The following is a 176,279-nucleotide window of genomic DNA, read 5'->3' as shown; positions in this document are numbered from 1 at the left end:
AAAAAAAAAAACCGCCGATAACGGCGGTTTTTTCAATGCAGCCGTTACAACTTAGAGCTGCGGGCCGGCGTTCTTGATGGCATCGCTGACATCGAACTTCTTGAAGTTCTCGATGAACAGTCCGGCCAGACCTTTCGCTGCTTCGTCGTAGGCGTTCTTGTCTTCCCAGGTGTTGCGCGGGTTGAGCAGGTTGGTTTCAACGCCCGGCACCGACTTCGGCACGCTCAGGTTGATGATTGGCAGCAGCTCGGTTTCGGCACCGATCAGCGCGCCGCTCTGGATCGCTGCAATCACGCCACGGGTGGTTGGGATATTGAAACGCTTGCCAACGCCGTAGCCACCGCCGGTCCAGCCGGTGTTGACCAGGTAGACCTTGGAGCCAAAGCCGCGGATGCGCTTGATCAGCAGTTCCGCATATTCACCAGCCGGACGCGGGAAGAATGGCGCGCCGAAGCAGGTGGAGAAAGTCGACTTGATGCCGCCGCCCGAACCCATTTCGGTGGAACCCACCAGCGCGGTGTAGCCGGAGAGGAAGTGGTACGCCGCTTGCTCTTCATTGAGGATCGACACGGGCGGCAGTACGCCGGTGAGGTCGCAGGTCAGGAAGATCACGGCGTTCGGCTCGCCGCCCAGGTTCTTCTCGGAACGCTTCTCGACCAGCTCCAGCGGGTAAGCCGCGCGGCTGTTCTGGGTCAGGCTGTCATCGGCGTAGTTCGGTACGCGGTTTTCGTCGAGGACCACGTTTTCCAGGACAGCGCCGAACTGGATGGCTTTCCAGATCACCGGCTCGTTCTTCTCGGACAGGTCGATGCACTTGGCATAGCAACCGCCTTCAATGTTGAACACCACGCCTACGCCCCAACCGTGCTCGTCGTCACCAATCAGGTAGCGGCTTGGGTCAGCGGACAGGGTGGTCTTGCCGGTGCCGGACAGGCCGAAGAACAGGGTCACGTCGCCTTCTTCGCCGATGTTGGCGGCGCAGTGCATCGGCAGCACGTCAGCGTCCGGCAGCAGGAAGTTCTGCACGCTAAACATGGCTTTCTTCATTTCACCGGCGTAACGCATGCCGGCGATCAGGACTTTCTTGGCGGCGAAGTTGAGGATCACGCAGCCATCGGAATTGGTGCCATCACGCTCCGGTACGCATTCGAAGTTGGCGACGTTGAGCACTTGCCACTCGTCTTTGCCAGCCGGGTTGTACTGCTCCGGATTGATGAACAGGCAACGGCCGAACAGGTTCTGCCAGGCGGTGGCGGTGGTCATCTTGACCGGCAGGTAGTGCGCATCGGCAGAACCTACATGAACGTAGGACACGAAGCTGTCCTGAGCGTCGGAGAATGCCTGCACGCGGTCCCACAGAGCATCGAACTTGTCAGCCGGGAACGGGCGGTTGATTGCGCCCCAGGCGATTTTCGCCTCGGTGCTCGGCTCTTGCACGATGAAGCGGTCAGCCGGAGAACGACCCGTGCGATGGCCTGTGCGTACGACCAGCGAGCCATTGGCGGCCAGCTCGCCTTCACCGCGACGAAGGGCTTCTTCGACCAGTTGGGCAGCGCTGATGTCGGTGTACACGGCGTTGTTGGCTTGCGTCATGTGGGTCCCCGTCGGCCACGTGGCCGAGTCTTCCGAACGTTTTGTAGTAGAAAAGAGAGCACTACTACAGCGAAAAAGTGCGCGGATTATGCCAGAAAAACTAAACTGCGGGTGCAGCCTCTGATCAGTTCTCCACGCCTCGTTTTAGAGCCGCACGCCTAGTGGCGCGTGTCTGACGGCGCATCGATGCTGCCATCAATAAACAATTGCAGTACATCCGCCGCATCGAACAGGTAGCGCTCGTTGCAGAACTGGCAGTCGATTTCCACACTGCCGCCATGCTCCTGCACCAGCGCCTCGGCATCGGCCTGTCCCAGGCTGATCAGGGCACGGCTGGAGCGCTCACGCGAGCAGCTACAGCGGAACTGCAGGACACGCGGATCAAACAGGCGCAGGGCTTCCTGGTGATACAGACGGTGCAGCAGGGTTTCGTTATCCAGACCGAGCAGTTCCTCGGCCTTCAGCGTATCGGCCAGAGCCATGGCATGCTGCCAGCTGGCTTCACGCTCATCGGCCTCCTTCAGGCGGTCGGCCGGTAACTGCTGCAACAGCAGGCCGCGAGCACGCTGACCATCGGCGCTAAGCCAGAAGCGGGTAGGCAACTGCTCGGAGGTGGCGAAGTAATTGGTCAGGCAGTCGGCCAGGGTGTCGCCTTCCAGATCGACGATGCCCTGATAACGCTGCCCGGATTTCGGGTCGACGGTCATGGCCAGCACGCCATCGGGCATCAACTCGCGCAAGCTGGCATCGGCAGCAATCTGCTCGGCGTGGTAGCGGGCGATACCGCGTAACTCGCCTTCGCTGGAGCATTCAACCATCAGCAAGGGCACGGCACCGGAGGAGCGAGCCTGGAGGATCAGCAGGCCCTCGAATTTCAGGGTGCCAATCAGCAAAGCAGCAGCAGCCAGCAGCTCACCCAGCAGTTGGGCGACGGGTTGCGGGTAGGTGTGCTTGGCCAGCACATGGCTGTAGCTGTCGGTCAGACCGACCAGTTCGCCGCGGATATCGCTGTCGTCGAACAAGAAGCGTTGAGAAAAATCAGACATGCCAACTTCACTGAATGTGACTCGGCCGGCGATTTTAGGCGCAAACGCCCAGCCGACCAAGCGCCTCTTATCTATCGGTCCTGCGGGAAGAAGCTATCACGGCCGCAGAAGGCCACCGCTGCTGGCAAGAATGGCCTGATTGTATATACACAGCGTGGAACCTTTACGAGCGCTGAATCACTCCTCATCCACCCAGGGATGGCGCAGGCCGCCGTCCTGCCGCTCGTTGAAGTCGTGAATCTGCCGGCGCTGCTTCTTGCTCGGCCGCCCCTCGGTTTGCATGCCTAATGCGCCTGCCTTACGCTGGGCGGCGGCCTGCTCGCGACGCACGATGCTCTCAGCCGTTTCGGCATACAGAGCCTGCGCTTCTGGCGCGCCCCGGCGCACCACTGAGAGCGCCTGCACCACCACGCTGCGCTCCTCGAAACCGGTGCGGATCACATAGACATCGCCCACCTTCGGCTCCTTGCCTGGCTTGCAGCGCTCACCGCGGTGATGCACCTTGCCGCCTTCGATGGCCGCCTTGGCCAAGGCGCGGGTTTTATAGAAGCGTGCCGCCCACAGCCATTTGTCCAGACGCACCTTGTCGTCTTCATTTTTATCGCTCATCCGATCCTCGCTGATCACGCCGTGAGACGGACATTTTGCCTGATGCAGTTGTCACACGTGCCAACTAGAATGCCCGCAAATAGCTTGGAACTACCTTTTGAAGACCTTTGACCAACTGGGCGTAATTGGCCTGCGCGAATGGATAAACCTGCCGGAGCTGGGCATGGTTGGCCTGCGCGCCAAGATCGACACCGGCGCCAGCACGTCCAGCCTGCACGCCAGTGAGATCCAGCCGTTCGATCGCGATGGCGAACCCTGGGTACGCTTCACGGCGCACCTGGGCACCCTGGTGCAACGCCGCCACCGCTGCGAAGCACAGCTGGTATCGGTAAAGACCATCAAAAGCTCCAACGGCCAGAGCCAGTCGCGCTATGTAATCCGCACTCCCCTGACCCTGGGCGAACGCGAGTGGCCGGTGGAGTTCACCCTGACCTGCCGCAAAACCATGCGCTACCGCGTGTTGCTCGGTTCCAAGGCGCTGATTGCCGGGCAGTTACTGGTCAACCCGGCATTGAGCTACGTACAAAACAAACCCACCCTTGCAGACCCTTCTGGTGCCCAATGAAGATCGCCGTGTTGTCGCGCAACCCGCGCCTGTATTCCACCCGCCGCCTGGTCGAAGCCGGACAGCTACGGGGCCACGAGATGGTGGTGATCGACACCCTGCGCGCCTACATGAACATTGCCAGTCACAAGCCACAAATCCATTACCGGGGTAAACCGCTGGAAGGCTTCGATGCGGTCATTCCACGCATCGGCGCGTCGGTGACGTTCTACGGCTGCGCGGTGCTGCGCCAGTTCGAGATGATGGGTGTTTTTCCACTCAACGAGTCGGTGGCCATCGCCCGTTCACGGGACAAACTGCGTTCGCTACAACTGCTGTCGCGCCGAGGTGTTGGCCTGCCGGTCACCGGTTTTGCCCACTCACCGGATGACATCGCCGACCTGATCCAGATGGTCAACGGCGCACCGCTGGTGATCAAGGTGCTGGAAGGTACCCAAGGCATCGGCGTGGTGCTGTGTGAAACGGCGACGGCGGCCGAGTCGGTCATCGAGGCCTTTATGGGCCTCAAGCAGGACATCATGGTGCAGGAATACATCAAGGAAGCCGGCGGCGCGGATATCCGCTGCTTCGTGGTCGGCGACAAGGTGATTGCGGCGATGAAGCGCCAGGCCAAGCCCGGCGAATTCCGCTCCAACCTGCACCGCGGCGGCAGCGCCAGCCTGATCAAGATCACCCCAGAGGAGCGCATGACGGCCATCCGCGCCGCCAAGGTCATGGGGCTGAGCGTGGCCGGCGTGGATATCCTGCGCTCCAACCACGGCCCGCTGGTGATGGAGGTGAACTCATCGCCGGGCCTGGAAGGCATCGAAACCACCACCGGCAAAGATGTCGCCGGAATGATCATCCAGTACATCGAGAAGAACGGCGGCCCACACCTGACCCGCACCAAGGGCAAGGGGTGAGCCGGATGTAGGCGAACGCCGGCCAAGGATGGCCGGGCCGGTCCTGCAGATCACAGCAGGGATACCGAAACGCATACTCAAGCCTATAGCTGGTGCTGCTCCAGCCAGGCCTGGAAATCCGCCTCTTTCAACGGTTGACTGAAGTGATAGCCCTGCCCCAATGAACAGCCCTGCTGGCGCAGGCAGTCGAGTTGCCACTGGCTTTCGATGCCTTCGGCAACACACTCCAGGCCCAGGTTGCGAGCGATGACGAGGATGGTCTGCACCAGCATCAGACCACTGCCATCTTCACCGTCCATGTCCCAGGTAAAACTGCGGTCGATCTTCAGGCGATCCAGTGGCAGGCGCTTGAGGTACGTCAGTGAGGAGTAGCCCGTACCGAAGTCATCGATGGCGAAACGCACACCGAGCGCCTTGAGTGCCTGCATATTGCTGATGCACTGCTCGACCTCTTCCAGCAGCACGCCTTCGGTAATTTCCAGTTCCAATGCTGTCGCCGGGACCTGATGACGCTGCAGACATTCGCTGACGCGTGTCACGCAACTGCGCTGACGCAATTCTCGCGGGCTGAGGTTGACCGCCAGAACCATGTACGGCCACTGCGGCAACCAGCGCGCCAAAGCGGCACAGGCCTGTTCCAGCACCCAACCGCCCAACTCCTCGATCAGCCCGGTTTCTTCGGCCAATGGGATAAAGTCTGTCGGCATGATCTCCCCACGCTCGGGGTGCACCCAGCGCAGCAGCACCTCGGCGCCCGTCACCCGTTCATTGCTCAGGGCCACCTGAGGTTGAAACGCCAGATGCAACTGGTTGCGCTGCACAGCCTGGCGCAACTCACTCTGCAACTGCAGGCGCTGGTCGATGGCTGCCTGCATTTCTGGCGCGAAGAAATGCAGCGCATTGCGCCCGCTCTGCTTGGCCCGGTACATCGCAGTATCGGCCTGCTTCAGTACATCAGAGGCCAATTGACTGCCAAACGGATGCAACGCAATGCCGATACTGGCACTGATGGACAGCTCATGACCGTCGATCCAGCAGGTGCCGGCTAGGCTTTTCAGCAGCTTCTCGGCGGTAATCGCAGCAGACTCGGCAGCCAGTTGCGCATTGCTGTCGAGCCCCTCCAGCAGGACCACAAATTCGTCTCCCCCCATCCGCGCCAGGGTGTCTTCAGCGCGCAGACCGCTGGCCAGGCGCGCCGTCACTTCGCGCAGCAGGCCATCGCCAACCAGATGACCCAGACTGTCATTGACTGTCTTGAAGTGATCCAGATCGATAAACAACAAGGCGCCCAAGGTGTTTTCACGCAACTCGCGGTCCATCGCATGCTGCAGGCGATCAAGCAGTAAGCGCCGATTCGGCAACCCGGTGAGTTCATCACTAAACGCCAGCCGCTCGATCTCGCGCTGATAACGCTGACGCTCGGAAATATCGGTGAGGCTGCCGCGAATCAGGATCGGCTCACCGGGCATCCGTACCAGGCGAACCTCGCAGGGAATCTGCCGGCCAGCGCTGTCACGGTGTAGCCACTCAAAAACCGGAGCCTCACCGGCCATTACCCGGCGCAGGTAAATTCTGCCCAGCTCACTGGTCAGACGGCCATCGGCCTGTTTGGGTGGGCTCAGATCAAATACGCGCCGGCGGGCGATTTCCTCGCGGCTGTAGCGCAGCAGGCGCAGGGCATTTTCGTTGCACTCGACCAAATTGCCATTGAGATCAAACAACACAATGGCTTCAGGTGCGTGCTCAACCAGGGTGCGATAGCGGGCCTCGGCCTGCAGGCGCTCGCTGATGTCCTCCACCAGCAAGAGAAACATGCGAACCCGCCCGGTGCTGTGGCGAACGGCACGCAGGCTGACGCGGGTATGCACCAGACTGCCGTCAGCACGGCGGAAGCGTTTTTCCAGCTCGAAGCCTTCACGCATACCGATGAGCACCTGATCAAGCAAAGGCTGCTCGATGCGCAGATCCTCTTTTAACGACAGACTCTCCCAAGAGCTGGCCATTAACTGCTCACGGCTACAACCAAGGATGCTGCACAGCTTGTGATTGACCTCTTCCCAGGCAAAGTTAGGGCTGGTCTGGGCCATCCCGATCAATGGTGCTTCAAAAAACAGATGCAGGCGCTCGTCACGCTCGCGCAACTGCTGCTCGGCGTATTTACGCGCGCTGACATCCTGCAGTGCGCCATACACCCGCACCAACTCGCGGCCGTCGCGCTCACTGATACCGCGAATGCGCAGCCAGCGAGTCTTACCTTTGGCGGTCAGCAGGCGCACTTCAATATCGAATTGCTCCAACCCATCAATGAGCTGCTGCAGCACCTGCTCGGCCGTAACGCGGCCGCTGGCATCCAGGTAACTCAAGGCGCTATTGAGGTCGGGCGTGCCGTTCTTCGGATCCAGTTCGTAGATGCGGAAACAGCCCGCGCTCCAATCCATGGTCTGCTGCGGCATGTTCAGCACCCAGCCACCGAGGTTGGCGATATGCTCGGTCTGACTGAACAGATAGCTCTGCCTGAGCAATTCGTCACTCTGCGAACGCACCTGAGTGGCCAACTGTTCGCGGGCACTCACATCACTCTGCAATGCAACAAAATGGCTGATGCCCAGGTCATCCCGCATGGGTGCCAGCGTCAGCTCGTTCCAGAACATCTGCCCGCTCTTGCGGTAGTTACGCAGCACCACATCACAGGGCATGCCATCACGCACGGCCTGCTGCAGACGGCTGAAGGCTTCCTGCTGACGATCGTCACCCAGCAAGAAACTCCAGTTATTGCCCAAGGTCTCGGCACGGTTGTACCCGGTGATCTGTCCAAACGCCGGGTTGCAGTAGATCAGCGGCAGGCCAGGTTGCCGTGCATCGGCAATCACCACCCCCAGCGGACTGGCTTCCAGCGCCAGGTTGGCCAACGCCAGTTGCTGCTGCATCTGCGCGCTGCGCCCCAGCGACAGGCGCAAGTCACTGAGGCTGCGTCCCACCAGTAAGGTGGCCAACATAAACAGCAGCACACTGAAATGCAGTTCCAGACGCTGCGGATTAAACCATGCCTCAGTCTCACCCATGCCGCGCAGCAGCGGCAGAATCAAGACCATCAGCACACTCAATACGGCCCCACAGACACTGCCCGCAAAGCCCCAGACCAACGCCAACCCCAGCATCATCACACCAATCAAGGGCAGATTCAGGGTCAACGGCAGCATCCCCAGCAACCAGGGCATGCTCAGCAGCAACACCAGCAGCAGCGACCAAGGCGGCAACTGCAGCAGCACCTCGGGCACCCGCTTGTAGCCCTTGCGTGAAGTGCCACGCAGCCAGCCATGGCGACGTAACAGAGGCGTCAGATAGACCAGCAGCGGAACAGCCAGGGCAACAGACGTCAGGCTGTCGGCCAACCACAGGGTGATGCTACCGGCCAGCAACTCCGAAAGCGGTAAGTAACCGGTCAGCCAGAGGTTGCCCTGCACGCCAAGCGCCATCGGCACAGCAGGTAGCAACACGCCCAACATCATCAGACGCAGCAGATGGCTGAGGTCGGGCAAGGACGGATCGAATGGACGCAGGCGCAGGAGCCACCAGGCTAATGCAATGCCCAGTGTCTCCGAAATGGCATACAGCGGGGCCCATTGCCAATCCAGCCCCCAGAGCGGTATCGCGAACATGGCGTTCAGGTAAACCGCCAGCAGCACACGCGGCCCCCACCAGAGCACCAGCACCAGTCCTATGGCAAACGGCAGATACCAGAGCGCCGCCCCTTCAGTGAACTGGGTCGCCAGGGAAAGCCAGGTGGCAGTATGGAGCAATGGCAGCGGCAGCAACCATGTCCAGATGGAGAGACGGGGTGGGACGGCAGGCATGCTGACCTCATGTCATGACGCTGACACAGCATAGTTCAGCTCAATGATGACAGTATGCCAGCGCCCCTATGCGGCGTCGCGGGGCAGCAACAGCCCCAAGGGCAGACAAACCCGCGCTTCCAGCCCCCCCCCCGAGCGGTTGCGCAACTCGACACTGCCACCGTGCAGCGCGGCAATGCGCTTGACGATGGCCAGGCCCAAGCCGGCACCCTGCCCGCCCCGGGCGCGATCACCACGGATAAAGGGGTTGAAGATACTGCCCAGCTCGGCCGGATCAATGCCAGTACCGCGGTCCAATACACTCAGCACCACGTAAGGCGCACTGCGATCACCCGACAGAGAGACCGCTACCTCAACGGCATTGCAGCCGTAGCGCAGGGCGTTCTCGATCAGGTTGACCAGCAGCCGCTTGAGTGAAACCCGGCGCAACGGGAAGGCTGGCACCGCCTCCAGGCACAGGCGCACCATTTCCTGCTTCTGGTTGTAGGGCGCCACTACCTCGCGGATCAGTTCCAGCAGATCAAGCTGCTCCAACGGCTCATCACGGCCATCACGGATAAAGGCGAGGAACTGATCGAGAATGGCATCCATGTCCTCGATATCACGCACCATGTCTTCGGTCAGCTCCGAATCGGTGTTGAGGAACTCCATAGACAGGCGCAGACGAGTCAGGGGCGTACGCAGGTCATGCGAAACACCCGCCAACATCAACTCGCGCTCGCGGGCCGCCTGCTCAACATCCTCGGCCATCTGGTTGAACGCACGGTACACCTCGGTCATTTCACTGGGCGTGTCGCTGACCGGCAGCCGCACGCTGCGGCCCTTACCCAGTTGGCGAGCGGCGAACACCAGGCGCTTAAGCGGCGCATTGAGCTGGCGCACGAAGATCCATGCCGCCGCGGTCGACAACAGGCCGATGGCCAGGAACCAGCCCAGGACACTCCAGATCCGCTGACCGCGCAGTGGATGCGGATACAGCGGCACCCGCAACCAATCGTCGCCCAGTGCAGGGGCATGCACCCAGAGCGCCGGCGGGCTCTTGGCACGCACCCGCACTTCGGTGTCGGGGCCCAGTTCAGTCTGCATCTGCCGCGCGAAAATCTCGCTATAGGGCCAATGCTGTTCAGTAGCCGGCACCTGCTCATGCGGAACGCGGGTAAGCCCGGCCGCTTCGGCGATGGTGGTGCGATCTTCCGGGTCCGCCGCCCAATAGGCACGCAGGGTCAGCGCAGCGCCGTGGCTATATTGGCGGTCGACCAGCACGTCCTCGTTCATCATCAGATAAACCAGGGTCAGCGCCTTGGAGAACAGCACCACGATCAGCACCAGCCACAACGTGCGGGCGAAGAAGCTTTGCGGGAACCAGAGAGGGGTTTTCATGGTGACTCGATGCGGTTGTAGGGTGGATCGCGCCTCATCGATCCACCGAGCAGAAACAGAGGAGGATGAATAAAGCGTCATCCATCCTACGGCGGTTACTTGTTGCCATCCGGCACAAACACATAACCCACGCCCCAGACCGTCTGGATATAACGCGGTTTGGACGGATCGGGCTCGATCAAGCGGCGCAGACGGGAAATCTGTACGTCGATGGAGCGCTCCAGCGCATCCCACTCGCGGCCGCGGGCCAGGTTCATCAGCTTGTCGCGGGTCAGCGGCTCGCGGGCGTGTTGCACCAGTGCCTTAAGCACGGCGAACTCGCCGGTGGTGAGCATATGTACCTCGTCACCCTTCTTCAGTTCGCGGGTGGCCAGGGACAGTTCGTACTCGCCGAAACTCACACTTTCGTCTTCGCTACCCGGCGCACCCGGCACGACCGGAGCCTGGCGACGCAGCACGGCCTTGATCCGCGCCAACAGCTCGCGAGGGTTGAACGGCTTGGCCAGGTAATCGTCGGCGCCCAGCTCCAAACCCTGGATACGGCTGGCCTCGTCGCCCTTGGCGGTGAGCATGATGATCGGCACCTGGTTGTTCGCCTCACGCAGACGGCGGCAGGCGGACAGGCCGTCCTCGCCCGGCAGCATCAGGTCGAGCACCACCAGGTTAAACAGCTCGCGGGCCAGCAGACGGTCCATCTGTTCGACGTTTTCTACCGCGCGCACGCGATAACCCTGCTCGTCGAAGAAGCGCTCCAGCAGGCGACGTAAGCGCGCGTCGTCATCGACGATCAGGATTTTCTCGCCTTCAACGGGAAGTGCAGTGCTGCTCATTCAGGGCTCCTTGTCCGGGCATCCGCCGGGCGCGGACGCGCTGGCAGTGTGTAATAGCCGCCATTATGGCTCAGGAGCCGCAGCCAACGTGCAGTCCATTGTTAGCAGATTTTTCCCGGACGGGTTCCCGGCACGCTGCCGGGCAGTGTTTATAATGCGCGGCTTTCGTGTCTGGCCCGTGCTCTGCGTGGCCGGTTTTTCGTTTCAGTGTGGGTAGCTTTTTCTATGCTCAGCATCAACAACCGCATCGCCGAAGAACTGGGCGTACGCCCGCAACAGGTCGCCGCCGCCGTGGCGCTGCTCGACGAAGGCTCTACCGTGCCGTTTATCGCACGCTACCGTAAAGAGGTCACCGGCAGCCTCGACGACACCCAGTTGCGCACCCTGGAAGAACGCCTGCGTTACCTGCGTGAACTCGATGAGCGCCGCGCCAGCATCCTCGCCAGCATCGAAGAGCAGGGTAAGCTGACCTCTGAACTCGCGCGCGAAATCAACCTCGCCGACACCAAGACCCGGCTCGAAGATTTGTATCTGCCGTTCAAACAGAAGCGCCGCACCAAGGGTCAGATTGCCCTGGAGGCCGGCCTCGGCGAGCTGGCCGACGCACTCTTCAATGACCCGACGCTAACACCGGAAAATGAAGCAGAACGCTTTATCGACGCCGAAAAGGGCTTTGCCGACATCAAGGCCGTACTCGAAGGCGCCAAGTACATCCTCATGGAGCGCTTCGCCGAGGACGCCAACTTGCTGGCCAGCCTGCGCAGCTTCCTCAAGGACAACGCCATCCTCAGCGCCCGCGTGGTTGCCGGTAAAGAGACCGAAGGCGCCAAGTTCCGCGACTATTTCGAGCACGACGAGAAGTTCAAGGGTGCACCGTCGCATCGCGCCCTGGCGATTTTCCGGGGCCGTAATGAAGGTGTTTTGAGCGCCAGCCTGAAAGTTGGCGACGAGCTGCCAGGCAGCATGCACCCCTGCGAAAGCATGATTGGCGAGCGCTTCGGCATCAGCGCACGTGGCCGCGCCGCCGACAAATGGCTGAGCGAAGTGGTGCGCTGGACCTGGAAGGTCAAGCTCTACACCCACCTGGAAACTGACCTGTTCGGCGAACTGCGTGAAGGCGCAGAAGACGAAGCCATCAACGTCTTCGCGCGCAACCTGCACGACCTGCTGCTCGCCGCGCCGGCCGGCCCACGTGCCACCCTGGCGCTGGACCCGGGCCTGCGCACCGGCTGCAAAGTGGCCGTGGTCGATGCCACCGGCAAAGTGCTGGAAACCGCCACCGTCTACCCGCATGCGCCGCGCAATGACTGGGACGGCACCCTGGCGATCCTCGCCAAGCTGTGCGCCAAACACGCAGTCGACCTGATCTCTATCGGTAACGGCACCGCCAGCCGCGAGACCGACAAACTGGCCGCAGACCTGATCAAAAAGTTGCCAGGCCTGAATCTGACCAAGGTCATGGTGTCCGAGGCCGGCGCTTCGGTGTATTCGGCCTCCGAATTGGCTGCCAAGGAATTCCCGGACATGGACGTGTCGCTGCGTGGCGCGGTGTCCATCGCCCGTCGCTTGCAGGACCCGCTGGCCGAGCTGGTGAAGATCGACCCGAAATCCATCGGCGTCGGCCAGTACCAGCATGATGTGTCGCAGCTCAAGCTGGCGCGCTCGCTGGATGCGGTGGTCGAGGACTGCGTAAACGCCGTCGGCGTCGATGTGAACACCGCCTCCGCCGCCCTGCTGGCACGCATCTCCGGGCTGAACACCACCCTGGCACAGAATATTGTCGCCTTCCGCGACGCCAACGGCGCGTTCAACAGCCGCGCCGACCTGCTTAAGGTGCCGCGCCTGGGTGACAAGACCTTCGAACAGGCCGCCGGCTTCCTGCGCGTGATGAACGGCAGCAACCCGCTCGACGCCTCCGCCGTGCACCCGGAAACCTACCCACTGGTGCAGCGCATCGCCGCCGACACCGGCCGCGATATCCGCTCGCTGATCGGCGACTCGGCCTTCCTCAAGCGCCTTGATCCCAAGCAGTTCACCGACGATAAATTCGGCCTGGTGACCATCGGCGATATCTTGAGCGAGCTGGAGAAACCCGGCCGCGACCCGCGCCCGGAGTTCAAGACTGCCGAGTTTCAGGAAGGCGTGGAAACCCTCAGCGACCTCAAACTGGGCATGATGCTCGAAGGCGTCGTCACCAACGTGACCAACTTTGGCGCCTTCGTCGACATCGGCGTGCACCAGGACGGTTTGGTGCACATCTCGGCGCTGTCGGAGAAGTTCATCAAGGACCCGCACGAGGCGGTCAAGGCCGGCGACGTGGTCAAGGTCAAGGTCATGGAAGTCGACATCCCACGCAACCGCATCGCTCTGTCGATGCGCATGGGCGATACCCCCGGCGAGAAAATCGAAGGCCCGCGCGGGGGTCAATCCCGAGGTGGCAAACCTGCCGGCAATGCGCCGCGCAGCGAACGCCACTCCAGCCAGGATAAGCCCGCGCCGGCCAGCGGTGGCATGGCGGCGCTGTTTGCCAATGCCAAACAGCTGAAGAAATAAGCCAGCGCCCACGGACATAACCATTATGTCCGTGGGCCATGCGCCCGCCCCTGCCGCGTCGCCCGGATGCAAAAGCACTGCGCCCAGCTATAACCTTCTTCACCCACCTCGGGTTATAAAGCGCTACCGACCGCTGAAAGCGGTTTTCTCGCCCCCTTGTAGAGCAGGCTTGTCGTCCCCATATTGGGGCGACCGATGCGTGAAGGAATGCAATCTTGAGCGACCTGTTACCCCGCCGCCTGGCCCAGCTTGGCGAGCGCGCCAACCTCTCCCTGCTTTCCCAGTGCCTGCACGGTATCGAGCGCGAATGCCTGCGCGTCGACGGCAACGGCCAGTTGGCTCTGACCCCGCACCCGGCAGCCCTCGGCTCGGCGCTGACCCACACGCAGATCACCACGGACTATTCCGAATCGCTGCTGGAATTTATCACCCCGGCCGAGCCTGATCCGCACACGACCCTGGCTGACTTGGAGCAGATCCACCGTTTCGCCTACAGCAAGCTGGACGGCGAATACCTGTGGAGCCCTTCGATGCCCTGCGCCCTGCCGGACGAGGAAACGATCCCCATCGCCCGCTATGGCAGCTCGCATATCGGCGAACTCAAATACGTCTACCGCAAGGGCCTGGCCCTGCGTTACGGCAAGACCATGCAATGCATTGCCGGCATCCACTACAACTTCTCCCTGCCGGAAGGGCTGTGGCAGCTGCAGCAGCAGGCCGAAGGCGACACGCGCAGCGCGCGGGATTACCAGTCGGCACGCTATATCGCGCTGATCCGCAATTTCCGCCGCTACAGCTGGCTGCTGATGTACCTGTTCGGTGCCTCACCGGCGCTGCACAAGGGCTTTATGCGCGGCCGCCCACATCAGTTGCAGGAGCTGGACGCAGAAACCCTCTATCTGCCCTACGCCACCAGCCTGCGCATGAGCGATCTGGGCTATCAGAGCAGCGCCCAGTCCGGCCTGACGCCCTGCTACAACGACCTGGCCAGCTACACCGACAGCCTGCGTCAAGCGGTCGGCACGCCCTACCCGCCCTACGTAGAAATCGGCGCGAAGAAGGGTGGCGAGTGGCTGCAGCTCAATACCAACATCCTGCAGATCGAAAACGAGTACTACTCGAACATCCGCCCGAAACGCGTGACCTACAGCGGCGAGCGGCCGATTCAGGCGCTGATGGCCCGTGGTGTGCAATACGTTGAAGTGCGCTGCCTGGACATCAACCCGTTCCTGCCGCTGGGTATCGATCTGACCGAGTCGCGCTTCCTCGACGCCTTCCTGCTGTTCTGCGCACTGGCTGACAGCCCGCTGCTGCAAAGTGGCGAATGCCATGCCTGCACCGACAATTTCCTCAGCGTGGTCAAGGAAGGCCGCCGCCCAGGCCTGCAGCTGCACCGCAATGGCCAGCCGGTGGCGCTACAGGCCTGGGCCGATGAGTTGCTGGAACAAATCCGTCCGCTGGCCGAGCTGCTCGACCAGAACCAGGGTAGCAATGCCCATAGCCTGGCCTTGCAAGCGCAACAGGCGAAGGTCGCCGACTCCAGTCTGACGCCGTCTGCCCAGGTGCTGGCGCAACTGCAACAAGGCCTGAGCTTTACAGAGTTCGCCCTGCGCCAGAGCAAGCTGCATGCCGCTTACTTCCGCAGTCAACCGTTGAGCACCGAACAGCAAGCGGCCTTCGAGGCCAGCGCCGCGCAGTCGCTGCAGGAGCAAGCCGAGCTGGAAGCACACGAAGAGGGCGACTTCGACAGCTTTGCCGCTGCCTATCAGGCCAGCATCCTGGCGCTAGCTGTTTAACGGCAAAGAATGCCGGCTCGCGCGCAGCCGGCATTTCGCCAACTGCATCACATAAACCACCAGTGGTGGCAAAAGTGGGATCAGCGGCAACACCTCGCCCAGAGCATGCAGCTAGCATCATAGGGGTCAATCTACTGCGAGCTGCCGCTATGGCCTGCGCCGACCTCACCACGGAAGATGCCCAGCACTGGAGCCTGGAAAGCCTCAACAAGGCTTACCAACAGGGCTACATGGCAGGGCTGACCGGACAGACCAACGCCCCGCGCGGGCTAGCCGCCGACGTGCTGATCGCTGCCTGGGAAGCCGGCTGGGACGACGGCCACCAGCAATTCGAACTGCACCACCGTCACAGCGCCTGACTACCTATAGCCCACTACTCCTCGCGCACTGCGTGCCAGCCCCCAGCTGAAACACGCGCTGAGTCAACTCAGCACGCGATTCAACGGCCTGACAGCGGCGGTGTGCGTGGCGGGATCTGGCGTTTTGAGCCGGTGGACTCAAACGCGGCCGCCAAACGCAGCAACGCCGAGTCGTCGTAAGCACGGCCGGCAAAGGTCAACCCGACCGGCATGCCAATATCCGCCATCACGCCCATCGGCACGGTCACGGTGGGCACGCCCAGGTGCCGAATGGCCAGGTTGCCATTGGCCACCCACACCCCGTTGCTCCAGGCGATGTCGGCCGAAGCCGGATTGATATCGGCATCCGCGGGGCCAACGTCAGCCACCGTGGGGAACAGCACGGCGTCGAGGCCGAGGCTGTCCATCCAGTCTTCCAGATCGATCTTGCGCGTGTGCTCCAGGCCACGCAGGCCGTCGGGCAGCGTTTCGATTTCGTCCCAGTTCTTCAGGCCACGTTTGGCCATGTTGACGTATTCATCCATGCCGGCGGCCAGGTCGCCTTCGCGGTTGGGCAAGGTGCCGGGGTCATGGGGGAAAATTTGCGGACCGTCGACATCAGCCAGGCGATTCAACTTGGGGTCGCCGTTGGCCCGCAAAAAGTCATCAAAGGCCCAGCCGCTCAGTTCCCACAACTCGTCATGCAGGAACTCGGGCGTAACGATACCCCGGTTGTACACGGTCGGCGCACCGGGGCGGTCACCTTCACAGTTGGACACCAGTGGGAAATCCACTTCGATCACCTCCGCGCCGGCAGCCTCCAGCGCCTGGCGCGCCTGCTCCCAGAGCACGATGACGGTGGGTCGGGTGTGGATGCGTTGGCCGGTCGGCCCGCCGATGCCAGGGTTCTCACTGGTGCCAGCGGCATCATCCTTGTTGATAAACATGCGCGGCACACCCAAACGCTTGCCGGCCAGCGCGTCAGCCTTGGCGGCGAGTTGGGCGTAGCCGGCCGGACGGACGTCCGAGGCTTTCGGGATCGGCACCCAAGGCTGCAAACGCCAGAGGTCGCCGCGCGTGTCGGCGTCATCGGCGACCACCACCTCCAGCACCTCCAGTAGATCGCTCATGGCGCGCGCATAGGGCACCACAACGTCCATGGTCGGCGTCAGCGGCCAATTACCCCGCACCGAAATCACCCCGCGCGACGGCGTATAGGCACACAAACCGTTATTCGAGGCCGGGCCGCGCCCGCTTGACCAGGTTTCTTCAGCCAGCCCAAACGCGGCAAAGCTGGCGGCGGTGGCCGTACCAGCACCGTTGGATGAGCCAGAGGCAAACGGTGCAGTCAGGTAGGCGGCGTTGTAAGGGCTTTCCGCACGGCCATAGACGCCGCGCTGCATGCCACCGTTGGCCATGGGCGGCATATTGGTCTTGCCCAGGCAAATAGCTCCACCGGCGCGCAGACGCTCCACGGTAAAGGCATCACGGTAGGCGATCAGGTCTTTGAAGGCCGGGCTGCCAGACGCGGCAGTCAGCCCTTTGACCAGGTAACTGTCTTTGGCGGTATACGGAATGCCATCCAGCGGGCCGAGGGTTTCACCCCGGGCGCGACGCGCATCGGAGGCCTGAGCTTCCTTAAGGGCGTCCGGGTTACGCACCACCACGGCATTGAGGCGGGTCGGTGTAGCAGGACCGTCATAAGCATCAATGCGGGCGTAATAGGCCTGCACCAACTCGACCGCCGTTGTGCGACCGGCTGCCAGTGCGGCGCGCAGTTCGGCAATGGAAAGCTCGGTTACTTCGATCATGTTGTCACCACCTGAGGGATGCGGGTTATGCAGTGCGCACACTGCCGTGTGAAGTAAAGGTTGGTTGGCAGCACCCGTCAGCCAGCATGGCGCTGCACACATCCGGCACTCAATCCGTGTTAACGCGAGGTTTACGCAGGGCATGCGAAACCAAACGTCGATGTAAAGAACCCCTGTAACCAGATTTTTATTCGATATTAATCGATAAAAAACGCTCAAATAAAGACTTTTATGCTTTAAAAGCCGATTTTTATCGGCTATAAATAGCCCGCCCACTGCAACGAGCCTGCACCCGCGCTACGCTAACACTGCACTGTTCGCGTCCTATGACTGCCGCACAGCGCCTGTGTAAGGTAGCAGCTCATGCCGGGCATCGACTGCCACCCACCCAGCCGTCTCATTTTTGGTGAACCTATGACAGCCCTGACCACCACCCCACGCGCCGATGGTTTCCGCATGCCCGCCGAGTGGGAACCACACAGCCAAACCTGGATGGTCTGGCCGGAGCGCCCGGACAACTGGCGTTTGGGCGGCAAACCGGCGCAGGCGGCCTTCACGGCCGTGGCCAAGGCCATTGCCGAATTCGAACCCGTGACGGTTGCCGTGTCTGCCGGGCAGTACGAAAACGCCAGCGAGCGTCTGGCCCACCCCCATATCCGCGTGGTGGAGATCACCACCGACGACGCCTGGGTCCGCGACACCGGCCCAACCTTTGTGACCAACAGCGGCGGTGAAGTGCGCGGCGTGGACTGGGCCTTCAATGCCTGGGGCGGCCATAACGGCGGGTTGTACGCCAGCTGGATGCGTGACGATCAGGTGGCGCGCAAAATCCTGCAGATCGAAGGGTGCGCCCGCTACCGCACCGATGACTTGGTGCTGGAAGGTGGCTCCATCCACGTCGACGGCGAAGGCACCCTGATCACCACCGAAGAATGCCTGCTCAACCCCAACCGCAACCCGCACCTGACGCGCGAGCAGATCGAGCAGTACCTGGCGGATCACCTGGCCATCGACACGGTGATCTGGCTGCCGGACGGCCTGTTCAATGACGAAACCGACGGCCACGTTGACAACTTCTGCTGCTACGTGCGCCCCGGTGAAGTGCTGCTGGCCTGGACCGATGACGCCAATGACCCCAACTACCCGCGCTGCCAGGCCGCCATGCGCGTGCTGGAAAATGCCCGTGACGCCAAAGGTCGTCAATTAATCGTGCACAAAATGCCGATTCCCGGCCCGCTGTATGCGACCGATGAAGAATGCGCAGGGGTGGACCTGGTGGCCGGCACTCAGGAGCGCGATCCGTCGATCCGTCTGGCGGGCTCCTATGTCAACTTCCTGATCGTCAACGGCGGCATCATCGCGCCCAGCTTCGAAGACCCTAAAGATGCCGAAGCCCAGGCCATTTTGGCTCGCCTGTTCCCGGCGCACCGGGTGGTGATGGTGCCCGGGCGGGAAATTCTGCTGGGCGGTGGCAACATCCACTGCATCACCCAACAACAGCCTGCCCCTCAAGGACGCTGAGGGTTAGCGCCCCGACTGCAGAGGGGCGCTACTCGTCCTCTATCACATTGGTGAACTGACCGATCGCATCAACCACCCGCTGCGCTTCATCACGGATTTTCAGGATCATCTCACCGGCCTGATTGACCAGCAGCACGCCCTTCTCCGCATGCTGCTTGCTGCCATCCATGCCACTGACGGCCTGCGTGGCCAGATCATGGTTAAGGCGCACCACGTCGTTGATTTCAACGGTGGCCTGACTGGTGCGCGCCGCCAGGTTGCGCACTTCATCGGCCACCACCGCAAACCCGCGCCCCTGCTCGCCAGCACGGGCCGCTTCGATGGCGGCGTTCAAGGCCAGCAGGTTGGTCTGCTCGGCAATCCCGCGGATCACCTGAACGATGCTGCTGATGCGTTCAGACTGCGCCCCCAGGGCTTCAATGCGCTGCGCCACGTCCACCAGCTCTTCAGCCACCCCCCGGACCACATGCACGGCCTCACGGACCGTCTCGCTACCGGCATCCGCGCTGCTGCCGGTTTGCCGGGCAATGCCATACGCCAGTCGAGCGGCGGCGGACTCCGCTTCACGCTGCTCAACCTGCTCGGTGATGTCAGTGGCAAACTTGACCACACCATACTGCCGTCCATTGGCATCAAACAGCGGGTTATAGGTGGCACGCAGCCAAATTGTTCTCCCACTCTTACCGACCCGCTTGAAGCGCCCTGAAAACACTTCACCGTGCGTCAGTCGCTGCCAGAAATTGCGATAGGCCTCACTGCTCACCTCTTCGTGAGCACAGAACAGCCGGTGATGTTTGCCGCGAATCTCATCGAGCCGATACCCCGTTGTACCGAGGAAGTTCTCGTTGGCCGTTTGCACCTCGCCCGACATGTTGAATTCGATCATCGCCATGGAGCGGTTGATCGCATTCATGTAGCTCTCGTGTTGCAACTCGGCATGCATGCGCGTGGTGATGTCGGTGGCGATTTTGACCACCCGTACGACCTTGCCATCAGCATTGCGCACCGGCATGTAACAGGCCTCCAACCACACCTCGCGCCCTCCTTTGGCCACGCGTTTGTAGCGGTCGCAGAACGTCTCGCCACTGGCTAACCGTCGCCAGAACTGCGCATAAGCCGGGCTTGAGGTTTGCTCATGGCTGCAAAACAGGCGGTGATGCTGACCACGCAGTTCATCGAGGCTGTAACCCATAACCGAGAGAAACGGCTGGCTGGCATCGAGAATTTCACCCTCTGGCGTAAATTCGATCACGGCAAAGGCCTGGCGTATTGCAGCCAGGAGATGCTGATAGGACGCCAACTGCAACTGGGACTGCTGTAACTCCGTGCGAAGCGCTGTACCGAACATAGAGAGAGCCTCAAAGCGCACCCATTGGCGATGGATGATCGGGGATTATGTGTTTGCGTATGACGCATATCGGCTTGCGTCCATTTAGTTTTAGCCCAACTTCGGACGGCCAGCAGAACGCCCGCTGCAACTGCGAGTCATGACGGACATGTGGTGACGGTGATGGTGTGACGCGAGAACGGCAGAAGGAGACGGCGGAGCCAGTAATCGCCGTTTGAACGGCCCGGGGCAGGTCAGCTTGATATGACGCGATGCGTTTAGCCTTTGCTTTTGCAGGTATTGATGCCCAGCAGCAGATACACCGGACGGAAGCGGAACACGCCAGTGGCCAGCGGGACAACGCCAGAGGCCAATTACATGCCTGCGAAGCTCAGACCCAGCAGAATCAGCCCGGCGCAACGCGCAGGTTACCGACATTGGCTTTCATCATGATCACCCGGTCTTCAGCGTTATCCGCGCCGGCGCTCCAGCACAGTAAAAGCGAGCATTCCAGCCAGCATGGCGAAGCTGAATAACAGCACTTGCCAGCGCCCGGTCAACAGCAGCGCCACGGCAGGCCCGGGGCAGATGCCTGCAATTCCCCAACCAATACCGAACAGCAAGCTGCCCCCAACCAAACGGCGATCCGGCTCACGCTTTGTCGGCATTTGCATCGGCGCACCCAGCAAGCTGGTGCGCTGCAGCCGAACCCAGCTGAATGGCAGGAATGCCACACCAATAGCAGCCGCCATCACCAAGGCAAGAGAAGGGTCCCAGGCACCGGCCACATCAAGAAAAGCCAGCACTTTGGCCGGATTCGCCATGCCCGCAGTCAGCAGGCCAATGCCAAAAAGTACGCCCGCGAGAAACGCCACCAGTTTGCGCATATCTAACCCCCCAGCAGATGACGCAGGATAAATACGCTGGCGAATCCCGCCGCCATAAAGGTCAAGGTAGCCACCAGTGAGCGCGGCGAAAGCCGTGAGAGACCGCATACGCCATGTCCACTGGTGCAACCGGCGCCATATCGCGTGCCGACCCCGACCAGCAGGCCGGCAATCGTTAGCGCCAGCCAGCCGCTGTCGACCTGCATTTCAGGCAACCGAGTAGCCACTTGCCAAAGCAGAGTAGCAAGCAGCACACCCAGCAGAAACAGAGCTTTTTCTCCGCGCCCCTCACCACCGTCCAGCAGACTGCCGAGCAGGCCACTTATGCCAGCGATACGCCCATTCATTACGGCAAACAGACTCGCTGCCAACCCGATCAAGGCACCACCGGCGAGAGCGCTCCAAGGCGTGAAGTTGTACCAGTCGATAATCATCATTGGGCACCTGAGCAGAACAGTTGATACAGGGTGCTGATCACCGCCAGCACCGCCGGACTGCTGATACAGTAATAGATTTGCTTGCCGTCCCGGCGGGTTGCTACCAAGCCTTCACGCCGGAGCACCGCCAGTTGCTGTGACAGCGTCGGCTGCTGAATGGCCAGCAACGCCTCCAGATCACTGACATTGCGCTCGCCTTGCGAGAGTTGGCACAGCAACAACAGGCGGTCCGGATTACTCAACGCTTTGAGCAATTGCCCAGCGGCATCGGCATTGGCGCGCAGTTGCTGAATATCCAGGGGGGCGGCATCTGGGGTCATGGCCCACACTCAATTAAGATAAAAACAATCTATTTATTTATAGATTGATTGGCAAGCCGATTGTTGAGGGCGAGTCCGCACCCTTGCGAACAGGCGTCGTCGCTAAAGCGCCCCCGCAGTGGCCGGTGTGCAATGCCTTAAGGCTTTTGCGCGACAGGTTGTATTGAGCGTCACGGCGCTCAACACCGTCCGACGGAGGACAGAGAACATGAATGCACCACCCAGAAAAATGCCGCTCACCTGCACCAGGGGAGCGGCATTGATCACGGCTGTAGGCTATTAGCCTTGCGCCGGCTGAGGTGGATGCAACAACTCAGCCGGTGAACACCCGACTTACATCAGCGGCAAGGTGTAGCTGACGATCAGACGATTTTCGTCGAGGTCGTTGGCGAAGTTCGAGCGCACAGACGCATTACGCCACCGCACACCCAGGTTCTTCAGTGCACCTTCCTGGAAGACGTACATCAGCTCGGTGTTGCGCTCCCACTCCTTGCCTTCGGACACACCACGACCACGGTCGACGTTATCGCCGGTCAGGTAGCGGGTCATAAAGGTCAGGCCCGGAATACCGATGGAGGCAAAGTTAAAGTCATAACGGGCTTGATAGGACTGCTCATCCTTGTTGGCGAAATCGCCAATCTGCACGTAGTTGACCAGGAACGGGTCGGTGCCGTTGATGTAGGCAAAACCGGTATCACCACTCATCTTCTGGTAACCCAAACCAAAGGCGTGGCCGCCCAGGCCGTAAGTGACCATGGCCCCCAGCGCTTTGTTATCGACGTTGCTGCGGTTGCCATCGTCGGTGGAGCGGGCGTAGCGCAGGTCAGTTTTCAGACTTTGCTTGTCGCCCAGCGGCAGCACATGCACGGCGTTAAAGGCATGCTGCTTATACAGCTCGTCAAGGTTCGAATAGTAGTAACCGGCCGTCAGGTCGTTGGTAAGCTTGTAGGTACCGCCGATAAAGTCGAATGCGTCAGTGGTAATACCGCCGGTCGTGGTAATCCCACGACGCCCCCCGCTGGTAATCGAGATGTCTTCGTAATCACTGGAGTTACGGTTATTCACCTCGCGCACGTGCGCCGCTTCCAGCATCAGACCGTCGATTTCCTGGGAAACCAGGTGGCCAGCCTCGAACACCTGCGGCAGCAAGCGACCGTCGCTGGAAGTGATGGCGGCGTTTTTAAACTGCATCTGACCCACACGCAGCGTGCTGTTGGAGATTTTCGCCTTGGCTGCAACGGCCAGGTCGGAGTAATTGTCTTGAGAGCCGCCGGAAGAGCGATCCGGAACCAGCAGACCACTGCCTGCAGTGCCATCACCCGAGTCCAGTTTGAAGCCGAACATGCCTATGGCATCCGCACCAAAGCCTACGGTGCCGTCGGTAAAGCCGGAGTTGGCGCGCAGAATAAAGCCCTGAGCCCACTCTTCCTGCTTGGACTGGCTCTGAGCCGGCACATTGCCGTTGCCCTGGCGGAAATCACGGTTGAAGTAAAAATTGCGCGCTTCAAGGGTGACTTTGCTGTCGCCCAGCAAATCAGCAAACGCCGCTTGGCTCAGGGACAAGCCCAGGGTGCTGGCCGCAACGGCCAGGGCCAGGGAGGTCTTTCTCATTATGTGTTCTCCAGTTATGTGTGGGTTGCACATCGGTGCGCTGAAAACTTCAGATAATGAAGCGGCAGGCGCGCACCGAATTCGGGGCTCATGTCGGGGCGGTGACACGCGGGCACAAACCGGTGCGGGCAATCACCACCGAACACAAGCAGGATCAGGTGAACGCGCGATGGCTCTCAGCGCGTACTGGGGAATGAGGAGTTGTATGTGGGCAGGTGCAGGTCATGGTCTGGGCTCTTCATTCTTATTGGTCGGCGGGATTCCTGGCCGTTATGAGCGAGCCCTATGCAGATACTGCGCCAGCCTGGCCGCAGCCCTTATGATGCGTAGCCTGGCGCGAAAGCAAGGCAAAACCGAGACACCTGTAGAAAGCGGAGCAAGCAGATTCTTGCCGATTAAAACCCAATAGATGGCGAATTACCGCCACATTAACTCAATCAATCACGACCTGATTCTTGCCCTGACGCTTGGCGCGGTACATGGCCGCATCGGCACGCGCATAAAGCGCATCCAGACCAGCATCGTCGGGGCGCAGGCTGGTCAGCCCCTGACTCAGGGTGATGCCAAACGTCGTGTTGTCCTGATTAAAGCTCAACCGCCGCGCATCTCGTTGCAGTCGCTCGGCAATCTGCTCAGCCAGAGCCAGTTCGCACCGGGGAAACAGCGCCGCAAACTCCTCACCACCAATACGACCAAACAAATCCCCCCGCCGCAACACCGTGGTAGTCGTATAAGCCAGACGTTGCAGCACCTGATCCCCCATCTGATGGCCGTAACGGTCATTGATTTGCTTGAAATCGTCCAAATCAAGCAGCAGGAAAACCAGTGGGCTGCCGTACTCACGGGCCTGGGCAAATTCACGCTCAGCACACTCAAAGAAGTGCCGACGGTTCGCACTCTGCGTCAGTACATCGGTGGTGGCCAAACGATGCAGTTCGCCTTCCAGTTGTTTCTTTTCGGTAATGTCTTCGGCAATGCCGACGATGACATGGGGCTGCCCCAAGGGGTTCTCACGGCTGACAAAGCATTTGTCACTGAGCCAGCGGACCTGACCATCCCCGCGTAAGATCCGGTATTCACGTGCTTCTACTGCGCCCCTCTGCAGCACCTGAGCGAAGCTTGTCGAGGCGTACTCCAGATCGTCCGGGTAGATGCTATTGCGCCACTCCTCATAGCCCGCCAGCAGCAACGCGACAGAGCGACCGAATACACGCTCATACGCTGGGCTGACATAAATGACGCGCTGAGCATCCCAGTCAAATGCCCAGAGCACCGCATTGACACTTCCCAGCAGGGTGCTGAATAACTGCTCACGCTCCTGCAGACGCGCCACCTCGCCACGGGTGTGCAACAGCGCCAGGGTCAATTCCTCCAACTCAAACTGCAGTTTGCTGTGTTCATCCATAAATACCGCCACCGCATTGGTCATCGGGCCACGGAATCAGCATACGCCAGAAATCAGCAGGGGATCTGCGGAGCATAGGGTGCCAAGAAAAAGCCCGCCAATAGGCGGGCTCACGTTACGTCACCTCGACTCAGACAGCGGCCGGGCGCAATGAATAGGTCTTCAGTTGCTCAGCGAACTCACGCAGCGACTGAATACCGCTGGCTTCCGCCTCAGTGACCCATTGCTTGATGGCTTCAAGCATCTCGTGGCCATTAGCGCTGGTTTTCACCCAGATCTGCTGCAGGGCAAGGCGCTTTTCGTAAATCACCTTGAGCGCCTGGCTCTGCTCCAGCATGCGCTGGATGCGCGCCTGGTGGCCTTCATCGAGCAGGCTCGGTTCCCGCGAGAGCAGGCGCTTGGCACGATGGAAGTGGTGACGCACCGAGGCATCGGCCTTGGCCAGCTCCTGCTGGACCAGCGGCGCGATCACCAGCTTGCGGTACTGCGCCATGATCTGGAAACGGTTGTTGAGGATGGCCATGGCGGTGTCCATGTCCAGGCTGCGCTTGCCTTCGACCCGGTGAGCGATGGGCGCAACACGCTGCACCTGAGCCAGGCCGAGCAAGCTGAACAGCTTGATCCAGAACCAGCCCATGTCGAATTCCCACTTCTTCACCGACAGCTTGGCCGAATTCGGGTAGGTGTGATGGTTGTTGTGCAGTTCTTCGCCGCCGATCAGGATGCCCCAGGGCAGCAGATTGGTCGCCGCATCGCGGCATTCGAAGTTGCGATAGCCAACAGCATGGCCGAGACCGTTGATCACGCCCGCTGCCCACACCGGAATCCACATCATCTGTACCGCCCAGATGGTGATGCCGGCAGCGCCGAACAGGGCCAGGTCGATGGCCCCCATCAGCGCCACGCCGCCAACCGGGAAGCGCGAGTAGAGGTTGCGCTCGATCCAGTCTTCGGGGCAGTTCTTGCCGTAAATCCGCAGGGTTTCCGGGTTCTGCGCTTCTTCGCGGTACAGCTCCGCCCCCTTGCGCAATACGGTGCTCAGGCCCTTGATTACCGGGCTGTGCGGGTCATCGACGGTTTCGCATTTGGCGTGGTGCTTGCGATGAATCGCGGTCCATTCGCGGGTATTCTGCGCCGTAGTCAGCCACAGCCAGAAGCGGAAGAAGTGTTTCAGCGCCGGATGCAATTCGAGGGCGCGATGCGCTGAGTAGCGATGCAGGTATACCGTGACGCTGACGATGGTCACATGCGTCATCAGCAGGGTGACCGCGATCAGTTGCCAGATCGACAAGTCGAGAAAACCGTTGTACCACATGGATCACGTGCCTCATAAAAAAGGAAAGACATGGCGGTTTTTTAGCGCACATCTGTACACATTATCCCTGACCCGGATCAGAAAACCAGTTGGTCTTTTGCATAAGAATGCCGCCCCCTGACCAACCTCTATACTGCTGCCCCCGACAATGGATTGACCCGTAGCCCATGACTGCATCTTTTAGTGCCTGGCGTTTGACCCTCGCCTACCTCCTGGCGGCCAGCCTCTGGGTATTATTCAGTGACAGCCAGCTGATCGCTCTGGGGTTGTCCCTTGAGCAGCTGGAGCGCGCGCAACTGTTAAAAGGCCTGGCCTTTGTCGGCGTGACCGGCGTTCTGCTGTTTGTCATCCTGCGCACCCATCACCGTCAGCATCAACGCAGTCGCGAAGCCCTGCAGCACAGTGAGAAACGCCTGCAACAGGCATTGGATGCCGCCCAGGACGGCCTGTGGGACTGGGACCTGCAAAGCCATCAACTGTATTTCTCCCCCGGCTACGCAGCGTTGCTCGGCTCGCCCAGCGAGATCGACCAGCCACAATGGCTAGAACACCTGCACCCGCATGATCGCGAGGCCTTCGAGCGCACCTTGCAACAGCGCCTGGAGGCATCCAACCCGGTGCCCTACGAGATCAACTATCGCCTGCGCCAAGCCGATAACAGCTACCGCTGGATTCAGTTCCGCGGCCGCCTGTTGTTCAATCCATCAGGACACGCCGAGCGACTGATCGGCACCGCCTGCGACATCACCCAGCGCCGCCGTGATGAAGACAGCCTGCGCCAGGCGGCTGCCGTGTTTGATGCCACCCAGGAAGGCGTACTGGTCACCGACGCCGAGCAGCGTATCGTTCACTGCAACCCGGCCTTTACCCGTATCACCGGCTATGAACAAGCGGAAATCCTCGGCCAATCACCCAGCCTGCTGAAGTCCGGCCGTCATGACAAAGGCTTCTACGACAACCTGTGGCATACCCTGCAACAACGCGGCTCCTGGAGTGGCGAAGTGTGGAACCGCCGCAAGAACGGCGAAATCTACCCGCAGTGGCAATGCATCCGGGTGATTCATGACGAGCAAGGCGAGATCAGCCACTATGTGGCCGTGTTTTCCGATATCAGCGCCCTCAAGCGCTCGCAGCGTGAGCTGGACTACCTCGCCCACCACGACCCGCTAAGCAACCTGCCCAACCGCCTGCTGTTCACCGAGCGGGTCGAGCACGCACTGGAGCGCGACCGCAGCGACCAGCACACGGGGGCGGTGCTATTGATCGACCTCGACCACTTCAAGCACATCAACGAAAGCCTCGGCCACAACATCGGTGACCTGCTGTTGAAAGCCGTGGGGGAGCGACTCGGCGAGCAACTGGGTAAGCGCATGACCCTGGCCCGCCTCGGGGGTGACGAGTTCGGCCTGCTTTACGAACAATGCCAAAGCGCCGAACAGGCTGCGGTTATGGCGCAGCGCCTGCAAAGCTGCCTGGCCACCGGCTTCGAAGTGGCTGACCACGAACTGTTTGTGACCGCCAGTATTGGCATCTGTCTATACCCGGAAGATGCACAGGATGTCGCCCAGGTGCTACGCAATGCCGACTCGGCGCTGTTCAAGGCGAAAAGTGGCGGCCGCGAGAGCTATGCCTTCTACAGCCAGGAGCTGACGGCCCATGCCCACCAGCGCGTCGAACTGGCCAGCGCCCTGCGCCATGCGCTGGATAGCCAGGAACTGCGGGTCTACTACCAACCACTGCTCTGCCTGCATAGCCAGCAGCTGATCGGCGTCGAAGCTCTGGTGCGCTGGGAACACCCGCAACGCGGTTTGGTCGGGCCTGGCGAGTTCATCCCGATAGCCGAAGAAACCGGCCTGATCAGCGCCATTGATGCCTGGGTTCTGCAACAGAGCTGTCGACAGATGGTCGCCTGGCAGGCAGCGGGCATTAACCTGCAGTTTGTTGCGGTCAACATTTCCAGCCGCCTGTTCAGCCGTGGCGAACTGGACCTGCGGGTTGCTGAAGTATTGAGCGACAGCGGTCTACCCGCCGCCTGCCTGGAGCTTGAAGTGACCGAAAGTGCGGTGATGGATGATCCTGATACCGCCCTCAGGCTACTCGAACGCCTGCGTAACCTGGGCGTGCGTCTGGCTATTGATGACTTTGGGACCGGCTACAGCTCACTCGCCCGCCTCAAGCGCTTGCCCGTACACAAGCTCAAGCTTGACCAGAGTTTTGTCGCCGGCCTGCCTGATGACCAGGACGACATCGCCATTACCCGTGCAGTAATCGCCCTCGGTCACAGCATGGGGCTAAAGATTTTGGCCGAGGGCATTGAACGCGTGGAACAGCTTGAGTTGCTGCGTCAGCTCGGCTGTGACCATGGCCAGGGCTACCATTTCGGTCGGCCGCAGCCGGCCGCTGCACTCACAGAACAGCTGGAAAATGCCCAGCCACCCGTGTATCACGGGAGCAACAGCGTCATTCGTCCCGGGGCCTATTGATGCACACAAAGGTAAAGCCCTCGATGATCCACTGGATCGTCGGTTTCGGCAGTTTCAGCCTGGCGCTGCTGTTCATTGTCTTGGGCACGGCCGCCATCAATGAGCGTGAAGCGCTTTGGCAGATGCAGCTTACCCACCTGCATGAGGCGCAGCGCCTGGCCTTGCGCAGTGCCCAACAGAACATGGAGCACCAGGCGCAACTGCTCGGCGAAACCCTGGTTGCGGATGCCTGGCTGGTTGAACTGGTGCGTGAGGCGGCAACCCTGAATCCACAGGTTGAAGACCAGGCGCGCGCCTTGCAAAACATCCGCGGGCAACTGTTCGCACGCCTGGCGCCACGCTGGCGTAACCTGCAACAGAGCCACCCGTTCAGCCTCACCCTGCACCTGGCCGATAGCACAGTATTGCTGCGCGTACACCAGCCAGAACGCTTTGCCGACCAGCCGCAAGCCCCCCGGCGCATGTTGCTTGACGCCCTGCAGTCGGCCACCCGCAAGAGTGGCTTGGGGGATTCCGAAGAAGGCCTGGTATCACGCGCCATCATCCCGCTGCAGGTCGAGGGCAACCAGGCGCCATTGACCATTGGGGCGCTGGAGATCAGCCTGAATCTGGCGCACAACCTGCAACAGCTGGATCGCGAGCTAGGCGCAGGCATTGCCCTGCGCATGACCCGTGCGGCCTTGAGCGAATACTCCGCTGAACGCCCGGCGGGAGCATCCAGCACGCCTCCGACCTGGTACCTGGAAGGTTTCTCACGCCCCGAAGCGCAGCACTGGCAAAGCCGCAATCTGCTGCCTGAACCGGCCACAGGCGACAGCCTGCGACTGCTGCAAGACCACGGGCAGACATACCTGCTCAATCAACTGCCACTCGACCGCTATCCAGCCGTCGCCCAGCCGGGCGATGCACCGACAGTGGTCGCCCTGACCTGGCGCGACATCAGTGCACTCCATGACCATCACCAACAAGAAAAACGCTGGCTGATGGGCAAGTGGCTACTCGCCTGGCTGGCAGCAGAAGCGTTGCTGTTATTGCTCCTGCAAGCAACCCGCTACAGCAGCCAGATGCTGCTGCGACGCCATCATCAGGAACTGCAGGACAAGCATCAGCAAAGCGAAGCTTCGCGCAAGTTGCTCGGCCTGATCAGCGAGGCACAGGCGGCGTATATCAATGCGCATAACCAGCGCGAAGCCTTCGATGCCTTGCTCAAGCGGATTCTCGACCTCACAGCCAGCCAATTCGGTTTTATCGGCGAAATCCTTGCCGATGCGCAAGGCGCCCCGTTCTTGCGCACCTTTGCCATCAGCAACATCGCCTGGGATGAACACAGCCACGCGGACTACGATATGCGTGCAGCGGCTGGCCTGGAGTTCCATAACCTCGCCAACCTGTTCGGCCAGGTCATCCGCAGTGGCAAGGCGCTGATCAGCAATGATCCGGCCAACCACCCGCATAGCGGCGGCCTGCCGTCCGGCCACCCAGCGCTGCAGGCGTTTGCCGGCCTGCCCATCCATGCCAACGGCGAACTGCTCGGCATGCTCGGCCTGGCCAACCGCGAGGGCGGCTACAGCGCTGACTTTGCCGTACAGCTGCAACCCCTGTTGACCACCCTCGGCCAACTCCTGGAAGCACTGCGCCGTGATCAGCAACGCGAACAGACTCAAGTGCGCATGCAACGCCAACAGGCCGCGCTACATGCACTCAATGAAATCGCCGCCCTGCCCAAACTGAGTACCCACGAGCAACTGCGGCAGGCCCTGCAACTGGGCGCCGCGTTCTATGGCATGCCGATTGGCATCATCAGCCAAGTTGAAGGTGACACCTACCGGGTCATGGTTCAGGTATCCCCCCACACTGGCCTGCAGGACGGCCAGTGTTTCAGCTTGGGCGACACTTACTGCAGCATCGCCCTGCGCAGTACAGACGTACTGGCCATCGCCGCCATGAGTCAGAGCGAACATGCCACGCATCCCTGCTACCCGCTTTTTGCGCTGGAAAGCTATATCGGCACCAGCGTCTGGGTGGCCGGCCAACGCTTTGGCACCCTGTGCTTTGCAGCCAGCAGCGCCCGCAGCAGTTTCGACGATGCTGACGAAGAGTTCATGCGCCTGTTCGCCCGCTGGGTCGGCGCCACCCTGGAGCGTCTGCAACATGAAGAGCAGACCCGCGAAGCTCGGCGCTTTCTCCAGGCCGTACTCGACTCTGCCACCGGTGTAAGCATCATCACCAGCGATCTGGATGGTCTGATTACCCTGTTTAACTCCGGCGCCGAACGCCTGCTGGGCTACCGCAGTGCCGAAGTTATTGGCCAACACAGCCCTGTTTTGTTTCATCGCGAAGACGAAATCCAGGCTCGCGCTCACCAACTCAGCCTGCAGGAAGGCCAGGTCATCCAGGGTTTTGCCGTCCTCACCTGCATCCCGGCCAAAGGCGAGCCGGAAACGCGGCAGTGGACTTACCTGCGCAAGAATGGCGAACCGCGTACCGTCAACCTCACCGTCAGTGCCATGCGCGATGGCCGGGGCCATATCAGCGGCTACCTGGGTATTGCCAGCGACATCAACGAACTGCAGCAGACCGCCCGAGCCCTGCAAAAGAGCGAGAGTCGCTTCCGCGGCTTGGTGGCCAACCTGCCAGGGGCGGTCTATCGCTGCCGCAACGATGCGGACTGGTCGATGAGCTACCTCAGCGAAGAGATCCACAGCCTCAGCGGCTACCCGGCCTATGACTTCATCAACAACCGCATCCGCAGCTTCGCCAGCGTGGTGCACCCCGATGACCTGCCGATCACCTACCGCGCGGTGGCCGCGGTCGAACGTCAGGAATCCTTTGAACTGACCTATCGCCTGCTGCATGCCGATGGCCACAGCGTCTGGGTGCGTGAAAAAGGCCGTGGCGAATATGACAACGACGGCCAGTTGCAGTGGATCTCCGGGTTTATCTGGGACATCAGCGACCGCAAAGCCGTGGAAGACCAATTGCGCCTTAGCCAACAGCGCTTTAGCAGTGCCTTCAGTACCGCGCCGCAGGGCATGGCATTGGTGTCCCTGCAAGGCCAGTGGCTGGAAGTCAACGAAGTGCTCTGCAGCATGCTCGGCTATAGCCGCGAGCAATTGCAGCGAACCAGCTTTCAGCAAATCACCCACCCTGACGACCTGGACGCCGACCTGCAGCATGTCGAAGAACTGCTGGCAGGCGAGGTCAACACCTACCAGATGGAGAAACGCTACCTGGACAGCCAGGGGCGGATCATCTGGGTGCTGCTCAGCGTCTCTCTGGTGCGCGACAGCAACGACCAACCGGTGCACTTTGTGGTGCAAATCCAGGACTTCAACGAACGCATCGCCACAGAAATGGCCATTCGTGAACGTGAGGATTACCTGCGAGCCCTGCTCGACAACGTACTCGATGCGATCATCACCATCGACCAGCAGGGCTATATCGAAACCTTCAACCTCGCTGCCGAACGTATTTTCGGCTATAGCCACCTGGAGGTTTCCGGGCACCGTGCCACCCTGTTGCTGCCCGAGCCGCAACGTTCGATGCGCGCCCGCTACCTCAGTCATTTCCTGAAAACCGGTATCCAGCAGATGCTCGGTAAGGAAATCGAACTGACGGCCCTGCGCAGCAACGGCGAAACCTTCACCATCGAGCTGGCCATCTCACAGATCAGCCACCAGGGCGAACGGCGTTTTATTGCGGTGATCCGTGATATCGAGGAGCGTAAACGCATCGAACGGATGAAAAACGAGTTCGTCTCCACCGTCAGCCATGAACTGCGTACACCATTGACCGCCATCGCCGGCTCCCTCGGTCTGGTCAACGGCGGCGCCCTCGGTGCCGTGCCCGCCGGCATGCAGCAAATGCTGCAAATCGCCCAGGACAACAGCCAACGCCTCAACCTGCTGATCAATGACCTGCTGGACATGGAAAAACTGGTCGCGGGCAAGATGTTCTTCGAACTGCGGCCCGAGCCTCTACAGCCGCTACTGGAACAGGCCATCGAAGAGAATCAGCCGTATGCCGAGCACTTCCGCGTACAACTGAAATTGCAAACCGAAGCCACCCCAGCCGTGGTGCAGGTTGACCGCCTGCGCCTGGCACAAGTGCTGGCCAACCTGCTGTCCAACGCAGCGAAATTCTCTCCTGCCGGGCAGACGGTTGACGTACAAGTGACCCATCAGGGTCAGCAGGTCAGGGTCAGCGTCAGCGACCATGGCCCGGGCGTGCCGGAAAATTTCCAATCGCGGATTTTCAGCAAGTTTTCCCAAGCGGATGCCACCGATACCCGACAGAAAGGCGGCACAGGCCTGGGCCTGGCCATCAGCAAGGAAATCATCGAGCGCATGGACGGCCGCATTGGTTTCGACTCGCCGCCCGGACAGGGCGCGACTTTCTGGTTTGAACTGACTAATCTGGCTGCAGAACCGACACCTGAGTCGCTCTCCAGCGCCGAGAACACCTGATATGCCTGAACTACAGCGCATCCTGCATGTGGAAGACGACCCTTCAATCCAGGCGGTGGCCAAACTGGCGCTGGAGGCCGTTGGCGGCTTCCAAGTGCTCAGCTGTGCCAATGGCCAGGATGCACTGGATCAACTGCAAGACTTTGCCCCGGACTTTATCCTGCTGGATGTGATGATGCCGGACATGGACGGGCCGCAAACCCTGGCACGAATCGCCCAACTCATCGACATCAACCAAGTGCCGGTGGCATTCATGACCGCCAAGGTACAGCCGGCGGAAATAGCCCACTACCGCAGCCTCGGCGCCCGTGATGTGATCATCAAGCCCTTCGACCCGATGCAACTGGCCGCCCAGGTGCGGCAAATCTGGAGCCAGGCTCATGAGTAATGGCCAACCCCCCGCCGATGAACTGCAGCAACGCCTGCAGCAGCTCAGCAATGCCTTCGCCCAGCGCTTGCACGAGGAGCTGCCAGCCCTCGGCCGCAATGCCGAGGGCCTGCTGCACAGCGCCGATCCGCTGGAGCAACAACAGCACCTGCAAACCCTGCGCGATCAGTTGCACAAGCTCGCCGGCGCCGCCGGCACGTTCGGCTTCAGCAGCCTCGGCCAGCGCGCCCGTGAGCTGGAACAGGAAGCCGATCAGTGGCTGGAAACCCTGCAGCAGGAACAACAGAGCCTGCAGGACTTCAGCCGCAGCCTGCAACAGCTGGCCAGCCAGCAGTTCCAGGCCGAACGTCAACAGGAGCAGGCCCCGCAGCCCTTCAAGACGCCACGCGTCAACAGCAGCGCGCGGCGCATCTATATCCTCGAAGATCAGCGTGCGATTGGCGAAAGCATGCGCCTGACACTGAATAACTTTGGTTACCAGGCCGAACACTTCACCCGCATCGCCGAGCTCGACGCGGCCCTGCAAAAGCAGTTGCCGGACGCGCTGATCGTCGACGTCAACCTGCCTGACGAAGCCCTCACCGGCCTGGAGTATGCCGCCAACCTGCAACAGCGCCTGGATGAACCGCTGCCGCTGCTGGTGATTACCACTCAGGACGACTTTGCCACCCACCTACAAGCCGTGCGTGTCGGCGCCCTGGGCTTCTTCACCAAGCCGGTGGACATCCCGCAACTGGAAAACCGTCTGGAACGCTGCTTTGCCCAGCAACAAGGCGCGCCTTACCGGGTTTTGATCATTGACGACGACCGCGAACTGGCCAGCCGCTTCAGCCTGATCCTGCGCGGTGCCAACATGCTGGTGGAAATGCTCCACGAACCGGCAGAGATCTTTTCCCGCATGCGCAGCTTCAACCCCGAAGTGGTGCTGCTCGATGTCAGCATGCCCGGCTGCACCGGCCCGGAGCTGGCGCAGATCATCCGCATGAACGACGACTGGCTGCGTGTACCGATCGTTTACCTCTCGGCCGAAACCGACATCAACCGACAGATGAATGCCCTGATCAAGGCGGGCGATGACTTCGTCACCAAACCGATTTCCGACAACGCCCTGGTGGCGGCCGTGTTTTCCCGCGCCCAGCGCGCGCGCCTGCTGAGCAACGCGCTGTCGCGCGACAGCCTCACCGGCCTGCTCAAACACGCCGATATCAAAGAACAGGCGGCAGTCGAGCTTGAGCGTGCGCAGCGCAGCGGTAAACCGGCCAGCGTAGCCATGCTGGATATCGACTTCTTCAAAAAGGTCAACGACAGCTACGGCCATGCCGCTGGCGACAACGTCATCCGTGCCCTGGCCAACCTGCTGCGCCAGCGCCTGCGGCGCATCGACAGCCTCGGCCGCTACGGCGGTGAAGAATTCCTTGTGGTGCTGCCGGACTGCCCGTCTGACCAGGCGCGGCGCATTCTCGATGAAATCCGCCAGCGCTTTGCCGAACTGCACTTTATCGCCAATGGCCAGCAGTTCTCGGTCACCCTGAGCGCCGGCATTTCCTCCACCGAAGATGCACCAACAGGTGCCGATGATCTGCTGGATAAAGCAGACCGCGCGCTGTACGCGGCCAAGCACAACGGGCGCAATCAGGTGCGCTGAAGCTGGCCATGAACCTAACTATTCGCGCCTGTAATGCCGCGCAGCTGCCGACGGCCCTGCTGCTGGAAGCCGATCCGCATCTACCGTATGTGCAAGCCTACCTGGCGGACGGTCACTGCTACCTCGCCGAGCTTGATGACCTGGTCGTCGGTCTCTATGTGCTACGGGCGCGCGGCCCTGGAATCCTGGAGCTGATGAATATCGCCGTCGTCCCTAACTGCCAGGCCCAGGGCATCGGCACGCAACTGCTGCAGCACGCCCTGCACAGCGCCCGGCAACTGGGCGCAATGCGCCTGGAAGTCGCCACCGGCAGCTTTGGCCACCAACTGACCTTCTACCAGCGCGCCGGGCTTCGGGTGTATGCCGTCGAGCCGGATTACTTTCTTCGCCACTATCCCGAACCGCTATTCGAACAAGGTTTGCAGCATAAAGATCGTCTGCGTTTAGCCATCGATCTCAACTAGGCCAAACGTCTTTGCACTTGGTTTTATGAAATTTATGGCGTAGATTTTCATGAAATTATTTAAATAGAATTTCATGAGGCGCGCCATGTTCAAACAATCCGCCCAGCACATCGGCACCTACTACGCCGGCACCTACCCCGGCGCCATCCCGCTGCGCCCGCGCCTGCAGGAAGCGTTGCAATGCGATGTGCTGATTATCGGCGGTGGTTTCAGCGGGCTGCACAGCGCGCTGCGCCTGGCTTTGGCGGGCAAGAAGGTGGTGCTGCTGGAGGCCAGTCGCCTGGCCTGGGCGGCCTCCGGGCGCAACGGTGGTCAGGCGCTGCCGGGCTGGTCCTGCGATATGCCGCCGTTTGAGAAGGCATTAGGCCTGGAGCGCGCCCGTCGCATGTGGGACAGCATGGTCTGGGCAGCCGAAGAAATGCGCGAGCTGCCCGAGCGGCATCAGTTCGATATTGATTACCGCACCGGCGCCATCTACACCGCCGTGCTGCCGCGTCGCGTGCGCCAACTGCAGGACAGCATCGAAGAAGCCGAACACAAACACGGCTACAACCAGCTCAGTTTTATCCCGAAAAACGAATTGCCGCAGTGGATTGCCAGTCCGCGTTACTTGGCCGCCGTGCACGACAGCGGCGCGGCCCACCTCAACCCGCTGAAACTGGCCCAGGGCCTGGCCGATGCCATCGAGAAAGCGGGCGGCAAGATCTTCGAGCAGAGCAAGGCACTGAGTTATCAAGAAACTGCGGACGGTTATGTAGCGCGCAGCGAACACGGCGAGGTGCGCAGCAATGTGCTGGTACTGGCCTGCAACGCCTACATCGACAAGCTCGATCCACAGCTGTCGAAGCGCCTGCTGCCGGTTGGCTCCTACCAGGTCGCCACCGCGCCGCTGGACCCGGAGCTGGCGCGCTCGCTGTTCCCGCGTGGCACCTGCGCCATCGACAACCAGTTCGTGCCGGACTATTTCCGCGTCACCCCGGACAACCGCCTGCTGTTCGGCGGCGGCTGCACCTACTTGGGCGGCATCCCCAAGGACGTACCAGCGGCCACCCGGCCGTATCTGGAGCGGGTGTTCCCGCAACTGCGCGGCGTGCAGATCGACTACGGCTGGGGCGGGCATATCGACTGCACGATGCACCGCACCCCGGACGTCGGCCGCAGTGGGCAGAAGTACTGGCTGCAGGGCTTCTCCGGCCACGGCATCCTGCCGACCCTGGCCGCCGCCCGTGCGGTCAGCGACGCGATCCTCGGTGACGCCGACCTGCTTGAGCTGTACCAGGGCCTGAGCAACCCGCGCTTCCCCGGCGGTGATCTACTGGCCGCGCCGATCGAAGCCGTGGGCAAGGCCTGGTATCGCCTGCGCGACGTAATTTGAAATCTGTCTTCAAGCTACTGCGCTCGGTGATGCTGTGTTGAAACACGCCTCAGAATGCTCATTTACAACCCGTAAACTCCGCTTCTTCGGCGCGTTTCGCCTTGCCTCACCTTCGCTCGCGACGCTTGAAAACAGATTTATACAAAGGACATGAGTATGGACATGCAGGAAGAAGTCGAAGGTCTGGCGATCCTGATCCGCGACCTGCGCAAGCACAAGAACCTCACCCTCGGTGAACTGGCCGCGCGCATCGACCGTTCGGTGGGCTTTCTCTCCCAGGTTGAGCGCGGCCTGTCGCGCCCGACCGTGGCCGACCTCACCGCGATCAGCGAAAGCCTTGGCGTACCGACCACCTATTTCTACAGCCTGAGCAAGCCGCGCGACGTGCCCTGGGTCACCCGACCGGGCGAGCGCCGCACGCTGTATTACGCCGGCGGCATCACCGACGTGCTGGCCTCGCCCACCATGTCGGGCGGCTTCTCCATGCTCGAAAGCCGTTTGGACCCGGGCGCCACCAGCGGCGACGGGCATTTGAACGACAGCTCCGAACAAGGCGGCTTCGTCCTCGAAGGCGAGCTGACGATCTGGTACGGCGACGCCGCCGAGCCGGTCACCCTCGGCCCGAATGACAGCTTCCAGCTGCCGCCGCATGCGCAGTTTCGCTACGCCAACCTTTCCGATTCCCCCACACGAGTGCTCTGGGTCTTCACCTGACCCACGCAGATAGCCGCCATGACAATAACAACAGCATTCCCCGACCTGCTCAGCGAAGTCCGCGCCTTCCGCAGCGCCCACCCCGAAGTGCGCTATGTCGACCTGATCAGCCTGGACATCCCCGGGCATTTCTACGGCAAGCGCTACCCCATCGACATGCTGGAGAAGGTCGCCGCCGGCAGCCCGCTGAAAATCCCGCAGAACTGCGTGCTGCTGGGTGTGCAGGGCGGCCTGCACCCGATTGGCGATTACTGCTTCAACGACGGCGACCCGGATGCACCGCGCCGGCTGATCCCTGGCACGCTCAAGCCGGTGCGCTGGGAAAGCCAGCCGCTGGGGCAGATGCTGATCAGCTCCGACGGCACGCAAGCACCGATCGAGTTCGAGCCGCGTGAAGTCCTCGCCCGCGTGCTCAAGCGCCTGGAAGCACGGGGTATCCGTCCGGTGGTGGCCTTTGAACTGGAGTTCTACCTGTTTGATCGCATGCTGCAGGACGGCCTGCCGCAGTTCCCACGCGACCCGCTGTGCGGCGATGCCGACGATCAGCCGAACATGCACATCGAACGCCTGTCGCGCTTTAGCGATGTGCTGCACGCCATCGTCGACGCCGCCAATGAACAGGGCATCGACGCCAACGTGATCACTGCCGAGCTTGGCCCTGGCCAGTTCGAGATCAACTTCGGCCATTGCGACGACGGCCTGCGCGCCTCCGACTGGGCCGCCCTGTTCTGCCGCAGCACCCGCGGCGTGGCGCTCAAACATGGCCAGCGCGCCAGCTTTATGAGCAAGCCCTACCTGCACGCGCCGGGCAGCGGCATGCATGTGCATGTCAGCCTGTATGACGCCGCCGGCCACAACCTGCTGGCCGCCGATGAGCAGCGCCCGCTGCGCCACGCCGTGGCCGGCTGCCTGGAACTGCTGCCGCACTGCATGCCGATCTTCGCCGCCAACCACAACGCCTTCCGCCGCTACGGCGCCATGGTCAACGCCGCCAGCCGCGCCAGCTGGGGCTTCGAGGACCGCGATGCGTGCATCCGCATCCCCGAGTCAGACGGTAAGAACCTGCGCATCGAACACCGCCTGGCCGGCGCCGACGCCAACCCCTATCTGGTGCTGGCCGCGATCCTCACCGGCATGGAGTCCGGCCTGGATGCGGGTAAAGAGCCGATTGCGCCGCTTAACGAAAACCGCCAAAGCGGCATCGACTTCCCGCAGGACATGCTCGGCGCAGTCAGCGCCATGCGCGACCACCCGGTGGTCAACCAAGGCCTGGGCGAGGAATTCGTGATGGTTTACTGCGAAAACAAGCGCCAGGACCATCTGGCTTTTATGCAGGAAGTCAGTGCCCGGGAGTACCGCTGGTTTCTCTAACACGTAACGCGCCCGTTGCCTCGGCAGCGGGCGCGCGACTTCAACGCAACAGATACACCGCCAGCCCGGCCAGCGCCGACACCAGCAACACCTCCACCACCCCGCGTTTGAAGTGCAGCAGCGCCAGCGCCGCCGCCACAGCCAATAGCGCCGACGGCCAATCGAAGGCACCGCTAAAACCCTGCGGCCAGAGCACGTGGTAGGCAAAGAACAGCGCCAGATTAAGGATCACCCCCACCACCGCGGCGGTAATCGCGGTCAGCGGGGCGGTGAATTTCAGCTCGCCATGGGTCGACTCCACCAGTGGCCCGCCAGCGAGAATGAACAGAAACGACGGCAGAAAGGTGAACCAGGTGACCAGCGCCGCCGCCAGCGCACCACTGACAAAACCCGACTCGCCACCGAATACCGGCTGCAGATAGGCCCCGACAAACGCCACGAACGCCACCACCATGATCAGCGGCCCCGGCGTGGTTTCCCCCAGGGCCAGGCCGTCGATCATCTGCGTCGGGGTCAGCCAGCCGTAATGGCCGATGGCGCCCTGGTAGACATAGGGCAGCACCGCATAGGCGCCGCCAAAGGTCAGTAGCGCCGCCTTGGTAAAAAACCAGGCCATCTGCGTCAGCGTGCCGTCCCAGCCAAACAACCAGGTCAGCAAGCCCATCGGCAGCAGCCAAAGCAGCGCCCCCACCGCCAGCAACAGCGCCAGGCGTGATGCACGAAAGCGCGTATGCGCCAGCGGCGCGCTGTCATCATCGATCAGCGCCGGGCCATAGTTCGCGTCCTGCGCCGCATGACCGCCCCCCAGGCTGAACTGTTGCGGCAACAGGCGACCACCGAGATAACCGAGTAGCGCTGCACCAATCACGATCAACGGAAACGGCAGATTGAAGGCAAAGATGGCGACAAAAGACGCACCGGCAATGCCCCACAGCCAGTGGTTCTTCAACGCCCGTGAGCCGATGCGCCAGGCCGCCTGCATGACGATGGCGGTCACCGCCGGCTTGATCCCATAGAAAATCCCCGCCACCAGCGGCACATCACCGAAGGCGATATACAGCCAGGACAGGCCGATCAGGATAAACAGCGACGGCAGCACAAACAGCACCCCGGCGATCACCCCGCCCCAGGTGCGGTGCAACAGCCAGCCGATATAGGTGGCCAGCTGCTGCGCCTCTGGCCCCGGCAGCAGCATGCAGTAGTTCAGCGCATGCAGAAAACGCCGCTCGGACAGCCAGCGGCGCCTCTCCACCAACTCCTGATGCATGATCGCGATCTGCCCGGCCGGCCCACCGAAGCTGATCAGGCCAAGCTTGAGCCAGAACCAGAAGGCTTCGCGTAGGCTGACCGCAGCAGGTGCATGGGTTTCAGGCAGATTAGACATGGCAACGCTCGCAGCAACGGGGCTGGCGCACTATAACGTGGTCGCGCGACGTTTTCCGTCAGCCTCGTGCAAGAGCCGCTGTAGATTTCCGTATACTGGGCAGCGCGCCGCCCAGGGTGGCGCCCTCCTTCAACCTGTCCGTGAAGCGCCCCGTGAAAATCCGCCAATCGATAGTAAGCCTGCTGCTGATCTGCAGCTGCCTTGTAGTTGCATCGAACACCCAGGCCGCCCCCGCCAAGCAACAGGACCTCGCCGCCGGCAGCGCCCTGCTGGTCGACCTGCAGACCAATCAGGTGCTCTACGAGCGTAACGCCGACAGCGTGGTGCCAATTGCTTCGGTGACCAAGCTGATGACTGCCATGGTCACCCTCGACGCCAAACTGCCGCTGGATCAGGTGCTGCCGATCATGATTCGCGACACCCAGGAAATGCGCGGCGTGTTCTCCCGCGTACGCGTGGGCAGCGAGCTGAGCCGCCACGATATGCTGTTGCTGGCCCTGATGGCTTCGGAAAACCGCGCGGCATCCAGCCTGGCGCACCACTACCCAGGCGGCCACACGGCCTTTGTCGCGGCAATGAATGCCAAGGCCAGCGCCCTGGGCATGAAGCATTCGCGCTTTGTCGAGCCCACTGGCCTGTCGGAACACAACGTGTCCAGCGCCCGCGACCTGGTGCTGATGCTCAAGGCCGCACGCCAGTACCCGCTGATCAGCCAGTTCAGCACCACCTCGGAAAAAACCCAGGCCTTCCGCAAACCCAACTACACCCTGGGCTTTCGCAACACCAACAACCTGGTGCGCAAGCCGGGCTGGAGCGTGCAGCTGAGCAAAACTGGCTACACCGGTGAAGCCGGCCGCTGTCTGGTGATGAACACCGTGATGAATAACCGCCCGGTGGCCTTCGTGGTGCTGGATGCCTTCGGCAAATACACCCACATGGCCGACGCCAACCGCCTCAAACGCTGGCTGGAAACCGGCAAGGTCACCGCCGTGCCACCCGCCGCCATCAGCTACCGCCAGCAGAAGTTGGCGCAGCGTCAGGCCCAGGCCGCACACTAAGCCCCCCCCAAAAAAACGACAAGGCCCGCAGACATAGCGGGCCTTGTTCCATCAGCGAGTCGCTCAGCCGTTATGCAAGCCGAGCAACGGCTGGCGCATGCCAAACACCAGAAAACGCGCCAGTTCCGGGAGCGGCAAGGCCTTGCTGATCAGGTACCCCTGCACCTGGTCACAACCGTACTGACGCAGCAGCGCCAGTTGTTCGGCATTCTCCACGCCCTCACCCACCACCTGCAGGTTGAGGTTGTGCGCCAGGTTGATCATCGCCCGCACCAATTGCCGGTTCTCCGCACGCTCACACATGCCGCCGACAAAGCTCTTGTCGATCTTCAGCAGGGTGATCGGCAGGTTGTTCAGGTGCACGAAGGAGGAGAAGCCGGTGCCGAAATCGTCCAACGAGAAGCGCACGCCGAGACGCCCCAGGGCCAGCATGGTCTGCTGCACCTGATCGCTGCGGCGCATCACGGCGGTTTCAGTCAGCTCGAACTCCAGCCACTGCGCATCGACGCCGCGCTCTTCAATCAGACGGCTGAGGGTTGGCAGCAGCTGGCTGTCCTGAAACTGGCGAAACGACAGGTTGACCGCCATATGCAGTGCCGGCAAGCCGCGCCCGCGTAGCCACTGCATATCGCGCAGCGCGCGGCTGATCACCCAGTAACCGAGCGGTACGATCAGTCCGCTTTCCTCAGCCAGCGGTACAAATTCATTGGGTGCCAGCAGACCATGCACGCTGTGGCGCCAGCGCACCAGCGCTTCCAGGCCGAGGATGCGTCCGGTTTGTAAACACAGGCGCGGCTGGTAGTGCAGCTCCAGCTCGTCACGGCGCAGGGCGCGACGCAGCTCGCTTTCCAGGTCAGCCTGGTTGCGCGCGCTACGGTTGATCCGCTCGTCATAAACATGAAAAGAGCAGCCCTGCTGGCTCTTAGCCTGCTGCATGGCGATATGCGCGTGCCACATCAGTGGGTCGGCGCTGCTTGTGGCGCGGGAATGGGCCAGGCCGAGGCTGCAACCGATCAGCAGACTTTCGCCGTCAATCCAGTAGGGCTCGCCAAGGGCTTCGGTAATCTGCGCGGCTAAGCGCTCTGCGCGCTGCGGGTCACGTCGGCTGTCGATCAGCAAGGCAAATTCATCGCTGCCCAGGCGCGCCACCTGGTCGCCTGCCTGCAGCTGCGCCTTGATCCGCGACACCACTTGCAGAATCAGACTGTCGCCACCTTGGTAGCCGAGGGCATCGTTGGCGTGGCGGAAGTTGTCCAGATCGAGGTGGCCGAGGGTCAGGCCACGGCCTTCATACTCGGCCAGGCGCGCGGCCAACAGGGTCTGGAATCCTTGCCGATTGGCAATGCCGGTCAGGGCATCCTGATCCGCCAGGCGCTGCAAGGTGTCGTTGAGTTTGCCGTATTCACGGGCATAGCGCAGGCAGCGGCGTAGCACCTCGCTGCTGAGCTGATGACGCACCAGCCAGTCGCAGGTACCCTCGGGCTCGACGTCGGGCTCGGCATCCAACAGCAGGACAATCGGCAGGGAGCAGCGCCCGGATGCGGGCAGATGACGCGGCGTGGTCAGCAGCAAGGCGTTGCTGGGGGAATCAAACAGCGCGCTGGCCGCTTCCCAGGACGGTGCGGTGATCAGGGCATAGCCACTGCCTAGCGTGCTCAGGCGCTCGCGCAGCAACTGCGCCCAGCCCGGCGTTTCCGCCAGCAAAAGCAACCGTAATGGTTCGACGAACGCGGACAAACAACTTCCCCCACTGCACAAATAAAGAGCTTTGAACCCGCTCGGATGCGTCGTAATCGACGTCTAATCACGCACATCCTTGTGTCAGTGGCGCGCCCTGCGGCATGGCAAGGACCCGAAGTGGCACCAGAGTACTGGATTAGGAAAATTAACCAAGCCTGGCTGTTTGCCATTATGTGCAGTGCAACACACTTCCAGATGGTCACAGCAGAAAGCGCCAGGCCTGTTAAAATGCGCGCCCATTTGCCCTGACGATTGACTCCATGTCCCGACTGAACCCTCGGCAACAGGAAGCCGTGAACTATGTCGGCGGCCCACTTTTGGTGCTCGCCGGCGCAGGCTCCGGCAAGACCAGCGTGATCACCCGCAAGATCGCCCACCTGGTGCAAAACTGTGGCATCCAGGCCCGCCATATCGTTGCCATGACCTTTACCAACAAGGCCGCGCGGGAAATGAAAGAGCGTGTCGGCAGTCTGCTCAAAGGCCCCGAAGCCCGCGGCCTGACGGTGTCGACCTTCCACAATCTGGGCATGAACATCATCCGCAAGGAATACGCGCGCCTGGGCTACAAACCGGGGTTCTCGATCTTCGATGATGGCGATATCAAGGCACTGCTGACCGACATCATGCAGAAGGAATATGCCGGTGATGACGGTGCGGACGAGATCAAGAACTACATCGACAGCTGGAAAAATGACCTGATCCTGCCTGAACAGGCACTGGCAGGCGCGCGCAATCCCAAGGAGCAAACCGCCGCCATCGTCTACCTGCACTACCAGCGGACCCTGCGTGCCTACAACGCCGTGGACTTCAACGACCTGATCCTGCTGCCGGTGATGCTGTTTCAGGAGCACGCCGACATCCTGGAAAAATGGCAGAACCGCATCCGTTACCTGCTGGTCGACGAATACCAGGACACCAACGCCAGCCAGTATCTGCTGGTGAAGCTGCTGGTGGGCATGCGCAACCAGTTCACCGTGGTCGGCGACGATGACCAGTCGATCTACGCCTGGCGCGGTGCGCGCCCGGAAAACCTGATGCTGCTGAAAGAGGATTACCCCTCGTTGAAGGTGGTGATGCTGGAGCAGAACTACCGCTCCACCAGCCGCATCCTCAAGTGCGCCAACATCCTCATTGCCAACAACCCGCATGCCTTCGAGAAACAGCTGTGGAGCGAGATGGGCATGGGCGACGAGATCCGCGTGATCCGCTGCCGCAACGAAGACGCCGAGTGTGAACGGGTGGCCCTGGAAATCCTCACCGAACACCTGCGCACCCAGCGCCCTTACAGCGATTACGCCATCCTCTACCGCGGCAACTACCAGGCCAAGCTGATGGAGCTGAAATTGCAGCACCATCAGATTCCCTATCGCCTCTCGGGCGGCACCAGCTTCTTCGCCCGCCAGGAGGTGAAGGACTTGATGAGTTACTTCCGCCTGCTGGTCAACCCGGATGATGACAACGCCTTTCTGCGCGTGATCAACGTACCGCGCCGCGAGATCGGCTCGACCACATTGGAAAAGCTCGGCAACTACGCCACCAGCCGCAAAATCAGCATGTACGCTGCCGCCGGCGAAATCGGCCTGGGCGAACAGCTGGATGCGCGCTACACCGAACGCCTGGCACGCTTTACCACCTGGATGGACCGGGTGCGCCAGGAGTGCGCGCAGAACGACCCGATTGCCGCCATTCGCAGCATGGTGATGGACATCGACTACGAGAACTGGCTGCGCCAGAACGCCTCCAGCGACAAGGTCGCCGAGGCCCGCATGGGCAACGTCTGGTTCCTCGTCGAGGCCCTGAAAAATACCCTGGAACGCGACGAAGACGGCGAGATGACCATCGAGGATGCCATCGGCAAACTGGTGTTGCGTGACATGCTCGAACGTCAGCAGGAAGAGGAAGAAGGCGCGGAAGGCGTACAGATGATGACCCTGCACGCCTCCAAGGGCCTGGAATATCCCTCGGTGTACATCCTCGGTGTGGAGGAGGAAATTCTTCCGCACCGCTCCAGCATCGAGGCCGATACAGTCGAGGAAGAGCGGCGCCTGGCCTACGTCGGCATCACGCGCGCCAAACGCAACCTGACCATGACCTTCGCCGCCAAGCGCAAGCAGTACGGCGAAATCATCGACTGTTCACCGAGCCGTTTCCTCGATGAACTGCCACCCGAAGACCTGGTCTGGGAAGGCCTGGAAGACGCCGCACCCGAGGTCAAGGCCGCCACCGGCAATTCGGCGCTGGCCAATATGCGTGCAATGCTAAAAAAATAACCAGCAGCACAGCCGGGCATAGATAGACGTATTTCGTCACCGCCTGCATCCGCGCTACGCTGCACCATTACATCCCGGCGCAGACCGGGTATCAGAAAGAACGACGAGGGACACCGCGTGGAAGCGCTGAAACAGAAAATTCGCGAGGAAGGCACCGTGCTCTCGGAGCAGGTACTCAAGGTTGATGCCTTTCTCAATCACCAGATCGACCCAGCGCTGATGCAGCTAATCGGCCACGAATTCGCCCAGCGCTTCGCCGGCCAGGGCATCACCAAGATCGTCACCATCGAAGCCTCGGGCATTGCCCCTGCCGTGATGGCCGGACTTGAACTGGGTGTACCGGTGATCTTCGCGCGCAAGTACCAGTCGCTAACACTCAAAGACAACCTGTACATCTCCAAGGTGTTCTCCTTCACCAAGCAGACCGAGAGCACCCTGGCCATCTCGGCCAAACACCTGGGTGCCCATGACCATGTGCTGCTGATCGATGATTTCCTGGCCAATGGCCATGCCGCCCGCGCCCTGATCGACCTGATCGGCCAGGCAGGCGCAAGCATCGCCGGCATCGGCGTCGTCATCGAAAAGTCCTTCCAGCGCGGCCGCGCCGAACTGGATGCACAGGGCTACCGCGTCGAGTCGCTGGCGCGCATCGACTCCCTCAAGGATGGCCAGGTCAGCTTTATCGATTAAGGGCCGCAGCCCACCGGGAATTGCCTTGAGCCGTTTCTAGCGCCCACAAAAAAGCCGCCTGTTCAGGCGGCTTTTTCACAGCAGCGTCAGGCGTGTTACAGGCCGGACATCTTCTGAATTGCAGCACGCAGCTCGTCATCCGAGCAGTCGGCACAGGTGCCTTTCGGCGGCATGGCGTTGATACCGGAAATGGCTTTGGCCAGGATGCCGTCAAGGCCGCCCTGGTGGTCTGCGCGCTCTTTCCATGCAGCCGTGTCGCCAATTTTCGGCGCACCCAGGATACCTGGGGTGTGACAAGCACCGCAGTGCTTGGCAATGATGTCATCGGCAGTACGCGCACCACCGCCCGCACTCACGGCAACAGCACCCACGCCCTTGCATTCTTCACCCATCACACAGACTTGGCCAACCGGCTTCAGTCGCTCGGCAATGGCATCGTCGGTCGTGGCCTGAGCAGTCACTGCCCACAGGGCCAATACGGTAGCCGGTGCTACCAGGATCTTTTTAATCAGGTTCACGGTACACCCTCTTCGTGGCTAGTCACGCTCGCGGCCACGGTTTCGCGAGCGGGCGACAGTATAACGGCAAGCGGTGCAGGCCGAAACAACCCAGATTGTCGCAGGGTTATTTCCAACCGCCAGGAAACGGCCGTGTTTCCCTGAACCGTGGCGGATTCATCAATGCGACTTAGAAGTTGGCCGGTGTGGTGGCGCTAATCAACCGGGCCGGTTGCTCGAACGGATTACGGAAACGATGCGGCTTGCTGCTCTCGAAATAGTAGCTGTCACCTGGCTCGAGGATGAAAACCTCGTCGCCGACGGTCAGCTCCAGCTTGCCCTCGACCAGCATGCCAGCCTCTTCACCTTCATGAGCGTACATTTCGTCGCCGGTGTCGGAACCACTGGGGTAGGTTTCATCAAGGAAGGAAATGGCACGACTGGGATGCGCCTTGCCCACCAGTTTCATGGTGATGGCGCCGCTGCAAATATCGGTAAGTTCGGCAGCACGATAGACCACCTGAGCCTGACTGTCCTGCTCCACATCCAGGGAGAAAAACTCCACCAGAGACATGGGGATACCCGCCAACACCTTTTTCAACGAACTGATCGAAGGGCTTACGCTGTTCTTCTCGATCATCGAAATGGTGCTGTTGGTGACGCCCGCCCGCTTGGCGAGTTCACGCTGGGAAAGGCCTTTGAGTTTGCGAATGGATTGCAGTCGAACACCGACGTCCAATGCTGGAGTCCCCCTTGGGAGTGATACGGAAAAGTCGCCGTATCATGGCATAGCGTTCGGAATTTACAACACTCGCGTTCAAACTCATCTACAGCTCGGCTGTTAGTGCCCGAGGTAGAGCAGCGGCGCCCGCCGCAGGTTGCAGAAAAGCTGATAGGGAATACTGCCCGCCTGGGTGGCCACGTCGCTGGCCAGCACCTGTTTACCCCACAGCTCGACCCGGCTGCCCAGGCCCGCTTGTGGCAGATCAGTCAAATCGACGGTGAGCATGTCCATCGACACGCGACCGATCAAGCGGGTCAGTTGGCCGTCCACCGCCACGGGCGTGCCGGTCGGCGCATGACGTGGGTAGCCATCGGCATAGCCCATGGCGACCACACCGACGCGGGTCGGCCGCTCGCTGACAAAGCGCGCGCCATAGCCCACCGGTTCACCGGCCGGCAGTTCGCGCACGCTGATGATCTTCGACTCCAGAGTCATCACCGGCTGCAACCGCGCGGCCATAGCCTGCGCCTGTTCGAACGGGGTGGCACCGTAGAGCATGATGCCGGGCCGCACCCAGTCACTCGGAACGTTGGGCCAACCGAGCACGGCTGGCGAATTGCGCAGGCTGACCTCAGCGACAATACCCTGGTGCGCCTGCTGGAACACGGCCAACTGCTCATCACTGCGCGAGCAATCCAGCTCGTCAGCGCGGGCGAAATGGCTCATCAACACAATTTTTGCCACCTTGCCGCTGGCCAGCAAACGTTGATAGGCCGCCTGATAATCCTCAGGATTGAGCCCCACGCGATGCATGCCGCTGTCCATCTTCAGCCAGACTGTCAGCGGGCCACGCACAGTGCTGCGCTCAATCGCCTCCAGCTGCCACAGCGAATGCACCACGCACCACAGTTCGTGCTGCTCGATCAGCGGCAATTCGTCGGCCTCGAAAAAGCCCTCCAGCAACAAAATCGGCCCGCGAATACCGGCCTCGCGCAGCTGCAGTGCTTCCTCGATACAGGCTACGGCAAAACCATCGGCCTGCTCCTGCAGCGCCTGCGCACAACGCACCGCGCCATGGCCGTAGGCATCCGCCTTGATCACTGCCAGGGCGCGCGCGCCGCTGACGTCACGGGCCAGTTGGTAGTTGTGACGCAAGGCTTGCAGGTCGATCAGAGCACGGGCAGGACGCATGATGTTCTCGGCTATCAGCAGTTTTCAGGCTATAAAAAAGCCCGGTGTGATGGCCGGGCAAATACGTATCGCAAACGGGACGGGCGGCGTTATAGCGCGGCCACGATCATCATTTCCACCAGCACCTCGGGCTTGTACATCTTTGCCTCTACGCAGGCACGCGCTGGCGCGGCGCCGGGCGCAACCCAGGCATCCCAGACCTGATTGAGACCGGCGTAATCACGGTCCATGTCCTTCAAGTAGATAGTCACAGAGAGGATCTTCGACTTGTCGCTGCCGGCCTCGGCCAGCATGCGGTCGGTGTTGGCCAGGGTTTCACGGGTTTGCTGCACGATGTCGCCGCGGTAGTCGTCCGCCAGCTGGCCGGCCAGGTAGACCGTGCCGTTATGGATGACGATTTCGCTGTAACGACTTTCAGTGTGCAGGCGCTGTACTGACATGCTTGTGACTCTCCTGGGAACGGCTGTAACGGGAAATATCCAGGCCTTCGGCGCTGATCTGCGGGCGCTTTTTCGCCATCAGATCGGCAAGCAGGCGACCGGAGCCGCAGGCCATGGTCCAGCCCAGTGTGCCGTGACCGGTGTTAAGGAACAAATTACGCAAGCCAGTGGCACCGACAATCGGCGTGCCGTCCGGGGTGGCCGGGCGCAGGCCGGTCCAGAATTCGGCCTGGCTCAGGTCGCCGCCCTGCGGGTAGAGATCAGCGGTGATCATTTCCAGGGTCTCGCGACGGCGCGGGTTGAGGCTCAGGTCGAAACCGGCGATCTCGGCCATGCCGCCGACGCGGATGCGGTTGTCGAAACGGGTGATCGCCACCTTGTAGGTTTCATCGAGGATGGTCGAAGTCGGCGCCATCGCCACATTGGTGATTGGCACGGTCAGCGAGTATCCCTTGAGCGGGTACACCGGTGCCTTGATGCCCAGCGGCTTGAGCAGTTGCGGGCTGAAGCTGCCGAGCGCCAGCACATAGCGGTCGGCGGTTTCCAGCTTGCCGTCGATCCACACGCCATTGACCCGGTCGCCCACGGCGTCGATACGCTGAATGTCCTGACCGAAGCGGAATTCCACCCCCAGCGCCTTGGCCATCTCGGCCAATTTGGTGGTGAACAGCTGGCAATCGCCGGTCTGGTCGTTGGGCAGACGCAGCGCGCCGGCCAGTTTGTCGGTGACAGCGGCCAGGGCCGGCTCAACGCGGGCAATGCCAGCGCGGTCGAGCAGTTCATAGGGCACACCGGATTGCTGCAGCACGGCGATGTCTTTCGCCGCGTTATCCAGTTGCGCCTGGGTGCGGAACAGCTGGGTGGTACCCAGGCTGCGGCCTTCATAGGCGATGCCGGTTTCCGCACGCAGCTCGTCGAGGCAGTCGCGGCTGTACTCGGACAAACGCACCATGCGCTCCTTGTTCACCGCGTAACGGCTGGCGGTGCAGTTGCGCAGCATCTGCGCCATCCACAGGTATTGGTCGATATCGGCGGTGGCCTTGATCGCCAGCGGTGCGTGTTTTTGCAGCAGCCACTTGATGGCTTTCAGCGGCACGCCCGGCGCAGCCCACGGCGAGGCGTAGCCAGGGGACACCTGGCCGGCATTGGCGAAGCTGGTTTCCATGGCCGGGGCGCTTTGACGATCGACCACCACAACCTCAAAGCCCTGACGTGCCAGGTAATACGCACTGGCTGTACCAATCACACCGCTACCGAGAACTAAAACCCGCATGCCGCTCTCCTCGCCGCGACAATGCGCGACGGATAATTCCTGAGATCACAATTGAGCGCAGTATAGGAAGAGATCAGCAGTGCTTTTCACTATATAAATAGCTATATTTGGCGACAATTCTGGGCAAAATCGCCTTCTACAGAGGGGTATCCACCGTGCGCACCCAACATCAGAGCCGCCGCGAACTGGACAAGATCGACCGCAATATCCTGCGCATCCTGCAGGAAGACGGGCGCATCAGCTTTACCGAGCTGGGTGAGCGGGTCGGCCTGTCGACCACACCGTGCACCGAACGCGTACGCCGCCTGGAGCGCGAAGGCATCATCATGGGCTACCACGCCCGGCTCAACCCGCAGCAACTCAAGGCCAGCCTGTTGGTGTTTGTCGAGATCAGCCTGGACTACAAGTCCGGCGACACCTTCGAGGAGTTCCGCCGCGCCGTGCTCAAGCTGCCGCACGTGCTCGAATGCCACTTGGTGTCAGGCGACTTCGACTACCTGGTGAAGGCGCGCATCAACGAGATGGCCAGCTACCGCAAGCTGCTCGGCGACATCCTGCTCAAGCTGCCGCACGTGCGTGAGTCGAAGAGCTACATCGTCATGGAAGAAGTGAAAGAAAGCCTGAGCCTGCCGATTGCCGATTAACGGCAAGAAGCTGGGTAGGTTGGCTTGAGGAGCCTGCGACGAAGCCCAACGAGGTATAAACAAGATCGCAGGGCGGAGCGCTGCGCACGCCGCCCTGCTGGGCTTCGCTACGCTCAACCAACGTGGCCCGACCAACGTGGCCCGACCCAACCTACACCAGCACCTGGCGGGTTGTGGCGATCAGCTGATGCACCCGCTGCTCCACCGCCGGGTCGGTCATCTGCTCCGGCCCCTGACCGCGCGGGCACGGCAGGCTGGACGTGGTGCCAAACAGCCGGCAGATCAGTGGGCGCTGGTCATACGCCGTGCACCCATGCGGGCCGAGGTGTACGCAGTTGTACTCGGCCAACGCGGCATCATGTTCGGCATCGCTTTTCACCGGCAGCCGCGCCATTTCCTCGGATGACGCGGTAACCGGGCCGCAGCAATCATGGCAACCCGGCACGCAGGCAAAACTGGGGATCTGCAAACGCAGCTGGTCGATCTTGCGGCTGGTGCAACTCATGGGCGTGATCCTGAAACACAGGCCGGCATAGTAACCGTGCCCAGGGTTGAATCGTGGCAGGAGCAGGGGCTAACCGACGAAAATCCGCTTATTTCGCGATTGCCTCTTGGCGTTTGGCAAATCTCACGCTTATGCTTCGTAAAATTTTCCAAACACAATAATCAGGATTCCACACATGAACGCCCGCGTTCACCAGCCGGTTCATAGCAGCCAGCACGCCCGCTCCTACTACGCCGCCAGCGCCAATCGCCAACTCGACTACCCCGCCCTGGGCGGCGAGTTACGTGCCGACGTGTGCATCGTTGGCGGTGGTTTTTCCGGCCTTAACACGGCCATTGAGCTGGCGCAGAAAGGCCTTTCGGTGGTGCTGCTGGAAGCACACAAAATCGGCTGGGGCGCCAGCGGGCGCAACGGTGGCCAACTGATTCGTGGCGTCGGCCATGGCGTGGAGCAATTTGAATCGGTGATTGGCGCGCAAGGCGTGCGCGAACTGAAACTGATGGGCCTGGAAGCGGTGGAGATCGTCCGCCAGCGTATCGAGCAGTTCAACATCGACTGCGACCTGACCTGGGGCTACTGCGACCTGGCCAACAAACCCAGCCACCTCGACGACTTCGCCGAAGACATGGCCGAACTCAAGCAGTTGGGCTATCGCCATGAAATGCGCCTGCTGCAACCGGAGCAGATGCACGAAGTGGTCGGCTCTAACCGCTACGTCGGCGGCATGATCGACATGGGCTCCGGCCACCTGCACCCGCTCAACCTGGCCCTCGGCGAAGCCGCTGCGGCGCAGAGCCTGGGCGTGCAGCTGTTCGAAAACTCGGCAGTGACACGCCTCGACTACGGCAGCGAGGTCAAGGTGCACACCGCCCAGGGCCTGGTGCGCGCAACGACCCTGGTGCTCGGCTGCAACGCTTACCTGAATGGCCTGAACAGCAACCTGGGCGGCAAGGTGCTGCCCGCCGGCAGCTACGTGATCGCCACCGAACCGCTGTCCGAGGCCGAAGCGCGGGCGATCATTCCACAGAACATGGCACTGTGTGACCAGCGTGTAGCCCTGGATTACTACCGCCTTTCTGCCGACCGGCGCTTGCTGTTTGGCGGTGCCTGCCACTATTCCGGTCGCGATCCTGCAGACATCGCCGGCTATATGCGGCCCAAAATGCTGCAAGTCTTCCCGCACCTGAAAGACGTGAAAATCGACTACCAGTGGGGCGGCATGATCGGCATCGGTGCCAACCGCCTACCGCAAATCGGCCGCCTCAAGGAACAGCCCAACGTGTACTACGCCCAGGCCTACTCGGGTCACGGCGTCAACGCCACGCACTTAGCCGGCAAACTGCTCGGCGAGGCCATCGCCGGCCAGGCCAGCAGCGGCTTCGACCTGTTCGCCAAGGTACCGCACATGACCTTCCCGGGCGGCAAACACCTGCGCTCGCCGCTGCTCGCCCTGGGCATGCTCTGGCACCGGATGAAAGAACTGGTCTGACGCTCTACGCAGCAGGCCACAACGGCCTGCTGCGCATTCCCCTCACAGCTTCCAGAACGGCAGCTGCGCCTCGCGCAGGGCCTGCTCGCGGCTCAGGCCGATATCCTTGAGCTGTTCATCCGACAGCCTCAGTAACGCTCGACGAGTCGTCAGGCGCAACCAGAATGCGCTCCAGCGGCGTACAGCTGGCTTCGCCGCACCCACCTGAGCATACAGATGCCCGCCCGCGGACTCCTGCTGCAGCTCACCTGACTTCATTGTCAGCCTGACATCACTCAACCCGTTCATCGCCTGCTCCTGCCCGTAAGCCTGATGGGAGGTCATGATGAGTGACACGGGAAAAGCATGACAGATTCAAAAATATACTTTTAAATCCATACAGATTTCAGAAACCAGACTCTGAATGGTGGATTTATCGCCTATCTGTACTGGCTTGGCGCGGCACACAGAGAAATTGCGAGGCAACTGTTATGACGCTTTACGTCAACCTGGCCGAGTTGCTCGGCGCCCGTATTGAGCAAGGCCTGTATCGCCCCGGTGATCGCCTGCCCTCCGTGCGCGCCCTCAGCATGGAACATGGTGTGAGCCTGAGCACCGTGCAGCAGGCCTACCGCCACCTGGAGGATCAGGGCCTGGCCACGCCCAAGCCCAAGTCCGGCTACTTTGTGCCCCAGGCGCGCCAGCAGCCGGCGCTGCCGATGGTCAGCCGCGCCGCCCAGCGACCGGTGGATATTTCCCAGTGGGACCAGGTGCTCGAACTGATCAGCCGGCCGCCAGGCGGTGATGTGCTGCAACTGGGGCGTGGCATGCCGGATATCAGCAGCCCGACCCTGAAACCGCTGCTGCGCATCCTGTCACGCATGAGCCGCCGCCAGGAGGTCAAGGAGCTGAGCTATGGCAGCCTGTATGGTGACCCTGGCCTGCGCGCACAACTGTCACGCCTGATGCTCGACTCCGGCTGCCAGATCGCCATTGAAGAGATCGTCACCACCACCGGCTGCCACGAGGCCTTGTCCGTGGCCATTCGCGCGGTGTGCGAGCCGGGCGACATCGTGGCCGTGGACTCACCGAGCTTTCATGGCGTGATGCAGGCACTCAAGGGCTACGGCATGAAGGCCCTGGAACTGCCCACCGACCCGCTTACCGGGATCAGCCTGGAGGCACTGGAGCTCGCGCTGGAGCAATGGCCGATCAAGGCCATCCAGCTCACCCCCAACTGCAACAACCCGCTCGGTTACATCATGCCGGAGGCCAACAAGCGCGCCCTGCTGGCCCTGGCGCAGCGCTATGACGTGGCGATTATCGAGGATGATGTTTACGGCGAGCTGGCCTACAGCTACCCACGCCCACGCAGCATCAAATCATTCGACGAGGACGGTCGCGTGCTGTTCTGCAGTTCGTTTTCCAAAACCCTGGCCCCCGGCCTGCGGGCCGGCTGGATTGCCCCGGGCCGCTACCTGCAACAGGTGCTGCACCTCAAATACATGAGCACCGGCATGGCCGCGCAGCTGCCACAGCTGGCCCTGGCCGAATACATCGCCAGCGGGCATTACGAGCCGCACCTACGCCGGATGCGCAGCCAGTACGCGCGCAACCGCGACTGCATGATCGACTGGGTCAGCCGCTACTTCCCCGCCGGCACGCGGGTCAGCCGGCCCCAGGGCGGCTTTATGTTGTGGCTGGAGCTGCCACAGGGATTTGACAGCCAGCGCCTGAACCGCGCACTGCTCCCACATAAAATCCAGATCGCCCCCGGCAGCATCTTTTCCGCCGCCGGCAAATACCGCAATTGCCTGCGCATCAACTACGCCGGCCAACCCACTCCAGCGCTTGAACAGTCAATTCGCCAGGTGGGCGAATGCGTGGCCGCGCTGCTCGCCGAGCAACAGCTCGTACACAACAGCGCAGAGGTTACGGTCACGCCTTGATGGCCGCCACCTCGCTGAATGCACCCCGCTGAAACGCCAGCCAGACAAACAGCGCCGCGCCCACCGCCATCAACATCGGCAGGGCGTGGCCGCTGACCCACTGACTGGCAGCCCCCGTCGACAACGGCCCGAGCAGACAACCCGCCCCCCAGAGCAGGGCGATATGCGAGTTGGCGCGCACCAGCGCATCGTCACGATAGCGCTGCCCGACCAGAATCAGCGACAGGGTGTAGAGGCCGCCCGCGCTGGCACCAAACAGCACCAGCACGACCCAGATCAGCGGCGTGTGCAGCAATGACGGGATGCTCAGACTCGACAGCAACAGCACCACGCCGCAACAGCGGAACAACGTCTGTCGCGGTACACGATCGGCCAACCAGCCGATCGGCAATTGCAGCGCCGCATCACCGATCACCACCACGCTGACCATGATCAGCGCCATCTGCTGCACAAAACCTTCGCGCACCAGGTACACCGGCAGCAAGGTCAGCACCATGGCCTCAAAGGCAGCAAACAGCACCACCGCCCAGGCAATTGCCGGTGACGTGCGGCAAAACTCGACAATGCCACGCCCCGAAGCGCTGTGCGCATCCACCTTGGGTGCACCGCCACGCCCCAGCAGCAACACGCTGCCTGCGACCAGCAACGCCGCCGACAACCAAAAACCGCGATCGCTGTCGGTGCCCAACACCGTCAACAACAACGGTCCGCTTAACTGGCTGAGCGCAAACCCGGTGCCATACAAGGCCACCAGACGGCCGCGCAGACGGTCCTCAACCAACTGGTTGATCCAGCTTTCGCCGAGCACAAACACCACGGTCAGGGAAATCCCGATCAGTAGACGCAGCAACAACCACAGTGGATAGCTGGGCATAACACTGAGCAGCGCCACCGAGGCGGCGCTGGCCAATAAGCACAGGCGCAAGGTCTGCGGCGTGCCAAACCAGCCGGCCAGATGCCCGGTGATGCGCGCCCCAAGCAACACGCCGATGGCCGGCATGGCCGCCATCACGCCGATGGCAAACGAACCGTAGCCCCAGGACTCAAGGCGAAACGACACCAGCGGCAGCGTCACCCCCAGTGCCAAGCCGACAATCACCACCGCCGCACTGACGGCGAAATAGGTCATCCAGTTCATTCTTCTCACTCAGCAGCCTGACCGGCTCAACGCCCGCCACGCAGATGCAAAACGGCCGGGCTCCATAGGAACCCGGCCGCCAATGGGCTTAGCGCAGCCCTAACCCGCCAATCAAACGCTACTGGACTGGCCCGGAGGTCGACCCGGCGTCTTTAAAGCTTGATCCAGGTCGCCTTGATCTCGGTGTACTTGTCGAAGGCATGCAGCGACTTGTCGCGGCCATTGCCCGACTGCTTGAAGCCACCAAACGGCGCGGTCATGTCGCCACCGTCATACTGGTTGACCCACATGCTGCCAACACGCAGCGCCTTGGCGGCCAGGTGCGCCTTGGACAGGTTGCTGGTCCAGATGGCAGCCGCCAAGCCATAGATGCTGTCGTTGGCAATCGCGATGGCTTCTTCGGTGCTGTCGAACGGAATCACCGTCAGCACCGGGCCGAAGATTTCTTCCTGGGCGATGCGCATGCTGTTGTTCGCGTCATCAAAGATGGTCGGCTCCACATACTGGCCGCCCGTTTCCTCCAAAGCGCGCTTGCCACCGCACAGCAGCTTGGCCTGATCCTTGTGGCCAGCGTCGATGTAGCCGAGCACTGCATTCAGATGGCCCGCATCAACCAGCGCGCCCACCTTGCTGTCCGGATCCAGCGCGTAGCCGGCTTTCCAGCCCTGCATGGCTTCCAGCACCATGGGCATGAAGGTGTCCTTGATCGAACGCTCCACCAGCAAGCGCGAGCCCGCGGTGCACATCTCGCCTTGGTTGAAACAGATCGCCGCGGCAGCGGCCTCGGCGGCGGCTTTGAGGTCCGGCGCATCAGCGAAGACGATATTGGCGCTCTTGCCACCGGCTTCCAGCCAGACGCGCTTCATGTTCGATTCACCGGCGTAGATCATCAGTTGCTTGGCGATCTTGGTCGACCCGGTGAACACCAGGGTGTCGACATCCATATGCAGCGCCAGCGCCTTGCCCACGGTATGGCCATAGCCTGGCAGCACGTTGAGCACACCGGCCGGAATACCGGCATCCAGAGCCAGTTGCGCCATGCGCAGGGCGGTCAACGGGGATTTCTCGGACGGTTTGACGATTACCGAGTTGCCGGTGGCCAGCGCCGGGCCAAGCTTCCAGGCGGTCATGATCATCGGGAAGTTCCACGGCACGATGGCCGCCACCACGCCGACCGGCTCACGGGTCACCAGGCCCAGTTCGTCATGTGGCGTCGCCGCCACTTCGTCATAAATCTTATCGACCGCCTCGCCACTCCAGCGAATTGCCCGCGAAGCACCCGGCACATCGACACCCAGGGCATCGCTGATCGGCTTACCCATGTCGAGGGTTTCCAGCAGGGCCAGCTCTTCGGCGTGCTGATCCATCAGGTCAGCAAAACGGATCATGATGCGCTTGCGCTGCGCCGGGGCCATGCGCGACCAAACGCCAGACTCGAAGGTGGCGCGGGCATCCGCAACCGCCAACTCGGCATCGGCCAGATCACAGCTGGCCACCAAGCCGAGCAGGCGACCATCGACCGGGCTGATGCACTCGAAGGTGGCACCGGAGACAGCGGCACGGTACTCGCCATGGACAAAGGCGCGGCCTTCGATCTTCAGGTCTTTGGCACGCTGCTCCCAGTCGGCACGAGTCAGGCTAGTCATTGCTACATCCTCTATCGCTAGTAAAGCGCCGCAAGTGGCCGCTGCGCTGTCAATTATTCTGCATGGACCTTACGGCCCAATCCTGCCGGCAACACTAAACCAGAGGCCTGCACACTTCCAATATTTTTTACAAAAACTGGCAAACTCGCCTTGTTATGTGTGCTTTATTAAACATAGACTGCCAAAAACATCCACCCTAACCGACAACAAGCCTGGCCAGACAGGCGCACACTCCCAACCGGACCTGCTTATGAACATCGAACAGATCGTCGACTTCGCCACCGCCACCACCCCCCCGGAGCACTATCGCCCAGCGGCGGAAAAAGTCCTCAAGGGTGACCCCGAGCAAAGTGTGCGCAACCACTACGGCAGCCCCTGCGGGCAGTTCAATGCGGGGATATGGGAGGGCGACATCGGCCACTGGACCATCAACTATACCGAACACGAGTACTGCGAAATTCTGCAGGGCGTATCAGTCCTGCGCGACAAAGACGGCAACGCCAAGACCCTGTGCGCCGGCGACCGTTTCGTGATCCCGGCAGGTTTCTCCGGCACCTGGGAAGTGCTGGAGCCGTGCCGCAAGGTCTATGTGATCTTCGAGCAAGCCAGCAACTGATCGCTATTCATGCGTCACCCTTTGCCCGCCTTGCGCGGGCTTTTTATTGCCCGGGACTTCCAGCAACCAGCGGCAAGCCCTATCTGGACTGAATTTCAGGCAAGAAAAAGCCCGCCATAGTGGCGGGCTTTTTCGGCAAGGAGCCAGATCAATTACTTGATCTTGCCTTCCTTGTAGATCACGTGCTTACGCACAACCGGATCGAATTTTTTGATTTCGATTTTGTCCGGAGTGGTGCGCTTGTTTTTGTCGGTAGTGTAGAAGTGACCAGTACCGGCACTCGAGATCAAACGGATCAATTCACGCATGACTTTCTCCTTAAACCTTTTCGCCGCGAGCGCGCAGCTCGGACAGAACCACGTCAATACCACGCTTGTCGATGCAACGCATGCCTTTGGCAGAAACGCGCAGACGCACGAAACGGTTCTCAGACTCGACCCAGAAGCGATGATGCTGCAGGTTCGGCAGGAAACGACGACGGGTTTTGTTGTTTGCGTGGGAAATGTTATTCCCGGTTACCGGACCCTTACCGGTAACTTGACAGACTCTCGACATGCCTCAGCCCTCTAAAACCACATGCCCAACCCGGCATGGGTTGGCCGCTTAAACTCAATGTCATTGGCGCTCAGCGCCGCGTATCTCGAGGGTCTTACCGGCCGTACCTGAAAGCGCAAGAACCGGGCCCCTACAAAAGAGCGCTGCTTTATACCAGAAAGCCCCCAGCGCAACAAGGTTAAACGCACTTTACCCGGCAAAGACCAACTCGCAATTCCAGCACCCAGGCCCAGCCGGCAGCGGCCATAACGCAGATCGACCGCTCGTCGCCAAGACTGATTGCCCTGCCGCCGGATAATGACCTAGGGTATGACCTTCGCCCGCGCGCCTACCTTGTCAGGAGTTTGCCATGCGTCTTGCCACCCTACCGCTGCTGCTCGCCCCGCTACTGGCTCCTATCCTGGCCCAGGCCAACACGCTCAGCGTCTGCACGGAGGCCAGCCCGGATGGTTTCGACGTGGTGCAGTACAATTCGCTGACCACCACCAACGCCTCGGCTGACGTGCTGATGAACCGCCTGGTGGATTTCGATGCCGCCAGCGGCACATTGCAGCCGAGCCTGGCGCAGGCCTGGGAGGTCAGCGCGAATGGCCTGAGCTACAGTTTCACCCTGCGCCCGGACGTACAGTTTCACCACACTGACTATTTCAACCCCAGCCGCCTATTGAATGCCGACGACGTGCTGTTCAGCTTTCAACGCATGCTCGACCCGGCCCATCCGTGGCACAAGGTTGCGCCCAGCGGCTACCCTCATGCGCAGTCGATGCAGCTGCCAAGCCTGATCAAATCCATCGACAAAACTGGCGAACACAGCCTGCGCTTTAACCTTAACCGCCCGGACGCGACCTTCCTGGCCACCCTGAGCATGGGCTTCGCCTCTATTTATTCCGCCGAATACGCCGCGCAACTGCTGGCGGCCGGCACCCCGGAAGCGCTCAACAGCCAGCCGATTGGCAGCGGGCCATTTGTCTTCAAGCGCTTTCAGAAGGATGCCAGCGTACGTTACAGCGCCAACCCGAGTTACTTCGCGGGCAAACCTGCGGTAGACAATCTGGTGTTCGCCATCACCCCCGACGCCAACGTGCGCCTGCAGAAACTTCGCCGCGGCGAATGCCATATCGCCCTGTCACCAAAACCGCAGGATATTCAGGCAATCAGCGGTGATAACAATCTGCAGAGCGCACATACCGCAGCCTTTATGACTGCCTTCGTCGGTATCAACAGTCAGCACCCGCCGCTGGACCAACCCGCCGTGCGCCAGGCAATCAACCTGGCCTTCGACAAAACCAGCTACCTCAAGGCGGTATTCGAGAACAGTGCCGAAGCAGCTAACGGCCCCTACCCGCCCAATACCTGGAGCTACGCCAGCGAGTTACCTGGCTACCCGCATGATCCGCAAAAAGCCCGCGACCTGCTCAAGCAGGCCGGCCTGGCCGATGGCTTCAGCACCACCATCTGGACCCGCCCCACTGGCAGCGTGCTCAACCCCAACCCGAGCCTGGGTGCGCAACTGCTACAAGCTGACCTTGCCAAGGTCGGCATCAAAGCGGAAATTCGCGTCATTGAATGGGGCGAGCTGATTCGCCGCGCCAAGACCGGCGAACATGACCTGCTGTTTATGGGCTGGGCCGGTGACAACGGCGATCCGGACAACTTCCTCACGCCGCAGTTTGCCTGCGCCTCGCTTGAATCCGGGCTGAACTTCGCCCGCTATTGCGACCCACAGCTGGACAAGCTGATCGCTGACGGCAAAATCACCAGCGACCAGACGCAGCGCAGCCAGATTTATAAGGAGGCGCAACGGATCATCCAGCAGCAGGCACTCTGGCTACCACTCGCTCACCCGACGGCTTACGCGCTGACGCGCAAGCAGGTCGAGGGTTATCAGGTCAGCCCATTCGGTCGCCAGTACTTTGCCAAGGTACGCCTGAAGCCCTAGGGGCTGCTGCCGTTCGGCGCGACCGCGAACAAAACGGTAACAGCCCCTAGAGCCAACCGTACTCGGCCATCGACAGTGGCTCACCGTCACCGACGATAAAGTGGTCGAGTACACGCACATCCACCAGCTCCAGCGCCTCTTTCAGGCGACGGGTCAACACCCGGTCCGCCTGACTGGGCTCGGCGACACCGGACGGGTGGTTATGGGTCAGGATCAACGCCGCTGCGTTGTGCGCCAAGGCGCGCTTGACTACCTGCCTGGGGTATACGCTGGCACTGTCGATGGAGCCATGAAATAGCGCTTCAAAGGCCAGCACCCGGTGCTTGGCATCAAGAAACAGACAGCCGAACACCTCATGTGGCTCATGCCGTAGCAGCGCTTTCAGGTAATCACGCACAGCCTGCGGGCTTTCTAACGCGGAATCGCGGCGCAGTTGTTCGGCCAGGTGCCGACGTGCCATCTCCAGCACAGCCTGCAACTGGGCGAATTTGGCGGGTCCCAGGCCTAGCCGCTGACTGAACGAAGACAGGTCGGCCTGTAACAAAGCACGCAGGCTGCCGAAGTCGCCCAGCAGGTGACGCGCCAGATCCACAGCACTCTGCCCGGCCACTCCGGTGCGCAAGAAAATTGCCAACAATTCAGCATCGGTGAGCGCGCCGGCGCCTTGAGCGAGGAGTTTTTCCCGTGGACGCTCGGCTGCCGGCCAATCACGAATACTCATCACACCTCCATGTGTGCTAAAAGGCGCGACAAAGCGCCACGTCAGCGAGCGCAAAGCCAAGCCGGACAAGCACTTGGCAGCGCTACTCGCTTACAACCCTTGTGCTATCGTAGCCCAACTTTTGCGCGGCGACCGGCCTGGGGAGGTGTCGGCGTCGCGGTGTATATCCATCTCTATAAAAGGCAGGCCTATGCAGCGGCTGTATCGGAAACGCATCATTGTTGGCGTGGGCGGCGGTATTGCCGCATATAAGAGTGCAGAGCTGATTCGCCGACTCAAGGACCAGGACGCAGACGTGCGTGTGGTCATGACTAAAGGCGGTCGTGAATTCATCACCCCGCTGACCCTCCAGGCCCTATCCGGGCATCCGGTGCACCTTGATCTGCTCGACCCCGAAGCCGAAGCCGCCATGGGCCATATCGAACTGGCACGCTGGGCCGATCTGGTATTGATCGCCCCCGCCACTGCCGACCTGATGGCGCGCCTGGCCCAGGGCGTCGCTGATGACCTGCTAACCACCCTTGTGCTGGCCACCGACGCCCCTGTAGCCCTGGCCCCCGCCATGAACCAAGCCATGTGGCGCGACCCAGCGACCCAGGCTAACGCCCAACTGCTGACCGCACGCGGCCTACACTTGTTCGGCCCTGCTGCCGGCAGCCAGGCCTGCGGCGATATCGGCCCAGGCCGCATGCTCGAAGCCGAACAGCTGGTGCAATGCGCCGCCGACTGCTTCCAGCACCAGGCGCTGACCGGCAAGCATGTGCTGATCACCGCCGGCCCTACCCAGGAAAACATTGATCCGGTGCGCTACATCACCAACCACAGCTCCGGCAAGATGGGCTTTGCCCTCGCCGAAGCGGCAGCCGAGGCCGGCGCTAAAGTCACCCTGATCAGCGGCCCAGTACACCTGCCCACCCCCGAGCGCGTTACCCGCATCAACGTCACCAGCGCCCGCGACATGCTCGCCGCCTGCGAAGCTGCGATGCCCTGTGATCTGCTGATCGCCGCCGCTGCCGTGGCTGATTACCGCCCAGAAGTGGTCGCCCAGCACAAATTGAAAAAAGACCCCACCAGTGGTGATGGCCTGCTCCTGCAAATGGTGCGCAACCCGGATATTCTCGCCACGTTGGCAGGGCGCAGCGACCGCCCGTTCAGCGTCGGTTTTGCCGCCGAAACCGAGAACCTGCTGGAGTACGCCTCGCGCAAGCTGCGCGACAAAAACCTCGACCTGATCGTCGCCAATGACGTGGCCAACCCCAGCATCGGTTTCAACAGCGAAGAAAACGCCATCACCATCATTGACCGTGAACTCCAGCAGAGCAGCTTCGCCCAGACCAGCAAAAGCAAGATTGCCCGCCAGCTGGTGAGTTTTATCGCCGAACGCATGACCAACTGCTGACGCCCACTTACCGAACAGAGCCTGATATGCACGCCTTACAAGCCAAGATCCTCGACCCGCGCCTGGGCACCGAATTTCCGCTGCCGCACTACGCCACACCGGGCTCCGCCGGCCTCGACCTGCGCGCCATGCTCAAGCAGGAGCTGGTGCTGGAACCTGGACAAACCGTGCTGATCCCCACCGGTCTGTCGATCTACATCGGCGACCCTGGCCTGGCCGCAATGATCCTGCCGCGCTCGGGCCTGGGTCATAAGCACGGTATCGTGCTCGGCAATCTGGTTGGCCTGATTGACTCGGACTACCAGGGCGAATTGATGGTGTCGTGCTGGAACCGTGGCCAGACGCCATTCACCATCGCCATCGGCGAACGTATCGCCCAACTGGTGCTGGTACCGGTGGTGCAGGCGCATTTCGAACTGGTCGAACAATTTGACGAAACCCAACGTGGCGCAGGCGGTTTCGGTCACTCCGGCAGTCACTGATTACCCCCACAGCCTACTGATAATGCAGGGCGCGACCAACGGCCTGTCGATCCAGTCCAGGATGAATTGCGAGGAGACGCTGCATGAAACTCTTCAAGCGCACAGCAAAGGACGCTGATACCGCGATCCCGAGCGCCGAGCTGGCCGCCAGTCCAGCCGAACCCAAAGCGGCCAAATCCAACTTCAGTGCCTTGCTGCCTGGGTTGGCCGCCGCCGCAATCGGTATTGCACTCGGCGGCGCATTGCTCTGGCTTGGCCCGCTCAACAGCGCCAATCAGCAGCAGACGCAACAACTCAGCCAGGCCTGGGGTGGTGGCCAGGCGGCCGTCATGCAGAAAGCCTTGCAACAACTCAATGCTGACACCCAGGCCGCGGCCCGCAACCCGCAACTGTTGCAAGCCCTGCAAAGCCAGGACATCACCCAGGTGCGCGCAGCCGAACGCAACCTCACCTACTGGCACAACGTGGTTGATGCTCATCTCAATGCTCGCGGCCAGGCGGTACAGGACATGGGCCGCAACGCACCGATGAACTTTGCGGCGCTGGATATGCTGCGTCGCGCCGAAAACGGCCAGACGCCCGCGCCGGAAGCCTACAAGGTCGGCCAGCGCTGGCTGGTGTATAGCGCCGCACCGCTGCGCCTGAGTGAAGGCGAGCCGCTGCACGGCACCCTGCTGCTGGCTGTCGACCTTGAGCGCCTGCTTGCCAACCTGCCGGTCATGCCGGCCGAAATCGGCCAGATCCAGCTGATCCAGCAATTCAACAGCACAGCCGCCCAAGTACTGGCCCAGCGCGGCGAAGCGCAAGGCACTGCGCAGTCATTCAGCACTGGCAACCCCAACTGGACAGTCAGCTTCATTCCTGGCCCATCCCTTACCGAATCGGCGCTGTCACCCCTGCTGCTGGTCATCGCCGGTCTGCTGGCACTGGGTGGCGCATTGCTTGGCTTGTACCTGGTACAGAGCACCCTGCAACGCCACCTGCGTGACGATGTATTGCAACTGGGGAAAATGCTCAAGGAACTGGCCGCTGGCAAGACCGTTAAAGCCTTCAGCTTGAACTTACCCACCCTGGACAGCCTGGCGCAGAACCTGGCACGCATGCCACGTCGTGGCCCAGAACAGACCAGCCTTACACCCGCTACCAGCCCGGAGCGTCAAAGTCCGCATCCTGAGCCTGCGCCCATGGTGGATCCGCTGTTTCAGGACACCGACATTCTGGACATTGACATCCTTGACGAAGACCAGGACCTGCTTGGCCTCGATGAGTCCCCACCTGCACCGGTGCAGGTAAAAGCGCCCAAACTGCCGGCTGATATCTTCCGCGCCTACGACATTCGCGGCGTGGTCGGCCGCACTTTGAATGCGGAAACCGCCTACTGGATCGGCCGCGCCATCGGCTCACAAAGCCTGGCTCAAGGTGAGCCGAATATCGCCGTCGGCCGCGACGGTCGCCTGTCCGGCCCGGAACTGACACAACAACTGATCCAGGGCCTGCTTGATTGCGGCTGCCATGTCAGCGATGTCGGCATGGTGCCAACCCCCGTGGTGTATTACGCCGGACATATCCTCAGCGGCAAATCGGCCGTGATGCTCACCGGCAGCCACAACCCGCGCGACTACAACGGCTTCAAGATCGTCATCGCCGGCGACACCCTGGCCAACGAACAGATCCAGGCCCTGAAAGCACGTATCGACAACAACGACCTGGCCAGTGGCGTCGGCACGGTGGAACAAGTCGATGTGCTGGAGCGCTACTTCAAGCAGATCCGTGATGACATCGCCATGGCCAAACCCATGCGCGTAGTCGTCGACTGCGGCAATGGCGTGGCCGGGGTGATCGCCCCAAAACTCATTGAATCGCTGGGCTGCTCGGTGATTCCGCTGTACTGCGAGGTCGATGGAAACTTCCCCAATCACCACCCCGACCCCGGCAAGCCGGAAAACCTCGCAGCGCTGATCGCCAGAGTAAAGGCAGAAAAAGCCGACCTTGGCCTGGCCTTCGATGGCGACGGTGACCGGGTCGGCGTGGTAACCAATACTGGCACCATCATCTATCCGGACCGCCTGCTGATGCTGTTTGCCAAGGACGTGGTATCACGCAACCCTGGCGCCGACATCATCTTCGACGTCAAATGCACACGCCGCCTGACCCCGCTGATCAGTGGCTATGGCGGACGCCCGGTGATGTGGAAAACAGGCCACTCGCTGATCAAGAAAAAAATGAAGGAAACTGGCGCGCTGCTGGCCGGCGAAATGAGCGGGCACATTTTCTTTCAGGAACGCTGGTTCGGCTTTGATGACGGCATCTACGCGGCTGCCCGCCTGCTGGAAATTCTCAGCCAGGATCGTCGTGATGCCGAACACGTGTTCAGCGCCTTCCCCAACGATATCGCCACGCCGGAAATCAACATCCAGGTCACCGAGCAGAGCAAGTTCAGCATTATCGAACGCCTGCAACGCGACGGCGTATGGGGTGACGGCAACATCACCAACCTCGACGGCGTGCGCGTCGACTACCCCAAAGGCTGGGGCCTGGTGCGTGCCTCCAATACCACGCCGGTACTGGTGCTGCGCTTCGAGGCGGAAACCGAAGAAGAACTCGAACGGATCAAGGAAATCTTCCGCGCCCAGCTGTACAGCACGGTGCCCGATCTCGACCTGCCGTTCTGATTGATTGGTACATTTTCTACTGGAGCCCTGCATGACCCTCGAACGTGATGCCGCCACCAACGTCGCCAAGGTACTGTCCGAAGCACTGCCGTATATCCGCCGCTTCGTTGGCAAAACCCTGGTGATCAAATACGGCGGCAACGCCATGGAGAGCGAAGAACTCAAGCAGGGCTTCGCCCGCGACATCGTGCTGATGAAGGCCGTGGGCATCAATCCGGTGGTGGTGCACGGTGGCGGCCCGCAAATCGGTGACCTGCTCAAGCGCCTGAGTATTGAAAGCCACTTTATCGACGGCATGCGCGTCACTGACACCGCCACCATGGATGTGGTGGAAATGGTCCTCGGCGGCCAGGTCAACAAAAGTATTGTCAACCTGATCAACCAGCACGGCGGCAGCGCCATCGGCCTGACCGGCAAAGACGCGGAACTGATCCGCGCGAAGAAGCTCAAGGTCACCCGCCAGACACCGGAAATGACTCAGCCTGAAATCATCGATATCGGCCACGTCGGCGAAGTCACCGGGGTCAATACAGACCTGCTGAACATGCTGGTCAAGGGCGATTTCATCCCGGTGATCGCACCGATTGGCGTCGGCCCGGATGGCGAGTCCTACAACATCAACGCCGACCTGGTGGCCGGCAAAGTCGCCGAAGCATTGAAGGCCGAAAAACTGATGCTGCTGACCAACATCGCCGGCCTGATGGACAAACAGGGCCAGGTCCTCACTGGCCTGACCACCGAGCAAGTCGATGGCCTGATCGCCGACGGCACTATCTACGGCGGCATGCTGCCGAAGATCCGCTGCGCCCTGGAAGCCGTTCAAGGCGGCGTGACCAGCGCGCATATCATCGACGGCCGCGTGCCGAATGCCGTGCTGTTGGAAATCTTCACCGACAGCGGTGTCGGTACGCTGATCTGCAACCGCAAGCGTCACTGACGCCTGGCACCAATCAGACCGCTGATCGTGGCTGATTCGCCCGCCTGATAGCCTGCTGCGCACCTTGCAGCAGGCTCTTGCAGCGCCCAAGCTCAGCGGCTTAGCCCTGCAGCCGAGGTGTTTCACGTGAGCCATCCACCGTCCCGCGACGCCTGCAGTTTCTTTCACCCATTGCGCGTGCGCTGGGCTGAAGTGGACCCGCAAAGCATCGTGTTCAACGGCCATTACCTGACATACGCCGATGTCGCCATTACCGAATACTTTCGCGCGTTGGGTATTCGCTACCCGGACGACCTGAGACACGATGGCGGCGATTTCTTCGCCATCAAGACCGTGCTGGAGTATCTGGCCCCCGCACGCTTTGATGATCAGCTACAGATTGGCATTCGCGTCGCCCGCCTGGGCCGCTCGAGCCTGAGCTTTGTCATGGGCATCTGGCGCGACGAGCAGGCACTGACCGCCGGCGAAGTGATTTACGTGTACGCGGACAGCGCCAACCGCAACAGCCGGCCACTGCCGGACTGGCTAAAGCAGAAGATTCTGGCATTTGAACGCAGCGCACCACAGCAATGATGGCCCGAGGTTAGAGGGGCAACTAACGAGTGCGGCTAAGGAGCTCTTTGAGGCGATCCCGATCGGCATTGAAGCTGTTATCGGCCTCCTTGCGCGCCGCTTCATAACGCACGATTTCGCCCTTTAGACGCTCCTGCTCAGCCTTCTGGTTTTCGATCTGAGCCAAGAGGTTTGCCGGCACATTACGGCCGCCGCGCTCATGATCGGCCGCCTGGCTTTGCAAATTAGCCTGCTGAGTACGCGCCGATTGCAAGTTGCTGCGCGCCACACCAATCAGACCATCCAATTCGGCCAGCTTGCGCTCGCGCGCGCGCTCAACGTCATCCGGGGTACTGTACAAGCGCAGCAACTGCGCATCTGAACTAGCACGGGCCTTGTCGGCAAGAATGCGCTGCATTTCCTCGGCGCTGGGCGCAGGCGGAATCACCTTCACCACCCGCCCCTGATCATTCAGCACTTCATAACCCTTGCTGATGTGCTCCGGCGGCACGCCCTGGCGGCTCAGCACCGTGGTGCCCCTTTCATCGACATAGCGGTACAGCTCAGCCGCACCCGCCACAACCGGCAGCAGTAGGCCTAGCAACAGCGAACAGCGGGTCAGGGCGGGTCTGCGCATCAAGGCAACACCTTATCGACAGGTTAGATTCCGTATTCGGCGCGGTAGGCTTCTACCGCTGGCAGATACTGCTTGAGTTCAGCATCACCTGCCAGATATTCCAACACCTGTTCGAGTGACACAATGCTCACCACGGGCATGCCATAGTCGCGTTCGACCTCCTGGATCGCCGAGAGCTCGCCTTTGCCACGTTCCTGGCGGTTTAGCGCAATTAGCACACCGGCAGCCTGGGCGCCCTGGGCCTGGATGATCTGCATCACTTCACGAATCGCCGTGCCGGCGGTGATCACGTCATCGATAATCAGCACGCGCCCGGCCAGCGGCGCACCCACCAGCGTGCCACCTTCGCCATGATCCTTGGCTTCCTTGCGGTTGAAACACCAAGGCACGTCGCGCTGATGGTGTTCAGCCAGCGCCACCGCAGTGGTCGCGGCCAACGGAATACCCTTGTAGGCAGGGCCAAACAGAACATCGAAGTCGATGCCGCTGTCCATAACGGCTGCCGCGTAAAAACGCCCCAGTTGAGCCAGAGCCAGGCCACTGTCGAACAACCCGGCATTGAAAAAATAAGGGCTGACACGCCCAGACTTCAGGGTGAACTGACCAAAGCGCAGAACCCCGCGCTCAATGGCAAAACGGATGAAATCGCGTTGATACGCTTGCATGAAAGGCCCCGGACAGCACGGTTTTGCTAGGAAATTACTTATTAGACACGAGCTCGGGTATCATACACCCACGTGATTTTGGGGGCCATTTATGCGGATCATCAGTGTGAACGTGAATGGTATTCATGCGGCAGTCGAGCGCGGTTTGCTCAGTTGGCTGCAAGCACAGAATGCCGACGTCATCTGCCTGCAGGACACCCGCGCCTCCGCCTTTGAACTGGACGACCAAGCCCTCCAACTGGATGGCTATTTCCTCTATGCCTGCGATGCAGAAGTGCCCAGCCAAGGTGGCGTGGCGCTGTATTCGCGGTTGCAACCCAAGGCGGTAATCAGCGGTCTGGGCTTTGAAATGGCCGATCGCTATGGGCGCTACCTGCAGGCCGATTTCGACAAAGTAAGTATTGCCACCCTGCTGATGCCTTCTGGGCAGCAGGGTGATGAGAGCTTGAATCAGAAATTCAAGTTTATGGACGACTTCACCCATTATTTGGACAAGCAGCGCCGCAAGCGCCGCGAGTACATCTATTGCGGCTCGTTCTACGTGGCACACCAGAAGCTCGACGTGAAGAACTGGCGCGACTGCCAGCAATCGCCCGGTTTTCTAGCGCCGGAGCGCGCCTGGCTGGACGAAGTGATTGGCACCATGGGCTATGTCGATGCGTTGCGCGAGGTCAGCCGTGAAGGTGACCAGTTCAGCTGGTGGCCAGACAGCGAACAGGCCGAGCTACTCAACTTGGGCTATCGCTTTGATTATCAACTGCTTACGCCGGGCATGCGCCGCAGCATCCGTAGCGCCCGCCTGCCGCGTCAGCCACGCTTCTCGCAGCACGCCCCACTGATCGTCGACTACGACTGGTTACTCAGCGTATGACGCCCCATAAAAAACCGGCTGATAGCCGGTTTTTTATGGGTTGCTCTCGCAGCAGCTACTTCACCAGCCGCCAGGAGAACGGGTAGCGGTAAGCCTGACCTTCATTGGCCTTGATCCCGGCAATGATGGTCAGCACCAACGCCCCCACGCTGACCAACAACAGCAGCGGGAAGCCGATCACCACCACCATCAACAAGAAGCACAGAAGCGCGGCCAGGGCCACGCTGATCTGGAAGTTCAGCGCCTCCTTGCCTTGAGCATCGACGAACGGGTCGAGATCCTTCTTGACCTGCCAGACGATCAACGGCCCCAACAGATTGCCAAAGGGAAACACCAGACCGAGAAAGGCGGCAAAGTGACAGAACATCGCCCACTGACGGGCTTCCGGGCCGGGAGTGGGCTGAGGTGCTAAGGGTTCGTCGCTCATTGTGCGTCTCCGTGCGGTGTGGGCAGAAATACCTGTCTTAATCGACCAGCGCCGCCTGCTGCAGTTCAAACAGCTCAGTCATGCCTTTTTGCGCCAATTCGAGCATCGCATTCAGCTCTGCCGGCTGGAACGGGGCACCTTCGGCCGTGCCCTGCACTTCGATAAAGCCACCGGCGCTAGTCATCACCACGTTGAGGTCGGTTTCGGCAGCGGAATCTTCCAGGTAATCCAGATCCAGTACCGGCTCGCCCTGATACATGCCCACCGACACCGCGGCAATCATCTGCTTAAGCGGGTCGCCGCCTTTAAGGCCGCCACGTTTTTTGATCACTTTCAGCGCATCCACCAACGCAACCATGGCCCCAGTAATGGACGCTGTACGGGTGCCACCGTCAGCCTGGATTACATCGCAGTCAACATAGAGCGTGTTTTCGCCCAGTTTGGACATATCCAACGCTGCACGCAGCGAACGACCGATCAGGCGCTGGATTTCCAGAGTACGGCCGCCCTGCTTGCCACGGCTGGCTTCACGCTGATTACGGTCACCGGTGGCACGCGGCAGCATGCCGTACTCAGCGGTCAACCAACCCTGGCCCTGGCCTTTGAGGAAACGCGGTACGCCAGACTCGACACTGACCGTGCAAATCACTTTGGTATCGCCAAACTCCACCAGCACCGAACCCTCGGCATGCTTGGTGTAGTTGCGGGTGATGCGAATCGAGCGCAACTGATCGGCGGCGCGGCCACTGGGACGTTTCATCTGGGAATTCCTGCTCTGAATAAAAAATCTGCCCGGCATTATAGGGCCGTAAGCCCGCTACGGCATGTCGAATTGGGAGCGACCGACGCACTGCGCTACAATCGAACGCCTTTGCTTTCGACTTTCCGCGAGGTTCGCCCCGATGATCCACAGCATGACTGCCTTCGCCCGCGTCGAGCAGGCAGGTACCCACGGCACCCTGAGCTGGGAGCTGCGCTCGGTCAACCATCGCTATCTGGAACCTCATTTGCGCCTGCCGGAAAGCTTCCGCGACCTCGAAGGCGCGGTGCGCGAAGCCCTGCGCAACGGCCTGTCGCGCGGCAAAGTCGAATGCACCCTGCGTTTGAGCGATGACAGCACCGGCAAAGCCTTGCAGGTCGATCTGGAACGCGCCGCGCAACTGGTCGCCGCCGCCGAAAACGTGGCCGGCTTGATCAAGCAGCCTGCCGCACTCAACCCATTGGAGGTACTCGGCTGGCCTGGCGTACTGGTGGCGGATGCTGCGGACCCGCAAGCACTCAATCAGAATGCTCTGGCGCTGTTCACCGAAGCGCTGAACGAGCTGAAGAAAGGCCGCGAACGCGAAGGTGCAGAACTGGCCAAACTGCTCAATGAGCGCCTGGACAGCATCCTTGAGCAAGTCACCGCCCTGCGCGAACTGGTGCCACAGATGCTTGCCGGACAGCGGCAGAAGATTCTCGATCGTTGCGCCGAAATGCAGGCCGAGTTGGACCCACAGCGCTTGGAGCAAGAGCTGGTTATCCTCGCGCAGAAAAGTGATGTCGCCGAAGAACTGGACCGCCTCAGTACCCACGTCAGCGAAGTGCGCCGCGTCCTGAAGTCCGGCGGCCAGGCCGGCAGACGCCTGGATTTCCTCATGCAGGAACTCAACCGCGAAGCCAATACCCTTGGCTCCAAGGCCTTCGACACCCGCAGCACTCAGGCGGCGGTCAATCTGAAAGTGCTGATCGAGCAGATGCGCGAGCAAGTACAGAACATCGAGTAAGACAGATCGCCCCTGCTACTCTTCGAACAACGCGCTTCAGGATTGATCCATGAGCACAACCACCGGCACCCTGTACATCATTTCCGCCCCATCCGGCGCGGGCAAGACCAGCCTGGTCAAAGCGCTGATCGACAGCGAGGCGCAGATTCGCGTGTCGGTCTCGCATACCACCCGCGCCATGCGCCCGGGCGAAGTAGACGGGGTGAACTACCACTTCGTCAGCCGCGAGCAGTTCCACGCCATGCTCGACAAGACAGAATTCCTTGAACATGCAGAGGTCTTCGGCAACCTCTATGGCACCTCGCAGGACTGGGTCAAACAGACACTGCGCGACGGTTTCGACCTGATTCTGGAGATCGACTGGCAAGGCGCACAGCAGGTACGCCGGCTGATGCCGGAAGCCAAATCCATTTTCATTCTGCCGCCAACCCAGGAAGCGCTGCGCCATCGCTTGACCAATCGCGGCCAGGACAGCGGTGAAATCATCGAGCGCCGCATGCGTGAAGCCGTCAGCGAGATGAGCCATTACGTCGAATATGACTACCTGCTGATCAACGATGACTTCGCCCATGCGCTGAGCGATCTGAAGGCGATTTTCCGCGCCAATCAACTGCTGCAAAGCCCACAACAGCAACGTCACAACGGCTTGCTCAGTGAGCTGTTGGTCTGACGCAGTAAGCACTGAGCAAATCAGTGCTTCCCTAAATGCTGGTGATTTTTTAGACTATCCAGTCCGCCCGCCCATTTGGGTGGCGTTTTTTCGCTCTTAATTTTGTCGCAACGAGGAATACCATGGCCCGCGTTACCGTTGAAGATTGCCTGGACAACGTCGATAACCGCTTTGAGCTGGTCATGCTCGCCACCAAGCGTTCGCGCCAGCTGGCCACCGGCGGCAAAGAGCCGAAAGTGGCGTGGGAAAACGACAAGCCGACCGTAGTCGCACTGCGCGAAATCGCTGCCGGTCTGGTCAACTATGACGTAATCGCCCAAGACGACATCGTCGAAGAAGAACCGCTGTTTGCCGCATTCGAGGAAGAGGCGAACGAGCCTCTGTAAGCCTATGCCGGGTCGACGTCGTCAGGCGCAGGGTCATCTGAATCGGCAAGGGGAACACCCATGCCGAGCATAGACGCCCTCGCCGACAGACTTTCGACCTACCTCGACGGCGATCAGGTCAACCTGGTTCGCCGCGCTTATTTCTACGCCGAACAAGCCCACGACGGCCAACGCCGCCGCAGCGGCGAAGCTTACGTCACCCATCCCCTGGCAGTGGCGAGCATCCTGGCTGACATGCACATGGACCATCAGAGCCTGATGGCCGCGATGCTGCATGACGTGATCGAAGACACCGGTATTGCCAAGGAAGCCCTCGACGCCCAGTTCGGCGAGTCAGTGGCGGAACTGGTCGACGGGGTCAGCAAACTGACCCAGATGAACTTCGAAACCAAGGCCGAAGCGCAGGCCGAGAATTTCCAGAAGATGGCCATGGCCATGGCCCGCGATATCCGGGTGATTCTGGTCAAACTGGCCGACCGCCTGCACAACATGCGTACCCTGGAAGTGCTGTCCGGCGAAAAACGCCGACGCATCGCCAAGGAAACCCTGGAAATCTACGCACCGATCGCCAACCGCCTGGGCATGCACAGCATGCGCATCGAGTTCGAGGATCTGGGCTTCAAGGCCATGCACCCGATGCGCTCCGAGCGCATCCGCACAGCGGTCAAACGTGCGCGGGGCAACCGTAAGGAAATCGTCAACAAGATCGAAGAGTCGATCACCCACTGCCTGGCCCGCGAAGGCATGGAGGGCGAGGTGATGGGCCGCGAGAAGCACCTCTACGGCATCTACCAGAAGATGCGCGGCAAACGCCGGGCGTTCAACGAAATCATGGACGTCTACGCCTTCCGCATCGTCGTCGATAAGGTCGACACCTGTTACCGCGTGCTCGGCGCCGTGCATAACCTGTACAAGCCCCTGCCCGGCCGCTTCAAGGATTACATCGCCATCCCCAAGGCCAACGGCTATCAGTCGCTGCACACCACGCTGTTCGGCATGCACGGCGTACCGATCGAGATTCAGATCCGTACCCGTGAGATGGAAGAGCTGGCCAACAACGGCATTGCCGCACACTGGCTGTACAAATCCAACGAGGAAGATCAGCCCAAGGGCAGCCACGCCCGCGCGCGGCAGTGGGTCAAGGGCGTATTGGAGATGCAGCAACGCGCCGGCAATTCGCTGGAATTTATCGAGAGCGTGAAGATCGACCTGTTCCCCGACGAGGTCTACGTGTTCACGCCCAAAGGCCGCATCATGGAGCTGCCGAAAGGCTCCACGGCGGTCGACTTTGCCTACGCGGTGCACACCGATGTCGGCAACACCTGCATCGCCTGCCGCATCAACCGCCGCCTGGCGCCACTGTCGCAGGCACTGGAAAGCGGCTCGACGGTGGAAATCGTCACCGCCCCCGGCGCACGACCAAACCCGGCCTGGCTGAGCTTCGTGGTCACCGGCAAGGCCCGCACGCATATTCGCCACGCCCTGAAGCTGCAGCGCCGCTCGGAGTCCATCAGCCTGGGAGAACGCCTGCTAAACAAGGTGCTGGCTGGTTTCGACAGCCGCGTCGACAAGCTCTCGCCCGAACGGATCCAGGCGGTACTCGCCGAATACCATCAGGACGTGCTCGAAGACCTGCTCGAAGACATCGGCCTGGGCAACCGCATGGCCTATGTGGTGGCGCGCCGCCTGCTCAGTGACAGCAACGAAGCGTTGCCAAGCAGCGAAGGGCCGCTGGCGATTCGCGGCACCGAAGGCCTGGTGCTGAGCTACGCCAAATGCTGCACGCCGATTCCGGGCGACCCGATTGTCGGCCACTTGTCCGCAGGCAAAGGCATGGTGGTGCACCTGGACAGCTGCAAGAACATCGGCGAGATCCGCCACAACCCGGAAAAATGCATCCAGCTGTCCTGGGCCAAGGACGTTACCGGCGAGTTCAACGTCGAACTGCGCGTCGAGCTTGAGCACCAGCGCGGCCTGATCGCCCTGCTGGCCGGCAGCGTGAATGCCGCTGACGGTAATATCGAGAAGATCAGCATGGACGAGCGTGATGGCCGCATCAGTGTCGTACAGCTGGTGGTCAGCGTGCATGACCGCGTGCACTTGGCACGCGTGATCAAGAAGCTGCGGGCGTTGAGCGGCGTCATTCGCATTACCCGAACGCGCGCCTGATCGAACTGAACAGCACAATCAACAGCCCGCTGTACTTTGACAGTCGCTGTGGCTTTCGCCCAACCTAGATAATCTAACTGACATCGCCACAGCAACGTGTGCGTAGAGTTCTCCCACTACAGCTTTGCAGGAGCTTCCATGAGCAAGAGCGTTATCAGCAGCGACAAGGCCCCAGCCGCTATCGGCACTTACTCCCAGGCAATCAAGGCGGGCAACACTGTGTACATGTCCGGACAGATCCCGCTGGATCCGAAGACCATGGAACTGGTGGAAGGCTTCGAAGCCCAGACCGTGCAAGTGTTCGAGAACCTCAAAGCCGTGGCCGAAGCCGCTGGCGGCTCGTTCAAGGACATCGTCAAACTGAACATCTTCCTCACCGACCTGTCGCACTTCGCCAAGGTCAATGAAGTCATGGGCCGTTACTTCGAGCAGCCCTACCCGGCTCGCGCAGCCATTGGTGTAGCGGCACTGCCCCGTGGCGCGCACGTTGAAATGGACGCTATTCTGGTGCTCGAGTAACACCCCTGGCGGGGCATCTGCCCCGCCTCCCCTACGCTCCGCTCTGCCCTCGCCACACGAAACCCTCCACTCGCACGCTCAAGCCACTCGCGCCCTCGCGCGCGAGGCAGTCTTTAATCAATATTTTATTAACGCGAATTATTTGCAATAATGTTTGCGCTTACTCATGCGCCGCTCTATATCGCAGCGCACCCGCAACCTTTCCTTCTCAGGTCCGGCCAGTATGTTCTTTTCCAGCCCAACCGCTCACACCGCCACGTCTCGCCAGCCGCGCTGGTTGCCGCTGCTCTGCCTGTCACTGCTGACCTTGCTGCCCATCACCAGCTTTGCTGAACAACCGGCTGCCGCCGCACCGAACGGCTCAGCATTGGCGACACCCCAGGCTGCACCAGTAACTGGAGAGACCCCTCAGCTAACAGCTTTGCGGGAAAAAATCGCGGCGTTGGGCGAACAGGCCAGTGCCGAGCAGATCAGCGCTACACAGCAACAATTCATCACGGACAACGGCATTGCCCCCGAGCAGGCTCAGCACCTGCTGACCGCCCTGCAGAACAGCGAGACGCCGCCTGACGCGGCAGCCGATGAGGCCCTGCTGCACGACCTGTCGCCATGGGGCATGTTCCAGAACGCCGATGTCGTAGTGAAAAGTGTGATGATCGGCCTGGTGCTCGCCTCGATCCTGACCTGGACCGTGTGGGTGGCGAAAAGCATTGAGCTGCTCAGCGCCCGCCGTCGTCTGCGTCGTGAGCTGCCCGAACTGAAACGCGCACGCAACCTGCAACAGGCCGCCGACCAGGCACGTGCCCAGCACAGTTTCAGCACCCTGCTGATCGACGATGCCCGCGATGAACTGAACCTGTCCGCCAACAGCAAGCTGAAGGATGGTATCAAGGAACGTGTCAGCTTCCGCCTGGAGCGCCTGGTGGCCGCGTGCGGCAGGGACATGAGCAAAGGCACCGGGGTGCTGGCCACCATTGGTTCCACCGCGCCCTTCGTCGGCCTGTTTGGTACGGTCTGGGGCATCATGAACAGCTTTATCGGCATCGCCAAATCGCAGACCACCAACCTCGCCGTGGTCGCCCCGGGTATCGCCGAAGCCTTGTTGGCCACCGCCCTTGGCCTGGTTGCCGCGATCCCGGCGGTAATCATCTACAACGTCTTTGCTCGCTCGATTGCCAGCTACAAGGCGCAGGTTGCCGACGCTTCGGCCCAGGTACTGCTGTTGGTCAGCCGTGATCTGGACATGCCTACCAGTAACGAGCGCAGTACTGCGCCGCAAATGGTCAGGGCGGTCTGAGACATGGGCCTGCACCTCAACGACAGTGGCGCTGACCTCCAGGAAAACCACGAGATCAACGTCACGCCCTTTATCGACGTAATGCTGGTGTTGCTGATCATCTTCATGGTGGCAGCCCCCCTGGCCACGGTTGACGTAAAAGTCGACCTGCCCGCCTCCAGTGCCAAGCCAACACCACGGCCGGATAAACCGATCTACCTGAGCATCAAGGACGACAGCCGTTTATTTCTCGACAACGATCAGGTCGAACCCGCCCTGCTGGGGGCGGCATTGGACAAGCTAACCCAGGCCGACAAGGAAAAGACCATTTTCGTGCGCGGTGACAAGGGCGTCGACTATGCCGACCTGATGACCGTAATGGACAACCTGCGCGGTGCCGGCTACCTGAAGATCGGTCTGGTTGGCCTGGAGACGGTCGGCACACCATGACCCGCTCTCACCGTAGCCTCTTCTGGATGGCCAGCCTGCTGCTGGTGGTCACCTTGCACGTTGCCCTGTTTATCTGGGCGCTGTACTGGCACCCGCAAGCCATTGCCGTAGAGCCACCGCCAGCGGCGATGCTGGTCGAACTGCAACCACTGGTTGCTGCACCCAAGCCAACGCCACCGGTGATCCAGCAGCCCGAGCCGGAACCCGAGCCACAGCCCAAGCTGATCGAAGCGCCCAAGCCGAAGCTGGCAGTCGCCCAGCCCAAGCCGAAACCCAAACCGCGCCCCCCCCAGCCGAAACCACAGCCCAAGCCAGTGGAAACACCCACACCGGAAACTGCACAGGCCAGCAACGATGCGGCCCCGGCCGCACAGCAACAGGCTGCACCGCGTCAGAGCGCACCCAGTGAGGACCATCAGGCGCGCACCCTCTGGCTGAGCAAGGTACATGCGCACCTGAGCAGCCGCCTGCATTACCCAGATCGCGAGCGGCGGTTCAACCGGATTGGGCATATCCAAGCGGTGACCCTGACGTTCGACGTCAATGGTCGCGGCGATATTCTGCTGGGCAAGATAAAGGCCTCCACCGCGCGCCCATCCTTTGATCGCGATGTGCTGATCCAGCTGCGCAAGGCCAGCCCAGTACCGCGGCCACCGCAGGAGGTGCTGAGCAGTGGCAGCATCAGCCTGGACTTCCCGATCAAATTCGAACTCACCCGTTAAAGCTGGCAGCCCGTGCGACCTGCACGGGCTGCCGCTGTAACGCCAGGCCTAAATAACGCTATTCTGCTGAGCGAATCCACCACCGGGGCGGCTCAACTACCGTCTCTGCTCTGCCCTGAGGACGCCGCCATGCGTTGCCTGTCTACAGCCCTTATTTCCTCCGTCCTACTCAGTGGTTGCGCCAGCCCACCCCAAGATCCCAGTGGCACCTGGATTAACCAGGCTGCTATCGATGACGCCGTGGAGCGGGGCAACCTGCGCGAAGCCCTGCTGGCCTATGGCCCCAATCTGGAGTGGCAGATCGATGGCCAGCGCCGACTGGCCAGTTTCAGCAATGGTTTTGAACGGGGTGAAGGTACCTTCGAACGCGATAAAACAGGCCCGCTGCGCGTGCATTTCTACGGTGATTTTCAAGAATCACTGAGTCTGAGCAATGGCGAACTGATTCAGGCGCAGAGCGATACCTGGCCGGAGCAGCGCTTTGTCCGGGCACCAGCCGTGCCAGGCGCACTCGCCCCGCCGGGGAGCAGCTTCGAGCAGGCGTTGTATGGCGCTTACCTAGGCGGTACCTGGTTGATCAAGGAAGGCTTGGGGGAAGGTGGTCTGGTGTTGTTCCAGGCCGACGGCAGCGTGCAGGGGCTGCCAGGCGCAGAGCGCTATGCCCTGTGTCTGGCAGGTGATTGTGCGGCGATGAGTGGCGAGTTCGACAGCCTCTGGTTGCAGTTGGGCGACCAGGGCCAAAACTGGCTGTTCGAGCGTAAGGACGATGAGCTCCGCGTCTTCGAAGCGCTGAACAGCTCACAGATTGATGAAATGCCGAACTTCTACAAGGGCCAGCAACGCTGGTTGCTGCAACAGCGTTAAGCGCGCTTACGCACCGCTCAAAATTGCCGTGTAACCCTCGCGATAGCTGGGATACTGCGGCTGCCAACCCAGCGCACGGGCGCGGCCATTACTGCAACGTTTGCTTCCGGTGCGGCGCACAGTCGCTTCTGCAGACCAGTGGCTGATGTCCAGTTGTTCGCGCAGCCAGGCCACCACCTCATGCAGCGGCGCCGGCTGATCGTCGACGCCGATATAACAATCATCCAGCGCCACACCACGGACATCGGCTTGCAGCAGATAAGCCAGTAGCCCTGCGGCATCATCGACATGGATACGGTTACCGTACAGCGGCGGCTCGCTGACAACTCGATAGCCCTGGCGCACCTGCTTGAGCAGCCATTCGCGGCCTGGACCGTAGATGCCGGTGAGGCGCACCAGGCTAGCGGGCAACCCACTTCGCAATGCCAGCTGCTCGGCTTCACGCATGATCCGTCCGGAGTAGCTATCGGCTTCTGCGGGAGAGTTTTCATCCACCCATTCACCGAGCTGCTGTCCATACACACCGCTGCTGGAGACAAACAGCAGGCGTTTTGGCCATTGGCCCTGTTGCGCCAGCCAACCCAGCACGCGGCGCAGGCCGTCAACATAGGCCGCACGGTAACCGGCCTCGTCGTGCTCGGTGGCGGCCGCGCAATACACCAGGTAATCCAGCGGTTCGCTCGGCCAGGCAGCCGGGCAGGCATCGGTATGCAGATCACCGGCTACCGGGCGAATACCCTGTGGCAGCAGCGCCACACTGCGGCGCAAGCCATACACCGTCCAGCCTACGGCGCTTAGCTGCTGACCCAAACGGCTGCCGACATCACCACAGCCGGCGATCATCAGTGTCTTACTCATCGCTGCGTATTCCATAGGGTCTGTTGCTCATCAGGGCAACAGTGCCACCAGGCCGGCCTGTTGCACCAGCTCCAACAGCGGCTGTGGGTACACACCGAGGAAGAACGCCAGCAACGCGACGAACAGCAACATTACACCACCCGCCTGCTGTCCCCAATGCAGAGGCGCGTCATGGCGGCGCAGGTTCGGCTCGACCATAAACAGGGTGACCATCACCCGCAGGTAATAGAACACGCCGATGGCGCTGCCGATCACCAGGGCGGCGAGCAGCCACCACTGCTGCGATTGCACGCCAGCAGCGACCACGTAGAACTTGCCGATAAAACCGGCCGTCAGCGGAATACCGGCCAGCGACAGCATCATCACGGTGAGCACGGCAGTCAGGTACGGACGGCGCCAGAACAGCCCACGGTATTCATACAGGGCATCGGCATCACGGCCGCTGTAGGGCGTCGACATCAGGGTAATCACGCCGAACGCACCCAAGCTGGTCAGCACATAGGTGGCCAGGTACACGCCCACCGCCTCCACCGCCAGCCCCTTGCTGGCGATCAGCGCCACCAGCAGGTAACCGAAGTGGGCGATCGAGGAATAACCGAGCAGCCGCTTGAGGTTGTTCTGCAGCAGCGCCAGCAGGTTGCCGAAGATAATCGAGGCGATGGCAATCAAGGTCAGCAGGTCATTCAACCAGCCGCCTGCGGTGGCCGGTGACATCTGATACAAACGCAGCAGCACGGCAAACACCGCAACTTTACTGGCGGTGGCGAGGAAGGCTGCCACCGGCGCCGGAGCGCCTTCATAAACGTCCGGGGTCCACAAGTGGAACGGCACCAGCGACAGTTTGAACGCCAGACCAATCAGCATCATGCCCACGCCCAACTGCGCCAGCATGCTCGGCAGGCCATCGGCGGCCAGCTTGGCGCCGATGCCAGCGAACGTCAGGTTGCCCGACTCGGCATACAGCAGCGCCATGCCGAACAGGAGAAATGCCGAGCCTGCGGCGGACAGCACCATGTACTTGATGCCGGCTTCCAGCGAACGCTTGTTGAAGAAGGCGTAGGCGATCATGCCGTAGGTCGGCACCGACAGCAGCTCCAGGCCGATAAACAGGCCCGCCAAGTGCTGCGCACTGACCAGCACCAAACCACCAGCGGCAGACAGCAGCATCAGCAGGTACAGCTCTTCACGGTTGCCTGGATAGCCCTTGCCGGACTCGCCGCCCAGGTAAGCGTGGATCAGGGTCACACAGGCCAGCGTGGCGGCTAGCACCAGGGCCATGTAGTAGCAGGCGAATTTATCCACCAGCAACAGCGGGGTGACCTCAATCGGCGTCACGTCCAGGGCGGGCAGCAACGACAGCAGGGCCAGGTTGAGACCCAGCACCGAGAGGCCGAAGGTCATGGCGTGATTGCGCTTCCAGGCAATCGCCAGCATCACCAGCACGATGGTGACACTGGTGATCAGCAGCGGCAGCAGCGCAATAAAGTGTTGAGTCGTGAATTCCATACGCTACTTACCGGACCGGAACAGGTTGATTGATTGCACTACCCAGCCACTGCTGCACGCCTTGCATGCTGGCGGCGGAGGTGTCGAGCACCGGCTGCGGATAGACGCCGAGCAGGATCAGCAGCACGGCCAGGCCCAGCACCATGCTCAGCTCGCGCAGCTTCAGACCTGGCAGGGCGCTATCCGCCTTGGCCGGACCGAAGTAGGCGCGGTGAATCATGATCAGCGAGTAGACCGAGCCGAACACCAGGCCAGTTGCGGCAACCACGGTGACCCAAGGCGCACTCTGGAAGCTGCCGATCAGAATCAGGAACTCGCCGACGAAGTTACCGGTACCCGGCAACCCCAAGGCAGCAGCGGCGAAGAACAAGCTGATGGCCGGCAGCCAGGGCATACGCGCCCAGATGCCGCCCATCTCGCGCATGTCGCGGGTGTGCAGGCGCTCATACAGCTGACCGCAGAGGATAAACAGCGCCGCCGCGGACAGCCCGTGCGCCATCATCTGCACCACCGCGCCCTGCAGGGCGATCTCGCTGGCCGAGTAGATGGCGATCAGCACAAAGCCCATGTGCGACACGCTGGAGAAGGCCACCAGACGCTTGATATCGGTCTGTGCGAACGACAGCAAAGCGCCATAGATGATGGCGAACACGCCAAGCCACTGGGCAATCGGCGCGAACTCGGCCGAGGCATTGGGAAACAGCGGCAGGGCGAAGCGCATCAGGCCATAGGCGGCGGTTTTCAGCAGGATACCGGCCAGGTCCACGGAACCAGCGGTTGGTGCCTGGGCGTGGGCGTCCGGCAGCCAGGAGTGGAACGGCACCACCGGGAACTTCACCGCGAAGGCGATGAAGAAGCCGAGCATCAGGATGTACTCGGTGCCGGCGGCCATCTTGGTCTGCAGCAGGTCGGCGTAGTTAAAGGTCAACACGCCGGTCTGGTCGAAATGCACGAACACCAGGCCGAGGATCGCCACCAGCATCACCAGGCCGCTGGCCTGGGTGAAGATGAAGAACTTGGTGGCGGCGTAGATCCGCGTCTTGCCGTCACTGCCGCTATGCCCCCAGAGCGCGATGAGGAAGTACATCGGCACCAGCATCATTTCCCAGAAGAAAAAGAACAGGAACAGGTCGACAGCGAGGAACACGCCGACCACGCCGCCGAGTATCCACATCAGGTTGAGGTGGAAGAAGCCGACGCGGTTCTGGATCTCGTTCCACGAGCAGAGTACGGACAGCACGCCGAGCAGACCGGTGAGGCTGATCATCAGCACCGAAAGACCGTCGAGCGCCAGGTGGATGCTGATGCCAAACCGCTCGATCCACGGCAGCTGGAACTCGACCGCCCACTGCGGCGCAGCACCCGGAGCCGGGGCCAGGCTAAAGTCGCCGGTGGCCCACAGCCAAAGCGCCAGCCCGAACAGCAGGCCCATGGTCAGTAGGGCAATCCAGCGTGGCAGGGTGTTGCCGAAGCGCTCGCACTGCCAGCACAGCAGGCCGCCGATAAAGGGGATCAGGATTAGCCAGGGCAGAATCATCAGGCTGCTTTCCTTAATTCAGAAACAGGAGGACGGCGAGCACCAGAACGGCACCCCCGGCAATCGAAGTGGCATACCAGCGCACCTGACCAGTCTCGCTGCTGGCCAGCAGGGCATTGCCACCCCGCACCAGACGCGGAATCAAGCCAATGCTGCGGTCAATCGGGTCACGCCCGAGCAACCGGCACAGCAACAGGTACGGCTGCACGAACAGCTTGTCGTAGAGCCAGTCGAAGCCCCAGGCGGCGAACCACCAGGCCGACAGAAAGCGCCCCGGTGCACTCTGCGCCACCGCCGTGGCGAAACTGCGCTTGCCGAGGAACAGCAACGCAGCCAGGACGATACCGATGATGGCGATGGCCCCGGAGGCGATTTCCAGGCTGTGCTTGGCTTCACCACCAGCATGGCCAACGCTTTGCGGCAGCACACCGGCCAGCGGCGGGCTGATCAGCGCGCCGATAAAGGTCGACAGTACGATCAGGGTCACCAGTGGCAGCCAGTGAGCCACGCCGTGGCCGGCATGGGCTTCAATCTTCTGCTCGCCATGGAAGGCGATGAAGATCAGGCGGAAGGTGTAGATCGACGTCAGGAAGGCGCCTGCCAGGCCGGCGTACAGCAGCCACTGGTGACCACTGGCAAAGGCTTCCCAGAGGATTTCATCCTTGGAATAGAAACCCGCCGTGATCAGCGGCAACGCCGCCAGAGCAGCGCCGCCGACGATAAAGCTGGCGTAGGCCAACGGCAGTTTCTTCCACAGGCCGCCCATCTTGAAGATGTTCTGCTCATGGTGACAGGCGTTGATCACCGCACCGGAGGCGAGGAACAGCAGGGCCTTGAAGAAGGCGTGGGTCATCAGGTGGAAGATCGCGGCGTCCCAGGCGCCCACACCGAGGGCGAGGAACATGTAGCCGATCTGGCTCATGGTCGAGTAAGCGAGGATGCGCTTGATGTCGGTCTGCACCAGCGCGGCAAAACCGGCGAGCACCAGGGTCACGCCGCCGACAATGCCAACCAACTCAAGGATGTCCGGGGTCAGCAGGAACAGGCCGTGAGTCCGCGCGATCAGGTAAACACCCGCGGTCACCATGGTCGCCGCGTGGATCAACGCGGAAACCGGGGTCGGACCGGCCATCGCATCCGCCAGCCAGGTTTGCAGCGGCAGTTGCGCGGATTTACCCACTGCACCGCCGAGCAGCATCAGCGTGGCGATCCACAGCCAGCTGTCACCTTCCACATACTTCTGCGGCGCCAGTGCCATCAGCTCCTGAATATTCAGGGTGCCCAGATGGAGGAACAAAATGAACAGGCCGATGGCCATGAACACGTCACCGATACGGGTGACGATAAAGGCCTTCAGCGCTGCATTGCCGTTCGGTGTGTGCTTGAAGTAGAAGCCGATCAGCAGGTAGGAGCACAGCCCGACGCCTTCCCAACCGAAATACAGCAGCAACAGGTTATCGCCGAGTACCAGCAGCAGCATGCTGAAGATAAACAGGTTGGTGTAGGCGAAGAAACGCGAATAGCCCTCTTCACCACGCATGTACCAACTGGCAAACAGGTGGATCAAAAAGCCCACGCCTGTAACCACACCCAGCATGGTCACAGACAGGCCATCCAGATAGAGGGTGAAGCTCGGCGCGAAACCGGCCACGCTCATCCACTGCCATAGCACCTGCGTGAACACACCGTTTTCCGGCGGATTGAGGTTGAACTGCACGATCACCCAGGCCGCGCTCAGGGCAGACAGCCCCACCGAGCCCACACCGATCAGTGCAGAGAGGTTTTCGGAGAAACGCCCGCGCGAGAAGGCCAGAAGAAACCAGCCCAGCAGCGGAAATACACAGGTCAGGAATAAAAGGTTCATCCGCGCATCTCGCTGGCAGCGTCGACATCGAGGGTGTTGAAGCGGCGATACAGCTGCAACAGGATCGCCAGACCAATACTGGCTTCGGCGGCCGCCAGGGTGATCACCAGAATAAACATCACCTGGCCGTCAGGCTGAGCCCAACGGCTGCCAGCCACCACAAAAGCCAGAGCAGTGGCATTCATCATCACTTCCAGGCTCATCAGCACAAAGAGGATATTGCGCCGCACCATCAGGCCAACCAGGCCCAGGCTGAACAGCACGCCGGCCAGTGCCAGGCCGTGCTCCAGGGGAATCGCATTCATGCAGTTGGCTCCTTGGCATCGTGACGACCGAGGTGATAGGCCGCAACCAGCGCACCAAGCAGTAGCATGGAGGCCAGCTCCACCACCAGCAGATAAGGCCCGTACAGGGCGATACCAACAGCCTTGGCATCAACGGTCTGCAAGCCCAACGCTGCGCCACTGGGCGACTCGAACAACACATACAGCAGCTGACCCAGTAACAGCGCCGAAAGCAGCGATGGCCCGAACCAGATACCGGGCGTCAGCCACTGGCGCTCCTGCTCGACCGCTGCCGGGCCGAGGTTGAGCATCATCACCACGAAGACGAACAGCACCATGATCGCGCCGGCATAAACGATGATTTCCAGGGCGCCAGCAAACGGCGCGCCCAAGGCGAAAAAGGTCATCGCCACCGCCAATAGCGAAAGGATCAGGTACAGCAAAGCATGCACCGGATTGCTCGCAGTGATGACCCTGAACGTAGACGCCACGGCAACGCCGGCGGCGAGGTAGAACGCGAATTCCATATAGATCCTCTATATCTCCGTAGGAGTCTGTCTAAGCCGTCGTGCGCGCAGCTGAGGCAAGGCGAGAAAAGGCGAGGAAGCGGAGTGTACGTTTGTACATGAGCATTCCGAGTCTGTTTTCAACGCAGCATCAGCGCGCGCAGCAGGCATTAAACGGGCTCCTTAGGGCAGTAAGCCTTTGACGTTGATGGGTTCGGCTTCATTCTGCGCAGCGCCTTTCGGCTTGCCTGCGATGGCCATACCGGCGACGCGGTAGAAGTTATAGTCCGGATTTTTGCCCGGTCCGCTGATCAGCAGGTCTTCCTTCTCGTACACCAGGTCCTGACGTTTGAACTCACCCATCTCGAAATCCGGGGTGAGCTGGATCGCCGTGGTCGGGCAGGCTTCTTCACACAGACCGCAGAAGATGCAGCGTGAGAAGTTGATGCGGAAGAAATCCGGGTACCAGCGGCCATCGGGGGTTTCCGCCTTCTGCAATGAAATGCAACCCACCGGGCAAGCCACCGCACACAGGTTGCAGGCCACGCAGCGCTCTTCGCCGTCGGGGTCGCGGGTCAGAACAATCCGGCCGCGATAGCGCGGCGGCAGGTACACGGCTTCTTCCGGGTACTGCAAGGTGTCACGCTTGCGAAAGCCGTGACTGAAGACCATGGCCAGGCTGCGCAGTTGGGTGCCGGTACCGACCAGCACATCCCATATGTATTTGAACATTCGGTGGTTCTCCTTACTGGGCCGCGGCCAGCACAAATGCGCCGGTCACCAGCAGGTTGATCAAGGTCAGCGGAAGGCAGAACTTCCAGCTGAAAGCCATGACCTGGTCATACCGTGGGCGTGGAATCGAGGCGCGCAACAGGATGAAGATCATGATGAAGAAGCAGGTCTTCAGGGCGAACCAGAAGAACGGAATCTGCGGCAAGAGGCCGAACGGGCCGTGCCAGCCACCGAAGAACAGGGTTACCAGCAGCGCCGATACGGTCACGATGGCCACGTATTCGCCGACGAAGAACATGCCCCACTTCATCCCGGCATATTCGATGTGGTAACCGTCGGCCAGCTCCTGCTCGGCCTCTGGCTGGTCGAACGGGTGACGGTGAGTCACGGCCACGGCAGCGATAAAGAAGGTACAGAAGCCGAGAAATTGCGGAATGATGAACCATAGGTTCTCCGCCTGATAATCGACGATGTCGCGCATGTTGAAGGAGCCGACCTGGGCCACCACACCCATCAGCGCCAGCGCCAGGAACACCTCATAGGACACCGTTTGCGCCGAGGCACGCAGGGCACCGAGCAGGGCGAACTTGTTGTTACTGGCCCAGCCGGCAAACAGCACCGCATACACCGACAAACCCGCCATGGCGAAGAAGAACAGAATGCCAATGTTCAGGTCGGCCACGCCCCAGTTTGGAGTGATCGGGATGATCGCAAAGGCGATCAGCATGGCCGAGAACGCGATCATCGGCGCCAGGATAAAGATGAACTTGTCGGCGAACGGCGGCGTCCAGTCCTCCTTGAAGAACATCTTGATCATGTCGGCGGCGATCTGAAACATGCCGAACGGTCCGACCCGGTTGGGGCCGTAACGGTCTTGCCACCAGCCCAGCAGACGGCGTTCGACAAAGCTCAGCAGCGCGCCGCAGACCACCACCACCAACAAAATCACGATGGCTTTGAGTACGGCGATCAGCACATCCAGCACATCAGGCGTCAGCCAGCTCATTGCGCGGCCTCCTCAATGCGGGTGACCACACTGCCTGCAATCAGCGCCGGCATGCCCTGCAAACCGACGGGCAGGCCGACCACACCGATGGCCAGCTCTTCAGTGATCTGCAGCGGCAGGCGTAGAGTCTGCCCAGCGACGGTCAGGCTCAACAGCGCGCCGTCATTCACACCCAGACGATCTGCTTCGGCCTTGGCCAGCAGTGCATAAGGTGCAGGAATGCGCTCTTGCAGCGGCGCGGCGCCGGCGGAGGTTTCCTCGCTGCCGAACAGGTGGTGCAAGGCCACAGCCTGCAAGGTACCCGGCGCCGGATTGAAGGCCGCTGGCACGCTGAACCAAGGCAACACAGTGCCTTTGGCTTCCAGCAGGCGCACACCGGGGTCACCGGCACGCAGGTGGCCGCCGACTTCGTCCTGGAACTTGTTCCAGGCCTGCGGTGAGTTCCAGCCCGGTGACCAGGCGAAGGGGATCTGCTGACGGTCTTCCTTGCTACCCGAATAACCTTCCATGGAGAAGGCAAAGGCCGAGTCTTGATCCTGCGGCTGACGCGGCTCGTGCACACTGATATTGGCGCGCATGGCGGTACGACCGCTGTAACGGTGAGGTTCGCGAGCCAGCTTAAGGCCCTTGATGCGGAAGGTGGCGTTGGGCGCGGCTTCGCCGATGCGGGCCAGCAGGCTGTTGCTGGCCGCGACGGCTGCGGTCACTGCATCCAGCTGGGTCCAATCCAGCGGCTTGCCTTGCAGGGTGCTGTGCAACGCATGCAGCCAGCGCCAGCCTTCGCGAATCAGGATATTGGCGTCGTAATAGCTCGGCTCGAACACCTGGAAGAACCGCTGAGCACGGCCCTCGAAACTGACCAGGGTGCCATCGCCTTCGGCGAAACTGGCCACCGGCAGCAGCAGGTGGGCTTTTTCGCTGGTGGCAGTGTGCTGATGGTCAGCGACGATAACCAGCTTTGCCGCTGCCAATGCGGCATCAACCTGGGCCGCATCGGCGCGGCGGTACAGGTCGTTTTCCAGCACGATCACGGCATCGGCCTGGCCGGACGTCAGCGCCTGCAGCGCCGCATCGACGGACTCGCCACCCAGCAGGGCCAGGCCCATGCTGTTGGCTTCCGGCACCACCAGGCTGATGGAAGCGTCTTTCTCGCGGTTCTTCAAGGCGCTGGCGATGTTGGCGGCAGCTTCGATCAGGCTCTTCTCGCCCAACGACGCACCGGAAACGATCAAGGGTCGCTTCGCGTCCAGCAACGCATCCGCAATCAGCTGCACCAGTTCGACTGCGTCGCTGTCCAGACCGCTGACCGCCGGTGCGCTGGGGTCGATGGCATGGGCCACAGCAAAACCGATGCGCGCCAGGTCGGCCGGTGCAGCATGCACACAGGCTTCGGCGACATCATCCAGGCGGGTGGCGGTCACGCTGGCGATAAACAGCGGGTTGAGGGCATCCTGCGCGACGTTCTGCACCGCCGCCATGTGCCAGTCCTGAATCTTCGCCGCAGCGGCGATTTCCGTGGCTTTACCCTTAACCGCCTGACGCAGGGCCAGGGCCAGACGTGCAGCAGTCTGGGTCAGGTCTTCACCGAGGATAAACACCGCATCGTGCAGTTCCACGTCCCGCAGGGTCGGCACCGGCAGCGGGCCGTTCTGCAGGATGTCGCGGATCAGGCGGATATTGTCCAGCTCACCCGCGGCGATGCCAGAGTAGTAGTTGGCCTCGCCGACCAGCTCACGCAGGGCAAAGTTGCTTTCCAGGCTGGCGCGCGGCGAGCCGATGCCGATTACGCGTTTACCTTTGAGCAGCTCGGCGGCCTTGTCCAGCGCGGCATCGATGCCGAGCTTTTCGCCACCGCTTTTGTTCAGCAGCAGCGGCTGGCGCGGACGGTCGCTGCGGTTGACGTAGCCGTAACCAAAACGGCCACGGTCACACAAGAAATACTGGTTCACATCGCCGTTGAAGCGGTTTTCGATACGCCGCAGTTCGCCGTAGCGTTCGCCAGGGCTGGTGTTGCAGCCGCTGGCACAGCCGTGACAGATGCTCGGGGCAAACTGCATGTCCCACTTGCGGTTGTAGCGCTCGGAGTGGGTCTTGTCGGTGAATACCCCGGTCGGGCAGACCTCGACCAGGTTGCCGGAGAACTCGCTCTCCAGCACGCCGTCTTCCACGCGGCCGAAGTAGACGTTGTCGTGCGCGCCGTACACGCCAAGGTCCGTGCCTCCGGCGTAATCCTTGTAGTAACGCACGCAGCGGTAGCAGGCGATGCAGCGGTTCATCTCATGAGAGATAAACGGGCCGAGCTGCTGATTCTGGTGGGTGCGCTTGGTGAAGCGATAACGGCGCTGGTTGTGGCCCGTCATCACCGTCATGTCCTGCAGGTGGCAATGGCCACCCTCCTCGCACACCGGGCAGTCGTGCGGGTGGTTGGTCATCAGCCACTCGACGACGCTGGCGCGGAACGCCTTGGATTCTTCATCGTCGATGCTGATCCAAGTGTTGTCAGCGGCCGGCGTCATGCACGACATGACGATGCGCCCGCGCGTATCGTTTTCATCGGTGTACTGCTTGACCGCGCACTGGCGGCAGGCACCGACGCTACCGAGCGCCGGATGCCAGCAGAAGTAAGGGATATCAAGACCGAGGGACAAGCAGGCCTGCAGCAGGTTGTCCGCCCCATCGACTTCGAAATCTTTGCCGTCTACGTGGATAGTGGCCATGGTTCAGGTTTCTTCTTTGCCCACCGAAGCGGGCTTGGCTAATGGAATCACGGTGTGCTGCGGGGCCAGGTGAGTAGCCGCCGCAACGCTAACTTCACGCGGGGACGAATTGCCCCGTCGGTGCCGGAGCCGCCAAACTGGCCACGCCAGCCTCGAACTCCGAACGGAAATACTTGATCGCACTGCCCAGCGGCTCAACGGCGCCCGGTGCATGGGCGCAGAAGGTCTTGCCGGGACCAAGGAAGTTGACCAGCCCCAACAGGGTCTGGATGTCTTCGGCCGTGCCCTGCTTGCGCTCCAGCGCGCGGAGGACCTTCACGCTCCACGGCAGGCCGTCGCGGCACGGGGTGCACCAGCCGCAGGACTCGCGGGCGAAGAACTCTTCCATGTTGCGCAGCAGCGAGACCATGTTGATGCTGTCGTCCACCGCCAGCGCCAGCCCAGTGCCCATGCGGGTGCCGACCTTGCCGATACCGCCGGCATACATCAGCGCATCCAGGTGCTCGGGCAGCAGAAAACCCGTGCCGGCACCGCCAGGTTGCCAGCATTTCAGCTTGTAGCCGTCACGCATGCCGCCGGCGTAATCCTCAAACAGCTCGCGAGCCGGGATGCCAAAGGGCAGCTCCCATAGACCAGGGTTCTTCACCTTGCCAGAGAAACCCATCAGCTTGGTGCCGTGGTCTTCACTGCCTTCACGGGCCAGGCTCTTGTACCAGTCCACGCCATTGCCGACGATGGCCGGTACGTTGCACAAGGTCTCGACGTTGTTGACACAGGTCGGCTTGCCCCATACGCCAACGGCGGCCGGGAACGGTGGCTTGGCGCGCGGGTTGGCACGACGACCTTCGAGGGAGTTGATCAGTGCGGTCTCTTCGCCGCAGATGTAGCGCCCGGCACCGGTGTGCACAAACAGCTCGAAATCGAACCCGCTGCCGAGGATGTTTTTGCCCAGCAGGCCGGCGGCCTTGGCTTCCTCGATGGCACGATTGAGATTAGTTGCCGCATCGACATACTCACCGCGCAGAAAGATGTAGCCACGATAGGCCTTGAGCGCACGGGCGGAAATCAGCATGCCTTCCACCAGCAGGTGCGGCAGCTGCTCCATCAGCATGCGGTCTTTCCAGGTGTTTGGTTCCATCTCGTCCGCGTTGCACAGCAGGTAGCGGATGTTCATGGATTCGTCGGCGGGCATCAGGCCCCACTTCACCCCGGTGGGGAAGCCCGCACCACCACGCCCCTTGAGGCCGGAATCTTTCACCGTCTGCACGATATCGGATTGGGCCATTTCGCTCAGCGCTTTGCGCGCAGCGGCGTAGCCGTTCTTCTGCTGGTACTCCTCAAGCCATACCGGCTGGGCGTCGTCACGTAAACGCCAGGTCAGCGGATGGCTTTCCTCGCTGCGGGCGATCTTGTTGGCCGGGCCGATGGAGGTCAGTGTCTTGATGCTCATACGTAGGCCTCCAGCAGCTTAGTGATGCCATTGGCATCAAGGTTGCCGTAAGTATCATCGTCGATCATCACCGCAGGCGCTTTGTCGCAGTTACCCAGGCAGCACACCGGCAGCAGAGTAAAACGGCCATCGGCGGTGGTCTGCCCCGGCACGATGCCTAGCTGATCCTTGATACCCGCCAGCACGCCTTCATGCCCACCGATATAGCAGGTCATGCTGTCGCACACCCGGATGATGTGGCGGCCTACTGGCTGACGGAAAATCTGACTATAGAAGGTGGCCACGCCTTCGACGTCGCTGGCAGGAATACCCAAGATTTCGCCAATCGCATCGGCAGCACCATCCGGCACCCAACCACGGGCCTTCTGCACGATTTTCAGGGCTTCGATCGACGCCGCGCGCGGGTCTTCGTAGTGGTGCATCTCGTGCTCAATGGCCGAGCGTTCGCTTGCGCTGAGGGTGAAACGATCAGTCTGGATTAGCGTGCTCATCATCAGCGGTCCACGTCAGCCATAACAAAGTCGATACTGCCCAGATACGCAATCAGGTCGGCGACCATGCTGCCGCGAATCACCGAAGGGATCTGCTGCAGGTGAGGGAAGCTCGGCGTGCGAATGCGCGTACGGTAGCTCATGGTGCTGCCGTCGCTGGTCAGGTAGTAACTGTTGATGCCCTTGGTCGCCTCGATCATCTGCAAGCTTTCGTTGGCCGGCATCACCGGGCCCCAGGAAACCTGCAGGAAGTGAGTGATCAGGGTCTCGATGTGCTGCAGCGTGCGCTCTTTCGGCGGTGGCGTAGTCAGCGGATGATCGGCCTTGTACGGACCTTCCGGCATATTGCGCAGGCACTGATCGATGATCTTGATGCTCTGGCGCATCTCTTCCACACGCACCATGCAGCGGTCGTAGGCATCGCCATTGGCGGCCAGCGGCACTTCGAACTCGAAGTGCTCGTAGCCGGAATACGGCCGCGCCTTGCGCAGGTCAAAGTCGCAGCCAGTGGCGCGCAGGCCGGCACCGGTGGTGCCCCACTCCAGCGCTTCCTGGGTGTTGTACTGTGCCACACCGATGGTACGGGCCTTAAGGATGCTGTTCTTCAGCGCGGCTTTCTCGTACTCGTCGAGGCGCTTGGGCAGCCAATCGACGAACTCCTTGACCAATTTATCCCAGCCGCGCGGCAGATCGTGGGCCACGCCGCCAATGCGGTACCAGGCCGGGTGCAGGCGGAATCCGGTGATGGCTTCGATCACCTTGTAGGCGCGCTGGCGGTCAGTAAAGGTGAAGAACACCGGGGTCATCGCACCGACATCCTGGATATAGGTGCCGAGGAACAGCAGGTGGCTGGTGATGCGGAAGAACTCGGCCAGCATGATGCGAATCACGTCGACCCGTTGCGGCACGGTGATGCCCGCGAGTTTTTCCACGGCCAGCACGTACGGCAGGTTGTTCATCACCCCGCCTAGGTAATCGATGCGGTCGGTGTAGGGGATGAAGCTATGCCAGCTCTGACGTTCGGCCATCTTTTCGGCACCGCGGTGGTGGTAGCCGACTTCCGGTACGCAATCGACGATCTCTTCGCCGTCGAGTTGCAGGATGATGCGGAACGCACCGTGCGCCGAGGGGTGGTTAGGCCCGAGATTGAGGAACATGTAGTCCTCATGCTCGCTGCCACGCTTCATGCCCCAGTCTTCCGGCTTGAAGCGCGCCGCTTCTTCTTCATGCTGCTGCTTGGCCAAGGTCAGGCTGAAGGGGTCGAACTCGGTGGCACGCGCCGGATAATCCTTGCGCAGCGGATGGCCTTCCCAGGTCGGCGGCATCATGATCCGCGTCAGATGAGGGTGGCCGCTGAAGTGGATGCCGTAGAGGTCCCAGACTTCACGCTCGTACCAGTTGGCATTGGGCCAGATGCTGGTGACGCTGGGTACATTGAGATCGCCTTCTTTCAGCGCGACCTTGATCATGACATCGCTGTTCCGCTCCAGCGACATCAGGTGATAGAACACGGTGAAATCCGCACTCGGCAAACCACGACGCTGGGTACGCAGGCGCTCGTCGACGCCATGCAGGTCATACAGCATGACGTAGGGGCGCGGCAGGTGACGCAGGAAGCTCAGAACTTCGACCAGCCGCTCGCGGGCTACCCACAGCACCGGCATGCCAGTACGGGTACTCTGTGCGGTAAAGGCGTCAGCGCCAAAACGGGAATTCAGTTCGACGACCACATCGTGGTCGTCAGCCTTGTACGGCGGTATGGACAGAATGCTGTCTGCAGTCATGGTCTCGGTCGCTATCGGTCAACGGCGTCAGTAGGCGGGCTCAATCGAGCCCAGGCTCACACTTCGTCGGGGCTGCGCAGATTGGTCACAGCGATGCGCTGCTCGCGGCGCTGTTCTTTCTGCGAAGGCATATCGGCACGGTAAACACCCTGATCACCGACGACCCAGGACAACGGCCGGCGCTCCTGACCAATGGATTCCTGCAGCAGCATCAAGCCCTGCAGAAAAGCCTCGGGGCGCGGCGGACAACCGGGAATATAGACGTCGACCGGCAGGAACTTATCGACCCCCTGAACCACGGAGTAGATGTCGTACATACCGCCAGAGTTAGCGCAGGAGCCCATCGAGATCACCCACTTGGGCTCCAGCATCTGCTCATACAGGCGCTGGATGACCGGAGCCATCTTGATAAAGCAGGTGCCGGCGATGACCATGAAGTCCGCCTGGCGTGGGGAGGCCCGGATCACTTCCGCACCGAACCGGGCCACGTCATGCGGCGCAGTAAAGGCGGTGGTCATTTCCACATAGCAGCAGCTCAGGCCAAAGTTATAAGGCCACAGGGAGTTCTTGCGCCCCCAGTTCACTGCACCATTGAGTACATCGGCTAGCTTGCCCATGTAGATGTTTTTGTGGACTTGATCATCTAGCAGCGGGTCGGAAACAGTCTCCCGCTCGCCGACCGGATAGCGCTCATTCGGCGCATCCGGATCGATCCGAGTAAGTTTGTAGTGCATCGCCAAAGCCTCATTGTTTTAGCTTCGCCTGCCGCTCGCGACGGCCTTGAGGTGCCCAATCGAGCGCCCCAATCCGCCAAAGGTAGACAAGACCTGCCAACAGAATTGCTATAAAGATTGTAGCTTCGATCAGACCAGCCCAGCCGCTTTCGCGCACTGAAACGGCCCAAGCGAAGAGAAAGAGGGCTTCAACGTCGAAGATCACGAAGAGCATCGCGACCAAATAGAATTTGGCTGACAGGCGCAGACGCGCGCTGCCGACAGGCAACATGCCGGACTCAAAGGGCTCATTCTTGCTACGGCCCCAGGCTTTGCTACCCAGCAGGCTGGACAGGCCGAGCATGAACGCAATAAGGCCGAAGACCCCGAGCATGAAAACAGCAAAAGCCCAGTTATGGGACATGGTCGTAACTACATCAGGCATGCCGGTACTCCCTGTAAAAGGAACGGCTTCTATAATTTTATTGTTGCGAGCTTAGGCCAGTGGCGCTCGCCAAGTATGGACGCAATTCTATTCGTACAGCACGCTAGTAACCAAATATTTTATGTTCACAAAGCGACATCAACGCGTAGCCAATCGTCAAATCGCCTACAGCGCATCATATAGTTGGTTCGATTGAATACAGCCGCTATGCTTGGCTGCATCTCAATGGATAAAGACTATGACCCTCACTGAACTGCGCTACATAGTCACCCTCGCTCAGGAACAGCATTTTGGTCGCGCGGCCGAGCGGTGCCACGTCAGCCAGCCCACGCTGTCCGTAGGCGTCAAAAAACTTGAAGACGAGCTGGGCGTACTGATCTTCGAACGCAGCAAGAGCGCAGTGCGCCTGACGCCGGTTGGTGAAGGTATCGTCACCCAGGCACAGAAGGTGCTCGAGCAAGCCCAAAGCATCCGTGAGCTGGCTCAGGCGGGGAAAAATCAGATGGCGGCCCCGCTGAAGATCGGTGCGATCTACACCGTCGGCCCTTATCTGTTCCCCCACCTGATTCCGCAACTGCACCGCGTCGCACCGCAGATGCCGCTGTATATCGAAGAGAACTTTACACACGTGCTGCGCGACAAACTGCGCAATGGCGAGCTGGACGCAATCATCATCGCCCTGCCGTTCCATGAAGCCGATGTGTTGACCAAACCGCTGTATGACGAGCCATTCTTCGCCTTACTGCCGGCAGGCCATCCCTGGGCCGAGATGGACAGCATTGACCCCAAGCTGCTCAATGACAAGAGCCTGCTGCTGCTAGGCGAAGGGCACTGTTTCCGCGATCAGGTGCTCGAAGCCTGCCCGACCCTGCGCAAGGGCGGCGAAGATAGCGCCAAACATACAACCGTCGAATCCAGCTCGCTGGAGACCATTCGCCACATGGTTGCCTCAGGTCTTGGCGTATCGATCCTGCCGTTCTCCGCAGTCGACAGCCACCACTACGCGCCCGGCGTGATCGAAGTACGCCCACTCAGTCCGCCGGCACCGTTCCGCACCGTGGCGATTGCCTGGCGCGCCAGCTTTCCAAGGCCCAACGCCATTGAGGTGCTGACAGATTCGATCCGCCTGTGCTCGGTGGCACGCCCACAATCCAAGAACAACTAAGGCCAGAGAATGACCGAGTTGGCCGCGGTTCCGGTTACCGCGCTCAAGGGAGTAGGCGCCGCACTGGCCGAAAAACTGGCCAAAGTCGGCCTGGAAACCTTGCAGGATGTGTTGTTTCACCTGCCGCTGCGCTACCAGGATCGCACCCGCATCGTGCCAATTGGCGCGTTGCGCCCCGGTCAGGACGCCGTGGTGGAAGGCATAGTCGCCGGCGCCGATGTGGTCATGGGGCGGCGCCGTAGCCTGCTCGTACGCCTGCAGGACGGCAGTGGTACCCTCTCCTTGCGCTTCTACCATTTCAGCCAGGCGCAAAAAGAAGGTCTCAAGCGCGGCACCCAGGTGCGCTGCTACGGCGAAGTGCGCCCAGGTTCCTCGGGCCTGGAAATCTATCACCCGGAATACCGTGCGCTGTCCGGCAGCGAACCGATTGCCGTAGAACAGACCCTGACGCCGATCTACCCGACCACCGAAGGCCTGACCCAGCAACGCCTGCGTCAGCTCAGCGAACAAGCCCTGGCGCGCCTCGGCCCGCACAGCCTGCCGGATTGGCTGCCGCGCGAGCTGGCTGACGAGCACCAGTTAAGCCCGCTCGACCAAGCGATCCGCTATTTGCATCGACCGCCACCAGATGCTGATCTGGACGAACTCGCCGAAGGCCGCCACTGGGCCCAACATCGCCTGGCCTTCGAGGAGCTGCTGACCCACCAACTGTCTTTGCAGCGCCTGCGTGAAAGCGTGCGGGCGCAACAGGCGCCGGCGCTGCCCCTGGCGCAAAGCCTGCCGCAGCAATACTTGGCCAACCTGGGATTTACCCCCACCGGTGCACAACAGCGCGTCGGTGCGGAAATCGCCTACGACCTCAGCCAGAGCGAGCCAATGCTGCGCCTGGTGCAGGGCGACGTCGGTGCCGGCAAGACCGTAGTCGCCGCCTTTGCTGCACTGCAGGCACTGGAAGCCGGTTATCAGGTGGCGCTGATGGCCCCTACAGAGATTCTCGCCGAGCAGCATTTTCTCAATTTCAGTAAATGGCTCGCACCATTGGGTCTGGATGTCGCCTGGCTGGCCGGCAAGCTCAAGGGCAAGGCCCGCGCCAGCGCACTGGAACAGATCGCCAATGGCGTGCCCATGGTGGTCGGCACCCATGCGCTGTTTCAGGAAGAAGTGCAGTTCCAGAAACTCGCCCTGGTGATCATCGATGAACAGCACCGCTTCGGCGTACAGCAACGCCTGGCACTGCGTCAGAAAGGGGTGGGCGGGCGCATGTGCCCGCATCAGTTGATCATGACCGCCACGCCGATCCCAAGAACCCTGGCCATGAGTGCCTACGCCGACCTCGATACTTCCATCCTCGATGAACTACCGCCCGGACGCACCCCGGTGAACACCCTGGTGATCGCGGACAGCCGCCGCCTTGAAGTCATCGAGCGGGTTCGCCTGGCCTGCAACGAGGGGCGTCAGGCCTACTGGGTGTGCACGCTGATCGAGGAGTCCGAAGAGCTGACCTGCCAGGCAGCCGAAACCACCTTCGAGGATTTATCGGCAGCGCTCGGCGGTCTGAATGTTGGCCTGATTCACGGGCGCATGAAACCCGCGGAAAAAGCCGCCGTCATGGACCACTTCAAACAGGGTCAACTGCAATTACTGGTGGCCACCACGGTGATCGAAGTCGGTGTCGACGTGCCCAATGCCAGCCTGATGATCATCGAAAACCCTGAGCGTTTAGGGCTGGCCCAGTTGCATCAACTGCGTGGCCGGGTAGGCCGTGGCAGCGCCGCCAGCCACTGCCTGCTGCTCTATCACGCGCCATTGTCACAGCTGGGCCGTCAACGCCTGGCGATCATGCGCGAAACCTGCGATGGCTTCGTGATCGCCGAAAAAGACTTGGAGCTGCGCGGACCGGGCGAGATGCTCGGCACTCGCCAAACAGGCCTGTTGCAGTTCAAGGTCGCCGACCTGATGCGTGATGCCGACCTGCTCCCCGCTGTGCGTGATGCAGCCCAGGCATTGCTGGAAAATTGGCCTCTGCACGTCAGCCCGCTGCTTGAGCGCTGGTTGCGCCACGGCCAACAATACGGACAAGTATGACTCCGACCCGCGGGCGTTTCGTCGGCAGATGCGCCTGAAACGGCGCGGACTCGCAGAACAACCGTCGCCGGCAGCGCATTTTTACGAGTCTGCTGTTTATACTTGGGCAAAGCCGCCTCTGCCGGATACCGCCATGACTGAACTTGCCCTTGCTCCCAACACCGCCACGCAACCACCTGCGGTGATTATGCAATTGCTGGAAAAACTGGGTCTGGCCTGCCAAATCCGGTATGAACAACCTGGCCTGCCCAGCGCCCAGCGCTTGCAGGCAGTGCTGCTTGATGACGCTGTTGGCGCGCTGCTGGTGCTCTATCCGCAAAACCAGCTGCTTGATCTCAATCGCCTGACCGAACTGACCGGCCGCCAGCTGACAGCGGTTAAGCCAGAGCGCCTGGAGCGCATGCTGGGTAAGCATGACCTGAAGGTTCTGCCTGGGCTGCCGCCGCTAACCAGCTCGCCCTGTCTGTATGACGAACGCCTGCTGCAGGTGCCGAGTCTGTTTATCGAGTCTGGCCAGCCGGGTGTCTTGCTGGAGCTGACCATCGATGCGTTCAAAAGCTTATTGAGCAAGGCCAGTGCTGCACGCTTTGGTGAACCGCTGAGCAATATCCGCCTGAACCTTGACCGCCCGGATGACGACCGCGCCGAAATCACCCAAGCGGTGCATGCCTTTACCGCCCGGCGCATCCAGCAGCGCCTGGAAGAAACCATCGAAATCCCGCCATTGCCAGAAACAGCACAGAAGATCATCAAGCTGCGGGTTGACCCAGACGCCACGGTAGACGACATCACCGGCGTGGTGGAAACTGACCCGGCACTCGCCGCGCAAGTGGTCAGCTGGGCGGCCTCGCCCTACTACGCCGCCCCCGGCAAGATCCGTTCAGTGGAAGATGCCATTGTTCGGGTACTGGGTTTTGATCTGGTAATCAACCTGGCCCTTGGCCTAGCCTTGGGCAAAACTCTGAGCTTGCCCAAAGACCAGCCGCAACACGCCACGCCTTACTGGCAACAGGCGATCTACAGCGCCGCCGTGATCGAAGGTCTGACCCGTGCTATCCCACGCGCGCAGCGCCCTGAAGCCGGCCTGACCTACCTGGCTGGCCTGCTGCACAACTTCGGCTATCTGGTGCTGGCGCACGTCTTTCCGCCGCATTTCTCGCTGATCTGCCGACACCTGGAGGTCAATCCGCACCTGCCTTCCAGCTATATCGAACAGCATTTGCTCGGCATCAGCCGCGAGCAGATTGGCGCCTGGCTGATGCGTTACTGGGATATGCCGGAAGAACTGGCCAGCGCCCTGCGCTTCCAGCACGACCCGGAATACACCGGTGCGCACGCGGTCTACCCGAACCTGGTGTGCCTGTCGGTCAGCCTGTTACGCAACCGCGGCATTGGTGCCGGACCACAGAGTGACATTCCACAGAGCCTGTTCGACAACCTTGGCATCAGCCGCGAAAAAGCCGAGGAAGCGGTGAGCAAGGTGCTGGCCGCCGAGGTTGCCCTGCGCGAACTGGCCGCGCAATTCCATCCGCCACACTAAAGCTGCTGATAACGATAAGGGGCCTAAAGGCCCCTTATCGTTTCAGTCGAATGATTACTTCTTAAGTTGCGCACGTCGTGCGGCGAACAACTCGGGCAGAATCTGTACGCTGCTGTCGAGCAGTTGAGCAACGGCTGGCTGCTCATACAGCGCGGCATATTCCGCCAGTTTTTCGCTGGGCATCTGCCGGTAGGCATAAAGCATAAAAGACTCGACCGCTTGGGCGCTGGAGGTACGCAACGCATCCTCCTGAGCCTTGGTCTGAGTACCAAGGGCTTGCTCGTCAATGCTTTCACCACGGCCCTGCAAGGCCAGAAACGCCTGAGTCTTGCCGACTTCATAGCGCAACAGGGTGGCCAGGGTGGTGGTGTGTGCGGCGGCATCCAGGCGCCGCACCAGTGCCAGACGCTCCTCACGCGGCGGCCGCGAGCCCAGTTGTTTACGATAGGCTGCCAGATCCTCTGCCCCATTCTCTCCCACAGAGCGCTCGGCAGCGGTAAAGTCTTTTGCCAGTGGACTTTCCAACAGGCTCCTGGCCTGTTCCAGCTGAGCTTGATCGAGCTTGCCAGTCAATTTCTTGGCCAAGTCGAGACACAGAGCATCGGCGGCAAACACCTTGGCCAACTGCGCTTGCTGTTTATCGCTAAGACCACGCTGCAACAGCGGCGCGCTCTGCTCGCACAGCAGACGGATACCGGCCAGCTCGAATAACGGCGCAAAGGCTTCGGCTTTGGGGGGCGCGGCATGGGCAAGGGAGGTAAAAAACAGCAGGGCACTCAGCAGCAAACGCATGGGCAAACTCTCACTAGGGCTATGTCCAGCCTAGCGAATGCAGTGCGCGCAGGCCAGCCCTGGCACGCACTGCTGAGTATCAGGCGGCTTTTTTGCTGGCGTCTTTCTTTTTCGGCATCAGGTATTTGGTCAGGCCCTGGAACCAGATCACCAACGCCGGGTTACCTTGGATCTGGATGTCCTTGTTCTGAATGCCCTGCATAAACGCCAACTGCTTGTTTTTCGCACTCATGGTGGCGAAGCCGTAGGCAGCATCCTTGAAGCCAAGGGCGAAGGCAGGCTCAGTAGCCGGGCCACGCTTGCTGGTGATGCGCTGGTCTTTGACGATGAAATGGCGGGCGACTTTGCCATCCAGGGTATGCAGCTGGAAGGCCATATCGCGGTCGACTAATTGCTGTTGGAACGCCGGGTTTTCGCGACTGGCCTTGGCCATCAGACGGCCCAGCATCCAAAGAAGAAAACGGAATTTCATGCGCGAGGCCTCGCAAAGGGTAGGGAAAAGGCGGCGCATTGTAGCGGTTTGCGACGGGGACTACATCCGGCTGAAAGAAGGGCATGAACATGCTCGCCGGGGTGGTGCAGCCTGGGGCCAAAAGCCCCAGGCCTGAGGACTCAGTTGACCGCGTCTTTCAGGGATTTACCCGGTTTGAAGGCGACGGTGTTGCTGGCCTTGATCTTTACTGGCTCACCGGTTTGCGGGTTTTTACCGGTGCGAGCACCGCGGTGGCGTTGCACGAAAGTACCGAAGCCCACCAGGGTAACGCTGTCCTTGCGGTTCAGGGCGCTGGTGATTTCTTCGAGTACCGCGTTAAGTACACGGTTTGCCTGATCTTTAGTCAGATCCGCCTTATCGGCGATAGCGGCGGCGAGTTCCGGTTTACGCATAAATGCCTCTTTACGGTTTTTTGTTGTTGTGTCCGGGCTGCTCTGCGCGAGCAGATACCAAGGCGCCGCAACAGCTCTAGGCTGCGGCAGACTAAGGGAGAATGGCATGCCGATAGGTCCCGCGCCAGTCTTGTCCGACAGTTAAACCAGGCAAAAATACGGTAAATCCGACAGAACGACCGCCAATCAAGCCAAAAGCACGGGCAACAGCTTATTCAGGGCCAATTTATCCTGCACGGCCGTACCGGTGAGCGCATAACCGAGCAGCGCGCCGCTGCTGTCATGGCACAGCGCCTTGATGTCAGCGCCACTGCCCTCAACGCTCCACTCGCCTTGCAGGCCGCGCGGTGGCGGTGATACCACCAGCGGACAGACCGGGGTTTTTACCGTCACCGGCATCGGCCCGTAGCTGACTGCCGTGGGGGTACCGGCCAGGGTTTGCGCCAGTGCACGGGCGCTGGTCATCAGCGGCATAACGTAGAGCAGGTTGATACCATCGACCTCGGCGCAATCACCCAGGGCGTAGATATTGGCGTGCGAGGTGCGCAGCTGGCGGTCGACCACCACCCCGCGATTGACCGCCAGCCCGGCAGCCGCCGCCAGCTCAATACGCGGACGCAGGCCCACAGCCGAAAGCACCAGATCGCACTCAATCAGCGTGCCGTCGGACAGGTGCGCTTGCAGTGCATCGCCGTTGTGATTAAGGCTGGCCAGCACCGGACCGAGGTGAAAGCGCGCACCCAGCCCTTCCAGACCGCCTTGAACCGCGGCAGCGGCCGCTGGGTGCAGCAGGCCGGGCATCACCTGCTCGCAGGGTGCGACCAGCTCGACCTGATAACCGCCCAGACTCAGGTCATTGGCAAACTCACAACCGATCAGCCCAGCGCCCAGCAGCAGAACGCGTTGCTTGCCTGCAGCGGCACGGCGAAACCGCGCGTAATCCTCCAGATCATTGATCGAGAAGATCGCATTGTCGGCATCACCTTCGACGGGTACGCGAATCACCTCGGCCCCCCAGGCCAGCACCAGATCGCGGTACGGCACAGCCTCTTCACCGATCCACAGCTGCCTGTGGCCGGGATCGATGCCGCTAATGCGGGTATGGGTGCGAATTTCCGCCTTGAGCTGTTCAGCCATGGCACCCGGCTCAGCCATGCTCAGACCATCAGCGTCCTTGTTCTTGGCAAACCCGGTGGACAGCATCGGCTTGGAGTACGAGCGACCGTCGTCAGCGGTAATCAGCAGCAGCGGAGTCTCGCTGTCCAGCTTGCGAAATTCACGGGCCAGGTTGTAGCCGGCCAGGCCGGTGCCGACGATGACGACAGGTGCACTCATGTTGCATTCCTCACACAGGCCGCGCACTGCGGCGGCCACAATAGATTTCAGGGCTGACGCGGCTCAGACGATCTCGATCATCTCGAAATCCAGCTTGCCGACGCCGCAATCGGGGCACAGCCAATCGGCGGGAACATCTTCCCAGGCCGTGCCGGGGGCGATGCCTTCCTCGGGCAGGCCGAGGGCTTCGTCATAGATAAAACCGCACACCACACACTGCCACTTACGCATAACCACCTCGCCGCTTAATTCAGCTTGTTCGGGGTATTCAGTATGGGCTCACTAAACAAAACGGCGACCCGCAGGTCGCCGCTTGCCAAAGCGTGGACTCAACCGATTTCGATCATTTCGAAATCCAGCTTACCCACGCCACAGTCAGGGCACAGCCAGTCTTCCGGAACATCCTGCCACGCCGTACCGGCGGCGATGCCCTCATCAGGCCAGCCCTGGCTTTCGTCGTAAATCAGTCCACAGACTACACATTGCCACTTCTTCATAACTACCTCTGGCGGATCACACGGCTATTGCGCCGGGGAAACTACCGTATATGCGCAGGTGCGCCAAGCCGCCGGGCGATGAATAGCGTGCCCATAGCGCCAACCAAAGTCGGGTTGTGCCCGCCTGCTGCGGATGCGCTGCACCTGCTTGACCCCAGGCGGCATGCTAGACTCGCGCGCCTTAGTTCAAGTGAAACCTGTTCGTGCCCCACGCCGCCCTTGCCCATCCGCCGCGCTGGCTGACTGTCAGCCAACTGCACCCCGCGCCCGCGCTGGCGGTGCGTGATTGGCTGTTCAACGAAGATTCGCTGACACGACGCCTGACGGCTCTTTCAGCCAATGGCTTCAGCGTAACCCCATTGCAGGAAGGCTGGCAGCGCCTGCGCAGCGATGAATGCAACGCGCTGGGCGTGGCCAACGGCAGCCAGGGCTGGGTGCGCGAGGTGTACCTGCGCGGCCACGGCCAGCCGTGGGTATTCGCCCGCAGCGTGGCGGCACGCAGCGCCCTGGAAGGCTCCGGCTTGGCGCTGGACCAACTCGGCAGTCGTTCGCTGGGTGAGTTGCTGTTCAGCGACCGCGCCTTTGATCGCGGTGAATTTCAGGTATGCCGCTACCCGGCGCAGTGGCTGCCAGCGGAAACCTGTAGCGAGCGCCTGTGGGCGCGGCGTTCATGCTTTAGCCGTGGCGCGTTGGGCGTGTTGGTGGCCGAGGTCTTCCTCCCCACGTTCTGGCAGGCCGCCGAGATCGACACGCCGTAGGGTGGATGGGTGAAGCATCATCCACCCTACCGACGTCCCTTCGCTATCCACTGCCGCCTTCCCCCGTATAATCAGTCGCACTTCGCATGGAGACGCGCTCGATGTATACCCGCCTGCTGCATTCACTCAATCGCCTGCATCCACGCGCCTGGGACTTTATCCAGCTAATGCGCCTGGACAAACCCATCGGCATCTACCTGCTGCTGTGGCCGACGTTGTGGGCGCTGTGGGTCGCGGCAGAAGGCGTGCCGAGCGTGAAGAACCTGCTGATCTTCGTGTTCGGGGTAATTCTGATGCGCGCCGCCGGCTGCGTGATCAACGACTACGCCGACCGCAACTTCGACGGCCATGTCAGCCGCACCAAGGCTCGGCCGCTGGCCAGTGGCAGGATCAAGCCGCGTGAGGCGCTGATCCTATTCGCCGCGCTGGTAGCGCTGAGCTTCGTCCTGGTGCTGTTTACCAACGCCACCACCATCTGGCTGTCCTTCGGCGGCCTGGCCCTGGCGGCCTGCTACCCCTTTATGAAACGCTACACTTTCTACCCGCAGGTGGTGTTGGGCGCGGCATTCTCCTGGGGCATGCCGATGGCCTTTACCGCCGAAACCGGCAGCCTTCCGCCGGAAGCCTGGCTGCTGTATATCGCTAACCTGCTGTGGACCGTGGCCTACGACACCTACTACGCCATGGCCGACCGCGAGGACGATATGAAGATTGGGGTGAAGTCAACCGCCATTCTGTTCGGCGATGCCGACCGCCTGATCATCGTCATCCTCCAGGGCCTGGCACTGCTCTGCCTGCTGCTGGCGGCGGCGCGCTTCGAGCTGGGCCTGTACTTCCATCTCGGCCTGCTGGCAGCCGCCGGCTGCTTTGCCTGGGAGTTTCACAAAACCCGAAACCGCAAGCCGATGGCCTGCTTCAACGCCTTTCTACACAACCATTGGGCCGGACTGGCAATCTTTATCGGCCTGGTGCTCGACTATGCCTTGCGCGCGTAGAAAGAAGCGCTGCCGCGCACCTGTCATATCGCTGCAATAATTCCGTTATCTAATGCAGCCCATTACAGCGAGATGACCCGAGGCTTGACCCATGGTTGGCAAGAACATCCTGATCGTCGATGACGAAGCACCGATCCGTGAAATGATCGCCGTGGCCCTGGAAATGGCCGGCTACGAGTGTCTGGAAGCGGAGAATACCCAGCAGGCACATGCCATCATCGTCGACCGAAAACCCGATCTGATCCTGCTCGACTGGATGCTCCCCGGCACCAGCGGCATCGAGCTGGCGCGCCGCCTCAAGCGCGATGAGCTGACCGGCGACATCCCGATCATCATGCTCACCGCCAAGGGCGAAGAGGACAACAAGATCCAGGGCCTGGAAGTCGGCGCCGACGACTACATCACCAAGCCGTTCTCGCCACGCGAACTGGTCGCTCGCCTCAAGGCCGTGCTGCGCCGCGCCGGCCCAACCGACAGTGAAGGCCCAATCGAAGTCGGCGGCCTGCTGCTTGACCCGGTCAGCCACCGCGTCACCATCGACGGCAAACCGGCCGAAATGGGCCCGACCGAATACCGCCTGCTGCAATTCTTCATGACCCACCAGGAGCGTGCCTACACCCGTGGCCAGTTGCTCGACCAGGTCTGGGGCGGCAATGTGTATGTCGAGGAGCGCACCGTCGATGTGCATATCCGTCGCCTGCGTAAAGCCCTCGGCGAGGTTTACGAAAACCTGGTGCAAACCGTGCGTGGCACCGGCTATCGTTTTTCCACCAAGAGCTAATACGGTTAGGATGGCCCGCAGACCCAGCGTGGGTCTGCATAAAGGATTGATTGGCGGATGAGCTCGAATTGAATCAAGACTGGCGCGCCCCCCTGATACGTCGCTTGTTGCTACTGGTCGGTGTCTGCCTGCTGCTCGGGCTGATCACCGGCGAATATGCCTGGACTCTGCTTCTCGGCCTGGCGGGCTATCTCGGCTGGCATCTGCAACAACTGCTGCGCCTGCACAAATGGCTACGCACCCGCCAGGGTGACGAAGCGCCGCCCGATGGCTACGGCCTGTGGGGCGAAGTGTTTGACAACATCTACCACCTGCAGCGTCGCGACCAGAAAGTCCGTGGCCGTCTGCAGGCCGTGATCGACCGCGTGCAGGAGTCCACCGCTGCGCTGAAAGATGCGGTGATCATGCTTGATCGCGACGGCAACCTGGAATGGTGGAACATCGCGGCGGAAAAGCTGCTGGGCCTGAAAACCCCACAGGACAGCGGCCAGCAGATCACCAATCTGGTACGCGATCCGCGCTTTATCGAGTACTTCGAAGGCCACAACTACAACGAGCCACTGGAGCTGCCCTCGCCGGTCAGCGACCGCCTGCGCCTGCAATTCCACATCACCCAGTACGGCAACCGCGAACACCTGATGCTGGTGCGCGACATTACCCGGCTGTTCCAGCTAGAGCAGATGCGCAAAGACTTCGTCGCCAACGTGTCCCACGAACTGCGCACGCCGTTGACGGTGATCAGCGGCTACCTGGAAACCCTGCTGGATAATGTTGAAGACGTAAATCCGCGCTGGCTGCGTGCCCTGCAACAAATGCAGCAGCAAGGCGGGCGCATGCAGAACCTGCTCAACGACCTGCTGTTGCTGGCCAAACTGGAAGCCACCGACTACCCCTCGGACAACCAGCCGGTGGCCGTCGATCTGCTCCTGCTGAGCATCAAGAACGATGCCCAGGCGCTGTCTGGCGAACGGCATCACCGCATCAGCCTGGAAGCGGACCCGCACCTCAAGCTCAAAGGCAGCGAGACGGAGCTGCGCAGCGCCTTCTCCAACCTGGTGTTCAACGCCGTGAAATACACCCCGGATGAAGGCGACATCAAGATTCGCTGGTGGGGCGACGAACAGGGTGCGCACCTCAGCGTGCAAGACAGCGGCCTGGGCATCGAAGCCAAGCACCTGCCGCGCCTGACCGAGCGTTTCTATCGGGTCGACTCCAGCCGCGCCAGCAACACCGGCGGCACCGGACTTGGCCTGGCCATCGTCAAGCATGTGCTGCTGCGCCACCGCGCGCGGCTGGATATCGTCAGCAGTCTGGGTAAAGGCAGCACCTTTACTTGCCACTTCCCCGATCAACAGGTTGTCAGACGCGGCCAGTAGCCGCGTTCTACTTGCAAAGCGGGCTGGCAAGCTCCACCCTTTAGCGGTCATTCACTACCCGAACCCCGTATGGACCCCTCCACGAGTTACGTCGCCAACAGCTATTTTGCCGATTTCGGCCTTGTCCTCTTCGCCCTGTTTCTGGTGCTGCTCAACGGCTTCTTCGTGGCCGCCGAGTTTGCCATCGTCAAACTGCGCGCCACCAAGGTGGATGCCCTGGCCGCCAAGAACGGCTGGCGCGGGCATATCCTGCGCACTGTTCACAACCAACTCGATGCCTACCTGTCAGCCTGTCAGCTGGGTATCACCCTGGCCTCGCTGGGCCTCGGCTGGGTCGGTGAGCCGGCCTTCGCCCACCTGCTGGAACCGCTGCTCGGGGCCATTGGCATCGAATCGCCAAAGCTGGTGCATGGCATCGCCTTCTTCACCGCATTTTTCATCATTTCCTACCTGCACATCGTGATCGGCGAGCTGGCGCCCAAGTCCTGGGCGATCCGCAAACCGGAACTGCTGTCGCTGTGGACGGCCGCGCCGCTGTACCTGTTCTACTGGGCCATGTACCCGGCGATCTTCCTGCTCAACGCCAGTGCCAATGCCATTCTGCGCATCGCCGGTCAGGGCGAGCCGGGGCCGCATCATGAGCACCACTACAGCCGCGACGAACTCAAGCTGATCCTCCACTCCAGCCGCGCCAGCGACCCCAGTGACCAGGACATGCGTGTGCTGGCCTCAGCGGTGGAGCTGGGCGAATTGGAAGTGGTGGACTGGGCCAACTCCCGCGAGGACTTGGTGTCGCTACCGCTGACGGCGGCGCTGGATGAGGTGTTCAGCGTGTTCCGCCGGCACAAGTACAGCCGTTACCCGATCTATGACGACACCAGCGGCGAATACGTTGGCGTCTTGCATATCAAGGACCTGCTGCTGCACCTGTCTCTGCTGGAAATGCTGCCTTCGGCGCTGAAACTCGCCGAGCTGATGCACCCGATCGAACGGGTTGGCCGGCATATGCCGCTGTCCAGCCTGCTGGAACAATTCCGCATCGGCGGTTCGCACTTCGCCCTGGTAGAAGAAGCCGATGGCAAAGTGATCGGCTACCTGACCATGGAAGACGTGCTGGAAGCCCTGGTTGGCGATATTCAGGACGAACACCGCAAGGCCGAACGCGGCATCCTCGCCTATCAGCCAGGCAAACTGCTGGTACGCGGCGACACACCATTGGCCAAGGTCGAACGCCTGCTCGGCGTCGACCTCGATCACGTCGAAGCGGAAACCCTCGCCGGACTGATCTACGACACGCTCAAGCGCATGCCCGAGGAAGAAGAAGTACTGGAAGTCGACGGCCTGCGCATCATCGTGAAGAAGATGAAGGGCCCGAAAATCGTGCTGGCCAAGGTGCTGAAGCTGGATTGATGACCTCGCCTAGACCGCACCCGGTCTAGGTATTACTCGCCGCCCACCGCAAAATTCGGCAGGCTGTTAACCGGCTGAGAAAAATCAAAGGGTATCGACTCCAATGCCAGGCCGACATTGCGTTGCACCACGAAGTGCAGGTGCGGACCCGTGCTATTACCGGTATTGCCGGAGCGCGCCAAAAAGGCGCCGGCGGCGACATGAGTACCTTCACTGACTGCCACCGAGCCTTGCATAAGGTGCAGGTAAACGCCCATGGTGCCGTCGTCATGCAGGATACGCACATAGTTACCAGATGGGTTATTGCCACGGCCGCTCTGCCGGTTCTCAGTTTTCACCACCACACCGCTGCGCGCTGCAACAATCGGCGTACCCTCCGGCATGGCAATGTCCACGGCATAGCGGCCCTTTGGGGTGAAGTGGCTGTATTTGCCGTTAGCCCCCTGGGTCAGCCGAAATGGACCGCCGCGCCACGGCAGCGGATAGTTCTGTTGCGTCGGTAGCAGGCGCGGATCACCCATGGCATAACGCAGTTTGGGGGTATAGCGCATGGGTTTACTGGCATCGCGCGCAGCCAGGGTCGCCAAACGGATATTGCTACGCGGCGGCAGTACCCAATTGATCGGTGTGTCGGGAACGCCGCTGACATTGTCCAGACCTTCCAGGCGCAACTCGACCTGCACCGGAGCGTGCAGGTCATTACGCACCAGAAGGGTCTCTCCTGCCTCGTGCTTCTTGGTCTCCAACTTCACCTGGTGGTCCAGGCGCTCAACCATACGGTCACGAAATACGAACACCTGGGCGCCGGCCGTCGCCTTATCGGTGTAGGTGACCACGCCGTTGGCATCGGTGTACTTGTAAATCGTCAACGCCATTGCCTGGCTGGCAAGAGTCAACACACTGCAGAAAAGTATCAGGCGCCCTAGCATAACGACTCGGATCTTGTGATGGGTCTGTCCGGAGCATTCAGATTAGCAGCCGATCAATGGCCATGCGAACCGGCACACAAGGGTTGTGAGCCATCTCGCAGGCCACTGCAGAATCAGCACTCACGCGCCTGGGCTGAAATGCTTCTGCGCCGTACCACGGGCAATCAGGCGGGAAATGTAATCGAGCTTCTGCGGATCGCGATCAACGAACTTGAACGTCAGCTGGAGCCATTCACTATCAGGCTTTGGCTCGAAAGCAGCAACGGCATGCAGATAGCCGTTGAGACGCGCCGTTTCTGCGGCGTCACCCTGCTCCAGGTCGAGTACGGCACTCTCCAGAACCTGCGGCAGTACATCCGTGCGTTTTACCACCAACAACGCTTCCTTGAGGCTCAGCGCCTTGATGACACACGCCATCGCCCCCCCGCCGGGCAGTCGAAGTTGCCCTTGCCCACGGCCAGTGGGTACTTTGCTGGAGGCCGCCTTGCTTGCCGGTTTGGCCGCAAATGCAGCAGCAGCTTTGACTTCAGGGGCTGCCGGCTTGACTACGTCAGCCTTGCCGCCTGTCAACGCCGACAAAGAGTCATTGGCAAAGCCACCGGTGCTCAGCATCTTTGGCGGCGCGCTGGCCATCAGCGCCTGCAATTTGCCTGCACGACTGAGGGCCTTTTTGACCTTGGTAATCAGCTGCTCGCTGGAAAAGGGCTTGCCGATAAAATCGGAAACGCCGGCCTGAATAGCCTGGACGACGTTTTCCTTGTCGCCGCGGCTGGTGACCATGATGAAGGGGGTAATCTTGTGGGTATCATGCCCACGACACCAGGTAAGCAGCTCAAGGCCAGACATCTCTGGCATTTCCCAATCGCAAAGGATCAGGTCGACAGCCTGCTTGCCCAGCAACTGCTGGGCCTTGCGTCCATTGACCGCTTCTTCGATCTGGATGCCGGGGAAATGATCACGCAAACCTTTTTTCACCAGATCTCGAATAAAGGTTGCGTCATCCACTACCAGCACACTGACTTTGCTCATCGACCACTCCCATTAACGTGGCCTTAAGCATAGTCACGGCTGCTGGGCAAAGGCCAACCGAATTACAACATATGTGTGCAAATACACGCAGGCTGCAGGCGGAGCAGCAGGATTCTCCGCCCGCCGCGGCTCAATTGCCCTTGCCGTTACCCTGCACTTCTTCCTGCATGCGGGTCAGACCAATGTGTTTCACATCGGTGCCGCGCACCAGGTAGATCACCAGCTCGGCGATGTTACGGGCGTGGTCGCCGATGCGCTCCAGCGAACGCAGGGCCCAGATGATATTGAGAACACGCGCGATCGAGCGCGGATCTTCCATCATGTAGGTCACCAGCTCACGCAAGGCAGTCTTGTACTCACGGTCAACAGTCTTGTCATACTGCGCCACCGACAACGCCAGATCAGCATCGAAACGGGCGAACGCGTCCAGCGCCTCCTGCACCATCTTGCGCACCTGATCACCGATGTGGCGCACTTCCACATAGCCACGCGGCGCTTCGCCTTCTTCGCACAACAGGATGGCGCGCTTGGCGATCTTGGTGGCTTCGTCGCCGATTCGCTCGAGATCGATTACCGACTTGGAGATGCTGATGATCAAACGCAGGTCAGACGCGGCGGGCTGACGACGGGCGAGAATGCGTACGCACTCCTCGTCGATATTGCGTTCCATCTGGTTGATCTGGTCATCGATCTCACGCACTTGCTGAGCCAGACCGGAGTCGGCATCGATCAGCGCGGTGACGGCGTCGTTAACCTGCTTCTCGACCAGGCCGCCCATCGCCAGCAGGTGGCTGCGCACCTCCTCCAGCTCGACGTTGAATTGCTGGGAGATATGCTGGGTAAGGTTTTCTTTGTTGATCATATGCAAACCCTTGAATTAACCGGATACGTATCGACAGTAGATGGACTTTGTCAGAGCGTGTCGGGCAAGGAGGCGAAGCGCAGACAGTACGATGTGTACGGCAAGCTTCGCTAACGCCGCCCGGCGCGTTCTGGCGTGACCATCAACCGTAACGGCCGGTGATGTAGTCTTCTGTCTGCTTCTTCTCTGGGTTGGTGAACAGCGTATCGGTATCACCAAACTCGATCAGTTTGCCCATGTACATAAACGCCGTGTAGTCCGAAACCCGCGCCGCCTGCTGCATGTTGTGAGTCACGATGACGATGGTGTATTTGGATTTCAGTTCGTAGATCAGCTCTTCGACTTTCAGCGTGGAAATCGGGTCCAGCGCCGAGCAAGGTTCGTCGAGCAGCAGCACTTCCGGCTGTACAGCCACAGTGCGGGCGATCACCAGACGCTGTTGCTGACCACCGGACAGGCCGAGAGCCGACTCGTGCAGACGGTCTTTGACCTCATCCCACAGCGCCGCGCTTTTCAGTGCCCACTCCACGGCTTCATCGAGCACGCGCTTCTGGTTAATACCCTGGATGCGCAGGCCGTAAACCACGTTCTCGTAAATGCTCTTGGGGAACGGGTTGGGCTTCTGGAACACCATGCCGACGCGACGACGCAGCTCGGCCACGTCTTCGCCCTTGCGGTAGATGTTGTTGCCATCGAGGTTGATCTCGCCTTCGACGCGGCAACCGTCAACCAGATCATTCATCCGGTTGAAGGTGCGCAGCAGGGTCGACTTGCCGCAACCGGACGGGCCGATAAAGGCCGTCACCCGCTGATTGGGGATGGTCATTTTGACATCGAACAATGCCTGTTTTTCGCCGTAGTACAGGTTCAGACCTGGCACGTCGATGGCAACGCGCTCCTTGCTCATGTCCAGACCTTGGCGATCACGGCCCAGGGCCGCCATGTCGATACCGTGTGTATGTGTTTCGTGCTGCATGGGATGCTCCCTACGCTAACAATTCGTCTATGCCGCCCAGCCATGGGCTGGGCGGCGTAAAAATCAGTGATCCAGCGCCTTGTACTTCTCGCGCAGGTGGTTACGCAGGTACACCGCACTCAAGTTGAGCAACGCGATAACCAGCACCAGCAGCAACGCAGTGGCATACACCAGCGGTCGCGCAGCTTCGACGTTGGGGCTCTGGAAGCCGACGTCATAGATATGGAAGCCCAGGTGCATGATCTTCTGATCGAGGTGCAAATACGGGTAGTTGCCATCCACCGGCAGACTCGGGGCCAGCTTGACCACGCCTACCAGCATCAGAGGCGCCACTTCGCCAGCGGCACGCGCCACAGCGAGGATCAGACCGGTCATCATGGCCGGGCTGGCCATTGGCAGCACAACGCGCCAGAGGGTTTCCACCTTGGTTGCACCGAGTGCCAGGGAGCCTTCGCGCACGGCCCGTGGAATGCGCGCCAACCCTTCTTCAGTGGCCACGATCACCACCGGAACCGCAAGAATCGCCAGAGTCAGCGAGGCCCAGAGCAGGCCCGGCGTACCGAAGGTCGGTGCTGGCGCCGCTTCCGGGAAAAACAGGCTGTCGATCGAACCACCCAACACATAGACGAAGAAGCCCAGGCCGAATACGCCGTAGACGATCGCCGGTACACCTGCCAGGTTGTTCACCGCGATGCGGATCACCCGGGTCAGCGGGCCCTGCTTGGCATACTCACGCAGGTAGATGGCCGCCACCACACCAAACGGGGTGACGATCACGGCCATGATCAGGGTCATCATCACGGTGCCGAAGATTGCCGGGAAAATGCCGCCTTCGGTATTGGCCTCACGTGGATCATCACTGACGAATTCCCACAGCTTGGCAAAGTAGAAACTGACCTTGTCGCCCAGACCCATAGCGTTAGGCTGGAAGGCCCGCACCACTTTACCGAGGGTGATGGTAATTTCGCGGCCATCAACACTCTTCAGCGTGACGCTGTCACGGTTGAACGCCTGGTTGAGAGCGATCAGCTCGGTTTCCAACACCTTGTACTCGGCATCCCACTGGGCACGCTCGGCGTCCAGCTCAGCCTGGGCCACGGCATCCAGCTTGCCCTGCAGCTCCAGTTTGCGGGTTTGCAGGCGAATGCGCTCAAGGCCGGCGTTGATTCGACCAATGTCCTTCTTCTCCAGGCTCACCAGCTGCGCGTGCAGCTGTTCAACACGAACCAGGCGCTCCTGCAGGGCAGCCCAGCTGGCATCACCTTCGGCGACCAGTTCGCCGTTTTCCTTGACGTTGACCAGGTAGCCGTAGAAGTTGCCCCATTCACGACGCTCGAAGGCGGTGAGGTTTTCCGGAGTGCGCGGATTGCTCAGCCACTCGCCCACCACCCAGGTGAAGTCCGCGCCATACAGGTCGCGGTTGCCCACTTTGAACAGTTCGCGGGTCATGAACTCACCGCCTTCGCTGTCCACCGGCAGGCCGGAGGCTGCCAGGCGCGCACGCGGTACTTCTTCGACCTGAGTGATCTCGCCGGCCATCACGCGGGATTCCTGACCGGGAATCCGGTAGTCGGCCTCAACGATATCAGCCGGCCAGAAGTGGCCAAGACCACGCACGGCAATCACCATCAGCAGGCCCAGGGTCATGATCACGGAGATCGATACCGCGCCGGCGTTCATCCAGATCCACGGCGTACCGCTCTTGAACCAGGTTTTCAGGTTGTTCTGTTTCACGGACATATACCTTCCCAAGCCTTAGAGCGAGGCGTACTTGACGCGCAGACGCTGGCGCACCAGCTCCGCCAGGGTGTTCATGACAAAGGTGAACGACAGCAGCACCAGTGCCGAGAGGAACAGCACACGGTAATGGGTGCCCCCCACCTCGGACTCGGGCATTTCCACCGCCACGTTAGCGGCCAAGGTGCGCAGGCCCTCAAAGATGTTCATGTCCATGATCGCGGTGTTGCCCGTGGCCATCAGCACGATCATGGTTTCGCCCACGGCACGGCCCATGCCGATCATGATCGCCGAGAAGATGCCCGGGCTGGCAGTGAGGATCACCACACGCGTCAGGGTTTGCCAGGGCGTAGCGCCCAGGGCCAGCGAACCGAACGTCAGGCTCTTCGGCACGCTGAACACGGCGTCTTCGGCAATCGAATAGATGTTCGGGATCACCGCAAAGCCCATGGCCAGGCCCACGACTAGCGCATTGCGCTGATCGAAAGGGATGCCCAGGTCATTGCTCAACCACATGCGCATGTTGCCGTCGAACAGCCAGTTCTCCAGGTGCCCGCTCATGCTCAGCGAGATATAGCCCACCAGCAGGATCACCGGGATCAGCAGGGCCGACTCCCAGCCATCCGGCACGCTCAGGCGAATCGACTCGGGTAGACGGCTCCACAGGTAACCAGCCAGCAGGATGCCGATGGGAGTGAAGATCAGCAGACTGAAGATACCCGGCAGGTGTCCCTCTACATAAGGGGCGAGGAACAGCCCGGCAAAGAAGCCGAGGATCACCGTGGGCAGCGCTTCCATCAGCTCGATCACCGGTTTGACCTTACGGCGCATGGCTGGGGCCATGAAGTAAGCGGTGTAGACGGCTGCCGCAATCGCCAGCGGTGCAGCCAGGAGCATGGCGTAGAAGGCGGCCTTCAACGTACCAAAGGTCAGCGGCGCGAGGCTCAGTTTGGGCTCGGCGTCGGTGTTGGCCGACGTGGACTGCCAGACATAACCCGGGGCGTCGTAGTTCTCGTACCAGACCTTGCCCCACAGCGAGCTCCAGGAAATCTCCGGGTGCGAGTTGTCGACCACGAAGCGCTGCAGCTTGCCATCTGCCTCCACCAACACGCGGTTGGCGCGCGGTGACAGGGCGGCTACGGCCTGCCCTTCAACAACGGGTTCCACCAGCAGGGTGCGGTGTGCAGTGCTGTGGAAGATCCCCAGGTTGCCCTTGGCGTCCATCGCGATAAAGCCCTTGCGGCGCTCTTCCGGGATGATCTGCACAATTGGGCTGCCAGCCATCTTGAAGCTGCGAATCGGCTTGAGTGCGGCCTTTTCGTCAGTATCACGGACCATGAACCACTGCTGAATAACGCCGCTGCTGTCACCGATCATCAGCGAGATACCGCCGAGTAGCGCGGTGGCGTTGGTAACTTCCAGCTTGCCGTCTTCCAGCAGCTTGTAGCGGCCGTTCAGGCTCTTGCCACGCAGATCGAAGACATCCGCCGTGCTGCGACCGTTGATCACATACAGCCACATCTGACGCGGGTCGATGATCAGCGCTTTGATCGGTTCGGCAATCTGCGGGAGGGCAATACGCTCCTCGCTGAGAGTCACTTCGCCGGTCATCACGTTTTCTTCGCGACCCAGGCTCAGCACATGCAGCTCGGTATCGGTGGAGCCCGCGAGCATCAGGGTCTCGCTGTTTAGGCTGATGCCGATATGATCCAGCGAGCGGCCCTGCGGATCGAGGCTGATCGGCGCCTCACCGAAGGGGTATTCGACGCCCGGCTTGATGGTCTTCACATCGTTCGGGTAGGTGATCTTGTAGGTATGCTGGAACACCAGCACCTGACCGTTGGACAGGCCCAGGGCGACGCGGTTGGTGCCTGGCTGGTCCTGGCCCACCGAGACGATCTGGGTGTTGGCCGGAATCGGCAGCTGCTGCGCATTCAACGCCTGCATGCTCTTGGCGTCGAAGAACTGCACCTTGCCGTTTTGATCCAGACGCATGGCAACTTGATTCTGCTCTTCCAGGGTCAGCAGCAGCGGTGCGCCGGCCTCACTCAGCCAGGGCGCACTGACCGCTTTACGGCTTTCCAGGCTGGCGCCCTGGAATATCGGCAGCACCACGTAGGCCAGGTAGAAGAAGATCAGGGTGATCATTCCGAGTACGGCCAGGCCGCCGACGGATACCGCCCAGCGGGCGAAGCGATCTTTCAGCGCACGGATACGCCGTTTGCGCTGCAGAGCCGGAGTGTTGAAGTCCAGCCCAAGGGATTTGGAGGTGGCGGTCATGGTTTCACTAGCCAAGTCATTCATAGGTAAGAGCGTCTCTGCGCAGCCATGAGCGCGCCATAATGAGTTCTGTCGCTATTCGCGCGGCCACTTTAACCACACTGTATGACAGAAAAGTTACAGCGCTTTGACAAAGCAACGCCCACCTGTCGTAACCGAAGGCGGGCATGCGAGTTACTTGGCGTCCGTGCCAGGCAGGTCGGTCTTACAGACCGAGTTCCTGAATGGTTTTATCCACTACTTTCTTCGGCAGCGGGATGTAGCCGTCTTTGACTACGACATCCTGGCCTTGCTTGGACAGCACCAGCTTGATGAACTCGGCATCCAGCGGGCTCAGCGGCTTGTTCGGTGCCTTGTTGACGTAGACGTAGAAGAAGCGCGACAGCGGGAACTTGCCAGCCAGGGCGTTTTCTTCGTTGGCGTCAAAGGCTTCGCCGCCTTTTTTGGACAGTGCTACAGCACGTACGCTGGACGTCTTGTAGCCGATACCGGAGTAGCCGATGGCATTGATGGTGCTGGAGATCGACTGCACCACAGACGCCGAACCTGGCTGCTCGTTGACATTAGGCTTGAAGTCGCCTTTGCACAGAGCGGTTTCCTTGAAGTAACCGTAGGTGCCGGACACGGAGTTACGACCGAACAACTGAATTGGCTTATCCGCCCAATCACCGGTCAGACCAAGATCGCCCCAGGTCTTGATGTTGCTGCCGCCGCACAGGCGAGTTGCAGAGAAAATACCGTCAATCTGCGCCATATCCAGGCTCTTGATCGGGTTGTCCTTGTGCACAAACACCGCCAGGGCGTCGATGGCAACCGGGACAGCAGTCGGCTTGTAACCGTACTTCTCTTCAAATGCCTGGAACTCGGCATCTTTCATCGGGCGGCTCATCGGGCCGAGGTTGGCAGTGCCTTCAGTCAGCGCGGGTGGCGCAGTAGAGGAGCCAGCCGCCTGGATCTGGATGTTGACGTTCGGGTATTCCTTTTTGAACTCTTCAGCCCACAGCGTCATCAGGTTGGCCAGGGAGTCGGAGCCAACGCTGGACAGGTTGCCCGATACGCCGGAAATCTTGCTGTAGCTCGGCAGAGCCGGATCAACGCCAGCAACCGCAGTGGCGGTCGCCACGCCAGCGGCGACAAAAGTCATGGCCGCCATCAAACGCTTAAGTTTCATGCCTTACTCCTGGAAAACTAGTGTTGATAAGAACGGGGCCAAGTATCTGCAGGCCGTAAGAACACTCTATGAATGGAATGTGACAATTAGGTTAAAGCGTGCAAAAAAACTGAAAAGGCCCGCAAGCGGGCCTTTTCATCAGGAATTGTGCTCAGGTAGCGGCCTGATGCGGCGTATCGCGCCGCCACAGCCAGCCACCGATCAGCATAAACACCAGGCACAGGGTCCCGACATAATAAGCGGGACCCAGCGGGCTCCACTTCAACAACAGGCTGACCAAAATCGGGGTCAGGCCGCCGAAGATGGCGTAGGCCAGGTTGTAGGAGAACGACAACCCGGAGAAACGAACTACGGCCGGGAAAGCCGTGACCATTACCAGCGGAATGGCGCCGATCATGCCGACACACAGGCCAGCCAAGGCGTATAACGGCAGCAACAGCTCAGGGTGGCTGCTCAGGCTGCTATAGAAGGTCCAGGAGCTGATCAACAGCAGCAAGCCGCCGACCACGAACACCCTGCCGGCGCCAATCCGGTCCGCCAGCCAGCCGGCCAGCACACACCCCAGGCTCAGGCAGACGATGGCCAGGCTGTTGGCCTGCAGCGCCTCGGCCGGCTTGAAACCGTGCAGGGTCTGCAGCAGGGTCGGAGTCATCAGGATCACGACGACGATGCCGGCCGATAGTACCCAGGTCAGCAACATGCACAGAATCACTGCGGGACGGTGTTCGCGCACCACAGTTTTCAGCGGCAGTTCAGCGGCCAACGTTCGGCGCACCTGCATCTCGGCGAATACCGGAGTTTCCTCCAACCAACGGCGCAGGTAGACCGCGATCAGGCCGAACACGCCGCCAACCAGAAACGGAATGCGCCAGGCGTAGGCCGCCAGCTCCTCAGGGGTAAAAACCCGGTTGATCAGGCTGGCCGTCAGGGAACCGAGCAGGATGCCGACAGTCAGACCCGCAGTCAGGGTGCTGCAGGCAAAACCTATATGCCGTTTCGGCACGTGTTCGGCGACGAACACCCAAGCTCCCGGCACCTCGCCACCAATTGCCGCTCCCTGCAGAACACGCAGAGCCAGGAGCGCCAGCGGGGCCCAGATGCCGATCTGCGCATAGGTCGGCAGCAGGCCCATCAGCAGGGTTGGCACGGCCATAAGGAAGATGCTCAGGGTGAACATGCGCTTGCGCCCGAGCAGGTCGCCAAAGTGGGCCATGATGATCCCGCCCAGCGGCCGCGCCAGGTAGCCGGCAGCGAAAATGCCGAAGGTCTGCAGCTGGCGCAGCCACTCGGGCATTTCCGCAGGAAAGAATAACTTGCCGACTACTGCGGCGAAGAACACAAAGATGATGAAGTCGTAGAATTCCAGCGCCCCGCCCAGGGCGGACAGCGAAAGAGTCTTGTAGTCGCTTCGGGTTAACGCGCGCGCGGCGCTGGAGGGCACGGAAGACATGGTCGGCAGCTTCTTTATAGTCGGCAGGATTTATGGGCGCTGCACCGCAGCCGGGGCACGATAGCAAATTGCGCCGCGACCCGGCAGTTGGACCGTATCGACAAATGCAGAACCCGGCGGTCGTCGTCTAACGCGCCGCCCGATATACTGCCCGTGGCCAGCGCGTGGGCCACGGGGGATTGTGCAAAGGTTTGGCCAGCGGCAAACCCTTTGCAGAACCTCCCACACCACACTAAGCATAAGAAACAGGCATTGGGGCCTCACCACCATGATCGAGTACGAACAGGAAGATCCCATCCCGCAGGGCGATCTAGCCCTGCAACTGACCGCACTGCCGCGTGAAACCAATGGTTTCGGCGATATTTTCGGCGGCTGGTTGGTATCACAGATGGACCTGGCCGGCACGGCCATGGCCAGCAAGGTGGCCGGCGGCCGCGTCGCCACCGTGGCCATCGACCGCATGGCATTTCTGGTGCCAGTGGCTGTGGGCGCACAGCTGTCCTTCTATACCCAGACCGTGGAAGTGGGCCGCAGCTCGATTCAAATGCTGGTGGAAGTGTGGAGCGATGATCCGCTGTCCAGCGAATGGCGCAAGGTGACTGAGGCGGTGTTCGTCTTCGTCGCCATCGACGGCAGCGGCCGCACACGCCCGGTGCCTGCACGCCGCTAAGCGCTGCGACATCATGCCTCAGCACCTTACCTTAATGGCACAAGCGCAGGTGCTTGCCTAGGCTCATGGACTGGCGCAGCATGCGCCGCCTGTTAACATCAGGGCACGATCATGAGTAACTCCAGTAGTAGTACTGGCAATCTGAGCCTGACGGCTGCCGCTCTCGGCGTGGTCTACGGCGATATCGGCACCAGCCCGCTGTACACCCTCAAGGAAGTCTTCGCCGGCCATTACGGCGTCAACGTCGACCCGGATGGGGTCTACGGGATTCTCTCGCTGATCTTCTGGTCGCTGATGTGGGTGGTCACACTCAAGTATGTGCTGGTGATCCTCCGCGCCGACAATGAAGGTGAAGGCGGCGTGATGGCCCTGACCGCCTTGGCGCGGCGTGCCACTCAGGCCTATCCAAGGCTGTCGAAGCTGCTGGTGCTGGCCGGCCTGGCCGGAACTGCGCTGTTCTATGGCGACAGCATGATCACCCCGGCGATCTCGGTGCTCTCCGCGGTGGAAGGCCTGGATGTGGCCCTGCCCGGCGTGGGCCACTGGGTGGTGCCGATCACCGTCATCCTGCTGATCGGCCTGTTCTTGATCCAGAAACACGGCACCGCGCGCATCGGCATCCTGTTCGGGCCGATCATGGGCCTCTGGTTCACCACCCTTGGTGTGCTCGGTGTCTACGGCATCGTCCGCCACCCGGAAGTGCTGCATGCGCTCAATCCCTGGTGGGCCATCAACTTCTTTATCAGCCATCCGGGCATCGGCATCACCATCCTCGCTGCAGTGGTGCTGGCACTGACCGGGGCCGAGGCGCTGTATGCCGACATGGGTCACTTCGGCCGCAAACCGATTGCCCGCGCCTGGTTCAGCCTGGTGCTGCCCGGCCTGGTGCTCAACTATTTCGGCCAGGGTGCCCTGCTGCTGGACAACCCCGAAGCGGCGCGCAACCCCTTCTATCTATTGGCACCCGCTTGGGCGCTGATCCCGATGATCATCCTGGCCACGCTTGCCACCATCATCGCCTCGCAGGCGGTGATCTCCGGCGCGTTCTCGCTGACTCGCCAGGCCATCCAGCTCGGCTTCGTACCGCGCATGCAGATCCAGCACACTTCCAGCAGCGCCGAAGGGCAGATCTACATCGGCGTGGTCAACTGGGCGCTCATGGTCGGGGTAATTCTGCTGGTGATCGGCTTCGAAAGCTCCGGTGCCCTGGCCGCCGCCTATGGTGTGGCCGTGACCGCGACCATGCTGATCGACACCCTGCTGATTGCCGCCGTCGCCCTGCTGCTGTGGAAGAGTCCGCGCTGGTTGGCGATTCCGCTGCTGTTGTGTTTCCTGGTGGTCGACACACTGTTTTTTGCCGCCAACGTGCCGAAGATCCTCCAGGGCGGAGCCTTCCCGGTGATCGCCGGACTGGCGCTGTTTATGCTGATGACCACCTGGAAGCGTGGCCGCGAACTGCTGGTCGATCGCCTCGACGAAACCGCCCTGCCACTGCCCATGTTCGTCTCCAGCATCGCTCTGCAGCCGCCGCACCGGGTGCGTGGCACCGCTATATTCCTCTGTGCGCGGGCCGATGCCGTGCCGCATGCGCTGTTGCATAACCTGCTGCACAATCAGGTGCTGCACCAACAGATCGTCATGCTCACCGTGAGCATCGCCGACAGCCCGCACGTGCCGCCGAATAAGCGCTTCGAGGTCGACAGTTTCGGCGAGGGTTTCTACCGGATGGTCCTGCATTTCGGCTATATGGATGAGCCCAATGTACCAGCGGCGCTGGCGCAGAATCCTTATGACTACCTCGACTTTACCCCCCTGAGTACCACCTACTTCCTCAGTCGCGAGACCATCATCGCCACCAAACGCATCGGCATGATGGCCTGGCGCGAGTCACTGTTCGCCTTCCTCCTGAAGAACGCCAACAGCAACCTGCGCTACTTCCAGCTCCCAACCAACCGGGTGATCGAACTGGGCACCCAGGTCGAGATCTAAGACCACGCCCACCACTCGGTGGGCGTTTTGCTTTCTACGGGCCAGCTAGGCTCCAATGGCCTCTTTCAAACCACCACGAGCCCGACCCATGCGCCGATCCGATGTTGAACGCCTTGAGCTGGATGAACTGACCTGCTGGCGCGTGCGCTATGACACCTATGAACTGCTGATAAGCCAACAGGGCGCACAGATCCTCAGCTACCAGCAGGATGACCAGCCGCCGCTGATCTGGCTCAGCGAACAAGCCGCTTACCGACGCGGCCAAGGCGTGCGCGGCGGCGTGCCGGTGTGTTGGCCCTGGTTTGGCAACCTCCTGCGCAACCCGCAGGCAGTACAGGCCATGCACCTGCAACCTGCCACTGCGCCCGCACACGGTTTGGTGCGCACCCTGAGCTGGGCGCTGGAAGGCATCGACTGCCGCGACAACGGTATCGAACTGACGTTTGCTTACAACACCCGAAGCCAGCCACTGCCCGACTGGCCCCATGCCGCCGAACTGCGCCTGAGCATCCGCCTGGATGAGCGTCTGCATATCCAGCTCAGCAGCCGCAACCTAGGCGACACGCCGCTGGCCATCAGCCAGGCGCTGCACAGCTACTTTGCCATCAGCGATATCCGCAACGTCGCAGTCGAAGGCCTGCACGGCTGCCGCTATATCGAAACCCTGGAAGACTGGCAGCAACGCCAGCAGGAAGGTCTGCTGCAGTTCAGCGGCGAGACCGACCGCATCTACCTGGACACCCCGGCGCAGCTAAGCATCCTCGACCGTGCCTGGCAGCGACGCATCCAGCTGCACAGCAGTGGCTCAAACTCGGCCGTACTGTGGAACCCCTGGATCGACAAGGCGCAGCGCCTCTCGCAATTCGCCACCGACGCCTGGCCCGGCATGCTGTGCATCGAACACGCCAACGTGATGGACGATATCTGCCTGCTTGCCGCAGGTCAGCAGCATCAACTGAGCCTGAGCCTCTGGGCTGAACCTGACGCCACTTGACGGCCCCAGGAAGCGCGCACTCATCGCCGAGCCTGCAGGCGGCTCGGCAATTTACTTGAAGTCACATATATCCGTTAAAAAACGCTATCAATTCACACTTCTCTTAACATTAATCACAACTTCCGCGACAAGCCATCATTCTGCCAGTAAGCAATTACTTACATATATATAGCCATCTACCTACGCAATATCTCCCGTCAATCCTACTGCGGATTTTCGCTCGCACTATTTAGGAACAAGCGTCCCAATAAATAACTCCTAAATATCCATTGCTGTTACGTGAGTCACACTTTGTCAGGTTGTTAGATACCCAACGCAGGGCTAGGATGCCCACCTCACTAGGACGTGCGCAACTTGTTGCACATTTAAGTGCGCAACTTTTTGCGCACTTCAGCCGACAATAGCAGCTTGACCGAAGCTGGGCCGGCTTAATTATGGCTTACACGCAAAACAGTCGAGTCATGGAATGACCTATTCAAATAAACTCACTGCTCATTATTTAGAGCTGGCCAAACTCCCTATACATGAAGGGAACTTTGCCGGTAATGACGTGCGTTATTCCAGCGAATACGAAGTTCTCGAAAACGAGCTGGGCAAAGCCACTGCGCTGCACGAAACAGCGGCGATCGACTGGCAAAAAGTCCGCGAAAACAGCGAGATACTGCTCAGCGCCCACTCCAAGGATTTGCGCGTCGCCGCCTGGCTGACCTGGGGGCTTTACCAGCGCGAATCCTTCCCTGGCCTGCAAGCCGGTTTCAGCCTGCTGCATTACCTGTGCCTCAACCACTGGGTCGAGTTGCACCCACGCAAGGCGCGCACCCGCGCCGCCGCCATCAGCTGGCTGATTCCACGCCTGGAGCAGGCGCTGGCCGAGCACGTGCCGATTGGCGAACAGCTGGCGCTGTTCCGCAGCCTGGCCGAGCAGCTGCGCGCCCTGGAAGCCTGCCTGGCCGAACACCTGGGTGAAGATGCGCCACTGCTGCTGCCGCTGTGCCGGCGCCTGGATGAGCTGGTCAAGCGCGCCAGCCAAGGTCAGCCAGAGCCAGGCTCGGTAGGCGCGGCGATTGCCCAGGTCAAGCAGGCCGCCAGCCAGATGCTCACCCCCGGCGCACCGGTGGAAAGTGAAAAGGAAGCGCACAAAAGCCTGCGCAGCCTGCAAGACCAGGCCCGCCCACTCTGCGCCTATTGGTTGAAACAGAAAGCCAGCGACCTGCGCGCCCTACGCCTGGCCCGCACCCTGCTTTGGCTGCCCATCGACAGCCTGCCTGAGCGCAACGCCGAGCAGATCACCGCACTGCGCGGCCTGCCAGCCGACAAGCTGGCCAACTATCAGGAGCGCTACCAGAACGGCCAATACGCCGATCTGCTGGTCGATCTGGAGGCCAGCATCGCCCGCGCGCCCTTTTGGCTCGACGGCCAGCACCTGGTCTGGCAGTGCCTGCATGAGCTGGACGCCGAGCAGGCGATGCGCGAAGTGGAGATTCAGCTCGCACTGTTCATGCAGCGCATGAGCGGCCTGGAAGAACTGCGCTTCCACGACGGCAGCGCTTTTGCCGATGCGCAGACCCGCGCCTGGCTCAGCTCCCATGTGATGCCACACGTGCAGGCCCCGGTCAGCGACAACACCCCCGTAGCCAGCGAGGGCAACAGCCTCCCGGCTTGGGATATCGCTCTGCAGGAAACCCTGCCCAAGCTGCGCAAGGACGGCCTCAAGTCGGCGGTGCAGCAACTCAAGCTCGGCCTGGCCAAGGCACGCGGCGGCCGCGAACGCTTCTTCTGGCAGCTGACCCTGGCACGCCTGTGCTACAGCGCAAAGAAATACGAACTGGCCAAGACCCAACTTGAATCGCTCGACCAGACGCTACAGGCCACTGGCCTCGGCGACTGGGAACCCGATCTCGCCCTCGACGTACTGCGCATGCTGCACAGCTGTTGTGAGCTGTTGCCGCAGAACCACGCGGTGCGTGAAAGCAAGGAAGAGATCTACCGCAGGTTGTGCCACCTCGACCTCGAGGTGGTGCTGGACTAGGCGTACTCAGGGCAGATGACGCCTCGTCGCCTGCCCTGAGTACGCCCCAAAGGCCCCCGGGCCATCAACGCAAAGGAGAACAACCATGGCCAAAGAAGGCTCGGTCGCCCCCAAGGAACGCATCAACGTCACGTTCAAACCCGCCACCGGCGGTGCTCAGGAAGAGATCGAACTGCCCCTGAAACTGATGGTTCTGGGTGACTTCACCCAGCGCGCCGACGACCGCAAGATCGAAGACCGCAAGCCGATCAGCATCGACAAGAACAGCTTCGACGAAGTGCTGGCCAAGCAGGAACTCAACCTGACCTTCGCCGTCCCAAACCGCCTGCAGGACGAGCCGACCGACGACGAGATGGCCGTGCAGCTGCGCATCAACTCGATGAAGGACTTCAACCCGGCCAATGTCGTCGACCAGGTTCCTGAGCTGAAAAAACTGATGGAACTGCGTGATGCCCTGGTGGCGCTGAAGGGCCCGCTGGGTAACGCCCCGGCCTTCCGCAAAGCCATCGAAAGCGTGCTGGCTGACGACGACTCGCGTGACCGCGTACTCGGCGAACTCGGCCTGGCTGCCCAAGGCAAGCTGGACTCCTGATTCAATTAACAAGGAAGCTAATTCATGAGCACTAGTGCAGCAGTAGAAAGCGGTCGCAGCGCCGCCGACCTCGGCATCCTCGACCGCATCATTGCCGAGACCAAACTGACTCCGGACGATGAAGCCTATGACATCGCCAAGCGGGGCGTGTCGGCCTTTATCGAAGAGTTGCTGAAGCCGCAGAACGAAAATGAGCCGGTGAAAAAGGCCATGGTCGACCGCATGATCGCGGAGATCGACGCCAAGCTCAGCCGGCAGATGGACGAAATCCTCCACAACGCCGAATTCCAGGCGCTGGAATCCTCCTGGCGCGGCCTCAAGCTGCTGGTGGATCGCACCAACTTCCGCGAAAACATCAAGCTGGAGATCATCAACGCCTCCAAGCAGGATCTGCTCGATGACTTCGAAGACAGCCCGGAAATCACCCAGTCCGGCCTGTACAAGCACATCTACACCGCCGAATACGGCCAGTTCGGTGGCCAGCCGGTCGGCGCGCTGATCGCCAACTACTTCTTCGACCCGAGCGCGCCGGACGTCAAAACCCTGCAATACGTTGCCAGCGTCGCCAGCATGTCCCACGCGCCGTTTATCGCCGCTGCCGGCCCGAAATTCTTCGGCCTGGAAAGCTTCACCGGCCTGCCGGACCTGAAGGATCTGAAGGATCACTTCGAAGGCCCGCAGTTCGCCAAATGGCAGAGCTTCCGCGAGCAGGAAGATGCCCGCTACGTCGGCCTGACCGTACCGCGCTTCCTGCTGCGCAACCCGTACGATCCGGAAGACAACCCGGTGAAGACCTTCGTCTACAAAGAGAACGTCGCCAACAGCCACGAGCATTACCTGTGGGGCAACACTGCCTACACCTTTGCTTCCAAGCTGACCGACAGCTTCGCCAAGTTCCGCTGGTGCCCGAACATCATCGGCCCGCAGAGCGGTGGCGCGGTAGAAGACCTGCCGCTGCACCACTTCGAAAGCATGGGCGAGATCGAAACCAAGATCCCGACCGAAGTGCTGGTCTCCGACCGTCGTGAATACGAGCTGGCCGAAGAAGGCTTTATCGCCCTGACCATGCGCAAAGGCAGCGACAACGCCGCATTCTTCTCCGCCAACTCGGCGCAGAAGCCGAAGTTCTTCGGCATCAGCGAAGAAGGCAAGACGGCTGAACTGAACTACAAGCTCGGCACCCAGCTGCCGTACATGTTCATCATCAACCGTCTGGCCCACTACCTGAAAGTGCTGCAGCGCGAGCAGATCGGCGCGTGGAAAGAACGCACCGACCTGGAACTGGAACTCAACAAGTGGATCCGCCAGTTTGTTGCCGACCAGGAAAACCCGAGCTCCGAAGTGCGTAGCCGTCGTCCGCTGCGCGCCGCGCAGGTGATCGTCAGTGATGTTGATGGTGAGCCGGGCTGGTACCGCGTCAGCCTCAACGTGCGCCCGCACTTCAAGTACATGGGTGCCGATTTCACCCTGTCGCTCGTCGGCAAGCTGGACAAGGAATAAGCATCCTTATGGCCGGGTACGGAAGCCTGTTCGAACGCCTCGGCGGTGAAGCCAGCCAGCGCGCTGGCTGGAGCCGCGAAGTCGCCGCTATGGCGTCGGTGGCCACCCACCTGGCAAAAATGCTCAGCACCCGGGCGGGCAGCGTGCAAACGCTGCCCGACTACGGGTTGCCCGATTTGAACGATATGCGCCTGTCACTGCACGACTCGTTGCAGCAGGCGCGTATCGCCATCGAACGCTTTATCGAAGCGTACGAACCGCGTTTAAGCGACGTGCGGGTGATTTCCCTGCCCCGCGACAACAACCCACTGAGCCTGGCCTTTGCCATCGAAGGCCTGTTGGAAGTGGACGGCCTTAAACGCCAAGTCAGTTTCTCCGCGCGCCTGGACGGCAGCGGACAGGTCAAGGTCAATTAAGGAGAGCCCATGTCCGGTAAACCCGCCGCCCGCGTCAGCGACCCCACCGCCTGCCCGATTCCCGGCCATGGCAGCAATCCGATTGTCGCCGGCTCCCCCAACGTGCTGTTCGACAGCCTGCCCGCCGCCCGCATGGGCGACCCCACCGGCTGCGGCAGCACGCTGGCCAGCGCGGTCATTCCTACCGTGCTGATCAACGGCAAACCCGCCACCGTGCTGGGCACCGTGGGCAGCCATGGCAATGTGGCTGTGGCGGGCTCAGGGACGGTGTTGATTGGGGCTAATGGGGGTGGGGCGGCGTTTGTCCCTCCAGCTCCTGTGGATATCAAAGGGGTCTTCGATGAGTTCTTCGTGCTGCTCGACCAAGACTCCGGCGTCCCGCTGAATGGGGTTTCATATGTTCTCCGCAGCGCATCCGGCAAAGAGATCCATGGAGTCACAGGAATGGATGGGAAAACCGACAAGCTCCGCTCTTCGAGTGCAGAAACCATTGAGCTGGTTATCTCCGAACAATCCGAAGTAGTGATTGCCTGACTACGTGGAGATCTGCACATGTCCGATATCGTCCTGAAATCCACGCTTACACCGAGCTCGCAAAACCCACAAGGTACGACCTCGCAAGTTCGCTTGTTCAAGATCACGGATATTCCCGCAGCTATGGACAAAATGGGCTGGCAAGTTTCCGCGCAGCTAATGCGGCATTGGTTCCAAGGAAAGCCCTGGGGCACAGCCAGCGGCGGTATGACGGCAGCAGTAAAGAACCATGACCAAATGCCCCCTCCTCAATATATGGAAGAGACCATAGTCACCTACAAATGGTTGATGACGTTTCCTCGGGTAGTAAGGTCCCGCAACGAACTAAGAACCGCCTGGAACAACCCCCAAGCAACCAAACTCATCCGCAGAAACATTCTCAGGGCGTTCGGTCAGCACTCCGGCGGATGCTTCCCGCTGTCGTTCAATGGCCAAGGCAGTAAAGCCGAGGCTTTCGGTTACGCCAACAGCCGCGCGCTCACTTTCGACACCATTGGTGATGAGCTGAATGACCTGCGCGGCGCACTGGCCAACTTCAATCTACGAGTCGCAGTCGAGGGTACCGTCAACACGTTCCCGGACAAGGTGACCTTCATCGCTGAGCGCATTGGATTCTATGCCGAAGATGCATATGACTTTAACGACGAGGGCCTGCTCAGCCAGCCACTTGGTTATTGGAACTTCGATGGCATCGCAGAGGGCGTGACAGACAGCCTCAGCAACAACGCCAATATCGATTACGAAAAAGCGAAGGCGATTGCCACAGCTCCCTTCACCGGCGAGGACGTTGAGCAGAGTTTCAAGGATTTAGAAAGCAAGCGCTATTTCTTGATCACCAACAGCCACTTCGTGAAGTATCGCTCGACGCAGAAGAAGGGTGGTGACTTCGTCGTTTATTCAAATATCGGCTACGAAACCATCACTCCGGTCGTCTTCGAGTTTAAGAAATGAATATTCGAAAAGTATCTATGGCCCTGCTGCTGCCAATATCACTCTTGCTCCTGCTTTTCGGAACGATTCACATCGCCATCACTCAGGAGGCGCAGTACTCAAAACCCAGCCCTTCGGGAAGATTCATTTTGCAGACCGTGTTGCTGGCACCTTGGCTCGGACCTTGGTGCGATCTTGCCTACATACGCGTCATCGACACCCAGGCACCGGACTCCACCTTCCGTACGCCGCTCTACGACAAGCACTACACGGACATGCGTTCGCACGAAGATGACAGAACCGTAGGCATTATTTGGTTCGACTTCGACAAGCAGCAGAAGACCTTCGAGATTGGCGTGCCGGACTGGCAAGACAGTTGGCTGAACCTGTTCATCAGCAATACCCCTTACCAAGTTGTCGAGAACTGACGCGATGTACTTCTATCAACACATCCGCAGTGCCGAAGAGATTAAACGGCAAAGAATTACTGCCATGGCTTGCCACACTTTGGCATGCCTGCTTTTCCCGCTAGCGACCAGCCTGGGGTTTCAGGTCTACACCACTCTATTTGGCCCTCCACTATCTAGGGGAGTGGCTATAGGTTTGGCGGTGCAACTGATTTTCGCGGCCTTTGTCTTGGCTAATGCCCTGATCGCCCTGATCGCCCTGACAACCAGCATGAAAGTAAAAATTGCCCTTACAAGTGCACTGGTTATCGCGAACCTCACCTATTTGCTACCTCAACATCCGATACGTGCATTGTTCTTCGCCGGTTTGTCAGGCGGGCTGACTTTGGCAGCCATCTATATGACGACACGGCTCGCTCCTGAACGGAAACCATCCGACAGCCAACGAATCAAGGATTGATCGTGTCTTTTAACCACTACTACCAGAGCGAACTCACCGCCCTGCGCCAGCTCGGCAAGCGCTTTGCCGAGCGCAGCCCGGCGTTGGCGCCGTTTTTGGGCCAGGCCGGGCGTGACCCGGATGTCGAGCGCCTGCTGGAAGGTTTTGCCTTTCTGACTGGGCGGCTGCGGCAGAAGCTCGATGACGAGTTGCCGGAACTGACTCACTCGCTGATGCACCTGCTGTGGCCGAACTATATGCGCCCGCTGCCAGCGTTCAGCATGCTGCAGTTCGACCCGCTCAAGCGTCCGGGCGGTGCCTTGCTGGTGCCACGGCATACGCCGGTGGAATCCAAGCCGATCCAGGGCGTGACCTGCCGTTTCCGCACCGCCTTCGCCACCGAGGTGCTGCCACTGGCGCTGAATGGCCTGGATTACTCGGTCAAGGGCGATGGTGCGTTGCTCAGCCTGCGTCTGGCGATGAGTGCCGATGGCCATCTGGGCGATCTCGACCTCAAGCAGTTGCGTCTGCACCTGTCCGGTGAGCGCTATATCAGCCAGTTGCTGTACCTGAGCCTGCTGCGCCACCTCGGCGGTGTGCAGCTGGTATTGCTGAACGCCGCAGGCAAGCCGTTGCAGGGCGCGGATGAGCGCCCATTGCTGCCGCTGCAACTGCCGGCCAACAGTGTGCAGCCGGTGGGTTTTGCCGAAGATCAGGCGCTGATCCCCTACCCGCTGAACACCTTCCGCGGGTACCGCTACCTGCAGGAATACTTCGCCTTCCAGGACAAGTTCCTGTTTGTCGACCTGCTCGGCCTGGATGTGCTCAAGCGCGTGCCCGAAGACGTGCTCAAACAGGCGCGCGGCATCGAGCTGCGTTTCGATATTCACAAGGCCGGTGTGCAACGTATCCGCCCGACCCTGGATAACGTGCGCCTGTACTGTACGCCGGTGGTCAACCTGTTCGCCCATGACGCCATCCCGATTCGCCTCGACGGCAAGCAGGACCAGTACCTGCTGCTGCCCTCGGAGCTCGACTCCGAGCACTGCGGGGTGTTCTCGGTGGATCGCGTCACTGGCTGGAAGCCCGGCGGCAAGGGGTATGAAGAGTACGTGCCGTTCGAGTCCTTTGAGCATGACGCCAGTTTCGACGTGCCGCTGGCGCGCCCGCACTACAGCGTGCGCCAGCAACCTTCGCTGCTCGGCGACGGCCTGGAAACCTACCTGAGCTTCGGCCTGCGCAACCTCGATCAGCACGAAACGCTGTCCATCGAGCTGACCTGCACCAACCAGAACCTGCCGCGCCAGCTGGGCCTCGGTGATATCTGCATGCCCAGTGAGGACACCCCGGAGTTCCTCACCTTCCGCAATATCAGCGCGGTTACGCCGAGCTACGCGCCGCCGCTGCACCGCGATTTTCTGTGGAAGCTGATCAGCAATATGTCGCTGAACTACCTGTCGCTGGCCAACGTCGACGCGCTCAAGGTGATCCTGGAAACCTACGACCTGCCGCGCTACTACGACCAGCACGCGGAGAAGGTCAGCAAGCGCCTGCTCGACGGCCTGAAAAGCATCAGCCACCAGCATGTCGACCGCCTGCACCGTGGCTTGCCGGTGCGTGGTGTACGCACGCAATTGACGATCAACCCCGAGGGTTATGTCGGCGAGGGTGACCTGTTCCTCTTCGCCACCGTACTCAATGAATTTTTCGCCCTGTATGCCAGCTTGAACTCGTACCACGAGCTGCGCGTACAGAGCACACAGGGAGAGGTGTACCAATGGACGCCGCGCATGGGGCTACAGCCCCTGCTATGAGACCCTGCGCAAAGGCATGCGAGCTAGAGCCGGGCAAGGCGCCGTCGGGCGAAGAAGCGCAGTTTACGAGGTGTAAATGAGCATTCTGAGCCCGACTGCAACGCCGCCTGGCCGACGCGCAGCAGACTTTGAGCCGGGTCTCACCCGGCTTAGCCAGGGCATCCGCGAGTACAGCCTGTTTCAGGGTGTGCAGCTGGTGCTGGAACGCTTGCAGGCTGCTCATCCTGAATTGGATGAGGAAGCGCTGTATCAGCGACTGGAACTGCAGGCCAACCCGAGCATGGGGTTCCCCGGTAGCGATATCGATCGCGTGCATTTTTTCGAAGAGCACGGCGAGCTGCGCGCGCGCCTGCGCATCAACCTGGTCAGCCTGTTTGGCGCCGGCTCGCCGCTGCCAGCGTTCTACGGTGAACAGGCGCTGGGCGACAGTGAAGACGGCAACCCAACGCGGGATTTCCTCGACCTGTTCAACAACCGCCTGCAGCGTCTGCTACTGCCCACCTGGCAGAAATACCGCTACCACACACGTTTCCAGAGCGGTGCGATCGACCCGTTCTCCGCCCACCTGTTTGCCCTGATCGGCCTGGGCGGTGAAACCATTCGCAGCGCCTCCGAGTTGAACTGGAAACGCCTGCTGCCCTACCTCGGCCTGCTCAGCCTGCGCGCCCACTCGGCGGCGCTGATCGAGTCGGTGCTGCGCTACTACTTCAAACACGCCGACCTGCATATCGAGCAGTGCCTGGAGCGTCAGGTGGAGATCCTTGGCGAGCAGCGCAACCGCCTCGGTCTGGCCAACAGCCAGTTGGGCGAGAGCCTGGTGCTTGGCGAATTCGTGCGTGATCGCGGCGGCAAATTCCGCATTCACGTGCAGCAGCTGAACTGGGAGCGCTTCCATGAATTTCTGCCCATCGGCAGCGGCTACCAACCGCTCTGCGCGCTGGTGCGCTTCACCCTGCGCGACCCACTGGATTACGACATCCGCCTGGAACTGCGCCAGGACGACATACGCGAATTGCGCCTCGGCGCGGACAACCCCTGCCTGCTGGGCTGGACCACTTGGCTAGGGCGTGACAACGCCGACGGCGTGGTCACCCTCGGCAGCCAAGCTCATTAAGGAAGATGGAAATGATCAACGTCGATTTACAGCAGCTGGTGCAAGCCCTCGACGCGGCCAGCAAGCAGGACCTGGAAACCGCTGCCGAGCGTTGCGTGGTGCGCGGCGGCAGCAAGATTCTGGTGGAAGACCTGTTGCTCGGCCTGCTTGAGCGCCCGGAAGGCTTGCTGCCCCGCGCCCTGCAGGATGCCGACGTAAACGCCGGCGAGCTGGCCCGCGCCCTGCAACCGCGTGGCGAACACAACGAATCGCGCAACCCGGTATTTGCCACCGAACTGGTGCAATGGCTGCAGGACGCCCTATTGGTCGCCAGCCTGGAACTCGGCCAGAGCCAGGTCGATGAAGCCGCACTGATCCTCGCCCTGCTGCGCAATCCGATGCGTTACGCCGGCAGCCACTATCAGCCACTGCTGGCCAAGCTGAATGCCGAGCGCCTACGCGAATTCGCCCTGGCCCAGCAGCCGCAAACCGCTGCAGGTAAACCCGCAGCCGGTGGCGAATCGAATCTCTCGCGCTTCACTCACAACTTCACCCAACAGGCCCGTGACGGCAAGCTCGACCCGGTGCTGTGCCGCGACGGCGCAATCCGCCAGATGATCGACATCCTCGCGCGCCGGCGCAAAAGCAACCCAATCGTGGTCGGCGAAGCCGGTGTCGGCAAGACCGCCATCGTCGAAGGCCTGGCCCTGCGCATCGCCGCCGGTGAAGTGCCGGCCGCGCTCAAGGGGGTCGAACTGCTGTGCCTGGACCTGGGCCTGCTGCAAGCCGGCGCCAGCGTCAAAGGTGAATTCGAGCGCCGTTTGCAGGGCGTGATCGATGAAGTCAAAGCCTCGCCCAAGCCGATCATTTTGTTCATCGACGAAGCCCACACCCTGATCGGTGCGGGTGGCCAAGCCGGCAGTGGCGATGCCGCCAACCTGCTCAAGCCCGCCCTGGCCCGTGGCGAGCTGCGCACCATCGCCGCCACCACCTGGAGCGAATACAAGAAGTACTTCGAGAAGGACCCGGCCCTGGCCCGCCGCTTCCAGCCGGTGCATCTGCATGAGCCGACGGTCGATGAAGCCGTGACCATCCTGCGTGGCCTGGCGCCTGTTTACGAGAAAAGCCACGGCATCTACCTGCGTGACGACGCCGTGGTCGCCGCCGCCGAGCTGTCCGCGCGCTACCTGGCTGGCCGCCAACTGCCGGACAAAGCCGTCGATGTCCTCGACACCGCCTGCGCCCGCGTGCGCATCAGCCTGGCCGCCGCCCCGGAAACGCTGGAGCGCCTGCGTGGCGAGATCGCCGAAGGTGAGCGGCAGAGCGAGGCCATGAGCCGGGATATGGAAGCCGGCCTGCACATCGACAGTGAAAGCCTGGAACAACTCGAAGCACGCCTGAGCCAGGCCCGCGCCGAACTGGAGCAGATCGAAACCCGTTGGGCGGTGCAGCGTGAACTGGCCGAACACCTGCTGGAATTGCGCAAGCAGTGCGCCAGCCTGCGCCAAAACCCTACCGAAGCCGAGAACAGCGACGGCCAGGCCGTGCAGCTGGAGCAACTGGAAGGCGAACTGCGCGCCGTACAAGCCGAGCTGGCCAGCGCTCAGGTGAATGAGCGCCTGGTCAGTTTTGAAGTCTGCCCGCGCCTGGTGGCCGAAGTGATCAGCCACTGGACCGGCGTGCCACTGAGCCAGCTGGCCCGCGAACACAACAGCAAGGTGCTGACCTTCGCCCGCGACCTCGGCCTGCGTGTACGCGGTCAGGCGCAAGCCATCGCCGCGCTGGACCGCTCCATGCGCGCCAGCGCCGCCGGCCTCAATCGTGCCGATGCGCCGGTCGGGGTATTCCTGCTGGTCGGCCCCAGCGGCGTCGGTAAAACCGAAACCGCACTGGCCCTGGCCGATCTGCTGTACGGCGGCGAGCGTTTCCTCACCACCATCAACATGTCCGAGTTCCAGGAGAAGCACACGGTTTCCCGGCTGATCGGCGCACCACCCGGCTACGTCGGTTATGGCGAAGGCGGCATGCTCACCGAAGCCGTGCGGCAGAAGCCTTACTCGGTGGTGCTGCTCGATGAAGTGGAAAAAGCCGATCCGGAGGTGATGAACGTCTTCTATCAGATCTTCGACAAGGGCGTGGCCAACGACGGTGAAGGCCGTGAGATCAACTTCCGCAATACGCTGATTTTGATGACCAGCAACCTGGCCAGCGAGCGTATCGCCAACCTCTGCCAGAACGGCCAACGCCCGACAGCGGATGACCTAGAGCAAGCGATTCGCCCGACCCTGACTCAGCACTTCAAGCCGGCGCTGCTCGGCCGTATGCGCGTGGTGCCGTACTACCCGATCAGTGGCGAGGTGCTCAACGAGCTGGTCGGCCTCAAACTCGCGCGCTTTGGCGAGCGCCTGCAACGCCGTCAGCTGCAGTTCAGCCATTGCCCGGCGCTGCTGGAAAATCTCGCCGAGCGCTGCAGCCACAGCGACAGCGGCGCACGCCTGATCGATCACCTGATCGACCAGCACCTGCAACCGCTGGTGGTCGACCGCCTGCTCGACGCCATGGCCAGCGGTGAAAGCCTGCAACGCGTGCACGCCACCCTGGACGGCGAAGGGACGGTGGTCTGTGAGTTCGCTTAACGTGTCGCTGATGTTCAGCCAGGTGCCGCAGCCGCTGCGTTATGCCGAAGCACTGTTGCAACGCTTCGCCACGCTGGCGCGCGCGGCCAACAGTGACGCCCTGCTCGGCGGTCTGGTGGAAAGCGCCGCGCAGCTGTCCGGCAGCGAATTGAGCCAGCTGTACCTGCTCGACGATACGCACACACGCCTGACCCTGTCCGCCGAATGGCAGGACGGCCTGCTGCAACCGCGCGCGGACGCCAGCCTGTCCAGCGACTACGACGGCGAGCAGCTGCTGCAGTACTGCCTGTGCCAGAACCAGACGCTCAGCCTCAATGAACTGGACCACAACCTGCACCAGACCGGCTTCCTCCCCGAGGCGCAACAGCCCTGGCGCAGCCTGCTGTGCCAGCCGCTGCTGGATGAGCACAAAGGCGTCACCGGCCTGCTGCTGATTGCCAGCCAACGCGCGCGTGAGCTGCAGGGCTTCGCTGACTCGCTCGGTCAGCTGGGCAGTTTTGTGGTCGCCCAACTGCACCTGCTGCAGCGCCTGCGTTCATCGCACAGCGAACAGCCAGTTGCCGTGGTCAGCACGCCCTGCGCCAGCGGCTATGGCCTGATTGGCGACAGCCCGGCAATGCGCAGCGTCTATCAGCTGATCAGCAAGGTGCTGCACAACCCGGTCAGCGTTTTGCTGGCGGGCGAAACCGGCACCGGCAAGGAGCTGGTGGCCCGCGCCATCCACGATTGTGGTTTCCGCCGCAGCAAAGCCTTTGTCGTGCAGAACTGCGCCTCGCTGCCGGAAAACCTGCTGGAAAGCGAACTGTTCGGCTACCGCAAAGGCGCCTTCAGCGGCGCCGACCGCGACCATCAGGGCCTGTTCGATGCGGCCAACGGCGGCACGCTGTTCCTCGATGAAATCGGTGATATGCCGCTGAGCCTGCAAGCCAAGCTGTTGCGCGTATTGCAGGAAGGCGAAGTACGCCCGCTGGGCTCCACTGCCACGCACACCGTCGATGTGCGCATCGTCGCCGCCACCCACCACAACCTGCGCAACCTGGTGGAAGAAGGTCGTTTCCGCGAGGACCTGTTCTATCGCCTGGCGCAGTTCCCCATCGAACTGCCGGCCCTGCGTGAGCGCGATCAGGACATCCTCACCCTGGCGCGCTACTTCGCCGACAAGGCCAGCTCACTGCTGCAGCGCAATCAATGCCGCTGGGCCGACAGCACCCTTGATCACCTGGCCCGCTACCCCTTCCCCGGCAACGTGCGCGAACTCAAAGGTTTGGTCGAGCGTGCCGTACTGCTGTGCGAAGGCGGTGAACTGCTGCCGGAGCATTTCGACCTGCGCCAGACCGGCAGCAACGAGACGCCAGGCATGAACCTGCGTGAGCGCATGGAACGTGTTGAACGCAGCCTGCTGCTCGACTGCCTGCGCAAGAACCGTGGCAACCAGACCAGCGCCGCCTGCGAACTCGGCCTGCCGCGCCGCACCCTGCTGTACCGCATGCAGCGGCTGAATATCAGCCCGGCTGACGTGTAAGGCTTAAGGAGAAGAGCATGTTCAACGCCACCCACTCGCGTGACGTAAACCTCACCCGCACTCGGCGTGCCCACATGCGTTGTGGCCGTGCAGGAGCCTGCGCATGAAACCCACTCCAGCGAATGCAACCGCGCTTGGCGAACACTTCTACCTGTTCCAGAAAGCCCCAGGCCAGCCCAGCAAAAAGCTGATCATCACCAGCCACGGTGCCTATGTGCCTGGTATGCACCTCAACGTGCCGGCCAATACATCGCTGGTGTTCTACGGGCCCGATGGCAAGACCTTGGAAGACCCCGGCTTGGCCAGCGTCATGCGCGGCGAAGTGAAGCCACACGAACAGAAAGGCCCTGGAGAATCCACCCGCAACTACCTCGTCTCCAAATACAGTGATGACCATTACTCGAGCATTGCCTACTCGGTCAAAATTGTCGGCACCGATATCCTCACGGTGCGCAACCGCAAGCATCCGGCCTTATTGCTACAAAACAGCACCATCGCCTTGAGCGATGTCTTCAGTGAGCTGAACAAACACGGCCTGCAGTACGATGAAATTCATTGCGTGTTCTGCCGTAACTTTCTCTTCGCCGTTTCCCCCGAGACTCACGTAGCACCTCGGGTTATCAGCCTGCCGCCCGCCACTGCGCTTACCCCGCTTGCCAGTGCCGGCCTCGGCGCAACGACAACCATCAGTGCACTGAGCAGCCAAGCCACCCGCCGAGCAACGGCGCTGACGCCGCAACGCTTCAACCTGAGCATAGCGGGCCTCAGCCACGACTTGCAGGTGCTCGAATTTACCGGCCGTGAAGCCATCAGCCAGCCGTTCGTATTCGAGCTAGAACTGATCAGCGAGCGCCCCGATCTCGATCTGGAAAGCCTGCTGCACCAGCCCGCATTTCTTGCCTTTACCCCAGATGGTGGGGGAGTGCATGGCCTGGTCTACCGCGTCGCCCAGGGTGATTCCGGCAAGCGCATGACCCGCTACCACATCACCCTGCGCCCGCAGCTGGCTTACCTGGCGCACCGCATCAATCAGCGCATCTTCCAGCACCTGAGCGTGGAAAAGATCATCAGCCAGGTGCTCGAAGAGCACGGCATTCAGCGCAATGCCTACACATTCCAGTTCGGCCCCAGCGTCTACCCCGAACGCGAATACTGCGTGCAGTACGACGAAAGCGACCTGCACTTTATCCAGCGCCTGTGCGAGGAAGAAGGCATTCACTACCACTTCCAGCACATCGAACAAGGTCATGTGCTGGTCTTTGGTGACGACCAGACGGTGTTCCCAAAACTCGCGCCAACGGCCTATCAACAAGACAGCGGCCTGGTGGCCGACGAGCCGGTGGTCAAGCGTTTCGCCTTACGCCTGGAAACCCGCACCAGCCGCGTTACCCGCCGCGACTACAACTTCGAGAAACCCAAGCTGCTGATGGAAGCCGCCTTCAACAGCGAGTTCCAGCCCGACCTCGAGGACTACGACTACCCCGGTCGCTTTGTTGAGCGTGAACGTGGCAAGCACCTGGCCAAACGCAACCTCGAACGCCACCGCAGCGACTATGAGCTGGCCAACGGTGAAAGCGATCAGCCGCTGCTGGTCAGCGGCCACTTTCTCAACCTAAGCGCGCATCCGCGTAAGGACTGGAACCAACTCTGGCTGCTGACGGAAATCCACCACGAAGGCAAACAGCCGCAAGTGCTGGAAGAGTCCATCACCAGCGACACCCACAACAAAGATGGTTTCCAGCAGGGCTACCGCAACCGCTTCAGCGCCACGCCCTGGGATGTGCTGCATCGCCCAGCGCTGAAGCACCCGAAACCCAAGGTGCTCGGCAGCCAGACTGCCGTGGTCACCGGTCCTGCGGGTGAAGAGATCCACTGCGACCCTTACGGCCGCGTCAAAGTGCAATTTCATTGGGACCGCGAAGGCCAAGCGAACGATAAAACCAGCTGCTGGCTGCGCGTGTCCTCCAGCTGGGCCGGCGATGGCTACGGCGCTATCGCCATCCCGCGCATCGGCATGGAAGTGCTGGTGACCTTCCTCGAAGGCGATCCCGACCAGCCGCTGGTCACCGGCTGCCTGTACCACGCCGCCCACGTCGTGCCCTACGCGCTGCCGGCGAACAAGACCCGCAGCCTGTTCAAAACCTTGAGCAGCCCAGGCGGTGGTGGCTACAACGAGCTGCGCATCGAAGACAAGAAAGGCGTCGAACAGATCTACCTGCACGCCCAGCGCGACTGGGACGAAAACATCGAACACGACCAGAAAATCCGCGTCGGCAACGAGCGCCACGACACCGTCGAAGCCAATAGCTACAGCCAGTTTCTCGCCGAAGAACACCGCACCACCCACGCCGACCGCAAGGTGGAAACCCGCAGCAACGACCACCTCACCGTCGGGCAGAAACAGCATGTGAAAGTCGGCGTCGGCCAGTTCGTCGAAGCCGGCAACGAAATCCACTACTACGCCGGCAGCAAAGTAGTGATCGACGCCGGCATGGAACTCACCGCCTCGGGTGGCGGCAGCTTCCTCAAGCTTGATCCGGGCGGCGTCACGCTTAGCGGTGCGACGGTCAAGATCAACTCGGGGGGTGGCCCGGGCAAAGGCTCAGGCATCGCGATTCTGTCGCCCACTATTCCGGGCGCGGCGGATGCGGATAAAGCGGGCAATCTGTTGGAGCGTGCGCACCGCAGCCATCGCGCCCGTTATGTGCTCCTTGATGAAGAAACCGGGGAACCATTGGTTGGCGTTCCATACACCCTCAAACGCGCAGATGGCTCACGCCAAGCTGGGTACTCAGACCACGAAGGCAAAACCTTCCTGACCCACAGTGCAGAGCCCACCGAAGTCGAATTATTAACCCCGCAGCGCCAAGTCGAACAGCAGGAGCCGCTGTTCCTTGCCGGTGAACAAGCCCCCAAAGACATGACCCTGGACTACAAAAACGCCAACGCGGAGGGCGAATGAATGGCTGTTATACAACCGCAGACCCCACAAGGTTGCACCACCACCAGCGTCGAAGGTACAGAAAAAGAGGCCCGGTTGCCCAACCCAACCAACAAGCCCTACCTGGTGGAAAAAGCCAATTACGCGGTGCGCTTTCCGCGCCTGTCCGTCAAGAAGCTGCCCAGTGGAGCCCTAGGAGGCCTGGAGCTTAAGCAGTTGGTGATGAGCGGTCTGATACGCGCGGACGAATATCTTCGTGACTTCCGTTGGGACTACAAAGCTGAGGTTTGCTTCGATATGACCCGCTTGCCTCCTACCCCGTTTCTCAGCACCTCGAATACGCGCAAGGGAGAGACACCCGACCCGGATCGTCGTCATACCCTGATCCCCTTTCCAGCGGGCTTAACCAAAGGCCTGTTGCGCCGGCCGGATGTGATCATTGTCAAAAACCGTGGCCAGCGCTGGCCAGGCCAGGCAGGGCCAGATCATCAGGGCGTAATGCATCCGGACAATCTGGAGCGGGTGGTGGAGGTGAAGTTTCCGGGGGATAAATTATGGCCGGATCAGCGTACGGCCTACCTTCAGATTGCTGGAGGCCAGAGTAGATTTTCTGTATTGGAAATTCATGACTGCCGCGACGATGGTGAGCGCGAGCGTGACCGTCAAACCAACGAAAGTCAGCAGCCAACTGCTAATAGCAACCCGCTGTCCTGGCCAATCATTCCTCCTCTGATCATGCCAGGCCCAGGTGATGATCAAAAACCTCGCCCGGCGCCTGTACCGGTTCCGGTCTATGGCCCGCGACCGATCCCCAAACCAGCCCATATGGAAAGCTGGACGCAGCAAGTACGAGAGGCCGTTGACGGTCTGCTGGAGGATGGTGCCCAGGGTATTCGCCAGCTTTCCACCGAAGTACAGAATCACCTTGAAGAGGCTGCCACCTGGCTCAGTAGCAAAGGCCAATGGGTACGTAGCAAAACTGAACCGGCTTGGGAGTGGATCAGCGAAACCGGTACCCAGGTGCTGCGCTGGACAGACGAACAGCTACGGGCGATTTGGGCCGAGGTGCAACGCTATACCGATTTGACACTGGACATGCTCGGCAAGATCGACTGGATGCAAGTACTGATCAATGTCGGCATTGCCGTTGGCACAGTGGTAGTGGCTTTTGTGATTGCCGGAGCTTTAGTCGCTGCAGGTGTTCCTGCGGCAATCATTTCTGGACTTCTTGTTTTGGTTCGTCTGGCACAACTGTCATGGGCCTGGTTGGCCAGTATTTTGGGGGCAGGCGCAGCTGCCGGCGCCCTGACCGCAGGTTGAGAGATATCGAATGAGTACATTAGATAAATTAAAAGAGCAGGCTCCGAACTTGGAATTTGAACTTCCAGACGGCACATCGGTGGTCAAGCTTGGGTTGATCATAACTCTTTACTTCAAGGCGGGATATACAACTGAAAGCAAGCAAAAGGTGATGGAGTGCTTCGAGCGCTTTTATGAAGATTTTAAATTTCATCTTAAATGGCAAGTCTATAAACGCGACAAAAAACTAACTGATACCAATTTCAAAAAAACAATTGAGCAAATACTCGCAACTGAACCGAACGAGCAATATTACTGGAGCTTGAGCAGTTCCAATGGCGTTAGTGACGCTCCAGCTTATTGCATATCTGCCATGAATTCATTTGAGGTTCATGGCGATAAAATACTTTCATATATAAAGGTAAGCTTTCCTTGGTTCTGTCTTGATAAAGAAGATTTTTTTGATAGGTACCAGCAATGGATAACCTATTTGTGTAGCCAAGTTAACGCGGAGCATGGATATGGTGGTCTTTCTAGCTCCCTACCCAATGATTACGACAGTTATATGCCAACAGAATATCAACTGGCACAGCAGTACTCCGGCCTGATGGTCGACTCCGCACCTTTTGCCGACACGTTAGGGCTTCAGAAACACATAAAAGGTGTTAACTGGTTCACCGTGCTAGGTAATACCTACGTCGAACGCTTGGGTGGCGAAAGTGCCATCTACCATGCATTAAGCGGCCGCGGCGATATCCAGATTCAGCCCTACAACAACGGTCTCATCATTCGTGCCGGGCAGTATCCAGAGCTGGGAGCCTCCGAAGATGGCCTCCCAGTGGCCTACGTTGCAGTCAATAAGGTGGTCAAGCCGGTACGCATTCCAAACCCCGATCAGTTGCACAGCTATTCCCCCTACGGCGACTGCTTCGATCAGGAAAGTACTCTCCGCTGGTATGCCCGCTTCGACCAAGAAAGCGGAAAAGACATGCCATCGAGCATTCTCGCCGGGCAACCCTGCTCGCACGAAGGCTTCTGGTTTACTCCCGCCCAGCCCAACTCTCGTCGTCATTTCCGGCAGGGCGAAATCATGCCTGCCATTGATGACTCCAATTGGGGCGCGACGCTTTGGTATTGGTCCGGCGAAGACCATGCCTGATATCTGCTTACCCACCTTTCGCACTTAAAAGAGAAGAGCAACTGATGCTGAAACGTTATTACCCAACCGCCCTGCTCGCCCTAGCCCTGTGCCTCACCGCCTGCAGCGGCAATTACAAGTTCAACGATGACGAATACCGCCCACTCGGCGAACCGCAAGCAGTGAAACGCGGCAACTGACCGCAAGGAGCTAACAACCATGGAACTGGTCTTCGATGTGGTCAGTGCACAGCAGTTCGTGCCAGGTCTATTGACCACCAAAACCTTCAAGCAGGCTGGCGGCATTATTGGTCGGGCGGAGGAATGCGACTGGGTGATTCCGGATCGCAAACGTGTGCTGTCCAGTCGACATGCCGAGGTGAGCTATCGCAATGGTGCCTTCTACCTGACCGACACCAGCAGCAATGGCATTCAGTTGAAAGACAGCGGTGCCAGCCTGCGCAAGGGCGAGGCCCAGCGCATTGAGCATGGCAGCGTGTATTGCTTTGGCGATTTCGAGCTGCGCGCGCGGCTGATTCAGGACCCGGCCATGTTTGCCGGCGATATCGGCCGTGCCCAGCCGGCCGGCAGCATCATCCCGGACGATGCCTTTCTCGACCTCGACCCGCTGACCGCCATCGACCAGCAGGAGCGCGTGTATGCCGAGGTCGATGACCTGACGGCGATTCTGCGCCCGCATAACGTGCAGGCGCAGCAACGCGACTATGCGCAGATTGATGAAGAAAACCTGCTGGTGCCGGCGTTGGTCATGCCCACGCCTGAACCGCAGCCCAAGCGTGCACCGGAACCGGTGCGTCTGCCGCCGACCTTCTGGGAAAAATTCTCCGAGGCCCTCGGGGTCAAACTCGATGACCTCGATGACGAGGCACGTGAGGCCCTGGCCATCCACAGCGCCAAGTTGCTCAAGCAGAGCATCGGCAGCCTGCAGCAAAGCCTGCGTACCCGCAGCGAGCTGAAGAACGAACTGCGCCTGGCCCTGACCACCGTGCAGAGCGCTGGCAACAACCCGCTCAAGCACACCGCCGACAGCAGTGAAGCGCTGAGCGCCTTGCTGCGTGGCGGCAAGGCCGGACAACTGAGCGCCGAGCAGACCATCAGCCGCAGCTTCCGTGATCTGCAAGCGCACCAGGTGGCGCTACTCGCCGCCAGCCGCGCGGCCGTCAAAGGCATGTTCGAGCAACTGTCGCCGGAACAGCTGAGCCTGCGTTTCGAGCGTGAAGGCCGCAAGCCGCTGATCGCCACCGCTGGCAGCCGCTGGCGCGCCTACCGTCGCTTGCACAGTGCCTGGAAGCAGAACGACGACTGGAGCGACCGCCTGTTCGCCCGCGACTTCGCCCACACCTACGAAGAACAGGTTCGCCTGATCGCCACCCTCAACACCGATGTTCAAGGATGATCTCCATGCACCGTTTCACCTGCCTGGCCCTGTTGGCCGCCCTGCTCAGCCTCACCGGTTGCGCCGCACTCTCGCCCTATTCGGATATGACCAAGCTCGACCTGACCCTCAACGGCAGCGATGAGCTCAACCCGGACCTCAATGGCCGTCCTTCGCCAATCGTCCTGCGTCTGATCGAGCTGAAGCACCCGGTAGCCTTTGAAACGGCCGATTTCTTCTCGCTCTATCAGCGCCCGAAAGAAGCCCTGTCACCGGATATGGTGGTGCTCGAAGAGCTGGAGCTGCGCCCCGGCGAGCAACGCGAAATGAAGCTCTCGGTACAACCGGGCAGCCGCTATGTCGGCGTGCTGGCGGCCTACCGCGACCTGCCGGAAAGCAACTGGCGCGTGGTGATTCCACTGCAGGAAAAGGAACGTAATAGCAGCGTGCTGACCCTCGATGCATTGGGCATCAAGACCCAGGACGACACCCGCAAGGAAGAGGAATAAGCCATGGCCATGCATAAAGTGGTCTGGCAGGAAGGCATGCTGCTGCGCCCGCAGCACTTCCAGCAGAACGACCGTTACTACGACTACCAGCTGAAAACCCGCACGCAGAAGCTCGACAGCTACGCCTGGGGGTTTTTCGAGCTGGAGATCGACCGTCAGTTTCTCAATATGGGCAAACTGGTGGTGAGCAAGGCCAGCGGCATCCTGCCCGATGGCACCCTGTTCGACATCGGTGCCGAGCGCGAGCCGCTGGCTCTCGACGTACCGCCAAACACCGGCAACACCCCGGTGTACCTGGCGCTGCCGCTGGTCACCGGCAACCATATCGAGAGCCGCCGCCCGGAGCAGCAGGACGTGCTCGCGCGTTTTGTTGCCTTTGATGAGGAAGTGACCGACTCCAACGCCGGCGACAGCGCCGCCAGCCAGGTCAGCTGTGGCCGGCCGAACTTCCGCCTGCTGCTCGGCGAGCAACAGAGCGACCAGGCCTACGTCAAACTGCAGCTGTGCGACGTGCTCGACACCACCCCGGACGGGGTGATCAGCATCGACCCGGAATTTATTCCGACCTACGTCAACTTCCAGGCGTCCGGCTACCTGCTCAGCTGCCTCAAGGAAGTGATCAGCATGCTCGCCCACCGGGGCGACATTCTGGCCGAACGCATTCGCGCCACCGGCAAGGTCGGCGGCGCGGAAGTCGGCGACTTTATGATGCTGCAACTGATCAACCGCTTCGAGCCGGTGCTGCGCCATTACCTCGGCATCGAGCAGGTGCATCCGGAGCAGATCTACCGCGAATTGCTCGGCCTGCTCGGCGAGCTGGCGACCTTCTCCAGCGAGATCAAGCGCCCGCGCCTGGACAGCCGCTACCTGCACAGCGACCAGGGCGTGAGCTTCCGCAAACTGATGGATGCGATCCGCCAGGTGCTGTCGATGGTGCTGGAACAGCACGCCATCGAGATGCTCCTGCAGCAACGTCAGTACGGCATTCAGGTATCGCCGCTGCACGATCACAAGCTGCTCGCCACCTCCACCTTCGTCCTCGCCGCCAGCGCCCAGTGCGACTCGGAAGAGCTGCGCCAGCGCCTGCCCGCTCACCTCAAGGTCGGACCGGTGGAGCAGATTCGCCAACTGGTCAACCTGCACCTGCCCGGCATCAAGGTCAAACCCATGCCGGTGGCACCGCGGCAGATCCCCTTCCACTCGGGCAAGACCTATTTCGCCCTAGAACTGGGCTCCGAAGAACTGGCGCAGCTGGAACGCTCAGGCGGCTTCGCTTTCCACGTGTCCGGCGAGTTCTCCGGACTTGAGATGAAATTCTGGGCGATCAGGAACTGATGATGACGACCAAGGAAATGGAATACGGCCAGGACGACAAAACCGTCATCCTCAACCGCAAGGGCGATGCCCCGGCGCACAGCCCGCTGACCGACTTCGCCGCGCCGCCAAAATTCGAGCAACTGGAAGAGCGCATGATCTACGCCGCACGCCTGCGCCCGGCGGAGAGCTTCAATATCAGCCTCAACCCGCTGGTGGCCGCCGCCGCCACCCTGCTCTCGGAAGTGGTGCGCCTCAAGCACAGCTTCGACAGTGAAGACATGCACGCGCTGAACCAGCGTCTGTCCAGCGCCATCAAGCTGTTCGAACACCGCGCCCTGCATGAAGGCGCGGAAAGCAGCCAGGTGATGGCCGCGCGTTACGTGCTGTGCACCGTGGTCGATGAGGCCGTGGTGACCACGCCCTGGGGCAACGAGAGCGAATGGTCGCAGATGAGCCTGCTGTCCTCGTTCCACAACGAGACCTTCGGCGGCGAGAAGTTCTTCCAGCTGCTTGAGCGCCTGTCGCGCAACCCGGTCAAGCACCTGCCGATGCTTGAGCTGATGTACCTGTGCCTGTCGCTCGGTTTCGAAGGCAAGTACCGCGTGCTGCCGCGCGGCATGCTCGAACTGGAAGCGGTGCGTGACAGCCTCTATCGGCAGATCCGCCAGCTACGCGGTGACGTGCCGCGTGAAGTGTCGCCGCACTGGCAGGGCCTGAAAGACACCCGCCGACGGCTGGTACGCATCGTGCCGTGGTGGCTGGTGGCACTGTTCACCGTGGTTTGCCTGGTGGTGATGTACAGCGGTTTTGCCTGGGTCTTGGGTGAACAACGCGAAACGATTCTGCAGCCGTACGCGCAACTTGACCCGTCTTCGGGTGCATTCATGGATGAGACGAAATGAAGCCTTTTTTCGGCAAATTAGCCGCATTTTTCCGCAAGACCTGGGTGTGGAGCCTGTGTCTGGTATTGGTTCTGGCGCTGCTGGTGTGGTTTGTCGGCCCGCTGCTGGCGGTCAACGATTACAAGTTCTGGGAATCGGCCACCAGCCGTCTGCTGAGCATCAGCCTGCTGTTCCTGATCTGGGGCCTGGCCATGGTGTTCGCCAGCTGGAAGGCCACCGCCCGCAAGCAGGCCGAAGAAGATGACGCCGACGCCCAAGAGCGTCTGCGTCGCGAGGGTTTGATCGACGAAGAGCAGAGTGAGCTGCGCAATCGTTTCAAGCTGGCCCTGCACACCCTCAAACGCTCCAGCCTGTACCGCGGCCGCAGCGAAAAATGGCGCAATGAGCTGCCCTGGTACCTGCTGCTCGGCCCACAGAGCAGCGGCAAAACCAGCCTGCTGGATTTTTCCGGCCTGGATTTCCCGCTCAACCGCGCGGACCAGCAACGTCTGACCAAGGACGTTTCCGGCACCCGTTATGCCGACTGGTACTTCGCCGACCACGCCGTGCTGATCGACACAGCCGGGCGCTACCTGACCCAACCCGACCCGGCCATCGACGGCCGCGCCTGGGACACCCTACTGGGCCTGCTGCGCAAACGCCGTGCGCGCCCGCTGAACGGTGTGCTGGTGACCATCCCGGTGGAGCAGCTGCAAGGTGGCAGCGAAATCGAACTGGAAAACCTCGCCCGCCAGACCCGTCAGCGTCTGCAGGATATTCACCAGCGTCTGGGTGCCGATGTGCCGGTGTACCTGGTGCTGAGCAAGGCCGACAAGGTATTGGGCTTCGATGAATTCTTCGACCAGCTGTCGCGCGAAGAAAGCGATCAGGTGCTCGGCGCCAGCTTCCGCAAGGAGCAGAACGCCACTGACGTGCAGGTGATTCGTCAGGAGTTCGAAGAACTGCTGCGCCGCCTCAACAGCCAAGTGATCTTGCGCATGCACCAGGAGCGCGATACCCAGCGGAGGGGCCGTATCCTCGATTTCCCGCACCAGTTGGGCCTGCTCGGTGAGCGCCTGTGCCTGTTCAGCGAGCTGGCCTTCAGCGGCAACCGCTACCAGCGTGCCAGCCAGTTGCGCGGCTTCTACCTGACCAGCGCACCCGAACTGAACGACCAACTCGACCCAAGCACCAGCGGCATCGGCCGCAACCTGGGCCTGGCCAGCAGCGCCCTGCCGACCTTCCGCAGCGGGCGCTCGCGCTTTATCAATCACCTGCTCAGCCGGGTGATCTTCCCCGAAGCCGACCTGGCCGGCCTCGACCAGAAAGAAGTGCGCCGCATCGACTGGGGCCAGCGCGCCATGTACGCCACCGCCCTGGTGGTGCTCGGTGTGTTTGGTGTGGTCTGGGCCGGTAGCTTCTCCGGCAACCATGGCCGCCTGGAGCAACTGCGTGATCTGGCTCAGCAGCTGACCCAGCAACACAACAACCTCGGCGTGCAGGATGACGCCCTGCGCACCCTCAAGGCGCTGGATCACAGCTACGCCGCCACCCAGGTATTCCCGCCGAAGGGTGAGGTGTCCTACCTGCAACGCGGCGGTCTGTATCAGGGCGAAAAAGTCGATCCAACACTGCAGCAGGCCTACCGCGCCGAGCTGGAAAACCTGCTGCTGAGCCGCGTCGGTCGTCAGCTGGAAGCACAAGTCCGCGCCAACCTGGGTGACCGTGAACGCCTGCTCAACAGCCTGCGTGCTTATCTGATGCTCAATCTGGAAGAGCGTCGCGACAAGGCCTTCCTGCAGGAGTGGCTGGCGGCCGACTGGTCGCTGCGTTACGCCGGCAACAGCGCCGGCCAGCGCGGCCTGAATGAGCACTTCGAGCGCCTGCTGTCCGAGTCGTTCGCACCTTATTCGCTAAACCAGCCGCTGGTGGCGCAGGCGCGGCAGATCCTGCGCAGCGAGTCACTGGCCAACGTGGTCTACCGCATGCTCCGCGAAGAAGCACGCAGCCTGCCGGATTACCGCCTGAGCCAGAAGCTCGGCCCACAGGCCGGCCTGTTTGCTGGCAGTGACTATGTGATTCCGGGCTTCTACACCCAGGTTGGCTACCAGAAAACCTTCACCGCCAAGGGCGCTGACCTGGTGCGTGAATTGCTGCGCGACAACTGGGTTCTGGGTGAAGGCGACAACCTGAGCGCGGCCGACCTCAGCCGTCTGCTGGTGGAAATGGAGCAGCTGTACTTCCGCGATTACGCCAACTACTGGGGCGAAGCCATTGCGCAGCTGTCGCTGGACCCGATCGGCAGCGCCGGCCAGGGTGCCTTGCAACTGGCCGGCCTGACCGCCGCCAACTCGCCGCTGCTGCAACTGCTGGTGGAGGTGCGCGACAACACCCGCTTCAAAGGCATGGCCGAAGCCGCCGACGATGCCGGAGCCGCCGCCGAAGCGCTGGAAGGTAGCAAAGGCAAGCTGGGTAAAGTCGCCAAGCTGGCCAGTTCTGCCGCTGAACAAGCGCAAGCGGCGCTGGTGAAAAACCTGCCGGACACCGCGCGTAAAACCCTGGAGCGCCGCTTCGAACCGCTGCACCGCTTGCTGGATGACAACGGCGGTGCCGGCCCGGAACTGGCGATGACCCTGCAAGCGCTGGATGCCTTACAACTGCAACTGGCCAGCCTGGCTCATGCCAGCGCGCCGGAGCAGGCGGCGTTCGAGCTGGCCAAGGCGCGTATGGGCGGTCAGCGTGATGCGATCAACCAGGTGCGCAGCAATGCCGCACGCCTGCCACAACCGGTCGGCAACTGGCTCGGCCTGCTCGCCGAAGACAGCTGGATGCTGGTGCTCAACGACGCCTACCACTACCTCAACCAGCGCTATAAGAGCGAGCTGTACGCCGCGTATGACGGCTCGTTGAAGCAGCGTTATCCGTTCAGCGCACACAGCGAAAGCGACGTGGCGATTGCCGATTTCCGCGAGTTCTTCAAGGCTCAGGGGATTGCCGAGCGCTTCTTCGACAACTACCTCAAGCCGTTCGTCAGCGGCACCGCCGGCCAGTACCAACTGCGCCGCGTGGATGGCCGTGGCCTGCCGTTGTCGCGCGAGTTCCTGCTGCAGATGAGCCACACCCAAACCATCCGTCGCAGCTTCTTCGCCGAGAACCCCAACGAGCCGAAAGTGCTGTTCAAACTCGAACCCTACTCGCTGGATTCCAGCCTGGGCCGCGCCGACTTCCGCTTTGGCAATCAGCAGATGGAATACCGCCACGGGCCAATCGTGCAGACCGCTTTCAGCTGGCCGGCCGAAGCCAATGAAGGGCGTACCAGCCTGGTGGTCGAAGAGCTCGGTGGACGCAAGGTGGGTATCGAGAAGAACACCGGCCCCTGGTCGCTGTTCCGCCTGCTCGACCTGATGAGCGTGGACTACCACAGCGGCCGCGATGTGCTGATGCTCAAGGCCGACCTCGGCGGCCTGCGCGCCAACTACCTGTTGCACAGCCAGCGCGCGCCGAACCCGTTTGACCTAGACCAGTTGCGCAGCTTCAAACTGCCGGCCACGCTCTGATGCAGGAGGTTGCCAACCGCTGGCGCAGCGCGGCGCGTACCGACACCGGCAAGGTGCGGGCGCGCAACGAGGATGCCTTTCTCGCCCTGCCGGAACAGGGCCTGTGGGTGGTGGCCGACGGCATGGGCGGGCACCAAAACGGTGCCCTGGCCAGCCGCCTGATTGTCGAGCAGCTGGCCGAGCCGAGCGCAGGTGATTTGCCACAGCGTCTGGATGAGCTGCGCAAGCGCCTGCACGCGCTCAACCGTCGTCTGGGTCAGGAGCTGACGGTCACCGCCGCCCACCCGGACCCTGTGATCGGCAGCACGGTGGTGGCCCTGCTGATCGAAGGCGACCGTGCCGCCTGCGTGTGGGCCGGCGACAGCCGCTGCTACCTGTGGCGCGGCAGCAGGCTGTATCAGCTCAGCCGCGATCACTCGTTGCTGCAGCAGCTGATCGATGAACAGCAACTGAGCCCCAGCGAAGCCGCGCGACACCCGGCAGCGCACGCCCTGACCCGCGCCATTGGTGCCAGTGACGAGCTGAAGCTGGAGATTCTCGAACTGGATGTGCTGCCTGGCGATGCCTTTCTGCTGTGCAGCGATGGCCTGTACCAAGGCGTATCCGTCGACGACATCGGCGCAGCGCTAAACCTGCCGTCACCGCAGCTGACTCTGAATCGGTTATTCCAACTGGCCCTCGACGGCCCGGCGCGGGACAACCTGAGTGCGGTGGTGATCCGCCGATGAGGACTCACGGATGAGTGAACAGCTGCTCGACGACCTGCCGCTGGCAAGCCCCCCGGCCAGCGACCTGACCTACTTCGCCCTGGCCGCGACGGCCGCCAAACCGGCCACGCAAGCCCCGCGCGAAGTGCTCAGCGAACTGCCGGAAGTACTCGGCGGCCGCTACAAGATCGAGCGCCTGCTCGGGGTCGGCGGCATGGGTGCGGTGTATCGCGCCCGTGATCTGTTGCGCGAACAGTTCGGTGACCCCGAGCCGTACGTGGCGCTGAAAACCCTCAGCGATGACTTCGCCGAATACCCGGACGCCAACGCGCTGCTGTACAGCGAGTTCGCCCTCACCGCGCGACTCAACCACCCGCATGTGGTGCGTCTGTTCGGCTTCGAGGTGGATGTGCACAGCCAGCGCGCCTTCCTCACCCTGGAGCTGCTCAAGGGCCTGACGCTGGATCAACTGCTCAGTGATCGCCCCGAGGGTCTGCCCTGGAGCGAGCTGCAGGAAATCGCCATCGCCCTGCTTGACGCCCTGAGCTATTCGCACAGCCTCGGCGTGCTGCATGGCGACCTGAAGCCCAGCAATGTGATGCTCGCCGAAGACGGCCTGCGCCTGTTCGATTATGGTCTCGGCCAGCCCGTGGAAGGCCTGTTACCCGGCTTGCCGCGCCTGTGCCGCAACCGCTTTACCGCCTGGACGCCGCGCTACGCCGCCCTGGAATTACTCGACGGCGCACCACTGACCGCTGCAGCCGATGTCTATGCCGTGGCGTGCGTACTGTATGAGCTGGCCAGTGGTCGCCACCCGTTCAGCCGGCAAAGCGCCAAACAGGCCAAGGCCATGGAGCTGGATAAACAGCTGCAACGCCCTGAGCAGTTACCGGCGCATTGCTGGCCCGCCCTGCGCACCGCGCTGGCGTTCGATGAAGCGCAGCGCAGCCTCAGTTGCGCGCAGTTGCTTGAGGTGTTTCGCCAGCCCGCACCCAGCGGCTGGCGGCGGTGGCTACAGCGAGGCAACGCGTAGGTTGGCGCTGAGGCACGAAGCCCAACGGCACCTCGCGACATCAATGGATGATCTTTCAACAAGGAAATGACCATGTTCAACCCGGCCAATGAAACCCACTTCAGCCTGAGCATCGAAGGCCTTGAGCACGACCTGCAAGTGCTTGAGTTCAGCGGCCGCGAAGCCATCAGCCAGCCCTACCGTTTCGAGCTGGAACTGATCAGCGAGAACGCCGAGCTGGATCTGCAGAGCCTGCTGCATCAGCGTGCCTTTCTCGCTTTTACTCCAGACGGCTTGGGCATTCACGGCCTGATCTATCAGGTCGCCCAGGCTGAATCCGGCAAACGCCTGACCCGCTACAAACTGAGCATCGTGCCGCAGCTGAGCTACCTGGCCCTGCGCACCAATCAACGGATCTTCCAGCACCTGACGGTGCCGCAGATCGTTGCTCAGGTGCTGCAGGAACACGGCATCGTTGAAGGTGATTACCAGTTCCTGCTCGGCCCAACGGTTTATCCCGCGCGCGACTACTGCGTGCAGTACGACGAGAGCGACCTGCACTTCGTCCAGCGCCTGTGCGAGGAAGAAGGCATTCATTACCACTTCCAGCACAGCGCCAAAGGCCATGCCATTGTCTTCGGCGATGACCAGAGCGCCTTCGGCAAACTCGGCCAGCCCACCGCTTATTTGCAGGACAACGGCATGACCGCCGATGAGCCGGTGATCAAGCGCTTTGCCGTACGCCTGGAAACCCGCACCAGCCGCATCACCCGCCGCGATTACGACTTCGAGCAACCGCGCCTGCTGATGGAAGCCACCTTCAAGGAAGAGCGCGACCCCGAGGCCACGCCGCTGCCGGACCTTGAGGATTACGACTACCCCGGCCGCTTTATCGACCGTGCGCGCGGCAAGCACCTCAGCCAACGCCACCTCGAACGCCACCGCACCGATTACCGCCTGGCCGAAGGCCGGGGCGATCAGCCGAAACTGCTCAGCGGGCACTTTCTGGAACTCTCCGACCACCCGCGCCAAGACTACAACGATCTCTGGCTGCTGCACGAGGTGATCCACCAGGGCAAACAGCCGCAGGTGTTGGAAGAGTCAGTCACCAGCCATACCGCCGCCAGTGATGGTTTCCAGCAGGGCTACCGCAACCACTTCACCGCCACGCCCTGGGATGTGCCCTTCCGCCCGCCATTGGCCCACCCAAAACCCAAAGTCCTGGGCAGCCAAACCGCCGTGGTCACCGGCCCCGCGGGTGAGGAAATCCACTGCGACGAATACGGCCGAATCAAGGTGCAATTTTTCTGGGACCGTGAAGGCCAAGCCGACGACACCACCAGTTGCTGGCTGCGCGTGGCTTCCAGCTGGGCCGGTGATGGCTACGGCGGCATCGCCATCCCACGGATCGGCATGGAAGTGCTGGTGACCTTCCTCGAAGGCGACCCCGACCAGCCGCTGGTTACCGGCTGCCTGTACCACGCCGAACACGTGGTGCCTTACGACCTGCCGGCGAACAAAACCCGCAGCGTGTTCAAAACCCTCAGCACACCGGGCGGTGGCGGCTACAACGAGCTGCGCATCGAAGACAAGAAAGGTGCCGAGCAGATCTACCTGCATGCCCAGCGCGACTGGGACGAAAACATCGAGCACGACCAGAAGATCCGTGTCGGCCATGAACGCCACGACACGGTAGAAGCCAACAGCTACACCGAGCTCAAAGCCGAAGAACACCTGACCGTCAAAGCCGAGCGCAAGGTCGAGGTCAAACCCGACGACCACCTGACCGTCGGGCAAAACCAGCACATCAAACTCGGCACCGCTCAACTGACCAAAGCCGGCCGCGAAATCCACCTCAAAGCCGGGCAGAAGATGGTCATCGAAGCCGGCACCGAGCTGACCCTAAAAGCCGGCGGCAGCTTTATCAAACTCGACCCCAGCGGCATCACCCTCCTCGGTCCAATGGCCAAAGTCAACGCCGGTGGCGCACCGGGTAAGGGCTCGGGGATCAAGATCAAACCACCGGTACTGCCGGGTGCGGCGGATAGCGATAAGGCGGGGAGTTTGTTGGATGAGGCGTTGATGAACTCACTGCAAAAAACTGAAAACCAGCCTCAGGCATTTTTCCTTTTTTCTGAATAATTACTTCATAACTAATTAACCAAAATTTGAACGAGCGAACTTCGATGAAAACAAGTACCAAAATACAAAGCAAAAATAATTTCACAGAGAAAACAACTAAACTAGTTTTTCTAGTAAGTATATTACTGTTCAGCACCGCTTGCAGTAGCAAACCATTAAATGAATTTCAAAGCTTTGAGTACAAGGAAGCCATTCGCGCATTCCAAGAGCAACAGCATGACACACCTGGCGTATGGACTTGCAGCTACACTGAAAACAGCAAAGTCAGACCCAGCACGAATGCTGAATCGTTATTAGTAGAGGTAGATGAAAAATACATATATGTAAAACATAACAATCAAATCACCGAACTATCCCTAACAACTAGGGACAATGAAAAATCGACCTACAAAAACAAACAAGAAGGTCTATCGCTGAAAATAAATATAATTAATAAAAGTAATTACAGCGAATATCAAGAGTCGCATGACCGGACAATAGAAGCAGAACTAGAAGCCTCAGGAAAAATTTATAAACTACAGCTTCTTGGAGAAGCATGCGGAATTTAATAGACATTACAAGATTATAGTTGCGCAACGCGACAAGGAATTAGCATGTACACAATAATAGAGAGCGGAACAAATGGTATTGAACCGGTCAAATCCTATGAAGACCTGGAGAAACACCATCCATCAAAAGCTAGAGAGCCAAAGCGTGAGTATGACGAAACTGATGGGCATCTAGAAGAAATCCGAACAAATGAGCCAGGCGGCCGCAGACTGGTAAAAAAAGATTTCGTTTTACTTGTAAATGGCAGCAACAAGTCTATTGATGTTCCGTGCCCTGTCGCAGGCTTTGTAAAGACTTTTAAGTCTTACGGCACAGTTAAAATATATAGCACCGAAAAATACGATGACCTGCTTGGACAAGTACTTCATTTAGATACCAATTTCAAAGTCAAAGATGGACAATACGTAGAGTACGGGCAGCCCATAGGTATTCAGTACAGGACTGATGGCGAAGGAAAACCAACATACGCAATACATACACACGCCGAACTTGAGCGTACACAGTTCGAAAAATACATAAAAGACATCGTGGACGGCAATATAAAGCCCGGCACATGGCCGTCAAATACCTCATCGACCGATGACAAGAAATATCAATTCCCCATTCGCAAGGTCGACGGCAACCACTACACCCTTGAAGAGCTTTACAAAGAATTAGAGAAGGAAAAATCCGGCCACTACATCCTAGGCAACAACGGTTTCTGGCATGGGGGCATCCACTTCAGCGATGCCAGCGTGCCACACGCCAAGCTCAAACAGGCCGTGCGCTGCATGGCAGATGGCGAAGTGGTCGCTTACCGGCTGAACAAGGATTATCTATCGTCCACATTCATGGGCGAAAAAGGCTGCGACAACCTGCGCTACTCCACGTCCTTCTGTCTGGTTCGCCACACCTATGAATCGCAAAAGCGTCCGGCGGAGAGCAAACCTGTTGCCAAAATCGAGTGGGTAGGTAAGACCGTGCAACTCGCCAGCTCGCGCTATGGACGCGATATCGCAAGCACAGTCCTGGGTAATACGGGTAACTTCGAAGCGCTTATGCCGGCAGGCACAGAGCTGCAGATTCTCAAAATCCATGACACCAAAGATATGCGTTTCGCCTTGGCCACGATCAAGGCTGCATTGCCCGGTAAAGATCGGGCTGGTAATCCGGTAACCCGTGCCGCAACGAGCGAAATCTGGTTCGCGGCATTCGACAAAAAAGATGCGATTCTCAAGGATCGAAACAAGCAAGCCATCTTCAAGGATTTAACGCCTGCGTCCCCAGCTGAAGCGAAGGCAGAAGACAAGAAGCTAGAAACCAACAAACTTGAATTCTTCAGCCTGTATATGCACCTGCTGCCTTTTGAGCATTACCCACTACAGAGTGGTGAGAATCAGCGCCGGTTCAAGGTAAAAGCCAAGGGCCGCAATGTCCGCAAGGAAGCAAACCTGACTGGTACCGTACTAGGGCAGATTGATAGTGGGGCGGAATTCGAGTTGATCTCAGCCACATCCGGGCATCAGATAAAGCCCGGTGATACCGCTACCTATGAACTGGCTCAGATAAAGATTCTCAGCAAGGATGTGAAGAAGGGCGGTGTACAAACAGCCAAAGCAGGTGACGTGGTCTGGATGGCCATCAGCAAGGCGGAACCAGGCAAGACAGACGAGCACTATGCGGAAGAAATCCCACCACAAAAACGCATTCGCCCCACCTACTGGAAAGGCCAGGTCAAAGCTCAACTGAAAAAGCGGGCGCCGGCCTTCAATAAACCGGAAGACCCAATCGAGAAAAAAATCGGCTTACTTGCAGAAAATACCGTATTGGAATACGCCACAAGCACAGTAAAGCGAGTCATTCAGGCAGGCCGCCCGCAGATCATGGCCCCCTGCACCATCGTTAGCGGAGGATTCTGGGACACCCCAATGTGTCCTTCCGGCCCTATTTGGGTAGTCATCGATACTGATGCGGCTGAGCTTAAACCCGATGATCCAAGTGACTTCGACTCCGTCGTCACCTGCGAAATCCCAATCAAAGCAGGCGATCCTATTGGCTACCTAGGCCTCTACGAGACACTCGCCAGTGCCAAAGGCGGGGTGAAAAGCCAACATCAGGTTCACGTAGAGCTGTTCTCTACAGACCCAAATCTGGAAGCATTCCTGAAGAACCCGGCGGGATTGAAGGACGGCAATCAATACTTACGCGTTACCAAGGGCAAGACCATCTACAACAAAGGTGGTACTGCAGAAGCACCGACGTTTACACCCAGCGGACTGGTCATAAACGAGAACTACCTGATTGCTGCGAACCAGGCAAAGTTACTCAAGGCCCCTGACAACAAAGAGTGGTACCTGATCAAAGTCAACAGCGCCACCACCCCGGTGGATGGTTATATCGCCAAGGCTGACGGAGAAATTATCAGCCAGCACGATAGGGAAAAATTGGGTTTCCAGATTATCAAGGAAAGCAACGATAACGCCGACGGCTTTCTCGACCCGAAGGAAATGCCGGATTTCTTTCAGAACCTTTACCTAAAAATTGATCAACTCGGCAACAAGGATGACAAAGTTACTGCTGACGAAATATCCCTTGCCTTGAAAAATCACAAGCTCCGCGACCGTTGGTCGAAACTAATTGGCTACCATCCGACCGAGTGGCAAGCAAAATCATCTGCCCCTAAATGGCAGCGATTAGAAGAGTTACTAGAGGATGTCCCGGAAGTGCTCCGCCATGAAAAGGAACGTATTGATAATCTGGTGTTCTGGGATGAGCTGGCTGGGGCAATGCAAGTTGCGTTACCAAAGCAGGTTCACCATTTTCACCCGCTCGCGTTTATTGACACAGTACAAAATAACGGGAAGAAATCTGGCTGGGCGCATAGCGTATTTGCCGATTTACTCGGCAAGGTTGAATCGAAAAATGATTACTCTGCCTACAACCGAACGTACCCCGCCCCGCTCAAATCATTCTACAAAACCGGCCTGACAACCTTGACCATCGCAGAGGTACAGAAGAAACAGGCTGATCGGGACATGTTTGCCACAGGCCGCTACCAGCTTATTCCCGACACACTTTCCGCAGCGGTTAAACACTTAGGGCTCGATACCTCATTAAAATATGACGAAACAGTGCAGGACAATATTTTCGAAAATTACCTGATCAAAGTTAAGCGCAAGGCTTTCATAAATTACCTAGAGGGGGACGGCAGTGTCGAAGATGCAATTTATGCCTGGGCCATGGAGTTCGCCTCCGCAGGGGTACGCAAGGGCAAGAGCATCAGCCCTGTCAAAAAGCGCGATGAGAACGGAAAGGTAGTTAAAGAAAACGGCAAAGTGGTATGGCTTACACGAACAGCCAGCACTGAAGGGTTGTCATACTATGCAGGTGATGGCCTGAACGTTGCTCATATCACCCCGGATGAAATGGTTAAGGCTTTAGAGGAGTCAAAGAAAAATGGCAAATAATGCGGCCCTCGGATTTATATCGCTGCTCGGCAGCCTATTAATTTCACTCAGCAGTTTCGCGGCCGATCCGCAGTTCGAGGACTATAAGGTCGAGCAGATTTTTCAGGGCGATAATCACAAGCTCGTAATTGAAGACAATAACGACGATAACTGGTCGCTCTACCGCAAACAAGCCATTAAGAAACCGATAAATTTCGCCGGCCATTACATTGTTTTTGCCACTGGCTGCGGAGGCGGTGCCATATGCGGCGAAATACTTGATGCACAGACCGGAAAAATCGCAGCATCTTTCCCTAATGCTTATGAAATTGATAGCGCCGATGGCAGCTATTACGATGCCAGTTTCAGGCTGGATAGCCGCCTTATCGTGATTAGCGGCATAGCCGCTGATCCAGAGCGAGGAATGAATGGTGAGTTTTTAGCTAGCGCTAACAGGACACGTTACTTTGAGCTTAAAAATAATCAGTTACAACTTCTAAAGATCACTGAAGAATAAAATTTCAGTATTTATGGAAAGAACAAATTTATTTATTGCCAAAATAAATTTGTCCCATTTTGCCCTCTGACCGTCCTAGGATTCTGGGGGTGGCAAAAATTGAACGCGAAATCTGGCCCTAGCACGACCAATACCGATCAAATAACCAAGATCGTGAGTCTTCATACTAAAAGCTATGAAAAGCGGAAAGAGAACTTCGAATTCATCTACGGGATACTGAAAAATGCACAATAAATTCAGTCTGCTGCATTTTTCACTCGCATCAACCCTAGTGCTAGCCTGCGTTATTGCGAATGCCGAAACGATACAACCTGAGGGACTGTCCTCACTACAAGAACTGCGCCTTGTAGATAGTAACGACGCACGCTCCCAGCGCCTGCTGATTACAGACCTTGCAGGCACTACGGTTGTTGATTCGGATAAAGCCCTGCCCCGCATCGAAAACTCGTACTCGCCCAATAGTTACGACGGCTACATGGCTGACCTGGCCGCCGAACACCAGGGAAAAGTATCGGTTACCGATCTGCAGGGTGAACGCTACACCCTGGTCTCGCCCTCGACCCAGGCGGGAGACTACCTGGGTCTGATCACCAGAGAAGAGGGGAATGGCGCTTACAATTTCAACCTGAAATTCAAGTACGACAGCGCCGTAAAGTCCTTCGTCCTGACACAAATCCTGCTAAATGAAAACAACACCGAGTGCGAGCAATCACTGCTCAGCACGCACGTAATCGATAAGCAAAATCTTGACTTCACGTCGATAGACGACTTCGACGGTACCCGTGCATTCGGCAATCTGAAGGATCTGCGCTTTGAACATCAAACATCAGGGACCGTGTCAGAAAAATTGATGTCGCAGACCGAGTCCGACAATTTCAACGCTGCGCTGCAAGCGTACAAAGCTGGCGACAGTGAAGAATTGAAGACTCTTGTCAGCTATTTCATTGCAGGTGAGGGCGATGGCACATGCAATCCTGGAAAATACATCGTTGAAAAATATTACTTCCCTAAAAAAGTCAGCTGGTCCAATGACCTTGGCTTCCTGTTCGAGCAGGCGGGGTATCATTTGGAAGCCGCTGAGCTACTGAAACACATCACGCTGAAGCACCCAGACAGAGTGGTCGCCTACTTAAATCTGGGGGATGCTTATTGGGCACTAGGAAAGAAAGAACCCGCTCAAACAGCCTACAACCAGTACCACGAAAAAATGATCGAGGCCGGAAAGAAAACGAGAATTCCGGAGCGCGTCCAATCGAGAAAATGACATGTAGTAATGCCGCTAATCCCGCACAGAGCCTACTCTGCCAATTATCTGTAGGGAAAAATGACTTCAACATTTAGCCGTTCCGATCATCAAGCCTTGATTGCGGGGCATGCTCAAAAGTAAGGGGCCATCTCAGAAAAAATCTCGGCCAAGGAAATCGTCACGCCATGAAGCACATGCTATGCGCCACACTGCTTTCCCTTGCGCTAGTCACCCCCGCACAAGCACAGGCAAAGCCCCTCACATTCGATAGAGGTGGCGGCGCTGAAACCTATCGTGCGGACATGGACACCGGCGAGTTGACGATCAGTCGGGGAACGGAAACCAAGGTATTCGCAGATCTCGTTGGCTACGCCGGCCAGGCGTCCAGAGCCCTGGTCTCGTTCAACGGTGCTCCTGCACTGGTTTATGAAAACGCCGGATCAATTACTTCTTTCGAGGTGTTCTACACCCTCGCGCTAAAAGACAAAGTTCCGGTCATCGATTGTGTGTACGGCAATATCCGCAATGGGCAAAACGGTGTCTCTATCCGCAAGGCTGTGTGCAATCTGGATAAGCCGCTGTCGAGCGAATACCAGGACCTGGTCTTCGCCTACTCGGACAAGTGGATCGAAGCCTCCAATGTGGTGTCCCTGCAATCCGTGATGGCGGAGCCGCCCCAGCCAGCCGATGCGCCCCTTGGCCGCCTCGGCGAGGTCGATGTGGCATTGCGCTACAGCTCGGTCGACGAGCTGATGTCCGCCGCCCCGAAAACCATCGCGACGGTGGGAAAGAAAACCCATGAGGTGAGCAACGGCAATGCGTACTTCGTTTATGAGGCTGATGGCATCACGCCGCTGGCGCTGGATGTGGAGACTGACCCGGCCACACACACGCTCAAACGCCTGACAGCAGCAGAGCTGCTGCGCAGCATCGAAGCCAACTGAGTAGCTCCAAGCTGATTACGCCAACGCGCTGAGCGAAAGGTTAACTAGCGCCCCACCGCCTTCAACGCCTGCGCCAACTCGGTAGCATCAGTAAAACTGCGCTGCCCCTGTAGCTGGCCCTGGCGCAGATCGAGCCAAAGTACGCTGGCATTGTCCGCCGGGTATCGGGGGGCAATGCGGGCGTCGCGGTCTAGGAGGACGCGGTAGTTGTATTCGCGCATTTTGGGGATGGCGAAGAGTTTGCCGATGATGCTCGGCATGCGGCTGATATCGGCGAGAAACACCGTGTGGCGCTGCTCCAGATAGCCGTTGGGCTTGCCCTGCAGGGCGGCGTCAACGAGTTTGGCGGCGTCCATGCTGCGGGCTACCAGCAATACTTGCAGCTGATCGTCCAAGGTGTAGGCCTGGTCATGCTGATCGAGCAGGGTCCAGGGCGCCAAACGCTCACCGGTTTCCAGGGCCATGCTGGTGGCGGAGAACAGGCACAACAGCAGAGCAATAGCGGCTTTCATGGTGGGCACTCCGGCTTTATAGGTCGTCATCGGTCACCACTCTAACCAGATCCGCCTGCATGGCATATGCGGCATCTGCCAATTCATTGTTGACCTGCTCGATCTGCAGCGTGCCGCTGACCCAGAGCGGCGCGTAGATGTCTTCCAGTTCGATGCCTTTGGGGTAGCGCACCAGCACCAGTTGGTTGGGCGGTGGCGGCGGGACGTGGATGCACGCGCCGGGGTAAGGAACCAGGAAGAACAGCGTGCTGTGGCCCTTGCTGTCGGTTTCCAGTGGCACCGGATAGCCGCCCAGGCGCACCGCTTGACCATCGAAGGCGGCGACGGTTTTCGTCGAGTACATCACCGCCGGCAAGTTCTGATCCTGCTGCTTGAGGCCGCCGGGGTTATAGAAGCCGCTGTCCTGCTCAAGGCCTTGGTGGCTGATCTCGGGCATGTCTTCCAGGGCCTGGCGGTCTTCCGGCGGCATCAGCTCCAGCCAATCGGTTTCCGGCAGTTCGGCGCAAGCCAGGGTGCTGAGCAGCAGCAGAGGTAACAACAGATAGCGCATCGGTAGGCTCACAGGGCAGCGAAGTGACAGGGCCTTAGCCCTTTTTAACAGCGCCGTAGATTACCAGCAGCACCACCGCGCCGATTACTGCACCGATAAAACCAGCGGACTCCCCCACCTTGTAGATGCCCAGCGCCTGGCCGCCATAGGTCGCAGCAATCGAGCCGCCGACGCCCAGCAGGATGGTCATGATCCAGCCCATGCTGTCGTTGCCGGGTTTGATAAAGCGCGCGATCAGACCGACGATCAGACCGACAAAGATGATGCCGATAATGCTCATGGTGTGTCACTCCGTGTGTATTGCTGGGGCCAATACTGGCGTTACGCAATCAGACGGATATCTGCCGCCAAGGTTCCCGCTGCGGCCGCCGGTGAAGCGGCCGCAGCGGTTTTTCAGGCCTTGGCGATCAGCGCTTCGACAGCCGCGATCCGCAGATCCAGAGTGGCACGGTCCGCACAGCGCAGGGTGGCGTGGCCGACCTTGCGCCCAGCCTTGAAAGCCTTGCCGTAGTGGTGCAAGCGGCAGTCGTCGATGGCGATAACCTGCTCCACCGGCGGCACCACACCGATAAAGTTGAGCATCGCGCTCTCGCCGACCTTGGCGGTGGAACCCAGTGGCAGGCCGGCAACAGCGCGCAGGTGGTTCTCGAACTGGCTGCACTCGGCACCTTCGATGGTCCAGTGCCCGGAGTTGTGGACGCGCGGGGCGATTTCGTTGGCTTTCAGGCCGCCATCGACTTCGAAGAACTCGAAAGCCAGCACGCCGACATAGTCGAGCTTGGTCAGCACGCGGCTGACGTAATCTTCGGCCAGCACTTGCAGCGGGTGATCGCTGCTGGCGATAGACAACGCCAACACGCCACTGTCATGGCGGTTGTGCACCAGCGGGTAGAAGCGCGTTTCACCATCACGGGCGCGCACCGCCACCAGCGACACTTCGCCAGTGAAGGGCACGAAGCCTTCGAGGATGCACGGTACGCTGCCCAGTTCGGCAAAGGCACCGATCACATCTTCGGGTTTGCGCAGGACCTTCTGGCCCTTGCCGTCGTAGCCCAGGGTGCGGGTCTTCATCACGGCGGGCAGCCCGATACTGGCCACAGCAGCGTCGAGGTCGGCTTGCGACTGGATATCGGCGAAATCCGGGGTCGGAATGCCGAGGTCCTTGAACATGGATTTCTCGAACCAGCGATCACGGGCGATGCGCAGGGCGGAGGCAGACGGGTACACCGGGACGAACTGCGAGAGGAAGGCCACGGTCTCGGCCGGCACGCTTTCAAACTCGAAGGTCACCAGATCGACTTCATCGGCCAGTTGGCGCAGGTGATCCTGATCGCCGTAATCGGCGCGGATATGCTCGCCCAGCGCTTGCGCGCAGGCATCCGGCGCGGGGTCGAGAAAAGCGAAGTTCATCCCCAGCGGCGTACCTGCCAGGGCCAACATGCGGCCCAGTTGGCCGCCACCGATTACGCCGATCTTCATGGGTTAGGCCTCACGCGGGTCCGGATTGTCCAGCACGGTTTCAGTCTGTTCCTGGCGGAACTGCTTGAGCGCAGCATGGAACTGCGGATGCTGGTGACCGAGGATGCTCGCGGCAAGCAACGCGGCGTTGACGGCACCCGCTTTGCCGATGGCCAGGGTGGCAACCGGAATACCGGCCGGCATCTGCACGATCGACAGCAGCGAATCAACGCCCGACAGCACCGCCGATTGCACTGGCACGCCGAGGACCGGCAGGTGGGTCTTGGCCGCACACATGCCTGGCAGATGGGCCGCGCCACCAGCACCGGCGATAATCACCTGAATGCCACGGCCTTCCGCTTCTTCGGCGTACTGGAACAGCAGGTCCGGGGTGCGGTGGGCAGAAACCACCTTCACTTCGTACGCAATGCCCAGCTTGTCCAGCATCTCGGCGGTGTGGCTAAGGGTGGACCAATCGGACTTGGAGCCCATGATCACGCCAACCAGTGCGCTCATCGTCGTGCCTCTTCTTCATCAAGTGCCCGTAGGCGCTGCAGAAACTAACAAGCCACGCTGGAAACCAGGCGTGGCTTGTTAGTGAATGAATTATGGCGGTGCGGACCGCCAAAGGCCGCGCAGTATACCGCAAAGCCCGGCTTGGCGAGCACCCCACCCAACCGTTTGTCGAAGGCCACGGGCAAGACTTTGCCAGACACCCCGCGAACAGACCTGGCGCACATATCGGCGTCAACGGGCGCACTATAATTCTCCGCTCATCACAACCTAGGACACCACCATGACAAGGCTGTCACTGCTACTTGCCGCTTCGCTCTTCGCCCTCAACGCCAGCGCCCTCGAACTGGCCAAATACCCGCAAGTGTTCGATGCCGGCAAAGGCATCAGCGTGACTGTCGCGCCCAGCAGCGACGGCAAGCAGGCGCTGATCCAGGTCAGCGGCATCAACCACCCGCTGGATGAAGTGGTGCTGCTGAGCACAGTCAACGAGCGCGGTAACGATGAGCGCGATTACACCACCACCCTCGACGGCAGCGCCTACAACATGCTGATCAAGCGCCAGGGCTGGGGTGGCGAGCACTACCAGCTGTACCTGCCAAACACCGACGGCTTCGAGCTGGGCTTCAATGAAACCAAAAGCAAAGAGACCAAAGCGGCCAACCTGCTGGCACTCTACGAGCAGCAGAAGAAAACAGGCATTCAGGACAAGCTGAGTCGCTTCGACCGGGAAAAGCGCGTGGCCGACTTCACCCAGCAACTGCAGCAGATCGACCAGGACGCCTCGAAGGCCTGCAACACGCCGCTGAACACCCAGGTTGACTGGAACGCCATCGACGACGACACACTCAAACGCCTGAACGTGCCGAGCTTCTGCGGTGAAGTGGTCAGCCAACTGGCCAACCTGTGCCAGAACGGCGACGAGCAACAGGCTGTCGCCAACGGCCTGAAAACCGTGCAGTGCAGCTTTGCGCAGAAACTCAAGCTGCGCGAAAACGAGGCGACGTTGACCTTCACCACCCATGAAAAAGCACCCAATCAGGGCGACTTTATCAACGCATTCCTGCGTAATCGCTGACGTACACAAACCACCGTGCGCCAGCTCACTGGCCGACCGCGGCATACTTCTTGCCTAATTACTGGCATTCAGAACAGCTGCGGTCCCTCCGATGTTGCATGCCCACCTGACCACCTTGCATGTGGTTTCCCTGATTCTTGAAGTGTTTTCAACACAGCCCGAGCTGACTCAACAGCTGCTCGCCGACAGTGGCATTGCCAGCGCTGACCTGGCCTGCGCCGACACGCGCATTACCCGCACCCAGGAGTTGAAGGTCTGCGCCAATGCATTACAGCTACGCCGTGACCTGGGTCTGGAACTGGGTCGGCGCATGCATGTATCAGCCTATGGCATGGTCGGTTACGCAGCCCTGTCGAGTGCAACCTTTGGTGACGCCTGGCGGCTGCTGCTGCAGTATCCGGCACTGCTTGGTACCTACTTCAAACTGGATTTGCAGATTGAAGGACAGCTGGCCTGGGTCAGTGCCAGCGAATACCAGCACAGCACTGAACTGGAAGTGTTCAACCTGGAAATGTGCCTGGCCTCACTCAAGCTCACCAGTGACGACCTGCTTGGCCAGAACCTGCCACTCAGCGCCGCACAGTTCAGTTTCGCGGAACCGGACTACAGCGCTCGTTACACCCGCAGCTTCGCCTGCCCTCTGCAATTCAATGCACCGCGCAACGCCTTCGCCTTCCCGGCCCGCTGGCTGCAAGAGCCATTACCACTGGCCGATGCAGTGACGCACCGGGAAATGCTGGCGCGCTGCCGCAAACAGAACAGCGAGTTTTACACCCGCCAGGCCTGGCTCGAACGGGTACGCCAACTGCTCGCCAGTCAGCTGCCCACACCACCAGGGCTGGAACAACTGGCGCAACAGATGCACTGCTCACCGCGCACCCTGCGGCGCCATCTGCAGGAACTCGGCACGCACTATCAGGAACTGCTCGACGAACTGCGCTTCGAGCAAGCGAAAACCCTGCTCGGCCAGGAAGACTGGCCAATCTGCCGGATTGCCGAGCACCTGGGCTTCAGTGAAACCGCCAGCTTTCGTCACGCCTTTCAGCGCTGGAGCGGTGTGGCACCGAGCCGTTTCCGCGCGTAGGTTGGGCTGAAGAGCGAAGCGACAACGCCCAACGGGCAATGGCAGTTACCCAGGGTGGATGACGCTTTCTCCATCCACCAAGCCATGACCAACACTGGCGGATAAAAAGAACGCCATCCACCCTGCAGGCTGAACCTGCGTGGCGTGATTACAGGCATTTGTGGGAGGGGCTTCAGCCGCGACAACCCCGATCAAACGGCCCGCCGCTGAAGCGCTGCCCACGAAATGCCAAGGCGGCCACGCAACTTGGCCACTTCGATCCCCTTTTGGCCGTTGTCAGCGTTCACCATCCGGGCTATGCAGGCGAACAATGCAGGCACAACAACAAGCCTGGAGCCGTGTCACATGCTCACCTTTTACAGCGACGACCATCACCTGCACCACGGCAGCTGCGAGCTGATCGACGGCCAGTTGATGCCCTGCTTCGAGAAACCGCAACGCGCCGACCATATCCTGCAACGCGTCCAACAGCGCCAGCTCGGCGACGTGCGTCCGCCGCAGGATTTCGGCCTGGCACCGATTGAGCGCATCCACAGCGCGGCCTACCTGAACTTCTTCAAGGGTGCCTGGGACCGCTGGCAAGCGCAGAACGGCAACGGCGACCTGCTGCCCTTTACCTGGCCGGCACGCACCCTGCGCCAGGTCATCCCGAACGACTTGCATGGCCAACTCGGCTACTACAGCTTCGACGGCGGCGCGCCGATTACCGCTGGCACCTGGCAGGCCGCTTACAGCGCCGCACAGGTGGCGCTAAGCGGCCAGGCCGCCATCGCCGCCGGCGCCCATAGCGCCTTCGCCCTGTGCCGGCCGCCAGGTCACCATGCCGCCGGCGAACTGATGGGGGGCTACTGCTACCTGAACAACGCCGCCATCGCCGCCCAGGCGTTCCTCGACCAGGGCCACAAAAAGGTGGCGATCCTAGATGTCGACTACCACCACGGCAATGGCACCCAAGACATCTTCTACACCCGCAATGACGTGCTGTTCGCCTCAATCCACGGCGACCCGGCCGATGAATTTCCGTTCTTCCTCGGCTATGCCGACGAGCATGGAGAAGGCGCGGGCGAAGGCTGCAACTTCAACTACCCGTTGCCGATGGGCAGCCCGTGGGCCGTGTGGAGCGCCGCGCTGGATGAAGCTTGCCAGCGGATTGCCGAATACGGTGCTGAAGTGATCGTGGTGTCGCTGGGCGTGGACACCTTCAAAGACGACCCGATTTCCCAGTTCAAGCTCGACAGCCCGGATTACCTGGCCATGGGTCAACGCATCGCCGCCCTCGGCAAGCCGACGCTGTTCGTGATGGAAGGCGGCTATGCGGTGGAAGCCATCGGGGTCAACGCCGTCAACGTACTGGAAGGTTTCGAGGGCCGGTAGCGCGTTGGGTGGAACGGGGGGCGCAGCTGACGCTCTTCTCATCCACCGCGAGCGCGTCCCGCCCCACCCGACGATCTAGAGTTTCATAACGTCTAAAAAGGTGAATACGATGACAACAATCAAACACCTACTCGCCGTCGCTGTCTGCGGCGCAACCTTGATCACCAGCGCGGTGCAGGCGCAAACAGCCGAGAAACCGCGCGAACTGCGTGTGTACAACTGGGCTGACTATATGCTCCCGGCGGTGCCCAAAGAGTTTCAGGAAAAAAGCGGCATCAAGCTCACCTGGGACGTCTACGAGAGCAACGAAACACTGGAAGCCAAGCTGCTCAGCGGCAATTCCGGCTACGACTTGGTGGTGCCGTCCAACACGTTCCTCGACACCCAGATCAAGGCCGGTGTGTTCCAGAAGCTGGACAAGAGCAAACTGCCCAACTGGCAGCACCTCGACCCCGGCCTGCTGCAGCTGATGACCGCCAACGACCCCGGCAACCAGTACGCCGTGCCCTACATGTACGGCACCGTGCTGATCGGCTTCAACCCGGACAAGGTCAAAGCCGTGCTCGGCGCTGATGCCCCGGTGGACAGCTGGGACCTGATTTTCAAGGAAGAGAACATCAGCAAGCTCAAGCAGTGTGGCGTGGCCATGCTCGATTCGCCCGGCGATATCCTGCCGATCGCCCTGCACTACCTGGGCCTGGACCCCAACAGCACCAAGCCCGAGGACTACGAGAAAGCCAGCGCGCTGATGCTGAAGATTCGCCCCCACGTCGCCTACTTCCACTCGGCCAAGTACATGACCGATATCGCCAACGGCGACATCTGCGTGGCCATCGGTTACTCGGGCAGCTTCTACCAGTTCGCCAACCGCGCCAAGGAAGCCGGCAACGGCGTAGTGGTTGACTGGCGCCTGCCGAAGGAAGGCGCGCCGCTGTGGTACGACTCCTTCGCCATCCCGAAAAGCGCGCAAAACGTCGCCGAGGCCCATGAGTTCCTCAACAACCTGCTCGACCCCAAGGTGATTGCGCCGGTCAGCGACTTCCTCGGCTACCCCAACCCGAACAAGGACAGCATGCCACTGGTGGGCGCCGAAATCCGCGACAACCCCGGCCTGACCCCGACCGCCGCCGCGCAAAAAACCCTCTACGTGCTGCAACCGCTGCCGCAGAAGACCGAACGCGTACGTACACGGGTGTGGAACACCATCAAGTCGGGGACCTGATCGCCCATCAGCCCCGAAAGCGTTCGGTTTTCCGAATGCCACGCCACTGAATAATCGCCCAGCCGAACAGCTGGGCGTTTTTCATCCGCCAAAATTTATAATTTATTCATATATTTCAATAACTTATCTATTCTTAAAAACCCTCGATGGCCTGGCATGCATCCTGCTCCCTGTACGGGCAGGAATGCGATAGCTCTTCCGCAGCCGCCCATAAGAACAACATCGAGGAACAGATTCATGCGTATTGTCCCCCGCGTACTGAGTGCGGCCATTGCCGCCGCCCTGATCAGCAGCCCGGCCTTCGCCAGCGAACTGACCGGCACCCTGAAAAAGATCAAAGACTCCGGCACCATCACCCTGGGCCACCGCGACGCCTCCATCCCCTTCTCCTACTTCGGCGACAATCCGCAGCAGCCGGTGGGCTATTCCCACGACCTGCAACTGAAAGTGGTTGAAGCGATCAAGCAGGAACTGGGCATGCCGGACCTCAAGGTGCGCTACAACCTGGTCACCTCGCAGACCCGTATCCCGCTGGTGCAGAACGGCACCGTCGACCTGGAGTGCGGCTCCACCACCAACAACATTGAGCGCCAGCGTCAGGTGGACTTCTCCGTTGGCATCTTCGAAGTCGGTACCCGCCTGCTGACCAAGAAAACCTCGGGGGTCAGCGACTTCCCTGATCTCAAGGGCAAGAACGTGGTGACCACCGCCGGCACCACCTCCGAGCGCCTGCTGAAGATCATGAATGCCGAGAAGCAGATGGGCATGAACATCATCTCGGCCAAGGACCATGGCGAGTCCTTCCTGATGCTCGAATCCGGCCGCGCCCTGGCCTTCATGATGGACGACGCCCTGCTCTACGGCGAAATGGCCAAGGCCAAACAACCCGCTGACTGGGTGGTGGTTGGCGAGCCGCAGTCCTTCGAGATTTACGGCTGCATGATGCGCAAAGGTGACGAAGGCTTTAAGCAGGTGGTCGACAAGGCCATCAGCGCCACCTTTGCCTCCGGTGAAGTCAACGCCATCTATGACAAGTGGTTCATGCAACCAATCCCACCGAAGAGCCTCAACCTCAACTTCCCCATGAGCGATGAACTGAAAAAGCTCATTGCCAACCCCACCGACAAGTCTGCCGAGCAGATCTGACGGTACGCCTGCCGCCGCTTCACAAGAGCGGCGGTAGACGGGGAACCCCGGAAGCACCCGTCTTCCACCTTCCATCTGACTGGATCGAGGCACGTTCGCCACCCGCGAACGGGGCAGGCACACACCTGCCCGGCCTCGTCCGACCCACGGCCTATTTCGCGACACCCAAGGGGCAACCCATATGAACTACAACTGGGACTGGGGCATTTTCTTCAAGTCCACCGGCATCGGCAGCGAGATCTACCTGGACTGGTTCATCACCGGCCTGGGCTGGACCATCGCCATCGCCATCGCCGGCTGGATCATCGCCCTGGCGCTGGGCTCGCTGCTCGGCGTGATGCGCACGGTGCCAAACCGCTGGATCGCCGGCATCGCCACCGCCTACGTGGAAATCTTCCGCAATGTACCGCTGCTGGTGCAGCTGTTTCTCTGGTACTTCCTGGTGCCAGACCTGCTGCCCGAGCCGCTGGAAATCTGGTTCAAGCAAGACTTGAACCCCGCCACCTCGGCCTACCTCAGCGTGGTGGTATGCCTCGGCCTGTTCACGGCGGCGCGGGTTTGCGAGCAGGTGCGCACCGGCATCCAGGCGCTGCCCAAGGGCCAGACGGCGGCGGCCTACGCCATGGGTTTTCGCCTGCCACAGATCTACTGCAACGTGCTGCTGCCGCAGGCTTACCGGATCATCATTCCACCGCTCACCAGCGAGTTTCTCAACATCTTCAAGAACTCCTCGGTGGCCTCGCTGATCGGCCTGATGGAGCTGCTGGCGCAGACCAAACAGACCGCCGAGTTCAGCGCCAACCTGTTCGAGGCTTTCACCCTGGCCACGCTGATCTACTTCACCCTGAACATGAGCCTGATGCTGCTGATGCGCCTGATCGAGAAGAAAGTCGCAGTGCCTGGCCTGATCGCCGTGGGAGGTAAGTGATGGATTTCAGTGCAATCGTTCCAGCCCTGCCAGGCCTGTGGGATGGCATGGCCATGACCCTGCAGCTGATGGTCATGGGCGTCATTGGCGGCGTGGTCCTGGGCACCGTGCTGGCGCTCATGCGCCTGTCGCACAACGTGCTGCTGGCGAAGATCGCCGCCGCCTACGTCAACTATTTCCGCTCGATCCCGCTGCTGCTGGTGATCACCTGGTTCTACTTTGCGGTGCCGTTCATCCTGCGCTGGATCACCGGCGAAGACACCCCGGTGGGCGCCTTCACCTCGTGCCTGGTGGCGTTCGTGATGTTCGAAGCGGCGTACTTCTGCGAGATCGTCCGCGCCGGTATTCAGGCCATCCCCCGTGGCCAGATGGGCGCTGCGCAGGCGCTGGGGATGAACTACGGGCAGACCATGCGCCTGATCATCCTGCCACAGGCGTTCCGCAAGATGACCCCGCTGCTGTTGCAGCAGAGCATCATCCTGTTTCAGGACACCTCGCTGGTCTACACCGTGGGCCTGATGGACTTCCTCAACGCCGCCCGCTCGCGTGGCGACATCATCGGCCAGCCCCATGAATTCCTGATCTTCGCCGGCCTGGTGTACTTCCTCATCAGCTTCTCCGCCTCGTTGCTGGTCAAGCATCTGCAAAAAAGGTTAGCCGTATGATTTCCATCAAGAACGTCAACAAGTGGTACGGAAACTTCCAGGTGCTGACCGACTGCACCACCGAAGTGAAGAAAGGTGAAGTGGTGGTGGTATGCGGGCCGTCCGGTTCCGGCAAATCCACCCTGATCAAGTGCGTCAACGCCCTGGAACCGTTCCAGAAGGGCGACATCGTGGTCGATGGCACCTCGATTGCCGACCCGAAGACCAACCTGCCGCAGCTGCGTTCGCGGGTCGGCATGGTGTTCCAGCACTTCGAACTGTTCCCGCACCTGACCATCACCGAGAACCTGACCATCGCGCAGATCAAGGTGCTCGGCCGCAGCAAGGCCGAGGCCACTGAGAAAGGCCTCAAGCTGCTGGAGCGTGTCGGCCTGTCGGCGCATGCGCACAAGCATCCTGGCCAGCTTTCCGGCGGCCAGCAGCAGCGTGTGGCGATTGCCCGTGCACTGGCCATGGACCCGGTGGTGATGCTGTTCGACGAACCGACCTCGGCCCTCGACCCGGAGATGGTCAACGAAGTGCTCGACGTGATGGTTCAGCTGGCCCAGGAAGGCATGACCATGATGTGCGTGACCCACGAGATGGGCTTTGCGCGCAAGGTGGCCGACCGGGTGATCTTCATGGACGCCGGGCAGATCGTCGAAGACTGCGCCAAGGAAGAATTCTTCGGCGACGTCAGCCAGCGCTCCGAGCGCGCCCAGCAGTTCCTGGCGAAGATTCTCCAGCACTAACCCCAAAGGTGGGACCAGGCCGCTGAGCGCTTGTGGGAGGCGCTTCAGCGGCGATTGCCCGGCCCAGGTTGCAACAGCATCGCGGCTACGACTGCATGGATGCAGGAGTTAGAGCGAAGCAGGATGCCAGAGCCGAAAGCCCCTCCCACGGATTAGCCGCACCCACAACTACCCAGCCAGGGAGGACTGTGATGCAATGCTCCACCGCCTCTCCTTGCGCCGTGCCGCCAGCCCTGACCGTGAAACCGCGCCTCGCCCGTCTTCTGCTGCTGATCCTGTTGCTGCTCCTGCTGGTGCTCGGCTGCGGTTATGCCGGCTATCACCTCAGCGAACGCAGCGGCATCCGTGACCTCGCCGAAGGGGGCGAACGCCAGCTGGAACTCAACGCCCGCGCGGTGGAGAGCGAAATCACCAAGTACACCTATTTGCCCAGCCTGCTGGAGCTGGAGTACAGCGTCGGCCGCCTGCTGCAAACGCCCACCACCTACCGCCGGGGCCTGGTCAACGATTACCTCGAAGGCCTCAACCAGCGCAGTGGCAGCCTGGCCATCTACGTGCTGGACCGCAGCGGCCGGGTACTGGCCACCAGCAACTGGCGGACGCCCAGCAGCTACCTGGGGGAGGACCTGTCGTTCCGCGCTTACTTTCAGGACGCCATCGAGGGCAAACCCGGACGCTTCTACGGCATCGGCAGCACCACCGGCGAGCCCGGCTACTACCTGGCTCACGGCCTGAAAAGCGGCGAGCGGATCATCGGCGTGGCCGTGGTCAAAGTGCGCCTGGACAGCCTGGAACAGCGCTGGCAGCGCGCCCGTCTGCAGGCGTATGTCAGCGACGAGAACGGCATCATCATCCTCTCCAGCAACCCCAGCCGCCGCCTCAAGGCCGTGCATCCGCTGGGCCCGAACACCCGCGAGCGCCTGGCGCGCAGCCTGCAGTACCACTGGTGGGCATTGGAAGAACTGCAACCGCTGGCCCGCCGCACCCTCGGCGACGGCCTGGAGCAAGTCAGCTTCGCCGCCGACCAGGACGGCGAGGCGGACGCTGGGCCGATCACCTACCTGGCACAGACTCGCCCGCTGAACGACACCCCCTGGCACCTGACCCTGCTCACGCCGCTGCAGGAGCAACGTCGCGCCGCCCTCAGCCACGCCATGCTGGCGGCCGTGGCCTGCGCCCTGCTGATCTTCCTCGGCCTGGCGCTGAACCAGCGGCGCAAGGTGATCGCCACCCGCCTGGCCGCCCGCGAGGCACTGGAACAGGCCAACAACGAACTGGAACGCAAGATCGCCGAACGCACCGCCGACCTGCAGGCCAGCAACCAGCGCCTGCAGGCCGAAGTGCGCGAACGTCAGCAAGCGGAAACCACCTTGCGCCAAGCGCAGGATGAACTGGTGCAGGCCGGCAAGCTGGCGGTGATCGGGCAAATGTCCACCAGCATCGCCCACGAACTGAATCAGCCGCTGGCGGCGCTGCGCACCCTGTCCGGCAACACCGTGCGCTTCCTGCAACGCGGCGCACTGGATGTGGCCAGCAGCAACCTGCAAACCATCGGCGAGCTGGTCGACCGCATGGGCAAAATCACCGCCAGCCTGCGCGCCTTTGCCCGCCGCAGTGGCGACCAGGGCGAGGCGAGCCTGGAGCAGGCGGTGGACGCCGCCCTGCTGCTGTTGCAGAACCACCCCGGCTATGCCGCCGTGCAGCTGCACCGTGACTATGCCCATGGCCCGGCCGATGTGCGCCTGGCCATCGAGCAGACGCGCCTGGAGCAGATTCTGGTCAACCTGATCACCAACGCCCTCGACGCCATGAGCGAGCAAGCCGAGCGCCAGCTCTGGCTGACCGGCCACGATGACGGCGAACGCTACCGCCTGAGCGTGCGCGACAACGGCCCGGGGATCGCTGCGGATGTACGTGAGCACCTGTTCGAGCCGTTCTTCACCACCAAACCCGGTGAGAAAGGTCTGGGCCTTGGCCTGACACTTTCCGCCAGCCTGGCGGCCGCCGCCGCCGGCAGCCTGACCGTGCAACACCCCGACAGCGGCGGTACAGCCTTCGAGCTGAACCTGGCCAAAGTCAGCGCCCACCAGGAGACCCCACGCCATGACTGAGCCACTGAGCGTTCTGATCGTCGAAGACGATCCCCACGTATTGCTCGGTTGCCAACAGGCACTGACCCTGGAAGACATTCCCAGCGTCGGCGTGGGCAGCGCCGAAGAAGCCCTGCAACACATCAATGCAGACTTTGCCGGCATCGTCATCAGCGATATCCGCCTGCCCGGCATCGACGGTCTGCAACTGCTCAGCCGTCTCAAACAGCGCGACCCCAGCCTGCCGGTGGTGCTGATCACCGGTCACGGCGACATCGACATGGCGGTCAATGCCATGCGTGACGGCGCTTACGACTTTATGGAGAAGCCCTTCTCCCCCGAGCGCCTGGTGGATGTGGTGCGCCGCGCCCTGGAGCAGCGCTGCCTGGCCCGCGAAGTAACGGCCCTGCGCCGCCAGCTGGCCGGCCGCCAGGCCTTGGAACAGCGCCTGATCGGCCGCTCGCCGGCGATGCAGCAACTGCGTGAACTGATCGCCAACGTTGCCGATACCGGGGCCAATGTGCTGATCGAAGGGGAAACCGGCACCGGCAAGGAGCTGGTGGCGCGCTGCCTGCACGACTTCAGCCGACGTCAGGCCAAGCCGTTTGTCGCGCTCAACTGTGGCGGCCTGCCGGAAAACCTGTTTGAGAGCGAAATCTTCGGCCACGAGGCCCACGCCTTTACCGGCGCGGGCAAGCGGCGCATCGGCAAGATCGAGCACGCCAGCGGCGGCACGCTGTTTCTCGACGAAGTCGAGAGCATGCCGCTGAACCTGCAGATCAAACTGCTGCGCGTGTTGCAGGAACACAGCCTGGAGCGCCTCGGCTCGAACCAGAGTGTGGCGGTGGACTGCCGGGTGATCGCCGCCACCAAAGCCGACCTGGAGCAGCAGGGTAAGGCCGGCCAGTTTCGCAGCGACCTCTACTACCGGCTCAATGTGGTGAGCCTGGCGCTGCCGCCACTGCGTGAACGGCGTGAGGATATCGGCCTGTTGTTTGAACACTTTCTGCAACTGGCCGCGCTGCGCTTCGACCGCCCGGCGCCGGTGCTCGACCGCCAGACCCTGACCCGCCTGATGGCCCATGATTGGCCGGGCAATGTGCGTGAACTGCGCAATGTCGCCGAGCGTTTTGCCCTCGGCCTGCCGGTGTTCAAAGGCAGCGAACTGAGCAACGCCAGCAGCCCGAGCTTTGCCGAAGCGGTGGAAGCCTTTGAGCGCAGCCTGCTCAGCGACGCCCTGGGCCGCCACGCCGGTAACCTCAGCCAGGCCGCCCAGGCCTTGGGCATGGCCAAGACCACACTGTTCGATAAGGTGAAAAAGTACGGGCTGTAGCCACAGACCCATCCTACGCCTAAGAACCTGTTTACGCTCTTGCGAGCGAGAGTCCTGCAAGGCGCTACGTTAATAACAGCCTCCGGCGGGTCAAAGCGGCGAATGAAGCGGACTGGGCTCGCACGCGAGTTCACGAGCTGTAAATGAGCATGACTCGTTCTACTCGCGCTGCGGGTCGCGCTAAAGCGCGTTAGCCGCTCCAGTGCCGGCTTCCAGCTTGCGCCACAGCAACCTGACCGCCGCCTTGCGCACCAGGGCGCAGCGGTACAAGCGGATTTCCAGAGGCACCTGCCACTGCTCATCACCGCACACCACCAACTCGCCACGGGCCAACTCGCCGGTCACGCTCAAGCGCGGCACCCAGGCCACACCCATGCCTTGCAGGGCCATGCTTTTTAAGCTGTCGGCCATCGCCGTTTCATACACCGTGGTGGAGCGCAACGCCCGCTGACGCAGCAGCAGGTTGACCGAGCGACCGAGAAACGCCCCGGCGCTGTAGGCCAGCAGCGGCACACTCTGGCCACTGGACAGGTCAAACAGCGGCGCACCGCCTTCGCCCACGGCACACACCGGCAGCATTTCCGTACGCCCCAGGTGCAGCGAGGGGAAGATCTCCGGGTCCATCTGCAGCGCAGCATCCGGGTCGTAGTAGGCGAGGATCAAATCGCACGCCCCTTCACGCAGGGCATGCACCGCCTCGCCCACATTGGTCGCCACCAGCCGCGTGTTCAGCGGCAAGCCTTCACGGCGCAGGCGGGCGATCCATTCCGGGAAGAAGCCCAAGGTCAACGAATGCGCGGCGGCGATCTGCAACACCTCGCCCTGCTGGCCTTCGAGGTTATGCAGGTGACGCACCACTTCGCCGAGTTGCTCAACCATGCTGCGGGCGGTGACCAGAAACAGCTGGCCGGATTCGGTCAGCTCAATCGGTGTGCAGGCGCGGTTAACCAAGGTCAGCCCCAGCGCCGCTTCCAGGCTGCGAATCCGTCGGCTGAACGCGGGCTGGGTGACAAAGCGCTTGTGTGCCGCCTGGGAGAAACTGCGGGTGGCGGCCAGGGTGACAAAGTCATCCAGCCATTTGCTTTCGAGGTTCATCGTCACTCCTGTTTTGTAGGGTGGATGGCGCTGTTTTCATCCACCGCCCGGCACACATTCGACTGTGGTGGATGGGTAAAGCGTCATCCACCCTACTATTGTGGGAGGCGCTTCAGCGGCGACGGTCGCGGCTAAAGCCCCTCCTACAGGTACGGCGTACGCTCTGGTCAAGCGGCGCGTCACACCCACGTTATGCCGATTATGCATGACCTAGCGTTTAACAGCATTGGCCACAACCAAGCTGCAGCCCCTAATCTACGGGCCATCGCGGCATTTGCCGTATTTCCTGAGATGACCTTGATCATGTCCGCTGCTGCATCCACTCGCCTCGAAAAAGACCTGCTCGGCACCCTCGACGTTCCTGCTGACGCCTATTACGGCATCCAGACCCTGCGCGCCGTGCAGAACTTCCGCCTGTCCGGCGTGACGCTGTCGCACTACCCCAAACTGGTGGTTGCCCTGGCCATGGTCAAACAGGCCGCTGCCGACGCC

General features: G+C 60.8%; 154 protein-coding genes and 2 pseudogenes. 89 read left to right on the top strand and 67 right to left on the bottom strand.

Features of this window, described 5'->3' with window-relative positions:
- Nucleotides 1-51 precede the first annotated feature (51 nt).
- From DBR00_RS03955 to DBR00_RS03945, 3 genes are all read right to left on the bottom strand, one after another.
- Nucleotides 52-1,593, bottom strand: a complete 1,542-nt coding sequence (locus DBR00_RS03955; RefSeq protein ID WP_108489620.1) for a phosphoenolpyruvate carboxykinase — start codon at nucleotides 1,591-1,593, stop codon at nucleotides 52-54.
- Nucleotides 1,594-1,751: 158 nt separating this feature from the next.
- Entirely contained in the window at nucleotides 1,752-2,639 is an 888-nt protein-coding gene (gene hslO, locus DBR00_RS03950; RefSeq protein ID WP_108489619.1) for an Hsp33 family molecular chaperone HslO, read from the bottom strand.
- A gap of 177 nt (nucleotides 2,640-2,816) precedes the next feature.
- Nucleotides 2,817-3,248, bottom strand: a complete 432-nt coding sequence (locus DBR00_RS03945; RefSeq protein WP_108489618.1) for an RNA-binding S4 domain-containing protein — start codon at nucleotides 3,246-3,248, stop codon at nucleotides 2,817-2,819.
- A 130-nt stretch (nucleotides 3,249-3,378) separates the two neighbouring features.
- Here DBR00_RS03945 and DBR00_RS03940 point away from each other — a divergent pair, with 130 nt between their 5' ends.
- Both DBR00_RS03940 and rimK read left to right on the top strand, forming a co-directional pair.
- Entirely contained in the window at nucleotides 3,379-3,813 is a 435-nt protein-coding gene (locus DBR00_RS03940; protein ID WP_256582965.1) for an ATP-dependent zinc protease, read from the top strand.
- Nucleotides 3,810-4,715 (top strand): 30S ribosomal protein S6--L-glutamate ligase, encoded by a 906-nt coding sequence (gene rimK / locus DBR00_RS03935; RefSeq protein ID WP_108489616.1) that lies wholly within the window; start codon nucleotides 3,810-3,812, stop codon nucleotides 4,713-4,715. The genes DBR00_RS03940 and rimK overlap by 4 nt, the downstream gene beginning before the upstream one ends.
- A gap of 83 nt (nucleotides 4,716-4,798) precedes the next feature.
- On the opposite strand, the gene DBR00_RS03930 is transcribed toward rimK, so the two are convergent.
- From DBR00_RS03930 to ompR, 3 genes are all read right to left on the bottom strand, one after another.
- Complete coding sequence (locus tag DBR00_RS03930; RefSeq protein ID WP_108489615.1) at nucleotides 4,799-8,569, bottom strand: EAL domain-containing protein; 3,771 nt, start codon at nucleotides 8,567-8,569, stop codon at nucleotides 4,799-4,801.
- A gap of 66 nt (nucleotides 8,570-8,635) precedes the next feature.
- Nucleotides 8,636-9,949 (bottom strand): ATP-binding protein, encoded by a 1,314-nt coding sequence (locus DBR00_RS03925; protein ID WP_108489614.1) that lies wholly within the window; start codon nucleotides 9,947-9,949, stop codon nucleotides 8,636-8,638.
- A gap of 95 nt (nucleotides 9,950-10,044) precedes the next feature.
- Nucleotides 10,045-10,779: a two-component system response regulator OmpR gene (gene ompR, locus DBR00_RS03920; protein WP_108489613.1), complete on the bottom strand. Its 735-nt coding sequence runs from the start codon at nucleotides 10,777-10,779 to the stop codon at nucleotides 10,045-10,047.
- Nucleotides 10,780-11,004: 225 nt separating this feature from the next.
- On the opposite strand from ompR, the gene DBR00_RS03915 reads away from it, so the two are divergent.
- The 3 genes from DBR00_RS03915 to rmf all read left to right on the top strand — a co-directional run bounded on the left by DBR00_RS03915 (nucleotide 11,005) and on the right by rmf (nucleotide 15,487).
- Nucleotides 11,005-13,332 (top strand): Tex family protein, encoded by a 2,328-nt coding sequence (locus tag DBR00_RS03915; protein ID WP_108538017.1) that lies wholly within the window; start codon nucleotides 11,005-11,007, stop codon nucleotides 13,330-13,332.
- 215 nt (nucleotides 13,333-13,547) lie between these two features.
- Nucleotides 13,548-15,128, top strand: coding sequence for a glutamate--cysteine ligase (gene gshA, locus DBR00_RS03910; RefSeq protein ID WP_108486601.1), 1,581 nt, complete (start codon nucleotides 13,548-13,550; stop codon nucleotides 15,126-15,128).
- 149 nt (nucleotides 15,129-15,277) lie between these two features.
- Nucleotides 15,278-15,487: a ribosome modulation factor gene (gene rmf / locus DBR00_RS03905; protein WP_108486602.1), complete on the top strand. Its 210-nt coding sequence runs from the start codon at nucleotides 15,278-15,280 to the stop codon at nucleotides 15,485-15,487.
- An 80-nt stretch (nucleotides 15,488-15,567) separates the two neighbouring features.
- On the opposite strand, the gene DBR00_RS03900 is transcribed toward rmf, so the two are convergent.
- On the bottom strand, nucleotides 15,568-17,277 hold the full coding sequence (locus DBR00_RS03900; protein WP_108486603.1) for an amidase: 1,710 nt from the start codon (nucleotides 17,275-17,277) through the stop codon (nucleotides 15,568-15,570).
- A 414-nt stretch (nucleotides 17,278-17,691) separates the two neighbouring features.
- Between DBR00_RS03900 and aguA the strand changes: the two genes are divergently transcribed.
- A complete protein-coding gene (aguA, locus tag DBR00_RS03895) occupies nucleotides 17,692-18,798 on the top strand; it encodes an agmatine deiminase (RefSeq protein ID WP_108486633.1) in 1,107 nt (368 codons plus the stop codon).
- Nucleotides 18,799-18,826: 28 nt separating this feature from the next.
- Here aguA and DBR00_RS21260 read toward each other — a convergent pair whose 3' ends face one another.
- From DBR00_RS21260 to desA, 8 genes are all read right to left on the bottom strand, one after another.
- The gene (locus DBR00_RS21260; RefSeq protein ID WP_108486604.1) at nucleotides 18,827-20,146 is read right to left on the bottom strand and encodes a PAS domain-containing methyl-accepting chemotaxis protein; all 1,320 of its coding nucleotides are present in this window, start codon (nucleotides 20,144-20,146) and stop codon (nucleotides 18,827-18,829) included.
- Nucleotides 20,147-20,403: 257 nt separating this feature from the next.
- Nucleotides 20,404-20,466, bottom strand: a complete 63-nt coding sequence (locus DBR00_RS21385) for a hypothetical protein (protein WP_371920631.1) — start codon at nucleotides 20,464-20,466, stop codon at nucleotides 20,404-20,406.
- 129 nt (nucleotides 20,467-20,595) lie between these two features.
- The gene (locus DBR00_RS03880) at nucleotides 20,596-21,012 is read right to left on the bottom strand and encodes a DUF6691 family protein (RefSeq protein WP_108486605.1); all 417 of its coding nucleotides are present in this window, start codon (nucleotides 21,010-21,012) and stop codon (nucleotides 20,596-20,598) included.
- 2 nt (nucleotides 21,013-21,014) lie between these two features.
- Nucleotides 21,015-21,446: a YeeE/YedE family protein gene (locus DBR00_RS03875; RefSeq protein WP_108486606.1), complete on the bottom strand. Its 432-nt coding sequence runs from the start codon at nucleotides 21,444-21,446 to the stop codon at nucleotides 21,015-21,017.
- A complete protein-coding gene (locus DBR00_RS03870) occupies nucleotides 21,446-21,769 on the bottom strand; it encodes a helix-turn-helix transcriptional regulator (RefSeq protein ID WP_108486607.1) in 324 nt (107 codons plus the stop codon). Before DBR00_RS03870 ends, DBR00_RS03875 begins: the two co-directional genes overlap by 1 nt.
- Nucleotides 21,770-22,102: 333 nt before the next feature.
- Entirely contained in the window at nucleotides 22,103-23,380 is a 1,278-nt protein-coding gene (locus DBR00_RS03865; protein WP_108486608.1) for an OprD family porin, read from the bottom strand.
- 433 nt (nucleotides 23,381-23,813) lie between these two features.
- A complete protein-coding gene (locus DBR00_RS03860) occupies nucleotides 23,814-24,785 on the bottom strand; it encodes a sensor domain-containing diguanylate cyclase (protein WP_108486634.1) in 972 nt (323 codons plus the stop codon).
- Between the two features lie 130 nt (nucleotides 24,786-24,915).
- The gene (desA, locus tag DBR00_RS03855) at nucleotides 24,916-26,100 is read right to left on the bottom strand and encodes a delta-9 fatty acid desaturase DesA (protein ID WP_108486609.1); all 1,185 of its coding nucleotides are present in this window, start codon (nucleotides 26,098-26,100) and stop codon (nucleotides 24,916-24,918) included.
- A 167-nt stretch (nucleotides 26,101-26,267) separates the two neighbouring features.
- Here desA and dibA point away from each other — a divergent pair, with 167 nt between their 5' ends.
- From dibA to DBR00_RS03815, 8 genes are all read left to right on the top strand, one after another.
- Nucleotides 26,268-28,583 carry a phosphodiesterase DibA gene (gene dibA, locus DBR00_RS03850; RefSeq protein WP_108486610.1) on the top strand — a complete coding sequence of 772 codons (2,316 nt, stop codon included), beginning with the start codon at nucleotides 26,268-26,270 and terminating at the stop codon, nucleotides 28,581-28,583.
- Nucleotides 28,583-33,049, top strand: coding sequence for a PAS domain S-box protein (locus tag DBR00_RS03845; RefSeq protein WP_108486611.1), 4,467 nt, complete (start codon nucleotides 28,583-28,585; stop codon nucleotides 33,047-33,049). The genes dibA and DBR00_RS03845 overlap by 1 nt, the downstream gene beginning before the upstream one ends.
- Before the next feature lies 1 nt (nucleotide 33,050).
- Nucleotides 33,051-33,437, top strand: coding sequence for a response regulator (locus DBR00_RS03840; RefSeq protein ID WP_108486612.1), 387 nt, complete (start codon nucleotides 33,051-33,053; stop codon nucleotides 33,435-33,437).
- Nucleotides 33,430-35,082 (top strand): diguanylate cyclase, encoded by a 1,653-nt coding sequence (locus DBR00_RS03835; protein ID WP_108486613.1) that lies wholly within the window; start codon nucleotides 33,430-33,432, stop codon nucleotides 35,080-35,082. Before DBR00_RS03840 ends, DBR00_RS03835 begins: the two co-directional genes overlap by 8 nt.
- 8 nt (nucleotides 35,083-35,090) lie before the next feature.
- Nucleotides 35,091-35,546, top strand: coding sequence for a GNAT family N-acetyltransferase (locus DBR00_RS03830; protein ID WP_108486614.1), 456 nt, complete (start codon nucleotides 35,091-35,093; stop codon nucleotides 35,544-35,546).
- Between the two features lie 85 nt (nucleotides 35,547-35,631).
- Nucleotides 35,632-36,921: an FAD-binding oxidoreductase gene (locus tag DBR00_RS03825; protein ID WP_108486615.1), complete on the top strand. Its 1,290-nt coding sequence runs from the start codon at nucleotides 35,632-35,634 to the stop codon at nucleotides 36,919-36,921.
- Nucleotides 36,922-37,077: 156 nt separating this feature from the next.
- Nucleotides 37,078-37,635 (top strand): helix-turn-helix domain-containing protein, encoded by a 558-nt coding sequence (locus DBR00_RS03820; RefSeq protein ID WP_108486616.1) that lies wholly within the window; start codon nucleotides 37,078-37,080, stop codon nucleotides 37,633-37,635.
- Nucleotides 37,636-37,659: 24 nt separating this feature from the next.
- Complete coding sequence (locus tag DBR00_RS03815; RefSeq protein WP_218276608.1) at nucleotides 37,660-39,006, top strand: glutamine synthetase family protein; 1,347 nt, start codon at nucleotides 37,660-37,662, stop codon at nucleotides 39,004-39,006.
- 40 nt (nucleotides 39,007-39,046) lie between these two features.
- On the opposite strand, the gene chrA is transcribed toward DBR00_RS03815, so the two are convergent.
- On the bottom strand, nucleotides 39,047-40,390 hold the full coding sequence (gene chrA, locus DBR00_RS03810; protein WP_108486618.1) for a chromate efflux transporter: 1,344 nt from the start codon (nucleotides 40,388-40,390) through the stop codon (nucleotides 39,047-39,049).
- Nucleotides 40,391-40,542: 152 nt separating this feature from the next.
- On the opposite strand from chrA, the gene pbpG reads away from it, so the two are divergent.
- The gene (gene pbpG / locus DBR00_RS03805; RefSeq protein ID WP_108486619.1) at nucleotides 40,543-41,448 is read left to right on the top strand and encodes a D-alanyl-D-alanine endopeptidase; all 906 of its coding nucleotides are present in this window, start codon (nucleotides 40,543-40,545) and stop codon (nucleotides 41,446-41,448) included.
- 63 nt (nucleotides 41,449-41,511) lie between these two features.
- Here the strand turns inward: pbpG and DBR00_RS03800 are convergent, their stop codons facing one another.
- On the bottom strand, nucleotides 41,512-43,185 hold the full coding sequence (locus DBR00_RS03800; RefSeq protein WP_108486620.1) for a bifunctional diguanylate cyclase/phosphodiesterase: 1,674 nt from the start codon (nucleotides 43,183-43,185) through the stop codon (nucleotides 41,512-41,514).
- Nucleotides 43,186-43,448: 263 nt separating this feature from the next.
- Here DBR00_RS03800 and rep point away from each other — a divergent pair, with 263 nt between their 5' ends.
- Nucleotides 43,449-45,458, top strand: coding sequence for a DNA helicase Rep (gene rep / locus DBR00_RS03795; protein ID WP_108486621.1), 2,010 nt, complete (start codon nucleotides 43,449-43,451; stop codon nucleotides 45,456-45,458).
- Between the two features lie 117 nt (nucleotides 45,459-45,575).
- Complete coding sequence (locus tag DBR00_RS03790) at nucleotides 45,576-46,148, top strand: xanthine phosphoribosyltransferase (protein WP_108486622.1); 573 nt, start codon at nucleotides 45,576-45,578, stop codon at nucleotides 46,146-46,148.
- Between the two features lie 95 nt (nucleotides 46,149-46,243).
- Here DBR00_RS03790 and DBR00_RS03785 read toward each other — a convergent pair whose 3' ends face one another.
- The 5 genes from DBR00_RS03785 to dadA form a co-directional block, all read right to left on the bottom strand.
- Nucleotides 46,244-46,666 carry a cytochrome c5 family protein gene (locus DBR00_RS03785; protein ID WP_108486623.1) on the bottom strand — a complete coding sequence of 141 codons (423 nt, stop codon included), beginning with the start codon at nucleotides 46,664-46,666 and terminating at the stop codon, nucleotides 46,244-46,246.
- Nucleotides 46,667-46,835: 169 nt separating this feature from the next.
- On the bottom strand, nucleotides 46,836-47,384 hold the full coding sequence (locus tag DBR00_RS03780) for a cupin domain-containing protein (protein WP_108486624.1): 549 nt from the start codon (nucleotides 47,382-47,384) through the stop codon (nucleotides 46,836-46,838).
- A 102-nt stretch (nucleotides 47,385-47,486) separates the two neighbouring features.
- On the bottom strand, nucleotides 47,487-48,560 hold the full coding sequence (alr, locus tag DBR00_RS03775; protein WP_108486625.1) for an alanine racemase: 1,074 nt from the start codon (nucleotides 48,558-48,560) through the stop codon (nucleotides 47,487-47,489).
- An 89-nt stretch (nucleotides 48,561-48,649) separates the two neighbouring features.
- The gene (locus tag DBR00_RS03770) at nucleotides 48,650-49,000 is read right to left on the bottom strand and encodes a RidA family protein (protein WP_108486626.1); all 351 of its coding nucleotides are present in this window, start codon (nucleotides 48,998-49,000) and stop codon (nucleotides 48,650-48,652) included.
- Nucleotides 48,975-50,273 carry a D-amino acid dehydrogenase gene (dadA, locus tag DBR00_RS03765; protein ID WP_108486627.1) on the bottom strand — a complete coding sequence of 433 codons (1,299 nt, stop codon included), beginning with the start codon at nucleotides 50,271-50,273 and terminating at the stop codon, nucleotides 48,975-48,977. Before dadA ends, DBR00_RS03770 begins: the two co-directional genes overlap by 26 nt.
- A 155-nt stretch (nucleotides 50,274-50,428) precedes the next feature.
- Between dadA and dadR the strand changes: the two genes are divergently transcribed.
- The gene (dadR, locus tag DBR00_RS03760) at nucleotides 50,429-50,917 is read left to right on the top strand and encodes a transcriptional regulator DadR (protein WP_090250512.1); all 489 of its coding nucleotides are present in this window, start codon (nucleotides 50,429-50,431) and stop codon (nucleotides 50,915-50,917) included.
- Between the two features lie 151 nt (nucleotides 50,918-51,068).
- On the opposite strand, the gene DBR00_RS03755 is transcribed toward dadR, so the two are convergent.
- Nucleotides 51,069-51,422 carry a YkgJ family cysteine cluster protein gene (locus DBR00_RS03755; RefSeq protein ID WP_108486628.1) on the bottom strand — a complete coding sequence of 118 codons (354 nt, stop codon included), beginning with the start codon at nucleotides 51,420-51,422 and terminating at the stop codon, nucleotides 51,069-51,071.
- Between the two features lie 175 nt (nucleotides 51,423-51,597).
- On the opposite strand from DBR00_RS03755, the gene DBR00_RS03750 reads away from it, so the two are divergent.
- Nucleotides 51,598-52,911, top strand: a complete 1,314-nt coding sequence (locus tag DBR00_RS03750; RefSeq protein WP_108486629.1) for an FAD-binding oxidoreductase — start codon at nucleotides 51,598-51,600, stop codon at nucleotides 52,909-52,911.
- A gap of 42 nt (nucleotides 52,912-52,953) precedes the next feature.
- Here the strand turns inward: DBR00_RS03750 and DBR00_RS03745 are convergent, their stop codons facing one another.
- On the bottom strand, nucleotides 52,954-53,199 hold the full coding sequence (locus DBR00_RS03745) for a DUF1127 domain-containing protein (protein ID WP_108486630.1): 246 nt from the start codon (nucleotides 53,197-53,199) through the stop codon (nucleotides 52,954-52,956).
- A 182-nt stretch (nucleotides 53,200-53,381) separates the two neighbouring features.
- Here DBR00_RS03745 and DBR00_RS03740 point away from each other — a divergent pair, with 182 nt between their 5' ends.
- Nucleotides 53,382-54,839 carry a PLP-dependent aminotransferase family protein gene (locus DBR00_RS03740; protein ID WP_108486631.1) on the top strand — a complete coding sequence of 486 codons (1,458 nt, stop codon included), beginning with the start codon at nucleotides 53,382-53,384 and terminating at the stop codon, nucleotides 54,837-54,839.
- On the opposite strand, the gene DBR00_RS03735 is transcribed toward DBR00_RS03740, so the two are convergent.
- Nucleotides 54,829-55,977 carry an MFS transporter gene (locus tag DBR00_RS03735; RefSeq protein WP_108486632.1) on the bottom strand — a complete coding sequence of 383 codons (1,149 nt, stop codon included), beginning with the start codon at nucleotides 55,975-55,977 and terminating at the stop codon, nucleotides 54,829-54,831. The genes DBR00_RS03740 and DBR00_RS03735 overlap by 11 nt on opposite strands.
- A gap of 152 nt (nucleotides 55,978-56,129) precedes the next feature.
- Nucleotides 56,130-57,623, bottom strand: a complete 1,494-nt coding sequence (locus DBR00_RS03730; RefSeq protein ID WP_108488525.1) for an aldehyde dehydrogenase — start codon at nucleotides 57,621-57,623, stop codon at nucleotides 56,130-56,132.
- A gap of 250 nt (nucleotides 57,624-57,873) precedes the next feature.
- Here DBR00_RS03730 and DBR00_RS03725 point away from each other — a divergent pair, with 250 nt between their 5' ends.
- On the top strand, nucleotides 57,874-58,239 hold the full coding sequence (locus tag DBR00_RS03725; protein ID WP_108488524.1) for a cupin domain-containing protein: 366 nt from the start codon (nucleotides 57,874-57,876) through the stop codon (nucleotides 58,237-58,239).
- Nucleotides 58,240-58,391: 152 nt separating this feature from the next.
- Here the strand turns inward: DBR00_RS03725 and rpmG are convergent, their stop codons facing one another.
- Entirely contained in the window at nucleotides 58,392-58,547 is a 156-nt protein-coding gene (gene rpmG, locus DBR00_RS03720; RefSeq protein ID WP_007894709.1) for a 50S ribosomal protein L33, read from the bottom strand.
- 10 nt (nucleotides 58,548-58,557) lie between these two features.
- On the bottom strand, nucleotides 58,558-58,794 hold the full coding sequence (gene rpmB, locus DBR00_RS03715; RefSeq protein WP_090240685.1) for a 50S ribosomal protein L28: 237 nt from the start codon (nucleotides 58,792-58,794) through the stop codon (nucleotides 58,558-58,560).
- Nucleotides 58,795-59,143: 349 nt separating this feature from the next.
- Between rpmB and DBR00_RS03710 the strand changes: the two genes are divergently transcribed.
- Nucleotides 59,144-60,733 (top strand): ABC transporter substrate-binding protein, encoded by a 1,590-nt coding sequence (locus tag DBR00_RS03710; protein WP_108488523.1) that lies wholly within the window; start codon nucleotides 59,144-59,146, stop codon nucleotides 60,731-60,733.
- Nucleotides 60,734-60,779: 46 nt separating this feature from the next.
- Here the strand turns inward: DBR00_RS03710 and radC are convergent, their stop codons facing one another.
- Nucleotides 60,780-61,454 (bottom strand): DNA repair protein RadC, encoded by a 675-nt coding sequence (gene radC / locus DBR00_RS03705; protein ID WP_108488522.1) that lies wholly within the window; start codon nucleotides 61,452-61,454, stop codon nucleotides 60,780-60,782.
- A 190-nt stretch (nucleotides 61,455-61,644) separates the two neighbouring features.
- On the opposite strand from radC, the gene coaBC reads away from it, so the two are divergent.
- The 5 genes from coaBC to DBR00_RS03680 all read left to right on the top strand — a co-directional run bounded on the left by coaBC (nucleotide 61,645) and on the right by DBR00_RS03680 (nucleotide 67,517).
- Nucleotides 61,645-62,853 carry a bifunctional phosphopantothenoylcysteine decarboxylase/phosphopantothenate--cysteine ligase CoaBC gene (gene coaBC / locus DBR00_RS03700; protein WP_108488521.1) on the top strand — a complete coding sequence of 403 codons (1,209 nt, stop codon included), beginning with the start codon at nucleotides 61,645-61,647 and terminating at the stop codon, nucleotides 62,851-62,853.
- A 26-nt stretch (nucleotides 62,854-62,879) separates the two neighbouring features.
- Nucleotides 62,880-63,335, top strand: a complete 456-nt coding sequence (gene dut / locus DBR00_RS03695) for a dUTP diphosphatase (protein ID WP_108488520.1) — start codon at nucleotides 62,880-62,882, stop codon at nucleotides 63,333-63,335.
- Nucleotides 63,336-64,618: 1,283 nt separating this feature from the next.
- Complete coding sequence (gene algC, locus DBR00_RS20750) at nucleotides 64,619-66,007, top strand: phosphomannomutase/phosphoglucomutase (RefSeq protein WP_256582963.1); 1,389 nt, start codon at nucleotides 64,619-64,621, stop codon at nucleotides 66,005-66,007.
- A 31-nt stretch (nucleotides 66,008-66,038) separates the two neighbouring features.
- Entirely contained in the window at nucleotides 66,039-66,944 is a 906-nt protein-coding gene (argB, locus tag DBR00_RS03685) for an acetylglutamate kinase (protein WP_108488518.1), read from the top strand.
- Between the two features lie 126 nt (nucleotides 66,945-67,070).
- Entirely contained in the window at nucleotides 67,071-67,517 is a 447-nt protein-coding gene (locus DBR00_RS03680) for a thioesterase family protein (RefSeq protein WP_108488527.1), read from the top strand.
- A gap of 22 nt (nucleotides 67,518-67,539) precedes the next feature.
- On the opposite strand, the gene DBR00_RS03675 is transcribed toward DBR00_RS03680, so the two are convergent.
- On the bottom strand, nucleotides 67,540-68,133 hold the full coding sequence (locus DBR00_RS03675) for a DUF4124 domain-containing protein (RefSeq protein WP_108488517.1): 594 nt from the start codon (nucleotides 68,131-68,133) through the stop codon (nucleotides 67,540-67,542).
- 23 nt (nucleotides 68,134-68,156) lie between these two features.
- On the bottom strand, nucleotides 68,157-68,798 hold the full coding sequence (gene pyrE / locus DBR00_RS03670; RefSeq protein ID WP_108488516.1) for an orotate phosphoribosyltransferase: 642 nt from the start codon (nucleotides 68,796-68,798) through the stop codon (nucleotides 68,157-68,159).
- A 91-nt stretch (nucleotides 68,799-68,889) separates the two neighbouring features.
- On the opposite strand from pyrE, the gene DBR00_RS03665 reads away from it, so the two are divergent.
- A complete protein-coding gene (locus DBR00_RS03665) occupies nucleotides 68,890-69,669 on the top strand; it encodes an exodeoxyribonuclease III (protein WP_108488515.1) in 780 nt (259 codons plus the stop codon).
- Between the two features lie 55 nt (nucleotides 69,670-69,724).
- Here DBR00_RS03665 and DBR00_RS03660 read toward each other — a convergent pair whose 3' ends face one another.
- The gene (locus DBR00_RS03660) at nucleotides 69,725-70,096 is read right to left on the bottom strand and encodes a DUF4870 domain-containing protein (RefSeq protein WP_108488514.1); all 372 of its coding nucleotides are present in this window, start codon (nucleotides 70,094-70,096) and stop codon (nucleotides 69,725-69,727) included.
- A 37-nt stretch (nucleotides 70,097-70,133) separates the two neighbouring features.
- Nucleotides 70,134-70,856: a ribonuclease PH gene (gene rph, locus DBR00_RS03655; protein WP_108488513.1), complete on the bottom strand. Its 723-nt coding sequence runs from the start codon at nucleotides 70,854-70,856 to the stop codon at nucleotides 70,134-70,136.
- A 142-nt stretch (nucleotides 70,857-70,998) separates the two neighbouring features.
- Here rph and DBR00_RS03650 point away from each other — a divergent pair, with 142 nt between their 5' ends.
- From DBR00_RS03650 to DBR00_RS03610, 9 genes are all read left to right on the top strand, one after another.
- Nucleotides 70,999-71,862: a YicC/YloC family endoribonuclease gene (locus tag DBR00_RS03650; protein WP_108488512.1), complete on the top strand. Its 864-nt coding sequence runs from the start codon at nucleotides 70,999-71,001 to the stop codon at nucleotides 71,860-71,862.
- 49 nt (nucleotides 71,863-71,911) lie between these two features.
- Nucleotides 71,912-72,532, top strand: coding sequence for a guanylate kinase (gmk, locus tag DBR00_RS03645; RefSeq protein WP_108488511.1), 621 nt, complete (start codon nucleotides 71,912-71,914; stop codon nucleotides 72,530-72,532).
- 122 nt (nucleotides 72,533-72,654) lie between these two features.
- Entirely contained in the window at nucleotides 72,655-72,918 is a 264-nt protein-coding gene (rpoZ, locus tag DBR00_RS03640; protein ID WP_108488510.1) for a DNA-directed RNA polymerase subunit omega, read from the top strand.
- Between the two features lie 60 nt (nucleotides 72,919-72,978).
- Nucleotides 72,979-75,087, top strand: a complete 2,109-nt coding sequence (gene spoT, locus DBR00_RS03635; RefSeq protein WP_108488509.1) for a bifunctional GTP diphosphokinase/guanosine-3',5'-bis pyrophosphate 3'-pyrophosphohydrolase — start codon at nucleotides 72,979-72,981, stop codon at nucleotides 75,085-75,087.
- 138 nt (nucleotides 75,088-75,225) lie between these two features.
- Complete coding sequence (locus tag DBR00_RS03630; protein WP_108488508.1) at nucleotides 75,226-75,606, top strand: RidA family protein; 381 nt, start codon at nucleotides 75,226-75,228, stop codon at nucleotides 75,604-75,606.
- A 223-nt stretch (nucleotides 75,607-75,829) separates the two neighbouring features.
- A complete protein-coding gene (gene exbB, locus DBR00_RS03625; protein ID WP_108488507.1) occupies nucleotides 75,830-76,903 on the top strand; it encodes a tonB-system energizer ExbB in 1,074 nt (357 codons plus the stop codon).
- Nucleotides 76,904-76,906: 3 nt separating this feature from the next.
- Entirely contained in the window at nucleotides 76,907-77,332 is a 426-nt protein-coding gene (gene exbD, locus DBR00_RS03620) for a TonB system transport protein ExbD (RefSeq protein WP_108488506.1), read from the top strand.
- A complete protein-coding gene (locus tag DBR00_RS21255) occupies nucleotides 77,329-78,054 on the top strand; it encodes an energy transducer TonB (protein ID WP_108488505.1) in 726 nt (241 codons plus the stop codon). The genes exbD and DBR00_RS21255 overlap by 4 nt, the downstream gene beginning before the upstream one ends.
- 129 nt (nucleotides 78,055-78,183) lie before the next feature.
- On the top strand, nucleotides 78,184-78,918 hold the full coding sequence (locus DBR00_RS03610) for a hypothetical protein (protein ID WP_108488504.1): 735 nt from the start codon (nucleotides 78,184-78,186) through the stop codon (nucleotides 78,916-78,918).
- A gap of 6 nt (nucleotides 78,919-78,924) precedes the next feature.
- On the opposite strand, the gene DBR00_RS03605 is transcribed toward DBR00_RS03610, so the two are convergent.
- From DBR00_RS03605 to DBR00_RS03540, 14 genes are all read right to left on the bottom strand, one after another.
- Entirely contained in the window at nucleotides 78,925-79,776 is an 852-nt protein-coding gene (locus tag DBR00_RS03605; RefSeq protein ID WP_108488503.1) for an SDR family oxidoreductase, read from the bottom strand.
- 30 nt (nucleotides 79,777-79,806) lie between these two features.
- Nucleotides 79,807-81,282 (bottom strand): NADH-quinone oxidoreductase subunit NuoN, encoded by a 1,476-nt coding sequence (gene nuoN, locus DBR00_RS03600; protein ID WP_108488502.1) that lies wholly within the window; start codon nucleotides 81,280-81,282, stop codon nucleotides 79,807-79,809.
- A 7-nt stretch (nucleotides 81,283-81,289) separates the two neighbouring features.
- Nucleotides 81,290-82,819 carry an NADH-quinone oxidoreductase subunit M gene (gene nuoM, locus DBR00_RS03595; protein ID WP_108488501.1) on the bottom strand — a complete coding sequence of 510 codons (1,530 nt, stop codon included), beginning with the start codon at nucleotides 82,817-82,819 and terminating at the stop codon, nucleotides 81,290-81,292.
- 13 nt (nucleotides 82,820-82,832) lie between these two features.
- Nucleotides 82,833-84,683: an NADH-quinone oxidoreductase subunit L gene (nuoL, locus tag DBR00_RS03590; protein WP_108488500.1), complete on the bottom strand. Its 1,851-nt coding sequence runs from the start codon at nucleotides 84,681-84,683 to the stop codon at nucleotides 82,833-82,835.
- On the bottom strand, nucleotides 84,680-84,988 hold the full coding sequence (gene nuoK / locus DBR00_RS03585; RefSeq protein WP_108488499.1) for an NADH-quinone oxidoreductase subunit NuoK: 309 nt from the start codon (nucleotides 84,986-84,988) through the stop codon (nucleotides 84,680-84,682). The genes nuoL and nuoK overlap by 4 nt, the downstream gene beginning before the upstream one ends.
- Nucleotides 84,985-85,494, bottom strand: coding sequence for an NADH-quinone oxidoreductase subunit J (gene nuoJ / locus DBR00_RS03580; protein WP_108488498.1), 510 nt, complete (start codon nucleotides 85,492-85,494; stop codon nucleotides 84,985-84,987). The genes nuoK and nuoJ overlap by 4 nt, the downstream gene beginning before the upstream one ends.
- A 162-nt stretch (nucleotides 85,495-85,656) precedes the next feature.
- Nucleotides 85,657-86,205: an NADH-quinone oxidoreductase subunit NuoI gene (gene nuoI / locus DBR00_RS03575; protein WP_090379713.1), complete on the bottom strand. Its 549-nt coding sequence runs from the start codon at nucleotides 86,203-86,205 to the stop codon at nucleotides 85,657-85,659.
- A gap of 13 nt (nucleotides 86,206-86,218) precedes the next feature.
- Nucleotides 86,219-87,211 (bottom strand): NADH-quinone oxidoreductase subunit NuoH, encoded by a 993-nt coding sequence (nuoH, locus tag DBR00_RS03570; RefSeq protein WP_108488497.1) that lies wholly within the window; start codon nucleotides 87,209-87,211, stop codon nucleotides 86,219-86,221.
- Complete coding sequence (gene nuoG, locus DBR00_RS03565) at nucleotides 87,208-89,928, bottom strand: NADH-quinone oxidoreductase subunit NuoG (protein ID WP_108488496.1); 2,721 nt, start codon at nucleotides 89,926-89,928, stop codon at nucleotides 87,208-87,210. Before nuoG ends, nuoH begins: the two co-directional genes overlap by 4 nt.
- Nucleotides 89,929-90,022: 94 nt before the next feature.
- On the bottom strand, nucleotides 90,023-91,378 hold the full coding sequence (nuoF, locus tag DBR00_RS03560) for an NADH-quinone oxidoreductase subunit NuoF (RefSeq protein ID WP_177479897.1): 1,356 nt from the start codon (nucleotides 91,376-91,378) through the stop codon (nucleotides 90,023-90,025).
- Nucleotides 91,375-91,875: an NADH-quinone oxidoreductase subunit NuoE gene (nuoE, locus tag DBR00_RS03555; RefSeq protein ID WP_177479947.1), complete on the bottom strand. Its 501-nt coding sequence runs from the start codon at nucleotides 91,873-91,875 to the stop codon at nucleotides 91,375-91,377. Before nuoE ends, nuoF begins: the two co-directional genes overlap by 4 nt.
- Entirely contained in the window at nucleotides 91,872-93,653 is a 1,782-nt protein-coding gene (nuoC, locus tag DBR00_RS03550) for an NADH-quinone oxidoreductase subunit C/D (RefSeq protein WP_108489145.1), read from the bottom strand. The genes nuoE and nuoC overlap by 4 nt, the downstream gene beginning before the upstream one ends.
- Before the next feature lie 56 nt (nucleotides 93,654-93,709).
- Entirely contained in the window at nucleotides 93,710-94,387 is a 678-nt protein-coding gene (locus DBR00_RS03545; RefSeq protein ID WP_108489146.1) for an NADH-quinone oxidoreductase subunit B family protein, read from the bottom strand.
- Nucleotides 94,388-94,397: 10 nt separating this feature from the next.
- Nucleotides 94,398-94,811 (bottom strand): NADH-quinone oxidoreductase subunit A, encoded by a 414-nt coding sequence (locus DBR00_RS03540; protein WP_108489147.1) that lies wholly within the window; start codon nucleotides 94,809-94,811, stop codon nucleotides 94,398-94,400.
- A gap of 238 nt (nucleotides 94,812-95,049) precedes the next feature.
- Between DBR00_RS03540 and DBR00_RS03535 the strand changes: the two genes are divergently transcribed.
- The 3 genes from DBR00_RS03535 to DBR00_RS03525 all read left to right on the top strand — a co-directional run bounded on the left by DBR00_RS03535 (nucleotide 95,050) and on the right by DBR00_RS03525 (nucleotide 99,601).
- Nucleotides 95,050-95,976: a hydrogen peroxide-inducible genes activator gene (locus tag DBR00_RS03535; RefSeq protein ID WP_108489148.1), complete on the top strand. Its 927-nt coding sequence runs from the start codon at nucleotides 95,050-95,052 to the stop codon at nucleotides 95,974-95,976.
- A 9-nt stretch (nucleotides 95,977-95,985) separates the two neighbouring features.
- Nucleotides 95,986-98,061 (top strand): ATP-dependent DNA helicase RecG, encoded by a 2,076-nt coding sequence (gene recG / locus DBR00_RS03530; RefSeq protein WP_108489149.1) that lies wholly within the window; start codon nucleotides 95,986-95,988, stop codon nucleotides 98,059-98,061.
- A 133-nt stretch (nucleotides 98,062-98,194) separates the two neighbouring features.
- Nucleotides 98,195-99,601, top strand: a complete 1,407-nt coding sequence (locus DBR00_RS03525; RefSeq protein ID WP_108489150.1) for an aminoacyl-tRNA deacylase and HDOD domain-containing protein — start codon at nucleotides 98,195-98,197, stop codon at nucleotides 99,599-99,601.
- A gap of 54 nt (nucleotides 99,602-99,655) precedes the next feature.
- Here DBR00_RS03525 and DBR00_RS03520 read toward each other — a convergent pair whose 3' ends face one another.
- From DBR00_RS03520 to DBR00_RS03495, 6 genes are all read right to left on the bottom strand, one after another.
- Nucleotides 99,656-100,393 carry a hypothetical protein gene (locus DBR00_RS03520; protein WP_108489151.1) on the bottom strand — a complete coding sequence of 246 codons (738 nt, stop codon included), beginning with the start codon at nucleotides 100,391-100,393 and terminating at the stop codon, nucleotides 99,656-99,658.
- A 79-nt stretch (nucleotides 100,394-100,472) separates the two neighbouring features.
- Nucleotides 100,473-100,865, bottom strand: a complete 393-nt coding sequence (locus DBR00_RS03515) for a helicase (RefSeq protein ID WP_108489152.1) — start codon at nucleotides 100,863-100,865, stop codon at nucleotides 100,473-100,475.
- A gap of 140 nt (nucleotides 100,866-101,005) precedes the next feature.
- Nucleotides 101,006-101,278: an HU family DNA-binding protein gene (locus DBR00_RS03510; RefSeq protein WP_108489153.1), complete on the bottom strand. Its 273-nt coding sequence runs from the start codon at nucleotides 101,276-101,278 to the stop codon at nucleotides 101,006-101,008.
- A gap of 186 nt (nucleotides 101,279-101,464) precedes the next feature.
- Complete coding sequence (locus tag DBR00_RS03505; protein ID WP_108489154.1) at nucleotides 101,465-102,613, bottom strand: NAD(P)/FAD-dependent oxidoreductase; 1,149 nt, start codon at nucleotides 102,611-102,613, stop codon at nucleotides 101,465-101,467.
- Nucleotides 102,614-102,676: 63 nt separating this feature from the next.
- Complete coding sequence (locus tag DBR00_RS03500) at nucleotides 102,677-102,844, bottom strand: rubredoxin (RefSeq protein WP_108489155.1); 168 nt, start codon at nucleotides 102,842-102,844, stop codon at nucleotides 102,677-102,679.
- 98 nt (nucleotides 102,845-102,942) lie between these two features.
- Nucleotides 102,943-103,110 carry a rubredoxin gene (locus DBR00_RS03495; protein WP_108489156.1) on the bottom strand — a complete coding sequence of 56 codons (168 nt, stop codon included), beginning with the start codon at nucleotides 103,108-103,110 and terminating at the stop codon, nucleotides 102,943-102,945.
- Nucleotides 103,111-103,313: 203 nt separating this feature from the next.
- Between DBR00_RS03495 and DBR00_RS03490 the strand changes: the two genes are divergently transcribed.
- The 5 genes from DBR00_RS03490 to DBR00_RS03470 all read left to right on the top strand — a co-directional run bounded on the left by DBR00_RS03490 (nucleotide 103,314) and on the right by DBR00_RS03470 (nucleotide 108,430).
- The gene (locus tag DBR00_RS03490; RefSeq protein WP_108489157.1) at nucleotides 103,314-103,868 is read left to right on the top strand and encodes a chorismate lyase; all 555 of its coding nucleotides are present in this window, start codon (nucleotides 103,314-103,316) and stop codon (nucleotides 103,866-103,868) included.
- 101 nt (nucleotides 103,869-103,969) lie between these two features.
- A complete protein-coding gene (gene ubiA, locus DBR00_RS03485; RefSeq protein WP_108489158.1) occupies nucleotides 103,970-104,863 on the top strand; it encodes a 4-hydroxybenzoate octaprenyltransferase in 894 nt (297 codons plus the stop codon).
- Nucleotides 104,864-104,954: 91 nt separating this feature from the next.
- Nucleotides 104,955-105,644 (top strand): phosphate regulon transcriptional regulator PhoB, encoded by a 690-nt coding sequence (phoB, locus tag DBR00_RS03480; protein ID WP_090379663.1) that lies wholly within the window; start codon nucleotides 104,955-104,957, stop codon nucleotides 105,642-105,644.
- 68 nt (nucleotides 105,645-105,712) lie between these two features.
- Nucleotides 105,713-107,020: a phosphate regulon sensor histidine kinase PhoR gene (gene phoR / locus DBR00_RS03475; RefSeq protein WP_108489175.1), complete on the top strand. Its 1,308-nt coding sequence runs from the start codon at nucleotides 105,713-105,715 to the stop codon at nucleotides 107,018-107,020.
- A gap of 69 nt (nucleotides 107,021-107,089) precedes the next feature.
- Nucleotides 107,090-108,430, top strand: a complete 1,341-nt coding sequence (locus DBR00_RS03470; protein ID WP_108489159.1) for a hemolysin family protein — start codon at nucleotides 107,090-107,092, stop codon at nucleotides 108,428-108,430.
- Between the two features lie 32 nt (nucleotides 108,431-108,462).
- On the opposite strand, the gene DBR00_RS03465 is transcribed toward DBR00_RS03470, so the two are convergent.
- From DBR00_RS03465 to DBR00_RS03430, 8 genes are all read right to left on the bottom strand, one after another.
- Nucleotides 108,463-109,359 carry a peptidoglycan DD-metalloendopeptidase family protein gene (locus tag DBR00_RS03465; protein ID WP_108489160.1) on the bottom strand — a complete coding sequence of 299 codons (897 nt, stop codon included), beginning with the start codon at nucleotides 109,357-109,359 and terminating at the stop codon, nucleotides 108,463-108,465.
- A gap of 120 nt (nucleotides 109,360-109,479) precedes the next feature.
- The gene (locus tag DBR00_RS03460; protein WP_108489161.1) at nucleotides 109,480-110,388 is read right to left on the bottom strand and encodes a response regulator; all 909 of its coding nucleotides are present in this window, start codon (nucleotides 110,386-110,388) and stop codon (nucleotides 109,480-109,482) included.
- Nucleotides 110,389-110,518: 130 nt separating this feature from the next.
- A complete protein-coding gene (gene phoU / locus DBR00_RS03455; RefSeq protein WP_108489162.1) occupies nucleotides 110,519-111,250 on the bottom strand; it encodes a phosphate signaling complex protein PhoU in 732 nt (243 codons plus the stop codon).
- Nucleotides 111,251-111,392: 142 nt separating this feature from the next.
- Nucleotides 111,393-112,226: a phosphate ABC transporter ATP-binding protein PstB gene (gene pstB / locus DBR00_RS03450; RefSeq protein WP_108489163.1), complete on the bottom strand. Its 834-nt coding sequence runs from the start codon at nucleotides 112,224-112,226 to the stop codon at nucleotides 111,393-111,395.
- 63 nt (nucleotides 112,227-112,289) lie between these two features.
- The gene (gene pstA, locus DBR00_RS03445; RefSeq protein WP_177479895.1) at nucleotides 112,290-113,966 is read right to left on the bottom strand and encodes a phosphate ABC transporter permease PstA; all 1,677 of its coding nucleotides are present in this window, start codon (nucleotides 113,964-113,966) and stop codon (nucleotides 112,290-112,292) included.
- A 15-nt stretch (nucleotides 113,967-113,981) separates the two neighbouring features.
- Nucleotides 113,982-116,267, bottom strand: coding sequence for an ABC transporter permease subunit (locus DBR00_RS03440; protein ID WP_108489164.1), 2,286 nt, complete (start codon nucleotides 116,265-116,267; stop codon nucleotides 113,982-113,984).
- A 181-nt stretch (nucleotides 116,268-116,448) separates the two neighbouring features.
- Entirely contained in the window at nucleotides 116,449-117,414 is a 966-nt protein-coding gene (locus DBR00_RS03435; RefSeq protein ID WP_108489165.1) for a PstS family phosphate ABC transporter substrate-binding protein, read from the bottom strand.
- 151 nt (nucleotides 117,415-117,565) lie between these two features.
- Nucleotides 117,566-118,864: an MFS transporter gene (locus DBR00_RS03430; protein WP_108489166.1), complete on the bottom strand. Its 1,299-nt coding sequence runs from the start codon at nucleotides 118,862-118,864 to the stop codon at nucleotides 117,566-117,568.
- Nucleotides 118,865-119,132: 268 nt separating this feature from the next.
- Here DBR00_RS03430 and DBR00_RS03425 point away from each other — a divergent pair, with 268 nt between their 5' ends.
- The 33 genes and pseudogenes from DBR00_RS03425 to DBR00_RS03275 all read left to right on the top strand — a co-directional run bounded on the left by DBR00_RS03425 (nucleotide 119,133) and on the right by DBR00_RS03275 (nucleotide 160,008).
- Nucleotides 119,133-119,534: an acyl-CoA thioesterase gene (locus DBR00_RS03425; RefSeq protein ID WP_108489167.1), complete on the top strand. Its 402-nt coding sequence runs from the start codon at nucleotides 119,133-119,135 to the stop codon at nucleotides 119,532-119,534.
- 111 nt (nucleotides 119,535-119,645) lie between these two features.
- Complete coding sequence (locus DBR00_RS03420) at nucleotides 119,646-121,523, top strand: potassium transporter Kup (RefSeq protein ID WP_108489168.1); 1,878 nt, start codon at nucleotides 119,646-119,648, stop codon at nucleotides 121,521-121,523.
- Between the two features lie 88 nt (nucleotides 121,524-121,611).
- Complete coding sequence (locus DBR00_RS03415; protein WP_108489169.1) at nucleotides 121,612-122,517, top strand: D-hexose-6-phosphate mutarotase; 906 nt, start codon at nucleotides 121,612-121,614, stop codon at nucleotides 122,515-122,517.
- 466 nt (nucleotides 122,518-122,983) lie between these two features.
- A complete protein-coding gene (tssA, locus tag DBR00_RS03410) occupies nucleotides 122,984-124,546 on the top strand; it encodes a type VI secretion system protein TssA (protein WP_108489170.1) in 1,563 nt (520 codons plus the stop codon).
- 85 nt (nucleotides 124,547-124,631) lie between these two features.
- Complete coding sequence (gene tssB / locus DBR00_RS03405; protein ID WP_108489171.1) at nucleotides 124,632-125,138, top strand: type VI secretion system contractile sheath small subunit; 507 nt, start codon at nucleotides 124,632-124,634, stop codon at nucleotides 125,136-125,138.
- A 24-nt stretch (nucleotides 125,139-125,162) separates the two neighbouring features.
- Nucleotides 125,163-126,638 (top strand): type VI secretion system contractile sheath large subunit, encoded by a 1,476-nt coding sequence (tssC, locus tag DBR00_RS03400; protein WP_108489172.1) that lies wholly within the window; start codon nucleotides 125,163-125,165, stop codon nucleotides 126,636-126,638.
- 8 nt (nucleotides 126,639-126,646) lie between these two features.
- On the top strand, nucleotides 126,647-127,054 hold the full coding sequence (tssE, locus tag DBR00_RS03395) for a type VI secretion system baseplate subunit TssE (RefSeq protein ID WP_108489173.1): 408 nt from the start codon (nucleotides 126,647-126,649) through the stop codon (nucleotides 127,052-127,054).
- A gap of 9 nt (nucleotides 127,055-127,063) precedes the next feature.
- Nucleotides 127,064-127,588, top strand: a complete 525-nt coding sequence (locus DBR00_RS03390; protein ID WP_108538015.1) for a PAAR domain-containing protein — start codon at nucleotides 127,064-127,066, stop codon at nucleotides 127,586-127,588.
- A gap of 18 nt (nucleotides 127,589-127,606) precedes the next feature.
- Nucleotides 127,607-128,539, top strand: a complete 933-nt coding sequence (locus DBR00_RS03385; protein ID WP_108487135.1) for a DUF6402 family protein — start codon at nucleotides 127,607-127,609, stop codon at nucleotides 128,537-128,539.
- A gap of 17 nt (nucleotides 128,540-128,556) precedes the next feature.
- Complete coding sequence (locus DBR00_RS03380; RefSeq protein WP_108487136.1) at nucleotides 128,557-128,946, top strand: hypothetical protein; 390 nt, start codon at nucleotides 128,557-128,559, stop codon at nucleotides 128,944-128,946.
- 4 nt (nucleotides 128,947-128,950) lie between these two features.
- The gene (locus DBR00_RS03375; RefSeq protein WP_108487137.1) at nucleotides 128,951-129,385 is read left to right on the top strand and encodes a hypothetical protein; all 435 of its coding nucleotides are present in this window, start codon (nucleotides 128,951-128,953) and stop codon (nucleotides 129,383-129,385) included.
- A gap of 2 nt (nucleotides 129,386-129,387) precedes the next feature.
- A complete protein-coding gene (gene tssF, locus DBR00_RS03370) occupies nucleotides 129,388-131,178 on the top strand; it encodes a type VI secretion system baseplate subunit TssF (RefSeq protein WP_108487138.1) in 1,791 nt (596 codons plus the stop codon).
- Nucleotides 131,179-131,254: 76 nt separating this feature from the next.
- Nucleotides 131,255-132,292, top strand: a complete 1,038-nt coding sequence (gene tssG, locus DBR00_RS03365; RefSeq protein WP_108487139.1) for a type VI secretion system baseplate subunit TssG — start codon at nucleotides 131,255-131,257, stop codon at nucleotides 132,290-132,292.
- A 5-nt stretch (nucleotides 132,293-132,297) separates the two neighbouring features.
- Complete coding sequence (tssH, locus tag DBR00_RS03360; RefSeq protein WP_177479893.1) at nucleotides 132,298-134,907, top strand: type VI secretion system ATPase TssH; 2,610 nt, start codon at nucleotides 132,298-132,300, stop codon at nucleotides 134,905-134,907.
- 10 nt (nucleotides 134,908-134,917) lie between these two features.
- Nucleotides 134,918-136,429 (top strand): sigma-54-dependent Fis family transcriptional regulator, encoded by a 1,512-nt coding sequence (locus DBR00_RS03355; protein WP_108487182.1) that lies wholly within the window; start codon nucleotides 134,918-134,920, stop codon nucleotides 136,427-136,429.
- A gap of 103 nt (nucleotides 136,430-136,532) precedes the next feature.
- A pseudogene (locus tag DBR00_RS21380) lies at nucleotides 136,533-136,991 on the top strand (putative adhesin); the annotation flags it as partial.
- A gap of 165 nt (nucleotides 136,992-137,156) precedes the next feature.
- On the top strand, nucleotides 137,157-139,391 hold the full coding sequence (locus DBR00_RS03350) for a type VI secretion system tip protein VgrG (RefSeq protein WP_108487183.1): 2,235 nt from the start codon (nucleotides 137,157-137,159) through the stop codon (nucleotides 139,389-139,391).
- A 105-nt stretch (nucleotides 139,392-139,496) separates the two neighbouring features.
- Nucleotides 139,497-140,690: a VRR-NUC domain-containing protein gene (locus DBR00_RS03345; RefSeq protein WP_256582914.1), complete on the top strand. Its 1,194-nt coding sequence runs from the start codon at nucleotides 139,497-139,499 to the stop codon at nucleotides 140,688-140,690.
- 10 nt (nucleotides 140,691-140,700) lie between these two features.
- Nucleotides 140,701-141,828, top strand: a complete 1,128-nt coding sequence (locus DBR00_RS03340; protein ID WP_108487142.1) for a type VI immunity family protein — start codon at nucleotides 140,701-140,703, stop codon at nucleotides 141,826-141,828.
- Nucleotides 141,829-141,872: 44 nt separating this feature from the next.
- A complete protein-coding gene (locus DBR00_RS03335; RefSeq protein ID WP_108487143.1) occupies nucleotides 141,873-142,007 on the top strand; it encodes a type VI secretion protein in 135 nt (44 codons plus the stop codon).
- Between the two features lie 19 nt (nucleotides 142,008-142,026).
- Nucleotides 142,027-143,223 (top strand): type VI secretion system-associated FHA domain protein TagH, encoded by a 1,197-nt coding sequence (gene tagH, locus DBR00_RS03330; protein WP_108487144.1) that lies wholly within the window; start codon nucleotides 142,027-142,029, stop codon nucleotides 143,221-143,223.
- A 5-nt stretch (nucleotides 143,224-143,228) separates the two neighbouring features.
- Nucleotides 143,229-143,711: a type VI secretion system lipoprotein TssJ gene (gene tssJ / locus DBR00_RS03325; RefSeq protein ID WP_108487145.1), complete on the top strand. Its 483-nt coding sequence runs from the start codon at nucleotides 143,229-143,231 to the stop codon at nucleotides 143,709-143,711.
- Nucleotides 143,712-143,714: 3 nt separating this feature from the next.
- Nucleotides 143,715-145,046 (top strand): type VI secretion system baseplate subunit TssK, encoded by a 1,332-nt coding sequence (gene tssK, locus DBR00_RS03320; protein ID WP_108487146.1) that lies wholly within the window; start codon nucleotides 143,715-143,717, stop codon nucleotides 145,044-145,046.
- A 2-nt stretch (nucleotides 145,047-145,048) separates the two neighbouring features.
- Nucleotides 145,049-145,930, top strand: coding sequence for a type IVB secretion system protein IcmH/DotU (gene icmH, locus DBR00_RS03315; RefSeq protein ID WP_108487147.1), 882 nt, complete (start codon nucleotides 145,049-145,051; stop codon nucleotides 145,928-145,930).
- The gene (gene tssM / locus DBR00_RS03310) at nucleotides 145,927-149,466 is read left to right on the top strand and encodes a type VI secretion system membrane subunit TssM (RefSeq protein WP_108487148.1); all 3,540 of its coding nucleotides are present in this window, start codon (nucleotides 145,927-145,929) and stop codon (nucleotides 149,464-149,466) included. The genes icmH and tssM overlap by 4 nt, the downstream gene beginning before the upstream one ends.
- Entirely contained in the window at nucleotides 149,466-150,194 is a 729-nt protein-coding gene (locus DBR00_RS03305) for a PP2C family serine/threonine-protein phosphatase (RefSeq protein WP_108487149.1), read from the top strand. Before tssM ends, DBR00_RS03305 begins: the two co-directional genes overlap by 1 nt.
- 10 nt (nucleotides 150,195-150,204) lie before the next feature.
- The gene (locus DBR00_RS03300) at nucleotides 150,205-151,206 is read left to right on the top strand and encodes a serine/threonine-protein kinase (RefSeq protein ID WP_177479891.1); all 1,002 of its coding nucleotides are present in this window, start codon (nucleotides 150,205-150,207) and stop codon (nucleotides 151,204-151,206) included.
- 72 nt (nucleotides 151,207-151,278) lie between these two features.
- Nucleotides 151,279-153,327 (top strand): type VI secretion system tip protein TssI/VgrG, encoded by a 2,049-nt coding sequence (gene tssI / locus DBR00_RS03295; RefSeq protein ID WP_108487150.1) that lies wholly within the window; start codon nucleotides 151,279-151,281, stop codon nucleotides 153,325-153,327.
- Nucleotides 153,328-153,371: 44 nt separating this feature from the next.
- Nucleotides 153,372-153,875, top strand: coding sequence for a hypothetical protein (locus DBR00_RS20515; protein ID WP_146180666.1), 504 nt, complete (start codon nucleotides 153,372-153,374; stop codon nucleotides 153,873-153,875).
- Nucleotides 153,876-153,920: 45 nt separating this feature from the next.
- Nucleotides 153,921-157,322, top strand: coding sequence for a hypothetical protein (locus DBR00_RS03290; protein WP_108538014.1), 3,402 nt, complete (start codon nucleotides 153,921-153,923; stop codon nucleotides 157,320-157,322).
- Nucleotides 157,312-157,818 (top strand): hypothetical protein, encoded by a 507-nt coding sequence (locus DBR00_RS03285; protein WP_108487152.1) that lies wholly within the window; start codon nucleotides 157,312-157,314, stop codon nucleotides 157,816-157,818. The genes DBR00_RS03290 and DBR00_RS03285 overlap by 11 nt, the downstream gene beginning before the upstream one ends.
- Nucleotides 157,819-158,041: 223 nt before the next feature.
- Nucleotides 158,042-159,082: a type IV pilus biogenesis/stability protein PilW gene (locus tag DBR00_RS03280; protein WP_108487153.1), complete on the top strand. Its 1,041-nt coding sequence runs from the start codon at nucleotides 158,042-158,044 to the stop codon at nucleotides 159,080-159,082.
- Nucleotides 159,083-159,249: 167 nt separating this feature from the next.
- On the top strand, nucleotides 159,250-160,008 hold the full coding sequence (locus DBR00_RS03275) for a hypothetical protein (RefSeq protein ID WP_108487154.1): 759 nt from the start codon (nucleotides 159,250-159,252) through the stop codon (nucleotides 160,006-160,008).
- Nucleotides 160,009-160,052: 44 nt separating this feature from the next.
- On the opposite strand, the gene DBR00_RS03270 is transcribed toward DBR00_RS03275, so the two are convergent.
- The 5 genes from DBR00_RS03270 to purE form a co-directional block, all read right to left on the bottom strand.
- Nucleotides 160,053-160,520, bottom strand: a complete 468-nt coding sequence (locus DBR00_RS03270) for an FAD/FMN-containing dehydrogenase (RefSeq protein WP_108487155.1) — start codon at nucleotides 160,518-160,520, stop codon at nucleotides 160,053-160,055.
- Nucleotides 160,521-160,536: 16 nt separating this feature from the next.
- Nucleotides 160,537-161,070 carry a DUF3299 domain-containing protein gene (locus tag DBR00_RS03265; protein WP_108487156.1) on the bottom strand — a complete coding sequence of 178 codons (534 nt, stop codon included), beginning with the start codon at nucleotides 161,068-161,070 and terminating at the stop codon, nucleotides 160,537-160,539.
- A gap of 34 nt (nucleotides 161,071-161,104) precedes the next feature.
- Nucleotides 161,105-161,350, bottom strand: a complete 246-nt coding sequence (locus DBR00_RS03260) for a GlsB/YeaQ/YmgE family stress response membrane protein (RefSeq protein ID WP_108487157.1) — start codon at nucleotides 161,348-161,350, stop codon at nucleotides 161,105-161,107.
- 113 nt (nucleotides 161,351-161,463) lie between these two features.
- On the bottom strand, nucleotides 161,464-162,549 hold the full coding sequence (locus DBR00_RS03255; protein WP_108487158.1) for a 5-(carboxyamino)imidazole ribonucleotide synthase: 1,086 nt from the start codon (nucleotides 162,547-162,549) through the stop codon (nucleotides 161,464-161,466).
- Nucleotides 162,550-162,552: 3 nt separating this feature from the next.
- Nucleotides 162,553-163,044, bottom strand: a complete 492-nt coding sequence (gene purE / locus DBR00_RS03250; RefSeq protein ID WP_090377747.1) for a 5-(carboxyamino)imidazole ribonucleotide mutase — start codon at nucleotides 163,042-163,044, stop codon at nucleotides 162,553-162,555.
- Between the two features lie 280 nt (nucleotides 163,045-163,324).
- On the opposite strand from purE, the gene DBR00_RS03245 reads away from it, so the two are divergent.
- The 10 genes from DBR00_RS03245 (at nucleotide 163,325) to DBR00_RS03200 (ending at nucleotide 174,692) form a co-directional block, all read left to right on the top strand.
- On the top strand, nucleotides 163,325-164,119 hold the full coding sequence (locus DBR00_RS03245; protein ID WP_108487159.1) for a hypothetical protein: 795 nt from the start codon (nucleotides 163,325-163,327) through the stop codon (nucleotides 164,117-164,119).
- A gap of 91 nt (nucleotides 164,120-164,210) precedes the next feature.
- Nucleotides 164,211-165,203, top strand: a complete 993-nt coding sequence (locus DBR00_RS03240; RefSeq protein ID WP_108487160.1) for an AraC family transcriptional regulator — start codon at nucleotides 164,211-164,213, stop codon at nucleotides 165,201-165,203.
- A gap of 345 nt (nucleotides 165,204-165,548) precedes the next feature.
- Complete coding sequence (locus tag DBR00_RS03235) at nucleotides 165,549-166,577, top strand: histone deacetylase family protein (RefSeq protein WP_108487161.1); 1,029 nt, start codon at nucleotides 165,549-165,551, stop codon at nucleotides 166,575-166,577.
- Between the two features lie 109 nt (nucleotides 166,578-166,686).
- The gene (locus DBR00_RS03230) at nucleotides 166,687-167,799 is read left to right on the top strand and encodes a polyamine ABC transporter substrate-binding protein (RefSeq protein ID WP_108487162.1); all 1,113 of its coding nucleotides are present in this window, start codon (nucleotides 166,687-166,689) and stop codon (nucleotides 167,797-167,799) included.
- Between the two features lie 237 nt (nucleotides 167,800-168,036).
- The gene (locus DBR00_RS03225) at nucleotides 168,037-168,945 is read left to right on the top strand and encodes a glutamate/aspartate ABC transporter substrate-binding protein (RefSeq protein WP_108487163.1); all 909 of its coding nucleotides are present in this window, start codon (nucleotides 168,037-168,039) and stop codon (nucleotides 168,943-168,945) included.
- A 181-nt stretch (nucleotides 168,946-169,126) separates the two neighbouring features.
- Nucleotides 169,127-169,873 carry an amino acid ABC transporter permease gene (locus DBR00_RS03220; protein WP_108487164.1) on the top strand — a complete coding sequence of 249 codons (747 nt, stop codon included), beginning with the start codon at nucleotides 169,127-169,129 and terminating at the stop codon, nucleotides 169,871-169,873.
- Entirely contained in the window at nucleotides 169,870-170,538 is a 669-nt protein-coding gene (locus DBR00_RS03215; protein WP_177479889.1) for an amino acid ABC transporter permease, read from the top strand. Before DBR00_RS03220 ends, DBR00_RS03215 begins: the two co-directional genes overlap by 4 nt.
- Nucleotides 170,535-171,269 (top strand): amino acid ABC transporter ATP-binding protein, encoded by a 735-nt coding sequence (locus tag DBR00_RS03210; RefSeq protein WP_108487166.1) that lies wholly within the window; start codon nucleotides 170,535-170,537, stop codon nucleotides 171,267-171,269. Before DBR00_RS03215 ends, DBR00_RS03210 begins: the two co-directional genes overlap by 4 nt.
- Before the next feature lie 191 nt (nucleotides 171,270-171,460).
- Entirely contained in the window at nucleotides 171,461-173,380 is a 1,920-nt protein-coding gene (locus DBR00_RS03205) for an ATP-binding protein (RefSeq protein WP_108487167.1), read from the top strand.
- Entirely contained in the window at nucleotides 173,373-174,692 is a 1,320-nt protein-coding gene (locus DBR00_RS03200) for a sigma-54 dependent transcriptional regulator (RefSeq protein ID WP_108487168.1), read from the top strand. The genes DBR00_RS03205 and DBR00_RS03200 overlap by 8 nt, the downstream gene beginning before the upstream one ends.
- A 180-nt stretch (nucleotides 174,693-174,872) precedes the next feature.
- On the opposite strand, the gene DBR00_RS03195 is transcribed toward DBR00_RS03200, so the two are convergent.
- Complete coding sequence (locus DBR00_RS03195; RefSeq protein WP_108487169.1) at nucleotides 174,873-175,787, bottom strand: LysR substrate-binding domain-containing protein; 915 nt, start codon at nucleotides 175,785-175,787, stop codon at nucleotides 174,873-174,875.
- A 303-nt stretch (nucleotides 175,788-176,090) separates the two neighbouring features.
- Here DBR00_RS03195 and DBR00_RS20870 point away from each other — a divergent pair.
- Nucleotides 176,091-176,279: pseudogene (locus DBR00_RS20870) on the top strand (lyase family protein); the annotation flags it as partial.

Source organism: Pseudomonas sp. HMWF032 (genome assembly GCF_003060885.1).
GTDB lineage: Bacteria > Pseudomonadota > Gammaproteobacteria > Pseudomonadales > Pseudomonadaceae > Aquipseudomonas.
This window is presented reverse-complemented; position numbering and strand designations above follow the sequence as displayed.

Bases quoted from the DNA above. Each gene is read 5' to 3' on its own strand.
- DBR00_RS03955 (WP_108489620.1), bottom strand. From the start codon at position 1,593: ATGACGCAAGCCAACAACGCCGTGTACACCGACATCAGCGCTGCCCAA.
- hslO (WP_108489619.1), bottom strand. From the start codon at position 2,639: ATGTCTGATTTTTCTCAACGCTTCTTGTTCGACGACAGCGATATCCGC.
- DBR00_RS03945 (WP_108489618.1), bottom strand. From the start codon at position 3,248: ATGAGCGATAAAAATGAAGACGACAAGGTGCGTCTGGACAAATGGCTG.
- rimK (WP_108489616.1), top strand. From the start codon at position 3,810: ATGAAGATCGCCGTGTTGTCGCGCAACCCGCGCCTGTATTCCACCCGC.
- DBR00_RS03930 (WP_108489615.1), bottom strand. From the start codon at position 8,569: ATGCCTGCCGTCCCACCCCGTCTCTCCATCTGGACATGGTTGCTGCCG.
- DBR00_RS03925 (WP_108489614.1), bottom strand. From the start codon at position 9,949: ATGAAAACCCCTCTCTGGTTCCCGCAAAGCTTCTTCGCCCGCACGTTG.
- ompR (WP_108489613.1), bottom strand. From the start codon at position 10,779: ATGAGCAGCACTGCACTTCCCGTTGAAGGCGAGAAAATCCTGATCGTC.
- DBR00_RS03915 (WP_108538017.1), top strand. From the start codon at position 11,005: ATGCTCAGCATCAACAACCGCATCGCCGAAGAACTGGGCGTACGCCCG.
- rmf (WP_108486602.1), top strand. From the start codon at position 15,278: ATGGCCTGCGCCGACCTCACCACGGAAGATGCCCAGCACTGGAGCCTG.
- DBR00_RS03900 (WP_108486603.1), bottom strand. From the start codon at position 17,277: ATGATCGAAGTAACCGAGCTTTCCATTGCCGAACTGCGCGCCGCACTG.
- aguA (WP_108486633.1), top strand. From the start codon at position 17,692: ATGACAGCCCTGACCACCACCCCACGCGCCGATGGTTTCCGCATGCCC.
- DBR00_RS21260 (WP_108486604.1), bottom strand. From the start codon at position 20,146: ATGTTCGGTACAGCGCTTCGCACGGAGTTACAGCAGTCCCAGTTGCAG.
- DBR00_RS03880 (WP_108486605.1), bottom strand. From the start codon at position 21,012: ATGCGCAAACTGGTGGCGTTTCTCGCGGGCGTACTTTTTGGCATTGGC.
- DBR00_RS03875 (WP_108486606.1), bottom strand. From the start codon at position 21,446: ATGATTATCGACTGGTACAACTTCACGCCTTGGAGCGCTCTCGCCGGT.
- DBR00_RS03870 (WP_108486607.1), bottom strand. From the start codon at position 21,769: ATGACCCCAGATGCCGCCCCCCTGGATATTCAGCAACTGCGCGCCAAT.
- DBR00_RS03865 (WP_108486608.1), bottom strand. From the start codon at position 23,380: ATGAGAAAGACCTCCCTGGCCCTGGCCGTTGCGGCCAGCACCCTGGGC.
- DBR00_RS03860 (WP_108486634.1), bottom strand. From the start codon at position 24,785: ATGGATGAACACAGCAAACTGCAGTTTGAGTTGGAGGAATTGACCCTG.
- desA (WP_108486609.1), bottom strand. From the start codon at position 26,100: ATGTGGTACAACGGTTTTCTCGACTTGTCGATCTGGCAACTGATCGCG.
- dibA (WP_108486610.1), top strand. From the start codon at position 26,268: ATGACTGCATCTTTTAGTGCCTGGCGTTTGACCCTCGCCTACCTCCTG.
- DBR00_RS03845 (WP_108486611.1), top strand. From the start codon at position 28,583: ATGCACACAAAGGTAAAGCCCTCGATGATCCACTGGATCGTCGGTTTC.
- DBR00_RS03840 (WP_108486612.1), top strand. From the start codon at position 33,051: ATGCCTGAACTACAGCGCATCCTGCATGTGGAAGACGACCCTTCAATC.
- DBR00_RS03835 (WP_108486613.1), top strand. From the start codon at position 33,430: ATGAGTAATGGCCAACCCCCCGCCGATGAACTGCAGCAACGCCTGCAG.
- DBR00_RS03830 (WP_108486614.1), top strand. From the start codon at position 35,091: ATGAACCTAACTATTCGCGCCTGTAATGCCGCGCAGCTGCCGACGGCC.
- DBR00_RS03825 (WP_108486615.1), top strand. From the start codon at position 35,632: ATGTTCAAACAATCCGCCCAGCACATCGGCACCTACTACGCCGGCACC.
- DBR00_RS03820 (WP_108486616.1), top strand. From the start codon at position 37,078: ATGGACATGCAGGAAGAAGTCGAAGGTCTGGCGATCCTGATCCGCGAC.
- chrA (WP_108486618.1), bottom strand. From the start codon at position 40,390: ATGTCTAATCTGCCTGAAACCCATGCACCTGCTGCGGTCAGCCTACGC.
- rep (WP_108486621.1), top strand. From the start codon at position 43,449: ATGTCCCGACTGAACCCTCGGCAACAGGAAGCCGTGAACTATGTCGGC.
- alr (WP_108486625.1), bottom strand. From the start codon at position 48,560: ATGCGTCCTGCCCGTGCTCTGATCGACCTGCAAGCCTTGCGTCACAAC.
- DBR00_RS03770 (WP_108486626.1), bottom strand. From the start codon at position 49,000: ATGTCAGTACAGCGCCTGCACACTGAAAGTCGTTACAGCGAAATCGTC.
- dadA (WP_108486627.1), bottom strand. From the start codon at position 50,273: ATGCGGGTTTTAGTTCTCGGTAGCGGTGTGATTGGTACAGCCAGTGCG.
- DBR00_RS03755 (WP_108486628.1), bottom strand. From the start codon at position 51,422: ATGAGTTGCACCAGCCGCAAGATCGACCAGCTGCGTTTGCAGATCCCC.
- DBR00_RS03750 (WP_108486629.1), top strand. From the start codon at position 51,598: ATGAACGCCCGCGTTCACCAGCCGGTTCATAGCAGCCAGCACGCCCGC.
- DBR00_RS03745 (WP_108486630.1), bottom strand. From the start codon at position 53,199: ATGAACGGGTTGAGTGATGTCAGGCTGACAATGAAGTCAGGTGAGCTG.
- DBR00_RS03740 (WP_108486631.1), top strand. From the start codon at position 53,382: ATGACGCTTTACGTCAACCTGGCCGAGTTGCTCGGCGCCCGTATTGAG.
- DBR00_RS03735 (WP_108486632.1), bottom strand. From the start codon at position 55,977: ATGAACTGGATGACCTATTTCGCCGTCAGTGCGGCGGTGGTGATTGTC.
- DBR00_RS03730 (WP_108488525.1), bottom strand. From the start codon at position 57,623: ATGACTAGCCTGACTCGTGCCGACTGGGAGCAGCGTGCCAAAGACCTG.
- DBR00_RS03725 (WP_108488524.1), top strand. From the start codon at position 57,874: ATGAACATCGAACAGATCGTCGACTTCGCCACCGCCACCACCCCCCCG.
- rpmG (WP_007894709.1), bottom strand. From the start codon at position 58,547: ATGCGTGAATTGATCCGTTTGATCTCGAGTGCCGGTACTGGTCACTTC.
- rpmB (WP_090240685.1), bottom strand. From the start codon at position 58,794: ATGTCGAGAGTCTGTCAAGTTACCGGTAAGGGTCCGGTAACCGGGAAT.
- DBR00_RS03710 (WP_108488523.1), top strand. From the start codon at position 59,144: ATGCGTCTTGCCACCCTACCGCTGCTGCTCGCCCCGCTACTGGCTCCT.
- radC (WP_108488522.1), bottom strand. From the start codon at position 61,454: ATGAGTATTCGTGATTGGCCGGCAGCCGAGCGTCCACGGGAAAAACTC.
- coaBC (WP_108488521.1), top strand. From the start codon at position 61,645: ATGCAGCGGCTGTATCGGAAACGCATCATTGTTGGCGTGGGCGGCGGT.
- dut (WP_108488520.1), top strand. From the start codon at position 62,880: ATGCACGCCTTACAAGCCAAGATCCTCGACCCGCGCCTGGGCACCGAA.
- argB (WP_108488518.1), top strand. From the start codon at position 66,039: ATGACCCTCGAACGTGATGCCGCCACCAACGTCGCCAAGGTACTGTCC.
- DBR00_RS03675 (WP_108488517.1), bottom strand. From the start codon at position 68,133: ATGCGCAGACCCGCCCTGACCCGCTGTTCGCTGTTGCTAGGCCTACTG.
- pyrE (WP_108488516.1), bottom strand. From the start codon at position 68,798: ATGCAAGCGTATCAACGCGATTTCATCCGTTTTGCCATTGAGCGCGGG.
- DBR00_RS03665 (WP_108488515.1), top strand. From the start codon at position 68,890: ATGCGGATCATCAGTGTGAACGTGAATGGTATTCATGCGGCAGTCGAG.
- DBR00_RS03660 (WP_108488514.1), bottom strand. From the start codon at position 70,096: ATGAGCGACGAACCCTTAGCACCTCAGCCCACTCCCGGCCCGGAAGCC.
- rph (WP_108488513.1), bottom strand. From the start codon at position 70,856: ATGAAACGTCCCAGTGGCCGCGCCGCCGATCAGTTGCGCTCGATTCGC.
- DBR00_RS03650 (WP_108488512.1), top strand. From the start codon at position 70,999: ATGATCCACAGCATGACTGCCTTCGCCCGCGTCGAGCAGGCAGGTACC.
- gmk (WP_108488511.1), top strand. From the start codon at position 71,912: ATGAGCACAACCACCGGCACCCTGTACATCATTTCCGCCCCATCCGGC.
- rpoZ (WP_108488510.1), top strand. From the start codon at position 72,655: ATGGCCCGCGTTACCGTTGAAGATTGCCTGGACAACGTCGATAACCGC.
- spoT (WP_108488509.1), top strand. From the start codon at position 72,979: ATGCCGAGCATAGACGCCCTCGCCGACAGACTTTCGACCTACCTCGAC.
- DBR00_RS03630 (WP_108488508.1), top strand. From the start codon at position 75,226: ATGAGCAAGAGCGTTATCAGCAGCGACAAGGCCCCAGCCGCTATCGGC.
- exbB (WP_108488507.1), top strand. From the start codon at position 75,830: ATGTTCTTTTCCAGCCCAACCGCTCACACCGCCACGTCTCGCCAGCCG.
- exbD (WP_108488506.1), top strand. From the start codon at position 76,907: ATGGGCCTGCACCTCAACGACAGTGGCGCTGACCTCCAGGAAAACCAC.
- DBR00_RS21255 (WP_108488505.1), top strand. From the start codon at position 77,329: ATGACCCGCTCTCACCGTAGCCTCTTCTGGATGGCCAGCCTGCTGCTG.
- DBR00_RS03610 (WP_108488504.1), top strand. From the start codon at position 78,184: ATGCGTTGCCTGTCTACAGCCCTTATTTCCTCCGTCCTACTCAGTGGT.
- DBR00_RS03605 (WP_108488503.1), bottom strand. From the start codon at position 79,776: ATGAGTAAGACACTGATGATCGCCGGCTGTGGTGATGTCGGCAGCCGT.
- nuoN (WP_108488502.1), bottom strand. From the start codon at position 81,282: ATGGAATTCACGACTCAACACTTTATTGCGCTGCTGCCGCTGCTGATC.
- nuoM (WP_108488501.1), bottom strand. From the start codon at position 82,819: ATGATTCTGCCCTGGCTAATCCTGATCCCCTTTATCGGCGGCCTGCTG.
- nuoL (WP_108488500.1), bottom strand. From the start codon at position 84,683: ATGAACCTTTTATTCCTGACCTGTGTATTTCCGCTGCTGGGCTGGTTT.
- nuoK (WP_108488499.1), bottom strand. From the start codon at position 84,988: ATGAATGCGATTCCCCTGGAGCACGGCCTGGCACTGGCCGGCGTGCTG.
- nuoJ (WP_108488498.1), bottom strand. From the start codon at position 85,494: ATGGAATTCGCGTTCTACCTCGCCGCCGGCGTTGCCGTGGCGTCTACG.
- nuoI (WP_090379713.1), bottom strand. From the start codon at position 86,205: ATGTTCAAATACATATGGGATGTGCTGGTCGGTACCGGCACCCAACTG.
- nuoH (WP_108488497.1), bottom strand. From the start codon at position 87,211: ATGAGCTGGCTGACGCCTGATGTGCTGGATGTGCTGATCGCCGTACTC.
- nuoG (WP_108488496.1), bottom strand. From the start codon at position 89,928: ATGGCCACTATCCACGTAGACGGCAAAGATTTCGAAGTCGATGGGGCG.
- nuoF (WP_177479897.1), bottom strand. From the start codon at position 91,378: ATGAGCATCAAGACACTGACCTCCATCGGCCCGGCCAACAAGATCGCC.
- nuoC (WP_108489145.1), bottom strand. From the start codon at position 93,653: ATGACTGCAGACAGCATTCTGTCCATACCGCCGTACAAGGCTGACGAC.
- DBR00_RS03545 (WP_108489146.1), bottom strand. From the start codon at position 94,387: ATGCACTACAAACTTACTCGGATCGATCCGGATGCGCCGAATGAGCGC.
- DBR00_RS03540 (WP_108489147.1), bottom strand. From the start codon at position 94,811: ATGCCTGATGTAGTTACGACCATGTCCCATAACTGGGCTTTTGCTGTT.
- DBR00_RS03535 (WP_108489148.1), top strand. From the start codon at position 95,050: ATGACCCTCACTGAACTGCGCTACATAGTCACCCTCGCTCAGGAACAG.
- recG (WP_108489149.1), top strand. From the start codon at position 95,986: ATGACCGAGTTGGCCGCGGTTCCGGTTACCGCGCTCAAGGGAGTAGGC.
- DBR00_RS03525 (WP_108489150.1), top strand. From the start codon at position 98,195: ATGACTGAACTTGCCCTTGCTCCCAACACCGCCACGCAACCACCTGCG.
- DBR00_RS03520 (WP_108489151.1), bottom strand. From the start codon at position 100,393: ATGCGTTTGCTGCTGAGTGCCCTGCTGTTTTTTACCTCCCTTGCCCAT.
- DBR00_RS03515 (WP_108489152.1), bottom strand. From the start codon at position 100,865: ATGAAATTCCGTTTTCTTCTTTGGATGCTGGGCCGTCTGATGGCCAAG.
- DBR00_RS03510 (WP_108489153.1), bottom strand. From the start codon at position 101,278: ATGCGTAAACCGGAACTCGCCGCCGCTATCGCCGATAAGGCGGATCTG.
- DBR00_RS03505 (WP_108489154.1), bottom strand. From the start codon at position 102,613: ATGAGTGCACCTGTCGTCATCGTCGGCACCGGCCTGGCCGGCTACAAC.
- DBR00_RS03500 (WP_108489155.1), bottom strand. From the start codon at position 102,844: ATGCGTAAGTGGCAGTGTGTGGTGTGCGGTTTTATCTATGACGAAGCC.
- DBR00_RS03495 (WP_108489156.1), bottom strand. From the start codon at position 103,110: ATGAAGAAGTGGCAATGTGTAGTCTGTGGACTGATTTACGACGAAAGC.
- ubiA (WP_108489158.1), top strand. From the start codon at position 103,970: ATGTATACCCGCCTGCTGCATTCACTCAATCGCCTGCATCCACGCGCC.
- phoB (WP_090379663.1), top strand. From the start codon at position 104,955: ATGGTTGGCAAGAACATCCTGATCGTCGATGACGAAGCACCGATCCGT.
- DBR00_RS03470 (WP_108489159.1), top strand. From the start codon at position 107,090: ATGGACCCCTCCACGAGTTACGTCGCCAACAGCTATTTTGCCGATTTC.
- DBR00_RS03465 (WP_108489160.1), bottom strand. From the start codon at position 109,359: ATGCTAGGGCGCCTGATACTTTTCTGCAGTGTGTTGACTCTTGCCAGC.
- DBR00_RS03460 (WP_108489161.1), bottom strand. From the start codon at position 110,388: ATGAGCAAAGTCAGTGTGCTGGTAGTGGATGACGCAACCTTTATTCGA.
- phoU (WP_108489162.1), bottom strand. From the start codon at position 111,250: ATGATCAACAAAGAAAACCTTACCCAGCATATCTCCCAGCAATTCAAC.
- pstB (WP_108489163.1), bottom strand. From the start codon at position 112,226: ATGCAGCACGAAACACATACACACGGTATCGACATGGCGGCCCTGGGC.
- pstA (WP_177479895.1), bottom strand. From the start codon at position 113,966: ATGTCCGTGAAACAGAACAACCTGAAAACCTGGTTCAAGAGCGGTACG.
- DBR00_RS03440 (WP_108489164.1), bottom strand. From the start codon at position 116,267: ATGAATGACTTGGCTAGTGAAACCATGACCGCCACCTCCAAATCCCTT.
- DBR00_RS03435 (WP_108489165.1), bottom strand. From the start codon at position 117,414: ATGAAACTTAAGCGTTTGATGGCGGCCATGACTTTTGTCGCCGCTGGC.
- DBR00_RS03430 (WP_108489166.1), bottom strand. From the start codon at position 118,864: ATGTCTTCCGTGCCCTCCAGCGCCGCGCGCGCGTTAACCCGAAGCGAC.
- DBR00_RS03425 (WP_108489167.1), top strand. From the start codon at position 119,133: ATGATCGAGTACGAACAGGAAGATCCCATCCCGCAGGGCGATCTAGCC.
- DBR00_RS03420 (WP_108489168.1), top strand. From the start codon at position 119,646: ATGAGTAACTCCAGTAGTAGTACTGGCAATCTGAGCCTGACGGCTGCC.
- DBR00_RS03415 (WP_108489169.1), top strand. From the start codon at position 121,612: ATGCGCCGATCCGATGTTGAACGCCTTGAGCTGGATGAACTGACCTGC.
- tssA (WP_108489170.1), top strand. From the start codon at position 122,984: ATGACCTATTCAAATAAACTCACTGCTCATTATTTAGAGCTGGCCAAA.
- tssB (WP_108489171.1), top strand. From the start codon at position 124,632: ATGGCCAAAGAAGGCTCGGTCGCCCCCAAGGAACGCATCAACGTCACG.
- tssC (WP_108489172.1), top strand. From the start codon at position 125,163: ATGAGCACTAGTGCAGCAGTAGAAAGCGGTCGCAGCGCCGCCGACCTC.
- tssE (WP_108489173.1), top strand. From the start codon at position 126,647: ATGGCCGGGTACGGAAGCCTGTTCGAACGCCTCGGCGGTGAAGCCAGC.
- DBR00_RS03390 (WP_108538015.1), top strand. From the start codon at position 127,064: ATGTCCGGTAAACCCGCCGCCCGCGTCAGCGACCCCACCGCCTGCCCG.
- DBR00_RS03385 (WP_108487135.1), top strand. From the start codon at position 127,607: ATGTCCGATATCGTCCTGAAATCCACGCTTACACCGAGCTCGCAAAAC.
- DBR00_RS03380 (WP_108487136.1), top strand. From the start codon at position 128,557: ATGGCCCTGCTGCTGCCAATATCACTCTTGCTCCTGCTTTTCGGAACG.
- DBR00_RS03375 (WP_108487137.1), top strand. From the start codon at position 128,951: ATGTACTTCTATCAACACATCCGCAGTGCCGAAGAGATTAAACGGCAA.
- tssG (WP_108487139.1), top strand. From the start codon at position 131,255: ATGAGCATTCTGAGCCCGACTGCAACGCCGCCTGGCCGACGCGCAGCA.
- tssH (WP_177479893.1), top strand. From the start codon at position 132,298: ATGGAAATGATCAACGTCGATTTACAGCAGCTGGTGCAAGCCCTCGAC.
- DBR00_RS03355 (WP_108487182.1), top strand. From the start codon at position 134,918: ATGTTCAGCCAGGTGCCGCAGCCGCTGCGTTATGCCGAAGCACTGTTG.
- DBR00_RS03340 (WP_108487142.1), top strand. From the start codon at position 140,701: ATGAGTACATTAGATAAATTAAAAGAGCAGGCTCCGAACTTGGAATTT.
- DBR00_RS03335 (WP_108487143.1), top strand. From the start codon at position 141,873: ATGCTGAAACGTTATTACCCAACCGCCCTGCTCGCCCTAGCCCTGTGC.
- tagH (WP_108487144.1), top strand. From the start codon at position 142,027: ATGGAACTGGTCTTCGATGTGGTCAGTGCACAGCAGTTCGTGCCAGGT.
- tssJ (WP_108487145.1), top strand. From the start codon at position 143,229: ATGCACCGTTTCACCTGCCTGGCCCTGTTGGCCGCCCTGCTCAGCCTC.
- tssK (WP_108487146.1), top strand. From the start codon at position 143,715: ATGGCCATGCATAAAGTGGTCTGGCAGGAAGGCATGCTGCTGCGCCCG.
- icmH (WP_108487147.1), top strand. From the start codon at position 145,049: ATGACGACCAAGGAAATGGAATACGGCCAGGACGACAAAACCGTCATC.
- tssM (WP_108487148.1), top strand. From the start codon at position 145,927: ATGAAGCCTTTTTTCGGCAAATTAGCCGCATTTTTCCGCAAGACCTGG.
- DBR00_RS03305 (WP_108487149.1), top strand. From the start codon at position 149,466: ATGCAGGAGGTTGCCAACCGCTGGCGCAGCGCGGCGCGTACCGACACC.
- DBR00_RS03300 (WP_177479891.1), top strand. From the start codon at position 150,205: ATGAGTGAACAGCTGCTCGACGACCTGCCGCTGGCAAGCCCCCCGGCC.
- tssI (WP_108487150.1), top strand. From the start codon at position 151,279: ATGTTCAACCCGGCCAATGAAACCCACTTCAGCCTGAGCATCGAAGGC.
- DBR00_RS20515 (WP_146180666.1), top strand. From the start codon at position 153,372: ATGAAAACAAGTACCAAAATACAAAGCAAAAATAATTTCACAGAGAAA.
- DBR00_RS03290 (WP_108538014.1), top strand. From the start codon at position 153,921: ATGTACACAATAATAGAGAGCGGAACAAATGGTATTGAACCGGTCAAA.
- DBR00_RS03285 (WP_108487152.1), top strand. From the start codon at position 157,312: ATGGCAAATAATGCGGCCCTCGGATTTATATCGCTGCTCGGCAGCCTA.
- DBR00_RS03280 (WP_108487153.1), top strand. From the start codon at position 158,042: ATGCACAATAAATTCAGTCTGCTGCATTTTTCACTCGCATCAACCCTA.
- DBR00_RS03275 (WP_108487154.1), top strand. From the start codon at position 159,250: ATGAAGCACATGCTATGCGCCACACTGCTTTCCCTTGCGCTAGTCACC.
- DBR00_RS03270 (WP_108487155.1), bottom strand. From the start codon at position 160,520: ATGAAAGCCGCTATTGCTCTGCTGTTGTGCCTGTTCTCCGCCACCAGC.
- DBR00_RS03265 (WP_108487156.1), bottom strand. From the start codon at position 161,070: ATGCGCTATCTGTTGTTACCTCTGCTGCTGCTCAGCACCCTGGCTTGC.
- DBR00_RS03260 (WP_108487157.1), bottom strand. From the start codon at position 161,350: ATGAGCATTATCGGCATCATCTTTGTCGGTCTGATCGTCGGTCTGATC.
- DBR00_RS03255 (WP_108487158.1), bottom strand. From the start codon at position 162,549: ATGAAGATCGGCGTAATCGGTGGCGGCCAACTGGGCCGCATGTTGGCC.
- purE (WP_090377747.1), bottom strand. From the start codon at position 163,044: ATGAGCGCACTGGTTGGCGTGATCATGGGCTCCAAGTCCGATTGGTCC.
- DBR00_RS03245 (WP_108487159.1), top strand. From the start codon at position 163,325: ATGACAAGGCTGTCACTGCTACTTGCCGCTTCGCTCTTCGCCCTCAAC.
- DBR00_RS03240 (WP_108487160.1), top strand. From the start codon at position 164,211: ATGTTGCATGCCCACCTGACCACCTTGCATGTGGTTTCCCTGATTCTT.
- DBR00_RS03235 (WP_108487161.1), top strand. From the start codon at position 165,549: ATGCTCACCTTTTACAGCGACGACCATCACCTGCACCACGGCAGCTGC.
- DBR00_RS03230 (WP_108487162.1), top strand. From the start codon at position 166,687: ATGACAACAATCAAACACCTACTCGCCGTCGCTGTCTGCGGCGCAACC.
- DBR00_RS03225 (WP_108487163.1), top strand. From the start codon at position 168,037: ATGCGTATTGTCCCCCGCGTACTGAGTGCGGCCATTGCCGCCGCCCTG.
- DBR00_RS03220 (WP_108487164.1), top strand. From the start codon at position 169,127: ATGAACTACAACTGGGACTGGGGCATTTTCTTCAAGTCCACCGGCATC.
- DBR00_RS03210 (WP_108487166.1), top strand. From the start codon at position 170,535: ATGATTTCCATCAAGAACGTCAACAAGTGGTACGGAAACTTCCAGGTG.
- DBR00_RS03205 (WP_108487167.1), top strand. From the start codon at position 171,461: ATGCAATGCTCCACCGCCTCTCCTTGCGCCGTGCCGCCAGCCCTGACC.
- DBR00_RS03200 (WP_108487168.1), top strand. From the start codon at position 173,373: ATGACTGAGCCACTGAGCGTTCTGATCGTCGAAGACGATCCCCACGTA.
- DBR00_RS03195 (WP_108487169.1), bottom strand. From the start codon at position 175,787: ATGAACCTCGAAAGCAAATGGCTGGATGACTTTGTCACCCTGGCCGCC.